General features: G+C 58.1%; 184 protein-coding genes and 1 pseudogene. 82 read left to right on the top strand and 103 right to left on the bottom strand.

The window, feature by feature from the left end:
- The first annotated feature begins 310 nt into the window (after window positions 1-310).
- The 17 genes from HPT27_RS12680 to HPT27_RS12600 all read left to right on the top strand — a co-directional run bounded on the left by HPT27_RS12680 (window position 311) and on the right by HPT27_RS12600 (window position 20,878).
- The gene (locus HPT27_RS12680; RefSeq protein WP_172243981.1) at window positions 311-685 is read left to right on the top strand and encodes a MerR family transcriptional regulator; all 375 of its coding nucleotides are present in this window, start codon (window positions 311-313) and stop codon (window positions 683-685) included.
- A 50-nt stretch (window positions 686-735) separates the two neighbouring features.
- Window positions 736-1,896 carry an isovaleryl-CoA dehydrogenase gene (locus tag HPT27_RS12675; protein ID WP_172243978.1) on the top strand — a complete coding sequence of 387 codons (1,161 nt, stop codon included), beginning with the start codon at window positions 736-738 and terminating at the stop codon, window positions 1,894-1,896.
- 188 nt (window positions 1,897-2,084) lie between these two features.
- Window positions 2,085-3,269 (top strand): acetyl-CoA C-acyltransferase, encoded by a 1,185-nt coding sequence (locus HPT27_RS12670; RefSeq protein WP_172243975.1) that lies wholly within the window; start codon window positions 2,085-2,087, stop codon window positions 3,267-3,269.
- 195 nt (window positions 3,270-3,464) lie between these two features.
- Window positions 3,465-4,598 (top strand): acyl-CoA dehydrogenase, encoded by a 1,134-nt coding sequence (locus HPT27_RS12665; protein ID WP_172243972.1) that lies wholly within the window; start codon window positions 3,465-3,467, stop codon window positions 4,596-4,598.
- A 15-nt stretch (window positions 4,599-4,613) separates the two neighbouring features.
- Window positions 4,614-4,925, top strand: a complete 312-nt coding sequence (locus tag HPT27_RS12660; protein WP_172243969.1) for a hypothetical protein — start codon at window positions 4,614-4,616, stop codon at window positions 4,923-4,925.
- A gap of 41 nt (window positions 4,926-4,966) precedes the next feature.
- Window positions 4,967-6,574 (top strand): carboxyl transferase domain-containing protein, encoded by a 1,608-nt coding sequence (locus tag HPT27_RS12655; RefSeq protein ID WP_172243966.1) that lies wholly within the window; start codon window positions 4,967-4,969, stop codon window positions 6,572-6,574.
- A gap of 72 nt (window positions 6,575-6,646) precedes the next feature.
- A complete protein-coding gene (locus HPT27_RS12650) occupies window positions 6,647-7,459 on the top strand; it encodes an enoyl-CoA hydratase/isomerase family protein (protein ID WP_172243963.1) in 813 nt (270 codons plus the stop codon).
- Window positions 7,460-7,553: 94 nt separating this feature from the next.
- Window positions 7,554-9,581 (top strand): acetyl/propionyl/methylcrotonyl-CoA carboxylase subunit alpha, encoded by a 2,028-nt coding sequence (locus tag HPT27_RS12645; RefSeq protein WP_172243960.1) that lies wholly within the window; start codon window positions 7,554-7,556, stop codon window positions 9,579-9,581.
- 96 nt (window positions 9,582-9,677) lie between these two features.
- A complete protein-coding gene (locus HPT27_RS12640; protein ID WP_172243957.1) occupies window positions 9,678-10,598 on the top strand; it encodes a hydroxymethylglutaryl-CoA lyase in 921 nt (306 codons plus the stop codon).
- Between the two features lie 133 nt (window positions 10,599-10,731).
- Window positions 10,732-11,436: a CoA transferase subunit A gene (locus tag HPT27_RS12635; RefSeq protein ID WP_172243954.1), complete on the top strand. Its 705-nt coding sequence runs from the start codon at window positions 10,732-10,734 to the stop codon at window positions 11,434-11,436.
- A 187-nt stretch (window positions 11,437-11,623) separates the two neighbouring features.
- Window positions 11,624-12,283, top strand: a complete 660-nt coding sequence (locus HPT27_RS12630) for a CoA transferase subunit B (protein ID WP_172243951.1) — start codon at window positions 11,624-11,626, stop codon at window positions 12,281-12,283.
- A gap of 491 nt (window positions 12,284-12,774) precedes the next feature.
- A complete protein-coding gene (kdpF, locus tag HPT27_RS12625) occupies window positions 12,775-12,867 on the top strand; it encodes a K(+)-transporting ATPase subunit F (RefSeq protein WP_172243948.1) in 93 nt (30 codons plus the stop codon).
- Window positions 12,864-14,570, top strand: coding sequence for a potassium-transporting ATPase subunit KdpA (kdpA, locus tag HPT27_RS12620; protein ID WP_172243945.1), 1,707 nt, complete (start codon window positions 12,864-12,866; stop codon window positions 14,568-14,570). The genes kdpF and kdpA overlap by 4 nt, the downstream gene beginning before the upstream one ends.
- A 33-nt stretch (window positions 14,571-14,603) precedes the next feature.
- A complete protein-coding gene (kdpB, locus tag HPT27_RS12615; protein WP_172243942.1) occupies window positions 14,604-16,676 on the top strand; it encodes a potassium-transporting ATPase subunit KdpB in 2,073 nt (690 codons plus the stop codon).
- A gap of 69 nt (window positions 16,677-16,745) precedes the next feature.
- On the top strand, window positions 16,746-17,336 hold the full coding sequence (kdpC, locus tag HPT27_RS12610; RefSeq protein ID WP_172243939.1) for a potassium-transporting ATPase subunit KdpC: 591 nt from the start codon (window positions 16,746-16,748) through the stop codon (window positions 17,334-17,336).
- 87 nt (window positions 17,337-17,423) lie between these two features.
- Window positions 17,424-20,180, top strand: coding sequence for a sensor histidine kinase (locus tag HPT27_RS12605; protein WP_211197947.1), 2,757 nt, complete (start codon window positions 17,424-17,426; stop codon window positions 20,178-20,180).
- Entirely contained in the window at window positions 20,177-20,878 is a 702-nt protein-coding gene (locus tag HPT27_RS12600) for a response regulator (RefSeq protein WP_172243936.1), read from the top strand. Before HPT27_RS12605 ends, HPT27_RS12600 begins: the two co-directional genes overlap by 4 nt.
- Here HPT27_RS12600 and HPT27_RS12595 read toward each other — a convergent pair.
- Window positions 20,875-21,855, bottom strand: coding sequence for an extracellular catalytic domain type 2 short-chain-length polyhydroxyalkanoate depolymerase (locus HPT27_RS12595; RefSeq protein ID WP_172243933.1), 981 nt, complete (start codon window positions 21,853-21,855; stop codon window positions 20,875-20,877). The two genes, HPT27_RS12600 and HPT27_RS12595, sit on opposite strands and share 4 nt — an antisense overlap.
- 196 nt (window positions 21,856-22,051) lie before the next feature.
- A complete protein-coding gene (locus HPT27_RS12590; protein ID WP_172243930.1) occupies window positions 22,052-24,286 on the bottom strand; it encodes a TonB-dependent receptor in 2,235 nt (744 codons plus the stop codon).
- A gap of 231 nt (window positions 24,287-24,517) precedes the next feature.
- Here HPT27_RS12590 and HPT27_RS12585 point away from each other — a divergent pair, with 231 nt between their 5' ends.
- Together HPT27_RS12585 and HPT27_RS12580 are read left to right on the top strand one after the other, a co-directional pair.
- Complete coding sequence (locus HPT27_RS12585) at window positions 24,518-25,840, top strand: GntP family permease (protein ID WP_211197946.1); 1,323 nt, start codon at window positions 24,518-24,520, stop codon at window positions 25,838-25,840.
- 24 nt (window positions 25,841-25,864) lie between these two features.
- Window positions 25,865-29,368, top strand: a complete 3,504-nt coding sequence (locus tag HPT27_RS12580) for a hybrid sensor histidine kinase/response regulator (RefSeq protein WP_172243927.1) — start codon at window positions 25,865-25,867, stop codon at window positions 29,366-29,368.
- Window positions 29,369-29,491: 123 nt separating this feature from the next.
- Here the strand turns inward: HPT27_RS12580 and HPT27_RS12575 are convergent, their stop codons facing one another.
- Complete coding sequence (locus tag HPT27_RS12575) at window positions 29,492-30,139, bottom strand: response regulator transcription factor (RefSeq protein WP_172243908.1); 648 nt, start codon at window positions 30,137-30,139, stop codon at window positions 29,492-29,494.
- A gap of 106 nt (window positions 30,140-30,245) precedes the next feature.
- Complete coding sequence (locus HPT27_RS12570) at window positions 30,246-32,096, bottom strand: 3-hydroxybutyrate oligomer hydrolase family protein (RefSeq protein ID WP_407951144.1); 1,851 nt, start codon at window positions 32,094-32,096, stop codon at window positions 30,246-30,248.
- A 199-nt stretch (window positions 32,097-32,295) separates the two neighbouring features.
- Here HPT27_RS12570 and HPT27_RS12565 point away from each other — a divergent pair, with 199 nt between their 5' ends.
- The 4 genes from HPT27_RS12565 (at window position 32,296) to HPT27_RS12550 (ending at window position 38,261) form a co-directional block, all read left to right on the top strand.
- On the top strand, window positions 32,296-33,084 hold the full coding sequence (locus HPT27_RS12565) for a 3-hydroxybutyrate dehydrogenase (RefSeq protein ID WP_211197945.1): 789 nt from the start codon (window positions 32,296-32,298) through the stop codon (window positions 33,082-33,084).
- A 248-nt stretch (window positions 33,085-33,332) separates the two neighbouring features.
- Window positions 33,333-35,516, top strand: coding sequence for a S46 family peptidase (locus HPT27_RS12560; RefSeq protein WP_211197944.1), 2,184 nt, complete (start codon window positions 33,333-33,335; stop codon window positions 35,514-35,516).
- 102 nt (window positions 35,517-35,618) lie between these two features.
- Window positions 35,619-36,395, top strand: a complete 777-nt coding sequence (locus HPT27_RS12555) for a cytochrome b/b6 domain-containing protein (protein WP_172243902.1) — start codon at window positions 35,619-35,621, stop codon at window positions 36,393-36,395.
- A 108-nt stretch (window positions 36,396-36,503) separates the two neighbouring features.
- Entirely contained in the window at window positions 36,504-38,261 is a 1,758-nt protein-coding gene (locus HPT27_RS12550) for a DUF885 domain-containing protein (protein WP_172243900.1), read from the top strand.
- A gap of 138 nt (window positions 38,262-38,399) precedes the next feature.
- Here the strand turns inward: HPT27_RS12550 and HPT27_RS12545 are convergent, their stop codons facing one another.
- The 8 genes from HPT27_RS12545 to HPT27_RS12510 form a co-directional block, all read right to left on the bottom strand.
- A complete protein-coding gene (locus HPT27_RS12545; protein WP_172243898.1) occupies window positions 38,400-39,629 on the bottom strand; it encodes a hypothetical protein in 1,230 nt (409 codons plus the stop codon).
- Window positions 39,630-39,755: 126 nt separating this feature from the next.
- Entirely contained in the window at window positions 39,756-40,589 is an 834-nt protein-coding gene (locus tag HPT27_RS12540; protein WP_172243896.1) for a CPBP family intramembrane glutamic endopeptidase, read from the bottom strand.
- 52 nt (window positions 40,590-40,641) lie between these two features.
- Complete coding sequence (locus tag HPT27_RS12535) at window positions 40,642-41,070, bottom strand: nuclear transport factor 2 family protein (protein ID WP_172243894.1); 429 nt, start codon at window positions 41,068-41,070, stop codon at window positions 40,642-40,644.
- Window positions 41,071-41,230: 160 nt separating this feature from the next.
- The gene (locus HPT27_RS12530) at window positions 41,231-41,854 is read right to left on the bottom strand and encodes a GIN domain-containing protein (protein ID WP_172243891.1); all 624 of its coding nucleotides are present in this window, start codon (window positions 41,852-41,854) and stop codon (window positions 41,231-41,233) included.
- A gap of 274 nt (window positions 41,855-42,128) precedes the next feature.
- On the bottom strand, window positions 42,129-43,316 hold the full coding sequence (gene zapE, locus HPT27_RS12525; protein ID WP_172245339.1) for a cell division protein ZapE: 1,188 nt from the start codon (window positions 43,314-43,316) through the stop codon (window positions 42,129-42,131).
- Window positions 43,317-43,503: 187 nt separating this feature from the next.
- Window positions 43,504-46,104 (bottom strand): sensor domain-containing diguanylate cyclase, encoded by a 2,601-nt coding sequence (locus HPT27_RS12520; RefSeq protein ID WP_172243888.1) that lies wholly within the window; start codon window positions 46,102-46,104, stop codon window positions 43,504-43,506.
- A 198-nt stretch (window positions 46,105-46,302) separates the two neighbouring features.
- On the bottom strand, window positions 46,303-47,739 hold the full coding sequence (locus HPT27_RS12515) for an alginate export family protein (protein WP_172243864.1): 1,437 nt from the start codon (window positions 47,737-47,739) through the stop codon (window positions 46,303-46,305).
- Window positions 47,740-47,787: 48 nt separating this feature from the next.
- Window positions 47,788-49,272, bottom strand: coding sequence for an MFS transporter (locus tag HPT27_RS12510; protein ID WP_211197943.1), 1,485 nt, complete (start codon window positions 49,270-49,272; stop codon window positions 47,788-47,790).
- 150 nt (window positions 49,273-49,422) lie between these two features.
- On the opposite strand from HPT27_RS12510, the gene HPT27_RS12505 reads away from it, so the two are divergent.
- Entirely contained in the window at window positions 49,423-50,340 is a 918-nt protein-coding gene (locus HPT27_RS12505; protein ID WP_172243861.1) for a LysR family transcriptional regulator, read from the top strand.
- A gap of 324 nt (window positions 50,341-50,664) precedes the next feature.
- Here HPT27_RS12505 and bsrA read toward each other — a convergent pair whose 3' ends face one another.
- Window positions 50,665-51,588 (bottom strand): LysR family transcriptional regulator BsrA, encoded by a 924-nt coding sequence (gene bsrA, locus HPT27_RS12500; RefSeq protein WP_172243858.1) that lies wholly within the window; start codon window positions 51,586-51,588, stop codon window positions 50,665-50,667.
- Between the two features lie 100 nt (window positions 51,589-51,688).
- On the opposite strand from bsrA, the gene HPT27_RS12495 reads away from it, so the two are divergent.
- Window positions 51,689-52,807, top strand: a complete 1,119-nt coding sequence (locus tag HPT27_RS12495; protein ID WP_172243855.1) for an SRPBCC family protein — start codon at window positions 51,689-51,691, stop codon at window positions 52,805-52,807.
- A gap of 175 nt (window positions 52,808-52,982) precedes the next feature.
- On the opposite strand, the gene HPT27_RS12490 is transcribed toward HPT27_RS12495, so the two are convergent.
- The 3 genes from HPT27_RS12490 to HPT27_RS12480 all read right to left on the bottom strand — a co-directional run bounded on the left by HPT27_RS12490 (window position 52,983) and on the right by HPT27_RS12480 (window position 55,875).
- Complete coding sequence (locus HPT27_RS12490) at window positions 52,983-53,822, bottom strand: hypothetical protein (RefSeq protein WP_172243852.1); 840 nt, start codon at window positions 53,820-53,822, stop codon at window positions 52,983-52,985.
- Between the two features lie 267 nt (window positions 53,823-54,089).
- Window positions 54,090-55,241 carry a M14 family metallopeptidase gene (locus HPT27_RS12485; RefSeq protein WP_328820693.1) on the bottom strand — a complete coding sequence of 384 codons (1,152 nt, stop codon included), beginning with the start codon at window positions 55,239-55,241 and terminating at the stop codon, window positions 54,090-54,092.
- Window positions 55,242-55,557: 316 nt separating this feature from the next.
- Window positions 55,558-55,875 carry a DUF1653 domain-containing protein gene (locus tag HPT27_RS12480; protein ID WP_172243849.1) on the bottom strand — a complete coding sequence of 106 codons (318 nt, stop codon included), beginning with the start codon at window positions 55,873-55,875 and terminating at the stop codon, window positions 55,558-55,560.
- Window positions 55,876-56,133: 258 nt separating this feature from the next.
- Between HPT27_RS12480 and HPT27_RS12475 the strand changes: the two genes are divergently transcribed.
- Both HPT27_RS12475 and HPT27_RS12470 read left to right on the top strand, forming a co-directional pair.
- Window positions 56,134-56,718 carry a hypothetical protein gene (locus HPT27_RS12475; protein WP_211197942.1) on the top strand — a complete coding sequence of 195 codons (585 nt, stop codon included), beginning with the start codon at window positions 56,134-56,136 and terminating at the stop codon, window positions 56,716-56,718.
- Window positions 56,719-56,847: 129 nt separating this feature from the next.
- Window positions 56,848-57,795, top strand: coding sequence for a tRNA-dihydrouridine synthase (locus HPT27_RS12470; RefSeq protein ID WP_172243846.1), 948 nt, complete (start codon window positions 56,848-56,850; stop codon window positions 57,793-57,795).
- Window positions 57,796-57,995: 200 nt separating this feature from the next.
- Here HPT27_RS12470 and fumC read toward each other — a convergent pair whose 3' ends face one another.
- The 9 genes and pseudogenes from fumC to lrp form a co-directional block, all read right to left on the bottom strand.
- Window positions 57,996-59,375 (bottom strand): class II fumarate hydratase, encoded by a 1,380-nt coding sequence (fumC, locus tag HPT27_RS12465; RefSeq protein WP_211198051.1) that lies wholly within the window; start codon window positions 59,373-59,375, stop codon window positions 57,996-57,998.
- A 140-nt stretch (window positions 59,376-59,515) separates the two neighbouring features.
- Window positions 59,516-60,193: a PAQR family membrane homeostasis protein TrhA gene (trhA, locus tag HPT27_RS12460; RefSeq protein WP_172243843.1), complete on the bottom strand. Its 678-nt coding sequence runs from the start codon at window positions 60,191-60,193 to the stop codon at window positions 59,516-59,518.
- A gap of 77 nt (window positions 60,194-60,270) precedes the next feature.
- Complete coding sequence (locus HPT27_RS12455) at window positions 60,271-60,561, bottom strand: hypothetical protein (protein ID WP_172243840.1); 291 nt, start codon at window positions 60,559-60,561, stop codon at window positions 60,271-60,273.
- A 105-nt stretch (window positions 60,562-60,666) separates the two neighbouring features.
- A complete protein-coding gene (gene serS / locus HPT27_RS12450; RefSeq protein ID WP_172243837.1) occupies window positions 60,667-61,956 on the bottom strand; it encodes a serine--tRNA ligase in 1,290 nt (429 codons plus the stop codon).
- Between the two features lie 145 nt (window positions 61,957-62,101).
- Complete coding sequence (crcB, locus tag HPT27_RS12445; RefSeq protein ID WP_172243834.1) at window positions 62,102-62,500, bottom strand: fluoride efflux transporter CrcB; 399 nt, start codon at window positions 62,498-62,500, stop codon at window positions 62,102-62,104.
- Between the two features lie 3 nt (window positions 62,501-62,503).
- A pseudogene (locus HPT27_RS12440) lies at window positions 62,504-63,807 on the bottom strand (replication-associated recombination protein A); the annotation flags it as partial.
- 94 nt (window positions 63,808-63,901) lie between these two features.
- Window positions 63,902-64,522, bottom strand: a complete 621-nt coding sequence (gene lolA, locus HPT27_RS12435; RefSeq protein WP_172243830.1) for an outer membrane lipoprotein chaperone LolA — start codon at window positions 64,520-64,522, stop codon at window positions 63,902-63,904.
- Between the two features lie 74 nt (window positions 64,523-64,596).
- Window positions 64,597-67,029 carry a DNA translocase FtsK gene (locus HPT27_RS12430; RefSeq protein ID WP_268935744.1) on the bottom strand — a complete coding sequence of 811 codons (2,433 nt, stop codon included), beginning with the start codon at window positions 67,027-67,029 and terminating at the stop codon, window positions 64,597-64,599.
- A gap of 96 nt (window positions 67,030-67,125) precedes the next feature.
- The gene (gene lrp / locus HPT27_RS12420) at window positions 67,126-67,614 is read right to left on the bottom strand and encodes a leucine-responsive transcriptional regulator Lrp (RefSeq protein ID WP_172243828.1); all 489 of its coding nucleotides are present in this window, start codon (window positions 67,612-67,614) and stop codon (window positions 67,126-67,128) included.
- Between the two features lie 228 nt (window positions 67,615-67,842).
- On the opposite strand from lrp, the gene ald reads away from it, so the two are divergent.
- Window positions 67,843-68,961 carry an alanine dehydrogenase gene (gene ald / locus HPT27_RS12415; RefSeq protein ID WP_172243826.1) on the top strand — a complete coding sequence of 373 codons (1,119 nt, stop codon included), beginning with the start codon at window positions 67,843-67,845 and terminating at the stop codon, window positions 68,959-68,961.
- Between the two features lie 10 nt (window positions 68,962-68,971).
- On the opposite strand, the gene HPT27_RS19485 is transcribed toward ald, so the two are convergent.
- A complete protein-coding gene (locus tag HPT27_RS19485) occupies window positions 68,972-69,100 on the bottom strand; it encodes a hypothetical protein (RefSeq protein WP_268935743.1) in 129 nt (42 codons plus the stop codon).
- A 10-nt stretch (window positions 69,101-69,110) separates the two neighbouring features.
- Complete coding sequence (locus tag HPT27_RS12410; protein ID WP_172243824.1) at window positions 69,111-69,434, bottom strand: helix-hairpin-helix domain-containing protein; 324 nt, start codon at window positions 69,432-69,434, stop codon at window positions 69,111-69,113.
- Between the two features lie 194 nt (window positions 69,435-69,628).
- On the opposite strand from HPT27_RS12410, the gene trxB reads away from it, so the two are divergent.
- The 4 genes from trxB (at window position 69,629) to infA (ending at window position 72,478) form a co-directional block, all read left to right on the top strand.
- Window positions 69,629-70,582 (top strand): thioredoxin-disulfide reductase, encoded by a 954-nt coding sequence (trxB, locus tag HPT27_RS12405; RefSeq protein WP_172243822.1) that lies wholly within the window; start codon window positions 69,629-69,631, stop codon window positions 70,580-70,582.
- A 129-nt stretch (window positions 70,583-70,711) separates the two neighbouring features.
- Window positions 70,712-71,434 carry a leucyl/phenylalanyl-tRNA--protein transferase gene (gene aat / locus HPT27_RS12400; protein ID WP_172243820.1) on the top strand — a complete coding sequence of 241 codons (723 nt, stop codon included), beginning with the start codon at window positions 70,712-70,714 and terminating at the stop codon, window positions 71,432-71,434.
- A 39-nt stretch (window positions 71,435-71,473) separates the two neighbouring features.
- Window positions 71,474-72,190 (top strand): arginyltransferase, encoded by a 717-nt coding sequence (locus HPT27_RS12395; protein ID WP_172243788.1) that lies wholly within the window; start codon window positions 71,474-71,476, stop codon window positions 72,188-72,190.
- Between the two features lie 69 nt (window positions 72,191-72,259).
- Window positions 72,260-72,478 (top strand): translation initiation factor IF-1, encoded by a 219-nt coding sequence (gene infA / locus HPT27_RS12390; protein ID WP_172243785.1) that lies wholly within the window; start codon window positions 72,260-72,262, stop codon window positions 72,476-72,478.
- Between the two features lie 277 nt (window positions 72,479-72,755).
- Here infA and clpA read toward each other — a convergent pair whose 3' ends face one another.
- Together clpA and clpS are read right to left on the bottom strand one after the other, a co-directional pair.
- The gene (gene clpA, locus HPT27_RS12385; RefSeq protein ID WP_172243782.1) at window positions 72,756-75,041 is read right to left on the bottom strand and encodes an ATP-dependent Clp protease ATP-binding subunit ClpA; all 2,286 of its coding nucleotides are present in this window, start codon (window positions 75,039-75,041) and stop codon (window positions 72,756-72,758) included.
- Window positions 75,042-75,193: 152 nt separating this feature from the next.
- A complete protein-coding gene (gene clpS, locus HPT27_RS12380; protein WP_172245331.1) occupies window positions 75,194-75,514 on the bottom strand; it encodes an ATP-dependent Clp protease adapter ClpS in 321 nt (106 codons plus the stop codon).
- Window positions 75,515-75,865: 351 nt separating this feature from the next.
- On the opposite strand from clpS, the gene cspD reads away from it, so the two are divergent.
- Window positions 75,866-76,096, top strand: a complete 231-nt coding sequence (cspD, locus tag HPT27_RS12375; protein WP_172243779.1) for a cold shock domain-containing protein CspD — start codon at window positions 75,866-75,868, stop codon at window positions 76,094-76,096.
- Between the two features lie 166 nt (window positions 76,097-76,262).
- On the top strand, window positions 76,263-76,925 hold the full coding sequence (locus HPT27_RS12370) for a pseudouridine synthase (RefSeq protein WP_172243776.1): 663 nt from the start codon (window positions 76,263-76,265) through the stop codon (window positions 76,923-76,925).
- 16 nt (window positions 76,926-76,941) lie between these two features.
- Here the strand turns inward: HPT27_RS12370 and HPT27_RS12365 are convergent, their stop codons facing one another.
- The 15 genes from HPT27_RS12365 to ppsA form a co-directional block, all read right to left on the bottom strand.
- Window positions 76,942-78,399 carry a M81 family metallopeptidase gene (locus HPT27_RS12365; protein ID WP_172243773.1) on the bottom strand — a complete coding sequence of 486 codons (1,458 nt, stop codon included), beginning with the start codon at window positions 78,397-78,399 and terminating at the stop codon, window positions 76,942-76,944.
- Window positions 78,400-78,422: 23 nt separating this feature from the next.
- Window positions 78,423-79,589 (bottom strand): iron-containing alcohol dehydrogenase, encoded by a 1,167-nt coding sequence (locus tag HPT27_RS12360; protein WP_172243770.1) that lies wholly within the window; start codon window positions 79,587-79,589, stop codon window positions 78,423-78,425.
- Window positions 79,590-79,667: 78 nt separating this feature from the next.
- Window positions 79,668-81,056, bottom strand: coding sequence for an aldehyde dehydrogenase family protein (locus HPT27_RS12355; RefSeq protein ID WP_172243767.1), 1,389 nt, complete (start codon window positions 81,054-81,056; stop codon window positions 79,668-79,670).
- Window positions 81,057-81,151: 95 nt separating this feature from the next.
- Window positions 81,152-82,519 carry a glutamine synthetase family protein gene (locus HPT27_RS12350; protein WP_172243764.1) on the bottom strand — a complete coding sequence of 456 codons (1,368 nt, stop codon included), beginning with the start codon at window positions 82,517-82,519 and terminating at the stop codon, window positions 81,152-81,154.
- Window positions 82,520-82,655: 136 nt separating this feature from the next.
- Entirely contained in the window at window positions 82,656-84,173 is a 1,518-nt protein-coding gene (locus HPT27_RS12345; protein ID WP_172243761.1) for an amino acid permease, read from the bottom strand.
- A gap of 328 nt (window positions 84,174-84,501) precedes the next feature.
- Window positions 84,502-85,464, bottom strand: coding sequence for a LysR family transcriptional regulator (locus HPT27_RS12340; protein ID WP_172243758.1), 963 nt, complete (start codon window positions 85,462-85,464; stop codon window positions 84,502-84,504).
- Between the two features lie 73 nt (window positions 85,465-85,537).
- On the bottom strand, window positions 85,538-86,695 hold the full coding sequence (rlmC, locus tag HPT27_RS12335; protein ID WP_211197941.1) for a 23S rRNA (uracil(747)-C(5))-methyltransferase RlmC: 1,158 nt from the start codon (window positions 86,693-86,695) through the stop codon (window positions 85,538-85,540).
- The gene (locus HPT27_RS12330) at window positions 86,692-87,171 is read right to left on the bottom strand and encodes a molybdenum cofactor biosynthesis protein MoaE (protein ID WP_172243755.1); all 480 of its coding nucleotides are present in this window, start codon (window positions 87,169-87,171) and stop codon (window positions 86,692-86,694) included. The genes rlmC and HPT27_RS12330 overlap by 4 nt, the downstream gene beginning before the upstream one ends.
- A gap of 2 nt (window positions 87,172-87,173) precedes the next feature.
- Complete coding sequence (locus HPT27_RS12325; RefSeq protein WP_172243752.1) at window positions 87,174-87,428, bottom strand: MoaD/ThiS family protein; 255 nt, start codon at window positions 87,426-87,428, stop codon at window positions 87,174-87,176.
- Window positions 87,429-87,490: 62 nt separating this feature from the next.
- Window positions 87,491-87,976, bottom strand: coding sequence for a cyclic pyranopterin monophosphate synthase MoaC (moaC, locus tag HPT27_RS12320; RefSeq protein ID WP_172243749.1), 486 nt, complete (start codon window positions 87,974-87,976; stop codon window positions 87,491-87,493).
- 43 nt (window positions 87,977-88,019) lie between these two features.
- A complete protein-coding gene (locus tag HPT27_RS12315; protein ID WP_172243746.1) occupies window positions 88,020-89,693 on the bottom strand; it encodes an AMP-binding protein in 1,674 nt (557 codons plus the stop codon).
- 53 nt (window positions 89,694-89,746) lie between these two features.
- Window positions 89,747-92,764: a D-2-hydroxyglutarate dehydrogenase YdiJ gene (gene ydiJ, locus HPT27_RS12310; RefSeq protein WP_172243743.1), complete on the bottom strand. Its 3,018-nt coding sequence runs from the start codon at window positions 92,762-92,764 to the stop codon at window positions 89,747-89,749.
- A gap of 21 nt (window positions 92,765-92,785) precedes the next feature.
- Window positions 92,786-93,046, bottom strand: a complete 261-nt coding sequence (locus HPT27_RS12305) for a hypothetical protein (protein ID WP_172243740.1) — start codon at window positions 93,044-93,046, stop codon at window positions 92,786-92,788.
- Between the two features lie 126 nt (window positions 93,047-93,172).
- Window positions 93,173-94,030, bottom strand: coding sequence for an EamA family transporter (locus HPT27_RS12300; RefSeq protein ID WP_172243737.1), 858 nt, complete (start codon window positions 94,028-94,030; stop codon window positions 93,173-93,175).
- Window positions 94,031-94,217: 187 nt separating this feature from the next.
- Complete coding sequence (gene ppsA, locus HPT27_RS12295) at window positions 94,218-96,554, bottom strand: phosphoenolpyruvate synthase (RefSeq protein ID WP_407951128.1); 2,337 nt, start codon at window positions 96,552-96,554, stop codon at window positions 94,218-94,220.
- A 177-nt stretch (window positions 96,555-96,731) separates the two neighbouring features.
- On the opposite strand from ppsA, the gene ppsR reads away from it, so the two are divergent.
- Both ppsR and HPT27_RS12285 read left to right on the top strand, forming a co-directional pair.
- Window positions 96,732-97,550 carry a posphoenolpyruvate synthetase regulatory kinase/phosphorylase PpsR gene (gene ppsR, locus HPT27_RS12290; protein ID WP_172243731.1) on the top strand — a complete coding sequence of 273 codons (819 nt, stop codon included), beginning with the start codon at window positions 96,732-96,734 and terminating at the stop codon, window positions 97,548-97,550.
- 17 nt (window positions 97,551-97,567) lie between these two features.
- Window positions 97,568-97,981 carry a hypothetical protein gene (locus tag HPT27_RS12285; protein ID WP_172243728.1) on the top strand — a complete coding sequence of 138 codons (414 nt, stop codon included), beginning with the start codon at window positions 97,568-97,570 and terminating at the stop codon, window positions 97,979-97,981.
- A gap of 62 nt (window positions 97,982-98,043) precedes the next feature.
- Here HPT27_RS12285 and metJ read toward each other — a convergent pair whose 3' ends face one another.
- Entirely contained in the window at window positions 98,044-98,298 is a 255-nt protein-coding gene (gene metJ, locus HPT27_RS12280; protein WP_172243725.1) for a met regulon transcriptional regulator MetJ, read from the bottom strand.
- A gap of 166 nt (window positions 98,299-98,464) precedes the next feature.
- Here metJ and metX point away from each other — a divergent pair, with 166 nt between their 5' ends.
- The 4 genes from metX to ppnP are packed head-to-tail and all read left to right on the top strand — an operon-like array spanning window position 98,465 to window position 103,579.
- The gene (gene metX, locus HPT27_RS12275; RefSeq protein WP_172243722.1) at window positions 98,465-99,637 is read left to right on the top strand and encodes a homoserine O-acetyltransferase MetX; all 1,173 of its coding nucleotides are present in this window, start codon (window positions 98,465-98,467) and stop codon (window positions 99,635-99,637) included.
- Entirely contained in the window at window positions 99,634-102,009 is a 2,376-nt protein-coding gene (locus HPT27_RS12270; RefSeq protein ID WP_172243719.1) for an amino acid kinase family protein, read from the top strand. The genes metX and HPT27_RS12270 overlap by 4 nt, the downstream gene beginning before the upstream one ends.
- 42 nt (window positions 102,010-102,051) lie before the next feature.
- Window positions 102,052-103,239 carry a cystathionine gamma-synthase gene (metB, locus tag HPT27_RS12265; RefSeq protein ID WP_172243716.1) on the top strand — a complete coding sequence of 396 codons (1,188 nt, stop codon included), beginning with the start codon at window positions 102,052-102,054 and terminating at the stop codon, window positions 103,237-103,239.
- A 28-nt stretch (window positions 103,240-103,267) separates the two neighbouring features.
- Entirely contained in the window at window positions 103,268-103,579 is a 312-nt protein-coding gene (gene ppnP, locus HPT27_RS12260) for a pyrimidine/purine nucleoside phosphorylase (protein ID WP_172243713.1), read from the top strand.
- A gap of 74 nt (window positions 103,580-103,653) precedes the next feature.
- On the opposite strand, the gene HPT27_RS12255 is transcribed toward ppnP, so the two are convergent.
- The 8 genes from HPT27_RS12255 to metE all read right to left on the bottom strand — a co-directional run bounded on the left by HPT27_RS12255 (window position 103,654) and on the right by metE (window position 117,833).
- Entirely contained in the window at window positions 103,654-105,828 is a 2,175-nt protein-coding gene (locus HPT27_RS12255; RefSeq protein WP_172243710.1) for a transglycosylase domain-containing protein, read from the bottom strand.
- Window positions 105,829-105,853: 25 nt separating this feature from the next.
- Window positions 105,854-111,751, bottom strand: a complete 5,898-nt coding sequence (locus tag HPT27_RS12250; RefSeq protein ID WP_172243707.1) for an alpha-2-macroglobulin family protein — start codon at window positions 111,749-111,751, stop codon at window positions 105,854-105,856.
- 96 nt (window positions 111,752-111,847) lie between these two features.
- Complete coding sequence (locus HPT27_RS12245; RefSeq protein WP_172243704.1) at window positions 111,848-112,498, bottom strand: DedA family protein; 651 nt, start codon at window positions 112,496-112,498, stop codon at window positions 111,848-111,850.
- Between the two features lie 108 nt (window positions 112,499-112,606).
- Window positions 112,607-112,987 carry a hypothetical protein gene (locus tag HPT27_RS12240; protein ID WP_172243701.1) on the bottom strand — a complete coding sequence of 127 codons (381 nt, stop codon included), beginning with the start codon at window positions 112,985-112,987 and terminating at the stop codon, window positions 112,607-112,609.
- Complete coding sequence (locus HPT27_RS12235; protein WP_172243698.1) at window positions 112,980-113,558, bottom strand: RNA polymerase sigma factor; 579 nt, start codon at window positions 113,556-113,558, stop codon at window positions 112,980-112,982. The genes HPT27_RS12240 and HPT27_RS12235 overlap by 8 nt, the downstream gene beginning before the upstream one ends.
- A gap of 12 nt (window positions 113,559-113,570) precedes the next feature.
- Window positions 113,571-114,329, bottom strand: a complete 759-nt coding sequence (locus tag HPT27_RS12230; RefSeq protein WP_172243695.1) for a hypothetical protein — start codon at window positions 114,327-114,329, stop codon at window positions 113,571-113,573.
- Between the two features lie 127 nt (window positions 114,330-114,456).
- Complete coding sequence (gene metF, locus HPT27_RS12225) at window positions 114,457-115,449, bottom strand: methylenetetrahydrofolate reductase (RefSeq protein ID WP_172243692.1); 993 nt, start codon at window positions 115,447-115,449, stop codon at window positions 114,457-114,459.
- A gap of 77 nt (window positions 115,450-115,526) precedes the next feature.
- The gene (metE, locus tag HPT27_RS12220; protein WP_172243689.1) at window positions 115,527-117,833 is read right to left on the bottom strand and encodes a 5-methyltetrahydropteroyltriglutamate--homocysteine S-methyltransferase; all 2,307 of its coding nucleotides are present in this window, start codon (window positions 117,831-117,833) and stop codon (window positions 115,527-115,529) included.
- Window positions 117,834-118,092: 259 nt separating this feature from the next.
- Between metE and HPT27_RS12215 the strand changes: the two genes are divergently transcribed.
- A complete protein-coding gene (locus HPT27_RS12215) occupies window positions 118,093-119,373 on the top strand; it encodes a hypothetical protein (protein WP_172243686.1) in 1,281 nt (426 codons plus the stop codon).
- A 135-nt stretch (window positions 119,374-119,508) separates the two neighbouring features.
- Here the strand turns inward: HPT27_RS12215 and HPT27_RS12210 are convergent, their stop codons facing one another.
- A complete protein-coding gene (locus HPT27_RS12210; protein WP_172243683.1) occupies window positions 119,509-120,417 on the bottom strand; it encodes an alpha/beta fold hydrolase in 909 nt (302 codons plus the stop codon).
- Window positions 120,418-120,507: 90 nt separating this feature from the next.
- A complete protein-coding gene (locus HPT27_RS12205; protein WP_172243680.1) occupies window positions 120,508-121,242 on the bottom strand; it encodes an SGNH/GDSL hydrolase family protein in 735 nt (244 codons plus the stop codon).
- Window positions 121,243-121,376: 134 nt separating this feature from the next.
- Here HPT27_RS12205 and HPT27_RS12200 point away from each other — a divergent pair, with 134 nt between their 5' ends.
- Window positions 121,377-121,898, top strand: coding sequence for a hypothetical protein (locus tag HPT27_RS12200; protein ID WP_172243677.1), 522 nt, complete (start codon window positions 121,377-121,379; stop codon window positions 121,896-121,898).
- A gap of 19 nt (window positions 121,899-121,917) precedes the next feature.
- On the opposite strand, the gene HPT27_RS12195 is transcribed toward HPT27_RS12200, so the two are convergent.
- Window positions 121,918-123,063, bottom strand: coding sequence for a transposase (locus tag HPT27_RS12195; RefSeq protein WP_172243674.1), 1,146 nt, complete (start codon window positions 123,061-123,063; stop codon window positions 121,918-121,920).
- Between the two features lie 677 nt (window positions 123,064-123,740).
- Between HPT27_RS12195 and HPT27_RS12190 the strand changes: the two genes are divergently transcribed.
- Entirely contained in the window at window positions 123,741-124,472 is a 732-nt protein-coding gene (locus HPT27_RS12190; protein WP_172243671.1) for a hypothetical protein, read from the top strand.
- A 103-nt stretch (window positions 124,473-124,575) separates the two neighbouring features.
- Window positions 124,576-125,301, top strand: a complete 726-nt coding sequence (locus tag HPT27_RS12185; RefSeq protein ID WP_172243668.1) for a hypothetical protein — start codon at window positions 124,576-124,578, stop codon at window positions 125,299-125,301.
- An 85-nt stretch (window positions 125,302-125,386) separates the two neighbouring features.
- Here HPT27_RS12185 and HPT27_RS12180 read toward each other — a convergent pair whose 3' ends face one another.
- The 3 genes from HPT27_RS12180 to HPT27_RS12170 are packed head-to-tail and all read right to left on the bottom strand — an operon-like array spanning window position 125,387 to window position 127,428.
- Window positions 125,387-126,010 carry a hypothetical protein gene (locus HPT27_RS12180; protein ID WP_172243665.1) on the bottom strand — a complete coding sequence of 208 codons (624 nt, stop codon included), beginning with the start codon at window positions 126,008-126,010 and terminating at the stop codon, window positions 125,387-125,389.
- Window positions 126,011-126,016: 6 nt separating this feature from the next.
- A complete protein-coding gene (locus HPT27_RS12175; protein WP_172243662.1) occupies window positions 126,017-127,057 on the bottom strand; it encodes an ImmA/IrrE family metallo-endopeptidase in 1,041 nt (346 codons plus the stop codon).
- A complete protein-coding gene (locus HPT27_RS12170) occupies window positions 127,054-127,428 on the bottom strand; it encodes a hypothetical protein (protein WP_172243659.1) in 375 nt (124 codons plus the stop codon). Before HPT27_RS12170 ends, HPT27_RS12175 begins: the two co-directional genes overlap by 4 nt.
- A 92-nt stretch (window positions 127,429-127,520) precedes the next feature.
- Here HPT27_RS12170 and HPT27_RS12165 point away from each other — a divergent pair, with 92 nt between their 5' ends.
- The gene (locus HPT27_RS12165; protein ID WP_172243656.1) at window positions 127,521-128,084 is read left to right on the top strand and encodes a sce7726 family protein; all 564 of its coding nucleotides are present in this window, start codon (window positions 127,521-127,523) and stop codon (window positions 128,082-128,084) included.
- Here HPT27_RS12165 and HPT27_RS12160 read toward each other — a convergent pair.
- Both HPT27_RS12160 and HPT27_RS12155 read right to left on the bottom strand, forming a co-directional pair.
- On the bottom strand, window positions 128,017-129,063 hold the full coding sequence (locus tag HPT27_RS12160) for a beta family protein (RefSeq protein WP_172243653.1): 1,047 nt from the start codon (window positions 129,061-129,063) through the stop codon (window positions 128,017-128,019). The genes HPT27_RS12165 and HPT27_RS12160 overlap by 68 nt on opposite strands.
- 208 nt (window positions 129,064-129,271) lie before the next feature.
- Window positions 129,272-129,928, bottom strand: coding sequence for a hypothetical protein (locus HPT27_RS12155; RefSeq protein ID WP_235950872.1), 657 nt, complete (start codon window positions 129,926-129,928; stop codon window positions 129,272-129,274).
- A gap of 613 nt (window positions 129,929-130,541) precedes the next feature.
- Between HPT27_RS12155 and HPT27_RS12150 the strand changes: the two genes are divergently transcribed.
- Window positions 130,542-131,750 carry an MFS transporter gene (locus tag HPT27_RS12150; protein WP_407951143.1) on the top strand — a complete coding sequence of 403 codons (1,209 nt, stop codon included), beginning with the start codon at window positions 130,542-130,544 and terminating at the stop codon, window positions 131,748-131,750.
- 11 nt (window positions 131,751-131,761) lie between these two features.
- Here the strand turns inward: HPT27_RS12150 and HPT27_RS12145 are convergent, their stop codons facing one another.
- The 5 genes from HPT27_RS12145 to HPT27_RS19640 all read right to left on the bottom strand — a co-directional run bounded on the left by HPT27_RS12145 (window position 131,762) and on the right by HPT27_RS19640 (window position 138,454).
- Complete coding sequence (locus HPT27_RS12145; RefSeq protein WP_328820688.1) at window positions 131,762-132,616, bottom strand: COG4705 family protein; 855 nt, start codon at window positions 132,614-132,616, stop codon at window positions 131,762-131,764.
- 19 nt (window positions 132,617-132,635) lie between these two features.
- The gene (locus tag HPT27_RS12140; RefSeq protein ID WP_172243647.1) at window positions 132,636-133,616 is read right to left on the bottom strand and encodes a metallophosphoesterase; all 981 of its coding nucleotides are present in this window, start codon (window positions 133,614-133,616) and stop codon (window positions 132,636-132,638) included.
- A 198-nt stretch (window positions 133,617-133,814) separates the two neighbouring features.
- Window positions 133,815-134,594: a phosphatase PAP2 family protein gene (locus tag HPT27_RS12135; RefSeq protein ID WP_172243644.1), complete on the bottom strand. Its 780-nt coding sequence runs from the start codon at window positions 134,592-134,594 to the stop codon at window positions 133,815-133,817.
- Between the two features lie 117 nt (window positions 134,595-134,711).
- Window positions 134,712-136,397, bottom strand: a complete 1,686-nt coding sequence (locus tag HPT27_RS12130; protein WP_172243641.1) for a BamA/TamA family outer membrane protein — start codon at window positions 136,395-136,397, stop codon at window positions 134,712-134,714.
- A gap of 50 nt (window positions 136,398-136,447) precedes the next feature.
- On the bottom strand, window positions 136,448-138,454 hold the full coding sequence (locus HPT27_RS19640; protein ID WP_172243638.1) for an LTA synthase family protein: 2,007 nt from the start codon (window positions 138,452-138,454) through the stop codon (window positions 136,448-136,450).
- A gap of 315 nt (window positions 138,455-138,769) precedes the next feature.
- Here HPT27_RS19640 and HPT27_RS12120 point away from each other — a divergent pair, with 315 nt between their 5' ends.
- Both HPT27_RS12120 and HPT27_RS12115 read left to right on the top strand, forming a co-directional pair.
- The gene (locus HPT27_RS12120; protein ID WP_328820687.1) at window positions 138,770-139,450 is read left to right on the top strand and encodes a response regulator transcription factor; all 681 of its coding nucleotides are present in this window, start codon (window positions 138,770-138,772) and stop codon (window positions 139,448-139,450) included.
- Window positions 139,443-140,720 carry a sensor histidine kinase gene (locus HPT27_RS12115; protein WP_172243635.1) on the top strand — a complete coding sequence of 426 codons (1,278 nt, stop codon included), beginning with the start codon at window positions 139,443-139,445 and terminating at the stop codon, window positions 140,718-140,720. Before HPT27_RS12120 ends, HPT27_RS12115 begins: the two co-directional genes overlap by 8 nt.
- Before the next feature lie 32 nt (window positions 140,721-140,752).
- On the opposite strand, the gene HPT27_RS12110 is transcribed toward HPT27_RS12115, so the two are convergent.
- The 7 genes from HPT27_RS12110 to HPT27_RS12080 all read right to left on the bottom strand — a co-directional run bounded on the left by HPT27_RS12110 (window position 140,753) and on the right by HPT27_RS12080 (window position 146,200).
- Window positions 140,753-141,697, bottom strand: coding sequence for a hypothetical protein (locus HPT27_RS12110; RefSeq protein WP_172243632.1), 945 nt, complete (start codon window positions 141,695-141,697; stop codon window positions 140,753-140,755).
- A gap of 337 nt (window positions 141,698-142,034) precedes the next feature.
- On the bottom strand, window positions 142,035-142,451 hold the full coding sequence (locus HPT27_RS12105; RefSeq protein WP_172243629.1) for a DUF1801 domain-containing protein: 417 nt from the start codon (window positions 142,449-142,451) through the stop codon (window positions 142,035-142,037).
- 111 nt (window positions 142,452-142,562) lie between these two features.
- The gene (locus HPT27_RS12100; protein WP_172243627.1) at window positions 142,563-142,967 is read right to left on the bottom strand and encodes a VOC family protein; all 405 of its coding nucleotides are present in this window, start codon (window positions 142,965-142,967) and stop codon (window positions 142,563-142,565) included.
- Window positions 142,964-143,452 (bottom strand): helix-turn-helix domain-containing protein, encoded by a 489-nt coding sequence (locus HPT27_RS12095; protein ID WP_211197940.1) that lies wholly within the window; start codon window positions 143,450-143,452, stop codon window positions 142,964-142,966. The genes HPT27_RS12100 and HPT27_RS12095 overlap by 4 nt, the downstream gene beginning before the upstream one ends.
- 191 nt (window positions 143,453-143,643) lie before the next feature.
- Window positions 143,644-144,612 (bottom strand): hypothetical protein, encoded by a 969-nt coding sequence (locus tag HPT27_RS12090; protein WP_172243625.1) that lies wholly within the window; start codon window positions 144,610-144,612, stop codon window positions 143,644-143,646.
- Window positions 144,613-145,028: 416 nt separating this feature from the next.
- Entirely contained in the window at window positions 145,029-145,574 is a 546-nt protein-coding gene (locus tag HPT27_RS12085) for a DUF7010 family protein (RefSeq protein ID WP_172243623.1), read from the bottom strand.
- A gap of 188 nt (window positions 145,575-145,762) precedes the next feature.
- Complete coding sequence (locus tag HPT27_RS12080; RefSeq protein WP_172243621.1) at window positions 145,763-146,200, bottom strand: nucleoside triphosphate pyrophosphohydrolase family protein; 438 nt, start codon at window positions 146,198-146,200, stop codon at window positions 145,763-145,765.
- A 394-nt stretch (window positions 146,201-146,594) separates the two neighbouring features.
- Here HPT27_RS12080 and HPT27_RS12075 point away from each other — a divergent pair, with 394 nt between their 5' ends.
- The 4 genes from HPT27_RS12075 to HPT27_RS12060 all read left to right on the top strand — a co-directional run bounded on the left by HPT27_RS12075 (window position 146,595) and on the right by HPT27_RS12060 (window position 148,706).
- A complete protein-coding gene (locus HPT27_RS12075) occupies window positions 146,595-147,119 on the top strand; it encodes a DUF2975 domain-containing protein (RefSeq protein WP_172243619.1) in 525 nt (174 codons plus the stop codon).
- 3 nt (window positions 147,120-147,122) lie between these two features.
- Window positions 147,123-147,380, top strand: coding sequence for a helix-turn-helix domain-containing protein (locus HPT27_RS12070; RefSeq protein ID WP_172243617.1), 258 nt, complete (start codon window positions 147,123-147,125; stop codon window positions 147,378-147,380).
- A 77-nt stretch (window positions 147,381-147,457) separates the two neighbouring features.
- The gene (locus HPT27_RS12065) at window positions 147,458-147,859 is read left to right on the top strand and encodes a hypothetical protein (protein WP_172243615.1); all 402 of its coding nucleotides are present in this window, start codon (window positions 147,458-147,460) and stop codon (window positions 147,857-147,859) included.
- Between the two features lie 112 nt (window positions 147,860-147,971).
- On the top strand, window positions 147,972-148,706 hold the full coding sequence (locus HPT27_RS12060) for a DUF4386 domain-containing protein (RefSeq protein WP_172243613.1): 735 nt from the start codon (window positions 147,972-147,974) through the stop codon (window positions 148,704-148,706).
- Window positions 148,707-150,564: 1,858 nt separating this feature from the next.
- On the opposite strand, the gene HPT27_RS12055 is transcribed toward HPT27_RS12060, so the two are convergent.
- The 6 genes from HPT27_RS12055 to HPT27_RS12030 form a co-directional block, all read right to left on the bottom strand.
- Entirely contained in the window at window positions 150,565-151,986 is a 1,422-nt protein-coding gene (locus HPT27_RS12055; protein WP_172243610.1) for an RNA-directed DNA polymerase, read from the bottom strand.
- A gap of 273 nt (window positions 151,987-152,259) precedes the next feature.
- Window positions 152,260-154,485 carry an NADP-dependent isocitrate dehydrogenase gene (locus tag HPT27_RS12050; RefSeq protein WP_172243607.1) on the bottom strand — a complete coding sequence of 742 codons (2,226 nt, stop codon included), beginning with the start codon at window positions 154,483-154,485 and terminating at the stop codon, window positions 152,260-152,262.
- Between the two features lie 308 nt (window positions 154,486-154,793).
- The gene (locus HPT27_RS12045) at window positions 154,794-156,239 is read right to left on the bottom strand and encodes a bifunctional 2-methylcitrate dehydratase/aconitate hydratase (RefSeq protein ID WP_172243603.1); all 1,446 of its coding nucleotides are present in this window, start codon (window positions 156,237-156,239) and stop codon (window positions 154,794-154,796) included.
- Between the two features lie 422 nt (window positions 156,240-156,661).
- Window positions 156,662-157,813 (bottom strand): bifunctional 2-methylcitrate synthase/citrate synthase, encoded by a 1,152-nt coding sequence (gene prpC / locus HPT27_RS12040; protein WP_172243600.1) that lies wholly within the window; start codon window positions 157,811-157,813, stop codon window positions 156,662-156,664.
- On the bottom strand, window positions 157,813-158,718 hold the full coding sequence (prpB, locus tag HPT27_RS12035; protein ID WP_172243597.1) for a methylisocitrate lyase: 906 nt from the start codon (window positions 158,716-158,718) through the stop codon (window positions 157,813-157,815). The genes prpC and prpB overlap by 1 nt, the downstream gene beginning before the upstream one ends.
- A gap of 295 nt (window positions 158,719-159,013) precedes the next feature.
- A complete protein-coding gene (locus HPT27_RS12030; protein ID WP_172243594.1) occupies window positions 159,014-160,561 on the bottom strand; it encodes a fumarate hydratase in 1,548 nt (515 codons plus the stop codon).
- A gap of 414 nt (window positions 160,562-160,975) precedes the next feature.
- Here HPT27_RS12030 and pabB point away from each other — a divergent pair, with 414 nt between their 5' ends.
- The 4 genes from pabB (at window position 160,976) to HPT27_RS12010 (ending at window position 166,810) form a co-directional block, all read left to right on the top strand.
- On the top strand, window positions 160,976-162,364 hold the full coding sequence (gene pabB, locus HPT27_RS12025; RefSeq protein WP_172243591.1) for an aminodeoxychorismate synthase component I: 1,389 nt from the start codon (window positions 160,976-160,978) through the stop codon (window positions 162,362-162,364).
- Window positions 162,361-162,969, top strand: coding sequence for a CoA pyrophosphatase (locus HPT27_RS12020; protein ID WP_211197939.1), 609 nt, complete (start codon window positions 162,361-162,363; stop codon window positions 162,967-162,969). Before pabB ends, HPT27_RS12020 begins: the two co-directional genes overlap by 4 nt.
- Window positions 162,970-163,244: 275 nt before the next feature.
- The gene (locus HPT27_RS12015; RefSeq protein ID WP_172243588.1) at window positions 163,245-164,621 is read left to right on the top strand and encodes an L-serine ammonia-lyase; all 1,377 of its coding nucleotides are present in this window, start codon (window positions 163,245-163,247) and stop codon (window positions 164,619-164,621) included.
- Window positions 164,622-164,788: 167 nt separating this feature from the next.
- Window positions 164,789-166,810, top strand: coding sequence for an ATP-binding protein (locus tag HPT27_RS12010; protein WP_172243585.1), 2,022 nt, complete (start codon window positions 164,789-164,791; stop codon window positions 166,808-166,810).
- A 101-nt stretch (window positions 166,811-166,911) separates the two neighbouring features.
- On the opposite strand, the gene HPT27_RS12005 is transcribed toward HPT27_RS12010, so the two are convergent.
- Together HPT27_RS12005 and HPT27_RS12000 are read right to left on the bottom strand one after the other, a co-directional pair.
- Window positions 166,912-168,249 carry a sensor histidine kinase gene (locus HPT27_RS12005; RefSeq protein WP_172243582.1) on the bottom strand — a complete coding sequence of 446 codons (1,338 nt, stop codon included), beginning with the start codon at window positions 168,247-168,249 and terminating at the stop codon, window positions 166,912-166,914.
- Window positions 168,250-168,440: 191 nt separating this feature from the next.
- Window positions 168,441-169,379 carry a LysR substrate-binding domain-containing protein gene (locus HPT27_RS12000; RefSeq protein ID WP_172243579.1) on the bottom strand — a complete coding sequence of 313 codons (939 nt, stop codon included), beginning with the start codon at window positions 169,377-169,379 and terminating at the stop codon, window positions 168,441-168,443.
- Between the two features lie 238 nt (window positions 169,380-169,617).
- On the opposite strand from HPT27_RS12000, the gene mfd reads away from it, so the two are divergent.
- The 5 genes from mfd (at window position 169,618) to HPT27_RS11975 (ending at window position 178,251) form a co-directional block, all read left to right on the top strand.
- Window positions 169,618-173,058 carry a transcription-repair coupling factor gene (mfd, locus tag HPT27_RS11995; RefSeq protein WP_407951142.1) on the top strand — a complete coding sequence of 1,147 codons (3,441 nt, stop codon included), beginning with the start codon at window positions 169,618-169,620 and terminating at the stop codon, window positions 173,056-173,058.
- A gap of 107 nt (window positions 173,059-173,165) precedes the next feature.
- Window positions 173,166-174,008: a CsiV family protein gene (locus HPT27_RS11990; protein WP_172243573.1), complete on the top strand. Its 843-nt coding sequence runs from the start codon at window positions 173,166-173,168 to the stop codon at window positions 174,006-174,008.
- Window positions 174,009-174,042: 34 nt separating this feature from the next.
- Window positions 174,043-174,693, top strand: coding sequence for a high frequency lysogenization protein HflD (gene hflD / locus HPT27_RS11985; RefSeq protein WP_172243570.1), 651 nt, complete (start codon window positions 174,043-174,045; stop codon window positions 174,691-174,693).
- Window positions 174,694-175,017: 324 nt separating this feature from the next.
- Entirely contained in the window at window positions 175,018-176,496 is a 1,479-nt protein-coding gene (locus HPT27_RS11980; RefSeq protein ID WP_172243567.1) for a M61 family metallopeptidase, read from the top strand.
- 426 nt (window positions 176,497-176,922) lie between these two features.
- A complete protein-coding gene (locus HPT27_RS11975; RefSeq protein ID WP_211197938.1) occupies window positions 176,923-178,251 on the top strand; it encodes an amidohydrolase in 1,329 nt (442 codons plus the stop codon).
- Window positions 178,252-178,356: 105 nt separating this feature from the next.
- Here HPT27_RS11975 and HPT27_RS11970 read toward each other — a convergent pair whose 3' ends face one another.
- From HPT27_RS11970 to acnA, 3 genes are all read right to left on the bottom strand, one after another.
- On the bottom strand, window positions 178,357-178,800 hold the full coding sequence (locus HPT27_RS11970; protein WP_172243564.1) for a hypothetical protein: 444 nt from the start codon (window positions 178,798-178,800) through the stop codon (window positions 178,357-178,359).
- A 14-nt stretch (window positions 178,801-178,814) separates the two neighbouring features.
- Window positions 178,815-179,210, bottom strand: a complete 396-nt coding sequence (locus HPT27_RS11965) for a nuclear transport factor 2 family protein (RefSeq protein WP_172243561.1) — start codon at window positions 179,208-179,210, stop codon at window positions 178,815-178,817.
- Window positions 179,211-179,596: 386 nt separating this feature from the next.
- Window positions 179,597-182,278 (bottom strand): aconitate hydratase AcnA, encoded by a 2,682-nt coding sequence (gene acnA, locus HPT27_RS11960; RefSeq protein ID WP_172243558.1) that lies wholly within the window; start codon window positions 182,276-182,278, stop codon window positions 179,597-179,599.
- Window positions 182,279-183,443: 1,165 nt separating this feature from the next.
- Between acnA and purB the strand changes: the two genes are divergently transcribed.
- From purB to HPT27_RS11930, 6 genes are all read left to right on the top strand, one after another.
- The gene (gene purB / locus HPT27_RS11955; protein ID WP_172243555.1) at window positions 183,444-184,811 is read left to right on the top strand and encodes an adenylosuccinate lyase; all 1,368 of its coding nucleotides are present in this window, start codon (window positions 183,444-183,446) and stop codon (window positions 184,809-184,811) included.
- Window positions 184,812-185,062: 251 nt separating this feature from the next.
- Window positions 185,063-185,698, top strand: coding sequence for a hypothetical protein (locus HPT27_RS11950; RefSeq protein WP_172243552.1), 636 nt, complete (start codon window positions 185,063-185,065; stop codon window positions 185,696-185,698).
- A gap of 73 nt (window positions 185,699-185,771) precedes the next feature.
- Window positions 185,772-186,584 (top strand): hypothetical protein, encoded by an 813-nt coding sequence (locus HPT27_RS11945; protein ID WP_172243549.1) that lies wholly within the window; start codon window positions 185,772-185,774, stop codon window positions 186,582-186,584.
- A gap of 297 nt (window positions 186,585-186,881) precedes the next feature.
- The gene (locus HPT27_RS11940) at window positions 186,882-187,565 is read left to right on the top strand and encodes a hypothetical protein (RefSeq protein WP_172243546.1); all 684 of its coding nucleotides are present in this window, start codon (window positions 186,882-186,884) and stop codon (window positions 187,563-187,565) included.
- Between the two features lie 154 nt (window positions 187,566-187,719).
- Window positions 187,720-188,310, top strand: coding sequence for a GNAT family N-acetyltransferase (locus tag HPT27_RS11935; protein ID WP_211197937.1), 591 nt, complete (start codon window positions 187,720-187,722; stop codon window positions 188,308-188,310).
- 263 nt (window positions 188,311-188,573) lie between these two features.
- Complete coding sequence (locus HPT27_RS11930; protein ID WP_172243540.1) at window positions 188,574-188,714, top strand: hypothetical protein; 141 nt, start codon at window positions 188,574-188,576, stop codon at window positions 188,712-188,714.
- A 340-nt stretch (window positions 188,715-189,054) separates the two neighbouring features.
- Here the strand turns inward: HPT27_RS11930 and HPT27_RS11925 are convergent, their stop codons facing one another.
- Window positions 189,055-189,846 carry a CPBP family intramembrane glutamic endopeptidase gene (locus HPT27_RS11925; protein ID WP_172243537.1) on the bottom strand — a complete coding sequence of 264 codons (792 nt, stop codon included), beginning with the start codon at window positions 189,844-189,846 and terminating at the stop codon, window positions 189,055-189,057.
- Between the two features lie 304 nt (window positions 189,847-190,150).
- Between HPT27_RS11925 and HPT27_RS11920 the strand changes: the two genes are divergently transcribed.
- The gene (locus HPT27_RS11920) at window positions 190,151-191,368 is read left to right on the top strand and encodes a hypothetical protein (protein ID WP_172243534.1); all 1,218 of its coding nucleotides are present in this window, start codon (window positions 190,151-190,153) and stop codon (window positions 191,366-191,368) included.
- Window positions 191,369-191,424: 56 nt separating this feature from the next.
- Here HPT27_RS11920 and HPT27_RS11915 read toward each other — a convergent pair whose 3' ends face one another.
- The 3 genes from HPT27_RS11915 to HPT27_RS11905 form a co-directional block, all read right to left on the bottom strand.
- Window positions 191,425-192,861, bottom strand: coding sequence for a hypothetical protein (locus tag HPT27_RS11915; RefSeq protein WP_172243531.1), 1,437 nt, complete (start codon window positions 192,859-192,861; stop codon window positions 191,425-191,427).
- Between the two features lie 68 nt (window positions 192,862-192,929).
- Window positions 192,930-193,421 (bottom strand): holin family protein, encoded by a 492-nt coding sequence (locus HPT27_RS11910; protein ID WP_172243528.1) that lies wholly within the window; start codon window positions 193,419-193,421, stop codon window positions 192,930-192,932.
- Window positions 193,418-193,942, bottom strand: coding sequence for a glycoside hydrolase family 108 protein (locus HPT27_RS11905; protein ID WP_172243525.1), 525 nt, complete (start codon window positions 193,940-193,942; stop codon window positions 193,418-193,420). The genes HPT27_RS11910 and HPT27_RS11905 overlap by 4 nt, the downstream gene beginning before the upstream one ends.
- Window positions 193,943-194,751: 809 nt before the next feature.
- Between HPT27_RS11905 and HPT27_RS11900 the strand changes: the two genes are divergently transcribed.
- From HPT27_RS11900 to HPT27_RS11885, 4 genes are all read left to right on the top strand, one after another.
- On the top strand, window positions 194,752-196,119 hold the full coding sequence (locus tag HPT27_RS11900; RefSeq protein ID WP_172243523.1) for a C2 family cysteine protease: 1,368 nt from the start codon (window positions 194,752-194,754) through the stop codon (window positions 196,117-196,119).
- 381 nt (window positions 196,120-196,500) lie between these two features.
- Entirely contained in the window at window positions 196,501-197,439 is a 939-nt protein-coding gene (locus HPT27_RS11895; RefSeq protein WP_172243521.1) for a tetratricopeptide repeat protein, read from the top strand.
- A gap of 80 nt (window positions 197,440-197,519) precedes the next feature.
- The gene (locus HPT27_RS11890; RefSeq protein WP_172243518.1) at window positions 197,520-199,526 is read left to right on the top strand and encodes a TonB-dependent receptor plug domain-containing protein; all 2,007 of its coding nucleotides are present in this window, start codon (window positions 197,520-197,522) and stop codon (window positions 199,524-199,526) included.
- Window positions 199,527-199,663: 137 nt separating this feature from the next.
- Window positions 199,664-200,755, top strand: a complete 1,092-nt coding sequence (locus HPT27_RS11885; protein WP_172243515.1) for a 3-deoxy-7-phosphoheptulonate synthase — start codon at window positions 199,664-199,666, stop codon at window positions 200,753-200,755.
- 80 nt (window positions 200,756-200,835) lie between these two features.
- Here HPT27_RS11885 and HPT27_RS11880 read toward each other — a convergent pair whose 3' ends face one another.
- From HPT27_RS11880 to purU, 3 genes are all read right to left on the bottom strand, one after another.
- Entirely contained in the window at window positions 200,836-201,342 is a 507-nt protein-coding gene (locus tag HPT27_RS11880; protein WP_172243512.1) for a DUF1993 domain-containing protein, read from the bottom strand.
- 160 nt (window positions 201,343-201,502) lie between these two features.
- Window positions 201,503-202,522 (bottom strand): hypothetical protein, encoded by a 1,020-nt coding sequence (locus HPT27_RS11875; protein WP_172243509.1) that lies wholly within the window; start codon window positions 202,520-202,522, stop codon window positions 201,503-201,505.
- Window positions 202,523-202,601: 79 nt separating this feature from the next.
- Window positions 202,602-203,438 carry a formyltetrahydrofolate deformylase gene (gene purU, locus HPT27_RS11870; RefSeq protein ID WP_172243506.1) on the bottom strand — a complete coding sequence of 279 codons (837 nt, stop codon included), beginning with the start codon at window positions 203,436-203,438 and terminating at the stop codon, window positions 202,602-202,604.
- A gap of 159 nt (window positions 203,439-203,597) precedes the next feature.
- Between purU and HPT27_RS11865 the strand changes: the two genes are divergently transcribed.
- Window positions 203,598-204,500, top strand: coding sequence for a LysR family transcriptional regulator (locus tag HPT27_RS11865; protein ID WP_172243503.1), 903 nt, complete (start codon window positions 203,598-203,600; stop codon window positions 204,498-204,500).
- A gap of 265 nt (window positions 204,501-204,765) precedes the next feature.
- Window positions 204,766-205,374 carry a hypothetical protein gene (locus HPT27_RS11860; protein WP_172243500.1) on the top strand — a complete coding sequence of 203 codons (609 nt, stop codon included), beginning with the start codon at window positions 204,766-204,768 and terminating at the stop codon, window positions 205,372-205,374.
- 107 nt (window positions 205,375-205,481) lie between these two features.
- Here the strand turns inward: HPT27_RS11860 and HPT27_RS11855 are convergent, their stop codons facing one another.
- The 3 genes from HPT27_RS11855 to HPT27_RS11845 all read right to left on the bottom strand — a co-directional run bounded on the left by HPT27_RS11855 (window position 205,482) and on the right by HPT27_RS11845 (window position 210,408).
- Entirely contained in the window at window positions 205,482-207,371 is a 1,890-nt protein-coding gene (locus HPT27_RS11855; protein WP_172243497.1) for a diguanylate cyclase, read from the bottom strand.
- Between the two features lie 91 nt (window positions 207,372-207,462).
- The gene (locus HPT27_RS11850) at window positions 207,463-208,272 is read right to left on the bottom strand and encodes a pseudouridine synthase (RefSeq protein WP_172243494.1); all 810 of its coding nucleotides are present in this window, start codon (window positions 208,270-208,272) and stop codon (window positions 207,463-207,465) included.
- A 315-nt stretch (window positions 208,273-208,587) separates the two neighbouring features.
- A complete protein-coding gene (locus tag HPT27_RS11845) occupies window positions 208,588-210,408 on the bottom strand; it encodes a C1 family peptidase (RefSeq protein ID WP_172243491.1) in 1,821 nt (606 codons plus the stop codon).
- 402 nt (window positions 210,409-210,810) lie between these two features.
- Here HPT27_RS11845 and HPT27_RS19635 point away from each other — a divergent pair, with 402 nt between their 5' ends.
- The 3 genes from HPT27_RS19635 (at window position 210,811) to HPT27_RS11830 (ending at window position 214,852) form a co-directional block, all read left to right on the top strand.
- On the top strand, window positions 210,811-213,015 hold the full coding sequence (locus tag HPT27_RS19635) for a sensor domain-containing diguanylate cyclase (RefSeq protein WP_172243488.1): 2,205 nt from the start codon (window positions 210,811-210,813) through the stop codon (window positions 213,013-213,015).
- 58 nt (window positions 213,016-213,073) lie between these two features.
- Window positions 213,074-214,228 (top strand): cupin domain-containing protein, encoded by a 1,155-nt coding sequence (locus HPT27_RS11835; protein WP_172243485.1) that lies wholly within the window; start codon window positions 213,074-213,076, stop codon window positions 214,226-214,228.
- A gap of 162 nt (window positions 214,229-214,390) precedes the next feature.
- Window positions 214,391-214,852: a GNAT family N-acetyltransferase gene (locus tag HPT27_RS11830; protein ID WP_172243482.1), complete on the top strand. Its 462-nt coding sequence runs from the start codon at window positions 214,391-214,393 to the stop codon at window positions 214,850-214,852.
- A gap of 111 nt (window positions 214,853-214,963) precedes the next feature.
- Here HPT27_RS11830 and HPT27_RS11825 read toward each other — a convergent pair whose 3' ends face one another.
- Entirely contained in the window at window positions 214,964-215,134 is a 171-nt protein-coding gene (locus HPT27_RS11825) for a hypothetical protein (RefSeq protein ID WP_172243479.1), read from the bottom strand.
- A gap of 260 nt (window positions 215,135-215,394) precedes the next feature.
- Here HPT27_RS11825 and HPT27_RS11820 point away from each other — a divergent pair, with 260 nt between their 5' ends.
- From HPT27_RS11820 to HPT27_RS11805, 4 genes are all read left to right on the top strand, one after another.
- Window positions 215,395-215,919 carry a phosphatidylserine/phosphatidylglycerophosphate/cardiolipin synthase family protein gene (locus HPT27_RS11820; protein ID WP_172243476.1) on the top strand — a complete coding sequence of 175 codons (525 nt, stop codon included), beginning with the start codon at window positions 215,395-215,397 and terminating at the stop codon, window positions 215,917-215,919.
- 122 nt (window positions 215,920-216,041) lie between these two features.
- The gene (locus HPT27_RS11815; protein ID WP_172243473.1) at window positions 216,042-216,809 is read left to right on the top strand and encodes a hypothetical protein; all 768 of its coding nucleotides are present in this window, start codon (window positions 216,042-216,044) and stop codon (window positions 216,807-216,809) included.
- 221 nt (window positions 216,810-217,030) lie between these two features.
- Window positions 217,031-218,464 carry an MATE family efflux transporter gene (locus HPT27_RS11810; protein WP_172243470.1) on the top strand — a complete coding sequence of 478 codons (1,434 nt, stop codon included), beginning with the start codon at window positions 217,031-217,033 and terminating at the stop codon, window positions 218,462-218,464.
- 64 nt (window positions 218,465-218,528) lie between these two features.
- On the top strand, window positions 218,529-219,275 hold the full coding sequence (locus HPT27_RS11805; protein ID WP_172243467.1) for an epoxyqueuosine reductase QueH: 747 nt from the start codon (window positions 218,529-218,531) through the stop codon (window positions 219,273-219,275).
- Window positions 219,276-219,332: 57 nt separating this feature from the next.
- Here HPT27_RS11805 and HPT27_RS11800 read toward each other — a convergent pair whose 3' ends face one another.
- Window positions 219,333-220,115, bottom strand: coding sequence for a Slp family lipoprotein (locus HPT27_RS11800; RefSeq protein WP_172243464.1), 783 nt, complete (start codon window positions 220,113-220,115; stop codon window positions 219,333-219,335).
- A 237-nt stretch (window positions 220,116-220,352) separates the two neighbouring features.
- On the opposite strand from HPT27_RS11800, the gene HPT27_RS11795 reads away from it, so the two are divergent.
- On the top strand, window positions 220,353-221,306 hold the full coding sequence (locus tag HPT27_RS11795; RefSeq protein WP_172243461.1) for a hypothetical protein: 954 nt from the start codon (window positions 220,353-220,355) through the stop codon (window positions 221,304-221,306).
- Between the two features lie 72 nt (window positions 221,307-221,378).
- On the opposite strand, the gene HPT27_RS11790 is transcribed toward HPT27_RS11795, so the two are convergent.
- The 7 genes from HPT27_RS11790 to HPT27_RS11760 all read right to left on the bottom strand — a co-directional run bounded on the left by HPT27_RS11790 (window position 221,379) and on the right by HPT27_RS11760 (window position 230,502).
- On the bottom strand, window positions 221,379-221,828 hold the full coding sequence (locus HPT27_RS11790; RefSeq protein WP_172243458.1) for a hypothetical protein: 450 nt from the start codon (window positions 221,826-221,828) through the stop codon (window positions 221,379-221,381).
- An 80-nt stretch (window positions 221,829-221,908) separates the two neighbouring features.
- The gene (tsaB, locus tag HPT27_RS11785) at window positions 221,909-222,613 is read right to left on the bottom strand and encodes a tRNA (adenosine(37)-N6)-threonylcarbamoyltransferase complex dimerization subunit type 1 TsaB (protein WP_172243455.1); all 705 of its coding nucleotides are present in this window, start codon (window positions 222,611-222,613) and stop codon (window positions 221,909-221,911) included.
- Window positions 222,614-222,665: 52 nt separating this feature from the next.
- Entirely contained in the window at window positions 222,666-224,594 is a 1,929-nt protein-coding gene (locus HPT27_RS11780; RefSeq protein ID WP_172243452.1) for an ATP-dependent DNA helicase, read from the bottom strand.
- 185 nt (window positions 224,595-224,779) lie between these two features.
- A complete protein-coding gene (locus HPT27_RS11775) occupies window positions 224,780-225,244 on the bottom strand; it encodes a hypothetical protein (protein ID WP_172243449.1) in 465 nt (154 codons plus the stop codon).
- Between the two features lie 114 nt (window positions 225,245-225,358).
- Complete coding sequence (locus HPT27_RS11770) at window positions 225,359-225,631, bottom strand: hypothetical protein (protein WP_172243446.1); 273 nt, start codon at window positions 225,629-225,631, stop codon at window positions 225,359-225,361.
- Between the two features lie 189 nt (window positions 225,632-225,820).
- On the bottom strand, window positions 225,821-229,024 hold the full coding sequence (locus HPT27_RS11765; RefSeq protein ID WP_235950871.1) for an error-prone DNA polymerase: 3,204 nt from the start codon (window positions 229,022-229,024) through the stop codon (window positions 225,821-225,823).
- A 2-nt stretch (window positions 229,025-229,026) separates the two neighbouring features.
- A complete protein-coding gene (locus HPT27_RS11760) occupies window positions 229,027-230,502 on the bottom strand; it encodes a Y-family DNA polymerase (RefSeq protein WP_172243443.1) in 1,476 nt (491 codons plus the stop codon).
- Between the last annotated feature and the right edge of the window lie 184 nt (window positions 230,503-230,686).

Here is a 230,686-nt window from a genome sequence, read left to right as displayed (position 1 = left end):
AGCGACGCCCGGGCAAAGCCGCCCGCAAGCAGCCGTTTCCTGAATCAACCGTAGTACAGCCGCTAGCTGGCCGCAACGACAAATTGGCTATAAAGAGAAGCTCAGGCATTACTTGAGCTATACATTAAATAACGAACTTATCTATTTGATTTATTTAAATAAAAAATAAGCTGCGCACCTCTCGAAAGCGCTCTCTTTGGCCGGGAATCAAGGACTTATCGAAAAGTCTTTTCTGGTCCGAGCAGCATGGGTTACCTTTACGTTAACGTAAAGCTCGGTTAACCTTTTCGCACCATTTGGGACGGCCTTTATGAACCAGACCTTTTCCATCACCGATCTCGCCCGTGAATTCGATGTCACGCCGCGTTCGCTGCGTCATTACGAGGACGAAGGCCTGCTTTCTCCCGAGCGAGTTGGTCAGCAGCGCATCTATAGCAGCCGGGATCGGGTGCGGGTGGCGTTGATCCTGCGCGGTAAAAGTGTGGGGTTCTCGCTGGCCGAGATCCGCGAAATCATCGATCTCTATGACCTCCCCCATGGTGCCGAGCTGCAGGCGCAGGTGTTGCGCGCCAAGGTGTTGCGCCGGCGCAATCAGCTCCTGCAGCAAAAGGCAGACATCGACCACATGCTGGCCGAACTGGATGCCATCGAAACCCGTATCTCCACCGACGCCGCCAACGGCTGAGAACTAGACTTCAGCCGCCGCGCTTCATCATTTCAGGAGCTTCAGCAAGCATGTACCCCAACCTCAATTTCGCCCTCGGCGACACCGCCGACATGATTCGGGATTCTGTGCGCGCCTTTGCCGAAAAGGAAATCGCTCCCATTGCCAATGACGTCGACCACAAGAATGCCTTCCCGATGCCGCTGTGGCGCAAACTCGGCGAGCTTGGCGTACTCGGCATCACCGTTGAGGACAAATACGGCGGCGCTGGCATGGGCTATCTCGAACACGTCGTTGCGATGGAAGAAATCAGCCGCGCCTCGGCGTCGGTTGGGCTCGCCTACGGCGCGCATTCGAATCTTTGCGTCAACCAGATTCGCAAAAACGGTAACGATGCCCAGCGCGCCAAATACCTGCCAAAACTGATCAGCGGCGAGCATGTCGGTGCGCTTGCCATGTCCGAGCCGGGCGCCGGTTCGGATGTCGTCAGCATGAAGCTGCGCGCTGACAAACGTGGCGACGTTTACGTGCTGAATGGCAACAAGATGTGGATCACCAACGGTCCGCATGCTGATACGCTGGTGGTGTATGCCAAAACCGATCTCAATGCCGGTCCGAAAGGCATCACCGCCTTCATCATCGAAAAAGGCATGAAGGGTTTCAGCACGGCGCAGAAGCTCGACAAACTCGGCATGCGCGGTTCGGATACCTGCGAGCTGGTGTTCGTCGATTGCGAAGTGCCGGAAAGCCAGATCCTTGGCAAGCTCAACGAAGGCGTCAAAGTGCTGATGAGCGGCCTCGATTACGAGCGCGTGGTACTGTCGGCTGGTCCGCTCGGCATCATGCAGGCCTGTATGGATGTCGTCGTCCCCTACATTCACGAACGCAAACAGTTCGGCCAGGCAATCGGTGAGTTCCAGCTGATTCAGGGCAAGGTTGCCGACATGTACACCACGCTGAACGCCTGCCGCGCGTATGTGTACACCGTCGCCAAGGCCTGCGACCGTGGCGAGACCACCCGCAAGGATGCCGCCGGCGTGATTCTGTACGCCGCCGAAAAAGCCACCCAGATGGCGCTCGACGCCATCCAGATCCTCGGCGGCAACGGCTACATCAACGAATACTCGACCGGCCGCCTGCTGCGCGACGCCAAGCTGTACGAGATTGGCGCCGGCACCAGCGAAATCCGTCGTATGTTGATCGGCCGCGAGCTGTTCAAAGAGACGATGTAACGCGTTCCGGCCTATGCCAAAAAAATCAGAACGGCATAACCAGCGCGATAGCTAGCGCAAATCGCGCCAGCGGTGAATCCGGCACAAGTCGGATTCACCGTTCTGCCACGGATGGCGGACAATACTGACCCAGCATTTACCGTGGCCCGATTCCAGTCCGGGCCCATGACCAAAATGGAGCTTTCAGCATGTCGCACGATCCGGTTGTCATTGTTTCCGTAGCCCGCACTGCGATGGGCGGTTTTCAGGGCGCACTGAGCAGCCTCACCGCACCGGAACTCGGTGCGGTGTCGATCAAGGCCGCGGTCGAGCGCGCCGGCCTTAAAGCCGATGATGTGCAGGAAGTGCTCATGGGCTGCGTGCTGCACGCAGGCCTCGGCCAGGCCCCAGCCCGTCAAGCGGCGCTCGGTGCCGGCCTGCCGCAATCGGTGCCCTGCACTACCATTTCGAAAGTCTGCGGTTCGGGCATGAAAGCGCTGATGCTCGCGCATGACTTAATCGCCGTTGGCACAAATGACGTGATGGTTGCCGGTGGTATGGAAAGCATGACCAACGCGCCGTATCTGCTGCCAAAAGCACGCGGCGGCATGCGTCTCGGTCATGGCCAAGTGCTCGACCATATGTTCTTCGACGGCTTGGAAGATGCCTATGAAAAAGGCCGCCTGATGGGCACCTTCGCCGAAGAAACCGCCAAGGCTTACGGTTTCACTCGCCAGCAGCAAGATGAATACGCCATCACCTCGACCGTGCGTGCGCAGAAAGCGATCGCCGACGGCGCATTCGAATGGGAAATCGCGCCGGTTGCTATCGCCAGCAAAGCCGGTGAAGTGCTGGTCAAAATCGACGAGCAGCCGGGCAACGCCAAGATCGACAAGATCCCGACCCTGAAGCCGGCCTTCGCCAAAGACGGTACCGTCACCGCTGCCAACTCGTCGTCGATTTCCGATGGCTCGGCCGCGCTGGTGTTGATGCGTCAGAGCGAAGCGCAAAAGCGCGGCTTGAAACCGCTGGCAAAAATAGTTGGCCACTCGGGGCACGCTCGTCAGCCAGCCCAGTTCACTACCGCCCCGGTTGGCGCGATGCAGGCGCTGTTCGCCAAGACCGGTTGGAGCGACAAAGACGTTGATTTGTACGAAATCAACGAAGCCTTTGCCGTGGTCGCCATGGCCGCAATGAAAGATCTGGGCCTGTCGCATGACAAGGTCAACGTCAACGGCGGCGCTTGCGCGCTGGGCCATCCGATCGGTGCCTCGGGCGCCCGCCTCGTCGTCACGCTGATCGGCGCGCTGCGTCGGCAGAACAAAAAGCGCGGTGTTGCCAGCCTGTGCATCGGTGGCGGCGAAGCCACCGCGATGGCGATCGAGCTTATCTAAATGCTTTCACCTCCGTTCGCCCTACGCTCGCCGGAGGGGGAACGGACGCTCGATGCTACCAACGAGCGCAAGACCCAATGCCCGCCTCTGCGGGCATGGCTGTTTTAAGCGCTGGGCAGAAACTGCGCAGCGATGAACGTCGTCAGTCATCGCCACGGCGATGACATTCAGTTATGAGACTGTCAGGAAGAGATTATGTTGCTGACCGAAGAACAACGCATGATCCGCGACATGGCGCGCGGCTTTGTCCAGGAACGCATCGTTCCGTTTGCCGCCCAATGGGATCGCGACGCACAATTCCCGTACGATGCCATCAAGGGCCTCGGTGAGCTCGGTTTTCTCGGCATGACGGTGCCGGAGCAATGGGGCGGCTCGAATATCGGTTACGTCGCCGCCGCGCTGGTGCTGGAAGAAATTTCGGCTGGCGATGCCGCCACCGGCACCATTGTCAGCGTCACCAACTCGGTCGGCTGCATGCCGATTCTGAATTTCGGCAACGACGCGCAGAAAGAAAAATTCCTGAAGCCGATGGCGCGCGGTGAATATCTCGGTGCGTTCTGCCTGACCGAACCGCATGCTGGTTCCGATGCTTCGGATCTGAAAACCCGCGCCGTGCGTGATGGCGATTTCTATGTGCTGAACGGCAGCAAGCAGTTCATCACCTCCGGCAAGAATGCCGGTGTCGCAATAGTCTTTGCGGTGACCGATCCGACTGCTGGCAAGAAAGGTATCAGCGCCTTCATCGTCCCGACCAATACGCCCGGCTATCAAGTGGCGCGGGTCGAAGAAAAGCTCGGCCAGCACGCCTCCGATACCTGCCAGATCGTGTTCGAGAACTGCCGCATTCCGGCCGCCAACCTGCTCGGCAAGGAAGGCGAAGGTTACAAGATCGCGCTGTCGAACCTCGAAGGCGGTCGTATCGGTATCGCCGCACAGTCGGTCGGCATTGCCCGTGCCGCACTGGAGGCTGGTATCAAATATGCTCAGGAACGTAAGGCGTTCGGCAAGGAACTGATGCAGCATCAGGCCGTCGCCTTCTCGCTCGCCGACGTCGCCACCGAGATCGAAGCCGCCCGCTTGCTCTATATTCAGGCAGCCATGCTGCGCGAAGCCGGCCAGCCCTGCCTCAAGGAAGCATCAATGGCCAAGCTGTTCGCCAGCCAAGCCGCTGAACGCGCCTGCTCGGCGGCGATTCAGGTACACGGCGGCTACGGCTATTTGTCCGACTTCCCGGTCGAGAAGTATTATCGCGATGCCCGCGTCTGCCAGATCTACGAAGGCACCAGCGAAGTGCAGAAGCTGGTGATTGCCCGGGCATTGGTCAATTGATCTCGGAGCTGCGCATTGAATAAGAAAGCATTTATGGAGCTGATGCAGTTTCCCCCACAATGGGAGACTTTGCAGATGTATCCCAATGCACTTTTCGAAGCACAGGTTTCCAGCTACGAGCCCGGTAACGAACTGGGCTCAGAGCATGACCGAAATGGAGCTTTTCATTGGTGGCTGCGGAAGAATCCTGATTCAGATTGTCTATTGAAACTCGTAGCGCTTTCGAAAATCGACCCGGATCAGATAATGGCTGCAGATGTTAGAGACTATATTCGGCAATCAGGACAATGCAATTCTGCCGTCATTCGTGCACTTGATGATTGCTAATTACAGTTGATGAAAAGACACTGAAAACGGAAATATAGAAGATGCCAGTCATTCAATCCCAAACGAACCCGCGCAGTGCGGAATTCAAGGCCAATGCCGAAGCCATGCAGGCGTTGGTTGACGATCTGCGCGCGAAAATGAAAATCATCGCTGACGGCGGTGGTGCCAAGGCCAATGAGAAGCACACCGCTCGCGGCAAACTGTTGCCGCGTGATCGGGTGCGTCAGTTGCTCGATATCGGCTCGCCGTTTCTGGAACTGTCGCAGTTCGCTGCTTGGGATATGTACGGCACATCGATCCCGGCCGCCGGCATCATCTGCGGTATCGGCCGTGTTGCTGGTCGCGAGTGCATGATTGTCTGCAACGATGCCACCGTCAAAGGAGGCACCTATTTCCCGCTGACCGTGAAGAAACATTTGCGTGCGCAGGAAGTGGCCCGCGAAAACCGCCTGCCCTGCATTTATCTGGTCGATTCGGGCGGCGCTAACCTGCCGCAACAGGATGAAGTGTTCCCGGACAAGGAACATTTCGGTCGCATTTTCTTCAACCAAGCCACGATGTCAGCTGATGGCATTCCGCAAATCGCGGTCGTGATGGGCTCATGCACGGCCGGTGGTGCCTATGTACCGGCAATGGCCGATGAATCGATCATCGTGCGCAACCAAGGCACCATCTTCCTCGGCGGCCCGCCGCTGGTTAAGGCTGCGACTGGCGAAGTGGTCAGCGCCGAAGAACTCGGCGGCGCCGACACTCATTGCCGCACGTCTGGCGTCACCGACCATTACGCGCAGAATGACCAACATGCTTTGCAGCTGGCGCGCCAGATCGTCTCCAATCTGAACACCGTCAAGCAAATCCCGCTGGCCGTCAAAGAGCCACGGGCACCGCTGTATACGCCGGACGAAATCTACGGCGTTATCCCGACCGACACCAAGAAGCCGTTCGATATTCGCGAAGTGATTGCCCGTATCGTTGACGGCTCCGAACTCGATGAATTCAAGCCTTTGTACGGAACCACGCTGGTCTGCGGCTTCGCTCACATTTTCGGTTACCCGGTCGGCATCGTCGCCAACAACGGCATCTTGTTTTCGGAGTCGGCACTGAAAGGCGCACACTTTATTGAACTGTGCGCGCAGCGCGGCATTCCGCTGGTGTTCCTGCAGAACATCACCGGTTTCATGGTCGGCAAAAAATACGAGCAAAGCGGTATCGCCAAAAATGGCGCCAAGATGGTGACCGCGGTTGCCTGCGCCAAGGTGCCGAAGTTCACTGTGATCATTGGCGGCTCATTCGGCGCTGGCAATTACGGCATGTGCGGCCGCGCTTACAGCCCGCGCTTCATGTGGATGTGGCCAAATGCCCGCATCTCGGTGATGGGTGGCGAGCAAGCGGCCAACGTGCTGGCGCAGGTCAAACTCGACAACTTCGAGAAAGAAGGCAAAACCTGGCCGGCAGAGGAACAGGAAGCGTTCAAGGCGCCGATCCGCGAACAATATGAAACCCAGGGGCACCCCTACTATGCCAGCGCGCGTTTGTGGGATGACGGCATCATCGACCCTGCGGACACGCGGATGGTGCTTGGTTTGGGCTTGTCAGCGGCGTTGAACGCGCCGATTGAGCCAACCAAGTTCGGCGTGTTCCGCATGTAAGCCGGGTCCGGCCACAGCGAGATTGAGATCGGCAGACGTCAGCCTGCGAAAATAAAAGAAGGAAACAGCGCCATGGAAACCACCACCATTCTGGTCAATAAAGATGATCGCGGCGTCGGCACGATCACGCTGAACCGCGCCGAATTGCACAATGCCTTTGATGATGTCCTGATTCGGGAAATGACCGAAACGCTGCAGGTTTTCGACAAGGATGACAGCGTGCGGCTGGTCGTTGTCCGGTCAACCGGCAAAAGTTTTTCAGCCGGTGCGGATCTGAACTGGATGAAGCGCATGGCCAGCTACTCCTGGCAGCAAAATTATCAGGACTCACTGGGGCTCGCGACGCTGATGCAAACGCTTGCCTCGATGAACAAACCGACATTCGCGGTCGTGCAGGGCTCTGCGTTCGGTGGCGGTGTTGGTCTGGTTGCCTGCTGCGACATCGCACTGGCAGCAGAAACCGCCAGTTTTTGCCTGTCAGAAGTAAAGCTGGGCTTGATTCCGTCAGTGATTTCTCCCTATGTGGTTGCTGCTATCGGTGAGCGTGCAGCGCGTCGCTATTTTGTCACCGCCGAGAAATTCACCGCCGATACCGCATTGCGCCTGGGGCTGGTCCATGATCTTCATGCGGCCGATCAGCTCGATGCCGAAGCTGACAAGCTGATTGCCGCGCTGCTGGCCAATGGTCCGCGTGCGGTTCAGGAAGCCAAGCGTTTGATTGAGCGCGTGGCCAACAAGCCGATTGATGAAGAGCTGGTCCGCTCCACCGCGCAAAAAATTGCTGACATGCGGGCATCTGCAGAAGGGCGTGAAGGCGTTACGGCGTTTCTGGAAAAGCGGCCGCCGAACTGGAACGTCAAGGACAGCACTGAGCTGGACAGCTGATCAAACCTGACACCTGACCGAGCTTGATAGTTGAAGCGCTCCTGCCATTGAGCAGGATCATGAGTTAGCGATCCGACTGGGATACACAGATAGCATGTTCGAGAAAATCCTGATTGCCAACCGCGGCGAAATCGCCTGTCGCGTTATCCGCACCGCCCACCGGCTTGGCATTCGTTGCGTTGCCGTTTACTCCGATGCTGACGCCAATGCCATGCATGTCGTGATGGCGGATGAGGCGTATCACATCGGCGCCGCACCGGCGCGCGAAAGCTACCTGCTCGCCGACAAGATTATCGAAGTCGCCAAGAAGAGTGGCGCCCAAGCCGTGCACCCGGGTTACGGTTTCCTGTCCGAGAATGCCGATTTCGCCGAGAAGTGCGCGCAGGCTGGTATCGAATTCATTGGTCCGCCGGCTTCGGCCATTCGCGCCATGGGCTCGAAAGCAGGTGCCAAGGAAATCATGGGCCCGGCCGGCGTGCCGTTGGTCAAAAGCTATCACGGTGCCGATCAGGCCGTGGCAACGCTGCAGAAAGCGGCCGATGAGATCGGCTATCCGGTCTTGATCAAAGCGACCGCGGGCGGTGGTGGCAAGGGCATGCGGATGGTGTTCAACGCTGGTGAGTTCGCCGAGAACCTCAGCTCCTGCCAACGTGAAGCAAAATCGTCTTTCGGTGACGAGCGCGTGCTGGTTGAGAAATACCTGACCAAGCCGCGTCACGTCGAGATTCAAGTTTTTGCCGACAAGCTCGGCAACGCCGTATACCTGTTTGAGCGCGATTGCTCGGTGCAGCGCCGGCACCAGAAAGTCATCGAAGAAGCACCGGCACCGCAGATGAAGCCGGAGATCCGCAAAGCCATGGGCGAAGCAGCGGTGCGTGCCGCCAAGGCCGTCGGTTATGTCGGCGCTGGCACTTGCGAATTCCTGTATGACGAAGACGGTTCGTTCTATTTCATGGAAATGAATACCCGTCTGCAGGTTGAGCATCCGGTCACCGAGATGATCACCGGCCAGGATCTGGTCGAGTGGCAGCTTCGTGTTGCCAATGGTGAGCCGCTACCGAAAAAGCAGGACGAGCTGCGCATCAATGGCCATGCGTTCGAGGCCCGCATTTACGCCGAAGATCCGGACAACGATTTCCTGCCATCGATCGGCAAGCTCGTGCATTTGCGGCAGCCGGAACCGAATGCCAATGTCCGCATTGATACCGGTGTCCGCGAAGGCGACAGCGTCAGCATGTATTACGATCCAATGATCGCCAAGCTGATCGTCTGGGATGAAAGCCGCGAACGCGCCCTCGCCCGCCTGCGTGGCGCGCTGGCCGAATATGAAATCGTTGGCTTGACTCATAACATCAAATTCCTGCACGCGCTCGGCTCGCATCCGGAGTTTATTGCCGGCAACGTCGATACCGGCTTTATCAAACGTCACAACGATGTGCTGTTCCCGGCCGCACCGGAACTGACGGCGGAAGAGCTGGCGATAGCGGCGCTGCATCTGATCGCCGAACAGCTTCGCCACGCCGAACAGGTTGCGGTGCATCATGCTGACCGGCATTCACCGTGGAATCAGGTGTCGGGCTGGCGCTTGAATGAAGATAACCATCACGCGCTGGTTTTCCTGGAATCAGAAAATGGCCCGGAGCACAAAGTCATTGCCCAGTTCCGCAACGACGGCTTTGCCGTTTCGGTCAATGGGCAAACGCTGAGCGCATCGGTTACGGCCCTGCCCGACCATCTGTTGGCGGTAACGATTGACGGCAAGAAACAGCAGGTCCGTGTGGTTCAACAAGGAACTCAACAACAGACGCAGCAAGGCAAGCAACTGACGCTGATCGGCCACGGCTGGAGCCGCAAGCTCTGGCTGAAGTCAGTCGATGCCAATGCTGACGCCGCTGGTGGCGTGCCGGCACTTACCGCGCCAATGCCGGGCACCATCATTGCCGTCAACGTCAAAAAAGGCGATAAGGTTGCACGTGGCCAAGCACTGCTTGTGCTGGAAGCAATGAAGATGGAACACACCATCCGTGCCCCGGCCGAGGGCGAGATCGCCGATGTGCTGTACGCGCAGGGTGATCTGGTGGCTGATGGTGCCGAGTTGGTGCGCTTCGCGCGCAAGGAATAATGTTCCTGTAGGAGCGAGCTAGCTCGCGATTAGCTGACATCGCTCAGTGCGCCAGAATCGCGAGTAAGCTGCACTCCTACAGCAGAGGACTACAGCATGGCATTGCCAAAATTCGTCAAAATCGTTGATGTCGGCCCGCGTGATGGCCTGCAAAACGAAAAGATCATCGTCCCGACCGAGATCAAGGTTGAGTTGATCAACCGCTTGGCTGATACCGGTCTGTCGGTAGTCGAAGCCACCAGTTTTGTGTCGCCGAAGTGGGTGCCGCAGATGGCGGACGCCGCCGAGGTCATGGCGCGTATCAACCGCAAGCCCGGCGTGTCATATCCGGTGCTGACGCCGAACCTGAAAGGTTTTGAAGCGGCGCTGGCTGCCGGCGCGCAAGAGGTGGCGGTGTTCGGTGCGGCCTCGGAAAGCTTCTCGCAGAAAAACATCAACTGCTCGATCGCCGAAAGTCTGGAACGGTTCGAACCGGTGATGGCGGCAGCAAAAGCCGCCAATATCAAAGTGCGTGGCTACGTTTCTTGTGTGCTGGGCTGCCCTTACGAAGGCGACATCAAACCCGAAGCGGTCGCCTGGGTCGCCGACAAACTGTTCCAGATGGGCTGCTACGAAGTGTCGCTCGGCGACACTATTGGCGCCGGCACCCCGGTCAAGGCCAAGCGCATGGTCGAAGCCGTTGCCAAGCAGGTGCCCATCGACAAAATCGCCGCGCATTTCCACGACACTTATGCGCAAGCACTGGGCAACCTTTACGCCGTTTTGGAAATGGGCATCGCCACGGTCGACAGCTCGACTTCCGGTCTGGGCGGCTGCCCGTATGCCGCCGGCGCCAGCGGCAACGTCGCGACCGAGGATGTGGTGTATTTGCTCAATGGTCTCGGCATCGAACATGGCATCAATCTCGACAAGCTGATCGATGCCGGTGCCTTTATCAGCGCTGCGCTGGGCCGTGAGCCGAGTTCGAAAGTGGCGTTGGCGACGTTGAAGAAGCGGGCGAAAGCGAACGCGAGCTGATTTGATTCCCCTCCTTGCCAAGAAGGGGAGTAAAACTTTCGCATTACTGCCTAACGGCTACACAGCAATTACAATGGCGCGCTGCCCTGCCCGCTTTGGGCACAGCGCAAGACGTTCAGTTGAGAGGAAGGCAATGGCTGGCTTCGACAAGGTAGTACATTCCTACGATGAGGCGCTCGCCGGGTTCAAGGACGGCATGACCGTGATGGTCGGCGGTTTTGGTCTGTGCGGGATTCCGGAAGGTCTGATCAAGAAAGTTTATGAGCTCGGCAACAAGGGCCTGACCGTGATCTCGAACAACGCCGGCGTCGACGGTTTTGGTTTGGGTCTGTGGCTGGAAAAACGCCAGATCAAAACCATGATCGCCTCCTACGTTGGCGAGAACGCGCTGTTCGAAAAGCTGCTGCTGTCCGGCGAGATGGAAGTGATCCTGACCCCGCAAGGCACGCTGGCAGAAAAATGCCGCGCTGGTGGTGCGGGTATCCCCGCCTTCTACACCGCCACCGGTTACGGCACCAAAGTCGCCGAGGGCAAACCGACCGCGAATTTCGATGGCCGCGATTACGTGCTCGAGCGCTCGCTGACCTCGGACTTTTCACTGGTCAAAGCCTGGAAAGCCGATCGCTTCGGCAACCTGGTGTTCCGCAAGACCGCGATGAACTTCAACCCGATGATGGCGACTGCCGGTCGTGTCACTGTTGCCGAAGTCGAAGAGATCGTCGAACCGGGCGAACTGGACCCGCAATACATCCACACGCCGGGCATTTATGTGCACCGTGTGATCAAGGGTACCCATTTCGAGAAGCGCATCGAACAGCGCACCGTGCGCAAGGCATAGTTTGTCTCCCCTCTCCCATTGGGAGAGGGTTAGGGTGAGGGGCTCGCCGCGCGCCATATTGTTTGCAGAATGCGCAATGGAAAACGCCGCCTCACATTGAAAATGTATTGAGCCGGATCTCTGCTAGCAGATCCCCTCACCCCGCCCTCTCCCGGAGGGAGAGGAATAAGACTTCAGGAGTTGGATAATGGCTCTGAATCGTGATCAAATCGCCATGCGCGTTGCCAAAGAGCTGCGCGATGGCTACTACGTCAACCTCGGTATCGGCATTCCGACCCTGGTCGCCAACTACGTGCCGAAAGGCATGCAGGTGATGCTGCAATCGGAAAACGGTCTGCTCGGCATGGGCCCGTTCCCGACGGACGAAGAAGTCGACGCCGACCTAATCAACGCCGGCAAGCAAACCGTTACCACCGCTACCGGCGCGGCGTTTTTCTCCTCCGCTGAAAGTTTCGCGATGATCCGCGGTGGCCACGTCGACCTGACCGTGCTTGGCGCCTTTGAAGTGGACGTCAATGGCAATATCGCGTCGTGGATGGTGCCGGGCAAGTTGGTCAAAGGCATGGGCGGCGCCATGGATCTGGTTGCCGGCGCCCAGAATATTGTCGTGACCATGACCCACGCCGACAAATCCGGCGCCTCGAAATTGCTGAAGCAATGCTCGCTGCCGCTGACCGGTGTCAAATGCATCAAGAAGCTGGTCACCGATTTGGCAGTGGTCGAAATTCGCGATGGCAAGTTCCATCTGCTGGAGCGGGCACCCGGTGTTTCCGTCGAGGAAATCCAGGCCAAGACCGAAGGTGAGTTGGTGATTCCTGCCCATGTCCCGGAAATGACGTTCGACTAAGTTCTTCACCGCCGCATCAGAAGACCGCCGATTGGCGGTCTTTTTTTTACGCCATTTTTACACGTATTTCCGGATACTGCTGGGGCGCCACCTGAGATGGGTAGACCCCGATGCTGGAGTTCCTGAGCCTTTTTCTGTTGTCGACATTGCTTATCTTGCTCGGCTGTTTTCTGCTGCAGAAATGCCTGGGCCCGACTGATACGTCTGACCGTAATCCACCAGCGATGGCCAGACAGGTGGCTTCACCACCGACCACCCCCGGTCACTCGCCGGACTCCAAGCAGTGAACATCTGCCGCCAATTCTTGACACCGTCTTTATGCGCTACCCGGCAATCTTTACCCAATCCTCATGTGCTGCTGTCTAGACTTTTCATCACGCCATCCCGCTAACGGAAATTGTCATGGATACGCTGTGCATCGGGTTGATCGCTGCCCTTTTTATCGTGGTCGTTGGTTTCCTTTTTGTCGTTGAACGCTTGAGATCACTGACATGAACATCCTGTATCTGATTGGAGCGGGTCTGGCCGCAGGTCTGTTTGTTTATCTGGTTATTGCCCTGTTCTTTCCGGAGCGTTTTACATGACTGGTCAAGGCTTGGCCCAGATTGCGCTGTATTTTGGTGTGTTATTGCTGATCACCAAACCGCTTGGCGTTTATATCACCGCCATTTTTGATGGCCGTGTTCGGTTTCTCTCGCTGTTGGAAAGGCCGTTGTACAAACTGGCTGGCGTCAAGGACGGCGAGGAAATGCGCTGGCAGCATTACGCGCTGGCCGTGCTTATTTTCAATGTGCTTGGGGTGATCACGGTTTATGCACTGCAACGGTTTCAGGACACCCTGCCACTGAATCCCGCCGGGTTCGCTGCCGTCTCAGCCGATTCTTCATTCAACACCGCGCTGAGCTTTGTTACCAACACCAACTGGCAAGGCTATGCTGGCGAGACGACGATGAGCTATCTGACCCAGATGCTGGCGCTCACCGTTCAAAACTTTCTCTCGGCAGCAACCGGGATCGTGATGGCCATTGCGCTTATCCGCGGATTTGCCCGCAAGAGCGCCAACACCATTGGCAATGCCTGGATTGACCTGACACGCTGCACTTTGTACTTGCTGTTGCCGATCTGCGTGGTCTTTGCGTTGGTACTGGTCAGCCAGGGCGTCATCCAGAACTTTTCGGATTATCTGACGGTGGAAACGCTGGACGGTGGCAAACAAACCATCGCCATGGGGCCGGTTGCGTCACAAGAAGCGATCAAGATGCTCGGTACCAATGGCGGTGGTTTTTTCAATGCCAATTCCGCGCATCCGTTCGAGAATCCGACGGCATTCAGCAACTTCCTGCAGATGTTGTCGATCTTCGCCATTCCTGCCGCCTTGTGCTGGGTCTTTGGCCGGATGGTGGGCGACACCCGCCAGGGCTGGGCAATTCTGGCCGCGATGATGATCACATTTGCCGGATTCCTGATCGTAGTCACCGTCGCCGAGCAACAGGGCAATCCGGTGTTGACCGCGCTTGGCGCCGATCAAACGGTCAGCACGCTGCAATCGGGCGGCAACATGGAAGGCAAGGAAGTGCGTTACGGCATCACCAACTCGGCCTTGTTTGCCACTATCACGACGGCAGCTTCCTGTGGTGCGGTCAATGCGATGCATGACTCGTTCACGCCGATTGGCGGATTTGTTCCGATGATGCTGATACAGCTTGGCGAAGTGATCTTTGGCGGTGCCGGTTCAGGGCTGTACGGCATGCTGATGTTTGCGATCATTGCGGTATTCATCGCCGGCCTGATGATCGGGCGGACGCCGGAATATATCGGCAAAAAGATCGAAGCTTTCGACATGAAGATGGTATCGGTCGCCATTCTGATCACGCCGCTGCTGGTGCTGGTCGGCACGGCCATTGCGGTCGTCACCGATGCCGGCATTGCCAGCCGCGCCAACCCCGGTGCACATGGTTTCTCGGAAATTCTGTACGCGTTCTCCTCGGCAGCCAACAACAACGGTTCGGCATTTGCCGGCATTTCAGCCAACGTGCCGTTCTATAACCTGATGCTCGGCATTACGGTCTGGTTCGGCCGCTTCCTGCCGATTGTTGCGGTATTGGCAGTCGCCGGCAACCTGGCCAGCAAGAAGCAGGTGCCGGCTGGCGCCGGAACCTTACCGACCCATGGTCCGCTGTTCATTACGCTGTTGATTGGCTCGGTGCTGCTCGTTGGTGCATTGACTTTCATTCCCGCCTTGGCACTGGGGCCATTCGTCGAGCAGTTGATGATGCTGGGTCGTTAACAACGCCGCCATTCATTGAGAGAACGCGCAATCATGTCTTCCCATTTGAAGAATCTGTCGTTGTTTGAGCCGACACTGGTAAAACCGGCTGTGCTCGACAGCGTAAAAAAACTGGCGCCTTTGGCGCAGCTGAAGAACCCGGTCATGTTTGTCGTCTATGTCGGCTCGCTACTGACCACCGGCCTGACCGTGCAGTCGCTTGTCAGCCATGCCGAACAGCCGACCTGGTTTCTGGTCGCGATTACTGTCTGGCTGTGGTTCACGCTGCTGTTCGCCAATTTTGCCGAAGCCCTGGCCGAAGGTCGCAGCAAAGCGCAAGCGGCTAGCTTGCGCGCTGCCAAACGTGACATCACCGCAAAGAAACTGCGCGAAGCTCGTTATGGTGCCAAACCGGAAGCGGTCAGCAGTGTCACGTTGCGCAAAGGCGATACCGTATTGGTTGAGGCCGGTGATTTTGTGCCCGGCGATGGCAAGGTGATCGAAGGTGTTGCCTCGGTTGATGAGTCGGCCATCACCGGTGAATCGGCACCGGTGATTCGCGAGGCTGGCGGCGATTTCTCCTCGGTTACCGGTGGTACCCGGGTCTTGTCGGATTGGCTCATCGTCGAAATCACCGTCAATCCCGGTGAAGCGTTTCTCGACCGGATGATTGCGATGGTCGAAGGCGCCAAGCGCAAGAAAACGCCCAATGAAATCGCATTGACGATTTTGTTGGTTGCGCTGACGCTGGTGTTCCTGTTTGCCACCGTCACCTTGCTGCCCTTCTCGCTTTATGCAACGAACGAAGCCGGTAGCGGCACGCCGGTCACGGTGACGGTATTGGTGGCGCTGCTGGTTTGCTTGATCCCGACCACGATCGGCGGCCTGCTATCGGCGATTGGCGTTGCCGGCATGGGCCGCCTGCTGCGCGCCAATGTCATTGCCACCTCCGGCCGTGCGGTGGAAGCCGCTGGTGATGTCGATGTGCTGCTGCTCGACAAAACCGGCACTATCACCCTCGGCAATCGGCAGGCCTCGGCGCTCATTCCGGTATCCGGTGTAACCGGTCTGGAACTAGCTGATGTTGCGCAGCTTGCATCGCTTGCCGACGAAACACCGGAAGGCCGCTCGATTGTCGTATTGGCAAAGGAAAAGTACGGCTTGCGCCAGCGCGATATTCACGCGCTCGGTGCCAGCTTTGTCCACTTCTCGGCACAGACCCGGATGAGCGGCGTCAACCTTGATGGCCGATTGATACGCAAAGGTTCGACCGATGCGATTCGCCAGTTCGTAACCGAGCAGGGCGGCAGGTATCCGGCAGAAGTCGAAAAGATTGTCGATGAAGTGGCAAGACGCGGCGCGACACCGTTGGTCGTTGCTGAAAGCCAGCGCGTGCTTGGCGTTGTCGAACTGAAAGATATCGTCAAGGGTGGCATCAAGGAGCGCTTTGCCGAGCTGCGCTCGATGGGTATCAAGACCATCATGATCACCGGCGACAACCCGCTGACCGCTGCCGCGATTGCCGCTGAAGCTGGTGTCGATGATTTTCTTGCCGAAGCGAGACCGGAAACCAAGCTTGCATTGATACGCGAGCATCAAGCCCAAGGCAAACTGGTGGCGATGACCGGCGACGGCACCAATGATGCCCCTGCCCTCGCTCAGGCCGATGTTGCCGTGGCGATGAACAGCGGCACGCAGGCCGCGAAAGAAGCCGGCAACATGGTTGATCTCGATTCCAACCCGACCAAGCTGATCGAGATTGTCGAAATCGGCAAACAGATGCTGATGACCCGTGGTTCGCTGACCACGTTCTCGATTGCCAATGATATCGCCAAGTATTTCGCGATCATTCCGGCGGCGTTTGCCAGCACCTATCCGGTACTGAACACGCTGAACATCATGAACCTGGCCAGCCCGCGGAGTGCCATTCTGTCGGCTGTCATTTTCAATGCGCTGATCATCGTTGCGCTGATTCCGCTGGCGCTGAAAGGCGTCACCTACCGGCCCGTTGGCGCCGCCAAATTGCTGCGCGACAACCTGGTCATTTATGGTCTCGGCGGCATCATTGTGCCATTCATTGGCATCAAGTTGATCGATGTGCTGTTGGCGGTCGCTGGCCTGATCTAAGAGCCGAATTCTCAAAGAAAGCAGAGGCTCGGCTGCATGCAGCCTGGCCTCTACACTGGGAGCATCAACATGAACCTGTTACGACCTGCGCTGGTGCTGTTCGGCGGACTGACCTTGCTGACTGGCGTGATTTACCCACTGACGGTTACCGGCGTCGCGCAAACCCTGTTTGCCAATCAGGCCAACGGTAGCCTGATTGAAAAAAATGGCCAACCGATTGGCTCGGAACTGATCGGACAAGGGTTCGAGAATGAACGCTATTTCTGGGGCCGACCGTCGGCAACCGGCCCGGAACCCTACAACGCCGCGGCCTCCGGAGGTTCCAACCTCGGCCCGTTGAATCCGGCGCTGCACGATGCGGTCAAAGGCCGCATCGAAGCGATGCGTGTTGCCCATCCGGATCAGAACGGTCCGGTTCCGGTGGATTTGGTCACGACATCTGCCTCGGGTCTCGACCCGCACCTTTCTCCGGCGGCAGCGCTGTATCAATCCGGTCGCATTGCGCGTGTGCGCGGCCTGCCGCTCGATACGGTCAAATCGCTTATCGAACGACAAACCGAGGCACGCACGTTCGGCGTGCTCGGCGAACCGGTGGTGAATGTGCTGAAGCTGAATCTCGCGCTCGATGCATTGAGCCAGAACGGTAACCGCACGCCGTAACATGGCAATCCGGATTTGGCGCTATGCTAAGCAGGTCCCGATGAATCTTCATCAATCGGTACGCAAACTCCTTTTGCGCAGGTTGCCATGAGCCCTAATCTGGACGAGCAACGCCCCAATCCCGATGCTTTGCTGGCGCGTGTCAAAGCTGACGAGGCGCGCGCGCACCGTGGCCACCTGAAAATCTTCTTTGGCATGGCGCCCGGTGTTGGCAAGACCTACACGATGCTGGAGGCGGCACAGGCGCGGCGTGTTGAAGGCGTGGATGTTGTCGTTGGGGTGGTCGAGACGCACAAGCGCGCCGAGACTGCCGCGCTGACCACCGGGCTGGAACTGCTGCCCGCGCGCGAACAGCTCTATCAAGGCCGCAAGCTGCGCGAGTTTGATATCGATGTGGCGTTGAAACGGCGACCGGCGCTGATCCTGATGGATGAGCTGGCGCACAGCAATGTCGAGGGTTCCCGCCATGCCAAGCGCTGGCAGGATGTCGAAGAACTGCTGGATGCGGGTATCGATGTCTATACCACGGTCAATGTCCAGCATCTCGAAAGCGTCAATGACATCGTCGGTTCCATCACCGGAATTCGCGTTCAGGAAACGGTGCCAGATCGGATATTTGAACAGGCCGATGAAGTTGAACTGATCGACCTGCCACCCGACGAACTGCTGCAGCGCCTGGAAGAAGGCAAAGTGTATTTGCCGGAGCAGGCGGAGCGCGCGGCCCAGCATTTCTTCCGCAAGGGCAACCTGATTGCGCTGCGCGAGCTGTCGCTGCGTCGCACAGCCGATCGCGTCGATGCCCAGATGCGCGATTATCGCGATCGCAATGCCATCGGCAAGATATGGGCCGCGGCCGACCGCTTGCTGGTGGCAATCGGTCCTACCGCGGATGCCGACAGTCTGGTGCGCGCTGGAAAACGCATGGCGACGGCGCTGAATTGCGAATGGCTGGTCGCTTATGTGGAAACGCCCGGCTTGCAGCGAGCCAGCAAAACGACCCGTGAGCGACTGCTGCGTACGCTCGAACTGGCAGAATCCCTGGGCGCCGAGACCGTTGCGCTTGCCGGGCCGCTAATCAGTGCCGAAATCCTCGGCTGTGCCCAGGCGCGCAATATTACCAAACTGCTGATCGGCAAGCCGGCGACCGCTGGCTGGAAGCGTTTGCTGTTTGGCTCGGTTGTTGAAACCATCATCAAAGAAGCGCGTCAGATCGATGTTTTCGTCATCGGCAGTGAACCGGACGCGAGCACGCCGGAACGCGCAAGCAAGCAATTTCTGGCGCGCAGTGAAAGTTACGACAGCATCGTCACCATCGAGGACAAAAAGCGAAATACCCGGCGGCGGGTTCTCTCTGCAGTCGCCGTGATCGGCGCCTGCACCGCCATTGCCTGGCCGCTGCACAGCCGGCTCGACAATGCCGTGCTGGTCATGATTTACCTGCTCGGCGTCGTCTTGGCCGCAGTCCGTTACGGCCAGCTGCCTTCGGTGGTGGCAGCCGTGCTGGCCGTTGCCAGTTTTGATTTTTTCTTTGTGCCACCGTATCTGACCTTTGCCGTCGCGGATACCCAATACTTATTGACCTTTGTTGCCATGTTGACCGTGGCGCTGGTGATCTCCCGCCTTGCTTCCGGTTTGCGTTTGCAGGCACGCATTGCCGGTTTTCGCGAGCGCCGGGTATCCGAGCTGTATGCCATGAGTCGGGAAATGGCCGACATACGCGCCATCGACGATATTCGCCTGTGCGCCATGCGCCACATCAACGCCGTGTTCGGTGGCTTGTCGATTGTGTTGTTGCCGGATGACGACGGCCGCATTCGTTATCCACAAACCCTACCGGCACCAAAGCTGTTTGTTCCGGAACAGGATATGGCGGCCGCGCAATGGGTATTTGATCGCGGCCAGTCTGCCGGCCACAGCACCGACACATTGCCTGCGGCTGAAGCCTTGTTCCTGCCACTGCAGGGGTCTGCGAAAACCATCGGTGTGCTGGCGATCCGATTGAACAATTGGAACCGGCTGCGGGATCCGGAGCAACGTCGTCAGCTGGATACGTTTGCCAGCCAGGTTGCCTTGGCATTGGAACGGTTGAGTCTGGCAACCCAGGCCGAATCCGCGCGCATGGCCAACGAAGCCGAGCGTTTGCGCAATTCGCTGCTGGCGGCTATCTCGCATGATTTGCGCACTCCGCTGGCCACGCTGATTGGTTCTGCGTCTGTACTGGCGCGCACCGAACAGATGTCGGACGATACCCGTCGTGAATTGGCCCTGCACATTGGTGACGAAGCGGAGCGCATGGCCGAACTGATCGCCAAAGTGCTCGACATGGCGCGACTGGAGGCCGGCAATATCGCGCTGCGACCGGAGTGGAGCACACTGGAAGAAGTGATCGGCGCCAGTCTTAACTCACTCAAAGAACGACTGCGTCAACACACGATTGTCACCGAGATTCCGGCTGACCTGGGCTTGGTGATGCTGGACCCGATCCTGATTGAACGGGTGTTTGCCAATCTGATCGAAAACGCCGTCAAGTACACGCCTGCCGGTTCGACTATCCGTATTCGGGCAAAACGCGGACCGGATGAAGTGGCGGTGCAAATTGCCGACAACGGCCCGGGTTTGCCGGCAGGTAGCGAACAGCGGGTGTTCGACAAATTCTATCGCGCCAATCCGGAGAGTGCCTCACCGGGTGTCGGCTTGGGGCTGGCCATTTGCCGCGCGATCATCGAGGCGCATCACGGCCGGATCTGGGCCGAGTCCGCTGTCGATGGTGGTGCCGCGTTTGTATTTGTGTTGCCGCAGACAGTGCCGGCGCCGGTGATAGAGCATGACGGAGCGTTGCTGTGACTGAGTTGTTGCCGCTGATTGTGCTCATCGAGGACGAATTGCCGATACGGCGCTTTTTACGCGCCTCACTGACACCCGCGCACTACCGGATGGAAGAAGCCGGCACCGGTGTTGACGGGCTCAAGACTATCGCGCGGGAAAAGCCGGAAATCGTGATACTGGACCTCGGCTTGCCCGATATCGATGGCGTCCAACTCATACGCCAGCTGCGCGAATGGTCGGATGTACCGATCATCATCCTGTCAGCGCGCGATCAGGAAGTCGACAAAGTGGCGGCGCTGGATGCTGGCGCTGATGATTACCTGGTCAAGCCGTTCAGCGTTCCGGAATTGGAAGCGCGCCTGCGGGTCGCGATTCGCCATCGCAGTCGAATACCGGGCGCGCCGCAGCAGAGTACCTTCAAAATGGGTGACATCAGTGTGGATCTGGCGGCACGCACGGTAAGCCGCGGCAGTGAACCGGTTCATCTGACCAAAATTGAATTCAAGTTGCTGACGCAGCTCATCAAACACAGCGGCATGGTGGTGACCCATCGCCACTTGCTGAAGGAAGTGTGGGGACCGAGTCACATCGAAGACAGTCACTATTTGCGGATTTACATGGGCCAGCTGCGGCACAAGCTGGAACAGGACCCGGCCCAGCCGCGTTACCTGCGCACGGAACTGGGCGTTGGCTATCGGCTGGTAGCTGACGCTTAACGGCGCATTGCAGCAACCATGTTGGCCACTGTCGCAATCTGGTTGCCGTTCCGGGTGTCGTAATCGGCGTCGGTGTAACCCCACCAATCCCAGCACGCTTTCGGGTTAAGCGGCAGCATGGAGGCGGTTGTCTGCGGATACAGAATCACCAGCTGATTGGCCTCCGCCCAAGCGTTATAGCCCGCTTCGCGAACAAAGCGTTCGCCAATGGTTTCGGCATTTTGTTGGCAGCCATGAAAGGCGATGTGCAGGCGGCAACGCTCGCCTTTTGCACAGCCCGCTGGTACATAAAGGTAGCCTTTTTCGGCCAGACTCAAATCACCATCCGGTGCGTAACTCGCCTGATCGAACACCAGTACGCCACCAGCGTATTCTGCACGGGGTGGGTTCAGCGGGCCGAGCAGAAACTGCAGCATCGCGCCAGCCGCATCATAATTGCAGGCGTTCAGGAACGGGCTTGTGGCTGTGTCACAGGCAGCGCCGGTTCGCAAGGTCGGGAACCCGTGAGCTGCGGCCACATCAGTGACGTAGCGCAGATTGCTGGTCGGAACAATGCCCCGATAAAACGCCAACGCGGCATCGGTTACTTCGCGTGCCACGGTCTTGTCAACGCTGCCATGAAACAACCAGATTTTTGCAGTAGCCCAATTGGCAACAGCGGCGAGTTGCCCGGCCGTGCTGCGCGCTTTTGCCTGACGGAGCAACGCGTCGACGATCAGACTGTCATCCACTTTGCCAACGCAGCGCGATAGCGCCTTGCCCAGATTGCCCTCGGCGCAGCCATAAGGCCCGCCCGCGATCAGGCCAACTCCGTTTACCTCATCGGCATGCGCCAAATGGTATTGACTGGCCATGTAGGCGCCAGACGAAATGCCCGACACGGTATAGCTGGGCTCCAAATTCAGCTTTGGCAAAGTCGCAGCCCCGCCGGTTGTCGATACGACAAGTCCGAGCAACGACAGCATCAGCACACGCATACGAGTTCTCCCCTGCTCTACCCTGACACCGGCCCAGCTATCACTGCACGCGGCAGCAAATCTTTTATGAAGACAGCCAATCTGATAGACGCAAAACGCAGCCCAATGAAAAAGGCCGCCGGAATCCCGGCGGCCAACCCTGCTTACCATCCCGCAACGCCATCGGGATGAACACACGCCCGGGGAAGACGGATTTTTAGAAGCTGTACTGTGCCGACAGTGTCCAAGTCTTGGGATCTCCATAGAAACCGGTGACGGTGTTGTCAAAGGTATTGCCGGGGAAGTTGTAGCCACCGGTACGATACGCTTCGTCGCCGAGATTGCGACCGTGCAGCGCGATCCGCCAGTTGCTCTCATCCAAATACAACACGGCAGACGCGTTGTACAGGGAATAAGCCTTTTGATCGACCGCGGTCGGCGTTTCAAATATGTAAGTGTCATCACGGTAGGCATAGTCAGCCGCCAGCAACAATTGGCCAAAGCTGAGGTCCATGTCATAGCTCAGGCCGACACTGTATTGCTGCTCCGGTGCATTGATGAACTGCGCGGTGTCGGCAATATCAGTCTCAACGCCACCCGGCGTGACCGCGGCAATGAATTTGTCGTACTGCGCGTCAAGGTAGCCATAGACAATGTTCAGGCTCAGTGCATCGGTCAGTTTGGCATTCATTTCCAATTCAAAACCGTCTGCGGTCGCATCAGCCGCGTTCAGTACCCGCTGGACCGGTGTGATACCAACCGTGGTGCCTACGGTGACTTGTTTGTCCTGATAGTCTTGGGTAAACAACGCGAAGTAGCCTGTCAGTCGATTGTCAAACCAGGATCCCTTCAGGCCCAGCTCAAGGGTGTCGACGGTCTCCGGGTCAAATGGCTTGCCAGCATCAGGGTCGACAAGGATATTGCCCCGCATGTTGAAGCCGCCACTCTTGAAGCCATGGCTGTACGAGGCATAGACCATCATGTCCGAGTTGATTTTGAAGTCAGCACCAATATGCGGGGAAAATTCATTGAAGGTTTCATCACCGCTGAAACCGCCATCGAACAACACCGTGCCGGAATCATCCAGGCCGAGGAATCGGCGCAGGCGAACGTCGGCATCTTTTTCATCCTTGTCACTACGGCCACCGAGCGTCAGTGACCAGCGGTCGGACAGCTTGTAGCTGCCCTGAGCATAGATGGATTGACTCTTGGTATTGACGCAGCCGGACGTTTCCTGACTGATGCCAGCATGTGCCAGCACATTCAGGAATGCGCCGCAGGCGTCACCGTCGAACAGATAGATGCCGGAGACAAAATCCAGCTTTTCACCAGCATGGGTCAGCTGGAACTCCTGAGACTTTTGCTCGTCTTCATAAACGGCCAACACATCGAAAGTCGGTCGATTCAGCTGATCAAAGTCGATATCACTGAGGGTGTCGCCTTTACGTTTTGCCGTGACTGATTTGAATTGCCAGTCATCGCTAATATCCCAGGTAATGGTCAGTGCCTGGCCGGAGGTGTTTACTTCCGTACGGTCCGGATCCAGATTCTGGCGCGAATCATAACGGTCATCCAGCGGCTGATAGACTGTTGGGTAACCTGCAGAGGAACCGCTGACGGTCAATCGCTGACCGCCTCGCGCATTCGAATCATCCTGAATATCATCAGCCACCAGTTTTACGCTGAGGTTTTCCGTTGGTTTCCAGGTCAGATTGATTCGACCGGCCGTGATGTCCTTGTCGGACATATCGTCACCCGCATAGGGCGAATCGCCGACCACTTCACCGAAACCATCGCGATTCAACTTGGCGCCGGATACACCAACATAGAACTTGTCATCGACGACCGGTGTCGAGAAACCAAATTTTACATCGCGCTGGTTATAGGCACCGACCGCCGCCTCGACATAACCGCGGGTATAATCCGGCAGCTCACGGGTAATGTACTTGATTGCGCCGCCAATGGTGTTTTTGCCGTACAGCGTGCCTTGCGGGCCGCGCAGCACTTCCACCCGCTGGATATCCAGCAAATCCAGAACACCGCCTTGCGGGCGCGCCATGTAAACGTCATCGATATACACGCCAACTCCCGGCTCATAACCCCAGAGCGGATCGTTTTGGCCCACGCCGCGCAGATAGGCGGTGATGGTGGAATTGGTCGCGCGGCTGGCATTGATGGTCAGGTTGGGAACGATGCGCTCGATATCGGCAATGGTTTGCGCGCCCATGTCGCCCAGCTTTTGCTCAGAAATTGCCGTCACCGCAACTGGCACGTCCTGAATGCGCTCGGCAACGCGACGCGCCGTGACTTCCAGCACTTCGGTGCTGTTGTCGCGTTTCTCGGCAGCGGCCGCATCAGCGTCATCATCGGCAAATGAAGGTGCCGCTGCCATGGTGGACAGGATGGCGAGAGTCAAAACTGACAGCCGATTCGGGTTCTGTTTTTGCTGCATGGCAACACTCCGTTTCTTTTTTCTTGATGCCCGGTTTAGGGAAGCGCGAGCGCTCAGTCTCTCAATGCAAGGTTCAGTCTGCGCGCAATATTGCGCTTGGCCGCCAGTTCTGTCTTTGCTGCTTTGGCGGATGGGGCAGACCTTACACGAGCCCAGCCAAGGCCTCATCTGTACGATGGTAGGATGGTGCCGGTACCAGCGCGCACGAATACTGCCGAACCAAAGCGGTTCATGGATAATTCGAAGATGAGTCTGGTCGGCGTATTGCTGGGGTTGGCCCTGTTGATCTGGTTGACGCTGCGCAACTGGAACCTGTTGCTGGCTGCGCCACTGTGCGCGTTGGTGGTCGCGCTGACAAGCAAGCTGGCATTGTTTCCGCAATGGGCCAGTGCCGGTGGCGCCAATTGGCTCGGCAGCTACATGGAAGGTTTCAGCGGCTTTGTCGCCAGCTGGTTTTTCATGTTTTTGCTCGGCGCACTGTTTGGCAAAATGATGGAGGATTCCGGCGCTGCCGACAGCGTTGCTGCTGCGCTGGTCAAACGCTTCGGCATGAAGCGCGCGGCGCTTGCCATCATCATTGCCTGCGCCGTACTCACCTATGGTGGTGTCAGTCTTTTCGTGGTCGCTTTCTCCGTGTATCCAATGGCACTGAGCCTGTTTCGCCAGGCTGATCTGCCGCGTCGGTTCATTCCTGCCACGCTCGGATTTGGTTCTGTCACGTTCACCATGACATCCGCCGGCTCGCCGGAAATTCAAAACTGGATCCCCATACCGTATCTGAACACCACGCCATATGCCGGCTGGCAAGTCAGCATTGTCGTTGCGCTGGCGATGGCCGGCTTTGGCTATTGGTGGTTGCAGCGCATGATTGCCGCTGATGTCGCCCGTGGCGAACGATTCATCAGCCGCGATGACGATCCCAAAGACAGCACGCTTGGCGAATTGCCGAAACCGATTTTTGGCGTGATTCCGCTGTTGATTGTGCTGGGCGTTGCGTTTGCGCTGCATGAAAGCCTGAAGCAATCGGCGCTCGTGCTCGCGCTGGGCGGCGGTTTGCTGGCAACGGCCGCACTGAACTGGAAATTTCTGCGCAAGCCCGGTCAAGCGTTGTCCGACGGTGCGATTGGCGCACTGATCGCCATTGCCAATACGGCGGCGGTGGTCGGGTTTGGCGCTGTCGCCAAATCCACCGATGGTTTTCAGGAAGCTGTCACGGCACTGACCTCACTGCCCGGCTCGCCCCTGATCAGCGCCGCCATTGCGGTGACGCTCATTGCCGGCTTGACCGGTTCGGCGTCCGGTGGTCAGGCGATTGCACTGCCGCTGTTGGCGCCGCATTACATGGCCAGTGGCGTTGATCCGGATGCCTTGCACCGGGTGGTGGCGCTGTCGTCCGGCGCGCTTGATTCGCTACCGCACAATGGCTACGTGGTCACAACAATTCGCGCCATCTGCAAGGAAACCCATGGCCGCGCCTACGGCCCGATGGCCGCGATGACGGTGGCCGTGCCGGCGACCGGAACAGCACTGGCGATCTTGCTGTTCATGCTTTAGCCTGCCGGCATGGTTGGCTCATCCATGCCGGTTGAGATGATTGGTCACGGTGTCATGGCGTTGCTGGCGCTCACCTGGGTGCTGGCGCTGTTCGCGGTTGCGCTGATCGGGGATCGGCTCGCCGCAGATATGCATGGCAAACAGCGCTGGTTACGCTGGCATCCGTGGGTGTACATGCTGGCGCTCGGCGTGTACTGCACAACCTGGACCTTTTTCGGGTCGGTCGGCCAGATGGCGTCGACTGGCTGGTGGTTTCCACCGACCTATCTTGGCGCCATTTTTCTGTTTGTGTTTGGCTGGCGGATATTGCACAAGCTGATCCGGCTTGCCAAAGAACAAAACCTATCCTCGCTCGCCGATTTGCTTGCCGCCCGTTATGGCCGCTCCCATGCGGTGGCCGCGCTGGTCACTGTGATCGCTTTAATCGGCATCATTCCCTACATCGCCCTGCAATTGAAAGCGGTGGCCTTCAGTTACGACTTGCTGACCCGAACCGGCGACGCCACGCAAATCAGTTGGTGGCAGGACACGGCGTTGTACGTCACGCTGGTGATGGCGCTGTTCACGATTTTCTTTGGCGCCCGTCATACCGCGTCCAGCGAGCAGCAACCGGGCCTGATGTTGGCCATCGCATTTGAATCCATTTTGAAACTGTTGGCGCTGGCCGCTGTTGGGGTACTGGCCTGGCAACATGCCGACATGCGCGACTGGTTTGTTCGCAGCGTGCCGGCGCGCGCCGACAACAGCATGCTCGCCTACACTGTGCAGGCGGTGCTCGGCGGTTTTGCCATGCTGTGTTTGCCGCGGCAGTTTCATGTCACGGTGGTTGAACACAGCACCTCGCGTGATTTGCCGGTGGCCCGGCGCTGGTATCCGCTGTATCTCATTCTGCTCGGAGTATTTCTGCTGCCGCTGACACTGGCTGGCGAAGCGATGCTGCGTGGCACGGTGGCGCCTGACACCTACGTGCTTAATTTGCCGATGGCCCTGAATCAATCAGGCTTGGCGGTGCTGGCCTTCATCGGTGGACTGGCGGCGGCAACGAGCATGGTCATCGTTGCCAGCGTGGCGCTCAGCACCATGGTGTCGCACACGGTGTTCGTGCCGCTGTTGCTGAAATGGTCTGGTCCGCGTGAGCCGTGGTCATTCAATCGTGCCTTGCTGTGGTTGCGTCGTGGCCTGATCGCATTGGTGCTGGCGCTAGCATTTGCCTATTACCGCTTGGTTGTCGCCCGGCAAGAATTGGCGGCAATTGGCCTGGTGTCATTTGTTGCCGTGGCGCAGTTCATGCCGGCCTTGATCGGTGCAATGTACTGGCGCACCGGCAATCGCCTCGGCGCCCTCGCCGGGCTCGCAACCGGCTGGTTGATTTGGTGGTGGACCTTGGTGGTGCCGGAACTGATTCAGGCCGGCTGGTTGCCGCAGCACTGGCTGAGCGAAGGTCCGGGCCAGTTCAGCGCGCTGCGTCCGACCGCCTTGCTCGGCGTCACGCAATGGGATGCGCTGACCCATGGCGCCATTTTCAGTTTGCTGGTCAACACGCTGCTCTATATCGGCGTGTCACTGGCCTCGCGTCAGGATGTGCTGGAACGCTTGCAGGCGAAACGTTTTGTCGAAGCCATTGCCCGCCATGAAGAATCCAGCGGCTGGCCGGAACTGACTCCCATCGCCGTCACCGATTTGGCGCGCGTGGTGGGTCGTTTCCTGGGTGAAGGCGCAGCACTTGCCCGTTTTCTGCAAGAGGCTGAAGCACGCCAGTTGCCGTCACTGGATATTCGCGCCGATCAGCGCTGGCTCAGCTTTGCCCAGCGCGAATTGACTGGCGTGATCGGAGCCTCCTCAGCGCGAGTCGTGCTAACTGCCGCACTGCGCGGCCGCGACATGCCGCTGGAAGATGTGGTGCAGTTGGTCGATGAAGCCTCGGCGGTGCTGCAGTTCAATCAGGGATTGTTGTCAGCCACGCTCGATACCTTGAATCAGGGCGTCATTGTGGTGGATCGGGATTTGCGCGTCGTCGCCTGGAATCCGCGCTACGTTGAGCTGTTTGCATTACCGGTAGATTTTCTCTATGTCGGTCGCTCGATTGCCGACGTGCTGAAACGTAATGCCGAACGCGAACAGCGTCAGGAAGGCATCGAACTGTTTGTCGAGCGCCGGCTGGCACACTTGCGCATGGGCCAGCCGCATCACACGGAACGTCAACTGCATGATGGCCGCGTGCTGGAAATTCATGGTCTGCCGATGCCGGGCGGTGGTTACGTCACCAGCTACAGCGACATCTCCGAGCACAAACGTACGGCGGCGGCCTTGCAGCAAAACAATGACCAGCTCGAACAGCGGGTGCAACAGCGCACCCGTGAGCTCGCCAGCACCAATGCGGAATTGGCTGTGGCCAAACAAAAAGCGGAGCAAGCCGATGCCGACAAGACCCGTTTTCTCGCTGCGGCCAGCCACGATCTGGTGCAACCGCTGAATGCCGCACAGTTGTTTGCCGGCGCGCTCGGCGAAAAGCTGACCAGCCCAGACGCCAAAGCCTTGCTGGAGCAATTGAATCAATCGCTGCACAGCACCGAAGAACTGCTGAAAACCTTGCTGGATCTGTCCAAGCTCGATGCCGGCGTGTTGCAGCCGCAGCGTGAAGCCGTGCCGTTGGCGCGTATTCTGAAACCGCTACGGGCAGAATTTGCCGCTACGGCGCAGCAGCAAGATCTGCTATTCAGTGTGCAGGAAACCGCAGTCTGGGTTGATACCGATCCGCGCATGCTGCGCCGGATTTTGCAGAACCTGATCAGCAACGCGCTGCGCTATACCGCTCGTGGCCGGGTTCATGTCGGCGTCCGTCGCGTTGCCAATACCATTCGTATTGAAGTGCATGACACCGGTATCGGCATTGCCGTAGAGCAACAGTCGCGCATTTTTGAAGAGTTTCGTCGGCTACAGGATCCGGCCATGACGGTGGCACCGGGACATGGTCTGGGCTTGGCCATTTCGCAGCGCCTCGCCCGCGCCCTGCATGCAACCATTGCCGTGCAGTCGCGGCCCGGTTTGGGCAGCTGCTTCAGCATCGCCATCGAACGAACAGCGCCGATGCAAACTCCGCTGGAACCTGCCCAACCGACGGTGGGTGCGTTGCCGTTTACCGGCCTGAGGGTGCTCTGCCTCGACAATGAGCCAGCCATGTTGAGTGGCCTCGCCAGCGTGCTCTCGAGTTGGGGCTGTCAGGTCAGCACTGCGCGTGATCGCAGCGAATTTCTGCAAGCCGCGCAACAGGCACCCGAGATCGTATTGGCGGATTATCAGTTGGATCAGGATGACAACGGTCTGGCAGTCTGGTCGCAACTGCCGGAGCCAAGACCGCCGCTCATCATCATCAGCGCTAATCGCGATGCCAGCATCCGCGATGCGGTGCAACGTGCAGGCGGCGATTATCTGGCCAAACCGGTCAAACCACTGGCATTGCGCGGTTTGTTGCAGCGCCTGCGTAACCGTTCTGAAGACGTGATTGCAGAGTCGACGGAAATTGATTGATGGTGCATCCGGTTGATTTTCTCAGACCGTGACATGCGCGCCGTGAACTGGCGCATCGCTAGCAAAGCGCAGGTGCATTCATTGTGCAAAAGCGGACAGGCGCACACCGCTCCCCTGCACGCATCAAGACTGCAACCGACCGCCCTGCTGCAGCGAGCGCAACAACACACCGGCCTGAGTGCGGTTGATCAACCCCAGTTTGCGCAGAATGGCCGAGACATGCTGCTTGATGGTGGTTTCCTGAATTTCCAGTTCGGCGGCGATTTGTTTGTTCAGCTTGCCGTCGGCCACCATGCAGAGCACGCGGTATTGCTGCGGCGACAGCGAGGCAATGCGTTCGGCGAGCTGCGCCTCCGCCGGATTGCCGGACAATTCTTTTGCCGATTGCGGTAGCCAAGTGTGGCCGTTGAGGGCGGTGCGGATGGCTTCGACAATCGACGGCAATGGTTCCGATTTCGGGATATAGGCGACCGCACCGAGGGCAATAGCCTGTCGCATCACCACGACATCTTCCTGCGCCGAGACTATCGCCACACCAACCGATGGATGCTGGTGCCGCAGCGCCATCAGCCCGGTAAAGCCCTCGCTGTCTGGCAAGCCCAAATCCAGCAGCACCAGATCAAAATCAGCACTGGCAAGCAGGGCCGATTTGGCTTTGCTCAAGGACTCGGCTTCTTCAATGCCGGCATCACTGGCCACCGCACTGAGCGCCTGCCGTAGTGCGGCCCGAAACAAGGGATGGTCATCTGCAATCAGAAAACGGTACGACATGAGTGAACAATTTCCGCTTCAGTAAAATTGCCGGCGTTCTGCTTTTTCGCGAGCGCAGCATGTTAAAAGATCGCAAACCCGCGCCAATCAAAATTTTCAACCACCATTACTTCGGAATATACAGCAGCCCATCCTGCCAGCGTATGGCCGCGTCGGTACCCGGCTCTTGTTGCCACATCGGCACATGCTGCAGTGACAAGGCTTCTGTTTCGCTGCTGCTGCCGGTACGCAAGCGAGTGTGAACCACCTGCGATGATGGCAGCGCGGCGCCGGTTTTCAGATGCGCCCACATGGCGTCCATGGCGCGCAAAAAATACAGGTGCAAAGGCACAAACATACGGTCGTAGCCGGGCAAGCCATTGAATGCATCAAAGTGATGGGCATGCGTCACCTCGATGTACCGCGCCGCCGTCGCGGCCGTTTGTTGCAGCAAACCGTAGTACGGTCGGCTGCTGTGCTGCACGGCGATCAAGGCATCATCGCGGCCGTGCACGATCAGCACCGGCCGCGTGCCGAGCTGTCCGGTGCCGGCCTGCTTGGCCAGACTTTCAGCCACGGTGGCATTGCTCTGGACGCTCTGGCGCAAACACCATTGCTGCGCTGGTGACAGACCACCGGCGCCGAGCCAATCCTGTGGTGGCAGGCCGCTGCCGTCGGTGAATTGCCGGGCCAAACCAACGGCATCAAGTGGTGCTTGCGGTGGCTGTACGCGAACCTCGCAGATAGCCGGCGTAGGTGAGCCAGCCGCAGCATTGACATAGGTCGCCAACAGACTCTGGTGCATCCCGAGTGACAGCGTGATTGGTGCCAGCGCAAACACCGAATCCGGCAAACCTAGCGCGCGAATCCGCGCGCTCGCCTCATGGGCCAGCGCGTTGTCGTCGACGCCAGTCAGCATGCCTTGTTCGCGCAGCCAGCGGCAATGCAGCTGCGCTTGTTGGGCCAGCGTCGGTGGCAGCGGCTGGGTTGAAATGGCGCACGGCAACAGCAAACCGACCTCCGGAAACTGAGTCAGTGCCGGCAACCCGACTTGCTGCGGTGCGCCCTCGCCCACTTGCACCGTTTGCAAGTGCGCCGGCGTGATGTTGGGCTCGCCGGCAACGACGGCATCAATGAACTGCTCGTCATCGGCTTCGGCGGCGCGCAGCACCGCGGCGCCGCCGTTGGAAATGCCGGCGGCAATGATCGTCAATGCCGGTTTGCGGTAGTGATGTCCGGCCGGGAGTTGTTCGTTCAGCGCCTGCATGGCCCAGCGTATTGCCGCCAAGGTCATCCGGCCCCAATCGGCTTCGGCATCGGCGCCATCGTGCAAATGCCGGAAGGCAACGCCATCGTGTTCCTGCCAACCGGTTTTTGCCTGCCACGCCGCCTGCGCCGGCGAAACCACGCGGCCGCGCGCATCCAGGCCCATGCTTGCGGTGGCCACACCTGCTGCCACGCCCTTGTCGTGCAACAGCAACGCACAACCATGCGGCAAGGCCCATTCGCCGACGATCGGCAAGGCGCCATAGGCGTTGCGCGAGCCACTGGCTGGTGCCACCACTAGACACGGCGCATTGCGATCAAAACCAGCAGGGATCTGCAAAACTGCGGTGAAGGTTTGCGCGCGCCACGGAATCTGCGCCAGCAACTCGGTACCGGCAATGCCGGACTGCAGCGCGGTGCCAAACAGGCGACCGAAACCGCCACCCGGGGTCCGATCAATCAAGCCGCGATAATGCATGTAGATGGCGCGACGCCGAATCGCTTCGGCATCGTCGATTGCCGCCTCCGGCGCGGTGGCCGATTGAATGCCGGCAAGGCCAAGACCTGCACTCAGCAGATCATTGCTGACGCCGTCATAGTGCGTAATGGACACGATGCGGACAGGGCTGACGGGCATCACGGGCTCCGGTGCGCGAGAAACACAGGCCGCCAGCAACAACGCCAGCGCGGCCGATACGCCTGAACGAAGCATAGAAGGCATTGCTGAGAATCCGTTAGGGTGATGCAGCATGGGATCGTCTTTTTTTTCCCGTACAGCGGGCATTGCTATTTGAACCGCGGGATGACGGCAACCGAGTGGCTACCGGATAGTACACATTTGCAGCGGCTGCAGCTCGCTGCGAGCACTAGCACTTTAGTGGGACGGACAAAGCGGCATCGATGCCGGTATCGTGACCGCATTCCTGGTGCACGACATGAGCATGGACATGGCCCTTCGCATTCTGATTACTGGCGCCGGCAGCGGCATTGGTGAGGGCATTGCCCGCCTGCTGGCCGCGACCGGTCATCTCATCATTGCCACGGATGTCAGTCTCGAGGCGGTTCAAGCACTCGCCAGCAGTCTGCCGGCCGGGCAAGTCAAACCGTATCGGCTCGATGTCACCCACGCGGACGATGTCGCCACGCTGCTGCAAGCCGAGCCCCATATCGATGTGCTGATCAACAACGCCGGCATCCAGCATGTCGCCCGGCTGGAAAGCTTTCCGATGGAGCGCTGGGCGCTGCTGATCGACATCATGCTGACCGGTGCCACCCGGATGACCCAGGCCGTGTTGCCCGGCATGCGCGAGCGCGGCTTTGGCCGCATCGTCAATATCGGTTCGATTCACTCGCTGGTGGCTTCGCCGTTCAAGTCGGCCTATGTTGCGGCCAAGCACGGCCTGCTCGGCTTCTCGAAAGTGGTGGCACTGGAGACCGCGGACACCGACATCACCATCAACACCGTCTGCTCGACGTATGTCAAAACCCCGCTGGTCGACAAGCAAATTGCCGCGACCGCGGCCGAGTACAACATGAGCGCCGAGCAAGTAGTCTCGGAGGTGATGTTGAAACCAATGCCCAAGGGCGTGTTCATCAGCCTGGAAGAGCTGGCTGGTATCTGCGAATTCCTGATCAGTCCCGTTGCCCGCAACATCACCGGTCAGACCATTACGGTCGATGGTGGCTGGACGGCCCGCTGAGCGGCCAAGCGGTTTCCCCGGTTTGGGTAAAGCGGGTTTGGGTAAAGCGGGTTTGGGTAAACCCGCTTCCGGTAAATCTGGCGCCGATAAACCCGGCTCCGGTAAACCCGAACTGCGGCGCCATGTACAGCCGCTTGTGCTGAATGCAACAAATTGTGTCCACCAACCCGCCACGCTATCCCCTCCGGTAAACTCCGGGCGCTTTTTTTCGGCCGTTCGGCCGGTTTTGCTTTGGGGACGTCTAAATCGTGAACAAGAAACTGATGACTGCAACGGTCGTGGCGCTGGCCGTCACGGCAGGTGTTGCAACGACCGGCACTTTCGCCAACGAAGGCATGTGGATGCCGCAGCAATTGCCGCAGATTGCCAATGATCTGAAAGCCACCGGTCTGGAACTGGATCCGGCCACGCTGACCCAGCTGACCGAATTCCCGATGGGCGCCATCATCAGCCTTGGTGGTTGCACCGCCTCATTCGTATCACCGCAGGGCTTGGTCGTTACCAATCACCACTGCGCCTACGGCAGCATCCAGTACAACTCGACCGCTGACAAAAACCTGATCAAAGACGGCTTCCTGGCCAAGACCATGTCCGATGAACTGAAAGCCGCGCCGGGCAGTCGCGTGTTCGTCACGGTCGATGTGCAAAATGTCAGCGACAAGATCATTGATGCCAATACCGCCAAACTGACCGGCAAGAAGCGCGTCGATGCCATGGAAGTCAATGAAAAAGCCATCGTTGCCGAATGCGAAAAGGACGTTGGCCATCGCTGCAACGTTTATAGCTATTACGGCGGCCTTGAATTCTATTTGATCAAGCAGATGGAAATTCTGGATGTCCGTCTGGTGCACGCACCGGCGGAAGGTATTGGCAATTTCGGTGGCGAAACCGACAACTGGCAGTGGCCACGCCACACCGGCGATTACAGCTTTTATCGCGCCTATGTCGGCAAAGACGGCAAACCGGCCGGTTACAGCCCGGAAAACGTGCCCTACGTGCCAAAACATTACCTGCGTCTGGCCAAAGACAGCCTGAAAGAAGGTGATTTTGTCATGGTCACCGGTTATCCGGGTCGCACCAACCGGCATCGCCTGCCATCAGAAGTCGAATTCACCTTCGGCTGGTTCTATCCGGAATTTGTCAAAGCCTCCGGTGAGCAGCTCGACATCATTGCTCGCGAAACCAAGGACCGCAAAGAGGCCGAGATCAAGTACGCCTCGACCGCCAAGGGCATCCATAACTACTTCACCAACCGTCAGGGCATGCTGAACAGCTACAAGGGCAGCGATTTTCTGGCGCGGAAAAAGCAGGCCTTTGCCGAAATGAAGGCCTGGATCAACGCCGACAAGGCGCGAAAGAAACAATACGCCGCCGATGTCAGTAACGCGGAGAAGCTGATTGCCGAGCGCGATGCCATTACCCAGCGCGAATTTCTGATGAGCTACGCCGCTCCGCGTTTCCTCAGCACGGCACGCACGCTGTACAAAGTGGCAAACGAAAAAGCCAAACCGGATACCGAGCGCAAGTCCGGCTATCAGGAACGCGATTACGATCGCATCAAGCAGGCGCTGGACGCGATCGACAAGCGCTATGACGAGCAAGTCGACAAGGCGCTCGCGCTGCACTTCCTGAAGCGCTATCTGGCGCTGCCGGTCAAGGATCAGAACACCGTGTTCCTGTCGGCTCTGGGTCTGAAAGCCGGTCAGGATGAAGCCGCCATCAAGGCGCAACTCGAAGTGCTGTATGCCGGCAGCAAGCTTGGTGACAAGGCCGAACGTTTGGCCTGGTTTGATCGCGATGTCGCGACTTTCAATGCCAGTGATGATCGTTTCATCAAGGCCGCCGTGGCACTGTATGCCGACGACGAAGCGCGCGAAGCCCGTGACAAGGAGCTTGGTGGCAAAATTCAGCAAGCCTATGCCAATTACATGAAGGCGCTGATCGCGTTCAAGAACAGCAAAGGCGAAGCGGTTTACCCGGATGCCAACAGCACGCTGCGCGTGACCTATGGCAAGGTGGCCAGCCGTACCGCTGGCAATGCCGACGGTACCGCCTGGACCGCGTTCACCTCGCTGCGTGGCGTGCTCGCCAAAAACACCGGCGAAGGTGAGTTCGAAGCTCCGGCTGCGCAACTTGATGCCATCAAGAACAAGAAGTTCGACAAGTATTACGAGTCGAGTCTCGACTCGGTACCGGTCAACTTCCTGGCCACCTTGGACATTACCGGCGGCAATTCCGGTTCACCGGTGCTGAACAAACGCGCCGAGCTGGTGGGTCTGGCCTTCGACGGTACCCTCGACTCGGTGATCTCGGACTGGGATTTCAACACCGCCACCACGCGTACCATCGCGGTTGATCTGCGCTATATGCTGTGGAACATGAAGGTGGTCGACCATGCCGACAACCTGCTGAAGGAAATGGACGTGCAGTAAGCACGTATCAGCCAACCAACGGGGCCACTTGGCCCCGTTGGTTTTTCTGCACGATCAATGCGCTATGCTATGGCGCAAACTCCTCCCGCTCGCTCCGCCACCATGACAACACTCCGCTCCATCAAAATCTGGGATATCGGCATACGCCTGTTTCACTGGGCACTGGTGCTGTTGTTGCCGCTGCTGTGGCTGCTGGCCGAGCAGGATGAGGCCATCGAGGACTGGGCCAGCAGTCATGGCTGGTATCTGGATCCTGTGCTCTGGCATGCCCGACTCGGTTATACCGTGCTGGGTCTGCTGGTTTTTCGTTTGCTGTGGGGCTTCGTTGGCAGCGACACGGCCCGCTTCAGCCAGTTTCTGCGCCACCCGAAGCTGGCCATCGCCAGCTTGAAGGCGCTGCTGAAACCAGCATCAGCAGCGCAAGCCAATTCCGCAAACCCCACGGCAACTGTTGATTCGACAAAAACAGTTGAATCGACAAAAACAGCCGAACCCCCAATTAGCATTGGCCACAATCCGGCCGGCGGCTGGATGGTATTGCTGATGTTGCTGCTGCTGATTGTGCAGAGCGTAACCGGCCTGTTCAATTTTGATGATGTCGATTTCGAGGCGCCGCTTTATGCGCTGGTCAGCGACTCTGTCAGCGAATTCATGCATGAATGGCATGAGATCAACTTCAACATCCTGCTGGCGGCGGTGCTGGTGCACCTGAATGCCATTGCCTTCTACACCTGGGTCAAGCGCGAACCATTGGTGCCGGCAATGCTGCATGGCAATCGCATGCTGGCGGTTGCGACCGGGCCCCGGATCATTTCCGGTTGGCGCTTGTTGCTGTGCGCGCTGATAGGCGCCGCCAGCAGCTTCTTTTTCTGGCGCTAGATTTCGATTTTTCCGAGAGCGGTAATGGCCGACGTCAGTATCCGGCTTTGCCATAACCCGTAAGGTCAAATTTCCGTTTCCTCGTTTTTTCTGCAATGGAGTCACGCAATGTCCGGTTTTCGTCCGCTGTTGTTGTTGCTCGCTGCCGTCATGGCAACCTCCTGTAGCCAATCCCAACCCGAGCCAAAAGAAAGTGCGGCTGATGCCGCCATGCGTATCGCCCAGGAATATGTCGACGGCTATTACCATCAGTTTCCGGAAGAAGCGTATGAAATCGGTTACCCGGATACGCCAATGGACAAGCTGGGTGACCGCAGCGTCGCCGCGATCACTGCTTGGCAGGCAAGCGAAGATGGCTGGCTGAATGCGCTGAAGCAAATCGATGCGGCGCAGCTGGCTGGTACCCCGGCGGCAGTACCCTACAGCTTTACCCGTGACCGGCTGGAAGCGGCGGCAGCGCGGCGTGTGTGTCACACCGAACTCTGGAATGTCAGCCCGACCTATAACGGTTGGCAAAGCATGTTGGCCTCCACCTTTGCCCAGCAACCGGTCAGCAGCGACACCGAACGAGCCAACGCGCTGGCGCGTTTGCGCGCCGTTGCCGGTTATCTGGATACCGAAATCGCCAATTTGAAGCAGGGCATGAAATCGGCCTACCTCGCGCCTCGGGTCAACGTGGCAGCGGTGATCCGCCAAGTCGATGCCCTGCTCGCCAGCGCGCCCGAATCCTCACCGTTTTTTGATCCGGCAGCACGCGCCACCGATGAGGCGTTTACGCAGCAAGTGCGTACGGTGGTGGTTGATGTCATCAACCCGGCCATGGTTCGCTACCGTGATTTTCTCGCCAAGGAATACCAAGGTCGAGACGCCGTTGGCGTGACAGCCAATGCGGATGGCGCGGCCTGCTACGCCGCTTCGGTACGTTTTCACACCTCACTCGCAGTGGATGCGCAAACCATTCATGACACCGGTCTGCGCGAAATGGCGCGCATCGAAAACGCTATGGCAAAGATCGCCCACGACGATTTTCAAACCGACGACGTCAAAGCCTTGCTGGAGAAGTTCCGCTCCGATCCGCAATACGCCTTCAAATCGGAAGAAGACGTGCTGAGCTTTGCCCGAGCGGCCGTCAGTCGTGCGGAGGTGGCGGTGCACGACTGGTTCGGGTTTGTGCCAAAAGCTGAGGTTATCGTGAAACCGTTTCCGGCCTATCAGAAGGCATCAGGCGGCGGTTTCTATGCCTCTGGCTCGGTCGATGGCAGCCGGCCCGGTACCTATGAGCTGGGAACGTTCGAGGCCAACACGATCAGCAAGGTGGGTGCCGAATCGACAGCGTTCCACGAAACCTATCCGGGTCATCACCTGCAGATGGCCGTGGCGATTTTCGGCAAGGGCGTGCACCCGGTGCTGCGTTATCTCTACGTGTCTTCAATGGCCGAAGGCTGGGGGCTGTACAGCGAGCAGCTCGCCGATGAAATGAAACTGTATTCCACCCCGGCCGATCGCATGGGGATGCTGTCCAATCAAGCGCTTCGCGCCGCCCGCCTCGTTGTCGATTCGGGCATGCATGCGCTGGGTTGGAGTCGTGAACAGGCGATTGATTACATGCTTGCGCACACCGCAGAGCAGCGTGCCCAGGTCGAAAGCGAAGTGAACCGCTATCTGGCCGTGCCGGCGCAGGCCACCGCCTACATGATCGGCAGTCTGGAAATTCAGCGCTTGCGGCATGAGGCAGAACAAAAGCTGGGCGACAAGTTTGACATCAAAGGCTTTCACGATGTGATTCTGGGTGACGGCGCGGTAACGCTGCCGATGCTGCAAACGGCGGTCAATAGCTGGACCGTTGAGCGCGCCAAGAGTCAGTAATTGTTGCTATTTGACGCTAGTCGCATTTCACCACAAAAGACAAAACCACGTGTCAGGCCAGTGGCGCCTGACACGTGGTCGTGTATCTGATGATTAACCTGTACCTAAAAAAACTGCAGTCATTGCGATGACTACAAGCTAAAAAATATAGCGGATAGATAAGCTGACTTGATGATCATCCGGTTCGGTAGGGATATCTACCGTTGCCAGTGCCGGCCGTTTCGCACTTACGCGCAACCATTCAGCACCCAAACGCCAACGCTCGGCAAAATGCCACAACCACGCCAACGTTATTGCCCTGCCCTTCTCGTCATTGTTATCCAGGGCGGTCAGGTCATTGTCATCCACCTTGAAGTGCTCAATTCTCAAGCTGACCGACTGATTGTCAAAGCGACGATTGATCATGACGTATTGCGCAATGAATGCAATATCTACACTGGTTGGTGCTGCCCCCATGAACGATTCCCCCCGCAACCACTGCGCCAAGACCTCCCAATCGCTGGCGAAGGTCTGACGGATGGAAAGCAGATCAAATCGAGTATCCCAACTGTATTGACCATCCCTGAATGAAGTGGGATCGCCACGATTGTCATAATGCCAGAGTTGAATTTGACTGCTCCGTTCAAATTCAAATCGACCACCAACATACCAGCCCACTCTGTGGTCGATTTCTTCAAAGGGATTTACTTCCTGCGACTGCTTCGGAAACGGGCCTGCATCGGAGAAGGCGGGCAACAATGGCAGATCGATGGATTCATTCCAGCGGGAAATGCGGGAATGCAAACCAAACCCTCGCCAAGCCAGCAAAGACCCGGCGGGATCATTGCCCTGAAAGACCGCGGCCGTAAGACCTAGCCGCCAAGGCTTTTCTTCCACTTCGCCACGATAGTCCAATTGGTATTCCGCACCGAAGGTCCTGAGCTCTTCGCCAAACCAGCTGGTAATAGCGCTTGGCGTCAGGCCGTAGCGGTCCTGCCAGAAGCGTTCGGTGTTCTCCATCGTAAACGGCGCAAAGAACATCCCGGTGCGAAACTGCGAGCGCCAGGCATCATCGGGGATCGGTTGGTAGCCGACGAATGCTTCGATCAAACCGGGGTCGCCGTCTTCAAGATTGTCCGCCAGAGCGCTTACCTTGACGCGCCATTCATCAAGCCAGCTGTATTGCCATTGTCCGCCAGCGGTCAGTACTTCATTGCGACCGACATCGTTGGCTTCACCGAGTTTCAGCGCGTGCTTATCAAACCCCTGCTCTCGATAGCTTACGTCCTGAAAACGGCCGTCAGCGAGAAAGCCAAACTCGCTATTCGCTTGAGTTGATGGCGAAGTAAGCAGAATAGCAACAGGAACAGCAGCCAAAAGTGTGCGCATATCGATATCAATGGCGGTAGACGAGTCGAGCTAGACGCCAGCGCCGGCAGCTTGTTACAGCAACCAGAGAATAAACTTGCGTCCCGACCCGACCCGTCCCGACCCCAGATGCTAGCCCGCAGTCTGCTAGCGATTCAGTGGTGGTGACCAACGATACAGGCAGTACGTCAATGCACAAACGGCCGCCAAGCCCGGTACGCTGGCTTCCAATCCAACCGCCCCGCCTGATAGCCAGTCTGGGGCGCTGCTGATTGGTTGCAACCAACTGGGAGAATCCGACCCGGATACACCAAAGCCAAGCACCGGTCCTTGTACCCAGTTAGCCATCAGATGTATGCCAATCGGCATCGTCAATCGCCGGGTCTTGATGTATGCCAGGCCAAACAGCAGTGACGCCGTGAAAATATTCAGGCTGGCGAGCCACTTGCTCGTTCCTGTCATCGCCGGATTGTTCCAATGCGACAGCATAAAAAATGCGGCCATCAGCAATTGCGCTGGCCACACGCCGATGCCATCGATCAGCCGCTGGAACATGAAGCCGCGGTAAAGCACTTCTTCGGCGAACGCCACCGCCGCCATCAGCAACAAGCCCGGCAGCAAAGCAGAGACGCCATTTGGATTCAGTTGCCAGCGCAAATCCGTACCCAGCCAGAGCATCGCAGCCGGCAACAGCATCAGCACGGCACCGAGCAAACCGCCTATTGCCAATTCACGCCACCATGGCAAGGTTGGCGTCAGGCCGAGCTCCGCTACAGGTCGCTTGCGCAGCCATTGGCAGATCACCGCTGCCACCAGCAGGATGGCGCCGGTCAGGACGAAACGGCTGGTTTCATCCGGCTCAAGTTGGAACTCGTGCAAGGCAATCAAAATCGGAAATCCGATTGGCGCCATCACCAACCAGAAAATCAACAACCACCAGCCATTCCGAATGCGGCGATTGGCGTCAATAAAGGGATTCAACAGCGGGGTATCCTTGCGCTAAAAAATGAAACGGGTGAGATGAACACAATCATTACTTGGCGAGTTGATGATCAAACGAGATCACTCGCGCCAGCTTCCAGACCCCCTGCTCGTTTTTCCAGATGTGGGTAAATTGCGCCGTTTCTGTCAACCGGTCCGGTTGGCCCGGGGTCAGCGCATAAAAGCGGTGCGAGCCGGTTTCGACGGCGCCGTAATTGTTCAGGGGATAGACTTTCATGCTGCCCTGAATCAGTTCGCGCCGGGCGCGAAAGTCGGTACCGTCCTGAATGCGTTTGCACATACCGGCAATGGAATCGACAAATTGCTGCTTGGTATTGCCGGTCAGGCCCCACTTGTCGTGATAGAACTCAAAGTCGTCAGTCACCATTGCGCCGACGTTTTCGGCATTGCAATTGTCGAAAATCGACGTGAATAGCGCCGCATCACGTTCACCAATCTGGCGGGTCATTTCCGCTGACATTGCTGGTCCTGCCGTCAGATTTATCGCTGGATTGGCTGTTTTGTCATCGCCGGCGCTGATCGTTAACGAAAACGTAGCGATGGCGAGAATAGCGAAAACTCTCATCACGACTTACCTCAATTGCTGATTCGTCTTATGTGAAGGCATGCTTGTGCCAGATTCACTGAGCCGCATTTGCCTCAGCTTTATTGCACGCCACGATGGATTCTCCACCGCTGGCGCTGCTGACGTTGCCGCCATTGATCACATCCTTGCTAATTTTCGGTGTGCCAAAATACTGAATATCGCCACCATTGCGGATGCGGGTATCAAGTTGACTGCATGCAGCGAGCACAATGCGGCCGCCGTTATGCACCTCTGCCACGACCCGCTCAGCAATTGCATTGCCCGCATCAATCGTGCCGCCGTTATGCACTGTCAGACCGAGCGAGTTAGCCACAGGCAGGCCTGTGTCCAGCTCGATACGACCGCCATTGAGTAGATGCAGCTCATTCAGCTGTGGCAGGTAGACATCGATACCATCGTGGTGCAGCGAACCGCAGTTGCCGGGGCAATAGACCCGCAGCGTGTCACCGTCAACGTCCACCTTTATCCGCTGCCGCATCGAAACCTCGGCTTTGATACTGACTCGATACTCGCCACCAGCATGAATCTGGGTGTTGCCAGCGACCGAAATAGTCACTTTGGTAAAACCCGGCACCACGTCACCCTCAGCCGCCGACACCGGACCCATGGCAAGCATCAGGACAGCAATCAGTCCACGCCAAATTCGCTGTTTCAACATGTTGTTCTCCCTATGTCAGCCGAGGTCGCAATCACTTGCCGAGAAGCAGATTCAAGCGATTGCTATCACATAGAGCAGAGACTGTGCCAATCCAGGAGAAAGGCGCGTGGCAGGGCTGTCGAGGTCGAATGAAAATGGATAATCCCCACGGAAACAGAGATTTACGTCATACAAGTAGCGATGGCCGTCAGTGGTGGCGTCAATGGTTGGAATCAAGGCAACTTATGCAAGTTAGCCACAAGGTGGCGAATCAAACCACACCAGTTGTTCAAGCCTATCTACGACGGGCAGCACCAAAGCGCTGCAACTGCATTTCCTTCAACCGGCTGAGGGTGCGCCGGAACGGGAAAGACAGATAGCCTTCGGTGTACAGCACCTCCATTGGCACCGCGGCTTCGACATACAGTGGAATCTGGCGGTCGTAGCATTCATCAACCAGGGCAATGAAGCGGCGCACGCTGTCGTCATGAATGGAGAGTGCCGGCAACTGCCGATCGCCGGCGGCAACGCGCTCCGCCGCATCTTCGGTACCACGGGCGATCCTGCCGGGCCGCTGCTGTGCGCTCAGATTGGGTACATCACTGACGAAGATGGCAGCGAACTGATCGCAGAGCGTGATGAAATCCAGTGCCGCCAATGGCTGCTCACACAGATCATGGAATCGAAACCAGATGGCCTTCGCATTGCGACGAACAACCGGAATGGGCAAATGGCCGAGTTCGAACGCAGGCGGATGCGCGAGAACGAGGTCCGAATTCCGCTCATCTCTTTCACCCGGCAAGGCGACAGATTCCGCTGTTGCGAACGCCGCAAATGCCTCGGCCATTCCACTGCCCTCGCCGCTCAGCCAATACCGCTGCCGCATCAGTCCGGGATGCAGGCGGTGGTCCTGCTCACCATCGACACTGACAATCTGCATATGTCGCTCAATGGCGGCAATGGCCGGCAGCAAGCGTTCGCGGTTAAATCCTTCAGCATAGAGTTGCTGTGGCGCTTGATTCGAGGTGGCCACCACGACCAAGCCCTGGTCAAACAGCGCTTGCAACAAACCGCCAAGTATCATCGCATCGCCAATATCGCTGACAAACAGCTCGTCAAAACACAGCACCCGAGTCTCGGCCCGCAGTTCCCGCGCCAGCGCTTGCAACGGTGCCGCAGTGCCGCTCAGCGCAAATAATCGCTGATGCACCCAGCGCATGAAATGATGGAAATGTAGCCGTTTGACAGGTACCGATGAATGAGCAAGCAGGCAGCGGTAAAACTGATCCATCAGCCAGGTTTTGCCGCGCCCAACCGGCCCCCACAAATACACGCCCGAGACCGGCTGCGCACGGTCAGAACTGAGCAGCTGCTCATGGCACTGTTGCAGTTGTTGCACCGCGCGCCATTGCGCGCTGTCTGCGACAAAGCCATCAACGGCAAGCGCATGTTGGTAAGCCGTCAGTGGGGATGCGGTCGGCAGGGAGGTGGTCATGAAAGATTCATTGGTAGGGAGATGGTTGATCAGGGTCGAGGATAGATCGGCGTCACGGATAGATCGGCGCCATGGATAGTTCAGTGTTACCGATAGATTGGCGTCACCGGAAGCTCATCTTTACAAACATGGAACTATCAGACCGACAGGGCATCACCAGTCGGCGCAACCACTTTCAGACATTTCGGGTTTCAGCGGGAGCAGCACCATCAACACGATCAGCATCGACTGTTTCATTGTCGGAAAAACAGCCATCGGCCACCTTGGTCCCATCGACGATGACATAGCGATTGCCACCTTCATGTTTGGCACGGTACATGGCGGCATCCGCACAGGCAGCCAAGGACTTCTGATCGCCACCATTTTCGGGGTAGATGGCAACGCCAATGCTGCCGGAGATGGCCAGCTCATGGCCAAGAATGGAAAACGGCTTGGCCAGCGCGGAGCGGATTTTCTCGGCAACAATGGTGGCGGCCTCGGCAGAGCTGACGGTATGCAACAGCACCAGAAATTCATCACCTCCGATCCGGCCAACGGTATCGGAATCACGGACACTCTGCCGAATCCGGTCGGCGGCCTCCTTCAGCAGCAAATCACCAACAGCGTGACCGTAGGTGTCATTGATCGGCTTGAACTTGTCCAAATCCAGATACATCAATGCCAGATGCTCTTTGTAACGGGCATTCCGGGTAATAGCGACCTGCAGGCGATCATTGAACAGGGCGCGGTTTGGCAGGTCGGTCAACACGTCGTGTTGGGCCAGATGGCGAATGCGCTCGTCGGACTGCTTGCGCTCGATGGCGGTTGCCACCTGGGTCGAAACGAATTTCAGCAGGTCGCGATCTTTTTCACTGTAGCGAATGTTGCCGCCGTAGCTTTGCACGACCAGCACGCCAATGGTGCGCTTCTGCGAAATCAGCGGCACCCCCAGCCAATCCAGGAACGCCGAGCCGACCAGCACCGTTCCGGGGTCCAGAATATTTTTTGATTGGTCGCGGGTCAGCAATAGCGCCTCACCCGAACGGATAACCCGTGCCGACAGCGTACCCTCCCCCAACTTGCGAGGTCCCGGTGGAGCGTCATGCTCATCGACAAAATAGGGGAAACTGAGAATGTCATTTTCATGATCGTAGAGGGCAACAAACAGGTTCTTTGCTGGCAGCAGGCTGCCGACAATGCCATGTATTTTGGCGAACATGTCCTGCAAATTTTCAGACGCTTGCGCTGCCTCGGAGATGTCACGCAGGGCATTCTGTATATGCCGTTCGTGGTTGAGCTTTTCCTGAACCTGTTTGCGTTCGATGGCAACGGCGGTTTGGGTTGAAACAAACTGCAGCAATTGCTTGTCGCGCTCGGTATAGCGCACGTCACCGCTATAACTCTGCACCACCAGCACGCCAATGACCCGCCCTTGCAACAGCATCGGTACGCCCAACCAGTCGAGCGAATCCGAGCCAACAATGGATGATGAGACCTGATCGCCCGAGACATCGGTTTCCGGCGTCAGCAACAATGCCTGACGTGAGCGAATCACCCGTGCCGACAAAGTATGCTCATCCAGCTTTCGCGCCTCCGGCGGCGGGTCGAACTCGTCAATGAAATAGGGGAAGCTCATTTCTTCGGTTTGTTCGTTGTACAAGGCGACGAAGAAATTTTTGGCTGGTAACAGCTCGCCGATAACCTGATGAATACGTCGGAACAATTCGGCCAGGCTTTCTGCCGACTGCGATGCTTCGGAAATGGCGCGCAAGGACTCCTGCATCTTTTCCGCAAACTTCAGTTTGCTGATGTCGGTCAGGATACCAATGAAGCGCAGCGGTTTGCCGGCTGCATCGCGGCCAACCACCTGACCATGACAGAGGCACCATGTGTAGCTGCCATCCTGACAACGCATGCGCTGTTCGCTGTGGTAATCCGTCAGCGTGTTGTCCAGATGCGCCTGCCACTCCGCCAAGGCTCTGGCGCGATCGTCCGGATGCATGCGGTCATGCCAGTCACTCAAGCTGCTGCCAACCGCCGTATCCGAATAGCCAAGCAGTTGTTTCCAGCTGCGCGAATAGAGAACCTGCCCCGAACCGACATCCCAGTCGAGGACGCCTTCGCCGGCACTTTCCAGCGCCAGATTCCAACGCTCCTCATTCACCCGCAGGGCTTCGGTGTAATCGGCAGTTTGTTGCCGCAAACGAATGTTGTCGAGCTGATTGGTTTGCATCCGGCCGGTGCTGGCATAGGTGTAAATGAGATACAGCACACCCATCACGGGCAGCAGAATGGACACTTCCGGCTTGAGTGCCATCAGCACCATCACTGGCAGTATCGGCACGCAGGCGATCAGCAAGGCAGAGACCCGATCAACCGAATGACTGGCCGAGCCGGCCGAGCTGACACCGAGCAAGACCATGGTCAACCAGATCTGTTGACTGACATCGGCGATTGAAAACAGCCAGTAGCCGCCCGGCCCCCACCCCACAGCAGTCATCAGCACGCCGAGTCGATACCAGTTCAACCAATCGACTGTGCTGCGGACGCCGGGCGCCTGCGCCACGGCGCGTCGCCATGCCAACAGCAGACCAATGCGCAGAAAAATGACCAACAAAAATCCCGTTAACCACAGCAGCAGCCGGTCGTGCGGAAAACGCGGCCACTCCAGCGTGACCAACAACACCGCAATCAGCGCCGCCACCGCCAGTGTCGCGGGCAGCCCGAGATACAGAATGCGGATCTGTTCCTGCTTGATTGCTGCGTCAATCGGGTCGGTTTCGCGAGAAATAGCCATCACTGCGCGCTTTAATCGTTCCCATTACGATGGTGGAGCACCACTTGGGAACGATAGTAGCAGTAATTGGCCAGAATCGGCGCCGACCGCGGCTTGCTGCATCGCAAAAGCAGCCTGGCTCCGGACGGTCAGGCCTAACCCTGGGGCGATGCTGACGTGCGCTTCAGCACCCGCTGTCGACTGGCAAGCCTCATGCCCTCAATAGCGAAAGGTCGCACCCGCATAGACATAGCTGCCCGACGAATGCCCGGCGCGAGCGAGCACATCGCCAGCATCAAAATGTTCGTAGTTGAAGAACACCGTCCACCGAGGATCAACCGACCAGGTGCCGATAACCCGCAGCAACCCACCCAGCTCATGGCCGGGGACGTTCTGGCTGCCGGCATAGGCGCGCATGCCGCCCGCGTAAGCCGCATCATCCGTGTCGAGGCGACGGGCAAAACCATATTCGGCAGAAAGTGTCGTCGCGGCGGTTGGCGACACGGTTATCCCCGGCGCAACCATCAGCAAATTACTGAGACTGAGGAACTGACCTTCGCCAAGATAATTGGAGCTGGCGTAAAGCGGATTGAAGCCATTAAGCGTTCCCTCTGCATAAGTACCGCCACCGGAAGCAGCGTCGATATGTGCGGTCAGACGAGGCTTCCAGCCTTCGCTGGAAAGCACGACACTCTGCACTGTGAAAAGGCCCCAGGCATCAATGGCACGGCCCATGAAATCGCCGCTCTGGTGCGCGAGCGTCCAGTCGAATTTCAGCTCGCCCCGCTTGCCCCACAGGCGCGTACCAACGGTATTGCGCGTATCAAGACCAAGTTGACTACCGGAGCGAAAGTTTGGATTTTCACTATGAAACCAAAATGGATCCAGAAACATGTCCGCCGTTGCATCAGCCGACAGTATGAAACTGGCATTGAGACCCTGTAGCCGCTCCTCCGGGTTCCACGCTTCGTCAAAGCCCGCGCGTTGCAGCCGGGTTGCGCGCAGATCGAATGCGCCGAAACGGCGCCATTTATTGTGGGCGTAAAGGCGCACACCATTCCAGGTCCGATGAAGATTCGGGCCATCACTCAAACTGATCAACTGCCGTGGACCATCGGAGAACTCCTGGCGTCCAATGATTGCACCAAACAGATTTTCGCCAGCGTAATGCTTGGCATCGACAAACAATTGCTGCAATGAAGCGTCGTTCTGGAAGTTGGCGGTGGCCGTGTCACGACGACCATCAACCTGACCGCTCGCCAGTTCGCCGTATGCACGCAGACCGTCGTTGACGCGCAGCTCGGCACCCAGCACCGCACGCAGCAAACCTTGCTGGTAATCGTTGCCCTCACGAAGCTGACCGTTTTCGACCACATCGTAACGCCAGCGGGTTTCCGCGTTCAGTGTCAGTGATGCCTCATCACCAATCGGCATGCCCTTAAATAATGGCGCCGTTCCCGCTGCCCGCATACTGGTCCAGTCCTCCGCCCAGCGGCTGGCAAACAAACCGTTGCCGAGTTCTGGCCCCCACCCCGCCGCCGCAAGCGGATACGGTTCTGCCGGTGTTGGCCGCTCCACACCGGGTGCATTTGTACTTTCTTCTTTAGCTGCAGTTGACGTTGCCGCAACAAAACTGACACCAAGCAGCATTGCCATCACCGCTCGCTTTGCCTCGACGTGCATGAAATTCATGATTTCACCCGCTCAACGCTTGGCAGCGACAGCGCGTGCAGCACGCGCGTGACTTGCCACGGCAATGACCAGAGCAATCAGAATTATCACGGTCGCAACGATAAACGTCAGTCGCATACCGGCGGTCACAGCAGCGGGCGTCGCGGTCAGCAGATTGGACGCAGCCGCACCGAAAGCGAATACCGCGCCCATGACAGAAGCTCCCGTGACAAGACCCAGATTGCGCGACAGATTCAGCATGCCGGCGATCACCCCACGCTGATCGGGCGGACTTCCTGTCATCACGGCGGTGTTGTTGGCCGCCTGGAACACGGCGTAACCGGCAGTGAGCAGCATCAGCGGCGCGACATAAGCCGGAATACCGAAATGAGTCGACAGCAGTGGCAATAGCGCCGCACCGGTTGCCATGGCGATGAGCCCGCTCAGCGTCATGCGCTGGGCACCAAACCGATCAACGAGTCGGCCGGCCGGCACGCCAGTCAGCGCTGCGACCAATGGTCCCGATGACATCACCAGGCCAATCTCGGCCGCATCGAGCATCAGCGCACCGGACAGATAAAACGGCCCGACCACCAGCGTCGCCATGACCACGGTTGTCACCAACGTGCTCATCGCAAAACCGGCGCTCAGCAGGGGGCTGCGAAACATTCGCAGCGGGATCAGCGGTGACGCCGTCCGCTTCGCGGCAGCGATAAACAGCAGCGCAGCAAGCAGTGCCATCATGAGCAATAACAGGTTGAGCCAGCCGAAACCCGAGTGCGCTGCGTCGAATTGAACGGTCACCGCCAGCGCGTAAGTCACAAGTGTCAGCACCAGCAGCAGCGTGCCACGAATATCGAAGCGGCGTTGCGCCCACTTCAGATCCGCGCGCGCACGTGGCAGAAAACGATAACCCAGCAACAACGCCAGCAAACCAAGCGGCACGTTGATGAAAAACAGCGCGGACCAACCAAATCCCGAAATCAATACGCCACCCAATGTGGGGCCGAGTGCGGTGCCGATTGCCGACATGGTGCCGAGCAGACCCATCGCGCTACCGGTTTTTTCTTTTGGCACCATCTCGCCAACAAACGCCATGGTCAGCGCCATCATGATTGCCGCACCCAGCCCCTGCACGGCACGCGCTGCAAGCAGCCACCACAGCGTCGGCGCCGCACCACACAAGATTGACGCGACGGTGAAAATCGCGATGCCAATAAGCAACAGACGGCGTCGACCGATGAGGTCGCCAAGCCGCCCGACGCTGACGATGAGGCTGGTGATCGCCAGCAGATACGCGAGCACCACCCACTGCACTTCGGCAAAGCTGGCGTTGAAGACCTGCGCCAGCGTTGGCAAACCGACGTTGGCGATGCTGGTCCCCAGCGAAGACAGCAGCATGGCCAGCGCCAGGCTGGCCAGACCCCAGCGGAAGGAACTGCGCTGCCTCAACGTGCAAGCGCCAGAGGGGGTGGCGACAGGTGCGGAGGCTGCGGCGGTGGAAGCGGTATTGGTCATGGTTTTTGCCCTTCCGGATGTGATTGACCCGGGTCAGAAACGGGATAGCCAGATGGTATGGCCCGGCCTGAGATGGCGGAAGGCGCAGCAGTTGCAGCTTATTAGTGCATTAAACGCCATGTATTGGCCAAACCGTGCTAGGGTTCTGCCATGGAAACGCCCGATCTGAACCTGTTGCTGACGCTGGACGTGCTGCTGACCGAAGGCAGCGTCGCCCGCGCGGCAGAGCGGCTGCGGCTGAGTCCGTCGGCCATGAGCCGGGCGCTGGCGCGCCTGCGCGAGACCACCGGTGACCCGCTACTGGTCCGCGCCGGCCGCGGCCTGGTCCCCACCCCACGCGCCATCGAATTGCGCGAACGGGTCAGCCAACTCCGTCAGGAAGCCGAAGGCGTGCTGCGCCCGGTTGAGCACCTGCAGCTCAGCCAACTGAACCGAATTTTCACGCTGCGTACACGCGAAGGCTTCGCCGAAAATTTCGGCCCGGCATTGATTGCCAAAGTCGCCGAGCAGGCACCCGGCGTGCGACTCGCCTTTGTCCAGAAAACCAACAAGGACAGCACCGCCCTGCGCGACGGCAGCGTCGATCTGGAGACCGGCGTGATTGGCAATGAGATGGGCCCGGAAGTGCGGGCGCAAGCGCTGTTTCGTGATCGTTTTGTTGGCGTGGTGCGCGCAGGTCATGACTTGACTCAAGGCGAGATCAGCGTTGCCCGCTATTGCACCGGCAAACACGTCGGCATCTCGCGCCGCGGCTTTGATCACGGACTGGTTGATGACGCACTGAATCCGCTTGGAATGACCCGCGAGGTGGTGACGAGCGTTGACGCCTTTTCAACCGCGCTGGCGTTTGCCCGCGGCTCGGATTTGATCGCCACCGTGCCGGAAAAACACACAGGCAATCTGCGGACCGGCATGAACAGCTTTGCACTGCCGTTTGCCATGCCGGCGATCACGATCTCGCTGTTCTGGCATCCCCGGCTGGATGCTGATCCGGCGCATCGCTGGTTGCGCGGTTTGGTGCGGGAGATTTGCGCCGGCGATTTGCTTCAGACACCGGCGAACTCCTGAGCAAGCATTGAAAGCGCGTGCCTGTTTCGGTTCGACACCGCTACTGCGAATGCCTGTTCGCGCGCCAATCAGCTCTTATTCAGCCCAAAAATAAGTGCTTCATCGGTCCGACCGATAGTTAATCCTATCCAATCGACGCAATCACCCAATCACCCTAAGGACACTCTGATTTAGTCTCCGTTCGCCCTGAGCTTGTCGAAGGGTGAACAGAATTACGCTGAAATATCGGCTTTCTGTGGTTCGACAAGCTCACCACGAACGGTAGTTGACCACTAGATCAGAGCTTCCCTAATCACCCCAATCGATAAACCGCCATCAGATTAACTATGGCGACACCGCAAAACGCTCATGCGTGTGGGCCGTCACCTGCTCTCTGAGCCAACGTAACGCGACAGAGACATCTTGCTGTTTATGCCAGATCAAATTCACCTGAATCGGCGGTATCGCCAGCGGTAATGGCAAGACTTGCAGCGCATACTGCCGGGCGAAATGTTCGGCAAGGCGCCGTGGTACCGTGCCGAGTAAATCGGTCTGCGCAACAATGGTCGGAATGGCCAGATATTGCGGCACAAATAGCTGCACCTTGCGTTGCACCTTGGCCGACCCTAGCACTATCTCCAGCGGTGAACCGCGACCGGCGCGCGGTAACGCCGCCACATGATTGCAATCCTGATACTGCGCCAACGTCAGCCCCGCATTGGCAACGGGATGGTCGGCGCGCGCAATGACCGCCAACTGTTCTTCAAGCAAGGGTTGGTAGCGCAGCTCCTCATCATCAAAATGCAAATAATCGATGGCCAGATCCAGCTCGCCGGACTTCAGGCGCTTGGCCAGCGTTTCTGCCTCGTCAAATTGCACCGACAGCATCAACTGCGGCGCTTGTGCTCGCAAATGCATGAGCAGGCCGGGCAGAAAGATCGCTTGGGCGTAATCGTTCATCGACAGCCGGAAAAGCAGTTCCGCATTCAAGTCGATGTTTTGCTGTGGCCCCAAACCCAATCGCAGCAGTTGCAGCGCGTCGCGCACCGGCCCGTACAACGCATGCGCCTGAGGTGTTGGCACCATGCCACGGGCGGTGCGCTGGAACAGCGGCTCATCCAGCTGCTGGCGCAACCGGGCCAGAGCATTGCTGACGGTCGATTGGCTCAGATTCAGTCGAACGGCCGCTTGCGACAGGTTCTGCTCCTGCATCAGGGCATCGAAAACCAGCAGCAGATTCAGATCGAGTTGACGCAAATTCGTGATCATGAATAAAGCTCTTTCTTAATATCCATTATACAAATAATGACCGGCTGCCTATCTTCGGTCAACCGCCCGTCAGGGCAGCGCAAGGACGAAGAGCCAGCCGATGAAACACGACACCAGCCGCTTTCGTGGCCAATACCGCACCGCGATTCCGCCCCACTACAGTGCCTGGCTGCACGGTGGCTTCGTGTTGCTGTTCGGTGTGATCTGCATTGGGTTTCTGTGGAGCCGGGCCGAAAATGTCCGCGTCTGGGAATGGTTGGCGATCCCGCTTGGCCTGATTTTTCAGAACTGGGGCGAATACCAGGTCCACAAAAATCTGGGGCATCACAAGCGCCGGTTCAGCGCGCTGTTCTACAAGCGCCACACCGGCGATCACCACAGCTTCTTTGTGCAAGAGCAGATGCACTATGAGTACAGGCAAGACTGGCGGATCATTTTCTTTCCACCATGGTTGATCGTGGTGTTTGCGGTTGGCGTCTTTTGCGCCTGGTGGCTGCTGAGCACCATCAATAACAACGTCGCAGCCTTGTTCAGTGGCACCCTGCTGCTTGGCTATCTGGGTTATGAAATCATTCATGCCTGCGAACATTTACCCGCCCAGCACCCGCTGTCAAAACTGCCCTGGATACGGCAGATGCGCCGCCTGCATGCGCTGCATCACAACCGCGAGTTGATGCACAGTTGCAACTTCAACATCGTATTTCCACTCTGGGACTGGATCTATGGAACGCTGCACTGGTCAACCGAGACCCGACACGACGCGCGCGAGCAGGCAAACACCATGCAGCACCATATTGATATCCCGCGCTCACCTGAACAGGTATTGCGCTACGTTGGCACGCCCACACGCTGGCATGAATGGCACCCGTATAAGGTCACAGTGATTGGCCCTGCCGGATCGCTGCTGCCCGGTACGCATTTTGAGTACAGCAGCGAGCGCGCTGGCGATCTGAGCTGGGAAGTGGTGGATTATTTACCGGGCCAACTCTGGCAAGCGACGGCGCAGGGCAAACATGGCTTGGAATTACGGGTAACCTACAGCTGTGTCGGCACCGCGCGCGGCACCCGGTTTACCCGGAAGCTGGAGTATCGATTTGCTAGCGTGGTGGGACGCGTAGCGGATTGCTTGTTTGTCCGTAGACGGATTGAGCGGGATTCCGTTGCATTGCTAACGAAGCTTGGCAGCGTGGCGGAACAGATGATTCCGGTTTCGAATTAGTGTTTTCCCCTCCCCTGACAGGGGGAGGCTGGGTGGGGGCTTGCCGCTCCACAGGTTTGATAACTTTTATTGCAACGCCGCCGACTGGGTTGTCGAGTCTTGACAATATTCAGCACATTCGTACGAAGCCGCTACGCGGATTCGTACCTACAAGATCTACGCGTGACAAAGGTATCTATCGAGCTGGTGAGTCTATCTCTGCGTCTACTTCAGAAGCATGGTTCGCCGAGAGTAGAAGATCATAATCAGCATCGACCGGCAGTCCAGAATGTTGAAATTCGGCAGCATGCCAGTCTTCACACGACCCTTTATATGTTCTAACCGAACGTCTTCTATTTTTTTCAAATGAGATTACTGAAAAAATTCTAACTCCGCCTTTTTCATATACACCACAGTTATCTCCGGCGACCCGCCCAAGGTCCTCTAGCTGATAAATTTCCTTTCCTTTAACATCAAAAATAGCCGCATGCGACTCGCTGAACCCCTGCCCCATTCCTCCGCACACGCCAAGAACTGCATGCCTCGCGTCGAGTTTCGGATGAGGAATAAGAAAAAATCGCTCCAAACAATCCACTTTCCCTGAAGCTATTTCCAGATTCTTGCTATAGAGCTTTAGATAACCCTCCCTGAACCAGTACGGCTGACCACATCGAGCGAATCTTAGGGCGATCAACTGCTGGTTAGCTCGTCCTTCAGTTAATTTTCCAGATCGCATTTCCGCATGTGGTGAAAGAGGGTCTTCGGTATCGGCGCAGTCGTCATCACTTTTAGCATAATGCTTTTCACCAACGCTAATAAGCAATTCAGTGAGCCGCTCACTCTTTACTTCTAATGCAGGGTCAAACTTCGAATGGAATAGTTCTTCAAAATTCGCTATATAACTATCGACTTGCTCACCTTCAATGGAGAACTCATCTTCAGTTGATGGTCTTTCTGAATCAGAATCTCGTTCAATTTTTGAGCATGAAATTAGCGAAGTAAATATAAAAATGGAACCGGCTATAGGCCTCTTCAAAATCACGCTCCAAAAATAGCAACAGACAGCATTAGTTGAGAATTAATACCATTTAAGCTGATTGAATGAATAAAGCTTATACATTAACAATGTAATTAAATTCAGCCATTGAGTAATCGGCAGGTTGACCTTGCTACATGCAAGATCTCATGATCTCGATTGACGAAGAATAAATAAAAATGAATTGAAGCGCCAACAGGTAGCAACTGTTCTGAAAAGAAAAACCCCGGCTTTAGTCCGGGGTTTTTCTTTTCAGCGCGATACAACTCACCGCAACTGAGGCAAGATCATCAAAATCGGATTCAACACCGACGCGCCAAACACCCGGCTGCGTTCGCCACTCCAACCGACATCACCGTCCGGCAGGTTGGCGTTGTCCTTGAACGGCATTTCGATGGTGTAGGACAGGCATTTGAATTGTTGGCCGATCCAGGTGGTGGCGAGCGTCATGTTGGCCTGACCCGGAGCGTCTTTCTCGTAGCCGAACTTGTCCTGAAAGTCCGGGCTGACGGCGGCCCACGCTGCCTTGAAGGCGTCTTCCAGTTTTTTGTGGCGCTCGTCATAGGCCGGGATGCCTTCACAGCCGGCAACAAAGTTGTACGGCAAGCCTTCGTCACCGTGGGCATCGAGGAACAGATCGACGCCAGTTTCGAGCATCTTCTGCCGCACCAAGAACACTTCCGGGCTGCGTTCCATGGTTGGTGTTTGCCATTCACGGTTCAAGTTGGCGCCAACGGCATTGGTACGCAGGTTGCCCCGTGCGGAACCATCCGGGTTCATGTTTGGCACAATGTAAAACACGGCCTGATCGAGCAGCTGCCGGCTGACCGGCTCATCGAGGTTCAGCAGGCGCTCCAGAAACCCTTCGACGAACCATTCGGCCATGGTCTCGCCCGGGTGTTGACGTGCGGTCAGCCAGACTTTTTTCTTTTCCGCAAACGGGATATCGGATTCGGCGTTGGTGACTTCGAGCACGGTCATGTCGCGGCCGTCGATGGTCTGGCCGAGTTGAATCACGTCGACGTGTTCGTATTCGTTGGCAAAGCCAATCAAATCAAGATGGCGCTCCGAGGAATAGGGTTCGAAGTAAGCGAACCAGACGGTGTCGGCTTCCGGCAGAAAATGCACCACCATTTCTTTTTTGTCGTAATGGGTGGCAACGCGGAACCAGTCAACGCGGTTGTAGCTGGCGACCACGTTGTAATCATCCCAACCTTGCGGATAGGCAGAGGTGCTGGCGTTCAGAAACCGCATTTTGATCGCCTGACCTTTGCCACCGCTCAACTGAAAGTAAAACCACTGGGCAAATTCCGAGGCGTTGTCATGACGGATATTGAGTTGAATGTCTTTCGGATTGGCAAGGCTGACAACGTCAATGGCGCCGGCATCAAAAGCACAGTTGATGGACAGTTTGGTCACGGAATGCTCCACGTGGAGGGTGAACGGTCGGACCAGACGGCCCGGCGAAAGGCGCGCATTGTCGCATATTCGCGCGACCCGGTTGTATAGGTGCGGTCAGGTGAAAAATGGCGCATCGGACCAGTGGCGTGGCCAACAGCGGCGCTGACAGCGGTGCTTTTCCCCTCTCGCCCTTGACGGGAAAGAGCTGGAGAGAGGGTGAGCGTTGGGCGGTCCCTAAAGTCGGCAACTGCTCGGGCTGGGGGGCATGCTCCCCGCTTTCTCCCGTCAAGGGAGAGAGGCCAACAACCTTCCCTCGTATTGAAAACTCAGCGGCTCAACCCTCGATCGGGCTAAACCGCTGCACCTGCCGGCCGTCGACCTCGATCATTTCCTCAAACACCTTCTGGTAGCGAATCCATAAGCTGCCGTTGGGTGCGCGGTAAACCACCATCGGTTGCTTGTCGGCTTCGAAGCGGGCTTCGCAGATGAGTTCGTAAACCGGGCCTTTGTAATGGCGGTAACGGCGCGGCGGGTCAACCGCCAGCCCGGCGACAGTTGCAAGTAACTTGCTGGCGTCGGCAACGGACAGTGTGACGGTACCGCCCTCTTCGGCTTGGGCAACTGCGTGTTGGAGTCGGTCGATGGTGGTCATGGCTGGTCCGGTTTGCGTCTTTGGTGATGTAGTTCGGCGTAACGTAGGTCGGCACCTTAACGAGCGCCTCGCACTCATGCAAATGCCCAGGCTCAGACGGGCCGGCGATAACCTGCGCGCGGGACAGAGGTTGTATCTCTAAGCGCAAATTTGCCGGCCAGCCGGTGCTTACAATCCCACTCGCAATGACTGCAGCAGCGCTTTCGCAGGGCGAAGGCAAGCCAGTGGCCGGCTTGGCCATCGAACGGGAAATCTGTCATGAAACGACTCTATTTTCTGGTGCCGGATGTCGATACGGCGGCGCGCCTGGTCGATGAGCTGCGCGAAATCGGCACCAAGGACGCCGACATCGCCATGGTCGGCAAAGACCATCACGCCTTGGAAACGGCGCATCTGCATGAAGCGGGCACCTTCACCAACAGCGATTTTGGCCATGCCGTCGCCCGTGGCGTCGCATTGGGTGGCGGCACCGGTTTGCTGGCCGGCATCGCCGCTGTGACCTTTCCGCCGGCCGGCCTGGTGCTCGGTGGTGGTGCGATTCTCGGCATGGGCGCACTCGGTGCCGGTTTCGGTGCTTGGGCAAGCTCGCTCATTGGCATCTCGGTGCCAGAGCGCGGCGTCAAACGCTATGAAGAGGCCATAGACAACGGCAACCTGCTGATGCTGGTCGATGTCCCGCGCTGGCAAGCCGAGTCGGTATGCGCGGTTATCCGCAGCCATCATCCCGAGGTGGAAATCAGCGCCTACGACCGCAAGCTCAACACCACCGCAACGGTCGCTGCCCTGGCAATTGAAGATCACACCGACCTGCGCGACCACCGCGGCCCCCTGATGTTTCCGTGATCCCTTGATGTTTCCATGACCCCCGATGACGCTCCTCCCCGCCATGGGGAGGAGTTTTTCGATTTTGTTGCGGCGCCAGTAGTAGAATGCGCGCCCTCTCCCTATCCGCCCCGCTCAGGTCATCCCGCAATGCGCATTCTGCTCGCCCCGATGGAGGGCCTGCTCGATCACCTGCTGCGCGATGTCCTGACTCGCGTTGGCGGGGTTGATCTGTGCATTGCCGAATTTATCCGCGTCACCGACACCTTGCTGCCGCCGCGCAGCTTTTATCGCATTGTCCCGGAATTGCAAAACCACAGCCGCACCGTTGCCGACATTCCGGTGCGCCTGCAACTGCTCGGTTCCGATCCGGTTTGCATGGCTGAAAATGCCGCGCGCGCTGCCGAGCTCGGCGCCTGCGGAATTGATCTCAATTTTGGTTGCCCGGCGAAAACGGTGAACCGCCACCGCGGTGGCGCGGTGTTATTGAAAGAACCTGACACGCTGCTGGACATTGTTACCGCCGTGCGCGCGGCCGTGCCGGCGCAGATTCCGGTCACCGCCAAAATGCGCCTCGGTTACGACAGCAGCGAAAACGCGGTGATTTGTGCGCAGGCGCTCGCCGATGGTGGCGCCAGTGAACTGACTGTCCATGCCCGAACCAAAATGGACGGTTATCGGCCGCCGGCGTATTGGAACAAAATCTCGGAGATACGCACCGCGCTGACCATCCCGGTCATCGCCAATGGCGAAATCTGGACTGTGGAAGATTTTCACCGCGCCCGTGCCGAGTCCGGCTGCATCGATGTAATGCTCGGTCGCGGCATGGTTGCCAACCCGGCGCTGGCTTTGATGATCCGCGGCAGCGAACACGGCGTGGCTACCTGGCAATCGCTGCAGCCGCTGATTCACTATTTCTGGCAACAGCTCGCCATTCATATCGAACCGAAATACCACACCGGCCGTTTGAAACAATGGCTGAATTTTTTGCGTCGGATCTATCCGGAAGCCGAGGGTCTGTTCAACACCATTCGCACCAACAACGACTCAAAAGCCGTTGGCGAGATCTTGAAAGCGGAAAGTACGGCAGTAGCGTGAGTGCGGGTTTGCTAATAATCGTTTTGGTTGGCAGCGACGTGTATGGATAACGCGGGGCGGCAACTACCCCACCCTGACCCTCCCCTTCACAGGGGAGGGAACCGTTAGCTCCTCCCCCTGTGAAGGGGGAGGCTGGGAGGGGGTAATTGCCGCCCCGGTCCATCCGACAGTACCTGCACTTCCTTTTTTCCAGCAGAAATTTACGGCTTTACCATCTGTTCCGGTCGCATATGCTGATCAAACTGTGCTGCCGTCAGCAAGCCCAACTGAATGGCTGCCTCTTTCAAGGTAATGCCTTCGGCGTGCGCGGTCTTGGCAATGCGGGCAGCATTGTCGTAACCGACGATCGGATTCAATGCCGTTACCAGCATCAACGAATTGTTCAGATGCCGATTGATGGCCGCTCGATCGGGTTCGATGCCCATCGCGCAATGCTCGTTGAAGCTGTTCAGCGCATCCGCCAGCAACTGCGCTGATTCCAGAACGTTGTGCACAATCAGCGGTTTGAACACGTTCAATTCAAAGTGACCCTGACTGCCGGCAAAACCCACTGCGGCGTCGTTACCCATTACCTGCACCGCTACCATGGTCAGTGCCTCGGATTGGGTCGGGTTGACTTTGCCCGGCATGATCGAGCTGCCCGGCTCATTTTCCGGAATGTGGATTTCACCGATACCGCAACGCGGCCCGCTCGCGAGCAAACGAACATCATTGGCAATCTTGAATGCCGCTTGCGCCAGCAGTCGCAACGCACTGCTCGCCGCCACCATGGCTTCATGCCCCGCCAGCGCGGCAAATTTGTTTGGTGCGGTGACAAAAGGTTGTCCGGACAATGCGGCGATGTGCGCGGCAACCCGCTGCGCATATTCCGGATGGGTGTTGAGACCGGTGCCGACGGCACTGCCACCGAGAGCAAGCTCGTACAGCCCCGCCAAACTCTGCCGGACCTGCTGTTCGGCAAAACGCAGCTGGGCGACGTAGCCGGACAATTCCTGACCCAGTGTCAGCGGTGTTGCATCCATCAGATGGGTGCGGCCGATCTTGACCACATCGGCAAAGGCTTGGGATTTTTGCGCCAGCGTCGTGGCCAGCGCGTCAATCGCTGGTAACACGGCTTCGGTCAATGCCGACACCGCCGCCACATGCATGACGGTCGGAAAACTGTCATTGGAAGATTGCGACATGTTGACGTGATCATTCGGGTGAATCGGATTCTTGCTGCCGATCACGCCGCCACTCAAGGCAATCGCCCGATTGGCGATCACCTCGTTCGCATTCATGTTGCTTTGGGTACCGCTGCCGGTCTGCCAGACCACCAACGGAAAATGTTCATCAAGGGCGCCGCGAATGACCTCGTCGGCTGCGCGGACAATCCATTGGGTTTTGCCGGCATCGAGTTTGCCGAGATCCTGATTGGTCAGTGCCGCCGCTTTCTTGACAATGCCAAAGGCCTGAATTACCCGGCGGGGAAAGCGGTGGCCACCAATCCTGAAATTCTCCAACGAGCGCTGGGTTTGCGCGCCCCACAGTTTGTCGGCCGGCACCGCGATTTCGCCGTGACTGTCGGTTTCCATCCGCATGGTCGAGGTCATGGTCGTGCTCATCTCCTGCTCCTTATTGGTACTTGCTGCTCAAGGCGAGCATAGCGCAAGCCAAAAAGAAGGACCGTCACGCGGTCCTTTTCTGTATTGATTCACCATCAGCGCGGCGGCGAAAAAATTCAGCAAAGCGCAGCCAGCGTTTCCCGCGCACCCGGCACAACCGCCAGCAAAATCGCAAAGAAATGCAGCATGCTGCCGGCCAATACAAACAGATGCCAGATGGCGTGGTGATACGTCAACTTGCGCCAGACGTAAAACACCACGCCGCCGGTGTAAGCGATGCCGCCAGCCACCATCAGCCACAGTCCGAGCGACGAAATGCTCGCCATCAGTGGCTTGAACGCTGGCACAATGGACCAGCCCATCAGCAGATACACAATGACCGACGCTGTGCCGGATTTGCGCCCCAGCCATAGCCGACAAATGATGCCGATAACGGCAAGCGACCAGACAAAAGCAAACAGGCCCCAACCCCAGACACCTTGCAGCGTTACCAGACAGAACGGCGTATAGGTGCCGGCGATCAGAACGAAAATGAAAGAGTGATCGAGCGCGCGCAGCACCTCTTTGGCACGCGGCGAAGGAATGCTGTGATAAAGCGTCGATGCGGTGTAAAGCAGCACCAGCGAAGCACCAAACACGCTGACACCAATGACATGGCGAGCCTCGCCATAGGCACTGGCAAAGCCGGTCAGGATGGCAAGTGCGGCAATGGACAGCACAATGCCCAGACCGTGGGTGATCGCATTGGCGAGTTCCTCGGAGGAGGAATAACGCGCAACGGCTTCAGTCGTCATGTTGAAATCCTGAATGTCGGTAGTAAATCATGTGAGTGGTGCGGGTCCACTTGATACGCGGTCAATCAACACGCCGCCTACTCGTAACTGCCATCATCGCGGCGTTTCAATTCGATCACGCCCGTTGGCGCCTCAGCTGATGATGATGACGGGCCTGATGGTCCCGGTTGCCCCGGCTGTTTCACGGTCGGGCCCGGCCGACGGAAACCAAAAATTCGCATCAGAATGAACAGCAGCAGCAAGCCGCCGGTGACGGCAAGGGCAAAGACAAAACCCCACACCAGCAGGGCGATGCCGACAACAGCCAGCCCGATGTAGATCGCCAGCACCAGCAAACGGCTGGCCAGCAAACGCAGATTAGACAGCATGCAAGGGCGCGGCAGCGTCACCGCCGCCGCGTTCATGAAGGTAAAGCTTAGAGATGAGGTCCGACATCTGCATTTTCAATCCCTGCCCCGGCAAATTTTCCCGCTTCAGGCGTTCAGCACTTCAACGCCACGCATATACGGGCGCAGGATCTCAGGCACGCTGATGCTGCCATCGGCATTCTGATAGTTCTCCAGTACCGCAACCAGTGTGCGACCGACTGCCAGACCGGAGCCGTTCAGCGTGTGCACCAATTCGGGCTTGCCGGTTTCCGGATTGCGCCAGCGCGCCTGCATGCGACGGGCCTGGAAATCTTCAAAGTTGGAGCAGGACGAAATTTCCCGATACGTGTTCTGCGCCGGCAGCCAGACTTCCAAATCATAGGTTTTGGCCGAACCAAAACCGATATCGCCCGCGCACAGCGCCATCACCCGATACGGCAGACCAAGCAATTGCAAAATGCGTTCGGCGTTGCGGGTCAAGCCTTCCAGCGCTTCATACGAATCCTGCGGCCGGACAATCTGGACAATTTCGACCTTTTCAAATTGGTGCTGGCGAATCAGGCCACGGGTATCACGACCATACGAACCGGCTTCCGAACGGAAGCACGGTGTATGAGCGCAGAATTTCAACGGCAGTTGCTCGGCGGCGATGATCTCGTCGCGGACAAAATTGGTGACCGGCACTTCGGCCGTAGGAATCAAATAGAGCTGAACGTTGTCCTGGGTCGATCCGGATACCGCGAACAGGTCTTCCTTGAATTTCGGCAACTGGCCGGTACCGCGCAGTGAATCGGCATTGACCATGTACGGCACATACACTTCGGTATAGCCGTGTTCTTCGCTGTGAATGTCGAGCATGAACTGGATCAATGCCCGGTGCAGCCGGGCAATCTGGCCTTTCATGACAATAAACCGTGACGCCGTCAGCTTGGTTGCACAGGCGAAATCCAGACCGCCACCGATCTCGCCCAAGCTGACATGATCTTTCACCGGAAAATCAAAGCTGCGGACATCGCCCCAGCGGCGCACCTCGACGTTCTGTTCCGAATCACGGCCGTCCGGCACCGACTCGTGCAACAGATTCGGGATGCTGGCATGAAGGGCATCGATCTCGCCCTGCACTTTTTCCAGATCGGTTTTGGCCTGCTCCAGCTCATCTGCGTAACGGGCGACTTCGGCCATCAGCGGCGCCACATCTTCGCCTTTGGCTTTGGCCTGCCCGATGGCTTTCGAGCGCGTATTGCGCAAGTTCTGCAGTTCCTGGGTTTTGACCTGAACACTCTTGCGCTGCTCTTCCAGCGCCGTGATTTTGGCTACATCCAGAGCGTAACCGCGACGAGCCAGATTGGCGGCGGCTGTTTGCACGTCAGTGCGCAGGTATTTGGGATCGATCATCGCTTAAACCATTTGGGCAAGGCGCACCGTTGGCGCCGGTAACAAAAGCAAGCCGGCGCGCGGCGCGGCTTGCGAAAATTTTTGTGCAACTCTCACGCGGTCACGACCGGCAATATTTGCCACATCTCGAATAACGGAGCGGACCTTACGACAAAACGTCGCGAACCAGCCAAAAACCGAACGTCACCGCGAGCAGCGAACCGACGACATTGAGCCCGATGTTGACGGCAACCTTGCTCAGCGCTCCCGACTGCAGCAGTGTCAGCGTCTCTACCGAAAACGCCGAGAACGTGGTCAGCGCGCCCAGAAAACCCACCATCCAGAACAATCGGCCGGTTTCCGAGACCGCGCCGCGCATGACCCAGGCCAGCAAGGCTCCGGCTAAAAAACATCCCAGCAGATTGACCGCCAGGGTCGCCCATGGAAAGCGGTGGCCGATGTAATGCAGCGCCGTTACGTTGGCCAGATAGCGTAACAAAGCGCCCAGCACGGCACCAGCCGAAACGGCCAGCAAGGACAGCGGCGCAAAAGCGCTGGCCATCATGATTTGCCTCCTTTGCGGGCTTGCTCGTTCAATGCGCGCAACTTGAGCATTTTTTCCCGGATCTGGCCTTCGAGGCCACGTGAGGTCGGCTCATAGTAGAACTGCGGCCGCTTGCCCTCAGGGAAATAATTCTCGCCAGCGGCGAAGGCGCCCTCTTCGTCATGGGCATAACGGTATTGCTTGCCGTAGCCCAGCTCCTTCATCAGCTTGGTTGGCGCATTGCGCAGGTGTACCGGCACGTCCCGGCTGGTGTCATTGCTGACATCGTCACGGGCAGTGTTGTAGGCCATGTACACCGCATTGCTCTTGGCCGCACAGGCGAGATAAACAATGGCCTGGGCAACCGCCAGCTCGCCTTCCGGGCTACCGAGCCGCTCCTGTACATCCCAGGCATTGAGTGCCAATTGCAAGCCGCGGGGATCGGCATTGCCGATGTCTTCAACAGCCATCCGGACCACACGTCGGGCGATATACAGCGTGTCGCAGCCACCATCGAGCATGCGGCAATACCAGTACAGTGAGGCATCCGGATCGGAGCCGCGCACCGATTTGTGCAGCGCTGAGATCTGGTCATAAAACTGCTCGCCGCCTTTGTCAAAGCGGCGCAATTTGTTGCCAAGCAATTCGCGCAGCGTTTCTTCGCGGATGCTGCGCTTGCCATCGACCTCATCCGCCAAATCCACCAGCACGTCGAGCAGGTTCAGCAGTTTGCGGGCATCACCATCGGCCACCTCCACCAAACGCTCGCGGTAGACCTGCGGAAAATCGACTGCAATCTCGCCGAGGCCTCGCGCCTTGTCGGTCAGCGCGCGTTCCAGCACCTGCAGCAAATCTTCCGCCGTCAGTGATTTCAGGACATAGACTCGAGCCCGCGACAGCAGCGCCGAATTCAATTCAAAAGAAGGATTCTCGGTGGTGGCGCCAATAAAAATCAGCGTGCCGTTTTCGACATAGGGCAGAAAAGCGTCTTGCTGGCCCTTATTGAAGCGATGCACTTCATCGACGAACATCAGCGTGCGCCGGCCCATGGCCAGCCGCTGTTCGGCGCGGGCCACGGCTTCCCGAATGTCTTTGACGCCAGACAACACCGCCGAGAGATTTTCAAAATCGGCATTGGCCGTGGTGGCAATCATTTGCGCCAGAGTGGTTTTGCCGGTGCCGGGCGGACCCCAGAAAATCATCGAATGGACATGGCCTTGCTCCAACACCCGGCGCAGCGGTTTGCCTGGCCCCAGCAAGTGCGCTTGGCCGACATACTCGTCCAGGTTGCGTGGTCGCATGCGCGCGGCCAGCGGGGCGTGTTGCATGGGGTTCCCGTCGGTTTATTTCAGTGCTTTTTGTAGGAGCGACCTTGGTCACGATTTTTTGCGGTGAATCGCGACCAAGGTCGCTCCTACGGGATTACGGCTGCTTTTTCCGGTTGTCGATGACATCGACTTGCGCGCCGGGGACAAACTCAAAACTGCTGGCAGCCAGTGGCTGATTCAGTTTGATGCTGGAGAACACCACCAGCGTCTGGTTGCCGAGCGTATCGGCCAGTCGCAATTGGGTGAGCTGCTTGTTTTCAAAGACCAGCTGAATTTCTTCAAAATTGCCGCTGCTGTCTTTCGGCAACAGCTTGAACATGCCTACGCCGGTTTCTTCAATGACAAAGCTGTCGATCAATTGCTTGGGCGTGCTGGACAGCAGCAAAGCCGGCGTGGCGCCGAGGCCCTGCTCCAGGTCCTGCACCGTCGCACTTTCGATATCCGGTTCGTAGGCCCACATTTCCTTGCCGGTGCTGACCAGAATCTGCCGGAACGGAGTTTCAGTCTCCCAACGGAATTTGCCAGGACGCTGCAACTGGAATGTGCCGTGTGATTTCTCGCCCTTGGCATTGCGGCTGCCTTGCACGGTTTGCTCGTACTTGGCTGAGAAACTGTTCAGACTGCCGATCAGCATCGACAGCTTTTCGGTCGCGGTTTCTGCCAGCGCAATACTGGATCCGAACAAGGCCAAGGCGGCCAACGTGATGCGTTTCATTTCCTGCTCCAAACGAATAAGGTGCGCACGGCGCACCCTACAAAATTCACTGATTTCCCAGCGTTGTCTTTGCCCTAGACCGGTGGCGGCGCCAACACTTCGCGGTTGCCATTCGAGGCCATCGAACTGACCACACCAGCATTTTCCATGGCTTCAACCAGCCGCGCCGCCCGGTTATAACCAATCTTGAATTTGCGCTGCACCAGCGACACCGAGACCCGGCGCTGTTCAGTAATGAAACGAACGGCTTCGTCATAGAGCGCATCCGATTCACTGTCTTCACCACCGGCCCCGCTGTCGCCAACGCCATCGAGCCCGGTCAAGGACTCGCTGTCAGAGCCGCCCTTGGTGATGGTATCCAGATAATCCGGCGCACCACGACGGCGCCAATCCTGGACCACGCGATGCACTTCTTCATCGGCCACATAAGCACCATGAACACGGATCGGCACCGAAGTTCCCGGCGGCAGGTACAGCATGTCGCCCTGCCCCAGCAATTGCTCGGCGCCCTGCTGGTCGAGAATGGTCCGGGCATCGATACGCGATGACACCTGGAAAGCGATACGGGTCGGGATATTGGCCTTGATCAAACCGGTGATGACATCAACTGACGGACGCTGCGTTGCCAGGATCAAATGGATGCCGGCGGCTCGCGCTTTTTGCGCAATGCGGGCGATCAGTTCCTCCACCTTCTTGCCGACGATCATCATCATATCGGCGAGTTCGTCGATCACAACCACCACGGCCGGCAGATGCTCCAGCGCCGGTGCGGCCGCGTGCAGATTCAACTCCGGTTTCCAGAGTGGATCCAGAATCGGTTCGCCGGCCCTGTTGGCGTCCTCTACTTTGCGGTTGTAACCGGCCAGGTTACGCACGCCGAGCGCGGCCATCAATTTGTAACGGCGATCCATTTCAGCGACGCACCAGCGCAAGGCATTGGCGGCGTCTTTCATGTCGGTGACGACCGGGGTCAGCAAATGCGGGATGTCGGCGTATACCGACAGCTCCAGCATTTTCGGATCGATCATGATCATGCGCAGCTCATCCGGCCGGCTCTTGTAGAGCATGCTGAGCAGCATCGCGTTGAGGCCGACCGACTTGCCGGAACCGGTAGTACCGGCCACCAGCAGGTGCGGCATCTTGGCCAAATCGACCACCACCGGTTTGCCGGCGATGTCTTTGCCGAGCACCATCGATAGCGGCGATTTCGAATCATCGAACTCGCTGGAGGCAATGACCTCGCGCAGCCGAACTGTTTCACGCGATTCGTTCGGCACTTCCAAACCCACGGTGGATTTGCCCGGAATGACTTCAACCACCCGCACCGACACCACCGACATCGCCCGTGCCAAATCCTTTGCCAGATTGGTGACGCGGGAAACCTTGATCCCCGGCGCCAGATCCAGTTCGAACCGGGTGATCACCGGACCGGGGTGAACGGCCACGACTTGCGCATCGATACCGAAATCGCGCAGCTTGATCTCGACCAGACGCGACATCGCCTCCAGCGCGCTTTGCGAAACCTGACGTTTGCTGGCGGTAGGTTCCTCCAGCAAATTGACCGACGGCACGTCACCCGTTATTGGCTCTTCAAACAGCACTTGCTGCTTGGCTTTCTGCTGCTGTTTTTCCACCCGTGGCGCGACTTCCACTTTCGCCAGCGGCTGTTCAATCTTGACCGGTGCCCGCTCTTTCTGGCGCTCTTTGTCACGGCGCAGCGCTTCTTCGCGCACTTCGCGGGCGATTTGCGCGCCGCGCTGCTCTTCATAATTCAGATCAACAAAATCGGGGTCGGCCACTTTGCGTTCGGTCACCGGCAACGGTTGCCGGGAAGCACGGGCGCGTTGCCACAACACGGCAGTCAGGGTCAGGGTTTTCCGGCCAACGCTTTCCAGCAGAGCAAACCATGACAAGCCGGTGAACAAGGTCACGCCGATGACAAACAAGGTCAGCAGGACCAGCGTCGAGCCGGCGCCGCTGAGCGCATCGGCAAAGCCGCTGTCGACCGCGCGGCCGAGCACGCCACCGGAGAGATAACTCGGTTGATCACTCGGATCACTGAAATGGCGCGCCGACAAACCGGCCGCGCCAAGCAGCAGCAGGACAATGCCGCCGAGCTTGGTCCACCAGTAAGCTTTCGGCAGCGGTTCATCGCGATGCCGGAACGCCACCCAGCACGCAAAACCCATGGCAAACGGCAGCAGCCACGCCGGGTAACCGAGCAGGAACTGACTGACATCGGCAAACCAGGCACCGACCGGCCCCACCAGATTGTGGGTCTCGCCTTCGCTGCTGTAATAGCTCCAGGCGCCATCGTTACGGTTGTAGCTGAGTAGGGCCAGCAGCAACAGAACGGACACCAGCATCAGTGCGAGGATGGCGCCTTCACGCAGCCGGGCCTTGACCGCTGGCGGCAGACTTTTTGACGACAGGCCCCCGGACGTGGCAGCGCTGGCCGCGCTGTTGTCGCTGCTCTTCTTGACCTTTTTGGGTGTTGCCTGCGCCATAAGAAACTGTCTCAAGTGTTTGCGCTATTGTACTGATAGCAAATGAAAAATTCCCACCTAATTGCTCACTCTGCCAGACCTTGCAGCAGCGGATACTCAGTCCGCAACCGCCAGACTCATGGTCTCCTTGACCTCCTCCATCACCGCATAGCTGCGTGAGCCGGAAACCCCGGGCAGGGTCAGCAAGGTTTCGCCCAGCAATTGCCGGTAGGCCACCATGTCGGCAACCCGGGCCTTGATCAGGTAATCAAAGTCGCCTGAGACCAGATGGCATTCCATGACCTGTGGCAGCGCGACGACCGCGGTTTTGAAGGCATCGAACACGTCGGCCGAGGTCCGCACCAGCCGGATTTCGACAAAGACCAGCAAGCCCGCGGCCAGCTTGGCCGGATTCAGGTGGGCATGGTAACCGCTGATATAGCCCTCTTCCTCGAGCTTTTTTACCCGCTCAAGACAGGGCGTCGGCGACAGCCCGACCCGCTTGGCCAGCTCGACGTTGGCCAGCCGGCCATCGCGCTGAAGCTCACGCAGGATCTTGCGATCGATCCTATCTAATTGATAAATCTGGATTTTTCGTGCACGCACAGGATTTTATGCTGCCTTTTGACAATGACTTGGTGAAAACTCCGGCTTATGAGCAATATTAGGGAATAAATCTGCTGATTGCTAACTAAAATAGCGAAAAATTTTGTGCGCCGATTTCATGACAGTGAATTCGCCGCGCGCTGAATCTGGACGCTGCTTTCGGGTCTGCCGTTTTGCCCCGGCCGGTGTCACACCCCAAACCCGCCTTTTGCTTCGAGGAGAGAGTTCATGTTGATCGGTGTACCCAAGGAAATTAAGAACCACGAATACCGCGTCGGCATGGTCCCGGCCTCGGTCCGCGAGCTGGTCAGCCAAGGCCACAACGTCGTGGTTGAACACAATGCCGGTATCGGCATTGGCTTCACGGACGCCGATTACGAAGCCGCTGGCGCCAAAGTGCTGGCGACTGCCGACGAGGTGTTTGCCAAGGCCGAGATGATCGTCAAGGTCAAAGAGCCGCAAGCGGTTGAGCGCGCCCGTCTGCGTGAAGGCCAGATCCTGTTTACCTACCTGCATCTGGCGCCGGACCTGGAGCAAACCCAGGACCTGATCAAATCGAAAGCCACCTGCATCGCTTACGAAACTGTCACCTCCGCTACCGGCGGTCTGCCGCTGCTGGCGCCGATGTCGGAAGTTGCCGGTCGCATGTCGATTCAAGCCGGTGCCACCGCGCTGCAAAAAGCCAATGGCGGCCGCGGCATTCTGCTCGGCGGCGTTCCGGGCGTTGAGCACGGCAAGGTCGTGATCCTTGGCGGCGGTGTGGTCGGTGCGAACGCGGCGTTGATGGCCGTTGGTATCGGCGCGCAAGTCGTTGTGCTGGATCGCAACGTCGACGTGCTGCGTCGCCTCGTTGCCCAGTTCGGCACCCGCATCGAAACCGTGTTCTCGAGCGTTGATGCGGTCGAGCGTCATGTACTGGATGCGGATCTGGTGATCGGTGGCGTTTTGATCCCGGGCGCAGCAGCGCCGAAGCTGGTTACCGCGGCCATGGTCAAGCGCATGAAGCCGGGTTCGGCTGTCGTTGACGTTGCCATCGACCAAGGCGGCTGCTTCGAAACCGCGCACGCGACCACGCATGCTGACCCGACCTACATCGTTGATGACGTCGTTCACTACTGCGTCGCCAACATGCCGGGCGCCGTGCCGCGCACCTCGACCTTTGCACTGAACAACGCCACGTTGCCATTCATCATCGAGCTGGCCAACAAGGGCGCCAAGAAAGCACTGGCCGACAACGTTCACCTGCGCAACGGCCTGAACGTTCACGCTGGCAAGGTGACCTACAAGCCGGTCGCCGAAGGCTTCAAGATGGAATACGTGCCGGCGGAAAAAGCGCTCGGTCTGTAAGCCGTTTGCATCAAACAAAAAGCCCGGCGATTGCCGGGCTTTTTGTTGTCTTTTTTTCGTCGATGGATGGCGTAGCTGAGGGAGGACCTGCGGTTTGTTTGTCTGCAATTTGCGAATCGGCAGTTTGTGGATCGGCCATTGGCAGATTTTCAACGCGCACGTTTTGTTTTCGGCCGCGTCGACGACGCGCCAGCCTGCATCATCGCCTTGCGCTCCTCGGTGTAATGCCACCAGGGATGGGGCGGCGCCCCTTCCATGAACCGAACCGCCGACATGAAGGTATCCAGCACGCAAGGGTCATGGCGCACGCCGGTACGCCGGCACAGCTCGTCATACAGCGCCACCGGATTGCGACCGACCAGCTCGGCCGGTGTGCTGACACCGCACAGCCGCAAGTCCTCAGCCAGCGACGGACCGATATTGGGAATCTGTTCCAGCGCTATCGCCTCGGTACTGACTTTCACTTTCTTCATGCGCGGCTTCACCCGGTACGATTGGTCAAGGAATAGGCAATTCTAACGCCGGCCAGCCCGGCCATCATCACCCGCCTCTATGGCTGGCATTGATCCGGCCCGGCACGTCGGCGCTTGAATTCGCGTAGAATGCCGCCAACTTTCTGCAGTTGCTGAATCCCGGGATTCAGCCAAACCCGTCTCAAGGAAACACGATGAACCGCAAGCACAGCCGTCTGCTGATTCTGGGCTCCGGCCCGGCCGGTTACTCCGCCGCCGTCTACGCCGCGCGCGCCAACCTCAAGCCAGTCATCATCACCGGCATGCAGCAAGGCGGCCAGCTGATGACCACCACCGAAGTCGACAACTGGCCCGGTGACGCGCATGGTTTGCAAGGTCCGGATCTGATGCAGCGCATGCAAGCCCATGCCGAGCGCTTTGGCACCGAGATCGTGTTCGATCATATTCACACCGTCAAATTTGATGTGCGCCCGTTTGTGCTGATCGGTGACAGCGCCGAATACACCTGCGACGCCCTGATCATCGCCACCGGAGCTTCGGCGCAATACCTCGGCCTGCCGTCGGAAGAAGCATTCATGGGCAAAGGCGTGTCAGGCTGCGCCACCTGCGATGGTTTCTTCTACAAGAATCAGGTGGTCAGCGTGATTGGCGGTGGCAACACTGCTGTCGAAGAAGCGCTGTACCTGTCGAACATCGCCTCGCATGTGCACGTGATTCACCGCCGCGACAAGTTCAAGTCGGAAAAGATCCTGCAAGACCATATTTTCGAGAAGCAGAAAGCCGGCAAGATCACCATCCACTGGAACCACACTCTGGATGAAGTGCTCGGCGATCAAAGCGGCGTCACCGGTATTCGCATCAAGAGCACCACCGACGGCGCCACCAAGAATCTGGATCTGGCCGGATGCTTCATCGCTATCGGTCACAAACCGAACACCGACATCTTCGCCGGTCAGCTGGAAATGAAAGACGGTTACATCATCGTCAAGAGCGGTACTCAAGGCAACGCGACCGCCACCAGCGTGCCGGGCGTATTCGCCGCCGGCGATGTCGCCGACCATATTTACCGGCAGGCCATCACCTCGGCCGGTACCGGCTGTATGGCGGCGCTGGATGCCGAGAAATATCTGGATGCACTGGCAAAGTAAGAAAATAAAGGGCCCTCACCGGGCCCTTTATTTTCTCTGCAATGTTATGAATAGTGAGCTGAATCCGTTCAACCCTCTTTTTTTGCCAACGCCAGCGTCGTCATTCACAACGACAGGTCATTGCATTAGATGCGCATTACGGTTCTTAAATCAGATTCGCCGTTACCATCGCCGGAGCGCGCGCTGAAGGACCCCAACGGCCTGCTCGCCATCGGCGGCGATTTGTCGGTCGAGCGACTGACCGAAGCCTATCGCAATGGCATCTTCCCGTGGTTTTCCGAAGGCGATCCGATTCTGTGGTGGTCGCCGGATCCGCGCGCAGTGTTCAAACTTGCAACGCTGCAGCCGCCCGCCTCGCTGCGCAAATTTCTGCGCCGTGCAAATTGGCAGATCACGCTGGATACTGCCTTTGCCGAGGTGATCACTGCCTGCGCGACAGCCCCGCGGCCGGGTCAGGGCGGCACCTGGATCACGGATGACATGATCGCGGCTTATATCCAACTGCATCGCGCCGGTATCGCTCACAGTATCGAGGTCTGGGCCGGTGCGTCGGACAGCCGGGAATTGGTTGGCGGTTTGTACGGCATCGCGATGGGCCGGCTGTTTTTCGGTGAGTCGATGTTCAGTGGCCGCAGCAATGGCTCGAAAGTCGCGCTGTTCGCACTGGCCGCACACCTGAAAGCGCACGGCTACGTGCTGCTGGATTCGCAAGTGCCCAACGCCCATACCCGCTCACTTGGCGCGGACACCATGGCGCGATCGGAATTCTTGCGCCTGCTGCGCGACTACATCGATCAGCCGCCGAGTGGCGAGCCTTGGTTGGCGGGCCCGCTGGCGCTGTCGCTCGGTTAGCGCGCTGACTACACTGCGCACAGGCCCGAGAATCTGACCATGACCGCCCCTGCCAGCTTGCGCATACCGCTGTTCCTGACCCCGGAGCTGCCCTGCAACTACCTGCCGGACCGGCTGGCCCGGACGGCTTTCGTCGGCTCAGAAGTGCCCATGAGCGCCGAGCTTTATGCGGCACTGATGCGGCAAGGCTTTCGGCGCAGCGGCAGCCATGTCTACCGGCCGCATTGTGCCGGCTGTCAGGCCTGCATCCCGGTCCGGATCCCGGTCGCCGATTTCCGGCCCAGCCGCAGCCAGCGCCGCAATCTGGCCCAGAATGCCGATTTGGCGGTCGGCTGGGAGCGGCCGGCACTGGCCGAGGACCATTACCAGCTCTATGAACGCTACATCAGCCAGCGCCATGCCGACGGCGAGATGTATCCACCCAGCCGCGACCAGGCCGAGCAGTTTCTGCTGGCCGACTGGTCGGCAACCCGCTTGCTGACGCTGCGCCACGACCAGCAACTGCTGGCAGTGCTGGTTGCCGACGTCGCCGATGACGGGCTGTCGGCGGTCTATTCCTTCTTTGCCCCCGAGCAGACCCGGCGCGGGCTGGGGGTTCGGGCGGTGCTGGCGCTGATCGAAAGAGCCCGTTCAGCTGGCCTGCCCTATGTCTACCTTGGCTATTACATAGCCGATTGCCGCAAGATGAATTACAAAGCCGACTATCAGCCGCAACAGCATTTCCGCGATGGCGAGTGGCAAACGGTCCGGGATTGAATTGCTGGTTTTACAAGCAGACCGCTTTCGGGCATCATAGCGCCCCTCTGAAAGCTGCCCAGATAGAGCATGGCTCGCGAAGATTCCATAGAAATGCAGGGTGTGGTGCTGGAAACCCTGCCAAACACGATGTTCCGCGTGAAGCTGGAAAACGGTCACGTGATCACCGCCCATATCTCCGGCAAGATGCGCAAGAACTATATCCGCATTCTGACCGGCGACGACGTCACTGTTGAAATGACGCCGTATGACTTGACCAAAGGCCGGATCATTTTTCGCGCACGCTAAAATGACACCGCGCCTGGTAACGCAGGATTGCAGTAAAAAGGGGAAGCCTCGGCTTCCCCTTTTTCTTTCTGCGTTTTCCGCGGTTTTCTTTCTGCGTTTTCCCCGGCTAGGTTTTAGCGACCGCGTGCTGGCGTGGTTTCAGTGATCGCCTGAGGTCGGCTTGCTAGCGCAAGCTGGGCTCACCGCCGCTGGCAACCGCCTGCCCCATTTTGGCAAGAAAAAAGGGCGGGATTGCGGCCCGCCCATTCTTTCTATTGCACCAGCCTCAGGGCAACACTCAGGTCGCCTTGGCTTGCTCCAGTGCTGGCGCCGCCTTCTCGACGATGTCGAATGACAGCTTGTCATTCTCGATCATCACGTGCACTTCACCTCCGCGTGACAACTTGCCAAACAGCAACTCGTCCGCCAGCGGCTTGCGCAGCAAATCGCGAATGATGCGTGCCATCGGCCGGGCGCCCATGGTGCGGTCATAGCCTTTTTCGGCCAGCCAGGCGCGCGCCGCGGAATCCACTTCCAAACTGACGCCTTTGGCATCCAACTGCGCCTGCAGCTCAACGATGAACTTGTCGACCACCGACAGAATCACTTCCGGCGCTAGCGACTTGAACTGCACCACCGCATCCAGACGGTTACGGAATTCCGGACTGAACATCCGCTTGATGGCATCAAGACTGTCAACGCTGTGATCGTTCAGCGTGAAACCGATCGATGACTTGGCCATTTCTTCGGCGCCGGCATTGGTCGTCATGATGATGATCACATTGCGGAAGTCAGCCTTGCGGCCGTTGTTGTCGGTCAGCGTGCCGTGGTCCATCACCTGCAGCAGCAAGTTGAACACATCCGGATGCGCTTTCTCGATTTCGTCGAGCAGCAACACCGAGTGCGGATTCTTGCATACCGCTTCGGTCAGCAAGCCGCCCTGATCGTAACCGACATAGCCCGGAGGGGCGCCGATCAAACGGGAAACCGTATGCCGCTCCATGTATTCCGACATGTCAAACCGCAGCAGTTGCAAACCGAGAATGCGCGCCAACTGTTTGGTGACTTCGGTTTTGCCAACCCCGGTCGGACCGGCAAACAGGAATGAACCAACCGGTTTGTCTTCGGTGCCGAGACCCGAACGCGCCAACTTGATGGCATCGGCCAACTGCATGATGGCTTCGTCCTGACCGAACACCACGTTCTTCAGTGACTGACCCAGATTGCGCAAGGACTCGCGATCCGAGGTAGACACCGTCTTGGTCGGTACCCGGGCAATCTTGGACACGATGTCTTCGATCTCGTGCACGCCAATCACTTTCTTGCGCTTGGAAGGCGCCAGCAAACGTTGGCTCGCACCGGCCTCGTCAATGACGTCAATGGCTTTATCCGGCAATTGCCGATCATTGATGTATTTTGCCGACAGCTCTGCAGCTGCCTGCAATGCCGCTGGTGTATAGCGCACGCTGTGGTGCTTTTCGTAATGGGTTTTCAGGCCCTTGAGAATTTCAAAGGTTTCATCAATGGACGGTTCCAACACATCGATCTTCTGGAAGCGGCGTGCCAAGGCCCGATCTTTTTCAAAGATGCCACGGTATTCCTGGAACGTGGTCGAACCGATGCATTTGATCTCGCCCGACGCCAGCATTGGCTTGACCAGATTCGAGGCATCCATGACACCGCCGCTGGCAGCGCCGGCACCAATGATGGTGTGAATCTCGTCAATGAACAAAATGGCGTGCGGCTTTTCTTTCAGTTCTTTCAATACGGCTTTCAGACGCTTCTCGAAATCGCCGCGATACTTGGTGCCGGCCAGCAGTCCGCCCAGATCCAGCGAGAACACCACGCCGTCTTTCATCACGTCCGGTACTTCACCGTCGACAATGCGCCGGGCCAGACCTTCGGCAATGGCGGTTTTGCCGACCCCGGCTTCACCGACCAGCAATGGATTGTTCTTGCGGCGACGGCACAGCACCTGAATGGTGCGCTCCAGCTCGTGATGACGGCCGATCAGCGGATCGATCTTGCCTTGCTTGGCCAGCTCGTTGAGATTAGTGGCGAAGTTTTCCAGCGGCGTCCGACTGGCGTCGGTGCCACCTTCTTCCTCGGTATCGGCTTGCGGCTGCGGCGCGTCGCGCTCAGTGCCCGCCACTTTGGAAATGCCGTGCGAAATGTAATTGACCACATCCAGTCGCGACACCTGCTCTTGGTGCAGCAGATAAACCGCCTGTGATTCCTGCTCACTGAAAATCGCCACCAGTACATTGGCGCCGGTGACTTCTTTCTTGCCAGCCGATTGCACATGGAACACCGCACGCTGCAACACGCGCTGGAAACCCAGCGTGGGTTGGGTGTCACGACTCTCATCGTCATTGGGCAGTAGCGGGGTTGTCTCATCGACAAAATGCGCCAGCTCGCGGCGCAGCCGATCAACATTGGCACCACAGGCGCGCAACACGTTGACGGCGACCGCATTATCCAGCAGCGCCAGCAGCAAGTGCTCGACTGTCATGAACTCGTGGCGTTTTTCACGCGCCTGCTTGAACGCTTGATTAAGCGTCAACTCCAGATCTTTGCTCAGCATACGACCACCTCAGGCCTTATACGACAGACAACAGGCAAAAAGACCGAAAACAGCACATCATCCTTTTTAACATCCTGACTGCTTGCACGGCTCATCTGACGGATTACGGTTGGCTACGTTTCTCAACAAAATGACGCTCGGTTCAGCGCCGCTCAGGTTGCTTCGATCGTGCACTGCAAAGGATGCTGGTTCGCTTTCGCGTACTCCACCACTTGCATGGCCTTGGTCTCAGCTATCTCGAATCGGTACACGCCACAAATGCCACGGCCGTCAAAATGCACCTGCAACATCACTTTGACTGCCTGCTCCTGATTCATGGCAAAAAACTTGTTCAGTACCTCGACGACAAAGTCCATCGGGGTGAAATCATCATTCAGCATGACCACTTTGAACATGCGCGGCGGTTTGACCTGGGGCTCGGCCGGCGCAACCTCGACGGTATGCTGTTCAATTGGCAGCGGCGTCGTACTCATGGTGTAAGCGTAGTCCACTGTGGACACTTCGGAATTACCTCGTTTATTGGGAGCAATCTAACATATTCAAGCGCCATGCCTTGTATTCGCGCGTCTCGCACGGATTTGTTCAAAAAACGTGCCTGGATGTAGTGTTTTGTAATCCCTCTCTTGTCTTGACAAACAGTTGAACGCGTGTCCACTATTCGTCTGCCCTGCCCTGTTGTCCGGGACGGATGCCCCAGTATTTTCTGCGCGGGGGTCAAGCCGGGTTGCTGTCACATTTCCAGCACTCGATGACCGACGTTCAGGTGGGGAACTCGCTCGAGGAGCAGCCAGCATCTCCTGTTAGCTATGAGAAGGAAGTCAGGTATGGCTTATGGCACGGTGAAGTGGTTCAACAACGCAAAGGGCTACGGCTTCATTCGTCCGACCGAGGGCGGTGATGACGTGTTTGTGCACTACTCAACGATCGACATGGATGGCTACAAGAGTCTCAAGGCCGGCCAGGAAGTGTCTTTCGATGTCACGCAGGGCCCGAAAGGTCTGCACGCCACCAATATTGAACCGGGTAGCGGCAAGACCGACAAGAAAGAACTCTGAGTCTTTCTTGGTTTTTATTACAAGCACTGCACACAAATTTGAAAAAGGGCGCCAGCAGGCGCCCTTTTCTTTGCCACCGTTTTGCAATTACGCTTGAAAATCAGTGGCTCACATTCTGGTCTGGCCAGAACGGCCTGACAAGCCCCGGCGGCGCTCTGCCCTTGCTATGCTAGGCGGCAATAGCGACCGCAACGCCAACAACACCATCAGCACGGCCAGCGAACCCGGTAACCGGGACAAACGCCGCCCCGCTCACGACCACATCGGACACCCAGCCTTGAGTCAGCTCATTCTGTTCAACAAACCGTTTGGTGTGATCTGCCAGTTCAGCACCGACGGTTCCGGCAAGCCGACCCTGAAGGACTTTATCCCGGTTCCCGAGGTTTACCCGGCCGGCCGGCTGGACACCGACAGCGAAGGCCTGCTGCTGCTGACCGACGACGGCATCCTGCAAGCCCGGATCAGCTCGCCCAAATTCAAGCTGCCAAAGACCTACTGGGCCCAGGTTGAAGGCGAGCTGACCGATGAGGCGCTGGCCCGCCTGCGCGCCGGCATTACCCTCAATGACGGCCCCTGCCGGGCTGCCGCGGCCGAGCGACTGGCCGAACCCACGCTGTGGCCGCGTGACCCGCCGGTCCGCTTCCGCAAGCACATTCCCACCAGCTGGCTGAGCCTGACCATCACCGAAGGCCGCAATCGTCAGGTGCGACGGATGACTGCCGCGGTGGGTTTTCCGACCTTGCGGCTGGTGCGCGCCCGCATCGGAGACTGGCAGCTGGATGACTTGCAGCCGGGCCAGTGGCGAAAAATCGACGGGCCGATTCGCTGAGCCGAAACGCAGGCACTCAAGCCGGCGTCACTCCGGGTCGCAGCCGGCGATACGCCAGCGTCGACAAATCGGCGGTGTTACAGCCCGGCGTCACGGTGATCAGGATCTCGCTGGCAATCGACTCGAAATCGGCCCGGAAATGCACCGAGCTTTTCAGGATCAGCACCCGCTGCTGCGCCGGCTCGATACCGAGATGCCGCAGCATGGCCTGATCGGCGGCTTGCTGTTTGCGCGAGCTGACCAGCAGCTGCAGGCCCTGATACGACAAGCGCGCCATCAAACCGAGCGCCATGTGGCTGCCGCGATAAAACGGCCCGGTCGCGGCAAATTTGCCATCGCCCAGTGCTTCAACGCGCACGCGCGCCGTCAGTGGCGGCCCTGATCCCAGATTGTGTTTGGCACCGAGGCTCACCTCCAGCTCGGCGCCCACGCCGGCCGCATGCGCCTGCGCGGCGACCGCCGGATCATGAATCAACCCCATGCATGCAGAGCCGGCCTGTTGCCGCAGCCACTCATGCACCAGTTGCGTGCCATCACTGTCACCGCCGCCGCCAGGATTGTCCTGCGTTTCCGCGAGAATCATGAGCCCATTCTTGTGATGCTGCGCCGCTCGTTGCACCGCCGCCGGCAGCGACCATAACTCGCCACGAAACGCCGGTCGTGCCGCCAGCCAGAGATCTCGCAAACGATCCGCACCAGTTTCAGCCGCACGCGACTCACTCGCATACACCAATAGCGACGGTCCACAATCCGGCACATCGGCCAAAGGAAAACCGGGCGCACATTCGGCCGACCACACGTCACTCGACATGCGCAACAATTGCTGTTGCAACTCGCGCATCGGCGCAATCGATGTGCATTGCCAGGGCAATGACACCAGAAACGGCAATTGCCGCCAGGCACAAACGCAGCGCTCGCCGTTCAGCAAGCGCTGCAATATCTGGGCGGCACGAGCGCCCGTCTCGGCCATATCGACATGCGGATAACTGCGATACACCAGCATCACGCTGGCGTGCTCGACCATGGCCGCAGAAATGTTGGCGTGAAAATCCAGCGTCGCCACAATGGGAATATCGCCAACGACATGACGAATGCGCCGCAGCCACTCGCCCTCGCCATCTTCAACATGTTCAGCGACCATGGCGCCATGCAGATCCAGAAACAGCGCATCAAGCGGCAACGCCTGACTAAGCTCCGCCTCGGTCCACTGCCACAGCGTTTCGTAAGCTTCGCGCGTAACCAGACCGCTGGGGCCACAGGAAGCCCAGAGCAAGCCTTGCAACGAGTGTTGATTGGCCATGGCCGCGACAAAACCGGCGGTCGCCAGATTGATGCCGGCGGTTTCAGTCAGCACCGCTTGGCCGCGCAGCAATCCGGGCCAAGCATCGGCCTCGATAAAATCGGCTAGCGTTGCCCGGCTTTGGGCAAAGGTATTGGTTTCGTGCAGAAAACCGGCGACACCGATTCGGGCCACGCCCAGAGCACTCCGCCCGGCGCTTACAGCAAGCCGACCACGGCATGCCGACAGAGCTCGGCATACTGGGCGGCGGTGAACGGAATCGGATTGGTGCCAGCGGACGGATCGGCTACCGCCATTTTGCCGATGCGTTCCAGTTGTGCCTCATCAATTCCGAGCGCCGTCAGCGTGTGTGGAATACCAACCTCCTCGCGCAATTGCAGAATGAAATCGAGAAAGCTTGTGAACGACGGCGTTGGCAAATCGAGATAACGTGCGAGGGCGGTGATGCGCTCGGCAATCACGCTCTCATTGGCTTTCAACACATAAGGCATCAGCACCGCGTTCAACATGCCGTGATGCGCGTCATACACGGCACCGAGCGGATGCGCCAGCGCATGCATGGCGCCGAGGCCACGTTGAAATGCTGTTGCGCCCATGGTGGACGCCACCAGCATGTGCAGACGCGCCGGCAAATTGCCGCCTTCGCGCACGGCGATCGGCAACCATTGTTTGACCAGATGCATGCCTTCCACGGCAACACCCACCGCCATAGGATGAAAAAACGGCGAGCAATAGGCCTCCAGACTGTGTGACAACGCATCCATGCCCGTGGCAGCGGTTAGCTTGGCAGGCAATCCGGCGGTGACTTCCGGATCCAAAATCACCAGCGGCGGCATCACTTTCGGGTGAAAGATCAAACGTTTCAGTTGCGCCGCTTCATCGGTAATGACAGATACCCGGCCGACTTCCGAGCCGGTGCCCGCAGTAGTCGGCACCGCGATAACCGGCGCCATACCAGCGACATTGACTCGCGTCCAGTTGTCGCCGACATCTTCAAAATCCCACAGTGGCCGCTGCTGTCCGACCATCAACGCGATTGCTTTGCCGGCATCGAGCGCACTGCCACCACCGAAGGCGATCACACCGTCATGACGGCCCGCTTTGAAGGCGGCCACACCGTCTTCAACATTGCGCCCGGTCGGATTGCCTTTGATTTTGCTGAACAGCTCGGCGCGCAAGCCGGCGTCAACCAGCATTTGCCGGGCGTCACCGATCACTGGCAACGCCGCTAGACCAGGGTCCGTTACGATCAGCGGCGCTTTCATCGCCATCGCGTGGCAATGCTGCGGCAGTTCGCGCAAGCGACCGGTGCCGACCTTGACGGCGGTGGGATAATTCCAGCTGACCCAATCCGATTGACTCATAGCATCCTCACGCGTTATTCGGGCCTACCGTAAGCAGCCGCGTTCATTGCTGCGCAATCACCACCATGCCGGTGGCAATCACAGCGCAAACTTCAGATGGTAGGATTTTGGCCGGGTCAAAAACTCGTAACCAATCTGCGACAGGGTACCGCCACGGCCGCTGTGCTTGACGCCGGTCCAGGTCAAGGCCGGATCCAGATAGTCACAGCGATTCATGAAAACCGTTCCAGTTTCCAGCGCGTCGCCGAGCCGCCGTGCCAGCTCCAGATCCTTGGTGAATATTGACGCGGTCAGGCCATAGGCTGAGTCATTCATCAGGGCAAGGGCCTCCTGCTCATCGCGCACTTTCATGATGCCAACCACGGGGCCAAAGCATTCTTCTTTCATCAGCCCCATGCTGTGGTTGACGTCGGCAAACATTTGCGGCGCAACGTAGGCGGTACCGACTTTGGCTGCGGTAAAGCGTGATTCATCCAGCAAGGGTTTGCCGCCCTGCTTGCGGGTCTCGGCAATGACTCGCCGAATATCGTCAGCGGCTTTGCTTCGCACCACCGGCCCCAAGGTGGTTTCCAGCTGCAAGGGATCACCAAGCTGATATTGCGCTGTCAACGCCGCCGCGCGTTCGATAAACGCGTCATAGCGCGAAGCATGAACATAGATACGCTGTATGCCGCAGCAGGATTGCCCTGAATTAAACATGGCGCCATCAACCAGTGTATCGACCGCATGATCGAGCGCGGCATCGGCATGAACATAAGCCGGATCGCAGCCACCGAGCTCCAGACCGACACCGATGAATCGTCCGGCAGCCGCCTGCTCGACCGCCGCACCACCGGCAACCGATCCGGTGAACGCGACAAAGCCGATACGTGAATCGCGAATGATTTTCTGGGTGTCTTCGTGGGACAGATGCAAAAACTGAATCAGGCCAGCAGGAGCGCCAGCCGCTTCAAACGCTGCGACAATGCGTTCGGCACAGAGCGGCGTCTGCGCCGAGTGCTTGATCAGCACCGTGTTGCCGGACATGAATGCCGGCACGATGGCGTTGACGGCAGTCAGCAGCGGGTAATTCCACGGTGCAACTACCAACACGACGCCGACCGGTTCGCGCTTGATGTAGCGATCAAAACCCTCGATGGGTTCCGGTCGAACCGGCGCCAACGCCGACTCGGCAATCGCAATCATGTGCCGGGCGCGGATTTCGAAGCCATTGACCTCATTCGGCGTATAACGCAGGGGACGGCCAATCTGCAGGGTAATTTCACGGGCAATGTCGGCCTTGTTGGCGACAAAGGCATCGACCGCGCGCCGACACAGCGCTGCCCGCTCGGCAATGGAGGTCTGTCGCCATTGCTGCTGGGCACGCTTGGCCAGGCTCAAGGCGTCATCGATCTGCGCCGCTGTCGCCAGCGGCCTGCGAACGCAAATGCTGCCGTCGATGGGGCTAATGGTGAGTTGCTCAGTCATGGTCCTGTCCTGATCGGAATGGCTGCCATCTGTGTCTTCGCGCAGCGATGCAGTTGTGCTTCACCCATTTAAAACACTCAATACTTCAATGCAGCTCAGATAATCTCGAAATAGCGCGCCAGCTCCCAGTCGGTAATGTGGCGACGAAACTCGCGCTCCTCCCACTCCCGGGTCGCGGCAAAATGTTCGACAAAGGCATCACCGAAAGTTTGCCGGGCAGCAGCAGAAGCTTTCAGACGCTGCGCGGAATCCCACAGCGTGCGCGGCAATTGAAGCGCCTCTGGAAATTGCATGGCGTAAGCGTTGCCTCGAACAATCGGCTCCGGTTCCCAACCCTGTTCAATTCCGTGGAGTCCAGAGCCGAGCGCGGCCGCCAACGCGATATAGGGATTGGCGTCTGCCGATCCGATGCGCACTTCCAGCCGCTGCGATTTGTCCGAACCCGGAATGACCCGGAGCGCGGTCGTGCGATTTTCAATGCCCCAGGTCGCATCGGTCGGCGCCCAGAAGCCGGGAATCAAGCGCGAATAGCTGTTGACCGTTTGCGCGTACAACACCAGCCATTCCGGCAACAGGCGCTGCACGCCGGCGAGAAACTGGCGCGCCAGCAGACTTTGTTTGTGCTCGGCACCCGCGTCATAAAACGCCGACTTGCCGGTCTTCTTGTCAAGCAAACTGACGTGGATATGGCCGCTCTGACCGGGATATTGATTCGACCACTTGGCCATGAACGTCGCCATCAGGCCGTTGCGCTGGGCCAGCACTTTGCAAAAGGTCTTGAACAACGCCGCTTTGTCACCCATGCGTTCGGCAAGATCAACCTGCAATGCCGCTTCCAGCACGCCGGGACCGGTTTCGGTATGCAGGCCTTCAATCGGAATGTCCATCTGCTGAAAGACCGTCATCAGCTCGTGATAGAACTCAGCATTGACCGAACTGCGCATGACCGAATAGCCGAAGAAGCCCGGCGTCCATGGCTGCAGGTTGCGATAGCCCTTTTCGCGCACCGATTGCGGGGTTTCATCAAAAACAAAGAACTCATACTCCAATGCTGCCAGCGCATCGAAGCCCATGGCATCGGCTTTCTTCAGTACCCGCTGCAACTGTGCCCGCGGACAAATAGCTTCTCCCGCGCCGTCGAACTCGCAGAGGAAAAACAGCGTGTCCTCGAATGGCAGCTCGCGGCAGGTATGCGGCAGGATCCTGACCATCGCATCGGGATAGGCGGTATGCCAGCCAGTGAACTTGACGTTGTCGTAGAGTTGGTCGTTGCTGTCCCAGCCGAGCACGACATCGCAAAAACCGAAGCCGGAATCGAGCGCGGAAATGAACTTGTCCTTGATCAGGTATTTGCCACGCAGGATACCGTCGATATCAACGACACCTACCTTGACATGACTCAGACCGCGCTCTTCCACCAGCTTGATCGCGTCGGCTTTGGTTTTGACATCCTTTGCTTGCATGCGAGCTCCAGTGGCGGGGCAACCATTGCCCCGCCGGTCAGGCAAGAACCGTTTCAGTGAGCAACTTTTTCAATGAAACCCTGTTTCAGTGAAAACCCGTCTTATCAAACCACAGTCGTGATAAACTCCAATCGGCTCAATGCTGCTCGTAAGCGGCCTTGCCGCCGGACAGCGCAAATTTCTCTTCCGGCGACAGCACCAGCCGATGCCGGCCAAACAGCGCGAAATAACTGATCCCGAGTGCATACCAGATGGCGGCGCCATAGACCCCTTTCTGATAGACCGGGTCCAGCAACTGGAAGTACACAGTGACACCGGCAATGACAAACGTCAGAGCGGCACCAACAACGCCCAAAGGACTGCGATACGGCCGCTCGATGTGCGGGAACTTGCTGCGCAAACGAATGAACGAGGCAGACTGCATCATGTAGGAGAACATCGCGCCAAATACCGCCATGTTCAGCAAAGTGCCGCCAATGAATGCCCCACCCGCTTCCCCGGCAATCGACCATGTGATCATCAGGACGGTCAGACCCATGATGGCGCCGGTAATCAGCGCGACGTGCGGCGTTTTGCGACTGCCATGAGTCAGCGACAGAAACTCGGGCAGATAGCCGGCCCGTGACAGCGAATAAATCTGCCGGCCATAGGCAAAGATGATGGTGTGGAAACTGGCGATCAGTCCGATCACCGCAAACAGTGACAGCACCTTGGCAATCTCACTGCCATATATGGTCCGGAAGCCATCCAGCAACGGTTCACCGGAGGTCGACAAACCAAACGCACCCGGCGCCACGCTGGTATTCAGGAACAGGATCATGAAAGCGGAGAAAATCAGGGTGAAAATGCCGAGAATGAGTCCTTTCGGCATATCGCGTTTCGGGTCGATGCTTTCTTCTGCGGCCAATGGCAGCTGCTCAATGGCCAGGAACAACCACACAGCAAAAGGCAGACAGCCCAAGGCGCCGGCCAAACCAAATGGCAGCCAGTCACCACCACCGCCTTCCAGCAGTACGGCTTTGCCATCCGGACCAACGCCGATGTTCAGCGCTTGCTCGCTGAAATTTGCCACCGGCAGCGCACTGACCCAATACAGGGCCAGCACCGCCAGCGCCATCAACGTCACGACCAGCGAAACGCGGAACGAAAGCTCAACGGCAATCAAATTCAGGCCGACAAACACCACATAGCAACCGACCCACCAGACCGGCTGGAACGATGGCGCTGTTTCAAAAATGCTGCCGAGATAGGAACCGATGAAAAATACGATGACCGCCGGCGTCAGGACAAATTCGATATTTTCGGCCAGGCCAGTAATGAAGCCACCCCACGGCCCCATCGCGGTGCGGGCAAACGAATAGGCGCCACCGGTGTGCGGCAAGGCCGGCGACATTTCGGCAATGCTGAAACAAAGGCCGAGATACATGATGGTAATGAGCACCGTAGCGATCAACATGCCACCAAAACCGCCGGACGCGAAACCCAGATTCCAGCCGGAAAAATGGCCCGAGATCACCGCGCCCACTCCAAGCGCCCACAACGACCAGACACCGGCATAGCGGCGCAGACCGCGCTTTTCAAAATACGAGGAATCTTTTTTGCGGTAGCTGACGCTGCCGTGCTTTTGTTGATCAGATTGTTGCTGGTCTGCCATGACAGCCTCCGTACTGATACGGGATCAGACGGTGGCAAAGAACAACGTGCGCAGCCACGCATCGGATCGCTTTATCGTTATCGGTTCGTGCTTACAGCCATAAATAGGGGCTCAAGCTACGCCACAAACTGCGATCGCATCTGCGGGGAATGCTGACCTGTGACAAGTCACTCCCTGCGCCGCCGGTAGACTATGGAAACAGCCCCTCCAGACTGGCAAGCAGTATCTGAACGGCTAATCCTGAATATCAGTCTAGCTAATTGATCCGGCTTGGCCAGCACGAGGGCCATGGCGGTGGACATCATCCCCGGCGCAGGTTCGAACCCGCTCAACCGGGGCCCAGGCGCAGGCTCGGCAGCAGCCAGGGCATGTGTTCCTGCAAGGCCGGCAACATCCGCTGCCGCAACAAGGCCACGCTGTCTTCCGCCAGCTCTCGCGGCAAACTGCCGAGCTCATGCTGCCGCGCCGTCAGGGTCAACTCGCGGTAAAACTCGCCTTCGGGGATCGGAAAAAACTGCACGTCGTTACCGCCGAGACCACTTTGCAGCAGGCACAGCGGCGTCGTGATGGCAAAGCCGGCACCGGCCTTGACCAGGGAAAAAATGGCGTAGGAATTGTCGAGCTGCAAGCGCAGTGGCGGCCGGATATTCCAGCTCTGCAATTGCGCTTCGATACGCTGACCAATGACCGTGCCCTGACTGTAGCGAACAAAGTCGAGCGCGCCGGCCAATTGCTTCAGGCTATTCAGCGGACCATTGAATTGCCGCGGCAGGACCAGCACGAACGGTTCCCGCAACAGGCGCAGCTGATACCAATCGACGTGCGCGGCCGGGCTGTCATCCGACATGATGATGTCGGCTTCGCGATTGCGCAGCAACTCGGCATGACGATGCGATTGACCGGTAATCATGGACCAGTGCGCCGCGCGAAATTTGACGGCATTGATCAGATCGACACCGATACTGGTGGCGAGCGAATCGACCAATGCGATGCGAACCAATGCCAACGGCGTGGCTTGCGGCTGGCGAAATTCGCGGCTGACGGCCTGCGCCTGCGCCAACAGCAAGCTGGCGCGAGCATAAAACTCCCGACCCAACGGCGTCAGCACTGGCGGTCGCAATGACCGGTCCAGCAACTGCACTTTCAGCGATTGTTCCAGTGCGGCCAGCGTTTGTGACACCGACGACTGGGTGATGCCAAGTCGTTGCCCGGCCGCCGTCATGCCGCCGGTTTCGACAATCGCCGCAAAAACTTCCAATGCTTTCAGATCAAAGCCAAGACCGTTTTCCATACGCGCTTGTCCAGAGCCGGATGTTCGTCGCCGCTAATACGAGCGGTTACCGGATCATCGTACCTGAAAAAACTCAGCGCTTGGCAAGTCGAAGCTGCACCAGGGTTTCGTAGTGGCTGGTATGCGGGAACATATCGAAGAGCTGTACCCGCTGCAGTTGATAGTTCGGCAGCAGGGCCAGATCGCGTGCCAGTGATTCGGCATTGCAACTGGAATAAATTAGATGTTGCGGCGCCGTCGCCTGCAGCCAGCGGCAAATATCAGGGCCGATGCCGCGGCGCGGCGGATTGACCAGCACCAGATCCGGTGCGCTCGCTTCGCCGTCGACAAATCCTGCGGCATCGAGCGCGGCAAAACGGACCTGAGTCAGACCCATTTCCCGCGCCGAGCGCTCGGCACAGGCAATGGCCTCGGCTTCTCGCTCGATGCCGGTCAGGGCAATGTCCTTGTCGACACAATGCAGACCAAAACCGCCAACGCCACAGAACAGATCCCATACCGATTTCAGCGGCAACTCGCGGGCCCACTGCCGCACGCGCGCGTACAACTGGGCGGCCACCGCCGGATTGGTCTGGAAAAAACTCTTGGGCCGCAAGTACAGCGGCACATCATTGAGCTGATCGTACAATTCCTGTTGCTCGGTCAGCATGATCTCCTGATCGCCTTCCAGCACCGCCATGTGCAGCGGCTGCAGGTTGACCGACGCCACCTTGAGCTGCGGTAACTGCGCCCGCAAGACCGGTAAATGCTTGCGGATGATGTCGAGACAGGCACGTGAGCGCAGGACAAAGCGCAGCATGATGCCGCCATCGGCATGGCTGCGGTTGATCAGCAGATATTTCAGCTCACCGCGGCGCTCACTGATGCGGTAAGGCTCAAGATTCGCCAACCGGATGAAATCAATCAGCGCCGTGAATACCGGCCGCAACGGCTGCGGATAAAGCGGACAGGCTTGCAAATCCACCCCGCTACCCTGCTCGTCAATAATGCCAAGAACCGGATCGGCGGCGGTGCCGCTGATCACCATTTTGGCGCGGTTGCGAAACTGCGCCAGTGGACTGGCAACGGCAGGTAGCCAATCGGTTTGCTCGCCCACTTGCGACGCCAATAACTGGCGCAGCTCGGCGTCCTTGCGCTGCAATTGTTCTGGATAGGGTAATTCAAGCCAGCCACAGGAACGGCAGCGCGCGGATTGATAATCGGCACAGGCAATGGCGAGTGGCAGCGTCATTGCGCTGGCGGCTCTGCTTGCTGCCAGGCCGCAACCGATGCGTTATCGGCCGACGTCGGTTCCAGCCAGCGACTGCCGTCTGCGCGCTGCTCCTGCTTCCACAACACGGCGCGCGTCTTCAATTGATCAGCGAGATATGCGCAAGCGGTCAACGCTTCCCGGCGGTGGCTGCTGGCAACGCCGACATAGACAATTTGCTCGCCCGGCAACAACCGGCCAACGCGATGCACCAGCACAACGCCCAGCAAGGGCCAACGGGCGCTAGCCTCGTCTGCCAGCAGCTGCATGCTGTGCTCGGTCATGCCCGGATAATGCTGCAGGCACAGCGCCTGCACCTCATCATCGGTACGGACAAGACCGACAAAGGTCGCCACGGCGCCAACCGCGCCAGCTTGCTGATAAAGGGTTTTGGTCAGGGCGCCCGCATCAAAATCGGCGTCATGAACGGCTACGTGGACGGGACAGTGCTCGGCCATGTTCAGCCCCCCGTGACCGGCGGCAGAAAAGCGAGTTCATCATCGTCCGCAATCGGGCTGGAAATTTTGCCGAGCCGCTGATTGACCGCAATCATGAGGCCGCGCCGCAGATCCAGTTGCTTAGCCACATTGGAATGACTGACGTGCAATCCAGCCATCACATCGTGCACAGTTCGCCAGTCGGCCACCCAGTCGAGCTGCAACTCGGCAACACCGACCTGCTCAGCCAAACTGCCAAAAAAAAGCACCCGCAGCATTCATCCGTCCTCTTGCCAGGCTTCAGCACCGGATCTGATTGATCCGCGTGCTTGATTGCATGCTATGCCTTGTCACTTGCAACAAAATCGCCGGAACGGCCGCCGCGCTTCTCGACCACGCGAACACCATCAATGCGCATATGCTTGTCGATGGCTTTGCACATATCGTAAATGGTCAATGCGGCGACACTGGCCGCGGTCAAGGCTTCCATTTCAACGCCAGTGTTGGCACGAACATGGCAACTCGCGCGGATGACCACGCAATGGCGATCCGTATCCAGCTGAAATGACAAATCGACACCAGACAGCGGCAAGCTGTGACAGAGCGGAATCAGTTCGGCGCAGCGCTTGGCCGCCATCACTCCGGCCACATGTGCCGTGGTCAGGACATTGCCTTTCGGCAACTCGCCTGCCGCCAGTGCCGCCAGTGTTGCCGGCAGCATATGCACTTCGGCAACGGCAACCGCCAGCCGATCGGTTACCGGTTTATCGCCGACATCGACCATGCGGATACGGCCTTGCTCATCGAGATGACTAAATCCGCTCATATTGCACCTGACATGCGTTAGCGTGGTGAACTGCGACAATTGCCTAGTGTACGCCGGTCACCCTGTCGGCCCAATTGACCGGTGCCGTCAGACTCTGACAGGAAGCAACCAGTTGGGCATAACGACGCTCGATTTCATGCCGACGAAGTTTCAGGGTCGGCGTCATCAGACCATTGTCGGTCGTCCATTGTTCAAATACTACTATGATGCGCGCCAGCTGTTCATGACTATCGAGGCTGGCATTGATCTGCTGCAAGGCTTGCTGCAATCGTGCTTCGATTTGCGCTCTGGCTTCCTCCGCCACCTGCTGCAACACCGCCAGTGCTACCGGCTGGGCCATGTCTGCACCGAGCACGCACAGCTGCTCGACACCAGCCAGCAATTCCAGCCGGGCCTCAATGGGTGACGGCGCCACATATTTGCCTTTCGAGGTTTTGAAAATCTCTTTCTTGCGGCCGGTCAGTTTCAACAAACCATCGGCGCTCTGCTCGCCCAAATCGCCGGTGTGCAGCCAGCCGTCTTCGATGACCTGAGCGGTCAGTTCCGGCGCCTTGTAATAGCCGGTCATCAAACAGGGATTGCGCAACAGAATCTCACCGTCGTCGGCCAGTTTTATGTCGGCACTCGAATAGCATTCACCGACATGACCCTGCCGGCGCCGATCCGGATGCGAGCCATGCGAAAAGCCAAAGGTTTCCGTCATGCCGTAGCCTTCGCAGATGCGAATGCCCAACCGTTCATACCAACGCACCAAATCGGCTGATAAGGCCGCGGCGCCGCTGATGGCAATTCGGGTCCGGTGCAAACCCAGGCCGCGCCGGATCATCATCGCAAAAGCGCGACCGACCACCGGCAGCGACAGCAAGCGGTCAAAGGTACGGGCCGGAATTTTCGCCTCGATACCTTGCTGGAACTTGAGCCAGATACGCGGCACCGCCAGAAAAATGGTTGGCGAGGCGGCGCGCAGATCGCGCGGGAACGAGTCCAGCGATTCGGCAAAATGAATATGACTGCCGCTGTAGAGACCCACGCATTCAATGACCAGACGTTCCGCCACGTGCGCCAACGGCAGATAGGAGAACAACTGCTGCGGCGTGACGATATTGACCCATTCCAATAGGCTGACCGCGGCATGGCGCATGATGCCAAACGTGATCATCACGCCTTTGGCTTCGCCGGTTGTACCCGACGTGTAAACAATGGTGGCAAGCGTATCGGCGGTCGGCAATTCCGGATTCAGCAGCGGCAGTTCGCGCCGGACAATTTCATCCCATTCCAGCATGCCTTCGCGTGGCTGATGCATGGCAATCTGCTCCATGCCAGCCGGAATCGCATCGGCTTTTTCTGCATAGTCATACAGCTTGCCGACCAATACTGCGACCGCATCGCTGTGCTCCAGCACCTGCTGGATCGCCTCCTTGCCTGCCGTGGGATAGACCGGCACGCTGACATGGCCGGCCAACCAGATGGCGAGATCCGCAAGCAGCCAGTGCGCGCAATTCAGCGAATAGATGGCGATGTGGCTGCCACGTGGATACTTGCGCAGATAGGTAGCAACCCGCGCCACTTCGTGGTGCGCTTCGCGCCAGGTGATATTGCGCCGAATGCCCTGTTGCGGCTGGGTCAGAAACACCGCATCCGGCTCGGCGTAAACCTGTTGCAGAAAACGATCCAGCATCAAGGGGCGACTATTGTTCTGGTTTATGGCGTCGACCACGTATTGGCTCCAATGGCATCACAACAAATACAAGCAGCGGTTTTGGCTCGCTATCAAGACAGCAGCGCCAGCAAAATGGTGGCCGGGTCCGGCACTCGCTCGGCCCCCAAACGGTGGGTCTGCTCCCGACAGGAAAAACCGGTGGCGCAGACCAAGCCCTTGCCACGGGCCTGGCTCAATGAATCGGACCAGCTCTGTTCAAACAGCAAACGGGATTCCTGATCATGCTCCCGTTCGTGACCATAGCTTCCGGCCATGCCGCAGCAGCCGGTGTTGACCGGCCGCAGCTCGACGCCAAAGCGTTTGAATATCCGCTGCCACTGACCGGCGCTTTCGGCCAACTGGGTTTTCTCGGTGCAGTGAGAGAACAGATGCACAATCGGCTGACGTTTGACTGGCAGCGCATCATCAACCGAGGCCAGGTATTCCGCCAGCGTCTGCACCTTGGCGATGCCGCTGCAATCGACATGCATGGGATATTCCTGACGGAACAGCAAGGCCTGAGTCGACTCGACGCTGATCACCGGCAGCTTCAGCTCGGCCAGTTCGCGCATCTGCTTGACGGCGGCCTGCGCCCGCTGAATGAATTCCGGCAACCGGCCTTTGACATGCTCGGCTTTGCCGAGCGGCTGAAATGGCAGAATCACGACCCGCTTGCCGAGCCGCTCCAACAAACGCACGGCACTGGCGAGAGCATCGGTATCAAAGAAACTGGTAAACGCATCCTGCAGCAGTAGCACCGTGTGCGAACGCTGATCCGGCGACAGCCGCGACAATTCCTTGGCATTGAAACGGCGTGCTTTGCGCGCCCGCAGCAGATCGTAAACATTGCGACTGGCAAAACGCGGCAGCGCCTGCAGGCGCATCGTCCAGCGTGCCAGCAAGCGACTGAGCGGATTGAGCAGCAACACATTGCTGATGTGCGGGACAACACCGGCTATCGGTGCCCACGACTCCATGCTGGTCAGCAGGTAATCGCGCAGCGGCCGCGGATAGCGGCGATGGTAGTGATGCAGGAACAACGACTTCTGACTCGGCACATCAACCTTGATCGGGCACTGGCTGTTGCAAGCCTTGCAACCCAGGCAGCCCGACATGGCCTCATTGACCTGATGAGAAAAATCGTCAGCGGTTTTCAGCAAAGGCAGCCGCCGCCACTCGCGCTTGAGTTTTTCCGCTGCCGACAGTGAGACAGGCTGCAATTGCACGCCCGCATTGGATGCCTGCCGCAACCATTCCCGCATCAGGCCCGAACGACCTTTCGGCGAGTGCCGACGATCCCCCGTTGCCTTGTAGGACGGACACATGACGCTGTCCATCCGGTAATCAAAGCATTGGCCATTGCCGTTACAGTAGAGTGCGCCAGGTGCGTCGGTTTCAGCACTGACCGAAATTTGCCGATCCAGCTCACCACGGGTCTGCTTGAACGGTTCGTACAGCGTGTTCTCGTGCTTCAGCGGCGCGCAGATCTTGCCCGGATTGAACTGGTTGCGCGGATCAAATGCAGTTTTGACCTGCCGCATCCGCCGATAGATGTCCTCGCCATGAAACTCCGGACCATACCAGGAGCGAAAACCCTTGCCATGTTCCGACCACATGACGCCGCCGTACTTCTTGACCAGCGCATAGACCGCATCGGAAATTTTCCGGAACGTTGCTTCGTCATCTTCCGTGCGCAGATTCAGCGCCGGGCGAACATGCAGGCAACCGACATCGACATGACCAAACATGCCGTAACTCAGCCCGTGACCATCCAGCAGTTCGCGGAACTCGCGAATATACGCCGCCAGATTCTCCGGCGGCACTGCGGTGTCTTCGACGAATGGAATCGGACGACGCTTGCCCTTGGCGTTGCCAAGCAGCCCAACACCTTTTTTGCGCAAATCCCATAACGCGGCTTGCGCGGCTTTATCGGTGGTGAAATGAAAACTGATGACGCCGGGTGCGCTTGGCAGTTCGGCCTTCAGCTGCTCGGCGCGACTGGCAAATTCACTGGCGTTGTCGCCGACGAATTCGACCAGATTGATGGCATTTCCACTGAAGTCCTGATTATCGCCAAGATACGGTTTGACCTTGGGAAAGATGATGTCGTCTTTCGCCAGCGTCAGGATCTTGTCATCCACCGTTTCGATGGCCGAAGGCTGATGCTTGAGCAAATCCTGAGCGGCCGCCAGCGCAGCATCGAAAGATTTGTAGCGAATGGCAAACAGCGCTTTCTGGCTCGGCAGCGGCGTGATTTTCAGCTTGAGCTCGGTGACCAGAGCCAACGTACCTTCTGAGCCACAGAGCAGCGGATTGAGCGAGAAGCTGCCGGTTTTCTCATTGACGACATGCCAGAGGTTGTAAGCCGTGATGAAACGACCCAGCCGACTGGCGCCCGGATGCACCGGCGCGTGCCGGCAGGCTTCATCAACCAGCCGGTAAATTTCCCCTTCCCGACCCGGCTGGTGCTTTCTGGCAAAAAAATCGTTGGCTTCCAGTCGTGCGCTGTCGAGCACGTCGCCGTTGTTCAGCACCACACGCAGCGCCAAGACATGATCACCAGTGCGACCATACAGGCGCGAACCTTTGCCGCAGGCATCGGTATTGGCCATGCCGCCCAGCGTTGCGCGGTTTGACGGCGACAGCTCGGGCGCAAAGAAAAATCCCTGCGGATTCAGCAGATCTTGCAACTGATCCAGAATCACGCCGGGCTGGACCCGTACCCAGCCCTCGTTGACGTTCAGCTCCAGAATGCGATTCTGAAAGCGCGACACGTCGATCACGATGCCGGTGGTCAGCGACTGGCCATTGGTCCCGGTGCCGCCACCGCGCGGCGCAAACTGCACCGAATGAAATTCGGCCTTGTCCGCCAGCTGAAAAATCTTGCTGACATCGGCTTCATCGCGCGGAAACAAGACCGCCTGCGGCAGCAGCTGATAAACGCTGTTGTCGGTGGCGTGGACCAGACGGGTGGCATAGTCGGTGGCGATGATGCCAGCGAAGCCGCTGGCGTTCAGCGCCTCGACATAGGCCCGATAGACCGGCTCAAGAACCGGGTTCTCCTGCAAGACAGGGACAGCAACAGTCATGATGGCAACGAATGTTCCGGGTTAAGGTTTTTCTTCTTCCGTCGTTGTCTGCTCGTCAATTTGCTTGTCGAGATTCTCAGCGGCTTGCTGGGCTTGTTCGCCGACATCCTTGGCTTGATTGATTTCTTCTTTCAGATCCTGCGCGGCTGCGTGACCGAGTTCTTGTCCTGCCTGTTCGATCGCAGACGGCTCATGCTCTTCTTTCTTGCTGCAGGCGGCGAGTACCAGACTCAGCACGGCAACAGCAAGAATGGTTTTTCGATTGATCAGTAATGAATTCATGATTGTCTCCGTTCCCTTCTGTTCCGTACCTTTGACGACGCATCGGCTTGTCGCCATCGCCAAGCAGACTTGGTTTTACCACATCTGCCCGCGCAACGGTTCAGCCGTTGCGCGCCACGCGGGTAATCAACCCGGGTGGTCAACCGGTTTGGCGTACCGCATGGCACCGTAGCTGGCCAACATCACCAGCGCAATCGCGACAATCTGGTTCAGGCCCAGCGCTTCGCCCAGAATCAGCAAGCCCATCATCGCGGCAACCGCCGGCTCCAGGCTCATCAGAATGCCGAAGACACGGGTCGGCATCCGGCGCAGCGCTTCAATCTCCAGCGAATACGGTACGACCGACGACAGTAGCGCAACGGCAACGGCCGCCAGCAGCCACCAGCCGTTGCTGACGACTGGCGCTGCCGCAACTGCACCAAACGGCACCAGTACCAGCGCCGCGGCCGCCATGGCCAACGCCAGACCTTGCTGACCCGGCAAGGAGCTGCCGCTCATGCGCTGACCGAGCACAATATAGGCGCCCCAGCAAAAGCCCGCCGCCAGCGCCAAACCGATGCCGATGGGATCCAACGCGCCGGAAAATGGATTCAACAACGCGATACCGGCAGCGGCCAAAATGACCCAGATCACATCGAGCAAACGGTGACTTTGCCAGAGCGCGACCGACAAGGGGCCAATGAATTCTATCGTCACCGCCAGACCGAGTGGCAGACGCTCCAGCGACAAGTAATAGGTCGCGTTCATGCCGCCGAGCACGGTCGCGAACATCAGTGTGGTGCGCCAACCCGCCGCCGACATCTCACGCCAGCGCGGTCGCGCCCAGAGTAACAGCACCAGCGCCGCCAGAAACACCCGCAAGAAAACCGTGCCCAGCGGACCAAAATAGACAAAAAGATGCTTGGCGAAAGCGGCACCGGCCTGAACGCTGAAAATTGAAACCAGCACCAGAACTATGGGCGGTACCCGCTGCAGCAATTTCATGAAGTCTCCAAACTGACCATCAGTGCCCGTCTTTGCCAACAATGAAAAAGGCGGACCCGAAGTTCCGCCTTTCGCACATTTGCCCAACTACCGGATCGCACTGGCTTTCCGTATTTTACCGTGATGACCGCGCTGTATCAGCCAAACTGGCTCCCTGCATTTGCGGGGATGACAGCGCGGAACGCGGTCACTTCTTGCCGGCCAGGAACAGCCAGGTTTCGAGTACGGAATCCGGGTTCAGCGACACCGAATCAATGCCCTGCTCCATCAGCCACTGCGCCAAATCCGGGTGATCGGAAGGGCCCTGGCCGCAGATGCCGATGTATTTGTTGTTGCGCTTGCAGGCCGAGATGGCCATCGCCAACAACTTCTTGACCGCCGGATCCCGCTCATCGAACAGATGCGCAATGATGCCGGAATCGCGATCCAGACCCAGCGTCAACTGGGTCATGTCGTTGGAGCCGATCGAGAAGCCATCGAAATACTGCAGGAATTCGTCGGCCATCAGGGCGTTCGACGGCAATTCGCACATCATGATGACTTTCAGGCCGTTCTCGCCACGCTTCAGGCCATGTTCGGCCAGCAGATCGGTGACCTTCTTGGCCTCATCCAGCGTGCGGACAAACGGAATCATGACTTCAACGTTGGTCAGGCCCATCTCGTCACGGACTTTCTTGAACGCCTTGCATTCCAGCGCAAAGCATTCGCGGAAATCGGCCGAGATGTAACGCGAGGCGCCACGGAAACCGATCATCGGGTTTTCTTCGTGCGGCTCGTACAGCTTGCCGCCGATCAGGTTGGCGTATTCGTTCGATTTAAAATCCGACATCCGGACAATGACCCGCTCCGGATAGAACGCCGCCGCAATCGACGAAATGCCTTCGGCCAGTTTCTCGACGAAGAAATCGGTCGGCGACTTGTAGCCGGCGATACGGGCCGAGATGTTTTCCTTCAACGCGGCGTCATGCAGGCTGTCGAAATGGATCAGCGCCTTCGGGTGCACGCCGATCATCCGGTTGATGATGAATTCCAACCGGGCCAGACCGACACCGTGATGCGGCAGCCGCGAAAAACTGAACGCCTTGTCCGGATCGCCGACGTTCATCATGATCTTGAACTTCAGCTTCGGCATGTCGCTGACTTCGGCGCGATGAATGTCGAACTCGTGCAGACCTTGATAAACAAAACCGGTATCACCTTCGGCGCAGGACACGGTGACGTTGTCGCCTTCCTTGATATGGTCGGTGGCATCGCCACAGCCAACCACGGCCGGAATGCCGAGCTCACGGGCGATAATCGCCGCGTGGCAGGTACGGCCACCACGATTGGTGACAATCGCGGCGGCTTTCTTCATGACCGGTTCCCAATCCGGGTCCGTCATGTCAGTGACCAGCACATCGCCAACCTGAACGCGGGCAATTTGCGAAATATCGGTAATGACCCGGGCCGGGCCTTTGCCGATACGCTGACCAATGGCGCGACCTTCGGTGACGACGCGGCCTTTGCTCTTGAGCATGTAACGCTCGATGACGCGGCTGTCATCGCGCGACTTCACCGTTTCCGGGCGCGCCTGCACGATGTACAGGTTGCCATCGGAACCGTCTTTGGCCCATTCGATATCCATCGGCCGCTGATAATGCTTTTCAATGATCAGCGCTTGCCGGGCCAACTCTTCGACTTCGGCGTCGGTCAGCGAGAACGTACGCCGCTCGGCGTTCGAAACATCAACCAGCTTGACGGTTTTGCCGTGCTCGGTCTGGCCGGTGTACACCATCTTGATCGCTTTCGCGCCCAGATTGCGACGCAGCACGGCCGGCTTGTTCAATTTCAGCGTCGGCTTATGAACGTAAAATTCGTCCGGGTTGACCGCGCCCTGGACCACGGTTTCACCGAGGCCGTAAGACGAGGTGATGAACACCACATCATCAAAACCCGACTCGGTATCAAGCGTGAACATGACGCCCGAGGCACCGATATCCGAACGCGCCATGCGCTGAATACCGGCCGACAGGGCAACGCCAGCGTGCTCGTAGCCTTTGTGCACGCGATAAGCGATGGCGCGATCATTGAACAGCGAGGCGAACACTTCCTTGACCGCCAACATCACGTTGGCCATGCCACGCACGTTCAGGAAAGTTTCTTGCTGGCCGGCAAACGAGGCGTCTGGCATGTCTTCGGCGGTCGCCGAGGAGCGAACGGCAACGGCGAATTCGTCGTTGCTGTTGCCTTTCAATTTCAGGTAGGCCTGGGTGATGGCTTTTTCGAGTTCCGGCAGGAACGGCGTTTCAACCACCCAGCGGCGGATTTTTTTGCCGGTTTCCATCAACGCTTGCACGTTGTCGACATCCAGCGCTTTCAGTTCAGCCTGAATGCGGGCATTGAGACCCGACTGCTCCAGAAAATCGCGGAACGCTTGCGCGGTGGTGGCAAAGCCGCCCGGCACCCGGACACCGGCACCCGACAGGTGGCTGATCATCTCGCCGAGTGAGGCATTCTTGCCGCCGACCCGATCTACATCGTGCATTCCGAGGTGTTCATACCAAAGCACTTGCTCAGCCAATGCCGTCACTCCTGTCAGGTTGGCCCGCTGTTCATGAATTGCGCAGCCGGGTGGTACACTGCCGCGCCAAAAGGAAGAGCCGAGCGCGGTCAAAAAAGGGCCGCTATTGTAACGGAAGCGCCCGCAAAAGAGCCCCCCGCGATGAAACGTAGCGTATTTTTTATTTCCGATCGGACCGGTATCACGGCCGAGATGCTGGGTCAGGCCTTGCTGTCCCAGTTTGACGGGGTCGACTTCGCCGAGACTACCCTGCCGTTCATCGACAACGAGGCCACCGCCCGCGATGCGGTTGCCCGCATCAATGCCGCCGCCGACCATGACGGCGAGCCGCCGCTGATATTCGATACGATGGTACGGCCCGAACTGCGGGCGGTCATCCGCGAGAGCCGCGGCGTGGTGCTGGACCTGTTCCAGACCTTTGTCCCGAGCATCGAGCAGACCCTCGGCGTCAAATGCCAGTACCGGGTCGGCAAAGCCCACTCGGCAGAGAACGTCAGCCAGTACGAAACCCGCATCGAGGCGGTCAACTTTGCCCTCAGCAATGATGACGGCGCCGTCACCAAGTACTACGAGCAGGCCGATCTCATCCTGGTTGGCGTGTCCCGCTCCGGCAAAACCCCGACCTCGCTGTATCTGGCCATGCAATTCGGCATCCGGGCCGCCAACTACCCGATAACCGAGGAAGATCTGGACAACGAAGGCCTGCCGAAGCCGCTCAAGCCGCACCGGCACAAGCTGTTCGGGCTGACCATCAACCCGGAGCGGCTACAGCAAATCCGCACCGAGCGCCGGGCCAACAGCCGCTACGCCTCCATTGAGCAGTGCCGGCTGGAAGTCGCCGCCGTCGAGCGGCTGTACCAGCATCTGAATATTCCGTGGCTGGACACCACCAGCCGCTCGGTCGAGGAAATCGCCACCAAGATTCTGGCCGCGACCGGGCTGAAGCGGCACCAATACTGAGAGCCAGCATGGGACACATGGAAAAATTGCTTGGTCAGCTAGCCGTGTCCGCTGTCGCTGGTGTTGTGATGGCGACCTCTGGCGGCTGTGGTGTCTTGATGCTGCAAGGCTCCGATGCTGTCTGTGGTTTGGGATGGGTTTGGCTGTTCGCCATACCAACGGCAGTAATCTTTTCCATATTGCTCGGATTGCCGACACTGCTGCTGTTCAAGCGAGTCGGCTTTCAACGATGGTGGCACTACATGCTGGGAGGGGCGCTGATAGCAGCCCCATTCTGGTACTCGCTAGCCGGGCCATTTGATTCGGCTCGCTGGCACCATGCGAGCCTGTACGACTCCATAAACTATTTGGGTTCAGGCGCAATGGCCGGATTGGCACTTTGGTTGGCTGAATTCGAGTTTGCGAAACGGCAATCGGCGCGGCCGAAATAGAACATTTGGAACGATGAAAAAAGAAAAAGGCCGGGAAATCCCGGCCTTTTTCTTTACGGTGATCACTTGCGCGGCTTGCGCAACTCCTCGTCACTGGGCAGCGGTTGCCCGGTGTAGGAATGCAGAAAGGCCTCGCAGAGCAGTTCCGAGTTGGTCGCGTGGCGCAGGTTGTTGACCTGACGGCGGGTGCGCTCGTCGGTCAGCAACTTCAGCACATGCAGCGGAATCGAGACGGTGATCTTCTTGACCTTCTCTTTCTTCTTGCCGTGTTCAATGTACGGATCGATGAATTCTTCATCTTCAGGCTGTACAGACATCTTTCACTCCAGACGCCCTGAGTTTCGGCGGCAAAGGTACTCAGCCGGCCGGGTGGCTGTCAAACCTATCACCTTTCTTCATATGCGGGCTTTTCCGGACAAAAGGCTTGTATAGACATTTAGCCGTCTATATTATCGGCACGTCCAAACGTTTAGACGTCCAAACATGTCCGTCCACGCCCGCCAATTTGCCAACCCGCCCAGCCGAACCGTGCTGTCGCCCGAGGTCCGCCTCTGGCAAGACGCGGCCGGACTGACGCTGGAAAATGGCGAACGGCTGGCGCCGCTGGAACTGGCCTGGCGTAGCTGGGGTTCGTTGAACCGGGCCGGGACCAATGCCGTGCTGGTCATCCATGCCCTGTCTGGTGGTGCGGATCTGGAGCTGTGGTGGCCGGAGCTGCTCGGCACGGGCAAGCCACTGGACCCGGCCCGCGATTTCATTGTCTGCATCAATCTGCTCGGCTCCTGCTACGGCAGCAGCGGCCCGCTGAGCGCGCATCCCGATGACGGCCAGCCCTGGCAGGCCCGCTTCCCGCGCATCAGCATTCGCGATCAAGTTGCCGCTCAGAGCCGGCTCTTGCGCAGCCTCGGTGTGCAGCAACTGCGCGCCGTCATCGGCCCGTCGCTTGGCGGCATGATTGCGCAGGAGTTTGCCCTGCAGCATCCCGACTGGGTTCAGTCACTGGTGTTGATCGGCACCACGGCCGCGCATTCCGCCCAGGCCATTGCCGCCAGCGAATGCCAGCGCGCCGCCATCCGGCTCGATCCGGCGTTCAACGACGGCTTCTATCTGCCGGGCAGCGGTCCGGTGCGCGGTTTGGCACTGGCGCGCGAGCTGGCATTCCTGACCTATCGCTGCGACAGCGAATTGCGGGCGCGTTTTGGTCGCCACAGCGGCGAACACAAAAATTTTGCCGTGCTCGATTATCTCGATTATCAGGGCGACAAATTCGTACAGCGCTTTGACGCCAACAGTTACATCCGCTTGACCGAATGCATGAACAGTCACGACATCGGTCGCGACCGCGGTGGCGTTGCTGCCGCGCTGCAAACCCTTCATCAACCCACGCTGGTGATCAGCCTTGATACCGACCAACTCTATCCGGTGGCGGAACAGCGCGAGATCGCGCGCCACCTTCCGAATGCGCAGCACGTGATTATCGCGAGCCGGCACGGCCACGATGGTTTCCTGACCGAAACCGACGCCGTCGCCAATGCGCTCATACCCTTTCTTGCCGCCCAGCCCTTGCTCGCCGCGACACCGGTTAACGGTAACGCAGCGCTGCGCCTTGCTGCCGGCGACATGGACAACACCCGTCATTCGGAACTGCATTCATGACTACCCGTAATCAAACCACCATCGCTGTACTCAAATTCGGCGGCAGTGTGCTGACCGACGCCAATGCGCTGCGCCGCGTCGCCAGCCATCTGCATTTTCGCTTGCAACAACAGCCGGTCATCGCTGTGGTATCGGCGACCCGCGGCAGCACCGACACGCTGCTGACGCTGGGTTCGCTGGCGGCGGAACAAACCCAATCGGCCATTCTGGGTTTGCAGCAATTGATCCAGCGCCATCTGGATCTGGGCAAAGCGTTGTTGAACGACCGCGAGCAGTTGACGCTGACCGCTGGCTATCGTCAGTTGCAATTGCTCGGCGAAGAAAGCTTGCAGGTGCTGGTGCGCACGCCCGGTGAAAACCATGCCACCGCCGCGCTGGCCGGACTGGGCGAAAAACTGTCGGCGCAATTGCTGGCCGCGCTGCTGCGCAGCTCGGGCGTGGCAGCCGATTGGCTGGCATCGGAGCAATTGATCCGCACGGATGACAATGCGCTCAGCGGCACCGTCAATACCGAACAAACCCTGCGCGCATTTGCCAGCCTGCCACCGGCTTACTGGCAGCAAAGTCTGCGCGTTGTCACCGGCTTTTGCGGCGCCGACAGTCAGGGCCGCACTACCCTGCTCGGCCGCAATGCCTCGGATTACAGCGCGGCGCTGGTCACCGCCTATGCCGGCGATTCACTGGAGATCATTGGCGACACCGCCGGCATTCTGAGTGCCGACCCGGACTATGTCCCGAACGCCGATACGGTGCCGGTGCTGGCGCTCGAAGATGCCAGCTTGCTGGCGCAATGCGGCGCCGGCGTCTTGCATCCGCGTAGCCTGGCCCCCTTGCTGGAACGGCGCTTGCCACTGCAGTTGCGCCGACTGGATGCTGAGCCCAGCAACGCAGCAAGCGGCAGCGTGATCGGCACGACCATTGATCCCAATTACCGCGCTCGTGAGCAGGCGTTTGTCGCGTGCTGGCTGCCGCCGACGTCGGCCACGCTGAGCAAACAAACCCCGCTGCCGTTGGCGTTGAACCGCTGGCACAGCCAGACGCCTGATCTGGCGGTCGCTACCGTTTTTGTTGCCGACAAACAGACACCGGCGCAAGTGCTGGAGCAATTGCAGCAACGCGCCAGCCACGCCGGTGTGGTGCTGCATGCACATCGCTTGCTCGAACGCGAACGGGTGCTGGCGTTTACGCTGGCCATTGCCGATCTCGATGTCTTCGCCCGACTTGCCCATACCTGCCTGTATCCGGCCGACAACGACATTGCCGTTGCCATCATCGGCGCCAGCGGCCGCATTGGCCGGCAAACCCTGCAACTGTTGCGGCAGCAGCAGGCCACGCTGAAAAGCGATCTCGGATTGCGTCATCACGCTGGCCTGCGGGTCGTCGCCATCTGCAACTCCCGGCAAATCCATTGGTGCAGCCAACAGGAAAGCAGCGCCGATGCCAGCATCCACGCACTGGCAAGTGAACCGGATGTCACCGATCCGGCAACCCGCTTGGTGCAGGAGCTGCTGGCTCAGCAATTCTCCCGTTTGATCGTGGTGGACGCCTCGGCCAGCGCCCATGTCGCCGCACTCTACGAACCGCTGTTGCAAGCGGGTATTGCCGTGGTCACGCCGAACAAGATCGCCAACGCCGATCTGCAACAACGGTTCGCGCTGCTGCAAACGCTATCGCGACACAGCGCGGCGCCGTATTTGTACGAAACCACTGTTGCTGCGGCATTACCGGTACTGCGGCCGTTGCTGGATCTGCAGCGCGCCGGCGATAGGCCGGATCGCATCCAGGCGGTGTTGTCCGGCACGCTCGGTTATGTCCTGGATCAAGTTCAGCAAGATGTGCCGTTCGATCATGCCGTGAGCGAAGCGGTCCGGCTTGGTTATGCCGAGCCGAATCCGCTGCTGGATCTGGGTGGCGAAGATGTCGCCCGCAAACTGTTGATCCTGCTGCGTACCTGCGGCATTGCGCTTGAGCGCGACGCGATCGAATTACAAGCATTGGTGCCGGTTGACCAAGCGGCCAGTCAACCGTTGTCCGTGTTCAATGACTATTGGCAAAACCAGGTGACCGCTGCGCGCGCGGCGGGCAAGCGGTTGGCGTATGTCGCGGAATATGCCGATGGCAAAGCCCGGGTCGGACTGCGCCAGATTGATGCCGAGTCGCCGTTTCACCGTCTGCGCGGCACCGAGAATGCCGTTATCTATCACTCGCAGTTGTACCGCGACATTCCGCTGACGGTGTCCGGTCCCGGTGCTGGCGTTGCGGTCACCAGCGCCGGCGTGTTTGCCGACGTGCTGTCCGCCGCACAAGCGCTCGCCGCACGCGATACCCAAGCGCATTTGCACCGTGCTGCGGCGCTGGCGGCCGCCGCCTGAGCTAGAACCGCTACCCAAATTACGCTTACAGGAATTACAAAAATGAGCAAACGCTGTCGCCCCGCTACCCGCCTCGTCCGCGCCGGGATTGAAACCGACAAGAATCACAACGCAGTGATTCCGCCGATTTATCTTTCGACCAATTTCGCCTTCACCGAGTACGGCCAGAAACCGGCCTACGATTACACCCGCTCCGGCAACCCGACCCGCGATCTGTTGGGCGAAGCGCTGGCCGATCTGGAAGGCGGTGCTGGCGGCGTCATCACCGCCACCGGCATGGCGGCGATTACGCTGGTGTTGCAACTGCTGAAGCCGGACGATCTGGTGATTGCCCCGCACGATTGCTACGGTGGCAGCTACCGTCTGCTGTTCCGGTTGAAAGAGCGTGGTGTGGTCAACGCCGAGTTTCACAATCAGTATGACGATGGCATCTATCAACTGATTGCCGAACGCAAGCCGAAACTGCTGTGGATCGAAACGCCGAGCAATCCGTTGCTGCGCATTGCCGATATCCAGAAACTCGCCGACGCTGCACACGCGGTCGGCGCCTTGGTGGTGGTCGACAACACCTTCCTGTCGCCAGCACTGCAACAGCCGATTGCACTGGGTGCCGACATCGTCGTGCACTCGACCACCAAATACATCAACGGTCACAGTGATGTAGTCGGCGGCGCCGCCATTGCCAAAACCCGAGAGCTGCACGAAAAGCTGGTGTTCTGGGCCAACTGTCTGGGCCTGACCGCTTCGCCCTTCGACTCCTATCTGGCCTTGCGCGGATTGCGCACGCTGGAAGCGCGGCTGTCGGTGCATCTGGCCAACACCGAAGCCGTCATCGAAGTGCTGACCAATCACCGGGCCGTGAAGAAAGTGTATTACCCGGGGCTGCCGAACCATCCGGGCCATGACATCGCCAAACGTCAGCAAAGTGATTTCGGCGCCATGCTCAGCTTCGAATTGCATGGCGGCGAACATCAAGTCCGGACACTGCTCGATAACTTGCAACACTTCTCGCTGGCCGAATCACTGGGCGGCGTCGAAAGTCTGATTGCGCACCCTGCCAGCATGACCCATCTGGCCATGGACCCGGAAGCACGCCGACGCGCCGGCATCAGCGATACGCTATTGCGGGTGTCGGTCGGCATTGAAGACGCCGAAGATCTGTGCGGCGCACTGGAAGATGCGCTGGACGCCGTGCTGGAAACGCCGGCACTGGAAGTGGTGAACGGTTGATACAGGTATCCGGACAGGAAAAACATCGATGACGCAGTTCAACAATGTGACAGTCAACAAAGAAGCCAATGTCTATTTCGAAGGCAAATGCATCTCGCATACGCTGACGCTGGCCGACGGCAGCCGCAAATCGGTCGGCGTCATCTTGCCATCTTCCCTGACCTTCAATACCGGCGCACCGGAAGTGATGGAACTCTTGAAAGGCAGCTGCACGGTCAAACTGGCAGGTGAATCACAAGCCAAAACCTATGAAGGCGGCCAGTCGTTCACCGTACCCGGCAACAGCAGTTTTGAAATTGAAACGATTGAAACGCTGCACTACGTCTGCCACTTCGACTGATCAACGAATAGCGAACGTCAGCTCGATCATCCATTGATATTGGCTAAAGCCTGACGGTGACCGGCCTCCTGTCGCTATTTCACCGTAAAATGAATCGGCCCGATCAACCGTGACTTGCCATCGACAAAGCTGACTTCGGCCTGCAGCGCGTACTGACCACGCCGCATGGGCCAAAGATACGTTGCGACCTTCGTCTCCGCCAACAGCGCATCATTCAGTTTCCAGCGAATTTTTTTGGCGCCATTGACGCCGGCTAGTTCAAAATGAAAGCGCTCCAGATCATCAGGTATGCGCGGATCCATCGCCATATCCAGGTAGTCGGTCGGTTGCAAAAAATGCAATGCCGCTTCAGTTTTGTGCTGCAAGGGTGTCGCGGCGGATACTGGCTGTGTGCCGGCCACGAACCACTCATCACGATAAGTACAATTGCTGTCTGTCGATTTCGTCAAGCAAACCGGGGCTTTGATCAGTTTGGGGCTCAACCACAAAGGTTTTGAATCATGTTGCCGATTGAGCTCGGAAAAAATGGCGCGGGCCAAAAGCGCGGGGCCAATGGAACCCGTCACATCCAGCATCGGCCGCCGGTCGAGGTTGCCAAACCAAACCCCAACCGTATAGCGTGAATCAAACGCCAGCAACCACGCATCACGGTAGTCATTCGAAGTGCCAGTCTTGACCGCTGTCTGAACGGCAAAATTCAGAGAATTGCCGGTACCAAACTCAAGCTGCCTGGCATCATTGTCGGCCAGAATATTGGCAATCAGGCTACTGATTTCCGGTTCAAATACCGGTTGTTCGGGCGCCGACATGCCGAGATAAAACCGCAATGGTCGGTATACTCCGCGCTCCGCCATGGCGCTGTATGCTGCCACGAGCTGCAACAGGCTGACCTCGCCATTGCCGAGTGCAAGTCCATCACCATATACGGCTGCATCCAGAGCCAATGACGACATGCCAACGGCTCGCAAACGTTCCAAGACTTCGGCTGCCCCAACCGCCTGCAGGGCTTTGACGGCCGGCACGTTCAGCGAGTTGGCCAGCGCCTCCCGGACACTGATGTCACCGTAATGGATGCGACTGTAATTTCGGTATTGATGCAAACCGCGTCCGACCGCTTGCTGCAATGGCTCATCTTTGACCAAGGTTGCGGCCGTCCAGCCATGCTCCATGGCAGTGGCATAAATGAACGGTTTCAAAGTCGAACCCGGTTGCCGAGGAACCAATACGGCATCGTAAAACGCGCCAGGCGTCGTTGCCGACAAATTACCGCTGACAACCCAAGCCAGAATTTCACCCCGTTCATGATCAGCAACCAGCACGGCGCCATTGTGAACACGCAGCGTTTTCAAATCAGCCAGTCGGGCATCCAGCAGCGCCTGGATATTGGCTTGCAAGCTCGAATCCAGTGTGGTTTGAAGGACGCCCTTCGCATTAGGCAACTGTTGCCTAACATATTGCACAAAATGATGAGCCAACTGCGGCACTTTCGGCGCGAGAAGCTGGAGCGGCACATCCGCCTGATTTTGCCAAGCGGTCCGGTCAAGCATGTTGTTCACCAACATTCTCTTGGCCAATCGCTGTATTGCCGCTTCTGTTGTCTGATTGCTCTTTCTGAGATCCAGACTCGCTGGCGCCCGCACCAGCACCGCCAACGCCAGCATCTCCTTCAGGTTCAGTGTTGCCAAATCACGATCGAAATAGTACTCGGCAGCTTGTCTGACACCTCGGCGCTCATGCGCATAGGGAACCTGATTCAAATAGAACTCGAGAATGGAATGCTTGCTTTCTTGCCGCTCCAACGCTGTCGCTTCAAACCCTTCCAGCCAGCGTGACCACATCGTTCTCGGACGAGGGTGCAGAAGCCGTACCACCTGCTCGCTAATCGTGCTGGCGCCGCGCACTTTCCGACCGGCTGCAACGTTCTGCCATAGCGCGGCCGAGCGCGCCAACCAATCAACACCGGCATGAGTAAAGAACCGCTGGTCCTCGGCGACCAGAAACGCATTGGCCAGAATTGGCGGGATATCGTGCAGGCCCACTTGCTCCTGCACGTTCCAACCATCACCGGACGCTGCCAGCAAGCGTCGACCATTCCGGTCCAGCAGCGTTACTCCTTCGGTACGCTGCACTACCTGTTGAAGGCTGGGCAACGGCTGAGTTGCCTGCCACGTCAAAACAGTCAACAGCAGCAACGCGCTGACCAGCACGGCCAGCACGACTGCAACAGGACGTTGTCGGATGACCGCCATACACCGCCGCCACCACCGACTCGCGTCAATGCGCTGCATTGACCGCCTCATCACTTACGACATTCAGTTCTGCAGGCAGGGACTTGCCAAACACATCCGGGTCGTACATTTCCTCGACATGCGTGGGTGCAGCCCTGAATTCACCCTCGGCAATCGCTTGCGCGGTGTAAGAAAGGTGGTAGTTACCTGGCGGCAGGTAATCGGCATAAAACCGTGCAGAATCAAATCGCAGTTCCTTGTGATAGAAACTCCACAGTGATGCTGAATAATGCCGCCAATCACCATACTGGAACCACCACGAACCGGCAGCAGCCTTGAACTCTCCCTTGTCGGCATCCACTCCAGACGCCGTCGCCAAATCGCGGTTCACTGGCTCCAAACCGCCTGCAACCGGGTCATCAACCACAACAAAGTGGCGTGCGGTAGGTACCGACAAGTACAAGTCAACCCGGACCAGCTCACCCCGCGCAATCTGCATGGGCGACTGCAGCAGTTGCCAGCCGTTCTCGCGTTCAACACTGTACTCGCGACGAATATCCATACCGGCGTTGATTCGCTCGCTGCTCTCCACTGTCGGGGCATATTGCAAACGACTGCTGTAATAGACCCGGCCAGGTCCGCTCTTGTTCAGTACCAGCTCACGCCGCTGACCCACGTCATCCGCTTGCAACGGTCGACTATGACTAGTCATCGGATCGCGTAGCGCCGAGAAACGGTTGCTACCGATGACCTGATTGTCGACAGCTACCGTGATCTCCATGTCCGGTTTTACGGCTTCATATATCTGGCTGTACTGCCGCAAACTCTGCAAGCAAAAAACATTTTCCTGGGTATTTTCCCAATGGGTGCGGCTGCCACGCGCCTGGGTAATGGCGCGGACCATCTGGAACGGCATATTGCCTATCATTTTTGCCCACTGCTTCTGCTCGCCAAGTGCGGTGACGGCAGTCAATACCGCACAGTTGGAACGCAAGGGTGTTGCCAGAATTTGGGAGTAACTGTCATCCCAGCGTTCGTTGAACTGGAATTTGCCACCACTTTGACTGGCCTGTCCCAGGATCATCTGCAGCGACTCGGCAACCAGATCATCCGCGCCGACCACCTTGCTGGCGGCTTGCAGGTAATGCGCCTTACCGAACAGATCCATTTGTGGCAAGGCAGATCGATAGCGTCGCAAATCATCCAGCGTGATACCCCGTTGGTCAGCAAGCGCTGCCAGCGCCACGGCCCGCACGGATGAAGCCATGCCGGCACTGTAGAACGTCGGGAACAGATCCTGCCGCAGCAATTGCTTGAGGTAATCGTGCAGACGCGCCTCGACCCGTACCGGAACCTTGTGGCCTGCCGCGCGCAACCAATTGAAGCTGAGCGCCGTGTAGGCACTCAGATAAGGGCTGACATACTGATCCTGGGCAATCCAAAATACCATCCCGCCATTTGGCGCCTGAAATGAGGCCGCATCATCCAGCATGCGCTGCGGCAGGCCGGCAGCATCCGGCCACTGCAAATCTGCGGAGAAATAGTCACGCAAGCCGAGATACTGCGATGCCAGCAACGCCTTGCTGAGCCGTTGCTCCCAACACCAGTACGGATAATCGCGCACATAACGGATTGCCCCATCGACATTGCCCAACACCGATGGCGAAACCACCATACCGAGATTACCGGCGTCAGGGTAAATGCCGGTCGGGATCTGCACGGGCTCACGGATCAGGGCTTCATTGGTCGTGCCATAGTTTGCTGCGGTCAATAGCGATCGCCGCTTCTTGACTGGCACCACATGAACCAAGCCGTCCTGATCCTTGTTGTCACCTGCTTGAACGGTAAATCGAATTTCACCGTCACCGCTGCTCTTGACCGGTAGCCAGATTGGCAAGCGTTTGTAGGGATCGGCACTGATGGTCAGTGTCGTGCTGACAGGTTCCGCCATGGCACCTTGCGCTTTCACTACCACGCGCAGGTCCCGGCGAACGTCGCTACGGTTCATGACAGTAAAGCCGGCCCGAAATTGATCGCCCTCGGAGATCTGGTTTGGCATCACAGGCCGGAGTTCAGTCAGCTTGTTGACGCTGAAACTGTGGACACCCAGTCCCATCTCATCACTTGGCGTCACCGCCATCGCCAGAACCCGCCAACCGGTCAAATTGTCAGGCAAATCCAGTTCAAATGTCGCCTTGCCGCTGGCATCGACCGGCAAGGAAGGATTCCAGTAGCTGACATATTTGAATATCGTCCGCAGATCGAGACTGGCACCGCCATCGCCACCCGGACTCGCCCCTTTCTTTTCGAACTTCTGCCGGCCAACCAGCCGCATCAGCAGGTTGTAGTTTTGCAGATCGAGGCCTTCCAGCTGATAGAAGCCACGATAGGGATCAAACGTCTTGTCGCCACCCTGCAATAAATCGAACACCGACTCGTCAAGCACGGCCACAGCCAGTTCAACCTTTTCGGTGAGTTTGCCGTGACGCGGCGTCACCGCCACTGACACCTTTGCTTTCTCGCGCGGCTTGTATTCCTTCCTGTCCGTTGCAACAGCAACATGCACTTGTTTATATGGGTCAACAACATCGATTCGCTGATAAGCCATTTTGAATGACGGCTTACCGAGATCGACTTGACCATCCTCGAGCGGCTTGTCGACCCGTGGCGACATCACCATGATGGAGACGTAAACGCCAGGCACATCATCGGGCAGCAGCGGGATCTCAATCACCGGCATACTGTCTTCGAGCACCTGAACAAAGCTGCGCAGCACGCCGTAACGCTCAACCGTGATCAATGCGGTGGCACCCGGGAAAGGGTTCTTGACCAAAAAGCGGGCCTTCTGCCCAATCTCGTAACGCTCGGTCTGGGCGATTACCGGCAAGCTGTTGTTATTCGGCGTTTCCCACAGCACATAGCCACGGCCGGTCGCCCAGCTCTGCAACACGCTCTCATGCTGACGGCCTTTGCTGTCCTGCACCTGACCACGAATACGGTACTCACCCGGTTCATCCGGCGTGAATTCACAGACGCTGGCGGTCAACCCCGACATTCCCTGACACTGACTGACTTCACGCCAGTCACGCTGATACTGCGTCAGGTACGCATTGCCAGCGCCCTTGACCCGTGCCGCCGTTGTAAACAGATGCTCGATTTTTAGCGTTACCTTGCTACCCGCGACGGTTTTCGCCTCGTCATCGATCACCGCGTACTGCACCTTTGCTGGCTTACCGCTGGTGAAATACCAACCGTCCGCTTTCAAACCGACAAATCGGTCACGCGCAACAAAACGAGCCCCCGCTTGTTGTGCAACATATTTGCCGCGGTCATCACGGACTGCGCTTTCAACAGTCAAGCGGCCAACCAGAATATTGCTGTCCGGCAACACGATATGAGTATTGTGGTCACCTTGGGCATCCAGGGATTCCTGGACCTGTTGCAGATCCTGTTTGTCACGAACGCCGGTGTTCCAGTCAAACTCAAATCGCGACAAAGCCGGATCTTTCGGTGTCATGCTGCTGGGACGCAGACTGACCGAGACCCGAATCCCCGCCTCGCCATAGGGGCCGCCAGCATGCAGCCGAGCGTGGCTTGCGACACTGAGCTCGTCGCCAGGCCGATATTGTTCGGCGTTCAACTCTTGGCTGACACGAAAGGCCGCTGGGGTAAAATCGCTAACCAATACCCGCAGCGGACGCCATTGCTTGTCGGTATAACTGGCCTTGAGCCGAAATTCATACCAACCGACTGGCGCATTTCCGGGCACCGCGAACTCACCGTCGACCGCACCAAATTCATTCAACGTGATATCCGATTGTTTGAACAAGCTTTTGTTCATCGGATCGAAGACTTCTAACGTGTAGGTCGCCGCCGGTGCAGGAACAAACTGGCGATTATCGTGACCGCGGACGTAAATTTTGTACTGAACGGTATCGCCAACGCGGTATATGCCTTGTGCAGTCGCGCCCCAGGCGCGAATGTGATGATATTGTTTGCGCCGCTCGGGGCTGACGCCGCCGCCAAAATATTCACCATCGCCGTCTTCATCGGCGCCGTAACCATAGCTGCCACCACCGCCGGAATAAACGGAACCATCAACCACGTAATTCCAATCCAGCGGTAACAATGCCAGCGCTTGACCTTTGCGAACGCGGACCATTAATCGATCCGAGTTCTCATTCGGCCACATGTACTGCAGACGCGGATCCAGCGTCTCCGAACCTGGCAACAAGGCAACCCCATCGTGATTGGTGACCGCTTCAGCGAGCAATGCCGGTGCCGGTTCCAGACCTCGATAGCTACCAAGATGTACCTGGACCTTTGCATCCGGTACCGGCAAGCCGGTGGTCATATCCACGACCCACGCCAAACTGCTGAAATGGCCGAGCTTGACATGCACCTGCCATGGCGTGATCTGGCTGAAGAAATAGCGATCGTAGTCGCTAAACGTACTGGGCGTGGTATCAATGGAACCACTCATCACAGCACTGTCATGACCGTCCATCAATTGCCGAATGCCCAGTGGCATCGTGAAAGCGACGTCCTCGACATTTGGAACCGGAATGGATTTTCGTTCCCGAGTTTTGACCCCGTCAGCGGTCAGAATGCTGTAATCCAAATCCAGCGTCTTCAGATTTGTCACAACAATCGGCAGCTCGGTCTCCTGTTTCGACTCCAACACGGAATGGCGACGTTCGAAAACGACTCTTGGTTCCCGGTGATCAGTCTGAAAAACCATGCTGATACCCGACTCGATCGACCGGCCAAATTCATCCTTCAGTGTGTTGGGGGCATTGACCAAATCGTAGCGCTGATACGCCTTGAGGACTTCCGGGAACCACACTGTGTAAGTGCGGCCACGCTGATGTGGCGAACGCAGGCGAGAATAGCGGTTGGTGTCCTGCCACGGGTCATAATCAACACGGTTACCAGCCAGATCCGGTGTCAACTTGACTTGACCTTTGAAATCATCAATCGGTACCGGTGCTGAAAACTCAAGACCGACGCGGTGCAGTGGGTCACAGCGAAATTGACCGTCCAGATTTCGTGCCTGAGCAACGACAATGGTTCGCTCATCACGAACCTTGCTGTCTTCGCATTTGACACCCAGAAAGCGAAACTCGGGAAACGTATCGAATTGAATGACGACCCGATCCTCAACGCCACGCTCTGCACCAAGTGCAGACTGTAGGCCAGGCCGGACTTTCAGCGTAATGCTTCGATCAAGCCCGAGTGCCTTGCTTGGCGTAAGCAACCAGTTCCGGCGCGCTTCTTCACCATGCGTGACGCTGGGTTTGTCGTCACCTGCGCGTGCGCCCGGGTTCCGATTGATCAACACGACCGGTTCACCTGGCAACGGTAGCAAAACCGGATCCTCGCGCAGCTCCGGATCAGCTGCAAGCTCAAACGGCACATCGCCAGACAACACCATGCTGCTCTGGACCGACTGTTTGGTAACCGGCTGATTGAAGGACAGTCGGATCACCGGAACATCAGGGCCCAGCCAATTCTTAAATCCGGGATAGCTGATCGCTGGCCGTTCAGTGACAAAACTGTTCTGATACGGCATCGCCAAGGTTGCGCCTGATTCATCCTTTAGCCCAGGGGCCATTTCGATGGAATAGCGCGTCGCAGGTGTCAAGGCTGCCTGCTCATTCAGCAAACAGGCCAGTGAGTTGCGCGACAGCCAGCGCCATTGACAGGCAACTTCGGGACTAATTTTGACCGGAATTTCGGCCGCTTCGCGCTCCATGCGGCCAAGTGGTACCACGTCGCGATCAAATGTGAATACGATTTCGCGGACGGTTTTTACGTCTGCACCTGATGGCGTGAACCGGACGACGGTCAATGGCCCTTGCGGTGCCGGCATGGCCGAGTCTACGGCGGCCAGAACTGCGCCGTTGGCAAAAATCAGCAAACTGAAAGCGAGGGAGCGCAGCACAAAAAATCCTCCTTGATAAATCCGGTGGTAAGCTCAAGCATCTCCTGTTCCAGCGATGCCCGGCGCCAACAGCAATCTGAATAATGATGCGGGGGGCTAACGCGCGACTTTGCCCGTTTGTCGCCCGGACCACCAATGCTTGAGTACCGTCACTACTGCCGGGATGCCCGGTAGCAATACCAGCGCGATAACCACCAGCGAAAAGTGTTCCTTCACGACCGGAATATTGCCGAAAAAATAGCCGGCGCCAACGCATGCAGCGGTCCACAGCAACGAACCGAGCAAGCTGAAGCTGATGTATTTGACATAAGGCATCTCGCCCATACCAGCAACAAAAGGCGCGAAGGTACGCACGAACGGAACAAAGCGCGCGATGACGACGGTCGGGGCGCCGTATTTCGCGTAAAACGCGTGGGTTTTATCCAGATACTCTTTCCGGAAAATGCGGGACTGACTGTTGCTGAACAGTTTATGGCCGAAGAAACGGCCGATGAAATAATTGCTGTTGTCACCGCAAAATGCAGCCACGACCACCACGGCGGCCACCATCAGCGGATCAATGGCGCCGATGGCGCCCATCGCGCCGAGCGCAAACAGCAGTGAGTCCCCGGGCAAAAACGGCGTGACGACCAAGCCGGTTTCGGCGAAGACGATCAGAAACAGAATCGCGTAGATCCAGATGCCGTATTGAGCGGCCAGTTCGATCAGGTGAGCATCGATATGCAGGATGAAATCAAGTAACGGCACGGTACGGCCCTGTCCGGCGGGAAACGGCGGTCAGTTTACTGGACCGGTTTCGGGATGACCACTTTCGACCGCCAGCACCTTGGCGGATGGCGGTTTACCGGCCTGAGCTCACGGTGACCGGGTTTCAGCAACCTCGTGCTGCAAGCTTTCAGTCCAGTACAGACGGACGCCCGATTGGCTGGATGGCAGCTGCTGCGTCGCCATCATGGCATCGAGTACCCGTACACGCTCCCCCGCACTTTTCGCGCCGAGCAAGCGGTCCGTTGCCAGCGTTGACGGCAGTCTTTGCGGCCACCAGAGCACCAGCATCAACGCGGTACAGGCACCGGCCAGCAATGGTGCATAGGCTTTGACCCCAGCGCGGTTGAACTGCCGCAGCCACCGTTCAAGTACCGGGCGCTGCAACTCGTCACGGCGCGCGCGCAAGCGCGCCAAGCCACCTGCAGGCGGACTCAGTTCCGGCAGAAAATTCGGTTGACGATCAGTCATGGCCCGGCGCTCCCGTCACGAAGGAATAATCCATATCGGCCAGCGTTGTCCGTAATTTTTTCAATGCCAGATGCCGGCGCGAAGCCACTGTGCCGGCGGGAATTTCTAGCATCTGCGCGACGACCTCGTAGGGCAACTCGCTGAACTCTGTCAGCAACAAGACGCTGCGTAGTTTTTCCGAAAGTGCATCGATGGCATCGAGCAAGCGCTGATCTTGCTGACCATCTTGCAGTTGTTGCTCCGGTGACGGCGTTGCCGCCAGCAATTCCGGAATGCCATCGCGATGCACGTCATCCATTTGCAGACTGTCAATAGACAAGAACTGTCGCAGCGAACGCCAACGTCGGCGCTTGCGTGCCAGATTCAGCGTCGTCACCCAGAGATAGCGATCGGCCGTCTCTAAGGAAATCTGCGCACGCCGTTGCCACAGCTGCAGAAACGCTTCCTGCACCAGATCTTGGGCATCCAGTCGTTGCCAAATATAGCGATAAGCCGCGTTGTACAGAGGCTTTTCAAGCCGCTGATACAACGCTGCCCAGTCGACCTCGGTAAGGCCGATATCCGTGGTCATCTTGTCGGCAAATCAGAGCGTGGCGCGCACGATGTAATACAGCCGCTGTTCCGAAGGCACGCCTCGGTCGCCAACAAGCTGGTGATTCGAAGTCTGCCCCAGCACCAGCAACTCACCCGACTTCAATTCCGTTTCGGTACGCAGGCTTTCCGGACCGCGCATCTGGAATTTCAGTTCCGCCGAGATCAGTTTTTGCTCATTTGCACCACGACGGACACTGGGATTGACTTCAAAAATTCCGTTCGCGCTGGACACCGTGCTGCTCTGCCCGGTTCTGACATGCACTGTAATTTTTTCCAGCAGCTTGAACTGCTGATTACCTTGCACCTCGGTGATAGCGTCTAGTGCCGGAAGCACTTCCTGAAGCGCTGGTATCGATGAGTTATCCGTTTTGTCGGCATTTATCGCTGTAACAAACCAAGCCTCGAACTTCACCGACGGCGTGGCACCTGGCGAAAAGCCGGCGATATCGTTCAACAGGGACTCGACGCCCTTCTGCATGGAGTTTGGGGCAGTCACGATCAACTGGCCATTCGGCGCCAGACTGACCCGGCCGATGGCCTTGCCTTCTTCACCGGTCAGCATGGCGTTTTGCAAGGCACTACGGACTTCGTCGGCGTAATCAGCCGAGACCGCATAGGTGCGCATCACCAACGGGCCACCGTTGTTCTGTTGCCAAAGCGGTTGTATAACGACAATGTAGACAAAAGCGACGGCCAGCAGCCCGACTAGAAATGTGACGAACATGCTGGCAAAACGGTTGTTGCTCATGATGACTCCCTCAGCGCGAGTGGGCAGTGGCCGAGGTTCACTTGAACCCGGGCTTATCTGGACCGGCAATGCGGTCCCATGCCCTGCTTTACCCCTGAGGTGCAGTTTTCTTCACTGCGGCAGAAAATTAAAGCCCTGCTACCTTCGCCAGCGGCGCTCCCGGCGCCACCTGGCATTTCCCACGTTCCTGTGGGTCGGGCAATGGCGATTTCGGCTGTGGCAGCCGGTGGCCACCCAGCCCCAAGGCATGGCAAACCGCGTAAGTCAGCTCAGCCCGGTTCAGGGTGTAGAAGTGGAAATCCTGGATGCCTTCGCCAATAAGCAGCTTGACCTGTTCCAGCGCGACGCTGGCGCCGATCAGCTTGCGGGTATCCGGGTCATCGTCGAGGCCTTCGTAAAGCCGGGCCAGCCAACTCGGGATGCTGGTGCCGCAGCCGCCGGCAAAGCGCTCCAACTGGCGGAAGTTGGCCACCGGCAGAATGCCCGGGGTAATCGGAACGTTGATGCCGGCCGAATGGCAGCGGTCGCGGAAGCGCAAGAAAGCGCAGTTATCAAAGAAAAACTGGGTGATGATGTGGCTGGCGCCGGCATCGACTTTCGCTTTCAGGTTGTCCAAATCGGCACGGGCACTACGCGCCTCCGGATGCACTTCCGGATAAGCCGCGACACTGAGCTGTTCGACGCCGAGTTCGCGCAGATACTTGACCAAATCGACGGCGTAACGGAAATCGCCACCGGTGCTGGTGTGCCCGGCCGGCAAATCACCGCGCAGCGCGACAATGCGATTGACACCGAGCTGGCGGTAACGCGCGACAATTTCGGCAATCTCTTCCCGTTTGGTATCAATACAAGTCAGGTGCGGCACCGGCGTCAATTCGGTTTCGGTTTTCAGCCGTTCGATCACCGCATGGGTACGATCCCGGGTGGACGCATTGGCGCCATAGGTTACCGAGACAAACTTCGGTTTGAACCGCTGCAGCTTGAGCACCGACTGCCACAAGGTATCGGCCATTTCCGGCGTGTTCGGCGGAAAGAACTCGAACGACACCTGCAAGTGTTCTTCCACTTGCTCCCATTGGCGATTCAGGTTTTCCAACAGTCGGGCGGCGTGCAGGGCCATGGTGTTCTCTTCTGTATGTTTTTTATTCCCGCTGACACCGTTATAGCTGCTGTCTCGCGGGAGTGATGTCGAATGATTTACGCTGCAGCTGCCCGGCCATACTTGGCGCGCAGGTTCTTGGCTGCTTGCACCAGATTGGCCAAGGCCGCTTCAGTCTCCGGCCACTGCCGGGTTTTCAGGCCGCAATCCGGATTGATCCAGAGCCGTTCACGCGGAATGTACTGCGCCGCCTTTTCGATCAAGGCTTCGATTTGCGCCACGCCCGGCACAATCGGCGAATGAATGTCGTAGACGCCGGGGCCGATCTCATTGGGATAACTGAACTTCTCGAACGCCTCCAGCAGCTCCATGTTCGAACGCGAGGTTTCAATGGTGATGACGTCAGCGTCGAGCGCGGCAATGGAATCGATGATTTCGTTGAATTCGGAATAGCACATATGGGTGTGGATCTGGGTGCCATCGCTGACACCGGCCGTACACAACCGGAAGGCAGTCACTGCCCAGTCCAGATAGGCCGGCTGCTCGGCCTTTTTCAGTGGCAGACCTTCTCGTATCGCCGGCTCATCAATCTGGATGATCCGGGTACCGGCCTTTTCCAGATCCTGCACTTCGTCACGCAGCGCCAGCGCAATCTGCTCGGCCTGCTCTTTGCGCGACAGATCGTTGCGGGTGAATGACCAGCACAGAATCGTGATCGGGCCGGTCAACATGCCTTTCAAAGGTTTGTTCGTCAGTGATTGTGCATAGGTCGTCCAGCCAACGGTGATCGGCTTCGGCCGCGACACATCACCGTAAATAATTGGCGGCTTGACGCAGCGCGAACCATAGCTTTGCACCCAGCCATTCTCGGTAAAGGCAAAGCCTTCCAGCTGTTCGCCGAAGTACTCGACCATGTCGTTGCGCTCTGCCTCGCCATGCACCAGCACATCGATATCGAGCGCTTCCTGGCGTTTGACATGGTCGGCAATCTGGGCCTTGATACCGCTCACGTATTCCGGCTCGGTGATGGCGCCTTTCTTGAAGCCGGCACGCAAGCCGCGAATATCGGCGGTTTGCGGAAACGAGCCGATGGTGGTGGTCGGAAACAAAGGCAAATTCAAGGTGCCATGCTGTACCACTGCTCGTTTGGCATACGCCGACTTGCGCTGACTGTCGGCTTTGGTGATGGCAGACAACCGGGCTTTCACTGCCGGTTTGTGAATGCGGGTGGACGAGCGCCGGCTGGCTACGCTGCGATCACTGGCGGTCAATTCGGCATCGACCGCCAATACGCCTTCATTGAGTGCTTTCGACAGCACGGCAATTTCACGCGTTTTTTGTTTGGCGAACGCCAGCCAGCTGCGCAGTTCCGGATCCAACCGGGTTTCGGCATCCAGATCCACCGGCGTATGCAGCAGCGATGAACTGCTTGCCACCCACACGCGGCCATTGAATTTCTGCTGGGCTTTGGTCAGCGGCAGCAAGGCGGCGCGCAAATCGGTACGCCAGATATTGCGGCCATCGACCACACCAAGTGACAGCACCCGCTCTTTCGGCCACGCCTCGATGATGGCGTCGAGATCGGCAGCGCCGCGCACGGCATCAACATGCAGACCATCGACCGCGAGCTCTTTGATCAAGGCCAGATTGTCTTTGACACTGCCAAAATAGGTGGCGAGCAAGAGCTGCAGTTTATAGTCCTGCAGATTTTTGTAGGCGTAACGGAAAGCATCCTGCCAGGCTTGATCCAGATCCAGCACCAGAATCGGCTCATCCAGCTGCAGCCATTCCAGCTTCAGTGCTTCCAGTTGCTGAATCAGTTTTTGATATTGCAGCAACAGCTTTGGCAGAAGTTCCAGTTTGTTGCTGCCATCTCGCGCTTTGCCCAGATAGAGATAGCTCACCGGGCCCAGCAATACCGGCTTGACCTTGTGGCCGAGCGCCTGCGCTTCCTGAATTTGGCTTATCAGGCGTTCGCTGTTCAGCGTGAACGTTTGGCCCTTGCTGAACTCCGGCACGATGTAGTGGTAATTGCTGTCGAACCACTTGGTCATTTCGCAAGCCGGGGCGTCGGCACCAGTCGGCGCACGGCCGCGAGCGGCGCGGAAATACAAATCCAGATCGGTGGTGTCCTGGTGATCACCAACCCCGCTAACAAAGCGCTCCGGGATCACGCCAAACAAAAAGGAGGTATCGAGCACGTGGTCGTAATAAGAAAAGTCCCCGACCGGCAACAGTTGAACCCCAGCGTCCGCCTGCAGCTGCCAATGTGCGGCCCGTAGTGCACGAGCGCAGGCGTCCAGATCGACACGGCTGAGTTCACCGCGCCAGTACTTTTCAAGGGCGGTCTTAAGCTCGCGCTTAAGGCCGATACGAGGAAAACCGAGAGAATGAGCGACGGACATGATTCAGGCCCTTTTGGCTGTTTAGACGTCCAAAACTGCAATGAGCAGACTTTAGATGTTTAGCCGTCTATCCGTCAAGCCTTTAATCCATCCCTAGAGAAATAAGCTCGCCTTAGCTCACTCATGGCAGCACCGAGCCGAAGTCGTAACCGGCACGGCCGGCCGGAGCTGGCATATCGGTACCGAAACGCAGCAAAACCGCACCTATACTGAAGCTCGCACCCGCCGTTCCCGCACAGGCTTCGTTCAGGCTGCCCCCATGTCCCCTGTTTGCGCCCGCTCTTCCATCCAAGGCCAACGTCTGCCCCGGCTCGCGCTGATCCTGACTGCGCTGCTGGCGCCCGCTGCGAGTCGCGGTGAAACCCTACTGGTTGGAGAATTGCGCGCGCTGACCGGCCGCAGCGCCGGCAACCCTCTTGAGGGTGAGCTCGGCAAGAGCCCGGACGATGAGCAGCAACCGAGCGGGTTTCTTGGCCTGCAAGCGCGCTGGGATCTCGATGCGCTGACACAGTCCGGTCTGGATCTAAGTGCGTGGCAATTCAATCTCTCCGTACTCCGTTACCCGAGCAGCGAAAAGCCCGTGGCGTTGACCGAAGCCTTTCTTCGGTACCGGCCGATTCCCGACTCGGCTTGGCGCAATCAGTGGCGCGCCGGTTTGTTCTACGCGCCACTGTCACTGGAAAATTCGGAAGCGCTGTGGCAACCGCAAGGTTTCCTGAGCAGCAGCGCCATCAACACCTGGCTGGGCGAAGAAGTGCGCACGACAGGCATCGAATGGAACGGTGACTGGCTCGGCCAACGCAGCGGCAGCGATCACGACCTCGGCATCACGCTCGCGGTGTTTTGCTGTAACGATCCGGCCGGAGGTTTGCTGTCATGGCGCGGCTGGGCGCTGCACGATCGGCAATATGGTTGGGGCGAAGAAACCGAATTTGCGGCGCTGCCGGCTTTGACCGAAAACGGCTCGTTCCGCAGTCAGGAAGCATACGGCAGCCCTTTTACAGAAATTGATCAGCGTTACGGTTATTACGCCAGCTTGCATTGGCAACATCGTGGTGGCATCCGCATCGCGTTGAGCCATTACGACAATCGCGGCGATCCGCTGGCATTCGAAGAGGGTCAATGGGCGTGGTATACGGAGTTTGATCAACTCAGCCTGAAATGGCAGCCATCGACCGATTGGACCGTGTTGCTGCAGTGGCTGGATGGCCACACCGAATTTGGCCGGCATCGCAACCGGATGATCGACAACCGATTTGCCGCCGGCTTTGTTTCATTCGCCCGGCAATGGCACCAGCATCGTTTCAGCCTGCGCTACGATGATTTTTCCGTCACCGATGACGATGAAACACCCGACGACGACAACAATGAAGATGGCAGCGCCGGCACGCTGGCTTGGCAATGGCAGATTGATCCGAACTGTCTGCTGCTGACAGAAGCCATGACCATCCAGTCCAAGCGCCCTGCTCGCCACTATTTTGGCGACGCCGCAGAGCAAAGCGAACACAGCCTGCAAATCGCGATACGGTTCAGCTGGTAAGTGTGAGCCCTATCGCCGCAAGAACGTGGCGTTGTAGCGCTGAAATTGCGTCTTGATTTCAGGTTTGAACCAGCGGTCAGACCCGTTTCAGATTCGTGCAAAAATCCCGATGGCGTCAGCGCAGGTTTGGTCGCATCAGCGCTCGCGCAATCGCAGCAATGACAAGACAGCATCCGCAAACGCCTGCGGCGCTTCCTGCGGCAGGTTGTGTCCCACCGCCGGCAAAATGCGGTTTTCATAAAAGCCGGTAAAAAACGGCTGGTCAACGCTGGCCTCGACAGGTGCTGCGACGCCATCACCAGCGCCTTGCACAAGAATGGTCGGCACCGATATCAACGGCTGTTTGGCAAGCTGCCGCTCAAGCTCCGCGTAAGCCGCATCGCCGGGCACCAAACCAAAGCGATGCCGATAAGAATGAATCACCACCTCGACAAAATCCGGGTTATCAAATGCGGCCGCCGTTTGGGCAAAAGTCGGTTCATCAAAACGCCAGTCTGGTGACCACAACTGCCACAGCAGTCGACACAATTCCCGCCGATACGTTTCAAGACCGGCACGGCCGCGCTCAGTGTGAAAGTAATACTGATACCAGTAGCGGAATTCCTCTTCCGGCGGCAGCGGCTTGGCGGCGCCAGCAATATGCTGAATCGTGTAGCCATCCGACACCAGACCAATGACGCGCTCCGGCCACAGTGCCGCCGCAATGCAGGCCGCCCGGCCACCCCAGTCATAGCCGGCAACAATCGCGCGTGGAATGGCCAGCGCATTCATCAGCGCATGAAGATCCTGCGCCAGCGCTGCCTGTTGCCCAGAGCGCATGGTGTCATCCGACAGAAACCGGGTCGGACCATACCCGCGCAAATACGGCGTGATAACGCGGCAACCCTGCGCCAGCAAAATCGGCGTCACCGCCGCAAAAGCATGAATGTCATAGGGAAATCCATGCAGTAGCACAACCGGCACGCCATCGGTTGCACCGCTGTCAAGATAAGCAACGTCTAGCAGCCCGGCTTTCACCCGCTGCACGGAAACCGTTTTGGTCATGGCTATTCCCTTTCAGACTTTCGTCAATCCACTACGCCGAGTAGCAACAACCTTCGATTTGCAGTTGCCCTAATGGCTGGCACTGGTCGGTTACTGAAGAATCCGCTTCAGCTCTGCGGCCATTGCCTGTCCGAGCTTGGCATGAGCATCTTTGGAAAAATGGACACCGTCCGAACCGTCGGTTCGAATGATTTGGCCGGCATCAATGACCTCAATCTGCAGTTCTTTGCCGACGACTGCAAATGCAGCCGCCAGCTGCTGTGATTTCGTGATCGCTGCAGGACTGAAGCTATCGCTGAAAATGGAATGGCTGGTGTCAGCCAACGCTGGCGGCGCGACCACAACAAAGCGTTTTCGTAGCGGCGCCGCAGCGGGCTCGGTGCCTTTATCAATAATCTCAGCGATAAGACGCAGATCGGCCGCAATGGCATCAGGATTCCGCTGCAGCTCATCGAGCAAATCATTGGTTCCCAAGGCCACAATGACAACATTGACTGGGCCCGCCTCCGCCAATGCCAGCGCCAACCGTTTGCGGCCGTTTTCATCTTCACCGCTGAGCTGCCCGGCACCCTCCGGCAGATCGGCATTGAGCGTGCGCGCCACCACACCGTTTACCGTGACCGAATAGTCTGCGCCCAGACTGGCACTCATGACACCCGCCCAGCGCTCGCCATCACTGTAGCGCTTAAATGCACCGCCGCTGTAACCCGGTGTCCAGCCCCAGGTATTGGAATCGCCATACACCAGAACCCGAACTTGCGCCTGAGCCTCAATGAAGAAACTCAGCAACATCAAAACAACGAAGCAGCGGAGAAAACTGCGCATAGGATGGGCTTCCTTGGCAAAGGTGACTGGCAGTGACGGCGGGGATGGCGAAAATCGGCCAAAGTATACCCGAGCCTTTTGCGCAGCGAGGGCGTGCCACTGCCGAGGCAAACGCCATTAGGTAGCTGTTGCACATGATGTTTGGGGAGGGTTTCGTTAACCTCCCCATCATTATGCGAACTCGAACTCCCCCAACACTCTTCTGGCTTTTGGATAAGCGAGCCCGTCTGTCCGGAAAAATCGCTTACATAGAGGACAAGCTCCAAACATTCGCCGTACTGGCAGAAAAAGCGCAGCGTCTGAAGAAGGACCTGGAGGTGATCGACCACACCATCTCGCTCTACGAGATACCGGTCGACCCAACGATGGTGCAACCGATCAAACCAATTCTAAACTCACGCTTATTGGCGTGGGGCAGGATGACCCGAGCAATCTATATGTGTTTGGCATCCGACAAGGAAAAGGCTTTTAAAGTGCTCGAAATTGCCACTTTTGTTATACACAACGAAGGCGTTGAGTTTTCGGAAGTCGAATTCGTCGAATTTCGCAAGGCCATTCGCCACAGGTTGCGGAACCTTCTACGAGATGGGAAAGTAACGCGATTGAACGGTAGGGAGGGTCTTCGGGACCCCTATTGGCAGTTTAAGGCGCCCTGAAGTGAGCGATAGACCGAAACTAGTCCATGAGGAGCTCTTCTGGCAGTTTGTATCCTTGCCAATAGCCGCGCCACCACTTCGAATAGCCAACCTGTAGTGTTTGCTGAAGCAACTTGTTGAATCGTACACCAACGCTATGGCGACGATAATCCTCTCGCCACGCCATTTCATTTGCATAGAGCGCCAAGTATCGTTTGCGGATCTGGTGACCGACCCCGTACTCGTAGCGCCGAAGCCGAGAAAAATACGATTCCGCCTGGTTCTGATGGATACCATCCTCGGTTGCGTATTCCTTGGAATGCTCAACCGTGCGGTGTGTGTACAAGCCATCAAAGCGGAAATAGGCCGGGTTTTCATCCGAATGCACCGTGCTCCCAGGCGCTATATAGCGCTGGGCAAGTGCCATCGCATTCTTCTCATTCTCACTGAGGCCGACGGATACCCTGGTGCGTTGCGCTCCGTGACCGGGCTCCGGGTGAATCTCTCGCAGCACGAAGACGATTCTTCGGTTCTCCTTTTTTCTCTGATTCAACTTGCTCAAACCAACCCGTTTGCGGTGCTGTCCATTTTTCGGGTGGCGTTCGGATTCCATTGACATTTCAGGTAAGTCTGGCTGCGCATTTTTTCCTTTACGCCGCCTCCCCATAATATGAGCCTGAAGTTCCTCCGTAGACGGCTTTCTGTTGCGAACCCGCGGCCGCCTCGGTTTGCCGCCGAAATGGCCGCCATCGATGTGGATCTCACCACTCAAGGGCGAGGTGTCTCGGGAATGGTAAAGGGCTTCGCGCAGTTTATGGGCCAAAACCATTGCTGTTTTGTAAGCCACGCCCATCTGCGTGGCCAGTGCAACATGCGAGATTCCTTTCGCGGATGCGGCAAAGAGAAAATCCGCGCGAAGAATGTCTTTAAAGCTGAGTTTGCGATCGGCAAACACTGTGCCCGAGGTAACGCTGAACGTGCGTGTGCAATGCTTGCAACGCCATTGTTTGCGGGTACGAATGGCGTAATGGCGGTCAAAGACGCCGCATCCTGGGCACCCTTGTTGATCACGTCCACCCCAGCGGCTCTCGACGAACCGCCACCACGCATCGTCTTCGCTCATTTTGTCGATATCGCGAAGCGAAAAATCCCGTGCCTTGGCAGACAGCAGATAATGCTGTGCCATCCCGTTCCCGTATCTGTGCCACGGTTACGGCCTGCGTCACTATCAGCGGTGATGCAGACCATCCTGCCGGCGGAGGCCAGCGGCAGGGCGCACGGGAGCAGCATCCTGCCGTGAGGCCTGACGACATTGCTCAGGCCTTGACAAGTTGCTCGCTCACACGGAAACTACGGTCCGAAAGCTGCTTGGCTTTTCCGCAGTTCGCGCCCGACCTCTCGCCAAAGGGGCCGGGCGTTGTGCTTTCTGGCGCCCCAAAATCTCGCGGTCGCTAGCTGCTGTTCATGATTTCTCTCTCTTATTCGCTTACGAAATTTCTCTCAGTCACGCTTGGTCACACGGGTTTCATTCCGAACCTGGATCAACCAATTCACCAAATCGCGCACCCACGCATAGCGGCCTCGGCGATTCGGCAATGTGAACACGGGAATGGGTACCACGCCACGACAGATGGCTTGCCGGAACGCGGCCGGACTCGCGTAGCCCAAGTGTTTGCGTAAATCGTCGCCACTAATGAGCTCGCCATAGCGCCTCGCCAAGTCCCGCTTTAATACGTCGATGTCTTGTAGGGTATCGTCTGTCACGGACGTTTCTCCTTAATGCAGATATCGGGATAGTCGTACAGCTCCGAGATCTGATACAACCGGTAAAGAAATTCGGAATTTCTTTACCGCGAGGATGGGATGACCAAGAAGACCCGTGGACGACCAGTCCGGCTGCCTCTGGAAACGCTACGAGCAAAAATCTGGTATCGCGCGGTATCACTGGCCACCGGACTGGATGACCGGGGTTTGCAGGCAAGGTTTGATGGTGAGCAGATATACCGGCATGACTCCAAAACCGATTGGAGCCGCAAGTGGAAGAACTACAAGGAAGGGTTAAACAACCCGAGGCCCGAAAAAGTGCTTCGGGTCGAGGCAGAGGTACCAGGGACGGCGCAATGGCACGAGCATTTCTTGTGGCACGTCATTCGCACCAAGCCAAACAGCCAAGCGGAAATCAATGATCTGCTGTTGGCACAGCCACAGTTGCGGGATCTGCTGTTCGTGCCTTGCTCATTGAATGTGGGTAAATGGCAACGTGCAGATGTGACAAACGTGTTGATCCATCAGCTGGCGGCACTGGGTAATTTCGATGGCTTAGCCACACTATTGCTCTTCGTCTGGGAGTCCGAGCTGATTAGCTCCTTAGAGCTGCGTAGCATGGCGTTGCGTGGCTATCGTATGATACAGGAAGGCTTGCGTCAGCTTCCGATGCTACAGTCCGATTTGCCGGAGCTGCTGATGCTGATCGACTCAACGTTTCCGGATTGGGTACATCTCTCGCCGGATAAGGTGTTGCGAGTCGTGATTTTCTCACAGGGACTGCCTGCTGGGTACCCCGGGGTCAGTACCGAGGCCGACACAGATGGCTGAATTTATGCGAATGACTGTTACAGGACAAATTCGGCTTGACGCTTTTTCCCGATAGCGACACTAGCCCGAGTAAGTTGAGTCGTAGTCACCGAGGGTATCTGCCATGCCTAGTGATAAGTGCCAATCTTCAGATGACGACAGTCTTGGATTATGCCCATCGTCACTCTTGCTGGATGATGCCGATGTCTATGCTGTTTTGCAGCAAGAGGCAGCCTGTTTTATTGGCCAAGAGGGCTACCTCGCAGATTGCGAACGGTGGATGCTAGAGTTGAATGCTAATCAAGATGCCGCTTCATGGATCTCCAAACTCCCGGCGTTGAGAGCAGCGCTGCGAGTTCTCCGTGCAACGACTCGTTCTTTGGCAGAGTCGCGGGAGCGAGTTATCGCCGACTTGGTTGCCAATCCCGGACTGTTGCAGGGCGGTACCGCAAGACAACTCCTGCTCGGCGCAGAGCGCCGCTACCGTATTCTCTCCAACATTGAGCATTTGGACCGCGAAGGTGTTGCCATACGGATGGGGTTTTCTGCTTCACTAGCTGGCGAAGTGATTGCAGATCGGAGAGGAAAAAATGAACTGTTTGCCGTCAGCGTTGGCGAGACGGAAATGTTTCCCGGCTATCAGTTTGATCCAGTCACTGGCTCTATCCGTCCTGAAGTGAAGCAGATCATCGAATCATTCCCGAAAGGGGCAACGGGCTGGGCGATCTCATTCTGGTTCTATGCACCAAATGGTTATTTGAATGGTGCACGTCCTCACGAACTCCTGGTCGCCGACCCCAAAGCGGTGGTTAGGGCCGCACAAGTGGCTAATGAGTTACTGGATTATTGAGCCAGTGCCAGAACTGCTCGTCCTGTCCGATCACCTCGTTACGCGTTCCCAGTCTCGGGCGGCATTTTCACCGGTGCGCGCACGGTCAGATGTCTGGGCACAATAAACCGCCCGCTGAAGCGCGTAGCGCCGCGATATAGCTGTCCATGCAGTCGAGGAAACTCGATGGTTGGCGAGCGCAAATTGCAACGGCTTTGTCGGCCGCTGAATCGGCCTGCAGCTTGCTGCATAACGCAGCTACAGTGCCGCGCAGGGCAATTGTCTTCACTGCTTGTTCCAAACAAATGATGCGGCCCTGGCAGCTCGCAATAGCTGGATGGTAGGTATGCCGGGCCAGCGCCCGAATGGCGTTCTTGTCACCGGTGATCAGCGTGCTGTCAGGATCTGCAGCGAGATAGGCGAACAACACCTGTTCCCCGGCATCAATACCGGGATCATCGATTGCATTTAGCAAGTTCATAGTTTCGGTGACAGTGGCCGTTGACAGGATGAGCGGCTGCGTCTGCGCAACCAATTGCTGGACCCGCTGTACAGCCCCCGACGACCCGAGTAGACGCTCCGCGTGCAGAGCATCCGTCAAATGGAAGCGGTATTTCAGCGAGTCAAGGAGATAGATGTCGGCCCAGCCGACACGAAATGCGATAAGCAGCTCGGCCAACAGATCGTACCGAGCCAATTTGGTCGCCGCATCGTTATCCAGCAACAGCATCGCGCCTTAGTCCTTGGCGAAGGAGAACCCTTGCATCGTGAGCAGATAGTTCAACTCTTCCGGCGGCAGCAGCGCTTGCTGTATCGCTTCACGTTGAGTTGCTTCGAGCACCTCAAATGCGGTGGTTTTTCGCATGGGCAAGAAATCGACCGCCATATTGGCGCGTGCCCAATCCTTGCTGGTGTAGGCATACGACCAGAGCAGATGGCCGGCATCAACACCATGGTGTTTTTCCAGCTGCAGGGCCGTTAAAGCGAGTGCGCTCGCGGTGCCTGTGGCGGGCAATTGCGCAATCAGATCGGCAGCGGCACCACGAAGCAGCTCAAAGGCATACGCATCGGCAGCGATTTCGTCTTTATCGTTCTCGCCGTCGCGCAAGGAGGCTTCAATTTGGTCCATGCGCTCATCCAGTAGCAGCTGATCATCGGCGACATGGCCGAGCTGCAGATGACCAAGCTCATGCGCGAGCACAAACAGTTGCTTGGAGGGGTTGGCGTCCTGATAACCAAGCACAATCACGGGGCGTTGCTGGACCCGTAAGGCGACCCCCGCCATTCGGCGGCGATTGGCGGGTAAATTTTTGAGGAACAACACCGGCACGCCGCTTTGCCAGCAATAGGAAATGAGCCCAACAAAATCCAGCGCTGGCCGCTTGGAGCAAGCCAGCGCCGCATTGCGTAAGGCAATGGCGTCGGAGGGCAACGGCCGATAACGAGGCGCAGCGGTAACGGCAATTCGCGCGATGGCTAACGCCAGCTGACTGGCCACATGCAGATCGTGCTCACCGGTCGTGCTGCGCTTCTTGAATCGCATCGGTTGCCCGGGCGGGGACAGGGTGACCCGGCCGTCGGTGCCGATTTGCAGTTCGGCGGCGGTGCGACGACGCAAAATGACGGCCAGCTCCAGCAAGCCGCTCGTCGTCTTCAGCAGGCTGTCATCCCACCAGTCGGGAAGCAGGCGCTCAACGAAGCTGCGTGGAAACCCTTGCTTTTGCAGCTGCTGATAAAGCTGCGTCGGCGTCAGGGGCGGAACGGTGGTGGCTGTCATGGGGCCGCTCCGGCTCGGTGTCTGGGATTGGGGCGGGATTGTGGCAGCGCGGCGTTGCTGGCCGCAATCAGCAAGCGGGCCAGCGAGCGCGCGTGTTGCTCGCTGCCATCCCAGACTTGTTCGAGTGCATGCATCAAAGTGGCGTTATTGGCGGCGGTAAGCTTATCCATTGCTGGGTCTATTTTCGCATAAATGCATAAAGCGAGCAGCGTCTTGCCGACCCGCTTGGGCTGACCGCGCAGACAGCGATGCACATTGGACTGCGTTAACGCTGTTTCCCTGGCAATACGCAAGGTATTGAGCGGCCCTTTGGCGGCTAGAGCTTGCCGTATTTCCGCCACCAGGACGGCCGCTGGTCGGTATGCGCTCATAAACTACCTTTCGCATAATTGCATAACGTCTATAGTAGGAGTAACCTGCTTTCAAGTAAAGTGCCGGCCCGTTCAACGAGGGGAAACGCGATATGCGAGAGCATGCCATCCGCACGGCCTTGTGCCAGCAGCTGCAAAGCAGCGTGCGCCCCTCACCGGTGGTGCTGGAAGAGCTGCGACTAGGCCGCGGAGTGGTTCGAGCCGATGTGGTGGCTGTCTACGGTCACCTGGATTGCTACGAGATCAAAAGCTCACGCGACACGCTTCAGCGCCTGGTCAAGCAAGGCTGGCAGTACGGACGCGTCTTTGACCACGTCACCTTGGTGACGGCCGTTCGGCATCTGGACGCAGCGCTGGACCTGATCCCGGACTGGTGGGGCGTGATGATCGTGGATGAAACCCATGAGCGTCTTACCTGGCAGCGCTCCCCACATGCCAATCCGGGCTTTTCGCCGCTGGCCTTGGCCCAACTGCTCGAGCGCGAGGAGATTCAGCCCAACTTGCTGGCGTTGGAAGAGACACGCGCCACCCGTCTGCCGCTGTACCGCCTGCACGAACTGTTGGCAGAAAAATTGATGGTGGCGGATCTCAAAGAGCTGGTGCGCCGCTGCTTGCTGAACCGGACGCCGGTAAGAGCTGATCCACTACCTGCGTAAGGTGGTGATTCATCCCTTCGGCAATATGCTGCGTTTTGTTGCCGCAGCCCAATTTGAATTTTCCGCTCGTATTGTCCGCTCGTTGCTCGATTCGGTCATCGCCCCAACTAAAGGCAGCGCAACGGAAATCGCTTTCCAGCGTCAGCAGCTGTGCCAACTCATTGCCAGCCGTACCGCCATCGGAATCACTGCGGTAGACGATCCAGTGCTTCGCTGCGGCGTAGCGATAATTGATTTTGCCGCGCCGTATCGCATCGTCTTCATCCCATTTCGGCGACACGATACCGTAGTCACCATAGTACACGTTCGTGAGACCCCGTTTTTGAATGAGGGTTTGCCATAGCTGCCAGTCCGTTCGCACCACTTCATTGCGACCGACGCGCATTTGCCGGGAGTCGATGGGATAGGCGCCGGACAGCAGATACACCTGTTGCCACCCCTGTTGCTGCAGACGCTGAAGCGCAGCAACGAGTGCATTTTGTTCGGCATCCGTCAGCTGCGGTGTCTCACACATATCCACGACCAGTGTCATGGCCGCCGGGATGCGATTTAATCCTGCGCAGGCGGAAAAAGCCGCCTCTTCTTGCTGGCTGGTCAACATCGCTTTGATACGCAACCGGACTGCCATTGGTCCTTGGTGCGCTCGCAGCAAAGCCAGCAAAGGGGCTGGCAAATGCTTGATGCGCTCCGGATTGACTACCGGACCCAGCAACGCAGCGTGAGGCCCAAGGTTCTGCATAACATGCAGCAAGGCTGCCTCACGGACTTCTGATAACTCACCTTCGACTGTGGCGCAATCGAACAACGCCGGCTGCTTCCAATACCGCTCCCACTCCGCTATGAAATTCGGCACACGTTCCGACTTGCGCAGCTCCAGCAAAGGCAAGAGATTGGCTTTGACCGAAACCGCCAAATTGAGCAGCGTATCTTTCTCCGCTTTCATCCATTTCAAGGTTGGTAGGTAAACATGAGAGGCCATCTGTGATTCCTTTTGATATTAAGCAATCCCTTGAACAACATGTTGCCGCGTGTACTTACTTGGTTTCATTGCGTTCACGTTGACGAAGTCGTTTCACATACGACTCGTCAATCATGTCATCAGGTTCCAGATCTAATGCGCAGTTTACTAGCGAAGCCAACGATCTGTCTGTGAGCCTGAAGTCTTTTGGGAGTCGTCCGAAGTTGGCTTATCTGTTCTCTTCTATGGATGCGAACAAGGCCTTGAGGAAATCGGCTAGGGACGGTCGCGCCGCATGGGTGGCGGCTGCCGTCAACGGATCCGTGGCTGCAACATCCCCTTGTTCGGCGTTTGTCGCCAGCTCATTCAGGAACTCACTCAGCGTGGGCCAGTACTTAGGGTCAAAACGGCCAATCAGGGTATCTAGGTGCTCTTTGAGGTAGATGTCAAATAGCTGGTTGCGGCGGGATGCAGCTTTGATCACATCGCCAACATGGAAGTGTGTTTCGCTCCAGAAACCTGACGTATTGTTTAGCACTGACCGCTGTTCCAGCAGGGCTGCCAGATCGGCCGCTTTCTTCGCGATCTGCTCGTTGATTTTCACGAGCTCGTCACGCGCAGCACGTGACATGTTTGCCGCCGCAGGATTCCAAAATGCAGTGGCGCTCAATATTAGCTTGAGAAAGTCCTGGAGTGCATTGGGATGTCTATGGAGCTTGTTGTACAACTCATCGTAGGCATCTTTTAGTTCAAGCCCGCGGGCTAGCAGTCGGTCTGCGACGACATTCTCACTAACAAGAATCCTTTGCTCAATGTTGTGGCGTTTCCCTTTGACAAGGAAGTCTTCACAGATCGCCTGGGGATCCGCTACCTGAGATGAGTTCATGGTCAGCCCTTGAGAATGATGGTGCCTAACAGCGTAAGTAATAGAAGAAGGGTTGTCGGTATCCGAGCAACTGCCTCCGGCCAAGCTCTTAGGTACCTCTGCGATACCAGCTTGATTCGGTGCCGGTAGTAGATGCCAACCGCGATTCTCTGACTACCGTTGTTGCGAATCGTCGAGCTCACTTGTTACATGGGCAGCACAAATAGCCAGAGGCTAGTCACAGGCTGAACTTACCGCCAACGATTTGTAGGTTCCAACCGTTCGGTCGCCGTTGGACCGCCTTGCCGTCAAAGGTGGCTAAGTATTGCAAAAAATACCCTATCCATTTGATAGTAATCGAGAAAATTGGTTTTTTTGTAGGCCCGGGCCAAATTGCCAGCGTGACCGGCGAGCGATGACGATCGAAACCGGATACCAGTGACAGGGCGACCGGAGATAGCTGCAATCAAATGCTGACTGCGCTGCGGGGTGGTTAGCTAGCCAACCGTGGCCGAACAGCCAATCATGCGTACAGCGGCCGGAAGAACCTTATGTAAGACTTTGGCGTCGCAGCCAAACAACTCGTCTTTTGATTTTGCAAATTAGGGCATTGAGCGAGCTAAAACTGGACGTGATGAGCATGCGAGAGTCAGAAAACGGAAGGACACCGAGACACCTGCCGGCGGGGATTTGGGTATTGGGCTTCGTCAGCATGCTGATGGATATCTCCTCAGAGATGATTCACAGTTTGCTGCCGCTGTTTCTGGTCGGCACACTCGGCGCGAGTGCTCTCACGATCGGTCTTATTGAAGGGCTGGCGGAATCCACCGCACTGATCGTCAAAGTGTTTTCTGGCGCCTTGAGTGATTACCTGGGCCGGCGCAAAGGGCTAGCCCTGTTCGGATATGCCTTGGCGGCCATCACCAAACCGCTGTTTGCTTTGGCCACGGTGCCAGGCCTGGTGTTGACTGCCCGGTTGCTGGACAGGGTCGGTAAAGGTATTCGCGGCGCCCCACGAGACGCATTGGTCGCGGATATTGCACCCACCCATATGCGTGGTGCGGCGTTTGGTCTGCGGCAGTCACTGGATACGGTCGGTGCCTTTGTTGGCCCGCTGCTCGCCGTCGCCCTGATGCTGCTATGGGCCAACGACTTCCGCAAAGTCTTCTGGGTCGCAGTGATCCCGGCCATGCTCGCCGTGGCGCTGCTCGGGTTCGGCGTACGCGAACCCGCGCGTCATCAGGAAGGCAAACGCAGCAACCCGATCCGACGAGAAAACCTGCAACGGCTTGACCATCGCTATTGGTGGGTGGTCGGTATTGGCGCGCTCTTCACCTTGGCCCGCTTCAGTGAGGCTTTTTTGGTTTTGCGCGCCCAGCAAAGCGGTATGGCCACTGCACTGGTACCGCTGGTCATGGTCGCCATGAATGTGGTCTACGCCGCGTCGAGCTATCCGTTTGGAAAGCTGTCCGATCGCGTGAGTCATGGCACCTTGCTGGCGTGGGGGTTAGTCGTCCTGATCGCCTCCGATTTGGTGCTCGCTACGAGCGTGCATTGCGGCACCGTATTGCTCGGCGTCGCGCTGTGGGGCGCTCACATGGGTATCACGCAAGGTTTGCTGGCGACCATAATTGCGGATACCGCACCCGCGGATCTGCGCGGCACGGCCTTTGGCTGTTTCAATCTGGTCAGCGGCATCGCCATGCTCATTGCCAGTGTCCTGGCCGGACTGCTATGGGATCACGTGGGAGCTGCCTTTACGTTCTATGCGGGAGCTTTGTTAAGCGCCGTGACATTGGTTGCGCTGGGTCGAATCCCATTCAATGGTCGCCATATCGACTAGCTCAACAACGTCTATCCATGTTCGACAGCCAGCTGGCGTTGCTTGACCGTTAAATAACCGACGAGCGCCACGATCACGAGGAGAAAGACGGCGCTGGTGTAAATGGTGCCAAACCCTAAGCCACCATTGCTTCGGGGTTGTGATAGAAAATCACCAATGGAGGCGCCGAGTGGTCTCGTCAGAATGTAAGCGAGCCAAAACGTCAGCACCGAATTGATCTTGAAGACGAAGTGCGCAATGACGGTGACCGCGATAAGCCCGGCAAATATCAGTCCGGCCACGCCATAGCCCAACCGCCAGCTTTCCGAGGCCAAATCACCGGCAGCGGTACCGAGGGCAAACGTCAACAGAATCGCCAACCAATAGAAGCTCTCTCGCTTGGTGGTGAAGATGGTTTGAATCGACAGCGTGCGTTGACTGACATACCACGTGGCGAAAGTCGCGATCAGGGCAAGACTGAAGACGACGGTGGTGACCTCCAGCCGGACCGCAAAATTGTCGGTGAGATTGTCGGTAATGAGAGTGCCAACGATACTGACCATGACCACCGCCAGCCAGTAGAGCCACGGAATGTATTGCTTGACCAGAATTTGCGACAGGACGACGACAGCAAGCAGTGCGCTCATCAAGTAAGAGGTGTTTTCTAGCCCGAACCGCAGGTTGAAAATCAGAAAGTCGGCGCCCGTTTCGCCGACGGTTGTGGCCATGATTTTGATGATCCAGAAGTAAATCGTGACTTCCGGCACCTTATTCAGCAGTTCGCGCGGCGTGATTGCCGGGTTTATTGTGGCTGACACGTCATTTCTCCTATTTGTTCTTGCAAGCAATGATTCATTGAGTGCGGTAGCGAACGGGCGGCGCCGCACGCAGACCTCTCGTTCTCGTTCAGTAGTTGCCCGCATGGGCATCCGCCCGCGGAATAGCAAAGTCGTAAGCGGGCTCGCCACTCAGGGGATGCAGGCCCAAGTGAATGCCGCTCGCAGAGACGTCGACCTTCAGGTAGCCATGAGCGGCATTGAAGTAGCGCAGCGACGTGTCGGCGCCCGTTTTCGGATACAGCCCGGCGCCACCGCCACCGCTGATCGCAAAGACGGGCTCATTGGGTGCTGCGATTAGCTGCAGGTTGTGGTCGTGACCCGAGAGGTAGAGTTGGACTTTCGCCGCAATCAAGTCCGGCAGAAGTGCTTTACGTAGCTCCGTATCATCGCGATAACGGCCGAATGTCCGTATCGGGTGATGTGCTACCACGATCCGCCACAGCGGCTCGGACGGCGTCGCCGAGAACGCTTGCTTGATCAGCGCTCGAGCCGCGGCAAAGTCGTTGGCAGTGTCATTGGTATCGATGAAGGCAATTCGGACTAAAGGTCGACCGGCAGCTTGGCCGAAATCACGAATGTATTGTCGTGCCGGTAGCCGAAAACGATTGCTACCTTGTCCCTGCTGGCTGTAATCCAACTGCGCTTGCACATTGCCCAGATAATCGTGATTGCCCAGCACCGAGTAAAACGGCAACGTCCACAAGGCGACTGCCGAATACACCGACTCAAATTTCCAGCGCCATTGCCAATCGGTAACGGATGTCACACCGTGCCCGTAGAAGTTGTCGCCGAGTAGCAAACAAAATCGGACGTTAGGGTCGGCTTCGGCGGCATCCGCCATGGCGGCGGCGACGCGACGCTGCGGCAGCTGCCCACTCCCTTGGTCGCCGATAGCCAGAAAACTAATGCGCTCGGGCTGCTCAAAATCATTGGATAGTTTGCCCGGTGGAGTTTGCCCTAAATAGACAAACGCACCAACGAGCAGCAGAAAAAAAGCCAGCAAAGCTATCGCGAGCCGGCGCGCGATAAGCAGTGTTGAAGCACGCATGGTTAGAGGTTCTCTTTCACTTGCACCAGCCAGTGCCGGCGACCCACATCAGAGGGCGCGCCAATCGACACGGCCACATCCAGAAACAAAACCGAGTTGCGGCCGCTCCGGTGCGAGTGGGCAACAGACGCAAGCCAAAGCCCATGCATCCGTTGGGGAAACCTGCTAACCCGGTTACGCAGCCAATCATTCGCTGCGTCAAAAGTGATAGCTCCACTGCAGCACCAAGCCGTGTTCATCTGGCCTCACCAGCACGCTGTTGTGACCGTCGTCACCGAGCCACAGCTGACTGGCCCAGCGGGCAAAAAAATTGCCCAATGCAGCGCCGGCCAGCACGTCGCTGGGGTAATGCACGCCGGCTTCGACACGGGCCCAGCTGACGGCCGTAGCGGAGCCATACAACAGCGTATCGGCCAGCCAGTGCTGTCGGTCGAGCCAACCGCAGTGGCGCAGGGTGGCGCTGATCAGGCTGGCGGACGCGAACGCCGAGCTTGCATGCCCGGAGGGAAAGGCGTTATGGCTACCGTGATCCGGGCGTTCCCGATTGGTCGTTAATTTCAGCAGACTTGACGCTGCACCCGAACCAAGCAAGCCGAATGCGGTGGCCGCCGCCTGATGTGAACCGGCATCGTCGGTTTCATCGGTCAACGCGCAACCGGCGGCACTGGCAATGGCCAGTGCTATCAGTCCGTCTTGCGTGCGATTGCTATAGCGCTTGGCGGACTCTTTGCTGCCAAACAGCGGCGTGTCCGTGCTGGCCTTGGTCGACATGTCGTTGTCATAGGGCAGCACTACAACGGCCGCGAGCAATGGCGCCCAAACGGCGGGATCGTTGGCACTGTGCCAGGCCGTTTCTTGCCAACGGGCAGCATCGGGCAATGTGGTACAGCCGGTTAGCAACATGGTGATCAGCAGCAGCGCGCGGTAATGCGCGCCAACTCGACTGAATGAACCTCGGGGCAATGCCGAGTTGGTCATGAGATCCTCACGCAGTGATGGGTCGTGTCATAGCTGCGTCAGCAGATCGCGCTGCCCGTCGGTGCTGACGGCAGGCACTCCGGCGACTCAGCGGCCACGCCATCAAACCAGCCACGCTCAAAAGCTCTCTTTGACTTGCACCAGCCATTGCCAGCGACCGACATCCGATGGCGCACCCAACGGCACCGCAACATCCAGATGCAGGACCGAGTTGCGGCCGCTGCGATGTGCTCCGGTGCGCGTGGGTGACAGGCGCAAGCCAAAGCCAATGTCCTGCAACCACTCGTTGGGTTGATCTGACAATCCGGTCGCACGGCCAACGTCATAGAACACGGCGGCACCGACATCAGCGAGGCTGAGCCACTCTTCCTTCAGATAAAATCGCTCTTCCAGAGTCAACAGCGCGCGCTGATCACCTGCTTGATAATTGCGGGGATAACCCCGTAGACCATTGTCTCCGCCGAGATACAGCAAGCGATCGACAGGCAAGTTCCAGCCTTGACTCAGCTGCAGACCGGCATAGAACTGGTGCGTGCTGAAATCGCCGTGATGGTATTGCGCCAGCAGATCGGCGACCGAGTTTTGCAAACCGCTGTCCTGGTACTGGCCATCGAAGCCAAATGAAAAACCGAAGATTTTGTCGTCAGAGAACAAGAGGTTTCGGCGAGCCGTGATTGACATCATGACTGCGGTGTCATTGAAGGCTGTCACCTGTGACAACGGTTCGGCAGTCAACGCGGAGGCCTTGGCATAGCCCAGGCGCACGTCCACGTCCCAGCCGGTATTTAGATCCTCAACGATGCCAATTTGGTTGACATTGCGTGCCGTGATGAACTGGTCGTCGATGTACTGATAGCCGACCCAGGGATACTGCAGTTCTCGGTTCAGCGGCAATGGCGGCAGCGCCACGGTGTCGGGTGAACGATCAAACGTGTGCTGCTCCGCATGCACCCCGACCCGCCAGCGTGACGTGGCACCGGCTACCAGTCCCTCAGACCAGCCATACGAGAGTTCATAGTTCTGCTCATGTTGTTGAAACTCTTGAATGACATCACCCGCCACATAGACGGAGTCAATCCGCGTTGAGTCGAACGCATGGGCGCCGGCCGACCATTCGGTATCCAGTGAGAAGAACGGCCGACCGAGATCGAACTGGTAGTACTGACCATCGCTGGTATCACCGTATTCGACGTCAAGAATGGCGCGCAGATCGGTGAAGTTGACGTCCTTGTAGGACAGCACATCACTGGATCGCTCCGGATCGTTTTCGTGCTGGAACGCGACCGACTTGCCAGTACCGAGAAAATTCTTGTCTTTGATGCCGAACCGCGTCGTGGTTTGCCCGCCCTTGTGGGCGTAGCCAAGCTCGGGCACCAAAGTCCACACTTCTCTGGCCTGCACCTGCAAGTCCACCTTCTCGGCGCAGTCGCCGACTGGAACGATGCGGGGATTGCGCAGATAGCCCCGCGTTCTCAGCACGCGCTCGGACTCCTCCAGCTTTTGCGCGGAGAACGGCTCGCCTTCCTGAAACAGCAAGTCCTCGCGGACCACATCCGGATCGGTATCGATGTGAATGGCGTTGATCCCGCGAAACAGCCAATTGTTTTCATCCGGATTGGCTTCGTCGAAAATCGGCGCCATGTTGATATCGACGTTACCCACCGGCAGGCCTTCGCTTTCCCAGCGTGCCGCTTGCTCCGGATCCGTTGCCGGGGCGACCACACAGCCATGTGCCAGAAGCACGTCTTCCGCAGCGACCGGCCTTGCTAGCGCTAGCAGCGAAAGCAGCAATGCGGCGGGCATGACACAAGCACCACCGCGATTGCGGTAGCACGACAGATTGAGGCAGGCCGTCATTGGCTGGTTGCCGCAAGCGTGGTGTGCACCTGCATTTGCCCCGGTGCGAGTGCTACCTGGGGCAACGGTCGCCAATGACCGAGACTGAACAGTTCATAGCCGGTCTGATACATCGCGATGGTGTCACGCAACAAGGTGTTGCCGTCGTTTAGCGGTAGCTGCGTCGTCTCTCCTTCGCGATTGAGCACCTGCCACAAATGGGCACTGCCTTTAATTCCGAGCACCACCATCATGCTGTCGCGCAGCAATGCCACATCGCGGTTGTGCGACAGCAAGGCATAGCGATTGGTATCGTCGATGCGCGCCAAATCCCGGCCAAAGAACGCGCTGTTATAATCCAGATTGAGCAGGCCCATGATCGTTGGCGCGATATCAATCTGGGCGCCGAGTCGGTCATCCTGTGCGGGCGCGATGTGTTTTGGCGCATAGAATGCAACCGGAATTTCGTAGGACGAAATCGGAATTTCCTGCTCACCATAAACGCGAGCACCGTGATCTCCCAGCATCACGAACAGCGTATTGTCGAACCACGCATGCTGCTGAGCGTCATGCAGGAATTTGCCGAGCGCAAAATCGGCATACTTGACAGCGTGACGCCGGCGTTGCAGCTTGGGGTCCTCAGCAATCCGACCTTCGGGATACAAATACGGTTTGTGGTTGGATACCGTTAGGATGGTGGTAAAGAACGGTTCCGATTGGGTGGCGAGCTGATCCAGCTCCTTGAGCGAGCGATTGAACAGATCCTCGTCGCAGACGCCCCAAATGGTCGTGAAGGAAACTTCGTCCGATTGGAAGTCAGTCTGATCAACTGCCGACTGAAATCCATTGCTCAGGGCAAAATGCGCCATATTGTCGAAATAGCCCATGCCGCCGTAAATGAAGCGGGTCTGATAGCCTTTCGCTTTCAGTAATGCCGGTAACGAGAAAACATTTTCGCCGCCCGGCCGTTTGACAATGGACTGTCCCGGAATTGGCACGAAGCTGGTTAGCGTGGCCTCCAACGCCCGCACTGTCCGATTGCCGCTGGCGTAGATATGGCTGTACAGCAGGCTTTGTTTGGCGACTTTGTCGAACTCCGGTGTGACGCCGGCGCCCTGCTCAGGGTGCAGCAAGCCGCTAAACTCCGAGCCAAAACTCTCTTCCAAAATGAGCACGACATTCAAGGGACGCGGCTGACCGTTGACGGTGATATGTCGGTCAACCGACATGCCGTTGTTCAGCCATTCGTCGTGTGGCAAGGCAATTTGGTTGCGCGTCCGTTCGAGCGCCTCTGCCTCGGACAAGTGCCGGTAATTGTCGCGGAAGTTCACTTCGTTACTGACGAACGAGTAGCCGAAACTGTAGTAGCCATTCAGGGCCAGCTCATTGGCGACCCTATTGGACGAGATCTGTGCGGTACTGATGTTGATGGAAAAGAACGCGGCGCCAGCCAGCATCAGATAGCAACCTAGCCAGATCGCGCGCTGCCGCGGCACCAAAGGGCTCCGCCAGGCCTGAAGCAGCGTCGGCCAGCTCACTCGATGCAGCAGGTAGGTCACCACAGTCGTCAGCAGCAGTGCCCAGCCAACGGGATAGCTATCCCATATGTTGACGAACACTTCATGGGGAAACAGCAGGTAATCGACGGCGACAAAATTGAAACGGGCATTGAATTCGTCGAAGAAGAAGAACTCAACCACCGTCAGATACAACACCACGAACAGAAACACAAAGTTGGCAAATTGGCGTAGACCCAGCCGCCAGCGTGCAGGCGCTGGCCGTGCTGGCAGCAGTAAGATCGACAAGGCGTAAGGCAGCACGACCAACAGCGCAACAGCGACATCAAAGCGAAGTCCGGTCAGCATGCTCTTGAAGAACTGAGTGATCGGCAGATTGAACTGGTCGAGGTGGGTAAAGAACAGCACCAGTCGGAGCGCCGTCGCAATGGCGATGAATGCCAGTACTCTGAACGCCACCCCTCGTAGTCGAACCGGAACCTGAAATTGCTGAATGCTGCTAACCACCTATCGCCACTCCCTCATCGTCCGGCTGCCCCACGGCAGCGCTGCTACGACCGGAATGATTGCCTGATTGGTCTGGGTGTTTTCTTAACAGGACTAAACTTCATCTGCCATTGCCATAACGCTCACATGCCGTTGACAGTTCATTGACATTTGGGCGACCCGCCGCGCCTATCCGGTTACGCACTGCGGTGTCGCCACGCTACTGACAGCAGTGCGAGCAGCGTGGCGTTACCCACCTTCCTGCAGCGAGGCATCGTTGAGTTTTACGGTGATTGTGCGCATGATGAATCGTTCCGAAGAGGTCATGTCCTGCCCGTGAAAGCACTCGTTATCGAAGACAATCGCGATCTGTCAGCCAACGTCGTTGAGTTCCTGTCAGCTCGCGGTCACCAAACGCAAACGGCTCCCGATGGCATCACGGGACTGCATTTGGCTGCATGTGAGGACTTCGATGTCATCGTGATGGATCTGGGTTTGCCGGGAATCGATGGCTTGACCCTCTGCGAACGGTTACGGCGCGAAGCGCGCAAGGACACGCCGGTGGTGATGCTGACTGCCAAAGACACCCTGGATGACAAGCTGCTGGGCTTTGGGGTCGGTGCTGATGACTACCTGACCAAGCCGTTCGCGCTGGCGGAATTGGAAGTGCGGATGCAGGCGTTGGTCCGACGGCGTCGTCACTCCGGCATCATCGACCCGGTCCTCAAGGTGGGCGATCTGGAATTCGACACCGAAACGCTACGGGCCAACCGGGCAGGTACGCCGATTGTCCTGACACCGGTTGGTCGGCGGTTGCTGGCCTTGCTCATGCGGGAGTCACCCCGTGTCGTCACGCGTGAGCGCTTGATTCAAGAGGTCTGGGGCGAGGCCCCGCCGGATGGTGACGTGTTGCGTGCCCATCTATATGCCCTGCGCCGCGCCGTTGATCACGATTTTCAGCCGGCACTGATCAAAACGCTGCACCGTGAAGGCTACCGGATAGCTGCCGATGATTAAGCTGCCGCTCTCCAGCTTCCGCCAACGCGCTACGCTGGCTTTCGCAGTTTTTGCGTTCGCCGTACTGCTGGTCGTCGTTGCGATCGGTCAGGGTTTTAATGAACGGGTGGAAGAGTCCATCTGGAACACTATGTTGGAGATCGAACTGGAGCAGTTGGAGACACTGCGCCAACTCGGTCCGGATGCGACGCCAGGCAAGCGGGTGCGAACCTACGTGGCGCCTGCAGCCGGCGCGCCAACGATTCCGGTCCCGACTGAAATCTTGCGTCTGCGGCCGGGTTTTCATGATGATGTCACGCTGGATAATCGCCTGTGGGCTGTGCTGGTGCAGGATGACGCGCAAGGGCGGATCTACCTGGCGTTCGATATCACCCAACTCGAAGCGGATGAAAAGGCCTTTCAGTACTGGGGCATGATGGGCGTCGCGACGATGCTATTGCTGTTGACGGCATTGGCCTACTGGTTGGCCAGCCGATTGTCGACCCCCATTCTTGCCTTGGCGACGGAAGTGGCCGCTCGTGATCCCGACGAAACGGGCCCCATTATCGGGCATCAACGCGCGGACCTGGAAACGGCGCAGATCGCGGCCGCAATTGATGGTTATGTCGCCCGCATCAACGGCTTGTTGCATCGGGAAAAGGAGTTTCTTGCTGCCGTTGGCCACGAATTACGAACCCCCATTGCAGTTATCAGTGGCGCCAATGACGTGCTCAATAACCGCGAGGATATGCCGGATCACCTCAGACGTCCGCTTGATCGCATTGTGCGTGCCGCCAATGACGCCAATGCCACCTTGACCGTTCTGCTGTTTTTGGCCCGTGAAGACGAAAAAGAAAGCGCCGAGTACGAGAGTTGCCGCGTCGACAAATTGATCGAAAATCTGGTGAGCGATCATGAGCACCTGCTGAATGAGCATCAGCAAATCCGCATTGGTAGACTCGATGCGACCCAGGTGCACGGCCCTGCGCGCTTGGTGAGCATTGCGTTGGGCAACATTCTTCGGAACGCGATTCAACATGGCCAGTCGGGCCCCATCGATATCAGCTTGTGCCGCGGCATTTTCAGCGTCACCGATGTCGGTCCCGGCATGCCGGCTGCCACCCTCAACCAGCTGAGCGCACTGCCATCCCATCCGTGGAAGGCTACGGCCGGCTACGGTCTGTACATCATCCAGCGCATTGCAGCGCGGCTAGGTTGGCACCTTAGAGTTGATAGTGCCGTCGGGAAAGGCACAACGGTTTCGCTGATCTTGCGCGTAGACACGCCCTGATTTTGCATCACGGCAAGCGAGACACAGCCCGTTCAATCGAAGGGCACGGTGACCGTGATAAAAATCGGACTGCCCACATCTTTGTGTGCGGTAGGTTCCAGCAAATAGGTGTGCAGCAACGCGCCAATATCAAAACGCCAACCGGATGCTTGATGCTCAACGGAATAACTAAAGCCAAGGAAAGCATCGGGAATATGCTTGCCGTTGCCTGCCTGATCGGTGTCGCCGGCCAGATCGAAATCGGGCCCCGAAATACGTCCGACAAAACCTTTATGCGGTTGCGGCCAGACCAAAATGATGCGGCCACTGTGCAACCAGCCGTCAAGCACTTCCCTGGGCTCCCAGTCGAATGACAGAAATGGCGCTACGACGTCGTATGTTGCGGCGTAATCCACATTTCCGCTGAAATTGGTTGGCAGGTCGACGGTCGTAAATGCCACCTCAAACGACCGAATCTTCATGCGCTCGAGTGTGACGCCGACTTGACCATGGAAGTAGGAATACAATCGCTTGCTGTACGCAACGGACACCCCGTAGTGTGCTCCGTCACCGGACACATCGGTGATATCCACCATGAACCGTTCGGGGAACGGTCCCGACTCGACATAGTAGGGATCCAGCTCACCGCGCACCGTGTTGCCGCTGAAATTGTATTGGTCATAGAAGCCGCTGAATAACAGGGCCGTATCGTCAGACAGCGGCTGAAAGCGCTGAATCGCCAGCATCGGCACAGAGTTCGCCAAGGTATCGGCTTGCAGATGGGCATAGCCTAGTTGCAGGCGAGTTTCTGGGGCTTGTCCAAGGAATGGTCGCTGCGGCAGTGCAAGGTAACGCGTATCCATCGGCACCTCTAATAGGTGCTCGGCCACAAAATCGATGGTTTCGGCCGCCTCTGCATTGCCCCCCAACGTACCTGCCAGCACCAATGCGCAGACCGCGTGTGTCGCAGCGCCGTGCTGGTCGACCAGTTTCCGCACTGCATTGCTTTTGTCGCACCGCATTGGCATACCCCGGCACCACGAGTGAACGCAACTCAAATCAACATAAGAGCATTGGCCTTAAGTGAGTCTTACCGAGACTAATCATATTAGCAAAGGCTGTGCTAGGGGCACTGGTCCGCTTCGGCTCGTACGCAGGTCAGCCAATTTCGTCTGCAAACGCCGATATATCTAATTCCGATGAGGCGTACAAATGCGGTGGAAAAAGAAAACCCCATGCAAAGGCATGGGGTTTTGGTTTGTGCATCAGCTACCTAATGGCGGAGGCAAAGGAAAAGGCGCATAAAATGCGCCTTTTCTTCAATAACCGATTTAACTACGGCTTTGCCCGCTTCGGCTTCGCTTTGCCGGCACTGTTGTGGGCGATGGCTGCACGGATGAGCGCCTTGAACGCCGTCTTGTTTATTGCTTCGCCTTCGCGGAGATCAATCGCGCGACGGGTATTGCCATCAAGGCTGGAATTGAACAGCTTGGCTGGGTCCGGCAACGACGCGCCTTTGGCAAAGGTCAGCTTCACGGTCGCTTTATAAGACTCGCCGGTGCAGATAATGCCGTCATGCGACCACACCGGAGTGCCCATCCACTTCCACTCCTCCACGACATCCGGATCAGCGTCCTTGATGAGCTCGCGGATATGGCGCAAGGTTTCACCGCGCCAATCAGCTAGTTCGCCGATGCGCTGATCGATCAGCTCAGACGCTGACAGAGCTTCGGCTGCAACTGCATTTTTCATATTCGACTCCCAAGACTGTCTTTGTAGGAGCGGGCTTGCCCGCGATCTTGTAAATCGCGGGCAAGCCCGCTCCTACTGCAATCACAAATACACACGCCACTATCCCGGCACTTACCGGTTCTGGATCAGCTTCCAGCCATTGCCGGATGGATCACGAAAACTGGCATCGACCGAACCATAGCGCGCCACCGGTTCCTGGCTGAATTCGACGCCACGGGCACGCATCTGCTCCCAGGCGGCGCGACAATCATCGACAACCAGCACCAGCGGCGGCATCGCGCCTTTGGCCACCATTTCACGCAGCGTCTGCGCGGTTGCGGCATCAACCAACGGCGCCTGCGGCGTAAACAAACCAAGCTGAAACGACGGCTGCTCCGGGTGTTGCACCGTCAGCCAACGGTAATCGCCATTGCGTACATCGGTGTGGATGCGAAACCCGAGCTTGTCGACATAGAACTGCACAGCCTCATCCTGATCACGCACATACAAGCCGACCACCCCAACTCCTTGACTCATGGCTCCTCCTCTGTGTGTTTGGCCTCGTCGCTGGCGATCCTAGAGTCGGTCTGCTGGCGCCGCTTCTCCGAAACTGCGATCGTGAGATCCGGCCGATGCGCCGCATTGAGAAAACAGGCCGGCACCCGGTCGAGTGCATGCGAGGCGGCCTGCTCGCGCTTGCGCAGCTCACCCGGGCTCTCGCCGGTGATGTCGCGAAACACCCGCCCGAACGTGCCCATGCTGCTCCAGCCAGTCTGAAAAACAATGTCGGTAATCGGCAAGTCGGTGTCGCGCAGCAGCGTTTTGGCGCGTTCGATCCGTCGGGTCAGCAGATAGCGATGCGGCGGCAGCCCGAATGCCTGCTTGAAAGACCGGGCGAAATGCGCCGCCGAAACATGGCTGACACGCGCCAAACGCTGCACCGGCCACTCTTCATGCGAGGCGGCGTCCATGCAATCTTTGGCGCGCAACAAGCGGCGCAGCAATTCAGGGTCCTGACTCACGATGGCTCTTTTGATTCAGGCCGCGCCAGCACTATTGGATCAGGTTGAAATGGCCTGGCCATTCTGCTGGCGCCTGCCGGTCTGGTTTCGCGCAGAGTTTCAAGCAAAGGCTCATGGATTGGTCCATCGATTTTGCACCGAATACCCGCGCTGAAGCCAGCTTGCGTTTTGATACGCCGCGCAAGCGTCCGTTAATCAACCGGGCTCGGCGGGACCTTCAGCGTGGTCGCGACCGGTCGAATGGTGATGGTCATGCTTTCTTGGTAACTGCCGCGATCACTGCCGATCGGAACCTCGCGTGACAACGAGCTCTTCAAGGTCCAGTTGTCCGTGCTGCCGGTAATGGTCGCATCCCTGGTGGCCAGCGCACTGCCACCAATTTGTGGTGCCGTGGTGAGCTCGGTCGCCGCAACCGTCAGGTCGTACAGTTTGGCTTGGAAATTATTGCCGGGTCGTGGGCCCAGCGGCGTCCGCGCCTGCAACTGGATTTCGCTGATGAATGTACTCGTGTCATGATCAAACTTCACCGGCGTGGTCCAGATAAACACTTCATCGCCATCCCGGCTGTCCGGCATCTTGGGCAGGGTGCTGCTGACATTGCCGTCAAGCGTGGCTTTCATCAACACCTGAGCGAACAGTTCGACGCCGATAATGCTCTCCGGCGAAATCTTCTCGATGTGAAAATCATCCCAGCTTTTGAGCGTCCCGCGCAGCGATGCACTGCCGGAGTCGTTGCGATTGGCGATTCTGTCACTGCTCTGGAAACTCGCATTCAGCACCAGGCTACCAGAGTTTTTGAACGACAGCGGAATCTCATCCGGTACGTTATACGTTGGGTACTTTTCGCCTTTGTCAGGGTCCATGCGCCACATCATTTGATCAACGGCACCATTCATATTGAAGGTGAACTGGGACTTCTCCGAGTAGTTCGGTTCCTGCCGGGCAAAGTTGTAGGTTCGCGAATAGGTGAAATCGGCATGCACCTGCACCCATCTGTCTGCAGCGCCGGCAGCGGTCGCCACCGCCGAACCCATGATCAAACCGACGAACGACATGATGAGGCGCGAGCGCTGCGAAATCCGCTTGACTGCTGTAGGCGACTTCGACGGCAGGTGAAAGCAGGCGGACTGATAAATCGATGGGGAAACAAAAACTGGCATGAGACAACATCCTTGTTGGTAGATAACGGGTGGTGAACTGGCAGAAACCACTGAGCACCGATCAAAACTGGCTGCCGATCCTGGCAAGGAATGATGATAGGCGAAAGCCCCGGGCAAGAAAATTGCGGGAGTGTGAACGCCTGCACCTAATCGAAATATTCCAGTGACCAGCTGAGCACGCTAGGGAGAATACGGAACAAGGGATCGTTCAGCGCCAGTTCATCTTGATAATAGGTAGCGGTGGCACCGCCCCTCAGAGGGCCGCTACCCGTTCGGGTCCTTGCGCCGAGCGTAACCTCTCAATCGCTCAGGCCTGTAGATTGAGCTGCAACCCCCAACAATCACGGTGCGGGACCGAAAGGGATTGTTGGGCCTCCTGCCTCAGCGCAACCTACTTCAATACGAGTGTTGAATGATCAAACCGCCGCAGCTATCCGCCGTCTGGTAACAAGCAGCAAGACCGCGAACGTCGCTTCCAGCCCGCCACCAATAAATGCCGTCAGCGCAGGCGGCATATGCAAAGCAGCGCAAAGATAGCCGGCAACAATCAACGCGCCACCGCAAAACCAGTAAAGTCGGAGGCCAAAGAGCGTATGAAAAATCAGAAAGCGACTGCCGATGGTGAGCATCATCGCAGGAAAGAACCAAGCGACATTTGCTCGCGACAAGCCATAGGCCAGCACACAGCAGACGATCAACCAAATGGTGCTTGCGAATGCCAGAACGTTGAGCGGATTGCCTTGGCTTGCTTTTGCCGTTTGGCCGATCAGCTTCAATACAATCGTGGTAACGGGGTGTATCAAGCCACCACCGATCAGCAAGGTCCAGATCCCCTGCTCCGCGCCGATGCGCAAAAAAGCCATGGCAGCGGAGATCCAGACGGTGGCAGAGACCAGCATCCCCGGCGCACCATCCAGAAAGGCGGTGCGCATATCATTTTGCAAATCATCCAAAGTTTTCATTATTTTTTCCTTTCAACGAAAACGGCCGACGTGGGGCGGGTCATGCTATACAGAATGTACGAATGCCGCGAGCGGCTGTGCACGTCCTTTGCTCGCAGGATGCGCAGCAGCGGCAGACCCGCCATTTTACATTTCCCGTTCCAGCAAACGGTGCGTCAAGACGCACCCTACGAAAATCCTATCTCGCGTTACACAGAGCGCTCGGCCAAAGACGCCAGCAGCGCCTGAATCTTTGGCTCCGGCTTCCAGTAGCCCGGCCCTTTCATCACTTTGCCGCGCTCGTCGTAAATGGGTTTGCCATCAGCACCGAGTTTGGAGAAGTTGGATTGCATGATAATGGCCAGCACCTCATCCAGCGGCAAACCGAACTTGGCCATCTCGGACGCACAATACACCTGCACGTCACCGAGCAGATCCGCGAGCATGGTCAGCACTTCCAGTTCCGGCTTGCCGTCCTGCTGTGCCTCGATGATCTCGTCAATCTCGTGCACTTCTTCCATCAGGATGTCTTTGAACGCCTTCAGGCGATCGACCAGCGGCACACCGATCTCGGTGGTTGGTGTTTTGTTGACCGGCAGCTTGTAGATGCCATTGAACGTTGCTATGTCGTCGGCGAAAGTGCTCATTCTTGACCTCGTTGTGTTCGCTTTATGTTCATCGGCCTGACGGCGGGCCCGTTGGCGATTGGCAGCGGAGTCTGCAGCGTCGCTGCCGTCTGCGCAATCCGCGCGTGCACTACTTGCGAGTGACAAACCCGCGCAACGCGCAGCAAATCTCCATAGCCCAGCGCATCCGCAACAGTCAGTTTGCCCGGTGCGGCCACGCGACCGACCAGCCAGAAGAGCGGGCTGGCTATTTGGCCAACAAAAGCACCTGACGACCAAGCGGATATCGTGCAACGAGGGTCAGCTGTCTGGTCGTTTACTGGTCGCCAGTACCAGAAGCGGCAATACGAGGGCCTTGCATATCGATTATCGATGTGTATTATATCGCAATACGATATTTGCAGGAGCCGGTCTGATGAATCCCCCAAGCAATGCCCTCGCACTCTCCCGTCTGGCGATCCGCGGCCTCATTGGCCTCAACGCCCTGTATGCCGCTGCCATCGGCCTCTTGCTGGTTGCCACCCTGGCCTATCCGAAATTCCTGTTCGATGCCCTGATCGGCTTGGATGGCGGTGAGCACTGGCAGGTTCGGGCCACCTTGCGTGGTGTTGTCGTGCTCGGCTTGGCTGGCGCCTATGCCATTCACCGCGTGCTGCGTGAGCTGCAGGCCATAGTCGAAACGGTTCGCAGTGGCGACCCCTTCATTGTCGGCAATGCGCAACGCCTGCAGCGAATCGCGTGGTGGGTGTTGGCGGGCGAAGGCTTGCGTGTCGGTGTCGCCGGTCTGGTCTGGAGCGCCGCCCAGTTTGTGCCATCCATCAATAACATCGACGTCGGGTTTTCATTCGCGCCATGGCTCGCCGTGCTGCTGCTGTTTGTGCTCGCCCGAGTGTTTGATCACGGTGCCCATCTGCGCGCCGACCTTGATGGCACGGTCTGAATCATGGCCATCATCGTTCGCCTCGACGACAAATTGTACGAACGGCGCATGACGCTCACCGAGCTGTCAGAACGCGTCGGCATCACGATGGCCAATCTGTCGATTCTCAAGACCGGCAAAGCCAAAGCCATCCGATTTTCCACCCTGGAAGCAATCTGCGCTGCGCTCGAATGCCAGCCCGGCGACATTCTGGTGTTTCTGCAAGGCACGCCGCAGGATGATCACGCTAGCGAGGCTGACGCGGGCGAACCCGCAGATTAAGTCCCGCACCCGTCATACCGCAGGACGCCGGCCAACACCCTGTTCCAATTTGCTTTACCACCAATCGGACGAAAGAAATGAATGATGTCTCGCTGCTGCGCCTCTACGTGCTGCGCGCACTGTACCTGCTCATCACAGTCGGGCTCGCCACTGTGGTGTGGCCTGATATTTTCCACCACGCGCAGCCCTGGAATTATTCCAGCAGTGTCATCGTCTGCATGCTGGTGGCATTTTCGCTGCTGTCCGCGCTCGGCATTCGTTATCCGCTGCAGATGCTGCCCGTGCTGATGTGGGAGTTGCTCTGGAAGACGCTTTGGCTCGTTCTGGTTCCGCTACCGCAATGGTGGGCAGGCACACTCGACGAGGCTACCGCAGCCAGAGTGTTTGAGATTGCAATGGTCGTTCTGGTGTACCTCGCCATACCGTGGCGCTATGTCTACGCGCACTACCTCAAAGCGCCCGGAAGCCGGTGGAAATAACGACGGCAAATGCCGTCCTACAAAAGACCGCAATACGAGGCGGCAGCGAAACAAAGTGGCCACAAACAAGTGCGACGCGCGCGCTGCAGACTAGAGCAGGAGTGACATAGCAATGACACGAAACACCATCGAAGCCTCGCCGCAACGCTATGCCCGCCTGTGTGGTGCGATATATCTGGCGATCATCTTGCTGGGCGGTTTTTCAGAAGGGTTCATAACCAACAAACTGATTGTGCCGGGGGATGCCGCCACGTCGGCTCAGAACATCATGGCATCACCGGAGCTGTGGACCATCGGCGCAGCCGCCAACTTGCTCGTCGTCATACTGGCCATTCCCCAGTTGTGGCTTGAGTATCTCTTGCTCCGGCCGGTCAACAAGAGCTTGGTGTTGCTTTCTGTACTATTCGGTTTGATATCGCTTGCGGTTGAGGCCATCAGCAAGCTATTCCTCCTGCTCGTCATGCCCACACTCACGAGCGCCAGCTACCAAACGGCATTCGAACCCGCGCAGCTACAGGTTCTGGCGAATCTTGCGTTCCGGTCCCACAACGTCGCCTTCAATATCGCATTGATATTTTTTGCCTTCGCCTGCCTACTCAACGGCTACCTGATCTATCGATCAGGCTATTTACCAAAGCTGATAGGTGCGTTACTGCAACTGGCAGGCCTGAGCTATCTCATTGCCTGTCTTTCGGAGTTCTTTTTCCCTACGCTAGCAAATCATATTTCGCCCGCCATCTTTGTTCCGATTTTGATAGGCGAAGCGTCCCTTTGCCTGTGGCTTTTGGTGAAGGGTGTGAACGTCGAAAAATGGCGAGTTCACGTCGGTACGATTAGCGCAGCGTAATCGTAAGCAAGCGCTGTGTTTTCTTTGCGGCGCACGCAAGCAGCTTGCTCCCTGTGGGAGTGGCCTTGGCCGCGATTTCTTTTCGCTGCAAATCGGCTGGCAGCCTTGTCGGAACACGCTCCAGCGCACTACCCCTCCCCCTGTAAAGGGGGAGGTCGGGAGGGGGGGGGTAGTTGCCGCTCTGCTCTTCCCGCTTATTTACGCTGCTGTTCAGCCGACAGGTTTGCCGGGTCCCGCCCCGGCGGGCGGGTAACTTTCTTGGCGCAAGAAAGTTACCAAAGAACATGGCCTGTATTCCTCGCCCACAAAACGATGAAACTGTTTTGTGGATGCCCTGCGCTACTCCATTCCAGCTGGGGCTTTTGTGACAGTACATCCCTGTACAGTCACAAAAGGCTTCGGCGTCGTGCCTCGCCCCTTCGCTGCGCTACGGGCTGTTAACCCAGCTTCCATTATGTTGCTCGGCTCGTCAGACGGCGGAAAGTCAAAAGCACGCTGCGCGCAAAATAAGAACAAACCACCCCTGTCATTCCGGCGAAAGCCGGAATCCAATTTGATTTTGTTGTGGAAGACACAATGGATTCCGGCCTGCGCCGGAATGACAGACTGAGAAACATTGCCGAAGCTACCGACTCAGCTAAAAACCGGGGCCCCCATTCGCGCCAGCCGGCGATTCGGCGTTAGCGGCCGGGTCGCCGACATGGATGTCGGCGCTAGAGCAATGCAGGAGCAATTGCCGTCGCAAGCCCGGATGGCTTGCGCAGTGCTGATAAGGCAGGACGCCGCATCAGCACGTGCCCGTAGCCGATAACACCGAAGCGACGGGCGGTGCTAGCCGAAGCAAACAAACAATCCTGGCGCGCTGGGGCGCGGTTTCTTTGCTTACTCTCTTTGGCGCGAGCAAAGAAAGTGAGGCGCCTGCCGGTGCGACACCGACAAGGATGTCGGCGGTAGAGCAACGCAGGAGCAGTTGCCGAGACCCGGCAATCTCGAGTTACGAGCGTGGGTTACAGGAAACATTCGGCGGAAACGCTTCGCGGTTCCGCCCTACCCCGAGGCGTTAATCCGCCGTACGCGCGGTGGATCCCCGACTACGCGGGGATGACAAAGGAAAAGATCAGACGAAAAATCGAAGCAACCTAAACCAGCTAGAACCCGGGGCCCCCATTCGCGCCAGCCGGCGATTCGGCGTTAGCGGCCGGGTGCGCTGGCAGGGACAGCCAGCGCAGCATTGATAAGGCATGGATGCCGCATCAATGCGTGCCCGAAGCCGATAATGCCGAAGCGACGGGCGGATTATCCGAAGCAATCAAACCGATTCTGGCGCGCTGGGGCGTGTTCTCTTTGGTTACTTTCTCTTGCACGAGCAAGAGAAAGTAACTCGCCCGCCGGGGCGAGACTCGGCGCTCTTGAATTACGAGCATGGGTTACAGGAAACATTCGGCGGAAACGCTTTGCGGTTCCGCCCTACCCCGAGGCGTTAATCCGCCGTACGCGCGGTGATAAGCCAGGACGCCGCATCAGCATGTGCCCGTAGCCGATAATGCCGAAGCAACCAATCCGATCCTGGCGTGTGGGGCGTGTTCTCTTTGGTTACTTTCTCTTGCACGAGCAAGAGAAAGTAACTCGCCCGCCGGGGCGACGCCAACAGGGATGTCGGCGGTAGAGCAACACAGGAGCAGTTGCCGAGACCCGGCAATCTCGAATTACGAGCATTGGTTACAGGAAACATTCGGCGGAAACGCTTCGCGGTTCCGCCCTGCCCCAAGGCGTTAATCCACCGTACGCGCGGTGCCCCGAGGAATTAATCCGCCGTACGCGCGGTTGCATCATGAGCGGCAAGACGGTATCTACTGCGCTAATATCCACCTCCTCCGCCTCCGCCTCCAGCTTGTGCTCGTTGAGGTACATATGCCGCAACGGCATTGTCAACAATGAATGTGACGCCTGAGTTGTTGAGAAAGGCGGCACAGGGGTCCTGAGCAATCTGTGAAGCCGCCACTTCATTTGGGAACCATCCCCTCCGGTAGGCCTCGTAGGCAAAAAGCCAATATTCTTGGTAGAAGCAGTCTTGCTGAAGCCACGATCTCCAAAGTCTAGAGTCAATTGGCTGAGAGAAGACATGCGTCGCGGTGCCTGCAAACATTGCTGCAGTCGCAACCAATGCGTCATCCATTGCAGTTATTGCATTCTGTGCATCTAGCTTGATCTGAAACCCGATATACATAGCAGTCCAGATACTCCAGACAACCTCACTTGCGTGCCCTGAAACAGCGCTTGTCCTAATTACAGAGTCAATTGCCTTGGCAGCTAAATCCACATCAGGAACCAAGCCCCCACGCAATCGATTAATGGCAATAACATCAACAACGTGCCTAATGCACCCAGGATCAATTGTGATGCATTGCCATAGAAGCTGTTGCACGGTACTCCAGCACCACGTGGTTGGCTGAACGCCAGAGAGAGCTGCCACCGCATATCGCAAGACACCTGCCGTGCGATCTTCTTTGGCAACTGCAAACGCTCTATTGAAGTAATCTATCCACTGACTCTGAGCGGCATTAGTATCCGGCGGTAAGTTCCCGCGTAAAGATGTTGAAACATTAGAGTCGAGTGAAACAGGGAGCTCCTCTATCCTTGTTTTCAAAGCATTAGGTTGAAGTTCCAAATCGCTCAGCAGCGCCTCAAGCTTAGTTAATGCGCTGTCTGCATCTGATAGCGTGCGAAACGTGAGCTCGATATCGTCAATGAATCGACATCCTCCCACCACATTGCACTCCGCCATAATCCGTTGGTCTAGTGGGGAGAGTAAAAGCTCTGCTATACCGAGAGATGTATCGGGACCTATAGCAATTCCCTTTGTCTGTCCTTGCTGACATGCTTGAAACTCCTTATCGAGCAAATTGCCGACAAGGGCCATATTTCCAATAGAGGATTTAGCCACGGCCTTTGTATGTAGAACCCATGGAATGGAGTGGGTATAGATTGATGGGTAGAACTGAGCAATATCGGTATGGAGTACATATCTTGCCCCTACCCGTGCAGCAACGCGGGGACTTGCTCGATCTCTGGCATCTGGAGCAATTCCGCGACCACTGGCTAAATTTAGATTGGGCTTCGTAAAGGAAATTGGAGACTTATTCCACTCGATTGAAAGAGCCGCTTGGTGCTGTTCAAACGCTTTGGAAAGTCGAAAGAAATTGACTGGATTAGGAATGCTTAACCGCCGACGCAATCCACCAGGTCGAGCTAAATCGTGCTGTATAGACGCACTCCACATAGCCTTAGCCTGCGTGAAAGGCTGAGGCAGCTGTGCATTACCAACGATAGATCCCAACGTGGTAGAGCTAAAAAGCGGTGGCAACTCCCTCGGAAGGAATCCTCGAATGAGAAGTCGGCGAGATAGCACTCTATGGTCACCCATTAAATAGACGTAACTTACAAACTCCATGCAAGCTTAGCTAGCATCATCACAATTCAGCTTATACCGCACTTAAAACAAAAATCCCGGCCAAAGCCGGGATTTTTTGCATTCACTCCATACTGCACCGCATCAATTCAGCAAATCCATGGCCTCATTGAAGGTCTTGCTCGGGCGCATCGCAGCCGAAGCCTTGGCGAAGTTCGGCTGGTAGTAACCGCCGATATCCACCGGCTTGCCTTGGGCGCCGTTGAGTTCGCCAACGATCTTGGCTTCGTTCTCGGTCAGCGCTTTGGCGAGCGGTGCGAATTTGGCTTTCAGCTCGGCATCGTCGTTCTGCGCGGCCAAGGCTTGCGCCCAGTACATGGCGAGGTAGAAGTGGCTGCCGCGGTTGTCGAGCTGGCCGACTTTGCGGGCCGGTGACTTGTCGTGCTCCAGAATGCCGCCGTTGGCGACGTCCATGGCATCGGCGAGCACTTTGGCTTTCTTGTTGCTGGTTTTGATGGCGAGATCTTCCAGCGACACCGCGATGGCGAGAAACTCACCGAGCGAATCCCAGCGCAGGTAGCTTTCTTCCAAGAATTGCTGCACGTGTTTCGGTGCGGAACCGCCGGCACCGGTTTCAAACAGACCACCACCGGCAAGCAGCGGGACAATGGACAGCATCTTGGCGCTGGTGCCGAGTTCGAGGATCGGGAACAGGTCGGTCAGGTAATCGCGCAGCACGTTGCCGGTGACCGAGATGGTGTCTTTGCCTTCTTTGACGCGCTTGAGCGTGTACTGGGTGGCTTCGACCGGCGACAGGATTTGAATATCCAAACCCTTGGTGTCGTGATCTTTCAGATACACGTTCACTTTCTTGATCAGTTCACGGTCGTGGGCGCGGGCATTGTCGAGCCAGAAAATGGCCGGGTTGCCGGTCAGGCGCGCGCGGGTGACGGCGAGCTTGACCCAATCCTTGATCGGCAGATCTTTGGTTTGGCAGGCGCGGAAAATATCGCCGGTATCGACGCTCTGTTCCATCAACACTTTGCCACTGGCATCGACCACGCGGACCTTGCCTTTGCTGGCGATTTGGAAGGTTTTGTCGTGCGAGCCGTATTCTTCGGCAGCTTGCGCCATCAGGCCGACGTTGGCGACGTTGCCCATGGTCTTGGGATCAAAAGCGCCGTGTTCCTTGCAGAACTTCAATGTGGCGTCGTACAGGCCGGCGTAGCAGCGATCCGGAATGGTGTACTTGGTGTCGTGCAGTTTGCCGTCGCGACCCCACATCTGGCCCGAGGTACGGATGGCAGCCGGCATGGAGGCATCGATGATGACATCGCTTGGCACGTGCAGGTTGGTGATGCCTTTTTCGGAATCGACCATCGCCAGTTCCGGCTGCTTGTCATAGATGGCAGCGATATCGGCTTTGATGGCGGCCTGCTCGGCTTCGCTCAATGCGGCCATCTTGGTGTAGACATCGCCAATACCGTTCTTTTGATCAACGCCGATTTTGGCAAACGTATCGGCGTGCTTCTTGAACAGCTCTTCGTAGTACACGGTGACGGCGTGGCCGAACATGATCGGGTCCGACACTTTCATCATCGTGGCTTTGAGGTGCAGCGAGAACAGCACGCCTTTGGCTTTGGCATCGGCGACTTGCTCTTGGTAGAACTTGCGCAGCGCGCTGGCGCTCATGGTCGATGAGTCCAGCACTTCGCCGGCTTGCAGTTTCAGGTTTTCTTTCAGCACGGTGACGGTGCCGTTGTCGGCGACGTGTTCGATTTTGACCACATCGGCAGCGCCGAGTGTTACCGACTGCTCGCTGCCGTAAAAGTCACCGCTTTGCATGTGCGAGACATGCGACTTTGAGTCTTTGCTCCAGGCGCCCATGCTGTGCGGGTGCGATTTTGCGTAGGCCTTGACCGGCGCTGCTACACGACGATCCGAGTTGCCCTCACGCAGTACCGGGTTCACGGCGCTGCCGAGCACTTTGGCGTACTTGGCCTTGATGGCTTTTTCTTCGTCGGTTTTGGCGTCGGCCGGGTAATTCGGCACGGCGTAGCCATGCGCTTGCAGTTCGGCGATGGCGGCGGTGAGCTGCGGAATGGAAGCCGAAATGTTCGGAAGCTTGATGATATTGGCTTCCGGCGTTTTGGCGAGCTCGCCGAGTTCGGCCAGGTGATCGGCCTGACGCTGTTCGGCTTTAAGCACGTCCGGGAAGTTGGCCAGGATGCGGCCGGCCAGCGAAATGTCACGGGTCTCGACGGCGACGCCAGCGGTTTTGGCAAACGCCTGCACGATGGGCAGCAGCGAGTAAGTCGCCAGCGCCGGTGCTTCATCGGTGATGGTGTAAATGATGCGGGACTTGGACATGACAGTTCCTCGGGAGAACCTGCGCCAGCGAGACGGTGGCCCAGGACAGGTGGCCGGCGCAGTGCGAACCCCTCGCCCACGCCTGAAAATCAGGCCGGTATTGTAGCAGCCGGGACGGAAATTGGGACGGCCAACCCGGCACCGAAACGAGTGTTAGGGTGTAGGGATTGGCTTGGGTTTGATGTTGATCAGGTGTAGTCAGGTTGGTTGGAAAATAGCCAGCTTCAGGGCCGGAATAAAGTAGCGCGCTGGCAATGCGAGCAGTCAGATCCCCCTCCTGTCCAAGGAGGGGGGCAGATTCACAACACTCAGATCATCAACAGATTCATGAACTCATTGACCGGCGTCGCATCCAGCTCTTCCGGATCGAGGCAGAGCTCGAAAATGTCGCGGGCGTGTTTGCTCGGGAAACGAGTGGCGACGTTTTGCCGGAATTTCTCGATAAGCGCAGGAATGCCCTCCTCGCGCCGGAACCGATGGCCGATGGGGTACAGGATTTCCACTTTTTCGGTTTTGCTGCCATCGCGGAAGAACACTTGCATGGCATTGGCAATGGCGCGCTTTTCCGGGTCGTGATAATCGGCGCTAAAGCGCTTGTCTTCCTGCACATGCATCTTGGCGCGCAGCGCATCGAGGCGTGGATCGGCGGCGGCGTTGTCTTCGTAATCATCGGCGGTCAGCGTGCCTTTGAGCAGCGCAACGGCGACCATGTATTGCAGGCAGTGATCGCGATCAGCCGGGTTGTACAGCTCGCCGACTTTGCTGATGATGCGAATGGCGGATTCTTGCGTAGTGAGCTCGATGCGTTCGATGTCATCCCAACGACCGCGCATCTGCGGGTGCAATTGCACAGCGCACTCCACTGCGGTCTGGCCGTGAAACTCGGCCGGATAGGCCAGCTTGAACAGCACGTTTTCCATCACATAGCTGCCGAACTCGCGTTGAAAGGCAAAGCGTTTGCCGTTGAACGACGCGTCATAAAAGCCCCACTTCGGCGCGGTGAGTGCCGAGGGATAGCCCATCTCACCGGTCATGGTGATCAACGCCAGTCGTACGGCACGCGAAGTGGCATCGCCCGCGGCCCAGCTCTTGCGCGAGCCGGCGTTCGGCGCGTGACGATAGGTGCGCAGGCTCTGGCCATCGACCCAGACTTGCGACAGGCTGTTGCAAATGTCTTCGTGCTCGCCGCCCATCATCTGGGTGACAACGGCAGCAGACGCCAGTTTGACCAACACAACGTGATCGATGCCGACGCGGTTGAAGCCGTTTTCCAGCGCCATCACGCCCTGAATTTCATGGGCCTTGATCATCGCGGTGAACACATCGCGCATGTACAGCGGCTCGTAACCCTGAGCGAGATTCTGCCGGCTGACGTAATCGGCGACCGCGAGAATGGCGCCGAGATTGTCGGAGGGATGGCCCCACTCGGCACCGAGCCAGGTATCGTTGAAATCGAGCCAGCGCACCAGCGTGCCGATATCAAATGCCGCTTTGACCGGATCCAGTTCGAACATCGAGCCCGGCACGCGCGCACCGCTCGGCACCAACGTGCCCGGCACCAACGGACCGAGATGCTTGGTGCACTCGGGATAGCGATACGCCAAAAACGCGCAGCCGAGCGAATCCATCAAGCAGTAACGCGCGGTGTCGTAGGCTTCTTCGCTTTCCACGCTGAAATCGGCAACGTAGTCGGCAATCGCGACCAACTCGGCATCCGGTTCCGGACGGACATTCAGATCGTATTGGTTGCTCATTGCGGCGCTCTCCGTTGTCCGTGGTTGATTCCGCGTGTGCGGAAATGGCTGATGGGTTGGGTTGTGGCTGTAAGTTGAGTTGTGTGGCTGTTACGTGTAGCGAATACAATGTTGGTGTTCAGCTGTGGAGCGACAACTACCCCACCCTAACCCGCCCAGCTGCCAACAGAGTTGGCGTCGTTCCGTCGGCAAGTTCGTCAACTGTGACGAACTTGAATTCCCGACTTCACCCCCTTCACAGGGGAGGGAACTGCACAGCTCCTCCCCCTGTGAAGGGGGAGGTTGGGAGGGGGTAATTGCCGCTCAACTCAAGCCACATCAACAAAACTCACAACAAAAACCTACAACAAAAAAACAAACTGGCCGACATCACTGCCGGCCAGTTTGGCTCGTTCACCTTTCTCTTGCGAGAAACTGCAGGATCAACGGCGTTCGCTGATCGGCACAAACTTCTGATCTTCCGGCCCGATGTAATTGGCGCTCGGACGAATGATCTTGCCATCCTGGCGCTGTTCAATCACATGTGCAGACCAGCCGCTGGTGCGGGCGATAACGAAAATCGGCGTGAACATGGCGGTCGGGATACCCATCAGGTGATAGGACACCGCCGAGAACCAGTCAAGGTTCGGGAACATTTTCTTCTGTTCCCACATGACGCTTTCCAGCCGCTCCGCCACGTTGAAGAGCTTCATGTCACCGGCCGCAACCGACAGGCGGCGCGCCACTTCCTTGATCACTTTGTTGCGCGGATCGGAGATCGTGTACACCGGGTGACCAAAGCCGATGACGATTTCCTTGCGCTCGATGCGGGCTTTGATGTCCGCTTCGGCCTCGTCCGGCGTGCTGTAACGCGACTGAATATCGAACGCGACTTCGTTGGCACCGCCGTGCTTCGGACCACGCAGCGCGCCGATGGCGCCGGTGATGGCCGAGTGCATGTCGGAACCGGTACCGGCAATGACCCGGCCGGCAAAGGTCGAGGCATTGAATTCATGCTCGGCATACAGGATCAGGCTGGTGTGCATCGCACGGGTCCAGAGCGCATCCGGTTTTTTGCCGTGCAGAAGGTGCAAGAAGTGGCCGCCAATCGAATCGTCGTCGGTTTCGACGTCAATACGTTTGCCGTTGTGACTGAAGTGATACCAGTACAGCAGCATCGAACCAAACGAGGCCATCAAGCGGTCAGCCAGATCACGGGCGCCGGCGAGATTGTGATCGTCTTTTTCCGGCAACGCCGTGCCGAGTGCCGAGCAACCAGTGCGCAACACGTCCATCGGATGAGCGCCGGCCGGAATATGTTCCAGCACGCCCTTGACCACGTTCGGCAAGCCACGCAGTGACTTCAGTTTGGCTTTGTAAGCTTTCAGTTCATTGGCGGTCGGCAACTTGCCGTGCACCAGCAAATGGGCAATTTCTTCAAATTCCGATACATCCGCGAAATCGAGAATGTCGTAGCCGCGGTAATGCAGATCGTTGCCGGTGCGGCCGACCGTGCACAGTGCCGTGTTACCGGCCGGCACGCCCGAAAGAGCGACCGACTTCTTCGGCTTGGGTGCGTTTGGCACATCACTCATTATTGTTTCTCCTTTCCGGTATTGGCACTCTTGGCGAACAACTGATCGAGCTTCTGCTCGTATTGGTGGTAATTCAGAAAATCGTACAGCTCGGCGCGAGTCTGCATGGTTGGCACTGCCGCTTTCTGGGTGCCATCACGACGCACGGTTTCGTAGAAATTGAGCGCCGCCTTGTTCATCGCCCGGTAAGCACCGCAGCAATACAACACGATGTCAACGCCGGCGCTGTTCAGCTCGTCGGTGGTGAACAGCGGGGTCTGACCGAACTCGGTGATGTTGGCCAGAATCGGCACCTTCACCGCATCCTTGAATTGGCGATATTGTTCCAGCGTGTAAATCGCTTCCGGGAAAATCATGTCGGCGCCGGCCTCAACACAAGCTTGTGCGCGCTCGATGGCTTTCTCGATGCCTTCTACTGCGATGGCATCGGTGCGCGCCATGATCACGAAGGATTCGTCAAAACGGGCATCGACCGCCGCCTTGACCCGATCCACCATTTCTTCCTTGGACACAATCTCCTTGCCCGGACGGTGACCACAGCGTTTGGCCGCCACCTGATCTTCAAGGTGAACGGCACCGGCGCCGGCCTTGATCATCGAGCGAATAGTGCGAGCGATGTTGAACGCGCCGCCCCAACCGGTATCGATATCAACCAGCAACGGCAGATCGCAGGCATCGGTAATCCGGCGAATATCGATCAACACATCTTCCATCGTGCTGATGCCCAAATCCGGCGTACCGAGCGAGTTGGCGGCAACACCGCCGCCTGACAGATAAATCGCCTTGAAGCCAGTGCGCTTGGCCATCATCGCTGCGTAAGCGGTGATCGCACCCACTACTTGCAACGGATGCTCTTCGGCAACAGCGGCACGGAATTTCGCACCAGGGGTCAGCTTGCTTGTCATTCGATTCGGTCTCGCTGGTTGATATCCGGTCGCCATCGTGCATACGACGATGACAACCTGTAGGGCAGCTCAAGTAAAGCGGAGCTGCCATAGCTTTCCTGCATCACGGTGGCGGGTCCGCTGCGCTTGACCCGCCCTACGCCACTCATTGATCGCGAGGTCCCCGCTTTCGCGAGGACCACTTCAACATTCTCCAGACTCTTGTTGGGTTTCGCTGCGCTCTACCCAACCTACAAACTGATTCAGGCGACTGACAAATCAGCCCGACCGTACTGCAGTACGATCGGGCTGTCCATTACACCTTCGCCGTATCCGCCGCGTTTTTGATATGACCAGACTTCATCATGTCTTCGATCTTGATCTTCCACTCGGCCGGGCCGGTCTTGTGCACGGAGGTGCCGTTGCAATCGACGGCGACAGTGACCGGCATGTCTTGCACTTCGAATTCGTAAATGGCTTCCATTCCCAGATCTTCGAACGCGACCACGCGTGATTTGCGAATCGCTTTGGAAACCAAGTACGCCGCGCCACCAACCGCCATCAGATACACGGCCTTGTTGTCCTTGATCGCGGCAATGGCTTCGTCGCCGCGCTCGGCTTTACCGATCATGCCGGCAAGGCCGGTTTTCTCCAGCATCATCCGGGTGAACTTGTCCATGCGCGTGGCCGTGGTCGGGCCGGCAGGGCCGACCACTTCATCACGGACCGGATCGACCGGGCCGACGTAATAGATGAACCGACCGGTGAAATCGACTGGCAGTTTTTCGCCTTTTGCAAACATGTCGGCGATGCGCTTGTGCGCGGCGTCGCGGCCGGTCAGCATCTTGCCGGACAGCAGAATCGTTTCGCCGGGCTTCCAGCTTTGAATGTCGGCAGCGGTGACGGTATCGAGATTCACGCGGCGAACATTGGCACCGACTTCCCAGGTCACTTGCGGCCAATCGTTGACGTTCGGCGCTTCCAGTTCGGCCGGGCCGCTGCCATCAAGCACGAAGTGCGCGTGACGGGTCGCCGCGCAGTTCGGGATCATCGCCACCGGCAATGACGCGGCGTGGGTCGGGTAATCCTTGATCTTGATATCGAGCACAGTGGCGAGGCCACCAAGGCCCTGCGCGCCGATGCCGAGCTGGTTCACTTTCTCGAACAGCTCAAGCCGCAGTTCTTCAATCTTGTTCTTCGCACCACGCGCTTTCAGCTCGTGGATGTCGATGGATTCCATCAGCGATTCTTTCGCCAGCAGCATCGCTTTTTCGGCGGTGCCGCCGATGCCGATACCGAGCATGCCGGGCGGACACCAGCCGGCGCCCATCAGCGGCACGGTCTTCAACACCCAATCGACGATCGAGTCGTTCGGGTTCAGCATCACAAACTTGGATTTATTCTCGGAGCCACCGCCTTTGGCGGCAATCTCCACTTCCACTTCGTTACCCGGCACCAGCTGGATATGAGTGATGGCGGGCGAGTTGTCGCCGGTGTTCTTGCGCGGGCCGGCCGGGTTGACCACGACCGAGGCGCGCAGCGTGTTGTCCGGATGACCGTAGGCGATCTTGACGCCTTCATTGACCATCTCTTCGACGGTCAGGTCGCTGTCCCAGCGCACGTTCATGCCGACTTTGACGAAGGCGCAAACAATGCCGGTGTCCTGGCAGATTGGCCGATGACCTTCGGCCGACATCCGCGAGTTGATCAAAATTTGCGCAATGGCGTCTTTGGCCGACTGGCCCTGTTCGGCCTCATAGGCCTTGGCCATCGCGTCGATGAAATCTTTCGGGTGGTAATAGGAGATGTACTGCAGCGCATCGGCCACGCTCTGGATGAAGTCGGCCTTCTTGATGACGGTCATTCGCTTACGTCCTCGTTTTGGTTGCAACAGCGGACATTCAACAACGGCGAACCGGGCGAGCTGACTGCCTGCGGCAGTTTGGGATTCAGCGCGGGAGGGCCTCAGTAACAGCGCACGGGTCAAGGTTTTCAGTCTGGTGAAGGCTTTCAGTCAGGTGGAAGCCTTCGGGAACACGCTCACTACGTTGTGTGCAGCGCAGCATGACCTTGCCCGGACAGAGACTACCTCAGGCCCGCCTGAATATTCAAACAGTCGTTTGAGTGAATCGCCCGGTCGCCCTTATGAAAGGGCGCAATATGATACGCTTGTCGACACTTAGCGCCTAGAACAGTGGCTCGCGGTTCGTGACAATGCCGGCCCCGTTCGGCGCCTACGCCTGAGCCAAACCCGCGCCAGCCCTGCGACTCCGCATCCGTGCCCAGCTACCCCAAACTGCTTCGCGAACTGCCCTACCCCGGCCGCACCGGCGTACTGGCGCGCTTTGCCGCTTTTGCCGACTGGCCCGGCGCTGTCCTGCTCGACAGCGGCGGCCATGACAGCGGCCGCTTTGATCTGTTCAGCGCCTTGCCGGTCGTGTCGTTCCAAACCGACGGTGCAGAAACACGCGTTCAAGCCGACGATGGCAGCCTGCTTGAAACCCGTGTGGACGATCCGTTTCTGCTGCTCGACCGCTGGCTCGGCCAGACCCGGCCAGCGTTGAACGATGCTCGCGCCCGCGAGTTGCCGTTCGCCGGCGGCCTGCTGATGGCGCTCAGTTACGATCTCGGCCGGCGTCTGGAAACGCTGCCGAACCACGCCCTGCACGATCTGCCATTGCCGGAGTTGCAGGCCGGCATCTACCACTGGGCATTCATTGTCGACCATCAGCGTCAGCATGCCGGGCTGTGGCAATTTGCGCCGCTGCCGGAAGCGACGCTGCGCCGCATCGATGACGCGTTGAATCAAGCCGCCGCCGACCGCCCACCCTTCACATTGACCACGCCCTGGCGCAGCAATCTTGATCGCGAACATTACGGCCGCGCGTTTCGCCGGGTGCAGGATTACATTCACGCTGGTGATTGCTACCAGATCAATCTGGCACAGCGCTTTTCTGCGAACTGCATCGGTGATGCCTTTGCCGCTTATTGTCGGTTGTCACCGCTGAACAAAGCACCGTTTTCCTCGTACTGGCATACCGAACGCGGCCAGATTCTGTCGCTGTCGCCGGAACGTTTCGTGTCGGTAAAAGACGGCGTGGCACTGACCGAACCGATCAAAGGCACCCGGCCACGCGATGCCGATCCACTGCGCGATGCCGCCCAGATTGAAGCGCTGAAACACAGCGAAAAAGATCGCGCGGAAAACCTGATGATTGTCGATCTGCTGCGCAACGACTTCGGCAAGAATTGCCGCACCGGCAGCGTCAAGGTGCCGGAACTGTTCGCCATTCGTAGCTTTGCCGCGGTTCACCATATGGTCAGCTCGGTCACTGGCACACTCGCAGCCGGAAAAACCCCACTGGATCTGCTGCGCGGCTGCTTTCCCGGCGGCTCCATCACCGGCGCGCCGAAAGTGCGGGCGATGCAGATCATCGAAGAACTGGAACCGCACCGGCGCAGCCTGTATTGCGGCAGCATCGGTTATTGCGATTACCTCGGCCGGCTCGACAGCAGCATCACCATTCGCACCTTGGTCCATGCGAAAGACCAGATCCATTGCTGGGCCGGTGGCGGCCTGGTTGCCGATTCTGATGAACAATCGGAATATGATGAGACTTATGCCAAGGTCAGCAGGTTGCTGCCCGTGCTTGAAGGTGACTTGTGATCGACCGCCACCAGCTGATACTCGGCTACCGCCGCGCCCGTGAACACAATCCCGACGCCCTGTTGCCCGGTGTGCCACCGGCTGGCCTGCGCCACGCTGCCGTGTTGGTGCCGGTGCTGGATCGGCCGGAGGGCTTGCGGCTGTTGTTGACCGAGCGGGCCGCGCATTTGAAGCACCATGCCGGCCAGATCAGTTTTCCCGGCGGCCGGGTTGAGGACAGTGACGCCTCGCCGCTGGCGACTGCACTGCGCGAAGCGGAAGAAGAAATCGGCCTGCGCCCCAATCAGGTTGAAGTGCTCGGCCCCTTGCCGAGCCATATCACCACGGTCAGTGGTTTTTACATACAACCGTATCTCGGCATCGTGCATCACTACGTCCAGGGCGAATACGACCGCAACGAAGTGCAGGCGGTGTTTGATGTGCCACTCAGCTGGGTACTGGAGCCGAATCACCATACCCCGCACAAGGTCATCTGGCAGGGCCGCGAGCGCGAGTTCTATGAAATCCTGTTTGAAGAGCGCCGGATCTGGGGCGCAACCGCCGGCATGATCGTCACCCTGTCCCATTTGCTTGGCCTTACCAGCCAGCCGGCGCCGCAGTGGTAGAATCCGCGCCACTTTGGATCAAATGGGTTTTCTGAGTGGTTTGGTGCGCGCACTGTTAGTGGGCACAAGGCCCGCTTTTGTCACCTTAGCTTTGTTCTTCGCGTAACGCTCACCCTCACCCCAGCCCTCTCCCGTCAAGGGAGAGGGAGTTGAAAGCCTTCTCCCTTGACGGGAGAAGGTTTGGATGAGGGTGAAGCCGCAGCAAGCGAACAGGCTGCAGCCGCACGCACAAGCAAAATCACCAAAGCCCCAAACAGCGTTTACGGAGTTCTGCAGTGGCCATCAGTGTTTTCGACATGTTTTCCATCGGCATCGGGCCGTCGAGTTCGCATACGGTGGGCCCGATGCGCGCCGCCAAGCGCTTCGTCAGCCGGATTCTCGAACAAGACCTGCTGGCCAAGACCGCGAAACTGAAAGCCGAGTTGTATGGCTCGCTAGGTGCCACCGGCAAAGGTCACGGCAGTGACAAGGCGGTGCTGCTCGGTCTGGAAGGTGAGCAACCGGATCTGGTCGATATCGACAGCATCGAGCCACGGCTGGACGCCATGGCAAAAAACAAGAAACTGAATCTGGCCGGACAGAAACTGCTCGATTTTGATCCCGCTGTCGATCTGGTGTTCTTCAAACGGCAGACGCTGCCGGCCCACCCGAACGGCATGAAGTTTTACGCTTACGATGCCGACGGCAACGAGCTGCTGCAACGCACGTATTATTCGGTTGGCGGCGGCTTTATCGTCAGCGGTGATGTCAATCCGGATGATCCGATTGTCGAAGACAAAACGCCGGTCAAATATCCGTTCAGCAATGGCGCCGAATTGCTGGCGCTGTGCAAGCAGCATGGCCTCAGCATTTCGACGCTGATGCTGGAAAACGAAAAAAGCTGGCGCACAGAACAGGAAGTACGCGACGGCTTGCTGCGCATCTGGAAGACCATGGAAGCCTGCGTGATTCGCGGCTGCGAAAAAGAAGGCATTCTGCCCGGAGGTCTGAAAGTGAAGCGGCGTGCGCCCGCCTTGTTCCGCAAACTGAAATCGGAGCAGAGCTCAACCAAGGATCCGCTGCATGTGATGGACTGGGTGGATCTGTACGCGCTGGCCGTCAATGAAGAAAACGCTGCCGGTGGCCGCGTGGTCACCGCGCCAACCAACGGCGCGGCCGGCATCATTCCCGCCGTTGCCCATTACTTCCGGGTCTTTCATCCGCATGCCGATGAAGATGGCATTGTTCGTTACCTGCTCACGGCCGCCGCCATCGGCATTCTGTACAAAATCAACGCTTCGATTTCCGGCGCCGAAGTCGGCTGTCAGGGTGAAGTCGGCGTCGCCTGTTCGATGGCCGCCGGCGCGCTCACCGAGGTGCTCGGCGGTTCGCCCGAGCAAGTCGAAAACGCCGCTGAAATCGGCATGGAACACAACCTCGGCCTGACTTGCGACCCGGTTGGCGGCTTGGTTCAGGTGCCCTGCATCGAGCGCAATGCAATGGCCTCGGTCAAGGCCATCAACGCCTCGCGGCTGGCACTGCGCGGCGATGGCAGCCACAAGGTGTCGCTCGACAAGGTCATCAAGACCATGCGCCAGACCGGCGCCGACATGAACAGCAAATACAAGGAAACCGCTCGCGGCGGTCTGGCGGTCAACATCATCGAATGCTGAGCCTGCGGCCTGTTTACCCCGGCGATGGCGGTTTGCCGGGGTAATCGCCGCTTCAACCACTGACAAAACCCGCAAACACTGCTTGAATTAGTTCACCTTCAGTTCGCCGATTGCCGGTTCTCGGGGCTCATCCCCGGCACTGCGCCACATCGGCCATCGCGGCCGTCATGAACCTGGTACGTCATTCATCGATCGAAAAGCTGCGAATCTGGTTCCATATCGGCGCCGTCCTGTTCGTGTTGGCGGTGGCCGTGGCAACCCAGCAGTACATCGCCCGTTTCAGCAGCGTCAAATCGCAGGCGGCTCTGGCCTCATTCCGCGTCAACGCCGAACTGAAAGCCAAAGAGATCGATCTGCGCTTCCGGCTGCTGGCCGATCATGTCAGCCGCTTGCGTAAACTCGCCGAGCAGGCCTACAACGAACCGGCGCTTGTTCATGCCCCACTGCCGCAGGCCGCCAGCCGCGACGGCCGCATCGTCGGTTACGGACTCGATCAATTGACGGCTGCCGAGAAGCAGGTGCGCGGCAATTTTCTGTCGCCGTTTCCTCCGGACAACGCCGAGACCCGGCGTGAACTCGATGTGGCCTGGCAGCTGTTTCCGTACATGTCGATTCAGCATGACCTGGATGACGCCATCCGCTGGTCCGGGTTTGTTTCCTTTCACAGTGGCAACTACGCGGCCTATCCTCACGTCACGGTCAACGAATACCTGCGCGGCGCCAATGAAGGTCTGGTACGCAACGTACTGCTGGATCAATACAACGGCGAGTTTTTTCTGGCACTGAAAGAGAGTTTGCAGACGCACGATTTGATCTGGCGCTCGCCATCATTTGATCAAGCCGGTACCGGCTATATTGTGTCGATCTTCGCACCCGTTTATCACCAGCAGCAGATGCAGGCCTATGTACTGGCCGACGTTCAGCTCGATTTTGTCATGACGATGCTGCGCTCAGGCCTGCCAGCCAGCATGCAGGTGCAACTGGCGACCGATGATGGTCAACCGATCATCAATTCGGACGGCAGCATGCCGCATGCCGCCCGTTCGTCACGTTTCTTCCGGGTACCGACCGCGGCGGAAGTCCAAGCTGCCAACGCGCAGCCAATCGATTGGCAACTGGAGGGCGATCACTATCTGTTGAGTCTGCCGCTGGCCAACGTGGTCTGGCATGTCGACACCCAAGTGCAGCAGCTCGAAGTGGCATCACTGGTGGCAAGTGAGCTGAAACCACTGAAGACGTTTCAGGTTGCCTTGCTGGCGTTGATGCTGCTGCTCTGGTGGTTACTGTCGCATTTCATTGTCACACCGGCACTGCAAGTCGCTGATATTGCCGTGCGCCATGACAGCAGCCAGTCCGGTTCGTTGCCACGCATCTGGACGGGCGTCAAACAGCATTTGCTGGCGCTGATTCATGAGCGACAAGAAGCCCTGCACCTGCTGCATGGCGAGCGCGCACAACTGGAAACCCAGGTTCGTGAACGCACCCGCGAACTGGAAAACCAGAACACCGAACTGGAAGCGTTCAACTTTGCCGTTTCCCATGATCTGCGCGCGCCGCTGCGGGCCATCAACGGTTTTGTTGCAGTTCTGCTTGAGGATTACAACGCGCAGCTGGATGCCCAAGGCCAGCATTATCTTGGTCGGGTCAAGTCGGCCGTGACCCGCATGGAAGAACTGATTGAAGCCCTGATCTCATTGTCGCGGCTCAGTCGACTGAACTTGCAACCCGAGCGCTTGAATCTGTCTGAACTCGCCGGCGACATCATGACCACGCTGGCTGCCAGTCAGCCGGAGCGGCAAGTTCAGGTGACGGTGCAACCTGACATTACCGTCATGGCCGACCGGCAATTGATGCGCATTGCGCTGGATAATCTGTTGGCCAATGCCTGGAAATACAGCAGCAAGACCGAGCAGGCGCACATTGCGTTTTTTACCGAGCAAAAGAACGGCGAAACGGTTTATGTGGTCGCAGACAACGGCGCCGGTTTCGACATGGCTTACGCCCAGCAGCTGTTCACGCCGTTTCAGCGCATGCATCGCAAGGAAGAATTCGAAGGCACCGGGATCGGATTATCCACCGTCCAGCGCATCATCCACCGGCACGGTGGCCGCATCTGGGCGGAAGCGGCGGTCGGCCAGGGCGCCAAATTCCGCTTCACGCTGCCGCAGAATCATCATGCCGCGGCGTGACGGCAAACGCTTTGCCGTCAGCGGATGAGCGCTGACTGGCTCGGCGCTTCTTTCACAAGATATTCTGTTTCAACTTTTCAACTTTTCAACTTTTCAACTTTTCAACTTTTCAAGCTCTTAAGCAGCGCACTGACTCCGGTGCGCAAATGCTCGCCATCCGGGCTGAATTTCACCAGCGAAATTCCGGAGGCGGTTTGCGCACGGTGATCGGCAAACGGCGTCCAGATCACGACCGGCACATTCAGGTGCTGACGCAATGTCGCTGCCGCGCCCTCATCCTTGAACCGGCACGAAAGTAGAAAGTCAGGGCGCAGCTCATCGGTCTGCAAGTTTTGCGCTTCGGCCTGGTTTACCGCAGCAACCGCGATGCCCGCTTCGGCAAGCTGCGCCTGCGCCAATTCGGCCAGCCACGGCAACTCGGTCAAGAACCAGGCCGTGCGAGTCCCCGCTGCGGCTGCTACGTCGAGCTCAGCGCCCTCTTTCATCAGCGGCAACAGCAGCACAATTGCGCTGCCTTCGCCAGGCTCAGCCAACGCCAACACATTGCCACCGATTTGCCGGGCAACGCCTTTCAATGGCGCCATGCCCAAACCCTTGCGGCCACGAACTGCCTTGCTGCTGTAATACGGCTTGAACAGTGGCAGCAGATGTTTGCTGTCGAGCCCGCGACCGCGATCCCGCAGCATCAACACACCGTAACGGCCTGCAGCCAGCGCCAGCGCAGCTGCCGCCTGGCCATGCAAAGAACAGACACTGAATTCGGCCGTGATGACGCTGGGCTCGCCTTCACGCAAGAAGTTGACGGCGAGATCCAGTCCATGCGCCAACCAATCCGGATCGGTGCCAATCGCACAGTCGATATCTTGCGCCGACAGTGGAATGCCATGCCGTTCCAGCTGACTGCGCAGCCATTGCGGCAAGGAAAACGTTTTCACCGACAACACGGCGCGACCGGCACTGGCAAGCAACTCGCGGGTGAATTGCACCGCTTGTTGCCCCGAATCGAGCACGGTCTGCAATTGCCCATAGGCAGGGTGAGTGGCATCGACATCGAGCAGCGCCAGCTCGGAAAACCCCATCATGGCCGACAGATAATTGTTGAAGCTGTGCACGACACCGCCAAGCAACTCGGCCTGTTCGGCCGCTGCATGATCGGCGCCGGCCTCATGAGGTTCAATCAGCAATGACAACGCGCAGGCGTTCGGTTGTGGCGACAACAGAGCCAGCGCCGTCTGCCAGCTACCATTGCCGCGCACACGTACCGGCAACTGCAACCGGGCATGCAACCGCGTCGCGTTGCGCAGGCGCAAGGCATCGACGGGATGCAACAGATCTGCAAGCTGCTGACACAACGGAAACTCGGCCGCCCAGCGGGCGTTGGCGTGATGCAAACTGCCGTCGGCGCTCAACAGGGCCGTAGCAAACGGAAAGGCATCCATGGGGAGAACAAACTCATCCTGAAACTTGCGGCTCACTTTGCGCGAGCAGCACGCGTTTTGCAACCAAACCCGCGCGCACGATCATGGCAAACCCGGCGCGGAGGCGCTGCGGCCTGCCAGCCGTTTCGCTAACTGCAATCCGTTCCGAAAGCCGCATTCACTCTCGGTAACTGCAGGGAAGGCATTGCCACTCAATGCAGCGGCAAACTCTCAGCGTTGATCAAAGCCTGCTGTTCGTCGGCCTGACGCAAACCGGCCGCCTGCTGCAGCAACTCCGGCTTCAGGGCCGGTGACAGCAGATGAGCAAAACTGTGCAGGAATTTGCGCCAGTGCAAATCGCGGCGGAAGCTGAACCAGAACCGACCTTCCGGCAGCGTATCGGCCGCCAGCCGCAAGGTCAGATCGCTGTCGGCGATGCTGTCGAAGGCAATCGCCGGCAACAGGCCGACGCCCCATTCGAGCCGAACGTAGGTCTTGATCACATCCGGGTCCGAGCTGACCAGCACCCAGCGCTGGCTGGCTTTGTCGGCCGGCAGCGCCCGATGTAGGCTGTCTTCGGCTTCGCGGTCCTGGGCAAACACCAGCATCGCCTCGGCCGCTCGCGCCCGATCCGAGCGGGCAAGCCAGGCGTAGCGCCAGCGGGCGCATGGCAGACTGACCAGCGACGGCGCGTGCGCCTGACGCAGGCCGACCACCAGATCCACCTCGCCACTTTCCAGCCATTCGCCGAAATGGCTTTCCTCGCCCTGCCGCAGCTGCACCTGAACCTTGGGGTATTCCTTGCTGAATTTTTCCAGCCGGTCGGCAACCAGATAGCGTGCCGCGAGCGGGCACAGGCCAAGCCGCAGCGTGCCGGCATTGGGCTGGGCGTAATCGCGGGCGATATCCTTGATGACCTGGCCGTCGCGCAGCATCCGGCCGGCGACTTCCAGGATCTGCCGGCCGGCCGGCGTGATATCGATCAGATGCTTGCCGCTGCGGGTGAATATCTGGACGCCCAGTTCGTCCTCCAGCAACCGTATCTGCTTGCTGACGCCGGGCTGGGAGGTATAGAGGCTCTCCGCGGTTGCCGAGACATTGAGCTCGTGCCGGGCGACCTCAAAGATGTAGCGCAGCTGCTGTAGCTTCATGCCAAAGACTCCTTTCTGGCGCCGGTTCTTAGAAGAGAATAGTCGGCGTCCCTACAGAATAGTCATTGGTGAAAATTTCGCCTGTCTCATTTTGTACAGCGGCCAAAGGCTCGCCGACGGCTGGGGCAACAGGTGCGACTCCTGACACGCCTGGACGCAATCGCCCCGTATAATGCGCGGCCTGATTGCCAGACCCGCACACGCCGGTCCTGAACACCTCAAGGATTGCCCTACCTTGCTGCCGTTCCTGCGAGCCCTGACCAACCTGAAAGCCGAACCCGGCCGGCGCACGCTGCTGCCAGCCAGCCACGGCGCCGCCCTGCCGCTGACCCTGAGTGCACTGGCCGAACAGCCCGGTCTGCTGGTCGTGGTCACCGCCGACTCGCCCACCGCGGCCCGGCTGGAGCGCGAACTCGGCGTGCTGGCGCCGACGCTGCCGGTGCTGCATTTCCCGGACTGGGAAACGCTGCCGTTCGATACGTTTTCGCCGCACCAGGACATCGTCTCGGAACGGCTGCAGACGCTGGTGCAGTTGCCGCAGCAGACGCGCGGCATTCTGTTGCTGTCGCTGTCGACCTTGTTGCTGAAAGTCGCGCCGCCAAGCTTCGTCAATCTGAACAGCCTGCTGGTGAAAATCGGCGACCGGCTGGATCTGCCGGCGCTGCGCCGGCGGTTGGAGCAAAGCGGTTACCGCTGCGTCGCCGAGGTGATGGAGCACGGCGAGTTTGCGGTGCGCGGCGCCTTGCTTGATCTGTACCCGATGGGCAGCAAGCAACCGTACCGGCTCGACTTTTTTGACGACGAGATTGAAACCATCCGGCTGTTCGATCCGGACACCCAACTGTCTGGCGAAAAGCTCAGCGAAATCCGTTTGCTGCCGGCTCATGAGTTTCCCTGGAATGATGACGGCATCGCCAAATTCCGCCAGGCCTTCCGCGCCCGCTTTGATGCCGCGCTGCATCCGGAATCGGTTTACGGTCAAGTCAGCAAAGGCTTTCTGCCGAACGGCATCGAATACTATCTGCCGCTGTTTTTTGATCAGCTGGCAACGCTGTTCGATTATTTCCCGGCCGGCACCCGCCTCGTCACGCTGGGCGAACTGAATCAATCGGCCCAGCATTTCTGGTATGAGCTGAATGACCGTTACGAAGAGCGCCGCGTTGATCTGCTGCGGCCACTGGTCACGCCAGCCGAGTTGTATCTGCGTGAAGACGAGCTATTTAGCGCGCTGAAAAACTTTGCCCGTTACAGCGACCGCGACCCGGCCGCCCTTCCCGAATTGCCGGTCAGCAATCCGCTGCCGGATGTGCGGCTCGATACCCGCGCCACTGTGCCGCTGCAAAGCCTGCACAGTTTTTCGCTGCTGTTCCCCGGCCGGATCATTCTGTGCGCCGAATCGGCCGGCCGCCGCGAAGTGCTGTTGCCGCTGCTGAAGCAATCCAATCTGGAGCCGGTGCTGTGTGACAACTGGCAGGAAGCGCTGGCCAGTAAAGACCGCGTCGTGTTGACCGTTGCCGCACTGGAAAGCGGTTTTGTCGCCATCGATCAATCCATTGCAGTGATCAGCGAACCGGATCTGTTTGGCGCGCAATTGGTCCAGCAGCGCCGGCGCCGACGCAAAGTCACCGACCCGGATGCGGTCATCCGCAATCTGGCCGAACTGCGCATTGGCGATCCGGTCGTGCATATCGATCACGGTGTCGGCCGCTATCAGGGCTTGCAGACCTTGAGCGCCGGCGGTGTCGAAGCCGAGTACCTGGTGTTGCATTACCAAGGCAACGACAAGCTGTATGTGCCGGTGCAATCGCTGCATCTGATCGGCCGTTATCTGGGTGCGGCCGCCAATGCCGCACCGTGGCACAAGCTCGGCTCCGAAGCCTGGGGCAAAGCGCGCCAGAAAGCGGCCGACAAGATTCGCGATGTCGCCGCCGAGCTGCTCGATCTGCACGCCAAGCGCGCCGCCAGCAAAGGCGAAGCCGGCAACGTCGACATGAACGAATACCAGCGCTTCTGCGCCGGTTTTGCCTTTGAAGAAACACCGGATCAGGAAAGTGCCATCAACGCCGTACTGGCCGATCTGCAGCGCGGCCGACCGATGGACCGGCTGGTGTGCGGCGACGTCGGCTTTGGCAAAACTGAAGTCGCCATGCGCGCCGCCTTCGCTGCCGTGCAAAGTGGCTGGCAAGTGGCGATTCTGGTGCCGACCACCTTGCTCGCCCAGCAACACTACAACAGTTTCTGTGATCGCTTTGCCGACTGGCCGGTACGCATCGAATTGCTGTCGCGCTTTCGCACCGAGAAAGACACCAACAAGGCGCTGGAGCAAGTCGCGGAAGGCAAAGTCGATATCATCGTCGGCACCCACAAGCTGCTGCAGCCGGACATCAAATTCCAGCGGCTTGGCCTGTTGATTGTCGATGAAGAACACCGGTTCGGCGTGCGCCAGAAGGAACAAATCAAGGCCCTGCGCGCCGATGTGCACATGCTGACGCTGACCGCGACGCCGATTCCGCGCACGCTGAACATGGCGCTGTCCGGCATCCGCGATCTGAGCCTCATCACCACGCCGCCCGCCAAGCGCTTGTCGATCAAGACTTTCGTGCGCGAGAAAACCGACGCGCTGCTGAAAGAGGCCATCCTGCGCGAGACCATGCGCGGCGGTCAGGTCTACTTCCTGCACAACGAAGTCGAAAGCATCGAGCAAGCCACCGAGAAGCTGCAGGAGCTGCTGCCGGATGTGCGCTTCGCCTACGCCCACGGCCAGATGCGTGAGCGTGAGCTCGAACGCATCATGCGTGACTTCTATCACCAGCGCTTTCACGTGTTGGTCTGCTCGACCATTGTCGAAACCGGCATCGACGTGCCGAGCGCCAATACCATCATCATCGAGCGCGCCGACAAATTCGGTCTCGCCCAGCTGCACCAGCTGCGCGGCCGCGTCGGCCGTTCGCATCACCAGGCTTACGCTTACCTGCTGACGCCGCCGCAGAATCTGCTGAAGCAGGATGCGCTGAAACGGCTGGAAGCGATCGAAACCTTTGATGATCTCGGCGCCGGCTTCCTGCTCGCCTCGCAGGATCTGGAAATCCGCGGCGCCGGCGAAATGCTCGGCGAAGATCAGAGCGGCCAGATCGAAGGCATCGGCCTCAGCCTGTACATGGAATTGCTGGAAGAAGCGGTGAAAGCATTGAAGGAAGGCAAGGAGCCGACCTTGCAGCATGTGCTGTCTCAGCGCACCGAAATCGATGCCGGCCTGCCGGCACTGCTGCCGGACGATTACGTCACCGACATCGGCACCCGACTCAGCCTGTACAAGCGCATTGCCGGCTGCGGCAACGCCAGCGAAATCGACGACATGCAAACCGAGATCATCGATCGCTTCGGCAACTTGCCAACCGCAGGCCAAAACCTGTTCGAACTGACCCGGCTGCGGCTGCACGCCAGTGCGCTCGGCATTCGCCGCATCGATGTCACGGCCAGCGGCGCGCGGGTGGAATTTACCGCGCAGACAACGGTCGATCCGATGCTGCTGATCAAGCTGGTGCAGTCGCCGTCGCGGCTGTACCGCTTTGATGGCCCGCAGGCGCTGAAGGTCAGCAAGACACTGGCCGAACCGGCTGACCGGCTGGTCTTTCTGCGCGAATTGCTGCAAATCCTGGCACCGGCAGGCAAGAACTAAATGCGCCAGCCGGCTTCCAATGCGTTCATCATGGCGGCGGCGGCCGCTGACCGTATCCAAATACCGGGCATGGCTTTAGAATTCGCCATCCTTTGAGGAAGACAACAATGAAATCACGCTCGCTGCCGGCCCTGCTGTTGCTCTTGCCGGCGCTGCTGCTGTCAGCCACCGCCCTGGCGGCCGACCGTTGGTATGAAGTGGAAGTGCTGGTGTTCGCCAATCTGAATGGTGACGTCAATGCCGAGCGCTGGCCAACCAATGACAGCGTTACGCTGGCGCTCGATGGTGCCATTCCGGCGCCGAACACCGCCGCGCCGGTTGGCGCCGGTACAAGCAGCGGCGTGCCCGGCAAATCGACACCCAGCGCGCAAGAGCTGCTGCGACTGGCGGCCGTTGCGCCAGCGCAGTACAAATTACTCGACGCGTTCAAGTCGCTGTCGCGCAGCCGCAATTATCGGCCGCTGTTGCACACGGCCTGGCGGCAACCGATCGGCACCGGCAAAAACAATTTCAAGGTTCGTCTGGTAGGCGGCAAAGATTACGCCGGCCGTTATGGCGTGCAAGGCAAGCTGCTGACCACTGGCGATGAGCCGGCGACAGATGGTCTGTGGGAAATTGACGGCTATGTTCGCCTCTCCGCCGCCAAATTTTTGCATGCCGAAACCGAATTGCTGTTCCGGCGGCCATCGGTGCCGACGACCGGCACCGCGGTTGTCGCAGCACCGACGACACCCGCCCCGGCAGCTGCCGGCAGCGCGGCACCGAACCTGACCTGGCAAACCGGCGATGCCAGTGTCGCCAGCGAAGACTGGTTGCAGTTTTTCAAGTTCAACCAGAGTCGTCGCCTGAAGAGCAACGAACTGCATTATTTCGATCACCCGATGTTCGGCATGATGATCGTGCTGCGCCCGCTGGAACCCGAGCGCAGTGGCGAAGCCGATTCCGAATAAGCCCGCTGTAGATCGAGATTGAGCACCGCTGATTATGTTCGCCCTGCTGAATGCTGAAAAAGCCGACAAGATTGTTGTGCCGCTGGCGGCGCTGTGCCAAGCCGCGCGGTTGGTCAATGAAGTCGCCCATTCCGGCAAACTGGATTACGAACAACTCGATCCGCTGCTGGAAAGTGTCTTGATGCTGAATGCGCCGGATGTCGAAAGCATCTATGGCGGCGTTTCCCGGCTGCGGCCCGGTTTGCTGACACTGTGTGATCAATTGAATCTGCAGGCCGCCAAACGCGATCTGCAACTCGGCCGCTATATTGCCAATCTGGTTCAGCTTGAACGCTACCTCAGCCGCAACGATGCCATGCAGGAAACCTTGCGGCTACGCTTGCAACAGGCTGGCCGTTTGCGCACCCACCAACCGGATGACGACGACGCCTTGTTGACGTCGCTGGCCGGTATCTATTCCGACACCATTTCAACCTTGCCGCAGCGTATTCAGGTCACCGGCGAAGCCCGTCATCTGCAGGCCCGCGACAATCAATACCGGATCCGCGCGCTGCTGCTCTGTGGCCTGCGCAGCGCTGTGCTGTGGCGCCAGCTCGGTGGTCGACGCCGGCATTTCCTGCTGTCGCGCCGAGCGATATTTGATGCCGCCAAGCGGCTGCTGCGCAGACTAGACGGTCAGGTTTGACTAACCAAAGCTGAGTGACCAAGTCGTCACGGCCGCTGCATCAGCCGCGATTGCGCGTTCCTCACAGCGCTACACAACACCTGGCCCCTGCGGCTCCCTTTCCACTGCCTGTCACGCACGGCTCGAAGCCTTCAGCCATCCACGGTGCCCGTAGCGCATCGCGCCGAGCAAGCGCGTTTTGCTACGGCAGTGCATGATAACTCCCGACGCTCACGGCTCAGCCTGCCTGCAACATTGCACCTTCTGAGTTCTTTTGCCTGACAGCCAAACCGAACTGACTACACTCACGTCTCATGCGAGGACTGTTACCCAGGAGCCATCTGCATGACCCTCTCTGTCCCGCGCGTTCTGGCCTTTGTGCTGTTTAGCAGCCTTGGCGCTACCGCTGCCCTTGCCGCCAGTTATGACGGCCAAACCAACCGCTACACGCTCACCATCAGCGACGACGCCAAGATCGCCAGCGTTGAAGCCAATCTCTGGCTGACCGGCGATTACCTGTCACTGTTTGCCGTTCAGCAACTGCCCACGCTCAAAAATGGCCAAGCCGATCTGATCGAGAACATGCAAATCACCGCCGCCAATGGCAAGAGCTTGAAGTGGAAAAATGAAGGCGAAGGCGAATTCAAAACCGCCGGTGATCAACGGGTGACAGTCAGCTATCAAGTCAAACTCGAACACGACAACTATCACTGGGATGCCGGCATTGAAGAAGTCGCCTACCACACCGACGAAGGCTTCATGACCATTGGTCAAACGTTGCTGCTCGCCTCCGGCGAAAAAATGGAAGGACCAATCGAGATCGACGTTAAATTGCCGGCCGGCTGGCAAGCCCACACCCCTTGGCAACGTCTCGGTGACAGCAACCGCTTCGCCGTACCCAACCGCCGTGAGCTGCTGAACAACGCACTGTTCTTTGGTACCGCACAAGCCGAGACCCTGCATGCTGGCGGCATTGATCTGACTCTGGTGCTGGGCAAGCGCTTCCAGAAGGCCAAACCGCTGTTTACTGAATTGCTGAGCAAGCAACTGCAAAGCTACCAGCAACTGTTCGGTGCTGACCCACAATCCAAACGCTATCTCGTCATCGTCAATGAAGGTCTTGATGACGGCGGTGCCTATTCCAACAGTTTCAGTCAGCTGATCAGTGAAGATGCCACCGACGCCAACCGGGTGATCTGGGGCTACATCATGGCGCACGAGCTGTTGCATTTCTGGAATGGCCTGTCGTTGACGCCGGTCGACAGCCGCGAGGAATGGTTCAAGGAAGGTGTCACCGATTACCTGACCACGATGACGCTGGCCCGCAATGGCGTCGACAGCCAGGAGCAACTGTTCCGTCGACTGGAAAATATTCCGCGCCGCTATCTGTTCGCTCGCCTTGGCCAGCAGCAGCAATTGCCGGTACGCGCCGCCGGTGAAGAAAAGCAAAAGCATCGCCAGCTGGTTTATGGCGGTGGTGCCATCACGGCTCTGGCGCTCGATATCGAATTGCGCAAAGCCAGTAACGACAAAGTGACATTGGCCGATCTGATGCGCTCGCTGTTCACGGAATTTGGCCAACCGGGCAAACGTTATGAATTGGCGGACGTCAAACGCCATATCAAGACACTGACCGGCACTGATCTGACTGCATTCTTCAACAAGGCGGTCGAGAGCGAAGGCATGTTTGATTTCGCACCCTACTACCTCGAGTTTGGTTTGGACTTCGACAATTTCTACTACGACGAGGTCTATGTACGTCTGGATGCAAACGCGACCGAACAGCAGAAAGCGCGTTTCAACAGCAGTTTTGGCAAACCCTGAGCGCTGAATTTCTGGGAAAAAACGACCATTGCTGTCGTACCGTACTGTTGAGCTCCCCCTCCTTGTCAAGGAGGGGTTGGGGGTGGTTAAGCCCAGCCAACCACAAGGCTAACTATTCAGGCTTTCACATCGAAGCTTCCGCAACCACCCCTAGCACCTCCTTGACAAGGAGGGGGACCAACACCGTAAACATCCCGCCAAAGTGCTAGCACTTCAATCATCAATATTTCGCCTGCACGTAGAACGCTCTATCGATTGCAGCGTGACAAGCTCCGCGCCCCTTAGAAAAGTGTATTGCGTCACACAGGACTTGACCTCTGCTCCACTTTTGCGCAGGCTCGGTTTTTTCCGAAAATCAGCATCAGACAATGCTGATGCGCCGCAACAAAATGCCACCCGAAATGGATGTCCTGACGGAGTTGAGCCATGCCACAGCACTGCACTACCCGCTTTGCCTTGCCCGCCCTTGTTGCCGCCGTATTGGCGATGCCGACTTTCGCGGCTGATTTCTCACTCACTGCCAGCACCGAAAATCAGTGCAAAGCGGTGGAGCCGAAAGTCATTGGCTGGCGCCGCGAGATTCACCAGAACCCGGAGCTCGGCAATCGCGAATTCAAGACCTCGGCCAAAGTGGCAGCGCATCTGAAAAAACTCGGTATCAAAGTTCAGACCGGCGTCGCTCACACCGGCGTGGTTGGCATCCTTGAAGGTGGCAAACCGGGCCCGGTCATTGCGATCCGCGCTGACATGGACGGACTGCCGATTACCGAACGCACCGGCGTGCCGTTCGCCTCAAAAGTCAAAGGCGAATACAACGGTGCAGAAGTTGGCGTCATGCATGCCTGTGGTCACGACACCCATGTCGCGATTCTGATGGGTGTTGCCGAAGTGCTGGCTGGCCAGCGCAAAGACTTGAGCGGCACCGTTAAATTCATTTTCCAACCAGCAGAAGAAGGCACACCAAAAGGTGAAGAAGGCGGTGCTGAGTTAATGGTGAAAGAAGGCGTGCTCGATAACCCGAAAGTCGACGCGATCTTCGCGCTACATATCGACGCCTCGCTCGACGCCGGCAAAATCGGCTGGAAGTCCGGCCCCATCGCTGCCGCCGTCGATGATCTGCGCATTGTGGTCAAAGGCAAAGGCTCGCACGGTGCCTATCCGTGGGCAGGCATTGACCCGATTGTGACGTCGGCGCAAATCATCAATGGCCTGCAGACCGTGGTATCGCGTTCGGTCGAACTGACCGACAACGCCGCCGTGGTCACCATCGGCAAGATTCAGGGCGGTGTTCGTTCCAACATTATTCCGGAACAGGTGGAAATGCTCGGCACCGTGCGCACGCTGAGCGATGACGCCCGCACGCTGGTGCATCAACGCATTCACACCATCGCAGAAAATATCGCCGAAAGCATGGGCGCCACCGTCGAAGTCAACCTGCCCTACTCAAGCCATTACCCGGTCAACAAAAATGATGCCGCGCTAGTCGCGAGGATGTTGCCGGTACTGAAAGCCATCGCCGGCGAAGCCAACCTCAGCGAACAGAAAGCCCAAACCGGCGCAGAAGATCATTCCTTCTTCGCCGACAAGGTACCGAGCTTCTACATTTCACTCGGCGGCAAAATCCCGGGCAAAGATCCAAAGACCGTTGCCGATCACCATACCGCAGATTTTTATGTTGATGAGAGTGGGTTGATTTTGGGGGTACGAGCGCTGACGGCGATGACATTGGCGTCGTTGCAACAGCCAGCAAATTGATATTTGACCTTCTGGAAAGCAAAACCGCGCCTAAGCGCGGTTTTGTTTAAATATCAACTTTCGCTCGTCATGGCACGACGCCACGGCCACAATCAACGCAAACCATCACCCACCGATCACCTTACAAGTTACTGCCTCGCCAGCCTTATCGGAAAGCTCTTGCATATATCGAATCTTCCAACCTATTTCGGTCAGCGCGATGGTGACGTCAACCGGCGGATATTCATCCCTACCAGCTAGCGCATTAAAAGAATAGCAAAGCTTATCAAGCTTGCTAATAATCACGTTTCTCAACTCTAGAGAGTGGTCAGCGTCACCACCGATGAAAGCATCACTTACCTGTTGTTGCAAACTGTCTAAATCAGATATTGCTTTCTTCAAATCCAGCTTTTCGGTATCAACGCCCCAATTACGAAGCACACCAACATTCCGAACGAAATCGGCAATGTCGCTCTGCCAAACTGCTTGAAGCCTAGCCAGCACATTACTCTCTGCTCCTTCAGCTAGCACTGGAGTTGCAAGAAGAACCGCAAGGACAAGGAATCGCATTTTTGTTCGCCTAATTACTTCTTCGGCTGCGGTACAAACGGGTTATTGCTGTCGACCGACAGCATGTTCTCAACCACGGCGGCGTTGTAGAACACCTCAATCTTCTGGATGCGGTCACCGAACACTTTGGCCCAGATGGCGACACGGACATCGCCAATCGGCTCGAAGTAGGTTTTGTAATCCAGCAGAACGCAAACCTCGTCGCCTTCGGTAACGACGCGGCGGGTGTCGATAGCTTTCTGGATCGGGCCCATGCCGAACAGAAAGGTCAGCATCTCGTCGGCGCTGGTGAAATGCATGTTGGGGCCGAAGTATTCAAACCCTTGATCGGCCAGAAAACTGCGGGCCACTGGAAAGTTCAGCGCTTCGAGCGCGTCGATATAAGCCAGAACCAGTTCGCGTGGAGTCATGTGCGTCTCGGTCTCTCGTTATGTTGTTCTTATAAAGTCTGCGGATGTTTGTGGGAGCGGCTTTAGCCACGATTTACTTTCTCTGAAGAAACCGATCGCGGCTAAAGCCGCTCCCATAGAAAATCGGTGTTGCGATCTGTTTTTGTAGGAGCGACCTTGGTCGCGATTCTCACGCACCGCAGCGGTCAAGAAACATCGCGGCCAAGGCCGCTCCTACAGAAAACCTTTTGCGTTCTGAGGCTGCAGGAATCGCGGCTTCAGAATGCGTGCGGCCGTTTATGGGGGACCATAAACGGCCGATTACTCACTTTCCGTCATTCCCGCGTAGGCGGGAATCCAGCGTCTTAAGTCACTGGGTCCCCGCCTACGCGGGGACGACGAATAGATTACGCCGCGATCATGTTCCGCAGCACGTACTGCAGGATGCCGCCGTTTTTGTAGTACTCGACTTCGTTGGCGGTGTCGATGCGGCACAGTGCTTCGATGGTCTGTTTGCTGCCATCCTTGCGGGTGATTTCCACCTTCAGGGTTTGGCGCGGCTTGATGCCGGCTTCGAGGCCGATCACGTTGATGGTCTCGTCGCCTTTCAGGCCCAAGCTGGCAATGTTGTCGCTGCCTTGGAATTGCAGCGGCAGCACGCCCATGCCGACCAGGTTCGAACGGTGAATACGTTCAAAGCTTTCGGCAATCACGGCTTTGACGCCGAGCAGCTTGGTGCCTTTGGCCGCCCAGTCACGCGACGAACCGGTGCCGTATTCCTTGCCAGCGAAAATCACCAGCGGGGTGCCGCTGTTGATGTACTTCATGGCGGCGTCGTAAATCGACACTTTTTCGCCGGTCGGTTGGTAAATGGTGTTGCCACCTTCTTCACCGCCCAGCATCAGGTTCTTGATGCGGATGTTGGCGAAGGTGCCACGCATCATGATCTCGTGGTTACCACGACGGGCGCCGTACGAGTTGAAGTCGGCTTTCTCAACACCGAGCGTCTGCAGGTATTTGCCTGCCGGCGCGCTGGCCTTGATGTCGCCCGCCGGCGAGATGTGGTCGGTGGTGATCGAGTCACCGAACAGCGCCAGCACGCTCGCGCCTTTGACATCTTTCACTGCGCCTACCGGCTTGCCGAGTTCGGTGAAGAACGGCGGGTTCTGCACGTAGGTCGACTTGTCATTCCACTTGTAGGTTTGACCTTCACCGACCTTGATGGCTTGCCAGTGTTTGTCACCGGCGAACACATCGGCGTAACGGCTGTTGAACATCTTGTTATCAACGAGGCGAACAGCGTTGGCCACTTCTTCGTTGCTCGGCCAGATGTCTTTCAGGAAGACATCGTTGCCGTTCTTGTCTTTGCCCAGCGAATCCTTGCTCAGATCGATTCGCGTAGTACCGGCCAGCGCATACGCCACAACCAGCGGCGGCGATGCCAGGTAGTTGGCTTTGACTTGCGCGTGCACGCGGCCTTCAAAGTTGCGGTTACCCGACAGCACCGCCGAGACGATCAGATCGCCATCAGTGATCGCTTTACCAAGGTTATCAGCCAGCGGACCGGAGTTACCGATGCAAGTCGTGCAACCGTAACCCGCGAGGTTAAAGCCGAGTGTGTCGAGGTAAGTATTGAGGCCGGCTTTGGCCAGATAATCGGTAACGACTTTCGAGCCCGGCGCCAGTGAGGATTTCACCCACGGCTTGCGCTGCAGACCCTTCTCCACCGCGCGCTTGGCAACCAGACCAGCCGCCATCAGCACGTACGGGTTCGAGGTGTTGGTGCAGGAAGTAATCGCGGCAATCACCACGTCGCCGTGTTTCAGATCGTGATTGGCGCCTTCCACTTTCACGGCTTTGTCTTTCTCGCCGCCTTTGCCAGTGCTGTCGAGCAACAGATCAAAACCTTGGCTCATGCCATTCATGGCAACGCGATCTTGCGGGCGCTTCGGACCGGCCAGCGACGGCACCACAGTCGACAGATCCAGACCGAGCGTGCTGGTGAACACCGGCTCCGGCGAGCTGGCATCACGCCACATGCCTTGCGCTTTGCAATATTCTTCAACGAGTTTGCAGGTCTGCTCATCGCGGCCCGACACGCGCATGAAGTTGATCGTTTCGGCGTCGATCGGGAAGAAGCCGCAGGTGGCACCGTATTCCGGCGCCATGTTGGCGATGGTGGCGCGATCGGCCAGCGGCATGGTGTCGAGGCCCGGGCCATAGAATTCAACAAACTTGTTGACCACGCCATGCTTGCGCAGCATTTGCGTGACGGTGAGCACGATATCCGTTGCGGTGATGCCTTCTTTGGCTTTGCCTTCCAAACGGAAACCCACCACTTCCGGAATCAGCATCGACACCGGCTGGCCCAGCATCGCGGCTTCGGCTTCGATACCGCCAACGCCCCAACCCAAAACGCCAAGGCCGTTGATCATGGTGGTGTGCGAGTCAGTGCCGACGCAGGTGTCCGGGTAGGCAATGGTGCGGCCACCAACAATACCGGTCCACACCGCTTTCGCCAGATATTCCAGGTTGACCTGGTGGCAGATGCCGGTGCCCGGCGGTACCACGCGGAAATTGTTGAAGGCTTTCTGACCCCAACGCAGGAATTCATAACGCTCGCCGTTGCGCTGGTATTCGATATCAACGTTTTCATCAGCGGCAGTGGCGGTGCCGAACTTGTCGATCATCACCGAGTGGTCAATGACGAGGTCAACCGGCACCAGCGGGTTGATCTTGTCGGCGTTCTTGCCGAGCTTGGTCACCGCATCGCGCATGGCAGCGAGGTCGACCACTGCCGGCACGCCGGTGAAGTCTTGCATCAGCACACGGGCTGGGCGGTACTGGATTTCGCGGTCGGAGATGCGGTCTTTTTGCCAGGCAGCGATGGCCTTGAGGTCATCGGTCTCGACGGTCACGCCGTCTTCGAAACGCAGCAGGTTTTCCAGCAGGACCTTCAGCGAGAACGGCAGCTTGCTGACGTCACCGAGCACGCTCTCGGCGGCCTTGATGCTGAAGTAATCGTATTCCTTGCCATTGATGGTAAGGGTACGGCGGGTCTTGAGGCTGTCTTGTCCTACCGATGACACGTCGGCTTCTCCTGGTAATGGCTTGGCGCGGTAACGAAACAACGCCAGCACGCTTATCGAATTTTTCAGGCGGGACCGGGGCCGAGAGGCCCTGCGGGCGGGCCGGAATTATAGACCATTGGAACGGGTGTTTACCTGTCCGATCGTCTAATGAAAGCCGGGTTTTTGCGCTTAAAAACAAGAAGTAATGAGCGAAACTGCAGGGAAAACGGTGGAATTGGTTAAAGCGCGAGCAATGGCGGTTCGTGTTGGTTCGTTACGAGCCGTTCGTTCCCCCCTTCGATTACCAGACAAGCCCTAAGCAATTACCGGACAAGTCCTAAGCCGGTCGAAAGGAGGCCTTTGACTCCCCTCCTTGGCAAGGGCGAGCCGGAATAAAGCATCACGCCTGCGCGTGATGCGCCGGCGCAGCGCCTCATGCTCTGCATGAGGCTGGGCGGGGTTGGGGGTGGTTCAGCTCAGCGCGCTTAAAAGCCAGCTACTCAAGCTGACCCTCAAATAGAAAACACATCCACCGATCCCCACGAACTCCAACCCTCAACTCATCCTGAGCCCAACCACCCCTAACCCCTCCTTGCTAAGGAGGGGGATCGCCGTTCTCCTCCCCATGCCTGAGGGGGGTGAGCTCGGGGTTTCAAATTCGTCACAGTTGACGAATTTGCCGGGCGAACGCCACCAGCTCTGCTGGTGGCTGGGCGGCCGGGAGGGGGTGGGAGGAATTTGCCCATCCCCTAAAAACAAACCAATCGAGCCTCTGATTTTCTTAACCGGGACCAGTCACGAAAACACTCTCCCTCCCCCTCCTAGCCTCCCCCTCGGGCAGGGGGAGGAACAAAATCTCAGCGCTCCAATGCCGTCTCGCCAAGACCCATTCCTTTAGCCCCTCGCCCCTTGCGGGGCGAGGCGGGAATTAACGAAGCAGCGCTTCGTTCCGCCGCAGCGCCACGAGTTGACGAGTGGCTGGGGCGCGGAGCGGGGGTTGGGGAGAGGGGGATTTACCCCAGCGCTAAATCCCAAAAGTCACTGGATTCCCGCCTTCTCGGGAATGACGGTTAACACCGCAATCGGAATCCCGCCCACTATCCTGTAAAATCCGCGCCCTGCCCCATTTGGCCCCGGCTCCCTTTGAGCCACTGGCTTGAACAACCACCCCAAAGGACCCTCCATGGAACTGTCCGCCCTGACCGCCATCAGCCCTGTTGACGGCCGTTACGCCTCCAAAACCGCGGCCCTGCGCCCCATCTTCTCCGAGTTCGGCCTTATCCGTTACCGGGCCATCGTGGAAGTGCGCTGGCTGCAGAAGCTGGCGTCGCACTCAGGGATCCCGGAAGTGCCGGCCTTCTCGGCCCAGGCCAACAGCGCGCTCGATGAAATCGCCCGCACCTTCTCGCTGGCCGACGCCCAGCGGGTCAAAGACATCGAGAAAACCACCAATCACGACGTCAAAGCCATCGAATACCTGCTCAAGGAAAAGGTCGCCGGCAACGCCGAACTGAACAAAGTCACCGAGTTCATCCACTTCGCCTGCACCTCGGAAGACATCAACAACCTGTCCTACGCGCTGATGCTCAGCGACGCCCGCGCCGAAGTGCTGCTGCCGATGCTGGACAAAATCATCGGCGCCATTCGCGATCTGGCCCACCGCTACGCCAGCATCCCGATGATGTCGCGCACCCACGGCCAGCCGGCCTCGCCGACCACGCTCGGCAAAGAAATGGCCAACGTCGTCGCCCGCCTGCAGCGCCAGCGCGAGCAATTCGCCGCTGTCGCCATCATGGGCAAAATCAACGGCGCGGTCGGCAACTACAACGCCCACCTGTCCGCCTACCCGGATGTCGATTGGCAAACCTTTGCCAAAGAGTTCGTCACCAGCCTCGGCCTGCAGTGGAACCCCTACACCACCCAAATCGAACCGCACGACTGGAACGCCGAATACTTCCACGCGCTGATGCGCTTCAACACCATCCTGCTCGACTTTGATCGCGACGTCTGGGGCTACATCGCGCTCGGTCACTTCAAGCAAAAAACCGTCGCTGGCGAAATCGGCTCCTCGACCATGCCGCACAAGGTCAACCCCATCGACTTCGAAAACTCCGAAGGCAACCTTGGGCTAGCCAACGCCATTCTCGATCACCTCGCCGGCAAACTGCCGGTCTCGCGCTGGCAGCGCGACCTCACCGACTCCACCGTGCTGCGCACCATCGGCACCGGCATCGCCCACGCCGTCATCGCGTACGAGAGCAGCCTCAAAGGCATCAGCAAACTCGAAGTCAACGAGCAATCACTCGCCGACGAACTGAACGACAACTGGGAAGTGCTGGCCGAACCCATCCAGACCGTCATGCGCCGCTACGGCATCGAAAAGCCCTACGAAAAGCTCAAAGAGCTGACCCGCGGCAAAAAAATCGACGCCGCCGGCATGCAAGCCTTTGTCGATGGCCTCGATATCCCGGCCGATGCCAAAGCCCGCCTCAAAGCCATGACCCCGGCCAGCTATATCGGCAATGCAGTGGAACAGGCGAAGAAGCTGTAAGCAGTTAGGAAGGTTCTGCTGCAGTGCAAAAAGCCCGGGGAATGCCGGGCTTTTTCTTTTAGCTAGAAATCTAATACTTCCAAACATTAAATCACTGATAGCAGAATCGCTCAGTTACTACATTGGTTCATTTGCTTTTCCATAATTCAAGGCGCTTGCGATAAACCATTGAACTATGTGAACATCCAAAGCGGGTCGTTTTTATACACTAGATATCGTACCGAATACCAGTCAGCCAACAAGGATTGACCGTGCGTACTCCTGCAGAAATTCGCGATGAATACATTGATTCACTGAATCACATTCGTTCTGCTTACGGGAAAATTTGCGGCCAAGTTGGCCGAGGACATCTACTCTCATTTCCAGACATTCACAAGCTGTCTGAAGGATTGTTTTTGAGCGCACTAACGTACTGGGAAGCACTTTGCCGTGATCTGATAGTCACGGATTTGGCAACTGTTAGCGCAGGAGTTCTAAGGTCAGAGATCAGGGAGTTCCGGACGAAGAACGCACCTTACCGTCTCGCGGAGAGGATGCTAAACCATCCAGACCACCCTGAGAAATTCGTAGAGTGGTCAAGCTTTGAGTCTGTCGTCTCAAGAGCTAACGAATTCTTAGGCCAAAACCATCGCTATGTACTGACTCAGGTCGAGAAGCAAGATCTAGCAAAGATCAAGAAAGTCAGGAACGCAATTGCGCACAAATCAGACAAGGCATGGGAAAGTTTTTCCGCCCTCATCCGAGGAGATCCATTCAATCTGACCGGAGCCCAATGTCGAGGAGTTACGCCTGGCCGATTCATTTATGCTCATCAGTGGAATGGAGCAACTGTCATGGAAAAGTCGTTAACCACGCTCGAAAATGCCGCCAGAACACTTGTCCCCTAACCCGCAGCCGAGCTTGTGATTCCTTCCACCTCGCTCCACCTGCCCTCGCCTCCACATTAGACCTGCTCTAACAATGCCCCAGCTCAACTCAACATTCATTGCTTTGCTGAAAGAGGCGCAATTCACCAAGGAGTTGCTTGGAGCCGGCGCCACCGAGATTCGGCGAGCTAACTACACCAGGAAAGGTTTGTATTTCCAGTCATTCACCAGTCTTTCCACGGGCCTAGAGCGCATTGGTAAGCTTTGCCTAATGCTAGATTATTACATCGATACCAGGGGCTGCTTTCCTGACTTTAAGTACCTTAAAAACGAGATTGGGCACAATTTGACTCTGCTTCAAGAAAAAGCAGCTGACGTGATTGCTCGCCGCAAGCTCAATATTGAAACTCCGTCAACTCCAGTACACCAGGCCATCATCAGCTTACTCAGTGACTTCGCGGAAGGCGACCGCTACAGCAATATCAATTTTTTGGTTGGATCAAACCGGCAATCCGACCCAATCGCGGCCTGGTTCACTCAAGTTGATCTCCCTCTCTTTAAATCTCGCATAACAGCCAACAAGAAACAGAAGATCGCGGACAATGCCCGTGCAGTTTCTCAACTAATCGGACCGTTCGCGCAAGTGCTGTATACATCTGAAACAGGATCCGAGATCACGGACGTAGAGGAAGCCAGTAATAGTACCGGCATATTTGAGGCGGTGGCTCCTTACAGACAGCTCCATGTCCTTCAGATCATCCGCTTTTGGTCTGAGCTGCTCAGAGAGCTGCAACATCTTTCCCAGTCGATCGGAAAAGACGACATTCCGTTCTTGTGTGAGCTATTTGCGGCATTCCGCAATGACGATGCATACATGAAGACCCGCAAGACATGGGATACTGTGTAAGCGAGGCCAACGTAAACGTAACGCGTGTAAGGCGGATTCGCGAAGCAATCCGCCATTTCACCTGCGGGATGTATGGCGCGTGATTCGGGACGGCGGGTTGTTGCCTCCCTCCATGGAAGCAACCCTTCGGGGTGCTGCGCACCTCAAATGCGCATGAACTCTGGGGTCAGGCCTTACATTTGACATTCCAGCACGGTAGGTTGCGCTGAAAAGCCCAATAAATTTAACTTGCCGACTCAAGAAACGTTGGGCTTCGCTACGCTCAGCCAAACCTACAAATTCAGGTGCGATCAAATCATGGGACTTGACTGGAATCCAATCGGCAAACCAAAACCCGGACATGAGAAGGAGTTTGAGAGATTATTCAATCTCTTGGGCGACAAGCCCGTGTCGACGAGTCTGCGAGATAGAATCGCTGGGATTTTTCGTCGCTTTGATCGTGAAGCGGCAACCGAGCGATTTTTCGAAATCCAGATCTCACCATTCATTACGCTTGGGGCGCCACAAGTCGGAATTGATAAACGCGCAGATGAATGGGCAAAGGACCGTTATCGCGAGAGTCCTCCAGAAAGCAAGTCGGAAACACAATTCCTAGAGGAGCTCGAAGGTTACTATGTTGCTGCCATAGCTCCAGAATGCGATGGCCTTCCCTTCTACTCCAATGGATCGCTAGGTTACGTTGAGCCATACAGTTTTCGAGCTCAGTTCCTGACAATCGATTGTGAGGACATCCTCGGCAGTGAGCTGATTGAACGGTGCTATACCAGCTGCCTCGCGGCTGAGTTGGCATCACTTGGTGCAGAGCTGAGAGCTGTCGCGAATAGTTACGCAACCAAGCACGAGGTATCTCATGTTGCTGAAATTCGCACGATTGAGGCCCCCGACGACAGTCCAGAATCAAAGGCACACATAATGTTCTCTGCGGCCAAGTGGTGTGAGTACTGGTCAAGCAGAGGCCATGGCCTTGAAGCATACTTCTAGCCAACGCGTATAAGGTTGATTCGCGAAACGCGCGTAATGTGTGTGAGCGTCAGGGTCAGGCCTTACATTTGACATCACGTATTGCGATCGGCTGCGGCAAAACATCCGGCGGGTCATGACCCGCCCTACCCTCATTCACCACACGGAGCGCACCTTGCCACACTTGCGAACCGCCCAACCGCGTGACGCTGCGGCCCTCGCCGCATTGGCCGAGCGCACTTTCCGCGACACCTTTGCCGCGATGAACACCGCCGACGACATGGACCGGCATTGCCGGCAGAGTTACGGCGAAGCCATTCAAGCCGCAGAAATCGCCGACTCCGGCAAGCTGACCCTGGTTTATGAAGAACCGTGTGAGCAGCCATGTGAAGAGCCGCATGAGGAACCGAGTGAAGAATCCGGAGAACTGGTGGCCTACGCGCAACTGCGCTGGGGCAACATGCCGGCGCTAAAGCACCCGCCGGCCGGCCTGCAAGCCCACCACCCCGGCGAAATCCAGCGCCTCTACGTCGCAAGCGCCTGGCACGGCAAAGGACTCGCCCAACAACTGATGCAAGCCTGCCTCGATGAAATGGCAAAACGCGGCTGCGACCTGGTCTGGCTCGGCGTCTGGGAAAAGAACCCACGCGCCATCGCGTTCTACCAGAAATTCGGCTTTGTTGAAGTCGGCGACCACAGCTTCGCCCTCGGCGGCGACAACCAGCGCGACATCATCATGGCCCGGCCACTCACCGCTGCGCGTTAAGAGCCTTACGCCTCTTGTTGTGCGCATTTCTGTAGGGTGCGTTTCAACGCACCGAATGCTTCCCGGCATAAAAATGGTGCGTTAAAACGCACCCTACGCGATTCTCTCCAAACGATGCGTTAAACCGTACCCGAGGTGATTCTCCCCATACGATGCGTTAAACCGCACCCTACTCCGCTGCCGCTGGGTTAGAATCAACGCCACAGCCCCCGACACCGCCACATGAATCTCGAAGCGACGGTGTCTGACATCCAGGACGTACCATGGCCAAACCCAATTACGCTTTTGAAAAGAAACAACGCGATCAGGCCAAAAAGAAGAAGCAGGAAGAAAAACGCCAGAAAAAGCTCACCAAGGCTGATGAGCCACAAACCGAAGGCGACGAAGCGCCAACTGAGGAATGAGCAAGTCTCAGGGCACTAAAAAAATACACTTATAAAAAAAACCTAAAAAAAGCCCAGCGATGCTGGGCTTTTTGTTTGCTGATTGCACAGTCGCGGTATGCGATGACCTAACCAAACCCGCAACCTTCTTCTACGGCGTGAAGGTATCGTCGGCGCGAGTGGCTGTGCGTCGACAGACGTTCGCTCAGGAGTTCACGTAGGGTGCGTTTCAACACACCGCATGCTGAGGGATATACAAGCTCGGTGCGTCAAGGCGCACCCTAACTTGCGGGAATAGACAGCGCGAAACCGTCACGGCGCGCCGCGCGCCTGCACGCAGTGACAGCTCATAGCGCGCGTCTTATGCCTCTTGGGCGATAGCGTCTTTACGCCACGACGACTGCCAAGCCCGCCACAGCAGCGCCAGCACCGCAACATTCAACAGCAAGCCCAGCGCGCCGTGCTCCGGCCCGAACCAGCGGGTATCAGTCAGACCGAGCGCGCCCGGACTGGCGCCATCACCAAACAGCACATAGGCACCGGCATTCCACAGGCCATGACACAGACTGGTCAGCACCAACGAGCCGCTGATGGCACGAAGCAGGCCCCAGATGCAGCCGATTACGACCGCGTTGCTGAGCAAGATCACGGCTTGCAATGGCGGCAGGGAAAATTCAGGGCTGAACAACACCTCTGGCGCATGCCACAGCGAAAAGGCCACACTGGTCAGCACAATGACCGCTACATCGCTGGCGCCGGCGCGTTTCAGGTTTGCCCACAGCCAGCCACGAAAGAAGCCCTCTTCGGTGATCAGGCCCAAGACAAACGTCAGCAAAAAGATCACGGCCAGATTGACCGCGACCGCCATGCCCGTTTGCTCGCTCGCCTGACGTTCACCGACCAGCAAGGCAAGCCCCGTCAGCACGCCGAGCACCAATAAAGGGTGCGCAATTGCCAGCGCCAGACCGCGCTGCGTGCCCCAGCGAAAACCGATTTCACGACGCGAATACCGGGTAAGCCCCCAGCACACCGCCATAATCACCGCCAGCGGCAACACACTGGTCAAGCCGGATTGACCGATGAGCACCAAAGCGCCCGTCACCAGCACTGCACAGATAACGGCCACGAACGCACCGAGGGGAAATGCTTTCATCAATTTGTACTCATATGAACGTGTGGCAAACCGACAGCGACAGGCGCGGTTACGGTCGCGCATTGAATGCCGGAAGCCCCTGACAAGGCAAGGGAGACGAGGCTTCGAAATGTCGCAAGCTGTTAATGGCTGAAGCTGACGTACCAGCCTGCATCCCGATAAAACAAACGAACCACGGCAATGGCATTGGTGCTCAATGCAAGGGAAAATCACCGGATAATCAGTTTTTACAAACTCCCGTTATCTGGAAACAACCACCCGCTAAGATGACGGCTCAGGTTTTTCTGCAAGGTCACCCACCACTATGCCGTTGCCAATCCGCTCATCTTGCGCCGGTTTGCTGTTTGTTGTGTTCATGGGTACTGCCCACGCCGCAGACCCCGCCCCGCTGCGTACCGAACTGACCTTGACCCATATCGCCACTGACAAATGGCGCGCCGACTATGTGTTTGCCGAACCCGTCACGGCCATTGAGCTGGGTCCGCAAATCGGTACCTATCGCAAGCAGGCGTGGCGTCTGCTGACCAATGGCGTGGATTTGGTCGTGCAGGACAACAATGAAAGCCTGCGCAGCAACAAGCCACTGACCCAGTTGAGCGTGGAAATCAGCCGCTATAGCAATTTCGAGCTGGATCAATACGCGCCGATCAATCATTTCTCCGACGGTGGCGCGGATTTTTATCTGGGCTTTCTGTATGGATCACTGGGCCAGAGCGAGCACAAGCGCGACATGGCCGTCACACTGCATTTGCAGGGGCTGACCGGAGAAACCGTGCTCGCGCCCAGCAAACCCGGTGCCGATCTGGCCGGATACGCCTACTTCGGGCCAAGCAAACCTGCGCGCATGGGCAATGCGAATGTGATCATCGACCCGCTGGCCCCCGCCTGGCTGCGTGACACCATTGCCGACACCACAGCAAAGGTCTCGCAATTTTACGAGCAGGCGTTTCAACGCAAGTTGACCGATACCCCGCTGATCTCGGTGGCAATGATCGGTTTCGACGGTGAGCCGGGCAGCATCAGCATCAAAGGTGGTGTGGTCGGTGGTGGCGTGGTTTATCGTCTGCAAGGGCGTGGCTTGATGGAAGACCACCCCAAGCGACGCGCTTTTATGGCCGGTTTGGTTGCGCACGAGATGGCGCATGTCTGGCAGAACAATCTGGCACGCGGCGGCATCGGCGAGAACGATCCGTGGATCCATGAAGGCGGTGCCGAGGCCATCATGCTGGAAGCCATGCGCGCGACGGGCATCTTCACCGAAGAAATGGCCGATCAGTATGCCCAGAAGTTGCTGAAGGAATGCGATGACCTCAAGGACGACGTGACGATCTATCGCGGCTTCTATGCCTGTGGTTTCAAGCGCTTCAACAGTTACCCGATGGCACCGGTACCGCTATGGCGCGCCATGCTGACTCGTAGTGAAGACAGCGACGAAAGCTACTCCGAGTCGATGATACAAGCCATTCTCCGCGAGCAGCCTGCGACGCAGAAAGCGCAGCAGCATTCCGAACACCTGCAGTAAACATCAAAAGGGCGGGCCTTGGCCCGCCCTACCGTCGTTGCGCTCATTCCTACAGTTCAGAACACCTGAAACAGCGGCATGTCAAAAGCGACGAAGATGAAATACTGGGTTTCTTTTTTTCCATCGGAGCCACCATCTGAATCAGCATCCGAGGTCAGCGGCCGGCCACGGCTGACTGCAAAACCGATGGCTATGGGATAATCCTTCAGGCCATAGGTCAGGCTCAAGCTGGGCCGGACAATGTCCTGCCACTCGACCGACTCTTTCTGATCGTTGAGCTCCAGACTCAGTGGGTACGCAAAATCAAGCGGCGCCAGCACCAGACTGAGTGAACGCTTGTTGGACAAGCCATAGCTGTATTCCAGGCCGACCGGAGCAAACAATCCGTATATGCCGGAATTGCCGTCTTCGTCATTGCGCTCCATTCCGGCGGACAGACCGAGATAGGACGTCAGCATTACGGTTGACTCTTCCGGCTGGCGTTTCAGGCCAAAACTGACGGGAGGCAGCGTCATTTCCTGCAAAGCGACTTTGACCTGATCCGAGGATTCGGCATCAGACAGCACGGCAACGGACAGCACGTAACGGCGGAACCGTGCATACGCCTTGGAGTCTGGTGATAACTCAATCGGAGCCAAGCCAAGTTCACTCAGACGACTCAATATTGCCTCGGCCTCCAGTACACGCATGGTGTAGTTTTTGGCCGTCTTCATCTGGCTGAGATCAAACAAATCGGATAGTTCCGCCGAATCCAAGGCCAGCAGGCGAATCAACAGCTCATCAAGGTCGGCGCCGGTAGCAATCTCGTCGAGGCTACTGCCGCCCAGTGACAGTCCGGTTCGCGGCAACAATTGTCCGGCATTAATCCGTATATCGCGAACGGCGGCCTCCATTTTTTTGACCGCATCATTGGCTTCCCTCAGCAAGCTTGGCTGAGTCGAACAGTCCCGACTGGCGCCAGCCAATCTGGCTTTTTGCTTAAGCGATTCGACCGCCGCAAAGGCATCGCTCAACGAGTTGGAAAACCGGTTGACCGCAGTCTTTAATTCGGCGTCGGCATTCAATGGCAACTGATCGATGGGATAGCGCTTGCCATTGTGTTCAATATCAAACCGCTGCAATACCGCCGATATGTACTTGTCGCGCAAAGCATCAACGGAGCGGCTGAATTTTTCGCTCGCCAGGACCCGCACCATGTAGCGACTGCCGAGCCCTTTCAGATCTTCCTCAACAACGCCTGCCCACACTTCATTTCCCGCACTCAGTAGCAACTTCAGATTGCCCGAGGTCATCTGCTTGTAGGTGTTCGGGAAATAGCAGGAGAAAAGCGCGTTGTCCTTGATCTGCGCCTCGACGACATAAAGCCAGTTATCGTTGGCCCGCTCCAACAGAAACTCGGAGACGCCCTTGATTCGATTGTCCACTACGTCGGTGCTGGCATGGCTCGACAGCACCAGCAGACTCAACAGTACAGCGAGAAGCGTCTTCAACATTCCATCCTCTTGTTATGTTGTTTTTGTAATTGTGTAGCTGGGAATCGTGTGGCTCGGAATCGTGAGACTCAGCCTCTCGGCCCACGCTTTGGCGGCTTGCTGACCGGTGTTGACGCTGCCGGCTTTTCCGCGGTCATTTCTCTGGTGTCAGTCCCTTTCATCTTGTCGTAGCTGCGCATGCCGGCGATGCCGAGCATGCCGGTGACAATGGTCCAGAGAATATCGGCGGCGAGCGGCGGCGGCGGCGTCGAGTTGGCAGGCACCCAGTTGCGTGCCTGCATCAGAGCCCAGCCCCAGGTCAGAAACGGATACAGCAAAAATTGATACGCGAGAGCAAAGCCGCCTACCCAACCAATGAACGGCCGCCAGCCGGCCACAAACATGTTGGGATTGCTGGCTTCGGCTTTGTTGACCTCCAATTGTCCCTGGGTCAGGCTGGCCTCAATCTGCTTTTCTTCCAGCGAGATCTTCAGCCGCTCTTCATCCGAGGTAAACAGATCATCGGCCACTTTGCCGACGCCTTCGACGATGGCTCCAATGCCGGGAATGCTGACGCTCATGCGGCCCCCTTCAATCCGTTGATGGTTCGGTTAAGCCAGCCCAGCAGAAATTTGCTTTGGCTGCGATCTCGATTGCAGATTTCGGCATAGCGCGCCACTTTGGCCAGCGCGTAGTTGGCAATGAAGGCCGACTCTTCCCAGGTGTTCAGCGCCGCCACCGTCTTGTCGCCGAGGTAACCATCGGGGGTGGTGTTGACGACGATCTGGGCCAGCTTGCTGGCGGTGCGGACGCCGGCATTGACCGCAAAATCGTAAATGGCTTCGGCAATGCCCTGCGAGGTGATCGCATCGCCTTTGATGGGATCCCAATAGGTTTTCTTGTAGAGCTCACGCACCATCGGTGTCAGTTGCGGGTTGTTCATTTCGCCGCGGTCGATGATGAGCCAGCCGGGCCAGTTGGGATTGGCATTGCGGGCAATGCCAGCGTAAGTCAGGCCACCGCGATCACCGGCGACATTTTCCAATCGATAGCCGCCTTCATTGCGGATGGTCCGCTCGTAGGCAGGCTCAAATATAGCCATGGCAAAGCCCTCATTTCCCGATCAGAAATCTGGTCAACAGATTGACTGGGCCGACAGGCCCAGAGGAATTTTCAGAGGGGACAACGCGACTTGCTGGAGACGTGCCGCAGGAGCAAAAGCGGCCGGGTCGATCAATCGCACAACTCCCTGTGCTGCGACGCAAACAATAGGCACGCCGGTCTTCAATAGCAAGCCATCATTCGCGCTTTTTGCCGGAATCTGGCCATAAACCGGCGATAGCCGAGCCTTGTGCCGACCAGCGACTTTTAAAGAAGCTGGCTGGACAAGGCCATCCGGCACCTGGACGCTCTGGTTAAACCAAAATGGAAGCGTCCCTGCATCCCCGCCAGAACGACTTAGCCTTGGTTAAGTCGGGACTCTTCAGGGCCGGTAGCTATAGAGCCTGCAGCCATCAGGGCGACCGGAGTTATGGCATTTGGTTTTAGTGACTGCAGTTCATTGAACTGTCGTCGGTTTGTCATTGAACCCTCTCGACGACAGGTTTATACCTAAGCCTGCCGATAACGACTGCTATCGGCAATTTTCAGTCAAGCCGTAGTCATCACCGCCACGAAATCTGGAGGATTCAGGCGGGTGATCGTCGCGGAGTTGTTCTGCACGCGCAGATGGCTGTGGATTTGCCGGCATGGCACAGGATGCTGTCATGACGTCAGGACCGATCGCGTTTGCATCAGTTGTTCCACGGATGTGCCTGCTGGCATCGAGCCTTCGCTAGCCTCGAATTGCCCTTGCTGAACTCGCCGGGTTTCGCCTTTCAAGTTTTTTTACTTGCACAAGGAATTGAAACCATGGACGTGACCAAGATCCAAAGCCAAGCCAACGCCGCTCAAAAGAACGGCGTCATCAATCCGTACGCGCTCGCCGAGACCATCGCCGGCCGCCGCATTGCCTGGTCCGAAGTCGATGCACCGCGCATGCTGGAGACGCTGCTCGCAACGCCTTATGAAGAGCTGTTTGATCCGAAATACGACAGCCCCTTGTACCTCGGCCTGAAGCTGAACAAGAACAAGACGCTGGAGCCGTTTCACTCGCCGCTGTTCGACGTCACGGTCAAGCTCGGCACCAGTGATCTGGAAACTCCGGTTGAAGAACTGATGACCAACGTCAAGGTGTTGGGCGATCTGGCCCGGCGTTTTGAGGTAACCGATGTCGCCAAGCTGGCGATCCACAACATCCGGCTGTGCAACCCCTTCCAGATTGAGCTGACGCTGAAACTGCCAAGCAAGGATCGGCTGCAGCAACTGGCGCAGATTCTGCCGAAGTCACTGCTGCAAACCGTGGCATTTGATCCGGAGCTGAAAGGCAACAGCAATCAGGACTGGACGCCGCCCAATGCCAACTGGACCGACAAAGGTACGTTCTTCAATGAAACAGCCGAGTTTTTTGATCCGGTTCAGGGTGCGGTGGCCAACTGCTATTACATTGCCGCGTTGGCAGCCATTGCCTGGGCATCGCCCTACCGCATTGCGCACCTGACCCGCGCCATCGGCCAGAACCAGCAGAGCTTTACCAATCTGGTGAAGTTCTTCAAACCGGACAGCGGCGGTCAGATAGACAAGGAAATTGAAGTCACCGATGTCGTACCGGTCAGCAATGCGACCGGCAATTTCATCTATTGCCGTTCCAGCGAAGCCGGCGAAACCTGGCCCGCCATCATGGAAAAAGCGTTCGCCAAATTCGTCACCGGCACCACCACCGATCACCCCGACATTCTCGCAACCGGCTGGGGCGACTGTGTGCTGGCAACGGCGCAGCTGACCGGCGGCCAGCGCCATTACTATGGCAACAGCAGCATGACCGGTGACGACATCTGGAATCTGGTCCGCTCCAACAGCCTGAGCCGGCGCACGTTCAATCCGATGACCTGCTGGACCTACGGCACCGCGCCCGACGGGCTCAGCTATGCCGATGCCAACATCGTCGGCTCCCACTGTTACACCGTGCTCGGCTGGGATTATCACTGCGGCAAGAAATACCTGGTGCTGCGCAATCCCTGGGGTCAGACCGAAGGCACCGCCAGCGCCCTCAACGCCACGGTCTGGATGTATGACATCAGCTGGTGGCGACCGATTGAGCTGGCCAATCCCGATGGCACCTTTGCAATCGAGGCCGGCGCCTTCCAGCAATACTTTGCCGGGATTGGCGTGGTCAAATAGACCCTCACAAACGCGGCTGAGCTGCGACGGGTCGGAAGGGGTGCGAGTCACCCCTTCTTTTTTCTGATTAGGCAGATATCTCAGTTCGCATGCCGTTACCCTTCGACAAGCTCAGGGCGAACGGCCTTTTTACCCTGCAGCTCGTCACTCACCGTTCGTGGTGAGCCTGTCCCGCAAGGGGATTTGCTTTGCGGCATCGAACCATGAACGGGCGATTGAGAGCGTCCCGCCGAGAGGTATAACTAATCAGGTCGATTTTTGCCGGCGCGAAGGCCGACTTCCGTGCCGGCCTTCGCAAGTGCCGGATTCTGTTCTATCTTTTGCTGGCACGCTGGCGCAAGCCGTTCCCCCGCTTTCCGCCCCACCGCTCAGGAGCCCTGCATGTCCCGGTTGGTTCGTTGGTCCGCTCGTCGCTGGCAATTCTCTCTGCGCTGGCGCTGGCCGCGCTGGCTGGTCGCCGGCCTGCTGCCGCTGTTGGCTGCCTGCGGACCCACCACGCAGGACGGCGTCCGGCTCTACGCGGAAAACCAATTTGCCGAAGCCTTGCCCGTGCTGCAAATGCACGCCGCGCGCGAAGATGCGGTTGCCAGCTTTTTTCTGGCGCAGATGTATGAGCGCGGCGATGGCGTCGCGGCTGATATGGAAAAAGCAGCCAATCTGTACATGACGTCGGCCAAACGCGGTTTGCCGCAAGCGCAGGCAGTGGTGGCGGCGTTGCAAAGCGCGAACCCGGCGAAGAATGACATCCCGACTCTGCTGCAAACCTTGCAGCGCATTGCCGACGCCAATCCTGATGCCGGGTTGTTGCGGCTGTGCGAAGTCTTGCACAATCTGGCCAGCGCCGCCGCTGATGGCAGCTATCAAACCGAGTTCATGCAATGCACGGAGCAGTTGCGCAGCAGCGATGACGCCAGTGCGTCGCGTTTGCAGGCATCGGGTTATATCTCGGGTGCCGCTGGCAGCAAGGATTTTGCCAAGAGTGCCATGCTGGCCGAACAAGCAGCAGCTGAAGGCGATATCCGCGCCCATGCCATGCTCGCGGCCAGCTATGCCGAAGGTCTTGGCAAAGCCCAGGATTTTCTGCGCGCCTACGCCCATGCCAGCACAGCGCTTGCGCTGGGCAATGGCGTGATGAGCGAGAACCGGCGCAAGGAAATTGAGCGACTGCAAAAGCGGGCGTTTCGTAATCTGTCGAAAGAAGATCAGGCCCGCGCCGAGCAGCTGGCTGAGCAGATTAAGCAAAAGACTGCACCACTGCTGGAATCCTGGAATCAGGAACACCGGTTTGCCTGGGCATTGCAGCAGCCGGCAGGTGGATGACACTGACATTGCTGGCAGCCACTTTTTCACAAACGCGGTTGCAGAAAACGTTTAGCAGACAAAAGGATATTGCCTGACTCATGCGCTTGCATCTGATGCCCTGCATCATCGGTCTTGTCATCCCCGCCTCCGGCTTTGCTGCCGATGTTGGTGATTTCTTCGAGATGAGCCTCGATGAACTGAGCCAGGTTCGCATCACGGGTGCCAGCTGGCAGGCGCACACGCTGCGCGATACGCCAGCCAGCGTCACCGTTTTTCTGCAGGATGATTTGCAGCGACTCGGTATCCGCTATCTGCACGATCTGCTCGGCTACGTGCCGGGGCTGTATACCTCGCGCACCAGCAATTCGGCCGATTACCGGGTCGCAGTACGCGGCTCCTCCGGCACCACGCCGGGCATACTGGTGCTTTATGACGGCCAGCGGATCAATACCAATCAGAGCGCGTCGGCATTCAGCGTTTTCAGCAATGTGCCAATCGGCCAGATGGCCCGCATCGAAGTGATCCGTGGTCCCGGTGCCGCCCGTTACGGCGGTGGCCCGAGTGATACCGTCATCAATCTGATCACCATCCGGGATAGCAAGACCGTTTCCGCCTTGGCCGGCGACAATCAATCCGGTGAGCTGGCGCTGCAGTGGTCGTATCAACAGGACAAATGGAAGCTGCATGTCGCCGCAATGCGCAGTGACAGCGATGGGCCGACCTATCATGGCGTGTTTGATCGGCTGCAGCGCACCGATGAAATACGCGATCCGTTGGAAAAAACCTTGCTGCAAGCCGACCTTGATTATGACGGCCACCAGTTTCAGCTGTTTACCCATCATGATGATCAAACCGGTTACTACGCGCTGAGTGGCTCCCTTTCCGATGATGCCGAAATTTCGTCGCGATTGAACTGGCTACGCTACAGCAAACAGCTGACGCTGGCCGACTGGACATTGCAATGGTCACTCAGCGAGTTGCAACAGCAGTTCACGCTGAGCACGGTCGCGCAGCCACAGGGCACAGGGCCCTTCACGGAAGCTGACCTGCTGTTGCAAGGGCGGCTTGAGCACGTCCAGCGTACCGGCAATCTGACGCTGCAACGCCGTTTGGGCGAACATGCGGTATCGTTTGGCACCGAAGTGCAGCGCGCCAAAAACGACAAAGCCGATTTGTATTCCAACTACCTGACCACCGCACCGTTTACCTATTACGGTGACTTTCGCAACACCGGCCTGTCATTCAACGATGCGGGCTCGTCCGGTTACAGTGCGCTTTATGTTGAAGATGATTGGCTGGTCAGTGCTGGCCACCGTGTGATCATGGGCTTGCGCCACGACGAATATTCCCACACCGGCGACGCCACCTCGCCGCGACTGGCCTGGGTCTGGACCCCGGACGCGAACAACACCTTGAAGCTTCTGTATCAGCAAGCGTTCACGGCGCCCAGTCTTGGCCAGCTGTACAACGCCAACAATCCGGTTGCGGTTGGCAATCCGGATTTGCAGCCGAGTACGATTCAGTCATTGGAACTGGTCTATGGCTGGCAGACCTCCGAACACGCCATCAGCGCGACGCTGTATGAACGTCACGCCGAAGATTTGCTGAGCCAGGTACAACTCGGTGGCGGCGCCAACCAGTCGATCAATGCCGGCGATCAACAATCCACCGGTATCGAATTGACCTGGGATTGGCAGGTGCTGGAATCACTGCGAATGAAAGCGACCGGCTCGCATGTCTTTCGCAGCCACTACAACTTGCCGGAGAGTCTGTCCGAGCAACCACCGGGCGATTTTCTGTCCGATGACACGGCGTCACTGCTGCTGCTCGGCGGCAGCGGCAACTGGCAGTGGACCACCGGCGCCCAGTGGCGCTCGCAGGAAGCGCAGCAGCAGCAACGCAACCCGGCGCTGGTGCTGATCAATCTGCGTTACCAAATCGATGCCCAGGCCGCACTGACTTTGCACATCGACAACGCATTGGACGAAGAGCGCTTCGATGCCGATATCGCCAGCGGCCTCGGTGAAGACAGCAACGGCGATACTGTCCGCCGACTGCCACGTCCGGACCGGACCTTCTGGCTGCAACTGCATTACGGCTGGTAACCGGGCCGGTTACTTTCCGCACCAGCCGCGCCAGCCGTGCCGACCACACCGCCCGGACAGGCCGTAATAACCAATCGCCGTTAGCCATCCCGCCGTTGCCGAGCGACACTCCGGTTACTTGCCGGAGTGCCGTCATCATGATTCGCCGTACCGAAAACCTGAATGTGGTCGGGCTCGACCACATGCCCTCGCCGCAGGAAATCAAACAACGGGTGCCGCTGACCGAAGCCAGCGCCGCCACCGTCATCAACGGGCGGCAAACGCTGACCCGGATTCTGGACCGTCAGGATCCGCGCCCGATCATCGTCGTTGGTCCCTGCTCCATTCACGATCCGATTGCCGGGCTCGATTACGCCCGCCGGCTGAAAGGTCTGGCCGATGCCGTCGCCGATACCCTCTGCGTGGTCATGCGGGTGTATTTCGAAAAGCCGCGCACCACGACCGGCTGGAAGGGCTATATCAACGATCCGCATATGGATGACTCGTTCCATATCGAGCAAGGCATGCAGCTCGGTCGCCAGTTTCTGGCCGATGTCACGGCACTCGGCCTGCCGGCGGCCACCGAAGCGCTGGATCCGATCTCGCCGCAATACTACGGCGATCTGATCAGCTGGACCGCCATTGGCGCCCGCACCTCGGAATCGCAAACCCACCGCGAAATGGCCTCGGGTTTGTCGACACCGGTAGGCTTCAAGAACGGCACCGACGGCTCGCTCGACGCCGCCATCAACGGCATCATTTCGGCCTCACATCCGCACAGTTTTCTCGGCATCAGCGAAACCGGTGAAGCCGCCATCATCCGGACCCGCGGCAACGCTTATGGCCATGTCGTGCTGCGCGGCGGCGACCGGCCCAATTACGACAACGTGTCAGTCTCACTGACCGAGCAGGCTCTGTTGAAAGCCAAGTTGGCGCCAAACATCATCATCGATTGCTCGCACGCCAACTCCGGCAAAAAACCGGAGCTGCAACCGCTGGTGCTGAACAACGTCGTCAATCAGATTCGCGATGGCAACAGTTCGATCGTCGGCATGATGGTGGAAAGCTTCATCGAAGCGGGCAACCAGCCCATTCCGAAAGATCGCAGCCAGCTGCGCTACGGCTGCTCGGTTACCGACGCCTGCGTCGATTGGGCTACCACCGAAACCATGCTGCAGCAGGCACGCGAGATTCTTGCCCCGGTGATTGAGCGGCGGCGACGAGAGAAAATTGGCCTGGCCAGTGGCTAAAAAAAGCGACGCTCAAGGGCGTCGCTTTTTTTGGTTTGCGATGGCAGCCAAGACCACCATCGCAAGCATACCGAACCGTCTTACAGCTGACCGATAAAGTCTTTCTTGCCTACCTCGACACCGACATGGCGCAGGATGTCGTACGCCGTGGTGCAGTGGAAATAGACGTTCGGTTGCACGTAGTACAGCAGATACGGCAAGCCCTTGTGAGTTACGTCGCCATCCTTGCGCTGCAAGGTGATGGTCTTGTCTTCCGTGCCATCGATCTGGCTGGCGCTGACGCTGTTGATGAAGTCGATGGTTTTGCGCAGCCGGGCCACCAAGTCCGGAAAGCTGGCTTCGTTGTCTTCGTATTTCGGAATCTCGATACCGGCCAGGCGGGCCACACAACCTTTGGCCATGTCAGTGGCAATCTGCACCTGACGTGACAGCGGGAACATATCGGCCGCCAGACGGTAATTCAGCAGCACCGACGGCTCGATTTTTTTGGCTTCGGCAAAGGCAGCGCCTTTTTCCAGCACATGAATCAGGTTGGTCAGGGCACGGGTGAAAACCGGTACCGAAGCTTGGTACATGGAAAGGGTCATGGAACGCTCCATCAGACGGATGACGAACAGGAGCCGGCATCATACCCGTCTGAAAAAAAGTCTGCAGAAGCGGGCCTTGTCCGTGAGCAGGACCGAGCTGGTCCGAGTTGGGCTGGGTCGAGTTGGGCTAGGCCGAGCTGGACCGGGTTAGCGCAGGATTTCAGCCGGCGAAACAGTCGACATCACCAGCATCGGCCAGTGCATCGGCAGTCAGTAACGGCCAGATCTCGGTTTCCAGAAATGGCGAGACAGTGGCCTGCCACTCGGCGCGGCCGGTCCAGTAATTCAGCAGCTGGGCTGAAGCCCAGACCGGATTGGCGTCGGACAGATCACCTTTGTCCAGCCAGGCCGGTCGGCTGTCGGCCTCTTTGTGTTCATCCGGATTCTGCAGCTTGTACAAACGAAAGTTCACAATGTCGCGCTTGTTGTGCGACAGCGCCTCGCAGCCATTGAGCCGGGCGGTGTGAGCATCGGAATACGAGTCCTGAATCAGATGCAGCAAGGAGCCGATGGCAATCTTGCGGATGCTGGCTTTACTGTTGGCATTGCGGGCGAACAAATAATGAACGTTCCAGCCCGGCCGTTGCAGCAAGGCATCGACATCCGGCAATTGTGACAGTGGTGTTGCGGGATCAATCTTGCCGATACCCACCTCATAACTGAACCGGGCCCAGACCAGCATCTTGCGCCGCGTCTCCGCCGCCGTTTCGGTTTCCGACGAGGCCATGGCGTGCAGAAACTGCAGATCGCCGTAATGGCTGCGGTAGAGCAAATCGTCACTGACCTCGACGCCCGGACACGGCGCCGGGGCGTGCTTGCCACGACATTTGGCTTTGTCTTCGGCATCCAGCATCCATTTGCGCCAGCGCGCAATATCGGCAATGTCGCCCAGCAACATCAGCGACGGATCATCATTCCACTCGACACCGGTGACCAGAAATGCCAGCCGCTTGCCATCGCGCAGCCGATCAAACCGTTCCATGCTGCCCTGACATTCACGCGGTCTGGCATGGCAGTCATAGGCCAGCATGGTCATGGTTTCATGCACGGGCTCGGAGATTTTGCTCGACAGGTAACGGCTGCCCCAGCTGCTGACATCGGGACGTTCGATCGGATTGATATTATGGCCGTAGGCCGTTGCTGCCAGTAGCAGCAGCGCCGCGCTGATCGTCCGATGCATGGGCGATGGATTCCAGTCCTTGAGACCGGCGGATTGTACGCGCAGGCCAGCGAAAAATCAGCGCCGCGAAGCGCGCCGCTCATTCGAAAATGATGGTCCGGTTGCCGCTGCGAAACACCCGCGCTTCAAACACCAGCTTCAGTGCCTTGGCGAGCACGATCTTCTCGACATCCCTGCCCGCCTGCGCCATGTCTTCCGGGCTGTGGCTGTGATCAACCGGAATGACGTTCTGGGCGATGATTGGCCCTTCATCCAGATCATTGGTCACGAAATGCGCGGTCGCACCGATGATCTTGACGCCACGTGCCCAGGCCTGCCGATACGGACTGGCGCCAACAAATGCCGGCAGGAAGGAATGGTGAATATTGATCAGCCGATACGGGTAACGGGCAACCGCCGCTGATGTCAGCACGCGCATGTATTTGGCCAGCACAATGTAATCCGGCTGGTATGGCGCGATCTGCGCCAGCAGCTGCGCCTCGTGCTGCTCGCGGCTCAGGCCTTCATGGCTGACGTTGTGATACGGCAATTCAAATTTCTGCACCAGCGCGCGCAGGCTGTCGTAGTTGCTGATGACGGCAGCAATGTCGCCGCCCAACTCGCCGAACGCATGCCGAATCAGCAGCTCGCCAAGACAGTGATGCTCCTTGGTGGCCAACACCACGATGCGCGGCCGGCGATGGCCCGATAACTGGACATCGGCACCGGCCGGCAACGCCGCGCGCAGCTCGGTGGCGATTCGCTCCGGCTCAATCTCGCCAGCGAACTCGGTACGCATGAAGAAGCGGACCAGCTCATGATCGACAAACTCGTGGTTGCTGAGCACATTGCAGCCGTGCCGCAACAGCACTCCGGTAATGGCGTGAACCAGTCCGCGTTGATCGGGGCAATCCACCAGCAGAATATGACTCGTCACAGCTGATCCCTGTCGTGCTACTTTTGTCCTTTGTGCAGATTACCGGTTCTGTCGCGGTTGTCGACCGGATCAGGCCCGATATGAGCAGTCTCGATAAGGCCTGCATCATACCCACCGGCCATCGTCATCACCGGATTTGCACTGGCATGGAGCCACCGTATGAGCAACCCGCTGTTTTCCCGGCAACTGGAAGCCTTCTTCGCCGTCGGTCGGCACTTGCATTTTGGCAAGGCGGCAGACGAGGTTTGCCTCAGTCAATCGGCGCTGTCACATCGCATCAGCACACTGGAAGAGCAGTTGCAGACCAAGTTGTTCCTGCGCCTGCCGGAAGGCGTCAGCCTGACGCAGGCAGGCCAGCGGTTAATGCGCTTTTGCCTGATGGCCGACGCCGCCGAAGAAGAATTGCTCAGCGATCTCGGCGCCACCGGCAAGGCCTTGCGTGGCGTCATCACCATTGCCGGATTCTCGTCGGTCATGCGCTCGGTGGTGCTGCCGGCGCTGACCGCGCTGATCCACGCCAACCCGGAGGCGCGGCTGCATTTTATCTGGGATGAGGTCGCTGCCCTGCCCGACTTGCTATTCCACGGCAAAACCGATTTTGTCATCAGCCCGAGCCTGATTGAGCGGCCGGGCTATGAAGCCCAGCTGCTTGGCCATGAACGAAATGTGCTGATCGAAAGTCAGGCGGCCAGCGCCATCCGCGATGTCTATCTTGACCACGAGCAAGGCGATCACTTTTCCGAACAGTTTCTGCACCGACACGATGGCTCCAGCGACAAGCCGATCAGCCGCGCCTATTACATGGACATCTACGGCATTCTCGATGGCGTATCGCGCGGACTCGGCCGTGGCGTGGTGCCACTGCATCTGGTTACGCCAGCGCTGCAGCTGAAACTGGCCGACGGTTATGATCGCGCCTGGGCCACGCCGGTGTTGTTGCAGTATCAGCGCCAGCCCTACTACACCCGGCTGCATCAGGCGGTTGCCGATTGCCTGCTCGCCAATGCCGGCCCGCTGCTGCAGCAAAACCACTGCGATTGGACCGTGCACGATTTCACCTGATTGGCTGATCGCAGGTTTTCCGCTTGAGCGCAGCAGATGCCAGCTGAACTGTCGTCAGTTATGCCTTCGCCATTTGAGCGGTCGGCGCTTCACAACCGGCTCCGGCAGACATTGGATACCCCTCTCCATTTTTTGCACTTCCCTCTCGCGGCGCGAGCGCCTAGCGTGGCAGCCGTTCGCTGATCAGGACTGATGAGCGACGACCCGGACCAAGGACATGGATTGAACGGCCCGGCAACGACATGGACCTCAAGGAGCAAGCATCATGACTCGCAACACTGTCACCGTGTTGGCGGCTGCGGCCGCCCTTTGTCTGACCTGCACGGCGCCACGCGTCGCCGCCGATCCGGGCGCCGCCAACGCCTGCCCGCCGTACGGCTTTCTCGACAACATCAACTACGCCAGCAATCCGAGCATGGAATTGCTCGGGCCCAATGGTTCGCCCACCACCTGGTTCAACGGCATGTTCACGCCGGCACCGTCGGCGGCGCAAGCGTGGTACATGCATTCGAGCAATGCCGGCGCTACCGTCACCTCAGAACTGGTCGCAACCAATGTGCCGGGCCCCGGCGGCAGCAAGATGCTGCGCTTCATCGCCGGCGGTAACGAAGGTGGCATCTATCAGCGCACCAATCTGCCACCGATCAAACTGATGTTTTCGGCCTGGGTGAAAGTGCGTCGCGGCCATATCGCACTGCAGGCACAAGGCGGCAATACCGGGCCGGTATCGTGGAGCACCAAACTCGGTGAATGGGAACAGCTGCGGGTCTGCACCGATGGCACGGTGCCAACCGACCTGCTGGTGATTTATAACCAGGCACCCACCGGCGGTGAGTTCTATGTCGATCGGATAGAAGTGCGAAAGATTCCATAATCTGTCAGCGCAACAAAAACGGCAGCTCATGGCCGCCGTTTTTGTTATGGGCAAATCTGTCCAGCCAACCTCGACAAAACCAGATCGGCAAACCAGCGTGACTCACATCAATCCTGCCACAACACCCGGTTTCGGCCCTGCTCCTTGGCACTGTACAGCGCGGCATCGGCGCGAGCGAGAATGTGACCGATCTGCTCATCGCCGACCTTGCAGGAGGTTCCACCCAGACTGATGGTCTGCTTGAGGCCCGGATCGATATCGGTCAGATCGATGGCGGCCACGGCCCCACGAACGCGTTCGGCCACTTGCAAGGCTTCGGTCTTGTCGGTGCTCGGCAGCAACAACAAAAATTCCTCGCCGCCCAAACGGCCCAGCACATCCTGCTCGCGGACCACAGTACGAAACGCCGCAGCAACCCGCTTGAGCACCTTGTCGCCAACCAGATGGCCCCAACTGTCATTGAGCAGCTTGAAATGATCCAGGTCGGCGATCAAAACCGCCACCTGCCGCTCGGTAGCACGATGCGATTGCCGCATCGCATCGAGCGTGGCCAGCACCCGGCGACGGTTGGCGAGACCGGTCAGCTCGTCGGTCATCGCCATCGCCTGCAACTTGCGACTGTTGCGCCACTGTCTCCAGATTGCAAACACCAGCAACAGCAACACCAAGGCACCGAGCACGATCACGATCACCTGCAACCGGTTCGCCCGCTGCTCCTGCGCCAGCGCCTGCTCGACGGCGGCTTTTTCTTTTTCCAGCGCCCGGTTCTGCTGCTCTTGATAACGGGTATCAAACTGCACTTTGATCAGCGCCAGTTGTTGATCGCGTTGGCCGGTCGCCAGCTGATCGGCAATCTGTTTCAACGACACATGGGCTTCATAGGCGGCGCGCCAATTTTCCAGCTCGGCATTCAGCGTCGCCATGGCCGCGTAGGTGTCACGCAGCTCATGTTGGGCGCGTATCTGCTTGAACGCGGCCAATGCCAGATCCAGCTCGGCACGCGCTTCACGGTAGCGTTTGAGTTGGCGCAGCGCGATGCCGCGCTGCAACTGAATCTGGGCCTGCAGGCGATTGTCGTTGCTGCTGCGCGCCAGCGGCATGGCCAGATCCAGCTCTTTCAGCGCCTGCTCCGGTTGCAGCCGGGCATTGAGCACGCTGCCAAGACCGCGTCTCGCATAGGCGACACCACGGTCATAACCAATGGAAAGATGTGCAGCCAGCGCCCGTTCAAACGCCTTCTGGGCATCATCATAGAGCGCGAGATTTTCCAGGGTCCGGCCGAGATTGTGCAGAGCGATGCCGAGATCACTCGGTTCATTTTCAGCTTCGAGCAAGCGCACGGAGCGTTCGTAATACTGCCGGGCCTGGGCAAAATCGCCCATCCGGTTATACAAGGTCGCAATGCTGTTGATGACGGTGCGGGCATGCACTGGCTTGTTGATCTTTTCATACAGACCGTGCGAGCGCTGCAGATCGGCCAAACCACCGCTGTAGTTGCCAGCAACGCCGCGGATGTAGCCACGCTGGTACAGCGCGTGCGCCAGCATGTGGTGATCCTGCGCCACCTCGGCAATGGCAACCGCATCGCTGTATTGCTGCTCGGCCTCGGTGTTCTTGCCTTCGAACTCAAGGATGTTGCCGAGGCAGCTCAAAAAGCCGGCCCGCCAGCCATCGCGCATGGATTGCTTGGCCAATTGCAGGCCGCGCTCGACTTCTTCCCGCGCTTTCGCCGGTGCGCCGGCAATGAGCTCGTCGCAGCGCAAAAAACGGGCGCGCAGTTCCAGTTCGGCATCCGGGTGTTGCTGCAGCGCGTCGATTACCTGGCTGGTCAGTTTGACGGCCAGCTCAGCATCACTGCGCTTGGCCTGCTCAGCCTGATCGAGCAGAGCGGCCAGATTGTCCCCGGTCACACTACCGGCAGGGTCTGCGGCCTGCTTCGACCAAGCGGGCAACGACAAGGACAACACGAGCGGCGCCAACAGCAGCAACCCGATCACACGGCACGAAGCCCGACAACGCATGGAAATGACCCCAACGGATTCGGTGAACAAAATGCCGGCCAATCTTAGCACGGCCATTTCTGTGGGCTTAATGGCATTGCTCAGGGTTGACCGCCTGCACTTCCGTTGGCCACTGCCAGCGTTGCAACAAGGTGCGAAAGACTCCGTCAACATTCTGCGCGAGCACCAGCGGCGCAGCCGTGACCGGGTGCAGCAGCCGCATTTCAACGCAGGCCAGCAGCAGCCGCGGTGCCAGCAGCACCTCGCGGAAATAGCGATTATGGTTGCCCTTGCCGTAACGGACATCACCGATAATCGGATGGGCGATGTGTTTCAAGTGCCGGCGGATCTGGTGCTGGCGGCCGGTGAGCGGCGACAGCTCCAGCAAGGCATAACGGCTGGCAGGATAGCGATCGACGGCGAAAGGCAATTCGATGGTCGCGAGCCGGCGGTAATCGGTGATCGCAGGCTGTGCCAGCTCGGTGCTGGTGACCTCCACTCTGCCGTGATTCGCACCGCGGTCGTCTGCCTTGTCATCATCCGCCTTGTGATCATCATAGCCGTCACGGATGCGACCGAGCGCGTACTCGATGCGACCCTGCGCCGGCGGGTGGCCGCGCACAACGGCCCAGTAACGCTTGGCAATTTGCTGATCGGCAAAGCGCTGCATCAGCTCGGCTGCCAGCGCGCTCGACAAGGCAAACAGCAGCACACCGGAGGTGCCTTTATCCAGCCGATGGACCGGATAAACGTGTTGGCGAATCTGGTCGCGAACCAGCTGCATGGCAAAGCGGGTTTCATGCCGATCAATACCGCTGCGGTGCACCAGCAGGCCGGCCGGCTTGTGCACCGCAATCAGGTATTCATCCTGAAAAAGAATCGGCAGGGTCTCGGACATCGGCTTGGTAACTGGCGACTAAAAAAACGGGCCGGCATTGTTAGCAGATACCGCAGGCATTTGCCACACGGTATTTGCCATCGCGCGCCTTTCGCACGGAGCCTTTCGCACGGAGCCCTTCGCACGGAGCCCTTCGCACGGAGCCCTTCGCACGGAGCCCTTCGCACGGAGCCCTTCGCACGGAGCCCTTCGCACGGAGCCCTTCGCACGAAGCCCTTCGCACGAAGCCTTTCGCACAGCGACTTCCACACTGCATTCGCCACGCCGAAATAGCCAACGGCAATCGCCAGCTACGCCAATACCGGTCACGTCCGCTCAATAGCCCTTCAACTCCTCCGGCTTGAACCAGCCCTCTTTCGGCCGCGGTTTGTTCAACACGCGATCCAGCATGGCATCCATGGTTGGCTTGTCATTGTCAAAGCCGCCATGGCCGGACGCCGTGGTCATCTTCTTGTCACGTTCGGTCAGATAGACGCGCAGGCTTTTTGGCAGCGGTTTGCCCAGCTCGTCGAGAAAGCGTGCCATGCCCAGAATCGATACCTGTTCTTTTCTGGACTCGAAAGCTCGCGACACCAGATAGAGCAAAGACTTGCGATAGACACCGCCAACCGTATCGTCCTGCTCGTCTTCATCGCTGAGCAGATACAAGTCCAGTTCCGGCAGCAGCTGGCCCAGCAAGGGTTGGTAGTGTGACTGGAACAAGGCCGTGGTGCAGGCCGGAGCGAACAGACTCATGCTGGTCAGAGCCGGCATTTGCAGTTGCCGCCATTGCTGCAACAAATGACCATGCCAGATGCTGCCAGCGCTGTGACCGACCAAATGCAATTTCGGTTTGTTCGGCTGCTTGTCGATGCTTTCTTTCAGCGCTTTCAGAAAAACGGTGCCGGCGCTGGACTTGCTGGCAAACGCCCGCTCGGCATCGACTTTCATTTCTTTCCACAGCGCATAGCCCGGGCGTTGCGCCAAACGTTCGATCCAGTTGTCCCACCAAGAGCTGCTGGCACCGGCGCGTTCATTGGCAAACTTGTCCTTGCCAATCAAAATGTCTTTCAGTTCCGCCAGAAAGCCGGTCTCCCACAAGAAGTGAATCTCGAACACGCCATGACGCTGGAAACAGCTGCGCCATTTGCCAGCGCGGCTGGCGGCATCCTTGACGCTGTTCAGGCCACCGTGGGCATACAGCAGAATATGCTCGGGCTGTTCCTGTTCCAGCGCGGTCAGCAAACGCTTCAGTTGCGCCGGTGAACTGGGATAATCGCCGAGCGGATCAAATTGACCGTCATCAATGTGTATGTAGTGATGATCAATCGCGTGCGCGGCCGGTCCGGAATCAGAAACCCGAATGCCGGCATTGCTGGCGGTATAGCGACTGCGCTCCTGTGAGCGCCAGGTTTGCGGCAACGCCAGCCGCGCGGCCCAGATATCCCAGATGTTTTGTTCAAAATCCTCATAGGTCCACAGCGCAACGCCGTCGTGTTTGGCGCCATCACATTTGTAGCCGCCCCAGCCGTGGCCCCAGGAATTTTGAATCAGAAAGCCATCGGCGTTGTAACCGATGATCGCGAAGGCATGACCGCCGCCATTGGCTTTCTCGGGCACGATGACGCCTTTCTTCGGCTCATCCCAGCCATCGTGAACACCGGCGCTGGCATACAGCACCCCCACTTCATTCAGCGCCGCATGAACATCGGAAACCCGGGTCAGCACCCGGTAATAGGCACCGAGTGGTCGCTGCAGAGCATCCAGTTTTGCCGCTTCCGACAGCGTGCCGGGCTTGTCGGTTTTGTAGGGCCACAGTGGCGCCTTGCAGACACCGTTTTTGTACCAGCCTTTCAGCGCCCCGCGGGTGCTGCTGAAATCGTATTTTTCACCGGGCCATTGATCAAACCGCTTGGCCATTTCAAACAGCATACGGGGACTGACTTGTTCTTTCTTGCCCCGCTCACGCAGCAGATAATTGATGACGGCCGCCAAACCAAAACCGGTACAAGCGCCCTCCTGCTCCTGATCCAACACCTGCAACCACTGCCAGTTCGGCAATCGTTGCTCCGGCAGTGACAACAATGCCGGTTGATAAATCAGATCGCGAAAATCCATGGAGTCGCGACGAATTGCCTCTTCCTTGCGCTTGGCCATAAAACCTCCCTGTAATCAGCTCGCCAACCGTTCATCCGACCACGCAACCATCAGGCTGACCAGATCAGGTGACAGTGCCATCATGCAATGTCGAAAGCGGCGCCGCGGCCTGCGGCCGCGCAACCGCTTCACATCAACGTCAACATCTACCAAGGAGTAACACGACGACAGGCAACTACAACCGGCGAATCACGCTCAGGCCGCAGCCACCACAATGACACTCGCGTTTTCACGCAGCGAAAGCACGAGGGATGAACGGCGCGCCGACAATTTGACTCATCCCTGCCACAACCGGCGCACAACCTTGCTTGTGATACGCCGCGCATCCTGCACTGTCAAGTCAGCACGGCCCGCAAAATCGGCTACGCTTGCCTTATCCCCCAACCAGGCACAGCCTCACCCGTGACCCGCCGCCAGCGTGCCTTTCGGCTTTTGCGACCCTTGTTTGCCAGCGTGCTGCTGGGGGGTGCCGGTGCGCTGGTCAATTACTTGTTGCTGTCACCGGTGCCGGCGCCCGTGCTGTATCTCGGCGGGCTGTTCTATCTGCCCATCCTGATCCGCTTCGGCACCGGCTACGGCCTGCTCTGTGCCGTACTCACCCAATTGCCGCTGACTGCAACGTTGCAAGTCTGGTTGCCGTTTCCGGAATTGATCGTGCTCGGCTGGCTGATCCACCGCCGCCAACTGGAACCAATCGCGGCCAGCTTGCGCTATTGGCTGACACTGGGCCTGGCTTGCTCGGCTTATATTTCCTTCCAGACTTCAGGTTGGGATCTGTGGACCCGTCTGCTCGCGGCGTTGACGCCACCATTGACCGGTCTGGTCATGATGACGTTGACTCGGCACACACTCGCGGTATTCCAGCGAAGCCAACAGGATGGCAACGAAGCGATCAGTCATCAGCTCGGCAATCTGCTGATTGTATTCAGCTGCCTGCCGGTGCTGGCATTTCACGTTATCGCAACACCGATCTACACCCGCGAACAGCTCAATCAGAGCCTGCGCGAGGTCGAGCATGCCGAGCAGATCGCGCATGAGCGTTACAACCTGCTGGTCGAGCGAAACCTGCGCGGACTGGTAACCATCAGCGAAATGATTGGCACCAGCGTCGACAAATCCCTGGCCAGTTTTGAGCCCTTTATCAATCGCGTCGTCGGCAATCTGCAGGAAGTCTTCACCATTGTCTTGATCGATCAGGACGGTTATGCCCGCGGTGGCGCACCCGATACCTTTCCTGACGGGATGCGGGTCGCCGATGCGGACCAATTTTATGGTGACCGCGATTATTTTGTCGAAGCCAAGCGTGATCGCGAGCCGGCGGTTTCTTACGGCATCATCGGTCGCCGGATGAATCCGGAACCGCTACTGTCGATGGTGGCCCCGATTCTTACTGATCAGCAGCAGTTTCGCGGCGTTGTACTCGGTAATTTGCCGCTGCGCAGGCTGCACACGGTCTTTACCGGCCTTGAACACCCGGATCGCTTCGATGGTCTGATTTATGATCGCAAGCAGCAAATTCTGTTCAGTACCGAACGTCTGCAGCTACCGCCACTCGCCGCGCTTTCCAGCCAAACCCTCGCACCCGTCTTGGAAACCGCGACCTTGCCGACAGCCTTGTCGCTGGGTGACGATCTGCGCCCGTACTTGTGGCAGGGCAAACTCGTTCGTCATGCCAGCAACGAGGTCGGCGGCGGCATGGTGCTGATATTTGCCTTGCTGCCCGATATCACGGCCATGGCGGTAAACAGCTTGTTGACCTTGCTGGTTTTGCTTGGGGTTATTTTTGCGGCACGTTTGCTGTCACAACGTTACAGCGGCAGGCTGCTGCGACCGCTGCTCGATTTGCATCGCCATTTGCAACAGCTCGATCCGACCCGGCTGCATCAGATGCAGCCGCTGCTGATTGAATCCAGCACGCGGGAAATCAATGAGCTGGTCCGCAGCTTCAACGCCATGATGGTGCGCATTGCCAAGGGCCGTCTGGAAACCGATTGGGCCATCCTGCAAAAGGACAAACTCAATCTTGAACTGGATCACCGTATCGCCGAACGCACCGAAGAGCTGGCAAAAAAAGCGGCCGAACTGGAGTTGCTGTCGGTCACCGACAGCTTGACCGGTCTGTACAACCGGCGGCATCTGACAGCGCAATTGCAGGACGAATGGACCCGACTCCAACGCAATGGCGGCCGCTTCGCAGTGATGCTGTTCGATGTCGATCACTTCAAGCAAATCAACGATCGCCATGGTCACCCGGCTGGTGACGAGGTGCTGCGCCAGATTGGCCTGCGCGTTCGGGAATGCATCCGCAACCTCGATACCGCGGCGCGGTATGGTGGTGAAGAGTTTGCAGTATTGCTGCCCGGCATTGATGCCAGCCATGCGCTGGTGGTGGCAGAGCGGTTGCGGGTACGGCTTGCCGAACTCAGCTTCAATGCCGGCGAGGTCACATTTCAGTTCACCGTCAGCATCGGTGTTTGTGACAGTGACAGTCCAGGCCTGCACAATCAGGAAGAGTTGCTGCAACGTGCCGATCAGGCGCTGTACCGGGCCAAACAAAACGGCCGCAACCGCTGCCTGATCTGGACCGATTCCCCCGCCTCTGCCTGAACCTGCAGCGGTCATGGCATACTGATCGCCTGTTCGTATTCACCTGTCTGAGTTCACTATGTCCGCACGCTCGCCTTTTGGCGCCCTCAGCCCTGAACAATTCCTGCGCGACTACTGGCAAAAGAAACCGCTGCTGATCAAAGGCGCTTTCAGTACTGCGCTGGCAGCCATCACACCGGAAGAATTGGCTGGCCTTGCCATGGAAGAGGATGTCGAGTCGCGGCTGGTCCAGCACGATCCGGTCAGCAAGCAGTGGCAACTGCAGCACGGCCCGTTCAAGGCCAGCACCTTCAAGAAGCTGCCGAAAGAAAATTACACGCTGCTGGTGCAGGCGGTTGATCACTGGGTGCCCGAGGTCGCCGCGCTACGGCAGGCTTACCACTGTTTTCCGCAGTGGCGATTCGATGACGTGATGGTCAGTTACGCGGTCAAGGGCGGCGGCGTCGGTCCGCACATTGATCAGTACGACGTTTTCCTGATTCAGGGACTCGGCCGTCGTCGCTGGCTGGTGGCCGAATCGAGCATCACCGTCATCCCGAATCCCGAAGTCAGCGCGCTGCGCCAGATCCAGCCGTTTGAACCGAGCATGGATGTCATCGTCGAGCCGGGCGATGTGTTGTATGTGCCGCCCGGCGCGCCGCACTGTGGCACGGCATTGGAGCCCTGTCTGACCTATTCGGTCGGCTTCCGGGCGCCCTCGCAGGCCGACATCGTGACCCGTCTGGCCGAGTGGCTGGTCGAAAACGGCATCGACGGCAAACGCTATACCGACCCGGATTTGCAAGCCGTCAGCGATGCCGCGCTGATTCCCGGCCAAACCCTGCAGAAAGTGCGCGCGCTGATGCAGGATCTGCTGCAGCAACCGGCGCTGGTCGAGCGGGCGTTTGCCTGTCTGGTCAGCCAGACCCGATTGCCACTGGAGCCACCGGAGCAAGAAATCAGCGTCGCCAAGCTGAAAACCGCGCTCGGCAAGAACAAGCTTCTCGAGCGCAATGACGATGCCCGTCTCGCCTGGTTCGCTGGTGCCGATGGCCATGTGCACCTGTTTGCCAATGGCGAAGAGTTGGACGTTGGTGCCTTGAACTCGAATTCCGCAGCGTTTTTATGCAACCAGCAGCAGATAGACGGCAGCGCATTAAACGAATTTGTCAGTGATTTGGCCTTTTTGCCGGCACTGGCTATGCTGGTCAACAGAGGGGTATTTTCCCTCTAGTGTTTGTTATGTCTGAATAAGCCTTGTTTTGCCAGATGTCGAGGCAAATGGCGGGGTCGCTGTTTTGGCAATTGAACGTATTCGAAACACAGAACGAGTTGGCAACACAGAACGCTCGGTAAACAAGGAAACCGTCATCGCCTGACGATCACCGGAGACGACATGGAGCAGGCCTTCCGCATTCTTCGCAGTACCTGGCGCGACCATGGTTCGCTGATGGCGCTCGTGCGCCAGAAGGTATTCGAAGTGGAAATGCGGATTGCCCCGGAACATGATCAGGATGGTCAGGATGATCACTGCGTTCACGTGCTGGCGGTTTCGCCGGAGGGTGAAGCCGTGGGCACCGGTCGGCTGGAACCCGATGGCACCATCGGTCGCATTGCGGTGCTGCTGCCGTGGCGGCAGCATGGAGTCGGTTCGGCCCTGCTCGACGAGCTGGTCGCCATCGCGCTGGAGCGCGGCCATCAAACCGTAACCCTTGCAGCGCCCATCACCGCTCAGGGCTTCTATGAAACCCACCAGTTCCGCCCGGATGGCTGCGTCTACATGGCGGCCGGCATTCCGCACCGGAACATGCTGCTGACGCTTGCCAGCGGCCAACGCCAACGCTCCATCGCGTCCTGAGCGGCGCCCCTCGGTTCACACCTACTGGCAGCGCCCGCCGGCTACTCAGGCTTGGCGATTCAAGCCGGGTATCCAAACCAAACTACTTGGTCGAACGATCCAGCCTGACCATCAGGCCAGAATTTCTGCGGCACTTTCGACGTCGGTGTCGCTGTCATCCAGCGGCATTACGGATTGCAGACTCGACACCAGTGCCGAGGCCTGCTGCAGATCTTCCGGCGCATAGCCCTGCAGGGCGCGCTCGATTACGGCATCGGAAACGGGCAATTTGCATTCGTTCATGACGATACCTGCCTGGTTAGACTGCTGGGTTTGACTACTGGGTTTGACTATTGGGCTCAACCGCTTGTGACCTGTGCTTCGCCGCGCAGCATTTCGACTGTTTCCTGCAAAGACGCGGACCTGTCGATACTGCCGGGCCGGCAAAACCCGCGCGTCTTGTGGACTGGGCCACAGGCGGAAGCTGAGGACAAACCCTAGCACCGGGGTAGTCTGCTACCATCGAACCACGTCTCACTTTTGACGGTTGCTGACACGCCGCCATGACCGAAACAGCCCCCCCTTCCCTTGAACAGGCAATGCTCGGCACGCCCGGGGATTTCGCGTTGCACAACAGCAACGACAACCGGCTGGCAGCGCTGCGGCTGATTGCCCAGGCCCAGCGCCATATCCATGTGTTCAGCCGTGATCTCGATGCCCGCGTCTTCGATGATGCCGACGTCAGCCACGCCCTGAGTGCACTGGCACGTCGGCATCGCAGTAGCCATGTCCGCCTGCTGGTGGCGGATGTCGGCCCGGCCCAGCGCAATGGCCATCGCTGGCTGGAACTGGTGCAGCGACTGAGCAGCAAGATTGATGTCCGCATTACCCATGAGGATCATCTGCACCATCCGTTCTGCTTTTTGGTGGCGGACCAGTCCGGCCTGCTGTATCGGAGCAATGCCGCCGAATACAGCGGCGAAGCCCACTTCCATGCCCCGCTGCTGTGTCTGGAAAAACTGAAATTTTTTGACGAGGTCTGGCAGCTCAGCCGGCCAGCGAGCGAGTTGCGCCGACTGTTCATCTGAGCAAACCGATTCAATTGGGAAAGCGTATCGCGCTCAAAGAATCGCAACAACTGCGATGAGCATGCATGCGCTGAATGGAGATCGTTTCAGTGGCCCTATTTCGATCAATTGTTTTGTCGTTGATGACACCGCTATTGCGAGCGCTGCTGGCACTGCTGCTGACAGCCATGCTGACGACGGCAGCCGCCGCCGATCGCTCGCTGCATATTGTCGAGCTGCGCTATTCGCTGGCTGCACCGGTATTGGAAGTGCTGCGGCCTCATTTGCCGGCTGGTGCTGGTGCCAGCGCGGTCGATAACAAGTTGCTGCTCAACCTGACCGACAGCGAATGGCAACAGATCCAGAATGTCATCGGTCAACTGGACAAGGCGCCGGTGCGCCTGCTGGTCACCGTTCGCTGGCAGCGGCGTTCCCAGGCGGAGACGCAGCAAGGCAGTGTCGGCGTAGACATCGACAACAGCGGCGCAACCGTTCGCGCTGACGGCCAATGGCAAACCGAACGTGACAATGACAACAGCATGCAACAAGTCAACACCTTGGCCGGGCAAACTGCGTTCATTCACACCGGCGCCGATATTCCCGAGTTGACCGTGCAGATTTCGCCGCGGGGGCAGTTGATGACCGGCACCACCTACCGGGAAAGTGGTCGCGGATTCTATGTTTTGCCCATCGTGCAAGCCGAGGAAGTGCTGGTCCGGATCAATCCGCGCGAACGGGTGCCGGTGACCGGTGAAGACGGCGTCATGCATATCAGCGTACTGGAAACCGAAGTGCGCGGCCCGCTCGGGCAGTGGTTGCCACTTGGCGCGGTTCAGCAAGCAGGAGACAGCACCTGGCAAACCCGGCGCAGCGATTGGAACGTGCAGTTGAAAGTCGACAAAGTGCCGTGAGCGGATTGTCTGGTTGCTGGTAATCGGCGCTAACCTGTTGCCAGAAGCTGTTGTCAGACCCTGTTGCCAGCCCCTGTCATCAGAACCTGCATTACAGAAGCAGCCAGTTTCCGAAAACGCGTGTTTCCTGAAAGCGAACATTTCCGAAACACACTTATGTCCGAAAAAGTCTTTGTAGACCGATGCCAGCCCGCTACCATGGCCGGCCGTCGGGAGTTGTCATGAACCACTTGTCACCGCCACCAGCCACCAGCCACGCTGCAAGCACCAAACGCGAACTGTCGGATCTGATCCGTATTGCGTTGCCTGCCGTCGCCGCTCAATTGGCGACCATGGCGCTCGGTACCGTCGACACCATCATGGCCGGTCAACTGGGACCCGATGCACTTGCCGCCGTGGCGACCGGCGTCAATCTGATTAGCCCGCTGATGCTGTTCCTGCTTGGCGTTTTCCTTTCACTGAATCCGATTGTCTCGCAATACAACGGCGCCAAGAATCAGGCAGCCGTTGCCGCCAGTATCCAGAGTGGTTTGTGGTTTGCGCTGCTGATCAGCGTGCCAGTGTTTTTTCTCTGGCGACAACTCGGCATTGTGCTCGACTGGTTGCAGGTGGAGCCCTCGGTAAAGCCGACCGCCATTGAATACATCAAGGCGCTGTCCTGGGGTACGCCGGTCTTTTGGCTGTTTCTCAGTTTGCGCTTTTGCAATGAAGGCCTGTTCGCCACCAAGGCCGTGATGAGCTGCGCGTTTCTGGCGGTGCCGGTCAACGCTTTTTTCAACTGGGTGTTCATGTACGGCAATCTGGGCGCGCCGAAACTCGGCGCCGTCGGTACCGGTTATGCCACCAGCGTGACCTGGTTGCTGATGTTTGTCTTCATGTTGCTGTACACCTTGAAGGCAAAACGTCATGCCGGCCTGCGCCAGCATTTTGTCTGGCACAAGCCGGACTGGCCGCGGCTGTATGAAATCGTGCGACTCGGCCTGCCGATGGGTTCGGCATTCGCTCTGGAAGTGCTGATGTTTGCCATGATGGGTCTGATGATGGCGACCTATAACACCACCATCATTTCGGCGCATCAGATTGCACTCAACTACGCCTCGCTGACGTTCATGGTTCCGCTCGGCATCGCCAATGCGATCACGGCGCGGGTTGGTTTTGCCGTCGGCAGTGGCTCGGCCGCGGCGGTGCGGCGTGCCGGCTGGGTCGGAATCGGTTTCGCCGGCAGCATCGCCCTGCTTTCAACCGGCAGCATGCTGTTACTGCCGAACCAGATTGCCGGCTTGTACACCGACAGCGCCGACGTGATCACAATGGCGGTCAGCTTCCTGTCGCTGGCGGCCATCTTCCAGCTGTCCGACGCGCTGCAGGTCACCGCCTCCGGCGCCTTGCGCGGGCTGAAAGAAACCCGCTATCCCATGCTGATCAGCATGCTCGCCTACTGGGTGGTCGGCTTTCCGCTTGGCTGGCTGCTGGCGCATTACACCGCGCTCGGCCCGGCCGGTTACTGGGCCGGCATGATCGGCGGTCTGAGCCTGGCGGCCATCCTGCTGAACTGGCGTTTCTGGCGCCGGTCCAGTCACTGGCACCCGGCATTTTCTGCTGCCACGGCGACAACTGGTGATAAAATCGCCGCCGCCACGTCGCCGGGCCAGTAATTCGCCACGGCCAAGTTGACGACCGCTCCGCTCACTACCGCACTGGATTACCCCGGTTTACACGATGAACAAGTATTCGCTCGACCACTACCAACGGCCACAGCTGGACACGCCCAACGGCAGCAAGAAACTGCTGCTGCATTCCTGCTGCGCGCCTTGCGCCGGCGAAGTCATGGAAGCGGTGCAAGCCTCGGGCATCGAGCAAACGGTGTTCTTCTACAACCCGAACATTCATCCGCGCGAAGAGTACGAACTGCGCAAGCAGGAGAACATCCGCTTCTGTGAGAAAAAAGGCATTCCGTTCATCGATGCCGATTACGACAGCGACAACTGGTTTGATCGGGTCAAGGGCCTTGAGAATGCCCCGGAGCGCGGCGAGCGCTGCACGGTCTGCTTTGACATGCGCTTTGAGCGTACGGCCCTGTTCGCCCACGAACACGGGTTTGATTTGATCTCCAGCACGCTCGGCATTTCCCGCTGGAAGAACATGGAGCAAATCAATGGCTGCGGCGAGCGCGCCGCAGCCCGCTACGACAACGTGCTGTACTGGACCTACAACTGGCGCCAGCAAGGCGGTGCGGCACGCATGGTTGAGCTCGCCAAAGTTGAGCAGTTCTATCAGCAAGAATACTGCGGCTGCGTTTACAGCCTGCGCGACACCAATCGCTGGCGGCTGTCACGGGGCCGCGATCGCATTAAACGCGGCGTCAAGTTTTACGGCAAAGATGAAATCCATATTCAGATGATCGCTGAAGACAGCCAGCCGGACGCCACCAGCGCCTGCCAGATCACCCCGAAAGCATCCGCTTGAGTCATCGCCAGGCAAAAAAAAAGCCGCTGTTTCCAGCGGCTTTTTTTCGTTCGAAATTTATCTTTCCTTGTCATCCCGGCGCTTGGGTTTTGCTTCCCGCTCCGCTAGCGGCTTTCGCGGTTCGGCCCGCACCACCGGCGGCCGCCGTGGTTCGGTCACCGAAGACGTAGCGACTTGAGTCGTTGGTTGAGTCACTGACGGAGTCGTTGATTGCGTCGTGCTCGTGTTGCCAGCACCGGGTCCGGCGCCACCATGGCCTGTGCTGGTCGAACTGCCGGTGCCGGCGCCACGTGGCGTCGGGGCCGGATGATAGTGGTGAATGATCACCGGATAATATGGCCGATACCAGAACGGGTCCCAGTAGCTGCCGCGGAGCAGCAACACATCATCGTAATGCCGGTCGGCACGCGGCTCCCACAGGTGATAGCCGGAACCGGACAGAACCGGGAATTTATACGGTTGATCATCAATCTTGCCTTCGACGCCCGGCTGCAATGAACCGACCACCGTGATTTCGCTACCGGTTTTGAAAATCAGCGGATCGAGAAAGCCACCGAAAATGGCAATGAAACGGCCGCCAGTGACATTGCCACCGACCGGACGACCAGACGAACCCAGCGGCTGCTCGACAATTTCAATCCAGCTCTGGTTGTCCTTGTTTTGCACGCGGGCAACCAAGCCGCCCCAGCGAACCAACTGGCCGTTGACGGCGGCATCATTGCCACGCACCGTCGCCAGCGTGATGTTCGGATCAGCCGGGCCCTGCACGCTTTCCGGCACGTTGGCACAGGCGGCCAGCAACACCGAGATCACGGCTGCGGTCCAAAGATGCTTGGTCATGAAAACCTCCTGACGGTCATACTGCCTTGGCGTAAATGCTACGCGCGTGCGCCTTGTCTGACAATTCGGATCGGATGGACCAGTGCCAGAAGATCGGATCTAACAAACCGCAGTTGATAAATCAGTTGCTGCTGCCGGTACAGGCCATGCGGATTTTGACCACTTCCAGCCTTAATCATTCCTGAATGGCGTCGATAACCCGACATCCAGAAGGGCCACGTGCCCGAGGAGGTCGATATGTCGCTCGCACCGGTCAGCCTGAGCCAACCTGGCAGGGCCAACAGCTTGAATCGTTTACCCTCACCGCCGCGCGCCGACAGCCCGGCACCAACTGCCACCGCTTCGCCGAGCAATATTCCGACCGCCGAGACGGCGCCATCCGCCAGCGATCTGAACCGCGAGCTGCAAAGCCAAAAAGAAAACTCGCTGGTGTATCAACTGATGCGGCAGCTGCTGATTCAGGAAAGCCACGGCGAGAGCGAAAGCTTCACGCTGGAAACCGATACCCTCGACATCTCGTTGGCGCGCAGCAGTGTCGGCAGCACCAGTCTGGCGGTTGATGACAACAGCCTGAGCTTTGCCTGGAGCCAAACCGATACCTTTGCCGCCACCATAACCGGTGAAGGCTTCAGCATCAGCATCGCTGGTGTTCGCGTGCAAAGTATGCAGCTTGATCTGGAGCGCACGGTCAATCAGTCGGACCCGCTGCAAATCGATCTGTCGGGAGATGGCTTCGAAACCACCGGATTCAGCTGGTCGGTGCGCTTTGATATTACTGGCGATGGCAATACGGAAAATGTCAGTGTCGCGGCCGATGATGACGCCGTGCTGGCGCTAGACCAGAACCAGAATGGCCGCATTGATAGCGGCAAGGAGTTGTTTGGCGAGCAAAATGGCCGCCGCAATGGTTTTGCCGAGCTGCGTCGCTATGACGAGAATCACGATCAGCGTATCGATGCCGGTGATCGCATTTTTTCTTCCTTGAAACTGCTGCGTTGGCAACACGACGGCAGTCAGATGCTGCAATCATTGAACGATGCCGGTATCAGCTCGATTTCGCTGCAGGAGCGCAGCACCGACCAACTCAGTGATCAGGGTGACCGCATCAGCGCCGATGCGGCAGTGAAATTTGCCGACGGCCGTGAGCGCCGAATAGCCGATCTCTGGTATCGGCATATGGCAGAGGCGTGAGCCGCTTCGTGAGCAAGAGCTGGGCGCGGAAAGAAATGCAGGAGCGTGGATGTAGACACGCTGACAAGCAACTCAGACAAACAGATCGACACCAAACAACGATGACAGCGATTCGCGCTCGCTGAGCTGACCGGAATCCTGATAACTGCGCAGCGCACGCTGACCGGTGTAACTGGTCGCAGCGGCGTCGGCTTTGATCGCGGTAGCGTTGGCGGAAGCGTCACTTGAAGCGGCGCGAGAAAGAGAAGTCGAAACGTCGGCAGCGCGGCGTGCATTCTGCTCGCCGCCGTCGTCCGGCGCTGACGAGCGCTCCAGCTCCAGCGTCGCCAGCACTCGCCGATACGCCGAAGCCCCCAAAACAAACTCGGGCCGGGCGCCCGAGCTGGCATTGTCCGCCGCGGATTGACTGGCGTTTGCATCGAGGTTCTGGCGATTCGGCGATGCCGAGCGACGCGCATCAGCCGTGACGGCATCGCTGGTATGCAATGCGCTGGGGCTGCAATTCACGCTGCCGATGGTCACTGCGCCGTCCTCTCCCCGGTCTTCACACCGAAATACTGCACCGAACGGAAAGTATAGATCCGGAAATTACCGATGCCGGCTCAGGCTTTTGGCTTTGGCTTGTCCGCGACCTGATCGCGCAAATAGACCGGCAGTGCCTGATCCGCCGGCAGACCCTCGCCACGAGCGAGCGCCGGCAGCGCCAGTGCCAGCATGTCGCGCGCGTCCGGCAGGCGCCCCTCGCCTGGCTCCAGCTGCAAATGGGCACGGACGCCGGCGCGCAACTGCTCGCCGTGTGCCTGCCAGCCGGTACCGCAGGCAAACCAGTCGCCGGCTTCGGCAAATTTCAGTTGCGCCGGTGCCATCACCGCTTCCGGCAAGACCAGCTGCCACTCCTTGCCGTCGTGACGATACGCGGCGGCGTAAATCTCCCCCATGCGAGCATCAATTGCCGTCAGCACCTGGGTGACGCCGTGTTGACGGCGGGCACCTTCCGCCATCGCCAGCAAGGTGGAAACGCCCAGCACCGGTTTGTCGTGACTGAACGCCAGCCCCTGCACCACGGCCACAGCAGTGCGAACACCGGTGAACGCTCCGGGGCCACGACCAAAAACGAAGGCGTCGATGTCGGCAATGCGCAGGCCCGCTTGCGCCAGCACACTGTCGATCAGCGGCAGGATCTTCTGGGCATGCAGCCGCGGCGCCACTTCATAGTGACCGACAAGCTGATCACCGAATTGCAACGCGACTGACAAGGCTTCAGTGGCGGTATCAAGCGCAAGCACGTTTTTTAGGCTGGCAGTCATCTGGCGAACGCATCCATCTGTTCAGGCTCTGAAATTTTTCGGCACATAAAAATCACCGGGCATGGCGCAGAAAAAACCGCTGCACATCGGACAATTGCCGTGACAACGGCATCGGCGGCAAACTGCGCCGAAACACCTCGCCATAGGGCCGTGTTATCAGACGCGGATCGGCGATCATCAGCACACCAGTATCGGTGACGTCGCGGATCAAGCGTCCGGCGCCCTGCTTCAGCGTGATAACGGCGCGCGGCAACTGCATGTCGTTGAACGGGTCACCGCCATTGCGTCGGCAGGCATCCTGACGCGCGCGCAGCACCGGATCATCCGGCGCGGCAAACGGCAGTTTATCAATCACCACCAGGCTGAGCGCCTCGCCGCGCACATCCACGCCTTCCCAGAAACTGCTGGTGCCAAGCAACACCGCGTTGCCGAGTTTACGAAAAGTATCGAGCAAGCGGTTGCGCGGCTGGCTGCCTTGCACCAACACAGGGTAAGGAATCTGCGACGGCAGTTCACGCGCCATCCATTCCAGCGCCCGATAACTGGTGAACAACAGAAATGCCCGGCCCTGACTTGCCTGTAGCACTGGCAGCGTCGCACTCATCAACGCTTCCAGATAATGCGGCGCGTCCGGATCCGGCAAGCCATTAGGAATGTAAAGCAGTGCCTGATTGCCGTAATCAAACGGGCTGTCGAGCGCCAGCGTCATCGGCGACTGCAAACCCAGCTGATCGGTGAAGTGGCGAAATTTCTGGTTCACGGTCAAGGTGGCTGAGGTGTATACCCAAGCTGCATTCCGATACCGCGCCGTCTGCCGTTGAAAGGATTCCGCTACCGCCAGCGGTGTGCTGTTGAAAGCAAAACCTTGCTTGTAGGTTTCGAACCATCTCACGTTATCGGCGTCATTGGCTTCGGTGATGCTGATCAGCTTCATCTGCAGCGCTTCCACCCGCCCCAGTGCGGCACCAAGGCCTTCACTGCGATCCGCCGCCAACTCCAATTGGCTGCGCGCCAATTCCAGGCGTTCGCCCAGTTCGGCCAACGCCGTTTGCAGATCGCGTTTTTTCAGCAGCGGCAACAATGGTGCTTTCTGCCGGTCCATGCCGAGCGCCAGCCGAACATCGGCAACCGATTTGCCGATGCCTTGCACAGCCACCAGCAGCTCATCCTGATCGCGGGCATGGGCGCGCGTCTCCGCTTCGGTATCGCGAGCAAACTCGAGCAGTTGCCGGCTCGACACGGTCTGGCCAAAGAAATTGCTGGCGGTTTCGGCAAGCTGGTGCGCTTCGTCGATGATGATCGCCGCAGCGCCCGGCAGCAGCTCACCAAAGCCCTCTTCTTTCAGCGCCAGATCGGCGAGCAGCAAATGGTGATTGACCACCACGATATCGGCATCCATCGCCGTCCGCCGCGCCTTGACCACGAAGCAGTCCTGATAATGCGGACACTCACCGCCGAGGCAATTCTCGGCCGTGCTGGTGACAAAAGAGACGATCGGATCGTCATCAGCGAGGGCAATGCATTCCGACAAATCGCCGGTGTTGGTGCCGCGAGCCCAGGATTCAACGGCGCGCAAACTGCGCACGGAATCCTTGGTCGGCAAACGCCCGGTTTGCTGGGTTTGCTCCAGACGGTAACTGCAAAGATAATTGCTGCGACCTTTCAGCAATGCCCGTTTCGGTTTGACATTGAGCGTGTCGCAGACGGTGGGCAGATCGCGGTGATACAACTGATCCTGCAGGTTCTTGGTGCCGGTTGAAATGATCACCCGCTCACCGGCGAGCAGCGCCGGCACCAGATACGCAAAGGTTTTGCCAGTGCCGGTGCCCGCCTCGACCACCAGAGTCAGCCGCTGCTGCAACGCGGTTTCGACCGCTTGCGCCATTTCGATCTGGGCAGGCCGGGCACGAAACGCACCCTGTTCGGCAAAAGGACCATCAGGGCCGAGCGAATACGCGCTCGGCGATACCACTTGATTCATGAATTATCCTGAAACCCACTCGCGATTGTGCAATCGACGACCGTGAGCCGGTAAAAATTATCCGAAGGGTTCGCACCATCAGCGCGGCCATTGCTGATGCTGCTGACAAAGCCGCTGATGAAACAACCAATATCCGTTCGCGCTGAGCTTGTCGAACCGCAAAAAAAAACCACGGGACTGCCGCGTCACGCGGCCTGCTTCTCGGCTTGCCAAACCACCCGGCCGAGGTTGCGAAAACGGGCGACCGTCATCGCGCCGCGTTTATTGGGCTTGATCTCGGCCAGCGCGGCGCTGAGCGTTTCCCGACTGGCTTCGATCAATTCGAGTGGCTGGTATTCCTCGTTCATCAACACCAGCACCACGATGTCCCACTGACCATCAAAGCCCAGCTGGCCGACCCGCTGCCGGGTCCGGCTTTCTTCAAACAGCACCCGGCCCTTGATTTGAAACTTGAGCGCAGCGCGCTCGCCGGTGCCAATGGCGTCAACGCCGGCAATGGCCTCGGCCGGCGCCTGCAGATCCAGCAGGCGCATGGCGTCATGTCGGGCAATTTCGTTGCTGAGAGGCAAGGTCAGGCCGGTGGCCTTGTGATAGTCCGCTGCCAGACGCCGGGCTTCCGCCATCAGCTTGTCAACATCGTAGGCAGTCATGGTTGCGGAAGGCTCCGTTGCGCACTGCCGACATGATAGGCGGCGGCACCCGCCCGGACAATGGCGACGCGCACCGCCACGGCCTTGCTGGCCGCAGGCGGATTGGCGCCGACGTCAGACCTTGATGCTGATGTGCTGGCCGCGCCGCTCTTCGCCCGGCTGGCGTTTGCGATTGCGACGGTCACCCTGACGCCGCTCGACGGTCACAACGCTCTCCTGCCGACGCCGATCGGCCTTGCGCTTTTCGACACCCGCCGTCGTGCCGCCGCTGGGACTGGCCGGCGCCGGCGGCACCAAAGGCACCGGCCGCGGCAGCAGTTCCGGTCGGCTGGGCTGGTTATCGACAAAAACGCGGGGCAACTCGGCACCGCTCGGGATATTCGGCATGACAGGCTACGGCATCACAATTTGCTTGGACAGGTATCGTCTTATCGGCCAATTACCGCCAATCTTGACCGCCGCTTCGCCAAAGCGTGCGCTGGCGCACACGGGGACTCGCTGCGGTTTCCGTTCTTTCTGGATCTGCGATGCCCGGGCCCAGCCGCGCCGGCAGGCCGTTCGTTAGCCAAGCCAGGCTCAATGGAAATCCCGCGAGGCGGTTGGCAGCGCCGCAATCAGCTCATCCAGCGCCAGCATGTGCTCAACCACCACATGCTGAACGCCGTCGCGGTTTTCCAGCAGGCCGGTCACCCGCAGCAGATGGCTTTGCAAGATGGCTTGACGATTGCGCTCCTGGACATCGCGCCAGAGAATCAAATTGGTGTTGCCGGTTTCGTCTTCCAGCGTCATGAACAACGTGCCATTGGCGGTTTGTGGGCGCTGCCGGTTGGTCACCAGACCAGCGATGGAGATGCGGCGTTTGCCCGGCAAGCGCGGTAAATCCTCGGCCCGTTTGCAACCACGAAATGCACGATGCTCGCGCAGCAGCGCCATCGGATGCCGCTCCAGCGACACGCCAACGTAAGCGCGGTCGGCAATGATGTTTTGCGCCTCGCTCGGCTCCGGCAATTGCACCTGAGTATCGCGCAGCGCCGTGCTGACCAGACTGGCCTGTTCGCGACCGAGCGCCTGCCAGTGCGCCTGATAACGATGCCCCACAAGCGAGCGCAGCGCCCCGGCGCGCGACAGGCAAAGCAGCGCGGCGCGATCAAGCCCTGCCCGCTCCGCCAGTGCTTGCACATCGTTCAGGGACTGACCGGTTTGTTGCAGAGTACGGCGTGCTTGCTCGATCGCATGCGCCAAGGTTTCGGCAAACCCTTTGATCAAGCGCATGCCAAGGCGAATCGCAGGCGCGCCGGTGGCGCCGGCTTCCAAACTGCAATCCCAGTTGCTGAACAGCACATCAACCGGGCGGACTTCGACGCCGTGGCGTTTGACATCCTGCACCAGTTGCGAGGGCGAATAGAACCCCATCGGCTGGCTGTTGATCAGCGCCACGCAATAAGCGGCCGGATAATGAAACTTGAGCCACGAGGTGGCATACGCCAGCAAAGCAAAACTGGCGGCATGCGATTCCGGAAAGCCGTACTCGCCAAAGCCCAGAATCTGCTGGCAGATTTGTTCGGTAAATTCCGGCGTGTAGCCATTGCCGCGCAAGCCTGCTTGCAGTTTGTCGAGGTAACGCTCCAGATCACCTTTGCGCTTCCAGGCACCCATTGCCCGGCGCAGGGTGTCCGCTTCCTCTGCAGTGAAGTTCGCCGCCACCATTGCCAGTTGCAGCACTTGCTCCTGAAAAATCACCACACCCTTGGTGCGTTTTAACACCGGAATCAGTTCTTTGCTCGGATACGGAATTTTGTCTTCCGGCAGTTGTCGACGCTGCAGATACGGATGCACCATGCCGCCCTGAATCGGCCCCGGCCGGACAATGGCCACTTCAACCACCAGATCATAATAACTGCGAGGTTTCAGTCGTGGCAGCATGCTCATTTGGGCGCGGGATTCAACCTGGAACACGCCAACCGAGTCCGCCATGCAAAGCATGTCGAACACTGCTGGCTCTTCCTTCGCCATATCGCCCAGCGTTGGTCGATGGCCATAATAGCCTTCGATCAAATCCTGACTGCGATGGATTGCGGTCAGAATGCCCAGACCCAGCACATCGACTTTCAACAGTTTCAGCGTCTCGATATCTTCCTTGTCCCATTGGATAACGGTGCGATCAATCATGCTGGCATTTTCCACTGGCACCAGATCCGAAAGCCGCGTCTTGGCAATGACAAAGCCGCCGACATGCTGCGACAAATGGCGCGGAAAACCGATCAATTCCAAGGTCAGTTGGCAAAACCATTGCACCAAGGGACTGGCCGGATCGAGTCCCAGCTCAGCCAGGCGCTGCAGCAGGCTGGCCGGCTCATCCCACCAGGCCAGTTGATTGCCGATCTGTTCGATCAAAGTCAGTTCAAAACCCAGTGCCTTGCCGATATCCCGAATCGTACTGGGCAGTCGGTAGCAGATCACCGTCGCGGCCAGCGCAGTCCGACCGCGGCCGTATTTCTTGAACAGATACTGGATGACCTCTTCGCGGCGCTCATGCTCGAAGTCGACATCAATATCCGGCGGCTCACGCCGACTGTTGGATAGAAAGCGTTCGAACAGCACCTCGATTTTTTCCGGATCGGCCTCGGTAATGCCGAGCGCATAGCACACCACCGAATTGGCGGCGGAGCCGCGGCCCTGACAGAGGATGTTCTGCTCCCGGGCAAAGCGGACAATGTCATGCACGGTCAGAAAGTAATGCTCGTACTGATGCTCGGAAATGAAAGCCAGTTCTTTTTCGATCAGTTGGGCACTCTTGCTCGGCATGCCCTTGGGCCAACGCATGCGCGCGCCCTGCTCGACCAACGCCCGCAAGTGCGCCGCTGCGGTCGTTCCTGCCGGGACCACTTCGTCGGGATACTGGTACTGGAGTGAACTCGGGCAAAAGTTGCAGCGATCGGCAATGCGCACGGTTTCTGCCAGCCACTCGGCCGGATAGCGCTGGGCCAGCCGGCTGCGTGGCTGCAGGCATTTCTCGCCATTGGCCAGCCGCTGCAGGCCTAGCGCCGACACCGTGGTACGTGCGCGTATTGCACTGAGCACATGGTGTAGCGGCAGCCGCGATGACTGATGCATTCGGACATCACCAACTGCAGTAATTGGCAATTGAATTGCCTCTTGTAACTGCACCGCATCTTGTAGCTGTGCTGTCTCGTTTAACTGAGCTGCAGTTTGCAATTGCGTCGCCAACTGCCGGCGCCAGACATCCTGACCGTCCTGACAGCAATTGACCCCGAGCCACAAGCGATCCGCAAATGCAGACCGCAAGCGCCGCAGCACCGCTGGCCAGTCGCCCAGTTCAGTCGTCGGCTGGCTCAGCGGCAACCAGATCGCCAGACAGTCGGATAAGGGCTTTTCCAGATCGGCATCGAGCAGTGTGTAATCGCCTTTCTCCGCGCGACGCCTGGCTTGGGTAATCAATGCCGACAGCTGACCATAGCCTTGTTGATTCATCGCCAGCACAATGAGCCTGACACCCGAGTCGGTCGTGAACTGGCTACCGTAAATTAGCTTCAAACCGCATTTCTGTGCTTCGGCATAGGCCCGGACGATACCGGCAAAGGAGCACTCATCGGTGATCGCCAACGCGTGATAACCCAGTGCATGAGCTTGCTGCACCAACTCCTCTGGATGCGAAGCCGATTGCAAAAACGAAAAATTGCTCAGCGTCTGCAGCTCGGCATAGGCCGGCTCCATCGATTCGGTGGACATTGCAATCGTTTGCTCAAGAATGCTGGTCATGATCAACAACCAAACACGCCGTGCAGATACCATTGTCCCGGTGTCTGGCTATCACGAAACAACCACAGTCGCTCACCGGCGGGATTGCGGGCAATACGGTATTCGCGCTGGGCCCATTGCTGCTGCCACCACTCGGATTGCAACCATTCCGCTTCCGGTTCGAAACACAACGGGCCGCGATACTGCGGCACATCGCGCAGGGATTTGAGCGGTTGGGGATGCGCCAGCAAAACCAGTGGCCGCTCGGCCGCCACGGCGGGTATTTCATCAGCGGATATCGCATCGTCGGCAGTCGTGGCCGCCACGGCGCGGATTGTCATGGCATGTTCCGGCCACCAACTGGCCGCGACAGCAAACTGTTGCACGGCACTATCCCCCAGCCGTGCCCGCAAAATACTGAGCAGTTGCTGCTCATGATTGCGCTCATCTTCCTGACTGGCGAATAGCTGGGCACGTGTCGGCGTCAATGGCACAAATTGCTCGGCCTTGACGCTGATCTCCAGCACCGGCGCCAACAAGGGCTGTCGCTCCAGCCGCAAACGGCAAAGACTCAACCATTCGCTGGCGAGCCAGCTCGGCGCAACGGTACCAACGTTGATCGCTTGCGGCTTGCGCCGGTGTTGGCCGAGCAGAATCTGCAGTCGGTTGACCGCCAGCTGACGGGTCCGCAAATAGCTTTCAAGCGCCAGAAACAGCCGCCGGATAGGAAAGAGCAAGGCATCGACCTGATCGGTTTCGCGCGGCAGTTCAATCGATTGTTGAAACGTCTCCGGTAACTGAAACGGCGCAAACGTGTCCGGCTGCTGCGCTTGTAAACGCGCCAGGTAATCGAGCAGCTCCTGACCAAAGCGTCGGCCCAGCGCCGGTCGTGGCAGATCCAGCAAATCGCCAATGCGTTGCACGCCAATTTGCTGAAAATGCTCCAACCATTTCCTTGGCACACGGCCGTCACGACTCAGACAGCGCAGTGGTGCTTGCCGCAGCGCTTGCTGCAAGGCGATAGGCCCGGTCTGCGTCAGTGTCGGCAGACGGCTGAGCACCAGTGCCGCGGTTGCGCCCCAGCCAAATTGGGCTTGCACGCTGTAACCCAGCGCTGCTATGGCATGCTGCAGTTGCTGCAGCAATTGTTGAGGCTTCCGGAACAACAAGGCACTGCGTTCGATCTCCAGCAAGATGGCGCCACCTTGCGTCAGCTGAACATCACTGCTGAATTGCAGGGCGATGGTGGCAACCTGAGCACGGGCCAAGGCTTCGGCTGAATCGGTCCGGGTAAAGATGGTCAAGCCTGGCACCAGCGCTTGCGCCATCGCCAGACTCATGCCACGTTTGATGCCAAGATGCTGTGCGGCCGGATTGGCCAGCCAGATCAAGGTCCGCTGCTGAACGGTATGAGAAATCACGGTCGGCTGTGTCGACGGCACCGGAAACGGCAGAATTTCCAACGCCAGTTGCGGCAGCCACAAACAAAGCCAACGCATGACGCCACCCCACTATCGTGCTGACCGCCCTGAGCGCAATGCTTGCTGACTGTCTGAATTATCATTGCCGCAGCAATGCGTATCGCAATGACACACCAACTGCTGGCGTATTGAAGCTCGGAGCTTTCGTTGCGGGAATCCAAAAAAAGACTGCGAGCAAAGCACGGCTCAGTGTAGTTAAGGA

It is taken from the genome of Permianibacter fluminis (assembly GCF_013179735.1).
Classification (GTDB): Bacteria; Pseudomonadota; Gammaproteobacteria; order Enterobacterales; family Permianibacteraceae; genus Permianibacter; species Permianibacter fluminis.
This window is presented reverse-complemented; position numbering and strand designations above follow the sequence as displayed.

Coding starts and splice junctions, on each gene's coding strand:
- HPT27_RS12680 (WP_172243981.1), top strand. CDS start 311: ATGAACCAGACCTTTTCCATCACCGATCTCGCCCGTGAATTCGATGTC.
- HPT27_RS12675 (WP_172243978.1), top strand. CDS start 736: ATGTACCCCAACCTCAATTTCGCCCTCGGCGACACCGCCGACATGATT.
- HPT27_RS12670 (WP_172243975.1), top strand. CDS start 2,085: ATGTCGCACGATCCGGTTGTCATTGTTTCCGTAGCCCGCACTGCGATG.
- HPT27_RS12665 (WP_172243972.1), top strand. CDS start 3,465: ATGTTGCTGACCGAAGAACAACGCATGATCCGCGACATGGCGCGCGGC.
- HPT27_RS12655 (WP_172243966.1), top strand. CDS start 4,967: ATGCCAGTCATTCAATCCCAAACGAACCCGCGCAGTGCGGAATTCAAG.
- HPT27_RS12650 (WP_172243963.1), top strand. CDS start 6,647: ATGGAAACCACCACCATTCTGGTCAATAAAGATGATCGCGGCGTCGGC.
- HPT27_RS12645 (WP_172243960.1), top strand. CDS start 7,554: ATGTTCGAGAAAATCCTGATTGCCAACCGCGGCGAAATCGCCTGTCGC.
- HPT27_RS12640 (WP_172243957.1), top strand. CDS start 9,678: ATGGCATTGCCAAAATTCGTCAAAATCGTTGATGTCGGCCCGCGTGAT.
- HPT27_RS12635 (WP_172243954.1), top strand. CDS start 10,732: ATGGCTGGCTTCGACAAGGTAGTACATTCCTACGATGAGGCGCTCGCC.
- HPT27_RS12630 (WP_172243951.1), top strand. CDS start 11,624: ATGGCTCTGAATCGTGATCAAATCGCCATGCGCGTTGCCAAAGAGCTG.
- kdpF (WP_172243948.1), top strand. CDS start 12,775: ATGAACATCCTGTATCTGATTGGAGCGGGTCTGGCCGCAGGTCTGTTT.
- kdpA (WP_172243945.1), top strand. CDS start 12,864: ATGACTGGTCAAGGCTTGGCCCAGATTGCGCTGTATTTTGGTGTGTTA.
- kdpB (WP_172243942.1), top strand. CDS start 14,604: ATGTCTTCCCATTTGAAGAATCTGTCGTTGTTTGAGCCGACACTGGTA.
- kdpC (WP_172243939.1), top strand. CDS start 16,746: ATGAACCTGTTACGACCTGCGCTGGTGCTGTTCGGCGGACTGACCTTG.
- HPT27_RS12605 (WP_211197947.1), top strand. CDS start 17,424: ATGAGCCCTAATCTGGACGAGCAACGCCCCAATCCCGATGCTTTGCTG.
- HPT27_RS12595 (WP_172243933.1), bottom strand. CDS start 21,855: ATGCGTGTGCTGATGCTGTCGTTGCTCGGACTTGTCGTATCGACAACC.
- HPT27_RS12590 (WP_172243930.1), bottom strand. CDS start 24,286: ATGCAGCAAAAACAGAACCCGAATCGGCTGTCAGTTTTGACTCTCGCC.
- HPT27_RS12585 (WP_211197946.1), top strand. CDS start 24,518: ATGGATAATTCGAAGATGAGTCTGGTCGGCGTATTGCTGGGGTTGGCC.
- HPT27_RS12580 (WP_172243927.1), top strand. CDS start 25,865: ATGCCGGTTGAGATGATTGGTCACGGTGTCATGGCGTTGCTGGCGCTC.
- HPT27_RS12575 (WP_172243908.1), bottom strand. CDS start 30,139: ATGTCGTACCGTTTTCTGATTGCAGATGACCATCCCTTGTTTCGGGCC.
- HPT27_RS12570 (WP_407951144.1), bottom strand. CDS start 32,096: ATGCTTCGTTCAGGCGTATCGGCCGCGCTGGCGTTGTTGCTGGCGGCC.
- HPT27_RS12555 (WP_172243902.1), top strand. CDS start 35,619: ATGACAACACTCCGCTCCATCAAAATCTGGGATATCGGCATACGCCTG.
- HPT27_RS12550 (WP_172243900.1), top strand. CDS start 36,504: ATGTCCGGTTTTCGTCCGCTGTTGTTGTTGCTCGCTGCCGTCATGGCA.
- HPT27_RS12545 (WP_172243898.1), bottom strand. CDS start 39,629: ATGCGCACACTTTTGGCTGCTGTTCCTGTTGCTATTCTGCTTACTTCG.
- HPT27_RS12535 (WP_172243894.1), bottom strand. CDS start 41,070: ATGTCAGCGGAAATGACCCGCCAGATTGGTGAACGTGATGCGGCGCTA.
- HPT27_RS12530 (WP_172243891.1), bottom strand. CDS start 41,854: ATGTTGAAACAGCGAATTTGGCGTGGACTGATTGCTGTCCTGATGCTT.
- HPT27_RS12520 (WP_172243888.1), bottom strand. CDS start 46,104: ATGGCTATTTCTCGCGAAACCGACCCGATTGACGCAGCAATCAAGCAG.
- HPT27_RS12515 (WP_172243864.1), bottom strand. CDS start 47,739: ATGGCAATGCTGCTTGGTGTCAGTTTTGTTGCGGCAACGTCAACTGCA.
- HPT27_RS12510 (WP_211197943.1), bottom strand. CDS start 49,272: ATGACCAATACCGCTTCCACCGCCGCAGCCTCCGCACCTGTCGCCACC.
- HPT27_RS12505 (WP_172243861.1), top strand. CDS start 49,423: ATGGAAACGCCCGATCTGAACCTGTTGCTGACGCTGGACGTGCTGCTG.
- bsrA (WP_172243858.1), bottom strand. CDS start 51,588: ATGATCACGAATTTGCGTCAACTCGATCTGAATCTGCTGCTGGTTTTC.
- HPT27_RS12495 (WP_172243855.1), top strand. CDS start 51,689: ATGAAACACGACACCAGCCGCTTTCGTGGCCAATACCGCACCGCGATT.
- HPT27_RS12480 (WP_172243849.1), bottom strand. CDS start 55,875: ATGACCACCATCGACCGACTCCAACACGCAGTTGCCCAAGCCGAAGAG.
- HPT27_RS12475 (WP_211197942.1), top strand. CDS start 56,134: ATGAAACGACTCTATTTTCTGGTGCCGGATGTCGATACGGCGGCGCGC.
- HPT27_RS12470 (WP_172243846.1), top strand. CDS start 56,848: ATGCGCATTCTGCTCGCCCCGATGGAGGGCCTGCTCGATCACCTGCTG.
- fumC (WP_211198051.1), bottom strand. CDS start 59,375: ATGCGGATGGAAACCGACAGTCACGGCGAAATCGCGGTGCCGGCCGAC.
- trhA (WP_172243843.1), bottom strand. CDS start 60,193: ATGACGACTGAAGCCGTTGCGCGTTATTCCTCCTCCGAGGAACTCGCC.
- HPT27_RS12455 (WP_172243840.1), bottom strand. CDS start 60,561: ATGCTGTCTAATCTGCGTTTGCTGGCCAGCCGTTTGCTGGTGCTGGCG.
- serS (WP_172243837.1), bottom strand. CDS start 61,956: ATGATCGATCCCAAATACCTGCGCACTGACGTGCAAACAGCCGCCGCC.
- crcB (WP_172243834.1), bottom strand. CDS start 62,500: ATGATGGCCAGCGCTTTTGCGCCGCTGTCCTTGCTGGCCGTTTCGGCT.
- lolA (WP_172243830.1), bottom strand. CDS start 64,522: ATGAAACGCATCACGTTGGCCGCCTTGGCCTTGTTCGGATCCAGTATT.
- HPT27_RS12430 (WP_268935744.1), bottom strand. CDS start 67,029: ATGGCGCAGGCAACACCCAAAAAGGTCAAGAAGAGCAGCGACAACAGC.
- ald (WP_172243826.1), top strand. CDS start 67,843: ATGTTGATCGGTGTACCCAAGGAAATTAAGAACCACGAATACCGCGTC.
- HPT27_RS19485 (WP_268935743.1), bottom strand. CDS start 69,100: ATGGCCGATCCACAAACTGCCGATTCGCAAATTGCAGACAAACAAACC.
- HPT27_RS12410 (WP_172243824.1), bottom strand. CDS start 69,434: ATGAAGAAAGTGAAAGTCAGTACCGAGGCGATAGCGCTGGAACAGATT.
- trxB (WP_172243822.1), top strand. CDS start 69,629: ATGAACCGCAAGCACAGCCGTCTGCTGATTCTGGGCTCCGGCCCGGCC.
- aat (WP_172243820.1), top strand. CDS start 70,712: ATGCGCATTACGGTTCTTAAATCAGATTCGCCGTTACCATCGCCGGAG.
- HPT27_RS12395 (WP_172243788.1), top strand. CDS start 71,474: ATGACCGCCCCTGCCAGCTTGCGCATACCGCTGTTCCTGACCCCGGAG.
- infA (WP_172243785.1), top strand. CDS start 72,260: ATGGCTCGCGAAGATTCCATAGAAATGCAGGGTGTGGTGCTGGAAACC.
- clpA (WP_172243782.1), bottom strand. CDS start 75,041: ATGCTGAGCAAAGATCTGGAGTTGACGCTTAATCAAGCGTTCAAGCAG.
- clpS (WP_172245331.1), bottom strand. CDS start 75,514: ATGAGTACGACGCCGCTGCCAATTGAACAGCATACCGTCGAGGTTGCG.
- cspD (WP_172243779.1), top strand. CDS start 75,866: ATGGCTTATGGCACGGTGAAGTGGTTCAACAACGCAAAGGGCTACGGC.
- HPT27_RS12370 (WP_172243776.1), top strand. CDS start 76,263: ATGCTAGGCGGCAATAGCGACCGCAACGCCAACAACACCATCAGCACG.
- HPT27_RS12360 (WP_172243770.1), bottom strand. CDS start 79,589: ATGAGTCAATCGGATTGGGTCAGCTGGAATTATCCCACCGCCGTCAAG.
- HPT27_RS12355 (WP_172243767.1), bottom strand. CDS start 81,056: ATGACTGAGCAACTCACCATTAGCCCCATCGACGGCAGCATTTGCGTT.
- HPT27_RS12350 (WP_172243764.1), bottom strand. CDS start 82,519: ATGCAAGCAAAGGATGTCAAAACCAAAGCCGACGCGATCAAGCTGGTG.
- HPT27_RS12345 (WP_172243761.1), bottom strand. CDS start 84,173: ATGGCAGACCAGCAACAATCTGATCAACAAAAGCACGGCAGCGTCAGC.
- HPT27_RS12340 (WP_172243758.1), bottom strand. CDS start 85,464: ATGGAAAACGGTCTTGGCTTTGATCTGAAAGCATTGGAAGTTTTTGCG.
- rlmC (WP_211197941.1), bottom strand. CDS start 86,695: ATGACGCTGCCACTCGCCATTGCCTGTGCCGATTATCAATCCGCGCGC.
- HPT27_RS12330 (WP_172243755.1), bottom strand. CDS start 87,171: ATGGCCGAGCACTGTCCCGTCCACGTAGCCGTTCATGACGCCGATTTT.
- HPT27_RS12325 (WP_172243752.1), bottom strand. CDS start 87,428: ATGCTGCGGGTGCTTTTTTTTGGCAGTTTGGCTGAGCAGGTCGGTGTT.
- moaC (WP_172243749.1), bottom strand. CDS start 87,976: ATGAGCGGATTTAGTCATCTCGATGAGCAAGGCCGTATCCGCATGGTC.
- ydiJ (WP_172243743.1), bottom strand. CDS start 92,764: ATGACTGTTGCTGTCCCTGTCTTGCAGGAGAACCCGGTTCTTGAGCCG.
- HPT27_RS12305 (WP_172243740.1), bottom strand. CDS start 93,046: ATGAATTCATTACTGATCAATCGAAAAACCATTCTTGCTGTTGCCGTG.
- HPT27_RS12300 (WP_172243737.1), bottom strand. CDS start 94,030: ATGAAATTGCTGCAGCGGGTACCGCCCATAGTTCTGGTGCTGGTTTCA.
- ppsA (WP_407951128.1), bottom strand. CDS start 96,554: ATGCACGATGTAGATCGGGTCGGCGGCAAGAATGCCTCACTCGGCGAG.
- ppsR (WP_172243731.1), top strand. CDS start 96,732: ATGAAACGTAGCGTATTTTTTATTTCCGATCGGACCGGTATCACGGCC.
- HPT27_RS12285 (WP_172243728.1), top strand. CDS start 97,568: ATGGAAAAATTGCTTGGTCAGCTAGCCGTGTCCGCTGTCGCTGGTGTT.
- metJ (WP_172243725.1), bottom strand. CDS start 98,298: ATGTCTGTACAGCCTGAAGATGAAGAATTCATCGATCCGTACATTGAA.
- metX (WP_172243722.1), top strand. CDS start 98,465: ATGTCCGTCCACGCCCGCCAATTTGCCAACCCGCCCAGCCGAACCGTG.
- HPT27_RS12270 (WP_172243719.1), top strand. CDS start 99,634: ATGACTACCCGTAATCAAACCACCATCGCTGTACTCAAATTCGGCGGC.
- metB (WP_172243716.1), top strand. CDS start 102,052: ATGAGCAAACGCTGTCGCCCCGCTACCCGCCTCGTCCGCGCCGGGATT.
- ppnP (WP_172243713.1), top strand. CDS start 103,268: ATGACGCAGTTCAACAATGTGACAGTCAACAAAGAAGCCAATGTCTAT.
- HPT27_RS12255 (WP_172243710.1), bottom strand. CDS start 105,828: ATGGCGGTCATCCGACAACGTCCTGTTGCAGTCGTGCTGGCCGTGCTG.
- HPT27_RS12240 (WP_172243701.1), bottom strand. CDS start 112,987: ATGACTGATCGTCAACCGAATTTTCTGCCGGAACTGAGTCCGCCTGCA.
- HPT27_RS12235 (WP_172243698.1), bottom strand. CDS start 113,558: ATGACCACGGATATCGGCCTTACCGAGGTCGACTGGGCAGCGTTGTAT.
- HPT27_RS12230 (WP_172243695.1), bottom strand. CDS start 114,329: ATGAGCAACAACCGTTTTGCCAGCATGTTCGTCACATTTCTAGTCGGG.
- metF (WP_172243692.1), bottom strand. CDS start 115,449: ATGGCCCTGCACGCCGCCCGACTGTTGGAAAACCTGAATCGCCAATGG.
- metE (WP_172243689.1), bottom strand. CDS start 117,833: ATGTCCGTCGCTCATTCTCTCGGTTTTCCTCGTATCGGCCTTAAGCGC.
- HPT27_RS12215 (WP_172243686.1), top strand. CDS start 118,093: ATGTCCCCTGTTTGCGCCCGCTCTTCCATCCAAGGCCAACGTCTGCCC.
- HPT27_RS12210 (WP_172243683.1), bottom strand. CDS start 120,417: ATGACCAAAACGGTTTCCGTGCAGCGGGTGAAAGCCGGGCTGCTAGAC.
- HPT27_RS12205 (WP_172243680.1), bottom strand. CDS start 121,242: ATGCGCAGTTTTCTCCGCTGCTTCGTTGTTTTGATGTTGCTGAGTTTC.
- HPT27_RS12200 (WP_172243677.1), top strand. CDS start 121,377: ATGATGTTTGGGGAGGGTTTCGTTAACCTCCCCATCATTATGCGAACT.
- HPT27_RS12195 (WP_172243674.1), bottom strand. CDS start 123,063: ATGGCACAGCATTATCTGCTGTCTGCCAAGGCACGGGATTTTTCGCTT.
- HPT27_RS12190 (WP_172243671.1), top strand. CDS start 123,741: ATGACCAAGAAGACCCGTGGACGACCAGTCCGGCTGCCTCTGGAAACG.
- HPT27_RS12185 (WP_172243668.1), top strand. CDS start 124,576: ATGCCTAGTGATAAGTGCCAATCTTCAGATGACGACAGTCTTGGATTA.
- HPT27_RS12180 (WP_172243665.1), bottom strand. CDS start 126,010: ATGCTGTTGCTGGATAACGATGCGGCGACCAAATTGGCTCGGTACGAT.
- HPT27_RS12175 (WP_172243662.1), bottom strand. CDS start 127,057: ATGACAGCCACCACCGTTCCGCCCCTGACGCCGACGCAGCTTTATCAG.
- HPT27_RS12170 (WP_172243659.1), bottom strand. CDS start 127,428: ATGAGCGCATACCGACCAGCGGCCGTCCTGGTGGCGGAAATACGGCAA.
- HPT27_RS12165 (WP_172243656.1), top strand. CDS start 127,521: ATGCGAGAGCATGCCATCCGCACGGCCTTGTGCCAGCAGCTGCAAAGC.
- HPT27_RS12160 (WP_172243653.1), bottom strand. CDS start 129,063: ATGGCCTCTCATGTTTACCTACCAACCTTGAAATGGATGAAAGCGGAG.
- HPT27_RS12155 (WP_235950872.1), bottom strand. CDS start 129,928: ATGAACTCATCTCAGGTAGCGGATCCCCAGGCGATCTGTGAAGACTTC.
- HPT27_RS12150 (WP_407951143.1), top strand. CDS start 130,542: ATGAGCATGCGAGAGTCAGAAAACGGAAGGACACCGAGACACCTGCCG.
- HPT27_RS12140 (WP_172243647.1), bottom strand. CDS start 133,616: ATGCGTGCTTCAACACTGCTTATCGCGCGCCGGCTCGCGATAGCTTTG.
- HPT27_RS12135 (WP_172243644.1), bottom strand. CDS start 134,594: ATGACCAACTCGGCATTGCCCCGAGGTTCATTCAGTCGAGTTGGCGCG.
- HPT27_RS12130 (WP_172243641.1), bottom strand. CDS start 136,397: ATGCCCGCCGCATTGCTGCTTTCGCTGCTAGCGCTAGCAAGGCCGGTC.
- HPT27_RS12115 (WP_172243635.1), top strand. CDS start 139,443: ATGATTAAGCTGCCGCTCTCCAGCTTCCGCCAACGCGCTACGCTGGCT.
- HPT27_RS12105 (WP_172243629.1), bottom strand. CDS start 142,451: ATGAAAAATGCAGTTGCAGCCGAAGCTCTGTCAGCGTCTGAGCTGATC.
- HPT27_RS12100 (WP_172243627.1), bottom strand. CDS start 142,967: ATGAGTCAAGGAGTTGGGGTGGTCGGCTTGTATGTGCGTGATCAGGAT.
- HPT27_RS12090 (WP_172243625.1), bottom strand. CDS start 144,612: ATGCCAGTTTTTGTTTCCCCATCGATTTATCAGTCCGCCTGCTTTCAC.
- HPT27_RS12085 (WP_172243623.1), bottom strand. CDS start 145,574: ATGAAAACTTTGGATGATTTGCAAAATGATATGCGCACCGCCTTTCTG.
- HPT27_RS12080 (WP_172243621.1), bottom strand. CDS start 146,200: ATGAGCACTTTCGCCGACGACATAGCAACGTTCAATGGCATCTACAAG.
- HPT27_RS12075 (WP_172243619.1), top strand. CDS start 146,595: ATGAATCCCCCAAGCAATGCCCTCGCACTCTCCCGTCTGGCGATCCGC.
- HPT27_RS12070 (WP_172243617.1), top strand. CDS start 147,123: ATGGCCATCATCGTTCGCCTCGACGACAAATTGTACGAACGGCGCATG.
- HPT27_RS12065 (WP_172243615.1), top strand. CDS start 147,458: ATGAATGATGTCTCGCTGCTGCGCCTCTACGTGCTGCGCGCACTGTAC.
- HPT27_RS12060 (WP_172243613.1), top strand. CDS start 147,972: ATGACACGAAACACCATCGAAGCCTCGCCGCAACGCTATGCCCGCCTG.
- HPT27_RS12055 (WP_172243610.1), bottom strand. CDS start 151,986: ATGTGGAGTGCGTCTATACAGCACGATTTAGCTCGACCTGGTGGATTG.
- HPT27_RS12050 (WP_172243607.1), bottom strand. CDS start 154,485: ATGTCCAAGTCCCGCATCATTTACACCATCACCGATGAAGCACCGGCG.
- HPT27_RS12045 (WP_172243603.1), bottom strand. CDS start 156,239: ATGAGCAACCAATACGATCTGAATGTCCGTCCGGAACCGGATGCCGAG.
- prpC (WP_172243600.1), bottom strand. CDS start 157,813: ATGAGTGATGTGCCAAACGCACCCAAGCCGAAGAAGTCGGTCGCTCTT.
- prpB (WP_172243597.1), bottom strand. CDS start 158,718: ATGACAAGCAAGCTGACCCCTGGTGCGAAATTCCGTGCCGCTGTTGCC.
- HPT27_RS12030 (WP_172243594.1), bottom strand. CDS start 160,561: ATGACCGTCATCAAGAAGGCCGACTTCATCCAGAGCGTGGCCGATGCG.
- HPT27_RS12010 (WP_172243585.1), top strand. CDS start 164,789: ATGAACCTGGTACGTCATTCATCGATCGAAAAGCTGCGAATCTGGTTC.
- HPT27_RS12005 (WP_172243582.1), bottom strand. CDS start 168,249: ATGGATGCCTTTCCGTTTGCTACGGCCCTGTTGAGCGCCGACGGCAGT.
- HPT27_RS12000 (WP_172243579.1), bottom strand. CDS start 169,379: ATGAAGCTACAGCAGCTGCGCTACATCTTTGAGGTCGCCCGGCACGAG.
- HPT27_RS11990 (WP_172243573.1), top strand. CDS start 173,166: ATGAAATCACGCTCGCTGCCGGCCCTGCTGTTGCTCTTGCCGGCGCTG.
- hflD (WP_172243570.1), top strand. CDS start 174,043: ATGTTCGCCCTGCTGAATGCTGAAAAAGCCGACAAGATTGTTGTGCCG.
- HPT27_RS11980 (WP_172243567.1), top strand. CDS start 175,018: ATGACCCTCTCTGTCCCGCGCGTTCTGGCCTTTGTGCTGTTTAGCAGC.
- HPT27_RS11975 (WP_211197938.1), top strand. CDS start 176,923: ATGCCACAGCACTGCACTACCCGCTTTGCCTTGCCCGCCCTTGTTGCC.
- HPT27_RS11970 (WP_172243564.1), bottom strand. CDS start 178,800: ATGCGATTCCTTGTCCTTGCGGTTCTTCTTGCAACTCCAGTGCTAGCT.
- HPT27_RS11965 (WP_172243561.1), bottom strand. CDS start 179,210: ATGACTCCACGCGAACTGGTTCTGGCTTATATCGACGCGCTCGAAGCG.
- purB (WP_172243555.1), top strand. CDS start 183,444: ATGGAACTGTCCGCCCTGACCGCCATCAGCCCTGTTGACGGCCGTTAC.
- HPT27_RS11945 (WP_172243549.1), top strand. CDS start 185,772: ATGCCCCAGCTCAACTCAACATTCATTGCTTTGCTGAAAGAGGCGCAA.
- HPT27_RS11940 (WP_172243546.1), top strand. CDS start 186,882: ATGGGACTTGACTGGAATCCAATCGGCAAACCAAAACCCGGACATGAG.
- HPT27_RS11930 (WP_172243540.1), top strand. CDS start 188,574: ATGGCCAAACCCAATTACGCTTTTGAAAAGAAACAACGCGATCAGGCC.
- HPT27_RS11925 (WP_172243537.1), bottom strand. CDS start 189,846: ATGAAAGCATTTCCCCTCGGTGCGTTCGTGGCCGTTATCTGTGCAGTG.
- HPT27_RS11920 (WP_172243534.1), top strand. CDS start 190,151: ATGCCGTTGCCAATCCGCTCATCTTGCGCCGGTTTGCTGTTTGTTGTG.
- HPT27_RS11915 (WP_172243531.1), bottom strand. CDS start 192,861: ATGTTGAAGACGCTTCTCGCTGTACTGTTGAGTCTGCTGGTGCTGTCG.
- HPT27_RS11910 (WP_172243528.1), bottom strand. CDS start 193,421: ATGAGCGTCAGCATTCCCGGCATTGGAGCCATCGTCGAAGGCGTCGGC.
- HPT27_RS11905 (WP_172243525.1), bottom strand. CDS start 193,942: ATGGCTATATTTGAGCCTGCCTACGAGCGGACCATCCGCAATGAAGGC.
- HPT27_RS11900 (WP_172243523.1), top strand. CDS start 194,752: ATGGACGTGACCAAGATCCAAAGCCAAGCCAACGCCGCTCAAAAGAAC.
- HPT27_RS11895 (WP_172243521.1), top strand. CDS start 196,501: ATGTCCCGGTTGGTTCGTTGGTCCGCTCGTCGCTGGCAATTCTCTCTG.
- HPT27_RS11890 (WP_172243518.1), top strand. CDS start 197,520: ATGCGCTTGCATCTGATGCCCTGCATCATCGGTCTTGTCATCCCCGCC.
- HPT27_RS11885 (WP_172243515.1), top strand. CDS start 199,664: ATGATTCGCCGTACCGAAAACCTGAATGTGGTCGGGCTCGACCACATG.
- HPT27_RS11880 (WP_172243512.1), bottom strand. CDS start 201,342: ATGACCCTTTCCATGTACCAAGCTTCGGTACCGGTTTTCACCCGTGCC.
- HPT27_RS11875 (WP_172243509.1), bottom strand. CDS start 202,522: ATGCATCGGACGATCAGCGCGGCGCTGCTGCTACTGGCAGCAACGGCC.
- HPT27_RS11865 (WP_172243503.1), top strand. CDS start 203,598: ATGAGCAACCCGCTGTTTTCCCGGCAACTGGAAGCCTTCTTCGCCGTC.
- HPT27_RS11860 (WP_172243500.1), top strand. CDS start 204,766: ATGACTCGCAACACTGTCACCGTGTTGGCGGCTGCGGCCGCCCTTTGT.
- HPT27_RS11850 (WP_172243494.1), bottom strand. CDS start 208,272: ATGTCCGAGACCCTGCCGATTCTTTTTCAGGATGAATACCTGATTGCG.
- HPT27_RS11845 (WP_172243491.1), bottom strand. CDS start 210,408: ATGGCCAAGCGCAAGGAAGAGGCAATTCGTCGCGACTCCATGGATTTT.
- HPT27_RS11835 (WP_172243485.1), top strand. CDS start 213,074: ATGTCCGCACGCTCGCCTTTTGGCGCCCTCAGCCCTGAACAATTCCTG.
- HPT27_RS11830 (WP_172243482.1), top strand. CDS start 214,391: ATGGAGCAGGCCTTCCGCATTCTTCGCAGTACCTGGCGCGACCATGGT.
- HPT27_RS11825 (WP_172243479.1), bottom strand. CDS start 215,134: ATGAACGAATGCAAATTGCCCGTTTCCGATGCCGTAATCGAGCGCGCC.
- HPT27_RS11820 (WP_172243476.1), top strand. CDS start 215,395: ATGACCGAAACAGCCCCCCCTTCCCTTGAACAGGCAATGCTCGGCACG.
- HPT27_RS11815 (WP_172243473.1), top strand. CDS start 216,042: ATGACACCGCTATTGCGAGCGCTGCTGGCACTGCTGCTGACAGCCATG.
- HPT27_RS11810 (WP_172243470.1), top strand. CDS start 217,031: ATGAACCACTTGTCACCGCCACCAGCCACCAGCCACGCTGCAAGCACC.
- HPT27_RS11805 (WP_172243467.1), top strand. CDS start 218,529: ATGAACAAGTATTCGCTCGACCACTACCAACGGCCACAGCTGGACACG.
- HPT27_RS11800 (WP_172243464.1), bottom strand. CDS start 220,115: ATGACCAAGCATCTTTGGACCGCAGCCGTGATCTCGGTGTTGCTGGCC.
- HPT27_RS11795 (WP_172243461.1), top strand. CDS start 220,353: ATGTCGCTCGCACCGGTCAGCCTGAGCCAACCTGGCAGGGCCAACAGC.
- tsaB (WP_172243455.1), bottom strand. CDS start 222,613: ATGACTGCCAGCCTAAAAAACGTGCTTGCGCTTGATACCGCCACTGAA.
- HPT27_RS11780 (WP_172243452.1), bottom strand. CDS start 224,594: ATGAATCAAGTGGTATCGCCGAGCGCGTATTCGCTCGGCCCTGATGGT.
- HPT27_RS11775 (WP_172243449.1), bottom strand. CDS start 225,244: ATGACTGCCTACGATGTTGACAAGCTGATGGCGGAAGCCCGGCGTCTG.
- HPT27_RS11770 (WP_172243446.1), bottom strand. CDS start 225,631: ATGCCGAATATCCCGAGCGGTGCCGAGTTGCCCCGCGTTTTTGTCGAT.
- HPT27_RS11765 (WP_235950871.1), bottom strand. CDS start 229,024: ATGACCAGCATTCTTGAGCAAACGATTGCAATGTCCACCGAATCGATG.
- HPT27_RS11760 (WP_172243443.1), bottom strand. CDS start 230,502: ATGCGTTGGCTTTGTTTGTGGCTGCCGCAACTGGCGTTGGAAATTCTG.